The organism is Kaistia terrae, from assembly GCF_026344005.1.
Classification (GTDB): domain Bacteria; phylum Pseudomonadota; class Alphaproteobacteria; order Rhizobiales; family Kaistiaceae; genus Kaistia; species Kaistia terrae.
Genome location: NZ_JAPKNH010000002.1, coordinates 228,424 through 455,430, shown reverse-complemented (window position 1 = coordinate 455,430; position 227,007 = coordinate 228,424). Strand labels below are relative to the sequence as shown.

217 protein-coding genes and 1 pseudogene (2 of these 218 cut by a window edge) are annotated in these 227,007 nt (G+C 64.6%); 124 read left to right on the top strand and 94 right to left on the bottom strand.

The genetic code is table 11. The annotated features are described in order from the left end of the window. Together OSH12_RS07285 and OSH12_RS07280 are read left to right on the top strand one after the other, a co-directional pair. A protein-coding gene (locus OSH12_RS07285) for a glutathione S-transferase family protein (protein ID WP_266342863.1) crosses the window boundary here: on the top strand, positions 1-237 show its 3' portion. It extends 393 nt beyond the left edge of the window; the window shows 237 of its 630 coding nt (coding positions 394-630); the start codon falls outside the window, past its left edge; its stop codon occupies positions 235-237. Positions 238-440: 203 nt separating this feature from the next. Then, entirely contained in the window at positions 441-668 is a 228-nt protein-coding gene (locus tag OSH12_RS07280) for a hypothetical protein (protein WP_266342862.1), read from the top strand. Between the two features lie 120 nt (positions 669-788). Here OSH12_RS07280 and OSH12_RS07275 read toward each other — a convergent pair whose 3' ends face one another. After that, positions 789-1,142 (bottom strand): DMT family protein, encoded by a 354-nt coding sequence (locus tag OSH12_RS07275; RefSeq protein ID WP_266342861.1) that lies wholly within the window; start codon positions 1,140-1,142, stop codon positions 789-791. A gap of 202 nt (positions 1,143-1,344) precedes the next feature. Here OSH12_RS07275 and OSH12_RS07270 point away from each other — a divergent pair, with 202 nt between their 5' ends. Together OSH12_RS07270 and OSH12_RS07265 are read left to right on the top strand one after the other, a co-directional pair. Continuing rightward, positions 1,345-1,620, top strand: coding sequence for a TM2 domain-containing protein (locus tag OSH12_RS07270; RefSeq protein ID WP_266342860.1), 276 nt, complete (start codon positions 1,345-1,347; stop codon positions 1,618-1,620). A 142-nt stretch (positions 1,621-1,762) separates the two neighbouring features. Then, complete coding sequence (locus OSH12_RS07265; RefSeq protein WP_266342859.1) at positions 1,763-2,590, top strand: SDR family NAD(P)-dependent oxidoreductase; 828 nt, start codon at positions 1,763-1,765, stop codon at positions 2,588-2,590. A gap of 314 nt (positions 2,591-2,904) precedes the next feature. Here the strand turns inward: OSH12_RS07265 and mmsB are convergent, their stop codons facing one another. The 3 genes from mmsB to chvE all read right to left on the bottom strand — a co-directional run bounded on the left by mmsB (position 2,905) and on the right by chvE (position 6,903). After that, on the bottom strand, positions 2,905-4,197 hold the full coding sequence (gene mmsB, locus OSH12_RS07260) for a multiple monosaccharide ABC transporter permease (protein ID WP_266342858.1): 1,293 nt from the start codon (positions 4,195-4,197) through the stop codon (positions 2,905-2,907). Then, positions 4,194-5,726: a multiple monosaccharide ABC transporter ATP-binding protein gene (gene mmsA, locus OSH12_RS07255; protein ID WP_266342857.1), complete on the bottom strand. Its 1,533-nt coding sequence runs from the start codon at positions 5,724-5,726 to the stop codon at positions 4,194-4,196. Before mmsA ends, mmsB begins: the two co-directional genes overlap by 4 nt. 106 nt (positions 5,727-5,832) lie before the next feature. After that, complete coding sequence (chvE, locus tag OSH12_RS07250) at positions 5,833-6,903, bottom strand: multiple monosaccharide ABC transporter substrate-binding protein (protein ID WP_266342856.1); 1,071 nt, start codon at positions 6,901-6,903, stop codon at positions 5,833-5,835. 535 nt (positions 6,904-7,438) lie between these two features. Here chvE and OSH12_RS07245 point away from each other — a divergent pair. Beyond that, positions 7,439-7,726, top strand: coding sequence for a hypothetical protein (locus OSH12_RS07245; RefSeq protein ID WP_266342855.1), 288 nt, complete (start codon positions 7,439-7,441; stop codon positions 7,724-7,726). A gap of 112 nt (positions 7,727-7,838) precedes the next feature. After that, a complete protein-coding gene (locus OSH12_RS07240) occupies positions 7,839-8,564 on the top strand; it encodes a phytochelatin synthase family protein (RefSeq protein ID WP_266342854.1) in 726 nt (241 codons plus the stop codon). Between the two features lie 102 nt (positions 8,565-8,666). Here the strand turns inward: OSH12_RS07240 and uvrB are convergent, their stop codons facing one another. Continuing rightward, entirely contained in the window at positions 8,667-11,513 is a 2,847-nt protein-coding gene (uvrB, locus tag OSH12_RS07235; protein ID WP_266342853.1) for an excinuclease ABC subunit UvrB, read from the bottom strand. Between the two features lie 96 nt (positions 11,514-11,609). Between uvrB and OSH12_RS07230 the strand changes: the two genes are divergently transcribed. The 7 genes from OSH12_RS07230 to OSH12_RS07200 all read left to right on the top strand — a co-directional run bounded on the left by OSH12_RS07230 (position 11,610) and on the right by OSH12_RS07200 (position 16,697). After that, positions 11,610-12,368 carry an AraC family transcriptional regulator gene (locus OSH12_RS07230; RefSeq protein ID WP_266342852.1) on the top strand — a complete coding sequence of 253 codons (759 nt, stop codon included), beginning with the start codon at positions 11,610-11,612 and terminating at the stop codon, positions 12,366-12,368. A 94-nt stretch (positions 12,369-12,462) separates the two neighbouring features. Further along, positions 12,463-13,428: a DMT family transporter gene (locus OSH12_RS07225; RefSeq protein ID WP_266342851.1), complete on the top strand. Its 966-nt coding sequence runs from the start codon at positions 12,463-12,465 to the stop codon at positions 13,426-13,428. Between the two features lie 175 nt (positions 13,429-13,603). Further along, a complete protein-coding gene (locus tag OSH12_RS07220; protein ID WP_266342850.1) occupies positions 13,604-14,023 on the top strand; it encodes a YciI family protein in 420 nt (139 codons plus the stop codon). A gap of 43 nt (positions 14,024-14,066) precedes the next feature. Beyond that, positions 14,067-14,486 carry a YciI family protein gene (locus OSH12_RS07215; RefSeq protein ID WP_266342849.1) on the top strand — a complete coding sequence of 140 codons (420 nt, stop codon included), beginning with the start codon at positions 14,067-14,069 and terminating at the stop codon, positions 14,484-14,486. Between the two features lie 26 nt (positions 14,487-14,512). Continuing rightward, positions 14,513-15,052, top strand: coding sequence for an SRPBCC family protein (locus tag OSH12_RS07210; protein WP_266342848.1), 540 nt, complete (start codon positions 14,513-14,515; stop codon positions 15,050-15,052). Between the two features lie 67 nt (positions 15,053-15,119). After that, the gene (locus OSH12_RS07205; protein WP_266342847.1) at positions 15,120-16,436 is read left to right on the top strand and encodes an RNA polymerase sigma factor; all 1,317 of its coding nucleotides are present in this window, start codon (positions 15,120-15,122) and stop codon (positions 16,434-16,436) included. A 30-nt stretch (positions 16,437-16,466) separates the two neighbouring features. Next, on the top strand, positions 16,467-16,697 hold the full coding sequence (locus OSH12_RS07200) for a SlyX family protein (RefSeq protein WP_266342846.1): 231 nt from the start codon (positions 16,467-16,469) through the stop codon (positions 16,695-16,697). Positions 16,698-16,712: 15 nt separating this feature from the next. Here the strand turns inward: OSH12_RS07200 and OSH12_RS07195 are convergent, their stop codons facing one another. The 5 genes from OSH12_RS07195 to OSH12_RS07175 form a co-directional block, all read right to left on the bottom strand. Then, positions 16,713-17,180 carry a DUF4126 family protein gene (locus tag OSH12_RS07195; protein ID WP_266342845.1) on the bottom strand — a complete coding sequence of 156 codons (468 nt, stop codon included), beginning with the start codon at positions 17,178-17,180 and terminating at the stop codon, positions 16,713-16,715. A gap of 264 nt (positions 17,181-17,444) precedes the next feature. Continuing rightward, the gene (minE, locus tag OSH12_RS07190; protein WP_266342844.1) at positions 17,445-17,732 is read right to left on the bottom strand and encodes a cell division topological specificity factor MinE; all 288 of its coding nucleotides are present in this window, start codon (positions 17,730-17,732) and stop codon (positions 17,445-17,447) included. Next, the gene (gene minD, locus OSH12_RS07185) at positions 17,729-18,544 is read right to left on the bottom strand and encodes a septum site-determining protein MinD (RefSeq protein WP_266342843.1); all 816 of its coding nucleotides are present in this window, start codon (positions 18,542-18,544) and stop codon (positions 17,729-17,731) included. The genes minE and minD overlap by 4 nt, the downstream gene beginning before the upstream one ends. A 20-nt stretch (positions 18,545-18,564) precedes the next feature. Continuing rightward, entirely contained in the window at positions 18,565-19,269 is a 705-nt protein-coding gene (gene minC / locus OSH12_RS07180; RefSeq protein ID WP_266342842.1) for a septum site-determining protein MinC, read from the bottom strand. A gap of 340 nt (positions 19,270-19,609) precedes the next feature. Then, the gene (locus OSH12_RS07175) at positions 19,610-20,674 is read right to left on the bottom strand and encodes an LLM class flavin-dependent oxidoreductase (protein ID WP_266342841.1); all 1,065 of its coding nucleotides are present in this window, start codon (positions 20,672-20,674) and stop codon (positions 19,610-19,612) included. 233 nt (positions 20,675-20,907) lie between these two features. Here OSH12_RS07175 and lepB point away from each other — a divergent pair, with 233 nt between their 5' ends. Both lepB and OSH12_RS07165 read left to right on the top strand, forming a co-directional pair. Beyond that, on the top strand, positions 20,908-21,681 hold the full coding sequence (gene lepB / locus OSH12_RS07170) for a signal peptidase I (protein ID WP_266342840.1): 774 nt from the start codon (positions 20,908-20,910) through the stop codon (positions 21,679-21,681). A 157-nt stretch (positions 21,682-21,838) separates the two neighbouring features. Next, the gene (locus OSH12_RS07165; protein WP_266342839.1) at positions 21,839-23,011 is read left to right on the top strand and encodes an MFS transporter; all 1,173 of its coding nucleotides are present in this window, start codon (positions 21,839-21,841) and stop codon (positions 23,009-23,011) included. Between the two features lie 23 nt (positions 23,012-23,034). Here OSH12_RS07165 and OSH12_RS07160 read toward each other — a convergent pair whose 3' ends face one another. Then, positions 23,035-23,232, bottom strand: coding sequence for a hypothetical protein (locus OSH12_RS07160; RefSeq protein ID WP_266342838.1), 198 nt, complete (start codon positions 23,230-23,232; stop codon positions 23,035-23,037). Positions 23,233-23,857: 625 nt separating this feature from the next. Here OSH12_RS07160 and OSH12_RS07155 point away from each other — a divergent pair. From OSH12_RS07155 to OSH12_RS07130, 6 genes are all read left to right on the top strand, one after another. Then, a complete protein-coding gene (locus tag OSH12_RS07155) occupies positions 23,858-24,070 on the top strand; it encodes a cold-shock protein (RefSeq protein WP_266342837.1) in 213 nt (70 codons plus the stop codon). Between the two features lie 440 nt (positions 24,071-24,510). Beyond that, positions 24,511-25,014 (top strand): type III secretion system chaperone family protein, encoded by a 504-nt coding sequence (locus tag OSH12_RS07150; protein WP_266342836.1) that lies wholly within the window; start codon positions 24,511-24,513, stop codon positions 25,012-25,014. Positions 25,015-25,201: 187 nt separating this feature from the next. Beyond that, positions 25,202-26,026, top strand: coding sequence for a pyrroline-5-carboxylate reductase (gene proC, locus OSH12_RS07145; protein WP_266342835.1), 825 nt, complete (start codon positions 25,202-25,204; stop codon positions 26,024-26,026). Between the two features lie 58 nt (positions 26,027-26,084). After that, complete coding sequence (locus OSH12_RS07140; RefSeq protein ID WP_266342834.1) at positions 26,085-26,744, top strand: TetR/AcrR family transcriptional regulator; 660 nt, start codon at positions 26,085-26,087, stop codon at positions 26,742-26,744. A gap of 49 nt (positions 26,745-26,793) precedes the next feature. After that, a complete protein-coding gene (locus tag OSH12_RS07135; protein ID WP_266342833.1) occupies positions 26,794-27,147 on the top strand; it encodes a tRNA-binding protein in 354 nt (117 codons plus the stop codon). A gap of 101 nt (positions 27,148-27,248) precedes the next feature. After that, positions 27,249-28,085, top strand: a complete 837-nt coding sequence (locus OSH12_RS07130; protein ID WP_266342832.1) for a VOC family protein — start codon at positions 27,249-27,251, stop codon at positions 28,083-28,085. 5 nt (positions 28,086-28,090) lie between these two features. Here the strand turns inward: OSH12_RS07130 and OSH12_RS07125 are convergent, their stop codons facing one another. The 3 genes from OSH12_RS07125 to OSH12_RS07115 form a co-directional block, all read right to left on the bottom strand. Beyond that, positions 28,091-29,470, bottom strand: coding sequence for an ATP-binding protein (locus OSH12_RS07125; RefSeq protein WP_380223548.1), 1,380 nt, complete (start codon positions 29,468-29,470; stop codon positions 28,091-28,093). A gap of 154 nt (positions 29,471-29,624) precedes the next feature. Then, positions 29,625-30,335, bottom strand: a complete 711-nt coding sequence (locus OSH12_RS07120; protein ID WP_266342830.1) for a response regulator — start codon at positions 30,333-30,335, stop codon at positions 29,625-29,627. A 19-nt stretch (positions 30,336-30,354) separates the two neighbouring features. After that, positions 30,355-30,891 (bottom strand): MarR family winged helix-turn-helix transcriptional regulator, encoded by a 537-nt coding sequence (locus tag OSH12_RS07115; RefSeq protein ID WP_266343343.1) that lies wholly within the window; start codon positions 30,889-30,891, stop codon positions 30,355-30,357. A gap of 253 nt (positions 30,892-31,144) precedes the next feature. Between OSH12_RS07115 and OSH12_RS07110 the strand changes: the two genes are divergently transcribed. After that, positions 31,145-32,032 carry a branched-chain amino acid aminotransferase gene (locus tag OSH12_RS07110; RefSeq protein ID WP_266342829.1) on the top strand — a complete coding sequence of 296 codons (888 nt, stop codon included), beginning with the start codon at positions 31,145-31,147 and terminating at the stop codon, positions 32,030-32,032. A gap of 82 nt (positions 32,033-32,114) precedes the next feature. Here the strand turns inward: OSH12_RS07110 and OSH12_RS07105 are convergent, their stop codons facing one another. Both OSH12_RS07105 and OSH12_RS07100 read right to left on the bottom strand, forming a co-directional pair. Further along, a complete protein-coding gene (locus OSH12_RS07105) occupies positions 32,115-32,450 on the bottom strand; it encodes a GIY-YIG nuclease family protein (protein ID WP_266342828.1) in 336 nt (111 codons plus the stop codon). A 144-nt stretch (positions 32,451-32,594) separates the two neighbouring features. Beyond that, positions 32,595-32,891, bottom strand: a complete 297-nt coding sequence (locus OSH12_RS07100; RefSeq protein ID WP_266342827.1) for an accessory factor UbiK family protein — start codon at positions 32,889-32,891, stop codon at positions 32,595-32,597. Positions 32,892-33,040: 149 nt separating this feature from the next. Between OSH12_RS07100 and lgt the strand changes: the two genes are divergently transcribed. From lgt to OSH12_RS07070, 6 genes are all read left to right on the top strand, one after another. Next, complete coding sequence (gene lgt, locus OSH12_RS07095) at positions 33,041-33,865, top strand: prolipoprotein diacylglyceryl transferase (protein ID WP_266342826.1); 825 nt, start codon at positions 33,041-33,043, stop codon at positions 33,863-33,865. After that, positions 33,862-34,917, top strand: a complete 1,056-nt coding sequence (locus OSH12_RS07090; protein ID WP_266342825.1) for a class I SAM-dependent methyltransferase — start codon at positions 33,862-33,864, stop codon at positions 34,915-34,917. Before lgt ends, OSH12_RS07090 begins: the two co-directional genes overlap by 4 nt. Before the next feature lie 34 nt (positions 34,918-34,951). Beyond that, on the top strand, positions 34,952-35,722 hold the full coding sequence (pgeF, locus tag OSH12_RS07085) for a peptidoglycan editing factor PgeF (protein WP_266342824.1): 771 nt from the start codon (positions 34,952-34,954) through the stop codon (positions 35,720-35,722). 116 nt (positions 35,723-35,838) lie between these two features. Further along, positions 35,839-36,357, top strand: a complete 519-nt coding sequence (locus OSH12_RS07080; protein WP_266342823.1) for a hypothetical protein — start codon at positions 35,839-35,841, stop codon at positions 36,355-36,357. Positions 36,358-36,506: 149 nt separating this feature from the next. Beyond that, a complete protein-coding gene (locus tag OSH12_RS07075; RefSeq protein WP_266342822.1) occupies positions 36,507-37,439 on the top strand; it encodes a ribose-phosphate pyrophosphokinase in 933 nt (310 codons plus the stop codon). 8 nt (positions 37,440-37,447) lie between these two features. Continuing rightward, positions 37,448-38,275, top strand: coding sequence for a hypothetical protein (locus OSH12_RS07070; RefSeq protein ID WP_266342821.1), 828 nt, complete (start codon positions 37,448-37,450; stop codon positions 38,273-38,275). Positions 38,276-38,299: 24 nt separating this feature from the next. Here OSH12_RS07070 and exbD read toward each other — a convergent pair whose 3' ends face one another. Together exbD and exbB are read right to left on the bottom strand one after the other, a co-directional pair. Next, positions 38,300-38,719, bottom strand: a complete 420-nt coding sequence (gene exbD, locus OSH12_RS07065; protein WP_266342820.1) for a TonB system transport protein ExbD — start codon at positions 38,717-38,719, stop codon at positions 38,300-38,302. 8 nt (positions 38,720-38,727) lie between these two features. Then, positions 38,728-39,654 (bottom strand): tonB-system energizer ExbB, encoded by a 927-nt coding sequence (gene exbB, locus OSH12_RS07060; RefSeq protein WP_266342819.1) that lies wholly within the window; start codon positions 39,652-39,654, stop codon positions 38,728-38,730. 247 nt (positions 39,655-39,901) lie between these two features. On the opposite strand from exbB, the gene OSH12_RS07055 reads away from it, so the two are divergent. Genes OSH12_RS07055 through ychF form a run of 3 tightly spaced genes read left to right on the top strand, consistent with a single transcriptional unit; the run spans position 39,902 to position 42,450 of the window. Then, positions 39,902-40,528, top strand: coding sequence for a 50S ribosomal protein L25/general stress protein Ctc (locus tag OSH12_RS07055; RefSeq protein ID WP_266342818.1), 627 nt, complete (start codon positions 39,902-39,904; stop codon positions 40,526-40,528). Positions 40,529-40,567: 39 nt separating this feature from the next. Beyond that, positions 40,568-41,347 (top strand): aminoacyl-tRNA hydrolase, encoded by a 780-nt coding sequence (pth, locus tag OSH12_RS07050; RefSeq protein WP_266342817.1) that lies wholly within the window; start codon positions 40,568-40,570, stop codon positions 41,345-41,347. An 8-nt stretch (positions 41,348-41,355) separates the two neighbouring features. Then, positions 41,356-42,450 (top strand): redox-regulated ATPase YchF, encoded by a 1,095-nt coding sequence (ychF, locus tag OSH12_RS07045; protein ID WP_266342816.1) that lies wholly within the window; start codon positions 41,356-41,358, stop codon positions 42,448-42,450. Between the two features lie 96 nt (positions 42,451-42,546). Here ychF and OSH12_RS07040 read toward each other — a convergent pair whose 3' ends face one another. From OSH12_RS07040 to OSH12_RS07020, 5 genes are all read right to left on the bottom strand, one after another. Next, positions 42,547-43,626 (bottom strand): DUF4282 domain-containing protein, encoded by a 1,080-nt coding sequence (locus OSH12_RS07040; RefSeq protein WP_266342815.1) that lies wholly within the window; start codon positions 43,624-43,626, stop codon positions 42,547-42,549. 72 nt (positions 43,627-43,698) lie between these two features. Next, positions 43,699-44,343 (bottom strand): glutathione S-transferase, encoded by a 645-nt coding sequence (locus tag OSH12_RS07035; protein ID WP_266342814.1) that lies wholly within the window; start codon positions 44,341-44,343, stop codon positions 43,699-43,701. A gap of 1 nt (position 44,344) precedes the next feature. Continuing rightward, complete coding sequence (locus OSH12_RS07030) at positions 44,345-44,887, bottom strand: adenine phosphoribosyltransferase (protein ID WP_266342813.1); 543 nt, start codon at positions 44,885-44,887, stop codon at positions 44,345-44,347. A 139-nt stretch (positions 44,888-45,026) separates the two neighbouring features. After that, positions 45,027-45,914, bottom strand: coding sequence for an oxygen-dependent coproporphyrinogen oxidase (gene hemF, locus OSH12_RS07025; protein ID WP_266342812.1), 888 nt, complete (start codon positions 45,912-45,914; stop codon positions 45,027-45,029). Next, positions 45,901-46,398, bottom strand: a complete 498-nt coding sequence (locus OSH12_RS07020; protein WP_266342811.1) for a tRNA (cytidine(34)-2'-O)-methyltransferase — start codon at positions 46,396-46,398, stop codon at positions 45,901-45,903. The genes hemF and OSH12_RS07020 overlap by 14 nt, the downstream gene beginning before the upstream one ends. 63 nt (positions 46,399-46,461) lie before the next feature. On the opposite strand from OSH12_RS07020, the gene OSH12_RS07015 reads away from it, so the two are divergent. Next, on the top strand, positions 46,462-48,312 hold the full coding sequence (locus OSH12_RS07015) for an ABC transporter ATP-binding protein (RefSeq protein WP_266342810.1): 1,851 nt from the start codon (positions 46,462-46,464) through the stop codon (positions 48,310-48,312). 421 nt (positions 48,313-48,733) lie between these two features. After that, the gene (locus OSH12_RS07010) at positions 48,734-50,569 is read left to right on the top strand and encodes an ABC transporter ATP-binding protein (RefSeq protein WP_266342809.1); all 1,836 of its coding nucleotides are present in this window, start codon (positions 48,734-48,736) and stop codon (positions 50,567-50,569) included. 56 nt (positions 50,570-50,625) lie between these two features. Here OSH12_RS07010 and OSH12_RS07005 read toward each other — a convergent pair whose 3' ends face one another. After that, on the bottom strand, positions 50,626-51,006 hold the full coding sequence (locus tag OSH12_RS07005) for an antibiotic biosynthesis monooxygenase (RefSeq protein ID WP_266342808.1): 381 nt from the start codon (positions 51,004-51,006) through the stop codon (positions 50,626-50,628). Between the two features lie 162 nt (positions 51,007-51,168). Here OSH12_RS07005 and OSH12_RS07000 point away from each other — a divergent pair, with 162 nt between their 5' ends. From OSH12_RS07000 to OSH12_RS06985, 4 genes are all read left to right on the top strand, one after another. Next, the gene (locus OSH12_RS07000; protein ID WP_266342807.1) at positions 51,169-51,720 is read left to right on the top strand and encodes a MarR family winged helix-turn-helix transcriptional regulator; all 552 of its coding nucleotides are present in this window, start codon (positions 51,169-51,171) and stop codon (positions 51,718-51,720) included. Positions 51,721-51,933: 213 nt separating this feature from the next. Next, on the top strand, positions 51,934-52,494 hold the full coding sequence (petA, locus tag OSH12_RS06995; protein WP_266342806.1) for a ubiquinol-cytochrome c reductase iron-sulfur subunit: 561 nt from the start codon (positions 51,934-51,936) through the stop codon (positions 52,492-52,494). A 19-nt stretch (positions 52,495-52,513) separates the two neighbouring features. After that, a complete protein-coding gene (locus tag OSH12_RS06990; RefSeq protein WP_266342805.1) occupies positions 52,514-53,782 on the top strand; it encodes a cytochrome b in 1,269 nt (422 codons plus the stop codon). A gap of 28 nt (positions 53,783-53,810) precedes the next feature. Beyond that, positions 53,811-54,698 (top strand): cytochrome c1, encoded by an 888-nt coding sequence (locus OSH12_RS06985; RefSeq protein WP_380223546.1) that lies wholly within the window; start codon positions 53,811-53,813, stop codon positions 54,696-54,698. A gap of 51 nt (positions 54,699-54,749) precedes the next feature. Here OSH12_RS06985 and OSH12_RS06980 read toward each other — a convergent pair whose 3' ends face one another. The 4 genes from OSH12_RS06980 to OSH12_RS06965 are packed head-to-tail and all read right to left on the bottom strand — an operon-like array spanning position 54,750 to position 57,501. Continuing rightward, positions 54,750-55,997: a CCA tRNA nucleotidyltransferase gene (locus tag OSH12_RS06980; protein ID WP_266342803.1), complete on the bottom strand. Its 1,248-nt coding sequence runs from the start codon at positions 55,995-55,997 to the stop codon at positions 54,750-54,752. Next, positions 55,994-56,257, bottom strand: coding sequence for a DUF6111 family protein (locus tag OSH12_RS06975; protein WP_266342802.1), 264 nt, complete (start codon positions 56,255-56,257; stop codon positions 55,994-55,996). The genes OSH12_RS06980 and OSH12_RS06975 overlap by 4 nt, the downstream gene beginning before the upstream one ends. Beyond that, positions 56,258-56,896, bottom strand: a complete 639-nt coding sequence (locus tag OSH12_RS06970) for a CoA pyrophosphatase (protein ID WP_266342801.1) — start codon at positions 56,894-56,896, stop codon at positions 56,258-56,260. It abuts the gene before it with no gap. Further along, on the bottom strand, positions 56,893-57,501 hold the full coding sequence (locus tag OSH12_RS06965; RefSeq protein WP_266342800.1) for a DUF1285 domain-containing protein: 609 nt from the start codon (positions 57,499-57,501) through the stop codon (positions 56,893-56,895). The genes OSH12_RS06970 and OSH12_RS06965 overlap by 4 nt, the downstream gene beginning before the upstream one ends. A 131-nt stretch (positions 57,502-57,632) precedes the next feature. Here OSH12_RS06965 and OSH12_RS06960 point away from each other — a divergent pair, with 131 nt between their 5' ends. From OSH12_RS06960 to OSH12_RS06945, 4 genes are read left to right on the top strand one after another with little or no spacing between them, the layout of a single operon-like run. Further along, positions 57,633-58,649, top strand: a complete 1,017-nt coding sequence (locus tag OSH12_RS06960; RefSeq protein WP_266342799.1) for an AAA family ATPase — start codon at positions 57,633-57,635, stop codon at positions 58,647-58,649. 4 nt (positions 58,650-58,653) lie between these two features. Continuing rightward, on the top strand, positions 58,654-59,571 hold the full coding sequence (locus OSH12_RS06955; RefSeq protein ID WP_266342798.1) for a DUF58 domain-containing protein: 918 nt from the start codon (positions 58,654-58,656) through the stop codon (positions 59,569-59,571). Further along, on the top strand, positions 59,568-62,393 hold the full coding sequence (locus tag OSH12_RS06950; protein ID WP_266342797.1) for a DUF4159 domain-containing protein: 2,826 nt from the start codon (positions 59,568-59,570) through the stop codon (positions 62,391-62,393). The genes OSH12_RS06955 and OSH12_RS06950 overlap by 4 nt, the downstream gene beginning before the upstream one ends. Further along, entirely contained in the window at positions 62,390-64,465 is a 2,076-nt protein-coding gene (locus OSH12_RS06945; protein ID WP_266342796.1) for a hypothetical protein, read from the top strand. Before OSH12_RS06950 ends, OSH12_RS06945 begins: the two co-directional genes overlap by 4 nt. Positions 64,466-64,659: 194 nt before the next feature. Here the strand turns inward: OSH12_RS06945 and OSH12_RS06940 are convergent, their stop codons facing one another. Further along, positions 64,660-65,160, bottom strand: coding sequence for a GNAT family N-acetyltransferase (locus OSH12_RS06940; protein ID WP_266342795.1), 501 nt, complete (start codon positions 65,158-65,160; stop codon positions 64,660-64,662). A gap of 210 nt (positions 65,161-65,370) precedes the next feature. Then, entirely contained in the window at positions 65,371-65,826 is a 456-nt protein-coding gene (locus OSH12_RS06935; RefSeq protein ID WP_266342794.1) for an NUDIX domain-containing protein, read from the bottom strand. 336 nt (positions 65,827-66,162) lie between these two features. Between OSH12_RS06935 and OSH12_RS06930 the strand changes: the two genes are divergently transcribed. Continuing rightward, positions 66,163-67,059, top strand: coding sequence for a metallophosphoesterase family protein (locus OSH12_RS06930; protein ID WP_266342793.1), 897 nt, complete (start codon positions 66,163-66,165; stop codon positions 67,057-67,059). Positions 67,060-67,092: 33 nt separating this feature from the next. Here OSH12_RS06930 and OSH12_RS06925 read toward each other — a convergent pair whose 3' ends face one another. Further along, complete coding sequence (locus OSH12_RS06925) at positions 67,093-68,073, bottom strand: tetratricopeptide repeat protein (RefSeq protein ID WP_266342792.1); 981 nt, start codon at positions 68,071-68,073, stop codon at positions 67,093-67,095. 260 nt (positions 68,074-68,333) lie between these two features. Further along, complete coding sequence (locus OSH12_RS06920) at positions 68,334-68,954, bottom strand: hypothetical protein (protein ID WP_266342791.1); 621 nt, start codon at positions 68,952-68,954, stop codon at positions 68,334-68,336. Between the two features lie 108 nt (positions 68,955-69,062). Between OSH12_RS06920 and OSH12_RS06915 the strand changes: the two genes are divergently transcribed. Beyond that, positions 69,063-69,539 carry a YbaK/EbsC family protein gene (locus OSH12_RS06915; protein ID WP_266342790.1) on the top strand — a complete coding sequence of 159 codons (477 nt, stop codon included), beginning with the start codon at positions 69,063-69,065 and terminating at the stop codon, positions 69,537-69,539. 80 nt (positions 69,540-69,619) lie between these two features. Continuing rightward, on the top strand, positions 69,620-71,524 hold the full coding sequence (locus OSH12_RS06910) for a peptide ABC transporter substrate-binding protein (RefSeq protein WP_266342789.1): 1,905 nt from the start codon (positions 69,620-69,622) through the stop codon (positions 71,522-71,524). Positions 71,525-71,541: 17 nt separating this feature from the next. On the opposite strand, the gene OSH12_RS06905 is transcribed toward OSH12_RS06910, so the two are convergent. From OSH12_RS06905 to OSH12_RS06890, 4 genes are all read right to left on the bottom strand, one after another. Beyond that, positions 71,542-71,808, bottom strand: a complete 267-nt coding sequence (locus tag OSH12_RS06905) for a glycine zipper domain-containing protein (RefSeq protein WP_266342788.1) — start codon at positions 71,806-71,808, stop codon at positions 71,542-71,544. Between the two features lie 256 nt (positions 71,809-72,064). Next, positions 72,065-72,328, bottom strand: a complete 264-nt coding sequence (locus OSH12_RS06900) for a glycine zipper domain-containing protein (RefSeq protein WP_266342787.1) — start codon at positions 72,326-72,328, stop codon at positions 72,065-72,067. A gap of 262 nt (positions 72,329-72,590) precedes the next feature. After that, positions 72,591-73,883: an L-rhamnose catabolism isomerase gene (gene rhaI / locus OSH12_RS06895; protein WP_266342786.1), complete on the bottom strand. Its 1,293-nt coding sequence runs from the start codon at positions 73,881-73,883 to the stop codon at positions 72,591-72,593. 171 nt (positions 73,884-74,054) lie between these two features. Further along, on the bottom strand, positions 74,055-76,157 hold the full coding sequence (locus tag OSH12_RS06890) for a bifunctional rhamnulose-1-phosphate aldolase/short-chain dehydrogenase (protein ID WP_266342785.1): 2,103 nt from the start codon (positions 76,155-76,157) through the stop codon (positions 74,055-74,057). A gap of 289 nt (positions 76,158-76,446) precedes the next feature. On the opposite strand from OSH12_RS06890, the gene OSH12_RS06885 reads away from it, so the two are divergent. From OSH12_RS06885 to OSH12_RS06845, 9 genes are all read left to right on the top strand, one after another. Then, positions 76,447-77,238, top strand: a complete 792-nt coding sequence (locus tag OSH12_RS06885) for a DeoR/GlpR family DNA-binding transcription regulator (RefSeq protein WP_266342784.1) — start codon at positions 76,447-76,449, stop codon at positions 77,236-77,238. Positions 77,239-77,311: 73 nt separating this feature from the next. Continuing rightward, positions 77,312-78,820 (top strand): sugar ABC transporter ATP-binding protein, encoded by a 1,509-nt coding sequence (locus tag OSH12_RS06880; protein WP_266342783.1) that lies wholly within the window; start codon positions 77,312-77,314, stop codon positions 78,818-78,820. Then, positions 78,820-79,806, top strand: a complete 987-nt coding sequence (locus OSH12_RS06875; protein ID WP_266342782.1) for an ABC transporter permease — start codon at positions 78,820-78,822, stop codon at positions 79,804-79,806. The genes OSH12_RS06880 and OSH12_RS06875 overlap by 1 nt, the downstream gene beginning before the upstream one ends. Before the next feature lie 8 nt (positions 79,807-79,814). Beyond that, positions 79,815-80,765, top strand: coding sequence for an ABC transporter permease (locus tag OSH12_RS06870; protein ID WP_266342781.1), 951 nt, complete (start codon positions 79,815-79,817; stop codon positions 80,763-80,765). Between the two features lie 65 nt (positions 80,766-80,830). Next, positions 80,831-81,946: an autoinducer 2 ABC transporter substrate-binding protein gene (locus tag OSH12_RS06865; protein ID WP_266343342.1), complete on the top strand. Its 1,116-nt coding sequence runs from the start codon at positions 80,831-80,833 to the stop codon at positions 81,944-81,946. 274 nt (positions 81,947-82,220) lie between these two features. Then, a complete protein-coding gene (locus OSH12_RS06860) occupies positions 82,221-83,276 on the top strand; it encodes a class II aldolase/adducin family protein (RefSeq protein WP_266342780.1) in 1,056 nt (351 codons plus the stop codon). Positions 83,277-83,285: 9 nt separating this feature from the next. Further along, the gene (locus OSH12_RS06855) at positions 83,286-84,656 is read left to right on the top strand and encodes an FGGY-family carbohydrate kinase (protein ID WP_266342779.1); all 1,371 of its coding nucleotides are present in this window, start codon (positions 83,286-83,288) and stop codon (positions 84,654-84,656) included. Positions 84,657-84,723: 67 nt separating this feature from the next. Further along, complete coding sequence (rhaM, locus tag OSH12_RS06850; RefSeq protein WP_266342778.1) at positions 84,724-85,038, top strand: L-rhamnose mutarotase; 315 nt, start codon at positions 84,724-84,726, stop codon at positions 85,036-85,038. Positions 85,039-85,046: 8 nt separating this feature from the next. Next, positions 85,047-86,426 carry an FGGY-family carbohydrate kinase gene (locus OSH12_RS06845; RefSeq protein WP_266342777.1) on the top strand — a complete coding sequence of 460 codons (1,380 nt, stop codon included), beginning with the start codon at positions 85,047-85,049 and terminating at the stop codon, positions 86,424-86,426. Between the two features lie 2 nt (positions 86,427-86,428). Here the strand turns inward: OSH12_RS06845 and OSH12_RS06840 are convergent, their stop codons facing one another. Next, on the bottom strand, positions 86,429-87,310 hold the full coding sequence (locus OSH12_RS06840; RefSeq protein ID WP_266342776.1) for a MurR/RpiR family transcriptional regulator: 882 nt from the start codon (positions 87,308-87,310) through the stop codon (positions 86,429-86,431). Positions 87,311-87,469: 159 nt separating this feature from the next. Between OSH12_RS06840 and OSH12_RS06835 the strand changes: the two genes are divergently transcribed. From OSH12_RS06835 to OSH12_RS06800, 8 genes are all read left to right on the top strand, one after another. After that, on the top strand, positions 87,470-88,297 hold the full coding sequence (locus tag OSH12_RS06835) for an N-formylglutamate amidohydrolase (RefSeq protein WP_266342775.1): 828 nt from the start codon (positions 87,470-87,472) through the stop codon (positions 88,295-88,297). A 185-nt stretch (positions 88,298-88,482) separates the two neighbouring features. Continuing rightward, on the top strand, positions 88,483-90,063 hold the full coding sequence (locus OSH12_RS06830) for an amino acid permease (RefSeq protein WP_266342774.1): 1,581 nt from the start codon (positions 88,483-88,485) through the stop codon (positions 90,061-90,063). 177 nt (positions 90,064-90,240) lie between these two features. After that, the gene (locus OSH12_RS06825) at positions 90,241-91,605 is read left to right on the top strand and encodes a glutamine synthetase family protein (protein WP_266342773.1); all 1,365 of its coding nucleotides are present in this window, start codon (positions 90,241-90,243) and stop codon (positions 91,603-91,605) included. A gap of 30 nt (positions 91,606-91,635) precedes the next feature. Further along, positions 91,636-93,039 (top strand): aldehyde dehydrogenase family protein, encoded by a 1,404-nt coding sequence (locus tag OSH12_RS06820; protein ID WP_266342772.1) that lies wholly within the window; start codon positions 91,636-91,638, stop codon positions 93,037-93,039. 147 nt (positions 93,040-93,186) lie between these two features. Continuing rightward, positions 93,187-94,362, top strand: coding sequence for an iron-containing alcohol dehydrogenase (locus OSH12_RS06815; protein ID WP_266342771.1), 1,176 nt, complete (start codon positions 93,187-93,189; stop codon positions 94,360-94,362). 83 nt (positions 94,363-94,445) lie between these two features. Further along, complete coding sequence (locus tag OSH12_RS06810; protein WP_266342770.1) at positions 94,446-95,384, top strand: sugar kinase; 939 nt, start codon at positions 94,446-94,448, stop codon at positions 95,382-95,384. 26 nt (positions 95,385-95,410) lie between these two features. After that, positions 95,411-96,613: an LptF/LptG permease family protein gene (locus OSH12_RS06805; protein WP_266342769.1), complete on the top strand. Its 1,203-nt coding sequence runs from the start codon at positions 95,411-95,413 to the stop codon at positions 96,611-96,613. Positions 96,614-96,622: 9 nt separating this feature from the next. Next, positions 96,623-97,213 (top strand): protein-S-isoprenylcysteine O-methyltransferase, encoded by a 591-nt coding sequence (locus OSH12_RS06800; protein ID WP_266342768.1) that lies wholly within the window; start codon positions 96,623-96,625, stop codon positions 97,211-97,213. Positions 97,214-97,404: 191 nt separating this feature from the next. Here the strand turns inward: OSH12_RS06800 and OSH12_RS06795 are convergent, their stop codons facing one another. The 4 genes from OSH12_RS06795 to OSH12_RS06780 are packed head-to-tail and all read right to left on the bottom strand — an operon-like array spanning position 97,405 to position 100,320. Beyond that, positions 97,405-98,382, bottom strand: coding sequence for a metal ABC transporter solute-binding protein, Zn/Mn family (locus OSH12_RS06795; RefSeq protein ID WP_266342767.1), 978 nt, complete (start codon positions 98,380-98,382; stop codon positions 97,405-97,407). A 30-nt stretch (positions 98,383-98,412) separates the two neighbouring features. Then, positions 98,413-99,285, bottom strand: a complete 873-nt coding sequence (locus tag OSH12_RS06790; RefSeq protein ID WP_266342766.1) for a metal ABC transporter permease — start codon at positions 99,283-99,285, stop codon at positions 98,413-98,415. Further along, entirely contained in the window at positions 99,285-100,037 is a 753-nt protein-coding gene (locus OSH12_RS06785) for a metal ABC transporter ATP-binding protein (protein ID WP_266342765.1), read from the bottom strand. The genes OSH12_RS06790 and OSH12_RS06785 overlap by 1 nt, the downstream gene beginning before the upstream one ends. Positions 100,038-100,044: 7 nt before the next feature. Continuing rightward, a complete protein-coding gene (locus tag OSH12_RS06780; protein WP_266342764.1) occupies positions 100,045-100,320 on the bottom strand; it encodes a hypothetical protein in 276 nt (91 codons plus the stop codon). A 438-nt stretch (positions 100,321-100,758) separates the two neighbouring features. Here OSH12_RS06780 and OSH12_RS06775 point away from each other — a divergent pair, with 438 nt between their 5' ends. The 6 genes from OSH12_RS06775 (at position 100,759) to OSH12_RS06750 (ending at position 107,530) form a co-directional block, all read left to right on the top strand. Next, entirely contained in the window at positions 100,759-101,259 is a 501-nt protein-coding gene (locus tag OSH12_RS06775; protein ID WP_266342763.1) for a hypothetical protein, read from the top strand. A gap of 49 nt (positions 101,260-101,308) precedes the next feature. Further along, positions 101,309-102,574 carry an imelysin family protein gene (locus OSH12_RS06770; protein ID WP_380223543.1) on the top strand — a complete coding sequence of 422 codons (1,266 nt, stop codon included), beginning with the start codon at positions 101,309-101,311 and terminating at the stop codon, positions 102,572-102,574. 82 nt (positions 102,575-102,656) lie between these two features. Further along, positions 102,657-104,108 (top strand): multicopper oxidase family protein, encoded by a 1,452-nt coding sequence (locus OSH12_RS06765; RefSeq protein WP_266342762.1) that lies wholly within the window; start codon positions 102,657-102,659, stop codon positions 104,106-104,108. An 11-nt stretch (positions 104,109-104,119) separates the two neighbouring features. Further along, positions 104,120-105,334, top strand: coding sequence for a di-heme oxidoredictase family protein (locus OSH12_RS06760; protein ID WP_266342761.1), 1,215 nt, complete (start codon positions 104,120-104,122; stop codon positions 105,332-105,334). Beyond that, on the top strand, positions 105,331-106,434 hold the full coding sequence (locus OSH12_RS06755; RefSeq protein ID WP_266342760.1) for an imelysin family protein: 1,104 nt from the start codon (positions 105,331-105,333) through the stop codon (positions 106,432-106,434). The genes OSH12_RS06760 and OSH12_RS06755 overlap by 4 nt, the downstream gene beginning before the upstream one ends. Then, the gene (locus OSH12_RS06750; protein ID WP_266342759.1) at positions 106,424-107,530 is read left to right on the top strand and encodes a DUF1513 domain-containing protein; all 1,107 of its coding nucleotides are present in this window, start codon (positions 106,424-106,426) and stop codon (positions 107,528-107,530) included. The genes OSH12_RS06755 and OSH12_RS06750 overlap by 11 nt, the downstream gene beginning before the upstream one ends. 198 nt (positions 107,531-107,728) lie before the next feature. Here OSH12_RS06750 and OSH12_RS06745 read toward each other — a convergent pair whose 3' ends face one another. Further along, a complete protein-coding gene (locus OSH12_RS06745) occupies positions 107,729-108,958 on the bottom strand; it encodes an SAM-dependent methyltransferase (protein WP_266342758.1) in 1,230 nt (409 codons plus the stop codon). A 263-nt stretch (positions 108,959-109,221) separates the two neighbouring features. On the opposite strand from OSH12_RS06745, the gene OSH12_RS06740 reads away from it, so the two are divergent. Further along, positions 109,222-110,238 carry a LacI family DNA-binding transcriptional regulator gene (locus tag OSH12_RS06740; RefSeq protein WP_266342757.1) on the top strand — a complete coding sequence of 339 codons (1,017 nt, stop codon included), beginning with the start codon at positions 109,222-109,224 and terminating at the stop codon, positions 110,236-110,238. A gap of 53 nt (positions 110,239-110,291) precedes the next feature. Here OSH12_RS06740 and OSH12_RS06735 read toward each other — a convergent pair whose 3' ends face one another. After that, positions 110,292-110,960 (bottom strand): RraA family protein, encoded by a 669-nt coding sequence (locus OSH12_RS06735; protein ID WP_266342756.1) that lies wholly within the window; start codon positions 110,958-110,960, stop codon positions 110,292-110,294. Positions 110,961-111,264: 304 nt separating this feature from the next. On the opposite strand from OSH12_RS06735, the gene OSH12_RS06730 reads away from it, so the two are divergent. After that, positions 111,265-111,903: a YjbE family putative metal transport protein gene (locus tag OSH12_RS06730; RefSeq protein WP_380223221.1), complete on the top strand. Its 639-nt coding sequence runs from the start codon at positions 111,265-111,267 to the stop codon at positions 111,901-111,903. A gap of 35 nt (positions 111,904-111,938) precedes the next feature. Then, positions 111,939-112,490: a hypothetical protein gene (locus OSH12_RS06725; protein WP_266342755.1), complete on the top strand. Its 552-nt coding sequence runs from the start codon at positions 111,939-111,941 to the stop codon at positions 112,488-112,490. A gap of 83 nt (positions 112,491-112,573) precedes the next feature. Here the strand turns inward: OSH12_RS06725 and OSH12_RS06720 are convergent, their stop codons facing one another. The 5 genes from OSH12_RS06720 to OSH12_RS06700 all read right to left on the bottom strand — a co-directional run bounded on the left by OSH12_RS06720 (position 112,574) and on the right by OSH12_RS06700 (position 117,708). Beyond that, positions 112,574-113,839, bottom strand: a complete 1,266-nt coding sequence (locus tag OSH12_RS06720) for an NtaA/DmoA family FMN-dependent monooxygenase (protein ID WP_266342754.1) — start codon at positions 113,837-113,839, stop codon at positions 112,574-112,576. Then, positions 113,836-114,684 (bottom strand): ABC transporter ATP-binding protein, encoded by an 849-nt coding sequence (locus OSH12_RS06715; RefSeq protein WP_266342753.1) that lies wholly within the window; start codon positions 114,682-114,684, stop codon positions 113,836-113,838. Before OSH12_RS06715 ends, OSH12_RS06720 begins: the two co-directional genes overlap by 4 nt. Beyond that, a complete protein-coding gene (locus tag OSH12_RS06710; protein ID WP_266342752.1) occupies positions 114,681-115,760 on the bottom strand; it encodes a FecCD family ABC transporter permease in 1,080 nt (359 codons plus the stop codon). The genes OSH12_RS06715 and OSH12_RS06710 overlap by 4 nt, the downstream gene beginning before the upstream one ends. Continuing rightward, on the bottom strand, positions 115,760-116,818 hold the full coding sequence (locus OSH12_RS06705) for an ABC transporter substrate-binding protein (RefSeq protein ID WP_266342751.1): 1,059 nt from the start codon (positions 116,816-116,818) through the stop codon (positions 115,760-115,762). Before OSH12_RS06705 ends, OSH12_RS06710 begins: the two co-directional genes overlap by 1 nt. A 323-nt stretch (positions 116,819-117,141) precedes the next feature. Next, positions 117,142-117,708, bottom strand: a complete 567-nt coding sequence (locus OSH12_RS06700) for a L,D-transpeptidase family protein (RefSeq protein WP_266342750.1) — start codon at positions 117,706-117,708, stop codon at positions 117,142-117,144. 169 nt (positions 117,709-117,877) lie between these two features. On the opposite strand from OSH12_RS06700, the gene OSH12_RS06695 reads away from it, so the two are divergent. Next, entirely contained in the window at positions 117,878-118,594 is a 717-nt protein-coding gene (locus OSH12_RS06695) for a FadR/GntR family transcriptional regulator (RefSeq protein ID WP_266342749.1), read from the top strand. Positions 118,595-118,696: 102 nt separating this feature from the next. Here OSH12_RS06695 and mgrA read toward each other — a convergent pair whose 3' ends face one another. After that, on the bottom strand, positions 118,697-119,704 hold the full coding sequence (gene mgrA, locus OSH12_RS06690; protein ID WP_266342748.1) for an L-glyceraldehyde 3-phosphate reductase: 1,008 nt from the start codon (positions 119,702-119,704) through the stop codon (positions 118,697-118,699). 184 nt (positions 119,705-119,888) lie between these two features. On the opposite strand from mgrA, the gene OSH12_RS06685 reads away from it, so the two are divergent. Further along, entirely contained in the window at positions 119,889-120,656 is a 768-nt protein-coding gene (locus OSH12_RS06685) for a glucose 1-dehydrogenase (protein WP_266342747.1), read from the top strand. A gap of 220 nt (positions 120,657-120,876) precedes the next feature. Here the strand turns inward: OSH12_RS06685 and OSH12_RS06680 are convergent, their stop codons facing one another. After that, positions 120,877-122,514, bottom strand: coding sequence for a Na+/H+ antiporter (locus tag OSH12_RS06680; protein ID WP_266342746.1), 1,638 nt, complete (start codon positions 122,512-122,514; stop codon positions 120,877-120,879). Between the two features lie 217 nt (positions 122,515-122,731). Between OSH12_RS06680 and OSH12_RS06675 the strand changes: the two genes are divergently transcribed. Together OSH12_RS06675 and OSH12_RS06670 are read left to right on the top strand one after the other, a co-directional pair. Then, a complete protein-coding gene (locus tag OSH12_RS06675; RefSeq protein ID WP_266342745.1) occupies positions 122,732-123,115 on the top strand; it encodes a YciI family protein in 384 nt (127 codons plus the stop codon). 14 nt (positions 123,116-123,129) lie between these two features. After that, positions 123,130-123,534 carry a hypothetical protein gene (locus OSH12_RS06670; protein WP_266342744.1) on the top strand — a complete coding sequence of 135 codons (405 nt, stop codon included), beginning with the start codon at positions 123,130-123,132 and terminating at the stop codon, positions 123,532-123,534. A 20-nt stretch (positions 123,535-123,554) separates the two neighbouring features. Here OSH12_RS06670 and OSH12_RS06665 read toward each other — a convergent pair whose 3' ends face one another. Beyond that, positions 123,555-124,316 carry an ABC transporter permease gene (locus tag OSH12_RS06665; protein ID WP_266342743.1) on the bottom strand — a complete coding sequence of 254 codons (762 nt, stop codon included), beginning with the start codon at positions 124,314-124,316 and terminating at the stop codon, positions 123,555-123,557. After that, positions 124,313-125,242 carry an ABC transporter ATP-binding protein gene (locus tag OSH12_RS06660; protein ID WP_266342742.1) on the bottom strand — a complete coding sequence of 310 codons (930 nt, stop codon included), beginning with the start codon at positions 125,240-125,242 and terminating at the stop codon, positions 124,313-124,315. The genes OSH12_RS06665 and OSH12_RS06660 overlap by 4 nt, the downstream gene beginning before the upstream one ends. Before the next feature lie 286 nt (positions 125,243-125,528). Between OSH12_RS06660 and OSH12_RS06655 the strand changes: the two genes are divergently transcribed. Then, on the top strand, positions 125,529-125,942 hold the full coding sequence (locus tag OSH12_RS06655; RefSeq protein WP_266342741.1) for a hypothetical protein: 414 nt from the start codon (positions 125,529-125,531) through the stop codon (positions 125,940-125,942). A 68-nt stretch (positions 125,943-126,010) separates the two neighbouring features. On the opposite strand, the gene OSH12_RS06650 is transcribed toward OSH12_RS06655, so the two are convergent. Then, positions 126,011-127,039 carry an L-idonate 5-dehydrogenase gene (locus OSH12_RS06650; RefSeq protein ID WP_266342740.1) on the bottom strand — a complete coding sequence of 343 codons (1,029 nt, stop codon included), beginning with the start codon at positions 127,037-127,039 and terminating at the stop codon, positions 126,011-126,013. An 89-nt stretch (positions 127,040-127,128) separates the two neighbouring features. Continuing rightward, positions 127,129-127,539, bottom strand: a complete 411-nt coding sequence (locus tag OSH12_RS06645; protein WP_266342739.1) for a GFA family protein — start codon at positions 127,537-127,539, stop codon at positions 127,129-127,131. Positions 127,540-127,750: 211 nt separating this feature from the next. Between OSH12_RS06645 and OSH12_RS06640 the strand changes: the two genes are divergently transcribed. The 5 genes from OSH12_RS06640 (at position 127,751) to OSH12_RS06620 (ending at position 133,891) form a co-directional block, all read left to right on the top strand. Further along, complete coding sequence (locus OSH12_RS06640) at positions 127,751-128,512, top strand: SDR family oxidoreductase (RefSeq protein ID WP_266342738.1); 762 nt, start codon at positions 127,751-127,753, stop codon at positions 128,510-128,512. A gap of 232 nt (positions 128,513-128,744) precedes the next feature. Then, positions 128,745-130,250, top strand: a complete 1,506-nt coding sequence (locus OSH12_RS06635; protein WP_266342737.1) for a sugar ABC transporter ATP-binding protein — start codon at positions 128,745-128,747, stop codon at positions 130,248-130,250. A gap of 119 nt (positions 130,251-130,369) precedes the next feature. After that, on the top strand, positions 130,370-131,413 hold the full coding sequence (locus tag OSH12_RS06630; RefSeq protein ID WP_266343339.1) for an ABC transporter permease: 1,044 nt from the start codon (positions 130,370-130,372) through the stop codon (positions 131,411-131,413). A gap of 29 nt (positions 131,414-131,442) precedes the next feature. Next, positions 131,443-132,552, top strand: coding sequence for a substrate-binding domain-containing protein (locus tag OSH12_RS06625; protein ID WP_266342736.1), 1,110 nt, complete (start codon positions 131,443-131,445; stop codon positions 132,550-132,552). Between the two features lie 340 nt (positions 132,553-132,892). Beyond that, positions 132,893-133,891: a LacI family DNA-binding transcriptional regulator gene (locus tag OSH12_RS06620; RefSeq protein ID WP_266343338.1), complete on the top strand. Its 999-nt coding sequence runs from the start codon at positions 132,893-132,895 to the stop codon at positions 133,889-133,891. Between the two features lie 84 nt (positions 133,892-133,975). Here the strand turns inward: OSH12_RS06620 and rhaM (OSH12_RS06615) are convergent, their stop codons facing one another. Further along, entirely contained in the window at positions 133,976-134,290 is a 315-nt protein-coding gene (gene rhaM, locus OSH12_RS06615; protein ID WP_266342735.1) for an L-rhamnose mutarotase, read from the bottom strand. Positions 134,291-134,354: 64 nt separating this feature from the next. Next, the gene (locus OSH12_RS06610; RefSeq protein WP_266342734.1) at positions 134,355-135,743 is read right to left on the bottom strand and encodes an FAD-binding oxidoreductase; all 1,389 of its coding nucleotides are present in this window, start codon (positions 135,741-135,743) and stop codon (positions 134,355-134,357) included. 291 nt (positions 135,744-136,034) lie between these two features. On the opposite strand from OSH12_RS06610, the gene OSH12_RS06605 reads away from it, so the two are divergent. The 3 genes from OSH12_RS06605 to OSH12_RS06595 all read left to right on the top strand — a co-directional run bounded on the left by OSH12_RS06605 (position 136,035) and on the right by OSH12_RS06595 (position 138,242). Beyond that, a complete protein-coding gene (locus tag OSH12_RS06605) occupies positions 136,035-136,730 on the top strand; it encodes a GntR family transcriptional regulator (protein ID WP_266342733.1) in 696 nt (231 codons plus the stop codon). A gap of 89 nt (positions 136,731-136,819) precedes the next feature. Beyond that, positions 136,820-137,617 carry an ion channel gene (locus OSH12_RS06600; protein WP_266342732.1) on the top strand — a complete coding sequence of 266 codons (798 nt, stop codon included), beginning with the start codon at positions 136,820-136,822 and terminating at the stop codon, positions 137,615-137,617. Between the two features lie 70 nt (positions 137,618-137,687). Next, positions 137,688-138,242: a methylated-DNA--[protein]-cysteine S-methyltransferase gene (locus OSH12_RS06595; protein ID WP_266342731.1), complete on the top strand. Its 555-nt coding sequence runs from the start codon at positions 137,688-137,690 to the stop codon at positions 138,240-138,242. 301 nt (positions 138,243-138,543) lie between these two features. Here the strand turns inward: OSH12_RS06595 and OSH12_RS06590 are convergent, their stop codons facing one another. Continuing rightward, the gene (locus tag OSH12_RS06590; protein WP_266342730.1) at positions 138,544-139,386 is read right to left on the bottom strand and encodes an NAD-dependent epimerase/dehydratase family protein; all 843 of its coding nucleotides are present in this window, start codon (positions 139,384-139,386) and stop codon (positions 138,544-138,546) included. Positions 139,387-139,702: 316 nt separating this feature from the next. On the opposite strand from OSH12_RS06590, the gene OSH12_RS06585 reads away from it, so the two are divergent. From OSH12_RS06585 to OSH12_RS06540, 10 genes are all read left to right on the top strand, one after another. Next, positions 139,703-140,062 carry a DUF423 domain-containing protein gene (locus tag OSH12_RS06585; RefSeq protein ID WP_266342729.1) on the top strand — a complete coding sequence of 120 codons (360 nt, stop codon included), beginning with the start codon at positions 139,703-139,705 and terminating at the stop codon, positions 140,060-140,062. A gap of 76 nt (positions 140,063-140,138) precedes the next feature. Beyond that, complete coding sequence (locus OSH12_RS06580) at positions 140,139-141,725, top strand: peptide chain release factor 3 (protein WP_266342728.1); 1,587 nt, start codon at positions 140,139-140,141, stop codon at positions 141,723-141,725. Positions 141,726-141,838: 113 nt separating this feature from the next. Continuing rightward, entirely contained in the window at positions 141,839-142,186 is a 348-nt protein-coding gene (locus tag OSH12_RS06575; protein ID WP_266342727.1) for an MmcQ/YjbR family DNA-binding protein, read from the top strand. Positions 142,187-142,340: 154 nt separating this feature from the next. Further along, a complete protein-coding gene (locus OSH12_RS06570) occupies positions 142,341-143,543 on the top strand; it encodes a lytic murein transglycosylase (RefSeq protein WP_266342726.1) in 1,203 nt (400 codons plus the stop codon). A 230-nt stretch (positions 143,544-143,773) separates the two neighbouring features. After that, positions 143,774-144,319, top strand: coding sequence for an RBBP9/YdeN family alpha/beta hydrolase (locus tag OSH12_RS06565; RefSeq protein ID WP_266342725.1), 546 nt, complete (start codon positions 143,774-143,776; stop codon positions 144,317-144,319). A 329-nt stretch (positions 144,320-144,648) separates the two neighbouring features. After that, the gene (locus OSH12_RS06560; protein WP_266342724.1) at positions 144,649-147,129 is read left to right on the top strand and encodes a membrane-bound PQQ-dependent dehydrogenase, glucose/quinate/shikimate family; all 2,481 of its coding nucleotides are present in this window, start codon (positions 144,649-144,651) and stop codon (positions 147,127-147,129) included. 446 nt (positions 147,130-147,575) lie between these two features. Beyond that, positions 147,576-148,592, top strand: a complete 1,017-nt coding sequence (gene tauA / locus OSH12_RS06555; protein WP_266342723.1) for a taurine ABC transporter substrate-binding protein — start codon at positions 147,576-147,578, stop codon at positions 148,590-148,592. Positions 148,593-148,872: 280 nt separating this feature from the next. Continuing rightward, on the top strand, positions 148,873-149,643 hold the full coding sequence (locus tag OSH12_RS06550) for a taurine ABC transporter ATP-binding protein (protein ID WP_266342722.1): 771 nt from the start codon (positions 148,873-148,875) through the stop codon (positions 149,641-149,643). Then, entirely contained in the window at positions 149,640-150,488 is an 849-nt protein-coding gene (locus OSH12_RS06545) for an ABC transporter permease subunit (RefSeq protein ID WP_266342721.1), read from the top strand. The genes OSH12_RS06550 and OSH12_RS06545 overlap by 4 nt, the downstream gene beginning before the upstream one ends. Before the next feature lie 93 nt (positions 150,489-150,581). After that, entirely contained in the window at positions 150,582-152,045 is a 1,464-nt protein-coding gene (locus tag OSH12_RS06540; protein WP_266342720.1) for a patatin-like phospholipase family protein, read from the top strand. A 6-nt stretch (positions 152,046-152,051) separates the two neighbouring features. On the opposite strand, the gene OSH12_RS06535 is transcribed toward OSH12_RS06540, so the two are convergent. After that, entirely contained in the window at positions 152,052-152,636 is a 585-nt protein-coding gene (locus OSH12_RS06535; RefSeq protein ID WP_266342719.1) for a hemerythrin domain-containing protein, read from the bottom strand. 260 nt (positions 152,637-152,896) lie between these two features. On the opposite strand from OSH12_RS06535, the gene OSH12_RS06530 reads away from it, so the two are divergent. The 3 genes from OSH12_RS06530 (at position 152,897) to OSH12_RS06520 (ending at position 155,895) form a co-directional block, all read left to right on the top strand. Next, positions 152,897-153,451, top strand: coding sequence for a LemA family protein (locus OSH12_RS06530; protein WP_266342718.1), 555 nt, complete (start codon positions 152,897-152,899; stop codon positions 153,449-153,451). Positions 153,452-153,461: 10 nt separating this feature from the next. Continuing rightward, positions 153,462-155,372 (top strand): DUF2207 domain-containing protein, encoded by a 1,911-nt coding sequence (locus OSH12_RS06525; protein ID WP_266342717.1) that lies wholly within the window; start codon positions 153,462-153,464, stop codon positions 155,370-155,372. An 88-nt stretch (positions 155,373-155,460) separates the two neighbouring features. Next, on the top strand, positions 155,461-155,895 hold the full coding sequence (locus OSH12_RS06520; protein ID WP_266342716.1) for a DoxX family protein: 435 nt from the start codon (positions 155,461-155,463) through the stop codon (positions 155,893-155,895). Positions 155,896-156,159: 264 nt separating this feature from the next. Here OSH12_RS06520 and OSH12_RS06515 read toward each other — a convergent pair whose 3' ends face one another. From OSH12_RS06515 to OSH12_RS06490, 6 genes are all read right to left on the bottom strand, one after another. Beyond that, entirely contained in the window at positions 156,160-157,551 is a 1,392-nt protein-coding gene (locus OSH12_RS06515) for an AcvB/VirJ family lysyl-phosphatidylglycerol hydrolase (protein WP_266342715.1), read from the bottom strand. After that, entirely contained in the window at positions 157,548-160,175 is a 2,628-nt protein-coding gene (gene mprF, locus OSH12_RS06510) for a bifunctional lysylphosphatidylglycerol flippase/synthetase MprF (protein WP_266342714.1), read from the bottom strand. The genes OSH12_RS06515 and mprF overlap by 4 nt, the downstream gene beginning before the upstream one ends. A 350-nt stretch (positions 160,176-160,525) precedes the next feature. Continuing rightward, a complete protein-coding gene (locus OSH12_RS06505) occupies positions 160,526-161,779 on the bottom strand; it encodes an aminopeptidase (RefSeq protein ID WP_266342713.1) in 1,254 nt (417 codons plus the stop codon). Positions 161,780-161,854: 75 nt separating this feature from the next. After that, positions 161,855-163,285 carry an MFS transporter gene (locus OSH12_RS06500; RefSeq protein ID WP_266342712.1) on the bottom strand — a complete coding sequence of 477 codons (1,431 nt, stop codon included), beginning with the start codon at positions 163,283-163,285 and terminating at the stop codon, positions 161,855-161,857. A gap of 137 nt (positions 163,286-163,422) precedes the next feature. After that, the gene (locus OSH12_RS06495) at positions 163,423-164,895 is read right to left on the bottom strand and encodes a M81 family metallopeptidase (RefSeq protein ID WP_266342711.1); all 1,473 of its coding nucleotides are present in this window, start codon (positions 164,893-164,895) and stop codon (positions 163,423-163,425) included. A gap of 96 nt (positions 164,896-164,991) precedes the next feature. Next, a complete protein-coding gene (locus tag OSH12_RS06490; RefSeq protein WP_266342710.1) occupies positions 164,992-165,366 on the bottom strand; it encodes a RidA family protein in 375 nt (124 codons plus the stop codon). A gap of 180 nt (positions 165,367-165,546) precedes the next feature. On the opposite strand from OSH12_RS06490, the gene OSH12_RS06485 reads away from it, so the two are divergent. Beyond that, entirely contained in the window at positions 165,547-166,308 is a 762-nt protein-coding gene (locus OSH12_RS06485) for an SDR family oxidoreductase (protein WP_266343337.1), read from the top strand. A gap of 155 nt (positions 166,309-166,463) precedes the next feature. Next, positions 166,464-167,531, top strand: coding sequence for a D-TA family PLP-dependent enzyme (locus tag OSH12_RS06480; RefSeq protein WP_266342709.1), 1,068 nt, complete (start codon positions 166,464-166,466; stop codon positions 167,529-167,531). 68 nt (positions 167,532-167,599) lie between these two features. Here the strand turns inward: OSH12_RS06480 and OSH12_RS06475 are convergent, their stop codons facing one another. Further along, positions 167,600-167,875, bottom strand: a complete 276-nt coding sequence (locus tag OSH12_RS06475) for a hypothetical protein (RefSeq protein ID WP_266342708.1) — start codon at positions 167,873-167,875, stop codon at positions 167,600-167,602. A gap of 335 nt (positions 167,876-168,210) precedes the next feature. Here OSH12_RS06475 and OSH12_RS06470 point away from each other — a divergent pair, with 335 nt between their 5' ends. The 3 genes from OSH12_RS06470 to OSH12_RS06460 all read left to right on the top strand — a co-directional run bounded on the left by OSH12_RS06470 (position 168,211) and on the right by OSH12_RS06460 (position 171,112). Further along, complete coding sequence (locus OSH12_RS06470) at positions 168,211-169,488, top strand: L-fuconate dehydratase (RefSeq protein ID WP_266342707.1); 1,278 nt, start codon at positions 168,211-168,213, stop codon at positions 169,486-169,488. Between the two features lie 160 nt (positions 169,489-169,648). Continuing rightward, on the top strand, positions 169,649-170,734 hold the full coding sequence (locus OSH12_RS06465; protein WP_266342706.1) for a transporter substrate-binding domain-containing protein: 1,086 nt from the start codon (positions 169,649-169,651) through the stop codon (positions 170,732-170,734). 27 nt (positions 170,735-170,761) lie between these two features. Beyond that, positions 170,762-171,112, top strand: a complete 351-nt coding sequence (locus OSH12_RS06460; RefSeq protein ID WP_266342705.1) for an MmcQ/YjbR family DNA-binding protein — start codon at positions 170,762-170,764, stop codon at positions 171,110-171,112. A gap of 164 nt (positions 171,113-171,276) precedes the next feature. Here OSH12_RS06460 and OSH12_RS06455 read toward each other — a convergent pair whose 3' ends face one another. Beyond that, positions 171,277-171,459, bottom strand: a complete 183-nt coding sequence (locus tag OSH12_RS06455; protein ID WP_266342704.1) for a hypothetical protein — start codon at positions 171,457-171,459, stop codon at positions 171,277-171,279. Positions 171,460-172,098: 639 nt separating this feature from the next. Beyond that, positions 172,099-172,764 carry a hypothetical protein gene (locus tag OSH12_RS06450; RefSeq protein ID WP_266342703.1) on the bottom strand — a complete coding sequence of 222 codons (666 nt, stop codon included), beginning with the start codon at positions 172,762-172,764 and terminating at the stop codon, positions 172,099-172,101. 227 nt (positions 172,765-172,991) lie between these two features. On the opposite strand from OSH12_RS06450, the gene OSH12_RS06445 reads away from it, so the two are divergent. The 4 genes from OSH12_RS06445 to OSH12_RS06430 all read left to right on the top strand — a co-directional run bounded on the left by OSH12_RS06445 (position 172,992) and on the right by OSH12_RS06430 (position 178,279). Next, positions 172,992-174,245 (top strand): sarcosine oxidase subunit beta family protein, encoded by a 1,254-nt coding sequence (locus tag OSH12_RS06445; RefSeq protein WP_266342702.1) that lies wholly within the window; start codon positions 172,992-172,994, stop codon positions 174,243-174,245. Between the two features lie 194 nt (positions 174,246-174,439). Further along, positions 174,440-174,724 carry a sarcosine oxidase subunit delta gene (locus tag OSH12_RS06440; protein ID WP_266342701.1) on the top strand — a complete coding sequence of 95 codons (285 nt, stop codon included), beginning with the start codon at positions 174,440-174,442 and terminating at the stop codon, positions 174,722-174,724. Continuing rightward, entirely contained in the window at positions 174,724-177,711 is a 2,988-nt protein-coding gene (locus tag OSH12_RS06435) for a sarcosine oxidase subunit alpha family protein (RefSeq protein ID WP_266342700.1), read from the top strand. Before OSH12_RS06440 ends, OSH12_RS06435 begins: the two co-directional genes overlap by 1 nt. Continuing rightward, a complete protein-coding gene (locus OSH12_RS06430; RefSeq protein ID WP_266342699.1) occupies positions 177,704-178,279 on the top strand; it encodes a sarcosine oxidase subunit gamma in 576 nt (191 codons plus the stop codon). The genes OSH12_RS06435 and OSH12_RS06430 overlap by 8 nt, the downstream gene beginning before the upstream one ends. On the opposite strand, the gene betB is transcribed toward OSH12_RS06430, so the two are convergent. Both betB and betI read right to left on the bottom strand, forming a co-directional pair. Next, positions 178,276-179,712, bottom strand: a complete 1,437-nt coding sequence (betB, locus tag OSH12_RS06425) for a betaine-aldehyde dehydrogenase (protein WP_266343336.1) — start codon at positions 179,710-179,712, stop codon at positions 178,276-178,278. The genes OSH12_RS06430 and betB overlap by 4 nt on opposite strands. A gap of 81 nt (positions 179,713-179,793) precedes the next feature. Continuing rightward, positions 179,794-180,411 (bottom strand): annotated as a pseudogene (gene betI, locus OSH12_RS06420) (choline-binding transcriptional repressor BetI); the annotation flags it as partial. 313 nt (positions 180,412-180,724) lie between these two features. Between betI and OSH12_RS06415 the strand changes: the two are divergent. The 3 genes from OSH12_RS06415 (at position 180,725) to choV (ending at position 183,824) form a co-directional block, all read left to right on the top strand. After that, positions 180,725-181,675, top strand: coding sequence for a choline ABC transporter substrate-binding protein (locus OSH12_RS06415; protein ID WP_266342698.1), 951 nt, complete (start codon positions 180,725-180,727; stop codon positions 181,673-181,675). A 116-nt stretch (positions 181,676-181,791) separates the two neighbouring features. Then, on the top strand, positions 181,792-182,643 hold the full coding sequence (gene choW, locus OSH12_RS06410) for a choline ABC transporter permease subunit (RefSeq protein ID WP_266342697.1): 852 nt from the start codon (positions 181,792-181,794) through the stop codon (positions 182,641-182,643). Positions 182,644-182,645: 2 nt separating this feature from the next. Beyond that, positions 182,646-183,824: a choline ABC transporter ATP-binding protein gene (gene choV / locus OSH12_RS06405; protein ID WP_266342696.1), complete on the top strand. Its 1,179-nt coding sequence runs from the start codon at positions 182,646-182,648 to the stop codon at positions 183,822-183,824. A gap of 3 nt (positions 183,825-183,827) precedes the next feature. Here choV and OSH12_RS06400 read toward each other — a convergent pair whose 3' ends face one another. The 11 genes from OSH12_RS06400 to OSH12_RS06350 form a co-directional block, all read right to left on the bottom strand. Further along, a complete protein-coding gene (locus tag OSH12_RS06400) occupies positions 183,828-185,006 on the bottom strand; it encodes a M24 family metallopeptidase (protein ID WP_266342695.1) in 1,179 nt (392 codons plus the stop codon). A 141-nt stretch (positions 185,007-185,147) separates the two neighbouring features. Further along, a complete protein-coding gene (locus OSH12_RS06395; RefSeq protein ID WP_266342694.1) occupies positions 185,148-186,518 on the bottom strand; it encodes an LLM class flavin-dependent oxidoreductase in 1,371 nt (456 codons plus the stop codon). A gap of 161 nt (positions 186,519-186,679) precedes the next feature. After that, positions 186,680-187,813, bottom strand: a complete 1,134-nt coding sequence (locus OSH12_RS06390; protein ID WP_266342693.1) for a pyridoxal-phosphate-dependent aminotransferase family protein — start codon at positions 187,811-187,813, stop codon at positions 186,680-186,682. Between the two features lie 397 nt (positions 187,814-188,210). Further along, on the bottom strand, positions 188,211-189,053 hold the full coding sequence (locus OSH12_RS06385) for an ABC transporter permease (protein WP_266342692.1): 843 nt from the start codon (positions 189,051-189,053) through the stop codon (positions 188,211-188,213). Next, on the bottom strand, positions 189,050-189,970 hold the full coding sequence (locus OSH12_RS06380; protein WP_266342691.1) for an ABC transporter permease: 921 nt from the start codon (positions 189,968-189,970) through the stop codon (positions 189,050-189,052). The genes OSH12_RS06385 and OSH12_RS06380 overlap by 4 nt, the downstream gene beginning before the upstream one ends. A 247-nt stretch (positions 189,971-190,217) precedes the next feature. Further along, the gene (locus tag OSH12_RS06375) at positions 190,218-191,345 is read right to left on the bottom strand and encodes a polyamine ABC transporter substrate-binding protein (protein ID WP_266342690.1); all 1,128 of its coding nucleotides are present in this window, start codon (positions 191,343-191,345) and stop codon (positions 190,218-190,220) included. Between the two features lie 13 nt (positions 191,346-191,358). Next, positions 191,359-192,480, bottom strand: coding sequence for an ABC transporter ATP-binding protein (locus tag OSH12_RS06370; protein ID WP_266342689.1), 1,122 nt, complete (start codon positions 192,478-192,480; stop codon positions 191,359-191,361). A gap of 194 nt (positions 192,481-192,674) precedes the next feature. After that, positions 192,675-193,238, bottom strand: coding sequence for a gluconokinase (locus tag OSH12_RS06365; RefSeq protein ID WP_266342688.1), 564 nt, complete (start codon positions 193,236-193,238; stop codon positions 192,675-192,677). A gap of 85 nt (positions 193,239-193,323) precedes the next feature. Further along, positions 193,324-194,622, bottom strand: a complete 1,299-nt coding sequence (locus tag OSH12_RS06360) for a glycoside hydrolase family 130 protein (RefSeq protein WP_266342687.1) — start codon at positions 194,620-194,622, stop codon at positions 193,324-193,326. A gap of 37 nt (positions 194,623-194,659) precedes the next feature. Continuing rightward, on the bottom strand, positions 194,660-196,960 hold the full coding sequence (locus OSH12_RS06355) for a glycosyltransferase family 4 protein (RefSeq protein WP_266342686.1): 2,301 nt from the start codon (positions 196,958-196,960) through the stop codon (positions 194,660-194,662). After that, the gene (locus tag OSH12_RS06350) at positions 196,957-197,931 is read right to left on the bottom strand and encodes a class I mannose-6-phosphate isomerase (RefSeq protein WP_266342685.1); all 975 of its coding nucleotides are present in this window, start codon (positions 197,929-197,931) and stop codon (positions 196,957-196,959) included. The genes OSH12_RS06355 and OSH12_RS06350 overlap by 4 nt, the downstream gene beginning before the upstream one ends. Positions 197,932-198,328: 397 nt before the next feature. On the opposite strand from OSH12_RS06350, the gene OSH12_RS06345 reads away from it, so the two are divergent. The 8 genes from OSH12_RS06345 (at position 198,329) to OSH12_RS06310 (ending at position 207,760) form a co-directional block, all read left to right on the top strand. Beyond that, a complete protein-coding gene (locus OSH12_RS06345) occupies positions 198,329-199,084 on the top strand; it encodes a FadR/GntR family transcriptional regulator (protein WP_380223181.1) in 756 nt (251 codons plus the stop codon). A 97-nt stretch (positions 199,085-199,181) separates the two neighbouring features. Next, positions 199,182-200,165, top strand: a complete 984-nt coding sequence (locus tag OSH12_RS06340) for a substrate-binding domain-containing protein (RefSeq protein ID WP_266342683.1) — start codon at positions 199,182-199,184, stop codon at positions 200,163-200,165. Between the two features lie 91 nt (positions 200,166-200,256). Beyond that, entirely contained in the window at positions 200,257-202,164 is a 1,908-nt protein-coding gene (locus OSH12_RS06335; protein WP_266342682.1) for a sugar ABC transporter ATP-binding protein, read from the top strand. Between the two features lie 17 nt (positions 202,165-202,181). Then, entirely contained in the window at positions 202,182-203,159 is a 978-nt protein-coding gene (locus tag OSH12_RS06330) for an ABC transporter permease (protein WP_266342681.1), read from the top strand. Beyond that, positions 203,156-205,093, top strand: coding sequence for a hypothetical protein (locus tag OSH12_RS06325; RefSeq protein ID WP_266342680.1), 1,938 nt, complete (start codon positions 203,156-203,158; stop codon positions 205,091-205,093). Before OSH12_RS06330 ends, OSH12_RS06325 begins: the two co-directional genes overlap by 4 nt. Positions 205,094-205,120: 27 nt before the next feature. Continuing rightward, positions 205,121-206,110 carry a D-erythronate dehydrogenase gene (gene denD / locus OSH12_RS06320; RefSeq protein ID WP_266342679.1) on the top strand — a complete coding sequence of 330 codons (990 nt, stop codon included), beginning with the start codon at positions 205,121-205,123 and terminating at the stop codon, positions 206,108-206,110. A gap of 107 nt (positions 206,111-206,217) precedes the next feature. Then, positions 206,218-206,985, top strand: a complete 768-nt coding sequence (locus OSH12_RS06315; protein WP_266342678.1) for an SDR family NAD(P)-dependent oxidoreductase — start codon at positions 206,218-206,220, stop codon at positions 206,983-206,985. Between the two features lie 25 nt (positions 206,986-207,010). Further along, positions 207,011-207,760 carry an SDR family oxidoreductase gene (locus tag OSH12_RS06310; RefSeq protein WP_266342677.1) on the top strand — a complete coding sequence of 250 codons (750 nt, stop codon included), beginning with the start codon at positions 207,011-207,013 and terminating at the stop codon, positions 207,758-207,760. Positions 207,761-207,899: 139 nt separating this feature from the next. Here the strand turns inward: OSH12_RS06310 and OSH12_RS06305 are convergent, their stop codons facing one another. The 3 genes from OSH12_RS06305 to OSH12_RS06295 all read right to left on the bottom strand — a co-directional run bounded on the left by OSH12_RS06305 (position 207,900) and on the right by OSH12_RS06295 (position 210,777). Then, positions 207,900-209,003: an NAD(P)/FAD-dependent oxidoreductase gene (locus OSH12_RS06305; RefSeq protein ID WP_266342676.1), complete on the bottom strand. Its 1,104-nt coding sequence runs from the start codon at positions 209,001-209,003 to the stop codon at positions 207,900-207,902. A gap of 457 nt (positions 209,004-209,460) precedes the next feature. After that, positions 209,461-210,096, bottom strand: a complete 636-nt coding sequence (gene ureG, locus OSH12_RS06300) for an urease accessory protein UreG (RefSeq protein ID WP_266342675.1) — start codon at positions 210,094-210,096, stop codon at positions 209,461-209,463. Between the two features lie 48 nt (positions 210,097-210,144). Further along, positions 210,145-210,777, bottom strand: a complete 633-nt coding sequence (locus OSH12_RS06295; RefSeq protein WP_266342674.1) for an urease accessory protein UreE — start codon at positions 210,775-210,777, stop codon at positions 210,145-210,147. Between the two features lie 324 nt (positions 210,778-211,101). Here OSH12_RS06295 and OSH12_RS06290 point away from each other — a divergent pair, with 324 nt between their 5' ends. The 7 genes from OSH12_RS06290 (at position 211,102) to OSH12_RS06260 (ending at position 217,394) form a co-directional block, all read left to right on the top strand. Further along, positions 211,102-211,998, top strand: a complete 897-nt coding sequence (locus OSH12_RS06290; RefSeq protein ID WP_266342673.1) for an urease accessory protein UreD — start codon at positions 211,102-211,104, stop codon at positions 211,996-211,998. 24 nt (positions 211,999-212,022) lie between these two features. Further along, positions 212,023-212,325, top strand: coding sequence for an urease subunit gamma (gene ureA / locus OSH12_RS06285; RefSeq protein WP_266342672.1), 303 nt, complete (start codon positions 212,023-212,025; stop codon positions 212,323-212,325). Positions 212,326-212,334: 9 nt separating this feature from the next. Next, positions 212,335-212,646 (top strand): urease subunit beta, encoded by a 312-nt coding sequence (locus OSH12_RS06280; protein ID WP_266342671.1) that lies wholly within the window; start codon positions 212,335-212,337, stop codon positions 212,644-212,646. A 1-nt stretch (position 212,647) separates the two neighbouring features. Continuing rightward, on the top strand, positions 212,648-214,351 hold the full coding sequence (gene ureC, locus OSH12_RS06275; protein WP_266342670.1) for an urease subunit alpha: 1,704 nt from the start codon (positions 212,648-212,650) through the stop codon (positions 214,349-214,351). Between the two features lie 402 nt (positions 214,352-214,753). Then, complete coding sequence (locus tag OSH12_RS06270) at positions 214,754-215,812, top strand: urea transporter (RefSeq protein WP_266342669.1); 1,059 nt, start codon at positions 214,754-214,756, stop codon at positions 215,810-215,812. Between the two features lie 103 nt (positions 215,813-215,915). Next, positions 215,916-216,224 carry a hypothetical protein gene (locus OSH12_RS06265; RefSeq protein ID WP_266342668.1) on the top strand — a complete coding sequence of 103 codons (309 nt, stop codon included), beginning with the start codon at positions 215,916-215,918 and terminating at the stop codon, positions 216,222-216,224. 156 nt (positions 216,225-216,380) lie between these two features. After that, on the top strand, positions 216,381-217,394 hold the full coding sequence (locus tag OSH12_RS06260) for a L,D-transpeptidase (RefSeq protein WP_266342667.1): 1,014 nt from the start codon (positions 216,381-216,383) through the stop codon (positions 217,392-217,394). Between the two features lie 237 nt (positions 217,395-217,631). Here the strand turns inward: OSH12_RS06260 and OSH12_RS06255 are convergent, their stop codons facing one another. The 8 genes from OSH12_RS06255 to OSH12_RS06220 are packed head-to-tail and all read right to left on the bottom strand — an operon-like array spanning position 217,632 to position 224,070. Continuing rightward, on the bottom strand, positions 217,632-218,312 hold the full coding sequence (locus tag OSH12_RS06255) for an urease accessory protein UreF (protein ID WP_266342666.1): 681 nt from the start codon (positions 218,310-218,312) through the stop codon (positions 217,632-217,634). A 7-nt stretch (positions 218,313-218,319) separates the two neighbouring features. Further along, the gene (locus OSH12_RS06250) at positions 218,320-221,418 is read right to left on the bottom strand and encodes a complex I subunit 5 family protein (protein ID WP_266342665.1); all 3,099 of its coding nucleotides are present in this window, start codon (positions 221,416-221,418) and stop codon (positions 218,320-218,322) included. Continuing rightward, entirely contained in the window at positions 221,412-221,786 is a 375-nt protein-coding gene (locus OSH12_RS06245) for a sodium:proton antiporter (RefSeq protein WP_266342664.1), read from the bottom strand. Before OSH12_RS06245 ends, OSH12_RS06250 begins: the two co-directional genes overlap by 7 nt. A gap of 15 nt (positions 221,787-221,801) precedes the next feature. Next, the gene (mbhE, locus tag OSH12_RS06240; protein ID WP_266342663.1) at positions 221,802-222,680 is read right to left on the bottom strand and encodes a hydrogen gas-evolving membrane-bound hydrogenase subunit E; all 879 of its coding nucleotides are present in this window, start codon (positions 222,678-222,680) and stop codon (positions 221,802-221,804) included. Next, a complete protein-coding gene (mnhG, locus tag OSH12_RS06235; protein WP_266342662.1) occupies positions 222,677-223,051 on the bottom strand; it encodes a monovalent cation/H(+) antiporter subunit G in 375 nt (124 codons plus the stop codon). Before mnhG ends, mbhE begins: the two co-directional genes overlap by 4 nt. Before the next feature lie 3 nt (positions 223,052-223,054). Beyond that, positions 223,055-223,297: a hydrogenase subunit MbhD domain-containing protein gene (locus OSH12_RS06230; RefSeq protein WP_266342661.1), complete on the bottom strand. Its 243-nt coding sequence runs from the start codon at positions 223,295-223,297 to the stop codon at positions 223,055-223,057. Between the two features lies 1 nt (position 223,298). Continuing rightward, positions 223,299-223,559 carry a monovalent cation/H+ antiporter complex subunit F gene (locus OSH12_RS06225; protein WP_266342660.1) on the bottom strand — a complete coding sequence of 87 codons (261 nt, stop codon included), beginning with the start codon at positions 223,557-223,559 and terminating at the stop codon, positions 223,299-223,301. Next, entirely contained in the window at positions 223,552-224,070 is a 519-nt protein-coding gene (locus OSH12_RS06220; protein WP_266342659.1) for a Na+/H+ antiporter subunit E, read from the bottom strand. Before OSH12_RS06220 ends, OSH12_RS06225 begins: the two co-directional genes overlap by 8 nt. 130 nt (positions 224,071-224,200) lie before the next feature. Between OSH12_RS06220 and nikR the strand changes: the two genes are divergently transcribed. Next, on the top strand, positions 224,201-224,719 hold the full coding sequence (gene nikR, locus OSH12_RS06215) for a nickel-responsive transcriptional regulator NikR (RefSeq protein ID WP_266342658.1): 519 nt from the start codon (positions 224,201-224,203) through the stop codon (positions 224,717-224,719). Here the strand turns inward: nikR and OSH12_RS06210 are convergent. From OSH12_RS06210 to cbiQ, 3 genes are all read right to left on the bottom strand, one after another. Continuing rightward, positions 224,716-226,011 carry a DUF1576 domain-containing protein gene (locus OSH12_RS06210; RefSeq protein ID WP_266342657.1) on the bottom strand — a complete coding sequence of 432 codons (1,296 nt, stop codon included), beginning with the start codon at positions 226,009-226,011 and terminating at the stop codon, positions 224,716-224,718. The two genes, nikR and OSH12_RS06210, sit on opposite strands and share 4 nt — an antisense overlap. A gap of 172 nt (positions 226,012-226,183) precedes the next feature. After that, the gene (locus tag OSH12_RS06205; RefSeq protein WP_266342656.1) at positions 226,184-226,948 is read right to left on the bottom strand and encodes an energy-coupling factor ABC transporter ATP-binding protein; all 765 of its coding nucleotides are present in this window, start codon (positions 226,946-226,948) and stop codon (positions 226,184-226,186) included. An 11-nt stretch (positions 226,949-226,959) separates the two neighbouring features. Continuing rightward, a protein-coding gene (cbiQ, locus tag OSH12_RS06200; RefSeq protein WP_266342655.1) for a cobalt ECF transporter T component CbiQ crosses the window boundary here: on the bottom strand, positions 226,960-227,007 show its end. 723 nt of this gene lie beyond the right edge of the window; the window shows 48 of its 771 coding nt (coding positions 724-771); the start codon falls outside the window, past its right edge — the gene reads right to left on this strand; it ends in the stop codon at positions 226,960-226,962.

Below are 227,007 nucleotides of genomic sequence, written 5' to 3'. Positions count from 1 at the left end.
GAATGGCAGCAGAAGGGCAACCGGGTGCTCGCCATCATGGACGAGTTCCTGGCGAAGCATGATTTCTTTGGCGGCCCGAGCTTCTCGGTCGCCGATATCGCGCTCTATGCCTACACGCATGTGGCGGATGAAGCCGACTACGATCTCAGCCGCTATCCGGCGCTTGTCGCCTGGCTGGCGCGGGTCGCGGCCCGGCCCCGGCATGTTGGCCTCGACTGGCGGCCCGGAGCGCAGTAACGGCGTTCACAGCCAATCCCCTGGGTCACGTTCTATAAGGCGCTTTCACGGATTTTTAACCATGATTTCAGGCCCTTAGTTTCGACACGATATCTGTCGGGCATGGCCACAATCCTTCCGGATCAGCGCCGTAGTCCAAGCTCCTATTAGGACTTGGGACGGGCGCAAGGCAGACGGCGAGATCGACGGGAATCACCATGAGCATGGATGACACAACAAAGGGCGGCAGCCACCGCCGCGAGCGGGCCACGCGGGGGGCGTTCTACCTCTGGATGGCAGCCTATGCCGCCATCGTCGTTGCCATCGTTGCCGTCCATGCTGTCGGCGGCAATTCTGTCGATCCGGACACGGCTCAGGGCCGCCAGATCACGCGAGCCGGCGCCTTCCTCGGCCCGACGATCCCGGTCGTCCAGTCAGACGTGAACGGCTGATGCGCAACCGCCCTGCCCGTCGCCTTGATCGCGTTCAAGTCCGCCGCCCGGCCGTCGCCGGAGAGCGCCGCCAGCATCACGACTCATTCGAGATCGAGGATTTCTGGCTGGCGGCCCCGCTCAGAACTTGTGAAAAATGAAGGCGGCGCCGCCGGCGATCATGGTGAAGCCGACGAGATGGTTCCAGCTGAGCGACTCCTTCAGGTAGAACACCGAGAATAGAGCGAAGACGACGAGGGTGATGACCTCCTGGATCGTCTTCAGCTGCGCCGCCGAATAGACGCCATGGCCGATGCGGTTCGCCGGCACGGCCAGGCAATATTCGAACAGCGCGATGAACCAGCTGATCATGATGACCTTGACCAGCGCCGTCTGCGGAAACTTCAGGTGCCAGTACCAGGCCGATGTCATGAAGACGTTGGAGGCGATCAGGAGCAGGATCGGCGCGATGGCCGGCGAAAGCAGGTTCGGCATGGGGGGTAGCCTTGCGGGTGAATTGAGCGCGCACTCTGCCCGCGCCGACGCAAGCGTCAAGAGGCAGGATCGCCACAGTCCCGCCAAATGCGCAGGGCGGCCTTGCTTGGCACCTGCGCGACGGAAGTCGGCGCCCGATGGCGAGTGATCCCTTCCCATTCCGCAGGGTTCGGCTATGGTCCGCGCCGATAGGGGAACATCAATGACGCTGACGACCGAACAACAATTGCTGATCGAGATGCGAGTGGCCAACGAGGGCCCGAGCACGGCGACGGCTTATCTGCTCTGGCTGTTCCTGTGGTTCATTTCGGCGCACCGCTTCTATCTGGGCCGACCCGGCACGGCGGTCCTGCAGATCCTCAGCTACTTCATCGCAATCGGCTTCATCTGGCTTCTCATCGATGCTTTCCTGATCCCCGGCATGATCCGGCAGCGCCAGGACGAGATCCGCCTGCGGATGATGAACTCGCTTCGCTAGGCGACGCCGCACCTGCCAAGTCACGGGCGGTCCTGGTGGCCGCCCTTTTCCATGGTTCGACAGCCTTCTTCCGCGACGTCTGGACAATCCGGCGCGCGCAGCCTTAGCTGACGGCCCATTTTCACAATCCGGACGCCACGCCATGACTCATCCCGCGCTCGCTCCAAACCATGTTGCCGTGATCACCGGCGGCGCTTCCGGCATCGGCCTCGCCGCCGCGAAGAAGTTTCTGTCGATGGGCATGAAGGTCGCCATCGCCGACTTTCGCCAGGACGCGCTCGACGCTGCGGCGGCCTCGCTCGGCCCCGACGCGCTCGCCGTCCGTACCAATGTCTCCAGCCGAGACGATATCGAGCGGCTGAAGGACGCCGTCTACCAGCGCTTCGGCAAGGTCAATGTGCTGATGAACAATGCCGGCACGGACGGCGCCGGGCCGGTGCTGGGATCGTTCGAGAACTGGGAACGTGTGATCGGCACCAATCTGTTCGGCGTCGTGCACGGCATGCAGGTCTTCGTGCCCGAGATGCTGGACGGCACCGAGCCGGGGCTGGTCATCAATACCGGTTCGAAGCAGGGCATCACGACGCCGCCGGGCGATGCCGGCTACAATGTCTCGAAGGCCGGCGTAAAGGTCGCGACCGAGGCGCTGGCACATGAGCTGCGCAACATCGAGGGCTCGAAGATCACTGCGCATCTGCTGATCCCGGGCTTCGTCTGGTCCTATCTGACCAAGGGCGAGCGGACGGAAAAGCCGGCCGGCGCCTGGACGCCGGAGGAGACGGTCGACTTCATGCTGGCGTCGCTCGATCGTGGCGACTTCTACATTCTCTGCCCGGACAATGATGTCGACCGCGCCACGGATGAGAAGCGCATCCTCTGGGCCGCCGGCGACATCGTCGAGAACCGCCCGCCTTTGTCGCGCTGGCACAAGGATTTTGGCGACAAGTTCAAGGCGTTTCTGAAGGGCTGAGTGGCTTTGGCAGCTGTTCCTTTCAGCTAGCGCCCCGCCAACACCCTCGCGCAACACCATCCTCAACATGCTGAGGAGGCCCGAAGGGCCGTCCCGAAGCACGCAGAGCCGTGGTGTCTTCGATAGTCAGCCCTCAGCGGTGCGTCCTTCGAGACGGCTTGCTACGCAAGCCTCCCCAGGATGTTGGTGTCGAGGGCTGCACGAGCTGCCTTCGGGGAGGCGCGAAGACCCTTCAGCGACCTTCCATCCGCCCAACAAAAAAGGCCCCGCTCGAACGAGCGGGGCCTTTTTCATGTCTGCGCGGCTGCTGGCCGTCAGCTCTTGTTCTTGTTGTAGACGTCGAAGACCACGGCGCCGAGCAGGACGAGGCCCTTCACGACCTGCTGCCAGTCGACGTTCACGCCCATGATCGACATGCCGTTGTTCATCACGCCCATGATGAAGCCGCCGACAACGGTGCTGATCACCTGGCCGACGCCGCCCATGGCCGAAGCGCCGCCGATGAACACCGCCGCGATGACGTCGAGCTCGCTGCCCAGACCGGCAGCCGGCACAGCCTGGCCGAGGCGAGCGGCGATGATCAGGCCACCGAGCGCCGACAGCATGCCCATGTTGACGAAGACAAGAAGCGTCAGCCGCTCGGTCTTGATGCCGGAGAGCTGCGCCGCCTTGATGTTGCCGCCCATCGCATAGACCCGACGCCCGATGGTCGTGTGTCGCGTGATGAAGACGAAGAACGCGACGAGGATACCCATCACCACGAGGACGATCGGGAAGCCGCGATAGACCGCGAACTGGTAGACGAAGAACAGCGCCAGCGCCGAGATGACGACCGTCTTGACGACGAAGAGCGCGAAGGGCTCGGCCTCATAGCCATGCTTCTCGCGCGTCTTGCGAGCGCGGATGCCGGAGATAGCATAAGCGAGGACAGCGATGACGCCGAGCACGACGGTAGTCATGTTGAGCGTGATGCCGCTGCCGAAAACGGTCTTGCCGGCCGCGTTGATCGTCGGGGGGATCAGCGTCCAGGTACCAAGGACTTCCGGCAGGAAGCCCGAGCTGAGCGCCTTGAACGAGTCCGGGAGCGGGCCGACCGACGAACCGCCGCCGAGAAGTCCCTGGCAGAGACCACGGAACACCAGCATGCCGGCGAGCGTGACGATGAAGCTCGGGATCCGGTGATAGGCGATCCAGTAGCCCTGCGCCGCGCCGATGGCGCCGCCGATGACCAGGCAGATGATCGCGACGATCAACGGATTGCTGAAGAAGCCGCCAAGCGGCCATATCACCATCATCATCGCCGCGAGCGCGCCGATGAAGCCCGCGACCGAGCCGACCGAGAGGTCGATATGGCCGGAGACGATGACGAGCAGCATGCCGAGCGCCATCACGATGATGAAGCTGTTCTGCTGGACGAGGTTGCTGAGGTTGACCGGCTTGAACAGGGTTCCCGTCGTCAGCTGGAAGAACACCATGATGGCGATCAGCGCCAGGATGAGCCCATATTCACGCAGGTTCGAAACGAACGACGAAACGGGGACGCGCGTACCGGTCTGGACGTCTTGGGCGACGCCGGTCTGCGGGGTTGGAGCGATATCGGTGCTCATGCTGCTTTTCCTTCTCCGCGCACGATGGCGCGCATGATCTTCTCCTGGCTGGCCTCGCTTGCCGGCATTTCGCCGACGATCGCACCCTCGTTCATGACGTAGATGCGATCGGAGATGCCAAGAAGCTCGGGCATTTCGGAGGAGATGACGATGATCGCCCTGCCCTCGGCCGCGAGCCGCGCAATGATCGTGTAGATTTCATATTTGGCGCCGACGTCGATGCCGCGCGTCGGCTCGTCGAGGATTAGCACCTCCGGGTTGGCGAAGAGCCACTTGCTCAGCACCACCTTCTGCTGATTGCCGCCCGACAGATTGCCGGTCTTCTGGTAGACGCTGGGCGAGCGGATGTTGGTCTTGGTGCGGTATTCGTTGGCGACGTCGAGTTCCCTGAGGTCGTTGATGACACCGTTGGTCGACACGCCCTTCAAATTGGCGATGGTGATGTTGTTCTTGATGTCCTCAATCAGATTGAGGCCGAAGACCTTGCGGTCCTCCGTGACATAGGCAAGGCCGTGCTTAACCGCCTTGCCGACTGTCGAGACATCGACCGGCTTGCCGTGCAGTTCGACTTCGCCGGTGATCTTGCGACCATAGCTGCGCCCGAACACGCTCATGGCGAATTCGGTACGCCCGGCGCCCATCAGGCCCGCTATGCCGACGACCTCGCCCTTGCGGACATTCAGATCGATGTTCTTGATGACCTGACGGTCCGCATGCAGCGGATGATAGACCGACCAGTTCTTCACCTGGAAATAGACCTCGCCGATCTTCGGATCGCGCGGCGGGTATCTGTCTTCGAGCGAGCGGCCCACCATCGAGGTGATGATCCGGTCCTCGCTGATTTCGCTACGGTCCAGCGTCTCGATCGACCGTCCGTCGCGAATGACCGTGACATGGTCGGCGACGCGATTGATCTCGTTCAGCTTGTGCGAAATGATGATCGAGGTGATGCCCTCGCGCTTGAACTCCAGCAGCAGATCCAGGAGCGCCTGGCTGTCCTTCTCGGAAAGGCTTGCCGTCGGCTCGTCAAGAATCAGCAGCTCGACTTCCTTGCTCAGCGCCTTGGCGATCTCCACCAATTGCTGCTTGCCGGTGCCGATATTGGTGATCAGGGTCTTCGGGTCTTCGCTGAGACCCACCTTCTTCAGCAGATCGCGGGTGCGCTTTTCATTGGCGGCCCAGTCGATCACGCCGAACTTCGCATGTTCGTTGCCGAGGAAGATGTTTTCGGCGATCGACAGCATCGGGACCAGGGCGAGTTCCTGGTGGATGATGACGATGCCCTTCCCCTCGCTGTCGTGAATGCCTTTGAACTGGCACTCTTCACCGCGATAGATGATCTTCCCCTCATAGTCGCCGGCCGGATAAACGCCGGACAGGACTTTCATCAGGGTCGACTTGCCGGCCCCGTTCTCGCCGCAGATGGCGTGAATCTCGCCTTCCTCGACCTTGAGACTGACGTTCGAGAGCGCCTTGACCCCTGGAAAGGTCTTGGTGATGTCGCGCATCTCGAGAATGTATGAAGGCATGGCGGACCGCTCCGGCGTAGGCATACGGACCAGGGGACGTTAGCCCCTCGCCCGCGAGACGAGAAGGGGCCTCGCTTGCGCGAGGCCCCCAATCTGGATCGTGCGATTACTTGAGTTCGTCGGCCTTGATGTAGCCCGACTCAACCACGAGCTTCTCGTAGTTGGTCTTGTCGACCTCATGCGGCGTCAGCAGGATCGACGGAACGACCTTGACGTCGTTGTTGTAGGTCTTGGTGTCGAGGTTTTCCGGCTTGCCGCCCGAGAGGACCGTGTCGACGAGTTCGACGGTCGACTTGGCGAGATCGCGGGTGTCCTTGAACACGGTCGAATACTGCTCGCCGGCAATGATCGCCTTGACCGAAGCGGTCTCGGCGTCCTGGCCGGTGATGATCGGCCAAGCCTGATCAGCGGTGCCGTAGCCAACGCCGCGGAGCGACGCGATGATGCCGCGCGACAGGCCGTCATACGGCGAGAGAACGCCGTCAACGCGCTTGCCGTCCGAGTAATTGGCCGAAAGCAGGTTGTCCATGCGGGCCTGAGCGGTGGCAGCGAGCCAACGCAGCGTGCCGACCTTGTCCATGCCGACCTGGCCGGACACGATCTTGATCGAGCCGTCGTCGATCAGCGGCTGCAGGACGGACATGGCGCCGTCGTAGAAGAAGAAGGCGTTGTTGTCGTCCGGCGAACCGCCGAACAACTCGACGTTCCACGGCTTGGTGTCGGGGAAGCGTTCCTTGAGGCCCTTCACCAACGAAGTAGCCTGGATGACGCCGACGCCGAAATTGTCGAAGGTCGTGTAGTAGTCGACGTTCGGGGTCTTCTTGATCAGGCGATCGTAGGCGACGACGACGACGCCGGCATCAGCCGACTTCTGCAGCGCGTCCGACAGCGTCGTGCCGTCGATCGAGGCGATGATCAGGGCCTTCGGACCCTTGGTGATCTCGTTCTCGAGCTGGCTCAGCTGGTTCGGAATATCGTCCTGGGCATACTGGAGATCGACCGTATAGCCCTTGGCTTCGAGCTGGGACTTCACGGCATCGCCATCGTTGATCCAACGCTGCGACGTCTTCGTCGGCATCAGGACGCCGATCAAGCCCTTGTCTTCTGCGTGCGCTGCCGGCGAAAGCGCCAGCATGCTGACGGTAACTGCCGCGAGCGCGGACTTGAACATCTTCATGAACTTCTCCCAATAGTACGACGTTTGCTCACGCGTGCACTTAGCTGCCGATGTTCGGCCCGCTTCGCCTACGCGATCCTCCGATCACGGCGCCGACCGACCTCTTGGTGGCGCTCGTCCGCTCATCCCGCCCTGCGGGGCAGAACTGCGCTCAGCACGCCTTGGTATTATTTAATTCGGGTGTCAGTCAAACACCATTTTTCATCACGGTATCCGGCTCTTCAACAATCGCAAAAATGCTCGTGATTCCGGGACTGTGGCCAATGGTCTGATGAATTGCTGTGCAGATCCGTCACCGCCCGGGCGAAGAAAAATCGAGGCGATGCAAAGCGACCGCCCCGCATTTCCGCGCCAGAAGGATTCCCGATGGCCGAGCTGTGTCAGAAAATATGCATCGAGGATGGCGCCGGAAACAGCGTTCCGTGGAACCGCCCAACACGATGAAGTGATACTGGCAAACTGCGCCACCGGGGCATGTCGTTCTAGATACACCCGAGGCCGCAGAATGGCGGCATTGGCAAACATGGAGGAAGAAATGCGCAGATGGTCCATACTCCTCGCGGCTGTCGGTCTTGCGACCCTGGCAACCGCACCCGCCGTCGCAGCCGAGATGATGATGAAAAAGGGCGAGACGGTCATGATGATGCCGAACGGCCGAATCGATCGCGTCATGCACACCGACAAGATGATGAGCGAGACGATGATGAAGAACGCCAAGCCGATGGATGGCTGCGTCGTGATGATGATGGGCGCCGATGGCAAGATGTACATGATGAACGACATGAAGATGTCAAACGGCAAGATGGCCTGCGCTACACATTGAGCAAAACCGTGAGCGAACGAGATTCGGCTCGGCGCAATAGTCAAGGACTCGTCCCGCGCATGGAATTACGGCATGATGCGCCCTTGACTGAACTTGCGTCGGGACCGTCATCATGATCGCTTCCTGCTTTCGCGCCGCGGTGCTGCTGCTCGGCATTTCAATCGGGCAAGCCTCTGCCGAACAGTTGCCGCTGCCGGACAATTTGATCGGCGCGGCGACGGACGGAGGCGAAGCGCTGTTGGTCGGCGCCGATGCGCGCGAGGCCTATTTCCCGCTCGCCGACAATTTCGTCACGCAGAAGACTCAGTCTTACTGTGGCGTCGCCTCGATGGTGATGGTGCTGAACGCTTCCGGCGTACCGGCGCCCCCCGTGCCGGAATACGAACCCTACCGAACCTTCACGCAGGACAATCTGCTCGACGAGAGAACCGATGCGATCGTCTCGCGCGACACGATCCTCAAGCAAGGCATGACGCTCGACGAACTGGGCGGCGTGCTGGCGACGCAACCGCTTGCCGTTGTCGTCAAGCATGCCGGCGACACCAGCCTCGACGATTTCCGCGCGATGGGACGCGAGTATCTCGACCAACCCGGCCACTTCGTCATCGTCAACTACCTGCGCAAGGCGATCCGCCAGGAGGTCGGCGGCCATATTTCGCCGCTCGCGGCCTATGACGCAGAAGCCGACCGCTTCCTCATCCTCGACGTCGCCCGCTACAAGTACCCGCCCGTCTGGGTCAAGGCGGAGGATCTCTTCGCCGCGATGAATACGCCGGACGCCTCGAATGGGGATCGCACGCGCGGATTTGTGCTGATCAAGACGAAGGCGGCGGAATAGAGCGCTTTCGAACGATACCGCCGCCGGTTCGCGTCAGGGAAACGCGACAAGACTGGGAATTGGAGCGCTTCGTCGTTTCCACAAACAATGAAGCGCCCCGACCTACCGCTTCGGCCCCTTGCGACCCGCTGAGCTTCCGGCCCGGCCACCAACCGAACGCCCACCCGGCCGATGATTGGTCGTCATCGGATCCGGGCGCTGTGGCCGCTCATGTTCGTCGGCCGCGAGCGAAGTCATGTTCGAACTCGCGCCCATCTCGTCCAGATGCGGTTTTCTGGCGCGTGTCGCGACGGGTACTTCCGTGCGCTTCACCGTCATCTCGTCGAGATCATTCTTTCGTGCCCGCGGCTTCGGCTCGCCCTTGGGCTCCGGCGGCAGATTGGCGGCGTTGCCATATTTGCGTTCGCCGCGATAGCCACCCGTGCGCTCGTCGATCGACGACTGGCGGGCGAGCGGATCGTCGGCGATGGCGAGCTCCGTCTCCTTGAGCCGCTTGATCTCGTCGCGTAGCCGCGCCGCCGTCTCGAATTCGAGGTTCATGGCCGCGTCGCGCATCTTCTTCTCGAGCGCGTCGAGATGCGTCTTCAGATTGTTGCCGACAAGCGCCGTATCGGCGAGGCCCGCATCGACCGTGACGTGATCCTGCTCGTAGACGGAGGACAGGATGTCGCCGATATCGCGCTTGATCGAAGCCGGCGTGATGCCGTGCTCGGTATTGTAGGCGACCTGCTTCTCGCGGCGGCGCTCCGTCTCACCCATCGCCCGCTCCATCGAGCCGGTGATGCGATCGGCATAGAGGATGACCTTGCCGTCGACGTTACGCGCGGCGCGGCCGATGGTCTGGATCAGCGAGGTCTCGGAGCGCAGGAAACCTTCCTTGTCCGCGTCGAGGATCGCGACAAGGCCGCATTCGGGAATGTCGAGGCCTTCGCGCAGCAGATTGATGCCGATCAGCACGTCGAAGGCGCCGAGGCGCAAATCGCGGATGATCTCGATGCGCTCCAGCGTCTCGACATCCGAGTGCATGTAACGGACGCGGACACCGTTCTCGTGCAGATATTCGGTCAAATCCTCGGCCATACGCTTCGTGAGCGTCGTGACCAGCGTGCGATAGCCCTTCTTCGCCGTCTCGCGCACTTCGCCAAGCAGATCGTCGACCTGCGTCTTGGCCGTGCGGATTTCCACAGGAGGATCGATCAGCCCGGTCGGGCGAATGACCTGTTCGGTGAAGACGCCGCCGGTCGCTTCCATCTCCCAGCTTCCGGGCGTCGCCGAAACGTGCACCGTCTGCGGCCGCATCGCGTCCCATTCCTCGAAGCGCAGCGGCCGGTTGTCCATGCAGGAAGGCAGGCGGAAGCCGTATTCGGCCAAGGTCGCCTTGCGCCTAAAGTCGCCGCGATACATGCCGCCGATCTGCGGAATGGTGACGTGGCTCTCGTCGGTGAACACCAGCGCGTTGTCCGGCAGATACTCGAACAGCGTCGGCGGCGGCTCGCCGGGCAGGCGGCCAGTCAGATAACGCGAATAGTTCTCGATGCCGGCGCAGGCGCCCGTCGCCTCGATCATCTCGATATCAAAGCGGCAGCGCTGCTCCAGCCTCTGCGCTTCCAACAGGCGGCCGGCGGCCTCCAACTCGACCAGACGCCCGCGCAACTCCTGCTTGATCGAGGCAATCGCCTGGTTGAGCGTAGGCTTCGGCGTCACATAGTGCGAGTTGGCATAAACCTTGACGAATTTCAGTTCGGCCGTCTTCTGACCGGTCAGCGGATCGAACTCGGTGATGCTCTCGACCTCGTCGCCGAACAGCGACAACCGCCAGGCGCGATCCTCCAAGTGGGCCGGGAAGATTTCGACGGTGTCGCCGCGCACCCGGAAGGAACCGCGAACAAAGTTCAGGTCCTGGCGCTTGTATTGCAGCGCCACCAGATCAGCCAGCAACTGACGCTGGTTGAGCCGCTCGCCCAGCGTGATGCCAAAGGTCATGGCGGTATAAGTCTCGACCGAGCCGATACCGTAGATGCAGGAAACCGAGGCGACGATGATGACGTCGTCGCGCTCCAGAAGTGAGCGCGTGGCCGAATGGCGCATGCGGTCGATCTGCTCGTTCACGGAGGATTCCTTCTCGATGAAGGTATCCGTGCGCGGCACATAGGCTTCCGGCTGATAGTAATCGTAGTAGGAGACGAAATATTCGACGGCGTTGTCCGGGAAGAACGACTTGAACTCGCCGTAAAGCTGGGCGGCAAGCGTCTTGTTCGGCGCGAGGATGAGCGCGGGGCGCTGCGTCTCCTCGATGATCTTCGCCATAGTAAACGTCTTGCCGGAGCCGGTGACGCCGAGCAGAACCTGATCGCGCTCCTGCTCGGCAACGCCGGCCACCAGTTCGCGGATCGCGTTCGGCTGGTCGCCGCGCGGCTCGAACGGCGAAACGATGCGGAACGGCTGGCCGCCTTCCGATTTCTCCGGCCGTGGCGGCCGATGCGGCACCCAGGTCTTGTCCTGGATTTCCGGGCGTCCGGTTTCGATCAGCGCCGACAGCGCCGCGACCGTCGCCGTCACCGATGACGCCGACATCGATTCCGCTTCCTCGAGGCTGATCTCGAGGCCGGAGACAGGATTGAGGCCGCTGGCGGTGCGCTCGCGCGCCGTCGCCGCCACGCCGATCGACGTGCCGCGCGAGGATTTATGCGTGTCGCTACCGTTTTCGGATTTCTTGTCGGCCTTCTTGCCGGACTTGGTCTTGCGACCCTCATCGACCGGCAGGTCGACGAGTTGCATGCGTTCGCCGCGCGCGCGGGGTGCGCGCTTCGGCTTGGGCGCGATCGGCTCGGCATCCGCCGCGCGTGCGATCTCGTCCATCCAGTCGGCGATGTTGCCCGACAGGGGAGTACCTTCGAGCGGAGCCTGCGGCGCTTCGCCGAAGCCGGAAGTTTTGGGACGCTTGGCCATGGGTACGAAAGTAGAACGTCCGCACGCGAATTTGAAGAGGTCCGATGCAAAGATTGCGGCTTCGAAATGCCGGCGCGGGCCTGATATAGTCGCCCGATGCGCCCGAACGCCCTGCTCAATCTCGACATCCGCAGCTACCACGGCACCAGCGTGCCGCATTGGCACGACTTCGCCCAGCTGGTGCTGCCACTGCGGGGAACGCTGGAGATCGACATCGCCGGCCGCGAACAGCGGCTCGACGCCTACCGCGCCGCCTTCGTCGAAACCCGCGCGCCGCATTCGCAGCAGGGCGACCCCGCCAACCGCTCGATCATCGTCGATCTCGATCCCGACCGCCTGACGCCGGAAGTGGTCGACCGGCTCGTCGCCCGTCCCTTCCTGACGCTGACGCCGGCGGCGAACCGGCTGATCGACTATATGGGCTTTATCGCCGGTGGCAGCGCCGCGAAGGGCGACCAGATGGAGCACTGGCTGGCGCTGTTGCTCGACGCCCTGGTGCAGACGCCGGCACAGCCGCAATCGCGGCTGGCCGCCCTGCTCGGCCAGATCGAGGCAGCGCCGGGCAAGCCCTGGACGACCGAAGCGATGGCGGAGCGCACGGCGATGAGCGTCAGCCGGTTGCATGCGCTGTTCCGCAGCGAGCTCGATACGACGCCGGCGGCCTGGCTGTCCGAGCTTAGGCTGAAGCGCGTGCGCGAATGGCTGGCAGCGTCGGATAGTCCCATTGCCGAATTGGCGTTTCGCGCTGGCTATTCCGACCAGAACGCGCTGACGCGCGCCATGCGCCGCGCCACCGGCCTGACGCCCGCTGCCTATCGCCGACAAAGTCGCACGACAGCAGGGTCCGCACCTTGAGCAGCCTTTGCGAGCCTCGGCCTAAAATGCGATAGAGGCGGCCGAGAACGGCGCAGCCCGACATGGCATCACCGGGTCTTTCCGGGAGATGATCGTGACCAGCAACGGCAAGATGTGGGTTGGAGTGGGCTTCGGCGTCTTCGCCGGCGCTCTGTGGGGCCTCGTCTTCCTCGCGCCGCAGCTCGTGCGGGAATTCACCCCGCTGCAACTCGCCGCCGCCCGCTATCTCGCCTATGGCCTGTTCGCGGTCGTGCTGATCGCCCCGCGCTGGCGCCGGCTCGTTCGTGTACTCGGCCGGCGCGAATGGTGGGCGCTGGTCTGGCTGAGCCTGCTTGGCAACATCATCTACTACGTGTTGCTGGCAAGCGCCGTGCAGCTTGGCGGCATCGCCATGACTTCGCTGATCATCGGCTTCCTGCCGGTCGCGGTGACGCTGGTCGGCAGCCGCGACCATGGCGCGACGCCGCTCTCGCGACTGGCGCCATCGCTGCTGCTCGGCACGGCGGGCATCCTGTGCATCGGCTGGCAATCGCTGGGGTCCGCGGAAGGCGGCGTTCAGGCAGGCGGCTGGATTGGTCTCGCCTGCGCCATCGCCGCCCTGGCGTCGTGGTCGACCTATGCCGTCGTCAATGCCCGCTGGCTGGTCCGGGTCCACCATCTGTCGTCGCATGACTGGAACCTCTTGACGGGCGTCGTCACCGGCGGGTTGGCGCTTCTCCTGCTGCCACCAGCTTTGATGATCGGCGCCCACAGCCACGGAACCGACGAATGGCTACGCTTCGCGGCCGTGGCGGCCGGCGTGGCGCTGTTCGCCTCGATCATCGGTAACGCCTGCTGGAACCGGATGAGCCGGCTGATGCCGCTCACCCTGGTCGGCCAGATGATCCTGTTCGAAACGCTGTTCGCGCTGCTTTACGGCTTCCTTTGGGAAAGCCGCCTACCCACGACGCTGGAAAGCGTCGCCATTGTGCTGGTGGTCGCCAGCGTTCTGGCTTGCGTCTCGGCCCACCGCACGCGCGAAGGCGATGCCGTCGTCAGCCAGACCGGGGCAGGTTCCTGACCTGCTCAAAGAGATGGCGCGGAATTTAAACGCCATTCGTCAGGCTGCGCACCCGCGCCGCTAGCGCTCAAAAAAAATCCGCCGCCGCTGTCGATCTCAAAGCGCCTTGCTCGTCGTGTTGTCAGAAGCCGGTTCTCTCCGGCTCCCGAAACACCAGACCGGGCAGGAGCGCGCCATGCGGTTCATGATCATCGTCAGGGCCAACAAGGATACCGAAGCCGGAATCATGCCGGAGAACAAGCGGATCGTCGAGATGACGACCTATCACGAGGAACTGGCCAAGGCCGGCGCGCTGCTCGACGCCGCCGGCCTGCAGCCGAGTTCGAAGGGCGCGCGCATCCTGCTTTCAGGCAGTGGCCAGCGCTCCGTTATCGATGGGCCATTCGCGGAAACCAAGGAACTGATCGCCGGCTACACGATCATCGAAGTCAAATCCCGCGAGGAGGCGATCGCCTGGGCCAAGCGGATGCCTAATCCGGCCGGCGAGGGCAAGAATGGCGAGATCGAACTCCGGCAACTATTCGAGCCGGAAGACTTCGATATCGGCGAGACGAACGACCGCCTGCGCCAGATGGACAATGGTCCCCGCGCCTGAAGCAACAACCAACCTGACACCACCCATGACAAGGACAAGACCCATGCGCTTCATGATGTTGATGATCCCGAAGGGATATGAGACCGCCACTCCCGGCACCATGCCGGCCGCCGACGCCGTCGCCGAAATGATGAAATTCAACGAAGCCCTGCAGAATGCCGGCATCCTGCTGGCCTGCGACGGCCTGCATCCGCCGTCCGTGGGCGCCCGCGTCACCTTCCAGGGCGGCAAGCCCAAGGTCAGCGACGGCCCGTTCGCCGAAGCAAAGGAAGTTCTAGGCGGCTACTGGATGATCAAGGTCAATTCGCGCGAAGAAGCGATCGAGTGGGCCAAGAAATGCCCGGCCGGCGACAACGAGATCATCGAAATTCGCCAGGTTCAGGAAATGGAGGACTTTCCTGCCGACGTGCAGAAAGCCGCCGCCGGCTTCGAAGCGATGCAGACGGGGGCTGGCGGCCGCTAGCCGCCCACGCCCGCCCGGAGAACATCATGCTCAAAGTCATACTCATCGCGGCGATCGTGCTGGTCGTCGCGGCCGGAGCGGTGCTTGCCTATGCGGCGACCCGGCCCGACACCTTCCGCGTGGAGCGCCAGGCGCGCATCCAGGCGCCGGCCGACAAGATCTTCCCGTTGATCAACGACTTCCATAATTGGACGCAGTGGTCGCCCTACGAAACCGTCGACCCAACCATGCAGCGCAGCTACGCCGGCGCGACCAGCGGCAAGGGCGCGGTCTATGAATGGAGCGGCACCGGCAAAGTTGGCGCCGGCCGGATGGAAATCGCCGACGCCTCGCCGCCGTCGCGGGTCGAGATCGACCTCTCCTTCACCCGGCCGTTCGAGGCCCGCAACGTCGCCGCCTTCACGCTGGAGCCGGATGGCGACGCGACCCGGGTGAGTTGGTCGATGGACGGCGCAACGCCCTTTCTCGGCAAGGTGATCGGCCTGTTCATCGACATGGACAAGATGATCGGGCGCGACTTCGAGACCGGCCTCGCCAATCTCAAGACCGTGACCGAAACCCGATAGCCACCTGCGAAATCTTGCATCGGCGACGACTTGCGTCTGCGGACAGGACATGGCCTGATCCGCAGCCGTGACACAGGCAGAAACACATCAGGCAATCAACGCCGTCTGGCGGATCGAGCAGGCGAAACTGGTCGCCAGCCTCGCCCGGATGGTGCGTGACATCAGCCTGGCCGAGGAACTGGCGCAGGATGCGCTGGTCGCGGCCCTCGAGCACTGGCCGGAATCCGGTATTCCCGACAATCCCGGCGCCTGGCTGATGGCGACCGCCAAGCGCCGCGCCATCGACCGGCTGCGCCATCGCCAGTTGCAGGACCGCAAGCATGTCGAGATCGGCTATATCAGCGATATCGACCAGGACGACGTGGTCGAGGTGCTGGAAGCCCGGCTCGACGACGATATCGGCGACGACCTCCTGAAGCTGGTCTTCACCGCCTGCCATCCGATCCTTTCCGCCGAGGCGCGCGTGGCGCTGACGCTGCGGCTGATCGGTGGCCTCTCGACCGGCGAGATCGCTCGCGCCTTCTTCGTGCCGGAGCCGACCGTCGCCCAGCGCATCGTGCGGGCGAAGCGCACGCTCGCCGACGCCAATGTTGCCTATGAAGTGCCGCGCGGCGACGAACTGGCCAAGCGCCTCGCCTCCGTGATCGAGGTGATCTACCTGATCTTCAACGAGGGCTACTCGGCAACGGCCGGCGAGGACTGGATCCGGCCGCAAATCGCCGACGAGGCGATCCGCCTCGGCCGCATCCTGGCCGGGCTCGCGCCGAATGAGCCGGATGTGCATGGGCTTGTGGCGCTGATGGAAATCCAGGCCTCGCGCTTCGCCGCGCGCGTCGGCCCCAACGGCGAACCTGTGCTGTTGATGGATCAGAACCGCGCGCGCTGGGATCACCTGCTGATCCGGCGGGGCCTTGCTGCGCTGGCCCGCGCCGAGGCGCTCGGACCACGCGGCACCTATACGCTGCAGGCCGCGATTGCCGCCTGCCACGCGCGCGCCCCGACTGCGGAACAAACCGACTGGAGCCGTATCGCGAGCCTTTACGCGGAGCTGAGCCGGATCGCCCCCTCGCCCGTGGTCGAACTCAATCGCGCCGTTGCCGTCGCCATGGCGGACGGTCCGGCGGCCGGCCTTGCCATCGTCGAACCCTTGGCGAACGAGCCGGCACTTGCCGCCTCGCATCTGCTGCCGAGCGTGCGGGCCGACCTGCTGATGAAGCTTGGCCGCCTTGCCGAGGCAAAGATCGACTTCGAGCTGGCGGCTTCCCGTACCCGGAACCTGCGCGAGCAAAAGCTGCTGCTGGAGCGTGCCGCGCATTGTGCGAAGGCGCCCAGCCCAGCGCCCGGGGACCGCCACGCCCTTGCGCTCAAAGCCGACAGGCCGTAGGCAGCACGCACACGGCAAAGGAAGGCTCGGATGACCGACACAGACGCCAGGGACGCTCTTGCGAGCCGCATCGACGCGCTGGAAATCCGCATCGCCTATCAGGACGAGACGATCGAGGACCTGAACAGCGCGATCACGGCGCAATGGAAGCAGATCGATTTCCTGACCCGCAAGATCACGCAGCTGACCGACCAGTTGCGCGAGACGACCGAACAGATCGGCCGTCCCGGATTACCCGAGCCGCCGCCGCCGCATTATTGAGAGCATGCCTCGCCTTCAGGTGACGTAGGCGACGACCCAGAGCGCGACCGCGATGGCGATGCCGTCCTCGATCAAGGCGATCGGCAGATCCTTGCCGCCCGTCGCTGCGACCAGTCTCTTGCGTGCCTCATAACCGCCCAGCGTGCCGATGACGGCGCCGATCGCACCGGCGATCAGGCCGATGACCCATGCTCCGCCGGTAAAGCCGATCGCCGCGCCGCACACAGCGCCCATGAAGACGCGGGTCGCGAACTGCACCGGCACCTTGCGGCTTGGCGTGCTCGGCAACTGGTCTGTGATCAGCTCGGCAATGGCGAGCAGGGTGAGGATCAGCGGCGCCAGCCAATGGCTCAGGAACGAGAGCCAGCTGCCATCGAGATTGATCCAGCCGAGATAGGCGGCCCAGGCGACGGCCGCGGGCGCGGTCATCGCGCGCAGACCGGCGACGACGCCGATCAACAGCGCCAGAATATAGATGAACATGCTGTCTTCCCCCTGCATGGCCCACAACCACAGGGTGACTGATTTCCGGCTCCCGCCGCCAGAGATTTGTTCGACACGAGAAAAGAAAAACTAGAAAACGCTGGCGCCATGCGGTGAAAACGAAATTTCATGCCCGGCCAACGCTATCACCATCCATTTGTCGCCGGCCGAACCGCATAACGCAGCGTCACACCAGGTCGCGACTCAGGCACAGGCGGTGCATCAGGACATGAAAAAGCCGGCACGAATGCCGGCTTCAGGGTCTCACGCCGCTGCCTCGGCGCCCTCTTTCCGCCGTTGGCGGATCGGGTTCGGCAGCTCGATCTCGACCTCCAGCGTGGAGACGGCATCGCCGCGCTGCATCTTGACCTGCACCTTGTCGGCCGGGATGTCGACATGGCGGGCGATGACGCCGAGGATCTCTTCCCGGAGCTTGGCGATCAGGTCGCTGGCCCCTGCCGTGACGCGCTCGTGCTGCAGAAGGATCTGCAGCCGGTCGCGTGCCACCGGCGCGGAAGAACGAGACGGCTTAAAGAAGCTGAATATCGTCATGCAGCCCTCCGACCGAACAGCTTGCTCATGAACCCGCGCCGCTCCGTCGGAACGACCATCGGTATGGTGTCGCCTTCAAGGCGGCGAGCCGCGTCGAGATAGGCGCGCGCCGGGGCGCTGTCGGTGTCGACCAGCGTCACCGGGCAACCGACGTTCGAGGCGTTCAGCACGGCCTCGCTTTCGGGGATGATGCCAAGCAGAGGGATCGACAGGATTTCGAGAACGTCCTCGACCTTCAGCATCTGGCCGCGCTCGGCCCGGGCTGCGTCGTAGCGGGTGAGCAGGAGATGCTTCTCCATGTACTCGCCCTTCTCGGCCTTCACGGTCTTCGAATCCAGCATGCCGATGATGCGATCGGAATCGCGCACTGACGAGACTTCGGGATTGGTGACGACGATGGCGACGTCGGCATGGCGCATGGCGAGCATGGCGCCGCGTTCGATGCCGGCCGGGCTGTCGCAGACGACCCAGTCGAAATGCGAGCGAAGCTCTTCCATGACGCGGGCGACGCCCTCTTCCGTCAGCGCATCCTTGTCACGTGTCTGCGAGGCCGGCAGCACATAAAGCGTGTCGAGCCGCTTGTCGCGGATCAGCGCCTGCTGCAGCTTCGCCTCGCCCTGGACGACATTGATCAGATCGTAGACCACGCGGCGCTCGGCGCCCATGACGAGGTCGAGATTGCGGAGGCCGACATCGAAATCAACGACGGCCACGCGCTGGCCCGACAGGGCCAATGCAGCGCCGATGGCGGCGGTGGACGTCGTCTTGCCCACCCCGCCCTTACCCGATGTCACAACGAGAACCTGAGACATTGCTTCTGCTCCTTGCTGGCTCAGGCCAGCGCCGCCATGTTCATCTTGTCATTTGCGAGCCAAGCCTGGATGGCTTTGCCGCGAAGGCTCGCATCCAGGTCGTCGGCAGTCTGGTAGAGGCCGTCGATGGCGATCAGCTCGGCCTCGAATTTCTGGCAGAAGATCCGCGCCCCGGCATTGCCGGTCGAACCGGCGATCGCACGGCCGCGAAGCGTTCCGTAGATATGGATCGAGTTGCCGGCGATGATCTCCGCGCCGGAGGCCACGGAACCGATGACGGTCACGTCGCCCTGCGGAAAAATGATCGACTGCCCGGAACGGACCGGCGTCTCGATCAGCAGCGACGGGACCGCGCGGTCGACGAAGCTGTTCTTGGGTGGCTCGGCGGAAGGCTTGTGCAGGATTTCTGTCTGCTTGCCACCGCTAACCGACGGCGGCATGCCAAAGCCGAGCCAGGACGGATCGGCGCCTTCGACCCCCATCACCTTGATCTCGCGTTCGAAGAGCATGGCAAGCAGCTCTGCGAAGTCGCGCTTGGTGATGGCGAGGCCGGAGACGTCGAGAATGACGGGGCGACTTGCAAAGTAGCCCTCTGAACGCCGGGAAAGCTTGTCGAGTTCTGCCAGCCAGTCGGCCAGCGGAAGCTCGGGCGCCAGCACGGTGGCGAGGAAGGACCTTCCCCGGAACCGGATTGCTGCGCGTTGTTTGGAAGCGGGAGTAGCCACGGTCGCGATTTGCCTTCTGTTAAGCAATCTGTGCGACACGCCGGTTAACGAGTGGTTAACCACGACCCGCCCGTTAACCCTTTGAAGGGGAAAAGGCGAGGAATTCCGAGGGGGTTAGGGCCTGCAAAAAATTTCGAGTTGCAGACCCGCGCAAGATCAACAGAAGCGCGAAAAGCCGCCCTTAGACTGACTTTCCCTGCATCGCCCTGCGTCACGGCCGATCGCCCTGCCCCGCCCCGACGCCGCGCCGCGGCGAATCGATTTCACGACTGGCAGGTGGGCTGCGTTAACGTTTGCCCCCGCCACCGGAGACCGGTCGCGGGGACATTGCATGACATCGTCAGCCCAGCGTCGGAGCGACCGCGCCTGCCTTGGCGGCCAATGCCTTGCGCACTTCCGGTACGACCTTGGTGCCGAATAGTTCGATTGATTTCATCATCTTGTCGTGGGGCAGCGTGCCAACGCTGAACTGGATCAGGAAGCGGTCATGGTTGAACAGCTCGTGCTGGTAGAGGATTTTTTCAGCGACTTCGGACGGGCTGCCAACGAAAAGCGCGCCATGCAGGCGGCGCTGCGCCTCGAACTGGCCGCGCGTCGTCGGCGGCCAGCCGCGCTCCTTGCCCAGCTTGGTCATCACCGCGGCGAATGGCGGATAGGCAATGTCGGCCGCATCCTGCGAGTTCTCGGCGATGAATCCGTGCGAATTGATGCCGACGCGCAGATTGGCCGGATTGCTGCCCGCCTCCTTGGCGGCGCGGTGATAGAGTTCGACCAGTGGCTGGAAATGGGCCGGGTTACCGCCAATGATGGCGATCGCCAGCGGCAGGCCGAGCATGGCCGCGCGCACCACCGATTGCGGTGTGCCGCCGACGGCGATCCAAACCGGCAGCGGATCCTGGAGCGGGCGCGGATAGACGCCGAGATCGTGGATGGCGGCACGATGGCCGCCCTGCCAACTGACCCGCTCGCTGTCTCGCAGCCGCAACAGCAGTTCGAGATTTTCCGCGAACAGCGCGTCGTAATCGCCGAGATCGAAGCCGAACAGCGGGAAGGACTCGATGAACGAGCCGCGTCCGGCCATGATTTCGGCGCGGCCGTTCGAGACGAGATCAAGGGTCGAGAAGCGCTGGAACACGCGTACCGGATCATCGGACGAGAGCACGGTGACGGCGCTGGTCAGGCGGATGTCCTTCGTCCGCGCCGCCGCTGCGGCCAGGATCACGTCAGGAGCCGAGATGAGATAATCGGGACGGTGATGCTCGCCGAGGCCGAAGACGTCGAGACCGACCTGATCGGCCAGTTCGATCTCCTCGAGCAGGTTGCGGACGCGCTCGACCGGATCGAGCCGGGAGCCCGTCGTCGGGTCGGGCATATTGTCGCCGAAGGTGTAGATGCCGAATTCCATTTTTATCCCCTCCAGGGCGCAGCGAGGCAGTGCAGCCAGGATCGGCCCGTTCCCGGCAGATATGACGACCCTGGAGCCGATTGTCAGCCCCGACGCAGGAAGACGCATCGTCAACCGAAACATACTTGCACTCGCGTCAGCAGCGTCGCAGGCACCTCGATCGAAGCGGCTTTTGGTTGCCGCCTTGGCCCGCATCCCCTAAATGACGGGTTCCCCAATCGGCTGAAAGTCGCATGATGGATGAAACCAAGAAGATCGCCGAGAAGAAGAAGTCGTCCCAGGACGGTCTCGGCGGCACCATCCGCGTCTTCGCCGAAGCGCTGATCATCGCACTGATCGTGCGCACCTTCCTATTCCAGCCGTTCGAGATCCCGTCGGGCTCGCTGATTCCGACGCTGAAGATCGGCGACTACCTGTTCGTCTCCAAGTATTCCTACGGCTATTCGCGCTACTCGTTCCCGTTCGGAATGGGTCCGTTTGAGGGCCGGATCTGGGGTTCGGAGCCGAACCAGGGCGATATCGTCGTCTTCAAGGGTCCGAAGGACAACTCGACCGACTACATCAAGCGCGTCATCGGCAAGCCCGGCGACACGATCCAGATGCAGGAGGGCCGCCTCTACATCAACGACAAGATGGTCGAGCGCCAGCCGATCGAGCCGTATGAGACGAAGGACTTCTTCGGCAATACGATCTCGGCGCCGCGCTACGAAGAAACCCTGCCGAGCGGCGTCAAGCACCAGATCATCGAGATCGAGGGCGATCGCGGCTCGTTCGACAACACGCCGAAATACGAGGTTCCGCCGGGCCACCTCTTCATGATGGGCGACAACCGCGACAACTCGGCGGATTCGCGCGACATGCAGTCGATGGGCTTCGTTCCGAATGAGAACGTCGAGGGCAAGGCGCGCTGGGTGTTCTTCTCGATCGAGGAAGGCGCACGCGTCTGGGAATTCTGGAAGTGGCCGTGGTCGATCCGCTGGAACCGGCTGTTCACGTCCATCACCTGATCGATCCCCCTCGGGCCAACTGTCACGCCTGAGGCACACGCATTGCAAAATGCAATGACCGACGATTTGTGCGTTGCAAAATGCACAAGCCGGCGGTCATTGTCGCGATGGTTACGCGCCTTCGCGACCACTCTGAATCCTCCCGCCGGAAATTCCCATGCCGATCGCCATTTTCGCCCTGGCCATTGCCTCTTTCGGCATCGGCACGACTGAATTCGTCATCATGGGCCTCCTGCCGGAAGTGGCCGCCAGCCTCAACGTCTCGATCCCCAGCGCCGGCCTGTTGATAACCGGCTACGCAATCGGCGTCGTCATCGGCGGCCCGATCATCGTGCTCGCCACCGCGCGACTGCCGCGCAAGATCACGCTGATCGGCCTGGCGATGCTGTTCGTCATCGGCAACCTGTTCTGCGCCATCGCGCCCACCTACGGGTTGCTGATGGCGGCGCGCGTGTTCACCGCTTTTGGCCATGGCGCCTTTTTCGGCATCAGCGCGGTCGTTGCCGGGTCGTTGGTGCCGCGCAACCAGCGCGCCCGCGCGATGGCGATGGTCTTCGCCGGTCTGACGCTTGCCAATATTCTGGGTGTTCCAGGCGGGACGGCGCTGGGCCAGATTGCCGGCTGGCGCTCGACCTTCTGGGCCGTCGTCGTCATCGGCCTGATCTCGGTCGCGGCCATTGTCGCCTGGGTGCCGTCGGACCGGGGCGCAACGGCGCCGCCGAGCCTGATGCGCGAATTTGCCGTGTTCAAGCGGTTGCAGGTCTGGCTGGCCATGGCGATCAGCGTCATGGCAGCCGGCGCCACCTTCGCCTGCTTCACCTACATCGCGCCGATCCTGCAGAACGTGACCGGAATGCAGCCCAATCAGGTCACCTGGGTCCTGCTGCTCTTCGGCGTCGGCATCACGATCGGCAATCTGATCGGCGGAAGACTGGCGGATTGGAAGCTGATGCCGACCATCATCGGCGCGCTCACCGCGTTGATTATCGTGCTGGCGCAGTTCAGCTACACCAGCCACTCGGTTATCGGGGCCAGCATCAGCGTCTTCGTCTGGGGCTGCGTGATGTTCATCCTGATCGCGCCGCTGCAGATGCGCGTCATAGAATGCGCCGGCGAGGCGCCCAATCTGGCGTCAACGTTGAATCAGGGTGCGTTCAATGTGGGCAATGCCGGCGGGGCCTGGGTTGGCGGCCTCGCCATCACCATGGGCGCGCCCTACGACGCTCTACCGCTGGTGGGCGCCGCGCTCACGGTCGGCGCACTGCTGATCGCCCTGGCATCGTGGTATCTGGCAAAGCAGCAGCCGACATCGGTTCTGTCAGTCAGCTAGCGCGTCCGATATATTTGCGATGGTCAGGTCGCGCTACCGGCCGCGATGCGGCCATCCTGCAGGATTACGCCCTGCGACTGCGCCTGAGCTTCCTGTGCCTGGCAGCGCTGCGTCTCGACGCCCGACTGGACAGGGTCGTCGCCAAAAGCCGCGCTCGGCAACATAATCGCCACCCAGACCGCTGCTGCCGCCAGCAGATTGTCCGCGCTAAATCCTGACATCCCTGATCTCCGCCCTGCCCTGCGAACACGATAGATATAATCGTGAGATATAATGCGATTTAGGCCAAACCGTTCCCTGCGTGACGTCAATTTTTCGTTAGGGATTTCGATCGGCGCTCTGCACTGCAATATGCAGCGTTCATGCCAGATTGATGACGAACGCAGGCTATGGCCCGCAACAAGCCTTCAACACGCACTGAATTCCGATTCAGGCGTTCTGGTGATGTCGTCAAAGCTCTTGTCGCGGCTGAGAGTTTCGAGTTGTTGCGTCAGCTGCCGCAGCGAAAAATGACGATCTGCCAAGCCACGCCTATTTTAAGTCTAGCATATAGAAGATTGATCATTCGGCGTGCAGTCTTGCCAAGCAACATATGACATTACGCAAGGGAAGCTCGGGCATTGATTTTCTGTAATTGCTGAAGCATAGTTTCCGTCGCACGGGCTAAGGACCCGACGGAGACTGGACAAACGCGCGTCGGATGCTACGGCATCCGTGGGGCGGCTAGCGCGAGCACCGCACGATACCGAGAAGACGCAGAGACCTTTCCCCGACACCTGAGTGCCTGGAGTGCGCTGACCGAGCGGAGCGGTCGGCGGAATGCAGAGGAATGGGAAAGGAACAGCGATGCGACAGACTGGTACGGTCAAGTTCTTCAATGCGTCGAAGGGTTTTGGCTTCATCACCCCCGATGATGGCGGCAAGGACGTGTTTGTCCATGTCACAGCCGTCGAACGGTCGGGCATTTCGAACATGAATGACGGCATGCGGATTACGTTCGAAACCGAGCCGGACAAGCGTGGCAAGGGCCCGAAGGCCGTTGAGCTTCAGCCGGGCTAGAGCGCTTCGAGCGAAGTGCTGCCGGCTCGCGTGAAGAAGGCGCGACCAGGCAGGGGCCTGGGGACGTTGCCGTTTCGGAGAAACGGTGAAAGCCTCCAGACCCTCGCCATCGAGAGCGAAACGACAAAGCCGCCGGCCAGCCCGGCGGCTTTTGCGCGTTCTGAGAGCTCACAAGAACGCCCGCTGCGCAGGCACTCACAATTCCGACACCTCCATGAAGGAAAAGTCATCGTGAAAATCTGGATGCTACCTATATACTGATAGCCAATGAAGATTCGCGCGTCTCTGCCGAGCACCGCCGTTGAGTTCCACAAGGATACCGGTCATTCCGCGTCGGGCGGGGCCGTTCCTTCTCAACGGAAGGGCTGGATCCGAAGATCTGCTGTCGGCAGTTGTTTTGTTGCGTTGCGTATTTCCCCGATCAAGCGCGAGGGTCGGCCATGAGCCTCATCGACTTCGAAACCGAAGACCGGCAATCCAATCCGGTCGATATGATCGAGCAAATCGCCGGTCTGAATGATTGGAGCTTCGAGCGATCCGGCGACGACGAGATTACCATCTCAATTGCCGGGGGCTGGTGTGACTATCATGTCTCCTTCTCCTGGATGGAGGACATGGAAGCCGTTCACCTCGCCTGCGCCTTTGACCTCAAGGTCACGGATCCCCGCAAGACCGAGGTGATGCGCCTTCTTTCCCTCGTCAACGAGCAGCTCTGGATCGGTCACTTTGACCTCTGGAGCAAGGAAGGCGTCGTCATGTATCGACAGACGCTGCTGCTTGCCGGTGGCGCCGAGCCGAACAGCGCCCAGGTCGAAGGCCTTCTCGAAACCGCGATCGAAAGCTGCGAACGCTACTATCAGGCTTTCCAGTTTGTCGTCTGGGCCGGCAAGACGGCCGCCGAGGCACTCGAAACCGTCTTGTTCGAGACGGTGGGCGAAGCCTGATCAATCCAGTTCGGCGCGTGCTTTGTCTCGCGCCGACTTTCCTTCGGATCTTGGCTCGCTCCTTGTGGCGTGCCATCGTCGAGCGCCGATCCTCATCGGCTCTCTTTCGCTCGTGACGGCACTTTCGCGAACGCCCGGCGCGGCGTAGAGACAACCGTCGTCATTGCAAAAGAACGAGCGCTCCCGCATGTCCCTTTCTGCCCTCACGCCCTCCTCCCCCATCATCCTCATCGGCGCCGGCAAGATGGGCGGCGCGCTGCTGACCGGATGGCTCGCGGGGGGATTGGATCCAAAAGCGGCGATCGTCGTTGACCCGAAGCCGCCCGAGGAAACGCTGGCGCTGCTGGCGGCTCATGGCGTCAGGCACGAAACGAGCGCTCCCGCCGGCGTAACCGCCCGCGTGTTGCTGCTCGCGGTCAAGCCGCAGATGATGGGCGCGGCGCTGCCGGCCGTGCGCGACCTGATCGGGCCTGAAACGGTGACGATTTCAATTGCGGCGGGAACCCCGATCGCGACGCTGGAATCTGCCCTTGGCGGCGCCATCGTCCGCACCATGCCGAACACACCGGCGCAGGTGGGACGCGGCATGACTGGCGCCTTCGCCAATCCGGCTGTCACCACAGAAGATCGCGATCTCGTTGGCGCGCTGCTTCAGGCGGTCGGCGAATTCGGCTGGGTTGAGACAGAGGGCCTGATCGACACGGTGACGGCCGTTTCGGGCTCCGGCCCGGCCTACGTCTTCCTGCTGGCAGAAACACTGACGGCGGCAGGCATCGAGGCTGGCTTCACACCGGAGCTCGCCGCTCGTTTCGCCCGCCAGACCATCGTTGGCGCCGGCGAGCTGCTCAACCAGTCGCCTCTGCCGGCCGACGTGCTGCGCAAGAACGTCACCTCGCCCGGCGGCACCACCGCCGCCGCGCTCGATGTCTTGATGGCCGAGGACGGCTTTGGACCGCTGATGGTTCGCGCTGTTGCCGCCGCCAAGCGTCGCGCCGAAGAACTAGCCGGCTGATCGGCCTCGTCTCCGCCACGACGCATCCCTAGATAGAGGGCATAGAGGAGATCCGATCATGGCGACCGAGAAGACGAAGACCAAGATTGTCGATGCGCTGCTGGCGCTGTTGTCCGAGAAGCCGTTTGCCGAAATCGGCCTCGGCGACATCGCGACGCGCGCCGGCGTTTCGCTCGGCGATCTGCGCGACGCCTATGACGGCAAGATCTCGGTTCTGGCTGATTTCATGCGCCGTATCGACCGCGCCGTCCTCGATACGATCGAAGACGTATCGCCCGAGGAGACAGGACGCGACCGGCTGTTCGACCTGATCATGAAGCGCCTCGATTTTATGGCGCCGCATCGCGCCGCAGTCGGCCACCTCGCCGAATCTGCCCGGCGCGATCCCGGACTGGCGCTCTGCCTGAACCGCATCGCGCTCGATACCGCCCGCTTCATGTTGGCCGGCGCCGGCATTTCCTCCGGCGGCCTGCGCGGTGCCGCCCGCGCGCAGGGCTTCGTGCTGATGATGGCGCGCATCCTGCCGGTCTGGCGTGAGGATGCCGACCCGGATCTGTCGAAGACGATGGCGGCGGTCGACCGGGCGTTGGAGCATGCCGAGACCTGGTCACGTCGCACCGACCGCGCCGCCGACATCCTTTGCCGCGTCGGCAGCAAGCTCGACCGCCACCGGTCGAAGCCTTCAGCCAAGCCGGAAGCCGACGCACCCGCCGCTTGACCGGACGCGCTGTCGTGTTACCCGTTCAGGACTGTAGCGGAGACACGACATGGACGCGCCGGCACCAAAGACAATCAGTTTCGACGATTTCCTCAAGGTCGACATCCGGGTGGGAACCATCGTCGAAGCGGCCCCCTTCCCGGAAGCCCGCAAGCCGGCGATCAAGCTGATCATCGACTTCGGCCCGGAGATCGGCCGCAAGAAGTCCTCGGCCCAGATCACCAAATACTACCAGCCGGACGAACTGATCGGCCGCCAGGTGATGGCGGTGGTGAATTTCCCGCCGCGCCAGATTGGCCCCTTCATGTCGGAAGTGCTGACGCTCGGCATGCCGGATGCGGATGGCGACGTCGTGCTGACCGCCGTCGAGCGGGCCGTACCGGATGGCGGACGCCTTTTCTGACGCGGAGTGTCCGACGCTTGGAAGGTGTGTTCACCTGAGCGCGCCTGTCCGGCAGCGTCGGATGCGCCTATCTAGCGGTATCAACCAGAGGTTCTGACACCATGAGCAGCTCCGATACCGCCCAGACCGAAGCCGGCCTCCCCTTCGCCCTGACACGCCCGATCCACATTGCCAGGGTCGGCCTCAAGGCGCATGACGTCGAGAAAGTTGCCGACTACTACCGGACGATCCTCGGTCTGGAGACGATCTCCAGCGCATCCGGAACCGTCACATTGGGCGCCGGCGGCGTCCCGTTCCTGGTGATCGAACCGCAGCCGCGCGGCGCACCGGCCGATGACACGCGCCAGGCAGGCCTGTTCCATACCGCCTTCCTGATGCCGACCCGCGCCGATCTGGCGCGCTGGGTCCTGCATGCGAGCGAAAGCCGGCTGCCCGTCGACGGCATGGCCGACCATCTGGTCAGCGAGGCGTTTTACCTGACCGACCCGGAAGGCAATGGCGTCGAGATCTACGCCGACCGCCCGACCGAGGAATGGACCTGGGAGGGCACGCACGTGCGGATGGCGACCGACCCGCTCGACGTCAACGCGATCGTCGCCTCGCTCGGCGAGCATCCCGGACGCTGGAGCGGCGCCCCAGAATTCCTGCGCATTGGCCATGTTCATCTGCGCGTCGGCGAAGCGTCGGTAGCGGCGCACTGGTGGAAATCCGAGGTCGGCCTGGATGAGGTGACGACGATGCCGAGCGCCTCGTTCCTGTCGTCCGGTGGCTATCACCACCATATCGGCGCCAATCACTGGCAAAGCCGTGGCGCCGGCCCGCGCGATCCCGAGCGCAGCGGCCTAGCCTATGTGACCCTGGCGGGCTCCGGCATCACGGCAGAGCGCGAGTTGCTCGACCCGTGGGGCACGCGTATCCGCCTCCAGCCCGGCGCCTGAGCAGATCAGGCGGGAATGCGAACGGTGGCGCGCAAGCCGCCACCGGGCGCATCGGAAAGCGTGACATCGCCGCCGTGGAAACGGGCGATGTCGCGCGCGATCGGAAGGCCGAGGCCGGTGCCGCTATCGTCCAGGTTACGCGCCTCATCGAGCCGGTAGAACGGCCGGAACACCGCCTCGCGCTCGGTCTCGTCAATGCCCTGGCCGTCATCATCGACATGGATGATGAGCCATCCGTCCGTATGCACGCCGTGCAGCTCGATATGCTCGCCGTGCCGGCAGGCATTCATGACAAGGTTGGACAGGCAGCGCTTGAAGTCGTTGGGACGGATGCTGACGATCGGGTCGCCACGGAAATCCTGCGACACGTCATGGCCGACGCGGCGGGCATTGTCCGCCACTTCCGCAAGGAGCGCCCCGATGTTGGTCGCAGCCGTCGGCTCATCCGCATCGTCGCGAGCAAAAGCCAGATAGCCTTCCAACATGCGCTGCATGTCGTCGACGTCGCGACGCATGGCGCGGACGTCGGGTGTTTCCTTCAGCAGCGCCAGTTGCAGCCGAAAGCGCGTCAGCACGGTGCGCAGGTCATGACTGACGCCGGCGAGCATCGTCGTGCGCTGTTCCATCTGCCGCTCGATCCGGTGGCGCATCTCCATGAAGGCGGCGCTAGCGCGGCGCACTTCACGTGCGCCACGCGGATTGAATTCGGTCGTCTCGCGCCCCATTCCAAAGTCTTCGGCGGCGTCGGCGAGTTGCTGGATCGGGCGGATCTGGTTGCGCAGGAAGGCGATCGCGATGGTGAGCAGCACAAGACTGGTGCCGACCATCCAGAAGATGAAAATCTCCGAATTCGACGCATAGGTCTGGCTGCGGCGGGCGAGTACGCGAAGAACCTTGTCGCCAAGCTGGATGCGGATCTCGACGAGGTTCGAACGACCAACTGTATCGATCCAGAACGGCTTGTTGATCTGCCGCCCGATCTCCAGCGACAGCGCATTGTCGAGCAGCGAGAAGAACGGCTTTGGCGCTGCCGGCGGCAGCGTTTCGTTGGGGATCACCGAAATGGTCAGACCGAGACGATCCTGCGCGATGCGGATGATCTGGGTGAAATTCGGATCGGCGGGATAGGTATCGATCAGTTCGACGATGGCCGCGATATCGCGGACGGTCGCCGCCGACAGGCGCTGCGTCACCGTCTGCCAGTGGCGCTCCATGAAGACGAAGGCGACGACCGACTGCAGAATGACGATCGGCGTGATGATGATGATCAGCGCGCGGGCATAGAGGCCCTTCGGCATGGCCGCGGCCAGCCGCCTGCCGATAAAGCGATAGGGCACCAGCGCCGCGTCGACGACGGGCTCGGCCCGTCGCGCCCAGCGGCGCATCGTATTGACCGCCGGCGACCGAGCGAGTCGACGCAGTGCCGCCACAGCCGGCCATTCGGTCCAGCCGCCGGTGGCGCGGCTGCGCTGAAAAGAATGCGGGCGCTTATCCATCAGGTCCGAATCCGTCCGGCCGTCATGCGCTGGCGGGATCTCGTCACGCTTCCGTCACCAGCCGGTAGCCGATGCCCCGCACCGTCTGCAGAAACAGCGGATTGGCGGGGTCGACTTCGATCTTGCGGCGGAGACGGTTGATTTGCACATCGATGGTGCGCTCGCCGGCCGGTTCGTCCTCGGCCAGCAGCGACAGGCGCGGCACGGTCTCGTTCGGCGTTTCGGCAAACACCGCCATGATCTGGCGCTCGCGGTCCGTCAGGCGGATCGTCTCCTGCCCGCGCCGCAGTTCGCGACGTCCGATATGGAAGGTGAAAGGACCGAAGCGGACCTGCTCGATCAACGGCGCCGTCGGCGCGGTACCGCGCTTCAGGATCGCATTGATCCGCAACAGAAGTTCGCGCGGCTCGAACGGCTTGCCGAGATAGTCGTCGGCGCCCAGTTCCAGGCCCTTGATCCGGCTCTCCAGCTCGGTGCGCGCCGTCAGCATCAGGATCGGCACCTCCATCGTCTCGCGCAGGCTTTTCAGCAGGTCGAGCCCGTTCTCGCCCGGCATCATCACATCGACAACGAGAAGATCGAAGGCGAGACCGCCCAACCGCGTCCGCGCCTCGGCCGAATTGGCAGCCACGTCGACGCGAAAGCCATTGTCCCGCAGATAGCGCGACAGCAGCGTGCGAATGCGTGCATCGTCGTCAATGACGAGAAGATGCGGCGCATCATCTGCCAGGGGGGCGGCTGCCATATCGCTCATCAAGACTGCTCCACGCGCATCACTGCTCGATCATCTGGGCGACCTTATCCCGTTCGGCCGGATCGATCATCAACCGAAGAAAACGTTCTGCAGCGATACGCCCTTCCGGTCCGAGCGGCGCCAGCGCGGCACGAATCCGCTCCGCCTGCGGCTCGGTCAGACGCTGGTCAAGCGCCCTGCCCTTGGCTGTCGGATAGAGAAGCCTCTGGCGACGGTCGATGGGACCGGGCACCTGCTCGATATAGCCGGTATCGATCAACTGCTTCAGGACACGCCCAAGGCTCTGCTTGGTGATCTTCAGGATATCGAGGAGATCAGCAACACGCATGCCGGGATGGCGATTGACGAAGTGGACGACGCGGTGATGAGCACGGCCAAACTGAAACTTCGCCAGCACGACATCCGGATCCGACACGAAATCACGGTAAGCGTAGAAAAGAAGCTCGATCAGGACGAGTTCGGGCTGTTCCTGAATCGAAAGCGGTGTGGTCACGGGCTCGTCGCGCTGCACGGATGCCGGTCCCTTCGAATCGGTCACGAAATTTATGTCAGCCATATTGACATATTTTGGTTCGATTGTTACCTGATGAGTGGCTGCGACGAAACGATCGAACGCGCCCGCCGTTTCCCTTCCCGCGAACAGCTCGCGCGATCGCGTTTCGACCGGCACATTACCGACTGTTTCAAAGCGGCGCAAAAAACTCATTGCCGGTTCTGGCTTTACTTTGCCCAATCGGCGCGAGAAATAGGCAGCAAATCAACGCCAACAGGGCGCGGCCGCAGCCGGCGGCCGATATGGAGTGAGGAAAATGAGCGCGCTTCCCTTCGACCAGAAAGATGGTTGGATCTGGATGAACGGATCCTTCGTTCCGTGGAAGGACGCGAAGATTCACGTACTCACCCATGGCCTGCACTATGCCAGCGCCGTGTTCGAAGGTGAGCGCGCCTATGGCGGCGAGATCTTCAAGCTGCGCGAGCATACCGAGCGCCTGTTCCACTCGGCCGAAATCCTCGACTTCAAGATCCCCTACACGGTCGAGGAAATCGATGAGGCGTCGAAGGCGACGCTCGCCAAGAACGGTCTGGTCGACGGTTATCTGCGTCCGATCGCCTGGCGCGGCAGCGAGGCGCTCGGCGTCTCCGCCCACAACAACAAGATCAACGTCGCCATCGCCGCTTGGGAATGGCCGTCCTACTTCACGCCGGCCGAGCGCCTGAAGGGCATCCGTCTCGACTGGGGCAAGTATCGCCGTCCCGATCCGCGCACCGCGCCGTCGCTCGCCAAGGCGTCCGGCCTGTACATGATCTGCACCATCTCCAAGCATGCCGCCGAAGATCGCGGCTATGCTGACGCGCTGATGCTGGACTGGGAAGGCAATGTCGCTGAATCGACCGGCGCCAACGTGTTTTTCGTCAAGGACGGTGTCATCCACACGCCGCTGGCTGACCGCTTCCTGAATGGCATCACCCGCCAGACGGTCATCGGCCTTGCCAAGGCGCAGGGCATCGAAGTGATCGAGCGTCGGATCCTGCCGGAAGAGCTGTCGACTTTCTCCGAGTGCTGGCTGTGCGGCACCGCTGCCGAAGTCACGCCCGTCTCCGAGATCGGCGAATTCAAGTTCACGCCGGGCAAGATCTCGGCCTCGCTGATGCAGGCCTATACGGATCTCGTGCAGGGCGCCAAGGTCTCGGCCTGATCGACTTCGCTGGATCCCAAAATCCAGCCTGAATAAGAAAAACGGCCGGAGAGTTCTCCGGCCGTTTTTCTTTGTCGATCATTCAAACAGCTTCCGCGCCCAACGTCGCTCGCCAATGGGCAAGGCGCTCCTTCAGGATCGCATCGCGTATATAGGCGGTTTCTTCCGGCTCCAGCCGCTCCAGCACCTCGAAGGTCAAGCTGGCCGGCCCATGCTCGCGCCATGCGGCCTGCAGGCTCTTTGCCGTGCAGCTGCCGTGATCAAGCGTGAACCAGAGGCGGTTCTGGATGGCGTCGAGGTTGAGGGCCCTGCCGACCCAGGCTTGTCCGCTGGCGATGCAGCGGACGGCATAAATGCCGACGGCGTCTTCCCGCTTCTTGTAAGCCGAAATCGCAGCCTTGCGATCTTCGCGTTCCATTGATCCGCTCCCAATGTCGAAACTGAAGGCGACCGTCATGGAGCGGCCGCATGAGAACGGCCTTTTTATCCGGGCAATATTAGAATGTAAATATCACCCGGATAAAACTAGAGGTGTCCAGACCAACAGCGCTCGGGTGCTGCCCTAGTGTTCGTCGGTCTTGGGCGCTGCGACGATGTGGCCCTGGGTCAGCACGGCGAGCTTGGCTTCCAGCTCGGCCACGCGCAACGCCAGCGCCTCATTCTCGGACCGAGCCTTCTGCGCCATCTCGCGAACGACATCGAACTCATCACGCTTGACGAAGTCCATGTCGGCAAAGAGGCGTTCGGCCTGATGCTTCATCACGGTTTCGGCCTCACGTTTGACGCCCTGCGCCATGCCGGCGGCGTCGGTCATCAGCTTGGCGAATTCGTCGAACAACCGGTTCGGGGTCGTGTTCATGGGCAGCCTCCGGGGAAAGGATATCTTCCTTCTAGTATGGTTGTGTGAGCCCCGGCGAACAAGGTGTCGAGGGGTCGCGCACGCCCGGACTTGACCCTTCCCCCCGGATCAGCGCACCAATGCCGCCCGACCGACTGCCGGAGCGCCTCATGCTATTCGCCCTGCCTTTCCCGGCCATTGATCCGACCCTGATCGAGATTGGCCCCTTCGCGATCCGCTGGTACGCGCTCGCCTATATCGTCGGCATCCTGATCGGTTGGTGGTACGCCAAGCGCCTCGTCAGCAATGCGGCGCTCTGGGGCCCCGCCGGCGCGCCGATGAAGCCGATCGACATCGACGACTTTGTCGTTTGGGCAACGCTCGGCATCATCGTCGGCGGCCGTCTCGGCTATGTGCTTTTCTATGATTTCGGCCTGTTCTTTTCAGAACCGTGGCGGATTCTCCAGGTCTGGAATGGCGGCATGTCGTTCCATGGCGGCTTCCTGGGTACGGTCATCGCCATGATTCTGTTCGCCCGCTCGCGAAAAATCCCGACCTGGTCGCTGATAGACGTCGTCGCGCCTTCGGTGACCTTTGGACTTCTGTTCGGCCGCATCGCCAATTTCATCAACGGCGAACTGTGGGGTCGCCCGACCGACGTCGCATGGGCCTTCATCTTTCCGAACGCCGATGGACAGCCGCGCCATCCGAGCCAGCTTTATGAGGCCGCACTTGAGGGCCTCGTGCTGTTCCTGGTGCTGCGCTTCCTCACACACAAGCAGTTGCGACTGCGCCAGCCGGGCTTCGTCTCGGCCATCTTCGCCATTGGCTACGGACTCGCGCGCATCTTCTCGGAGTTCTTCCGTGAGCCGGATATCCAGATCGGCTATTTCTCGGGCGGCCTGACCATGGGCATGCTGCTGTCGCTGCCGCTGGTGATTGCCGGCATCATCCTGCTCGTCGTCGCCTCGCGTCGGCCGGTCGCCGCCGCATGACTCCGCTCGGCGAAAAGCTGGTTCGCCGCATAGAGAATTTCGGGCCAATCACCGTCGCCGATTACATGGCCGCCTGCCTCGGCGACCCCGAGTTCGGCTACTATACGACGCGCGAACCCTTTGGCGCGGCAGGAGATTTCGTCACCGCGCCCGAGGTGAGCCAGATGTTCGGCGAATTGCTCGGGCTCTGGGCGGTCACGACCTGGCAGCGGATGGGAAGCCCCTCCCGCTTCGTTCTGGCGGAGATCGGGCCCGGCCGAGGCACGCTGATGGCGGACGCGCTGCGCGCCGCGCAGGTCGCGCCCGGTTTTGAGCAGGCGGCGTCGATCGTGCTGGTCGAGACGAGCGAGCGCCTGCGCGAAATCCAGAAAGCCACCTTGGCCAGCCATGGGGTTGACTGGGCTGATACCGTCGAAGCCCTGCCCGATGGCCCCGCCATCGTCATCGCCAATGAACTGTTCGATGCCCTGCCGGTCCGGCAGTTCCTGCGCATGCGCGACGGATGGGCCGAACGAATGGTTGGCGCCAGCGACGGGCAACTCGTCTTCGGCCTGCGACCGAACGCTCAATTCGATGGCGCCGACGATACCGCGCCGGAGGGATCCCTGATCGAGACGGCGGCGATCTCCGCAGCCATCATGGCAACGCTGGCAGACCGGCTGCAGCGCTTTGGCGGCGCCTTTCTCGCCATCGACTACGGCCACGCCGAAAGCGGCTTCGGCGACACGCTGCAGGCACTGAGACGACATCAGTTCGATGATCCGCTCGCCCATCCCGGCGAAGCGGATTTGACTGTCCATGTCGATTTCGCCGCCCTTGCCCGCACGGCGGAAGCGAATGGCGCCCACGCCTCGGCGATCTGGACGCAAGGAGATTTCCTGTTGGCACTCGGTCTGCTTGAACGGGCCGGACGGCTGGGCGCAGGCAACGCTGCCGCACAGGACGCGATCCGCGCGGCCGTCGAGCGGCTGGCAGGTCCGGCCGCGATGGGTACGCTGTTCAAGGTGCTATGTGTTACCGGCGGCGATCTCGTCGCGCCGCCTTTCGGATGAACCTGGCCTTTTGGTTGAAGTGAAGGAGCCCTCCATGAAGATCACCGCCGACGCGCTCGAAGCCCTCCCCGGCATCCGACATGGCTTCTTCACCCGCCAGGGCGGTGTATCGCAGGGTATTTATGGAAGTTTGAATTGCGGCGTCGGCTCCGCCGACGAGCGTGCGCATGTGCTGGAAAATCGCGCCCGCGTCACGGCGGACCTCGGCGTGGCGGCGCGCCAGTTGGCAACCCCCTATCAGGTCCACAGCCCCGATGTCGTGGTGGTCGACCAGGTCTGGGCGACAGGTGATGGCCCGAAGGCAGACGCCGTTGTCACCAACCGGGCCGGCATCGCCATCGGCGTCGGCACCGCCGATTGCGGCCCCGTCCTGTTCGCGGATGGTGAGGCCGGAGTCGTCGGCGCCGCGCATGCCGGCTGGAAAGGCGCCTTCACCGGCGTATTGGAGGCAACTGTCGCCGCCATGGAGGGACTGGGCGCCCGTCGCGAGAACATCGTCGCCGTGCTTGGCCCGACCATTTCGAAGGCCGCCTATGAAGTCGGGCCCGAGTTCCGCGCCCGCTTTCTCGATGTCGCGGAAACGAACGCCGCCTATTTCACGCCGTCGGCCCGCGCCGACCATCACCAGTTTGACCTGCCCTCCTATATCGGCATGCGCCTGCGGGCAGCCGGTCTCGGAACGGTTGGCGATCTGGCGCTATGCACCTATGCCGATCCGACGCGCTTCTTCTCCTATCGCCGCACGACTCATGCCGGCGAGCCGGACTATGGCCGCCTGCTGCACGCGATCACCATCGCCGGATGATCGTCGCCAGATCACCCACATTCGCGACGATAGGGAAAGCGCTTCTGGACCCAGATATGAATTGCCGCTAGACAGGATTTCGGGGTCCTGACGACCGCGCCGAAAGGACGATCGCCATGATGGTGAAGGGAAATCGGCTGCTGACATGCGCCGCCATCCTGTTGGCGACGTTTGCACTGGCAGCCTGCAACAACACATTGAACTCCGGTCAGCCGTCCGCCTCGACGGCGACAGCGGCTTCGACGGCGCCCGCCTTGCCGGCAGTGCCGCTTGCGAACGCGAAATTCTCGTTCACGCCCGTGACGGGCGCCCCGGGCAACGTTCTTTCCAGGCTCTCCGCGCAATTGGGCCAGGAGGCATTGGCACAAAACGTCGCGCTGGTACCCTCCGGCGATCCGCAGGCCAGCTATGTCGTAAAGGGCTACCTTTCCGCCGTCGGCGACGCCTCGGGAACGATCCTCGTCTATGTCTGGGACATCTTCGACGCCAGCGGACGTCGCGTCCACCGTATTTCCGGGCAGGAAACGTCGGCGAACGGTTCCCAGGATCCATGGCAGGGGGTCGACGAATCGACGACCTCGAACGTTGCGCGGCGGACGGTTTCCGACATCGTCGCATGGGGCTCCGGGGCCTGATCGAAGCCCTGCTTTCATTCCGCGCTTGCCGCACGGCCGCGAATCGCGTTTGCAGTGCGGCGGCGCAGTTGTTACAACGCGGCGCCTGAACGAACGGTCCCTCGCGGGGCCGACTCTCCCTATACCTCCTCACGTCGGGACACGAGACCTTGAAGCTGGTTGCCGGAAACTCCAACCGGGTGCTCGCCGAGGCGATCGCCACCTATCTCGAAATCCCGCTGGCGAAGTGCTCGGTCCGTCGTTTCGCCGACGAGGAAATCTTCGTCGAGATCCAGGAAAACGTGCGCGGCGAGGACGTCTTCGTCGTCCAGTCGACCAGTTTTCCGGCCAACGACCATTTGATGGAACTGCTGATCATCATCGATGCGCTGCGCCGCTCTTCCGCGCGCCGCATCACGGCGGTCCTGCCCTATTTCGGTTACGCACGTCAGGACCGCAAGGCTGGCCCGCGTACGCCGATCTCGGCAAAACTGGTCGCCAACCTGATCACCCACGCCGGCGCCGATCGCGTCCTCACCCTCGATCTCCATGCCGGACAGATCCAGGGTTTCTTCGACATCCCGACCGACAATCTGTTCGCCGTTCCCGTCATCACGCGTGACATCAAGGAACATTACGAGCTTCAGAATGTCATGGTCGTGTCGCCGGACGTCGGCGGTGTGGTGCGCGCCCGCGCGCTTGCCAAGCGCATCGATGCGCCGCTCGCCATCGTCGACAAGCGCCGCGAGCGCCCGGGCGAGTCCGAGGTCATGAACATCATCGGCAATGTCGAGGGACGCGACTGCATCCTGTTCGACGACATCGTCGATTCAGGCGGCACGCTTTGCAACGCCGCCGAGGCGCTGCTGGCGCATGGCGCGAAGTCGGTCGTCGCCTACATCACGCATGGCGTGCTTTCCGGCGGCGCCGTGGCGCGTATCAGCAACTCGATGCTGAAAGAGCTGGTCATCACCGACTCGATCCAGCCGACCGAGGCCGTACAGAAGGCGCCGAATATCCGCGTCACCTCGATCTCGACACTGATCGGCGAAGCGATCAACCGCACAGCCAGCGAGAAGTCGGTCTCGAGCCTGTTCATCTGAGCCGGTTCATGGATCCGGCATCGCTGACGACGTCACCCTTGCCTCTCGCCGCCAATACGTTCTGGTTCGGCGACAGGCTGCCTCCGGTCGAGCAATTGTGCCTGAAGACGATGGCGCATTGCGGCCACGACGTGACGTTGTGGACCTATGATCAGCTCGAGGGCGTGCCTGCCGAAGTCTTGATTGGCGACGCGAACGAGATCCTGCCGTTCTCCTCGTTCATCGCTTACAAGGAGGCGCGGGGAGCGCGGCTGTTTGCGGACATTTTCCGCCTGGAACTGCTGCGTCGGAGCAAGGGACTCTGGCTAGACGCCGACTGCCTCATGCTGAAGCCGATCCTCGACGATCGCCCCTACATCTTCGGCTGGGAGGACGGCAACCGCATCAACAATGCCGTACTCAAGATGCCGGCTGATTCCGAATTGCTGGAACGTCTATGGGCTTTTGTCACCGCGCGACCGGTCGTTCCACCCTGGTGGCCGTGGCCCAAGAGGATCTGGCAGCGCGCCGTCTATCCGATCGGCCTGGCGCGAGGCCCTGAGGCGGTCGCCTTGGGAACCTTCGGACCCAAGATCGTTACCCACCTCGTTCAGGAACTGGGTCTCGAAGAGCACGCCCAGCGTCCGGAGATGTTTTATCCGGTTCACTACAACGAGACGGGGCGATACTTTGAGCCTGGCGCGGCCGAGGAATGCATCACCGGGGACACGGTGTGCTGCCATCTCTGGCTATCGAATATCCGTTCGAAGGTCGAGAAGATCGGCGTGGAGCGCTTCTACGCCGAGACGTTCCTGGGCCGGAAGTTCGCCGAGTTCGGCATCGACGCGATGGCTTGAGGCCGCTGCGCCGAGCCTCCGCGCCTAGCGGGCGCCTTCCATGCCGACCAGCGCCACCTTGGCATAGCCGGCATCGCGCAACTTGTTCATCAGCTCCATGACGTCGCCATAGGCCACTTTGCGATCGGCGCGCAGATAGAGCCGCTCCTCGCGATTGCCCTTGGTGAGGACGTCAAGCGCCGCGCCAAGCCCCTCGGTCGAGACCGGGTCATTGCCAAGCACCAGCGACAGATCTGGTTTCAGCGACAGGAAGATCGGCTTGTCGGTGCGCGGGGCGGCCTTCGCGTTCGAGCGCGGCAGGTCGACCGGCGCATCGACGGTCGCCAGAGGCGCGGCGACCATGAAGACGATCAGCAGCACCAGCATCACGTCGATGAACGGCGTGACGTTGATTTCGGAGTTCTCGACGAGTTCGTCGTCGTGATGGCTAAGCTTGCCGGCCACGTCTCACCTCACTCGGCTGCGGCGAGGCGCGACGAACCGCGTGCCTCGGCCCGGTCCAGATCGCGCGAAACAAGGCGCATCGTTTCGGCCGCGACATCGGCGATCACGGCCTTGTTGCCGGAGATGATGCGGGCGAACACGTTGTAGAACAGAACCGCCGGAATAGCGGCGACCAAGCCGATTGCCGTTGCAAAAAGCGCCTCGGCGATGCCGGGCGCGACGACGGCGAGATTGGTCGTGTTCGCCTGGCTGATGCCGATGAACGAATTCATGATGCCCCAGACCGTGCCGAACAAGCCGATGAAGGGCGACAGCGATCCAACGGTTGCGAGCACGGCGGTACCGCGGATCATACCCCGGCCGGCGGCCGACTCGATCCGCTCGAAACGCGAGGCCACCCGTTCCTTGATACCGTCGGCAGAGAGACCGGCCGACAGCGAGACCTCTTCGACGGCGGCCTGAACCAGCCGCGACCCGGGATCCCTGCGACGACCGACCTGCGCTTCCGCCTCGGCCAGCGAACGCGAGCGGGCAACCCGTTCGCCAAGCGCGCGGGTCTTGTGACGCAACGCCGCCAGTTCCATCGACTTCGACAGGAAAATGGCCCAGGTCAGGATAGATGCCACAGCCAGGCTGATGATGACGGACTTCACCACCACATCCGCATTGGTGAACATGCCGATCGGCGACAGGTCATGCGGCAGCGTCGAGCGATCGACGCCGTGCTCGGCAACGGGCGCCTCGGCCGCATCCTCGAGAATCGGCTCAGGCGTCACCGGCTCCGAAAGGGCTGGCTGCGCGGGGGCGGGTTCGACCGAGGGCGTTGATGCGGCGGGAGATTCTGTCGCCTGGCCGAACGCCTCCGAATGGAAGGGAAGCGAAAAGCCGACAATCGCGACCATAAGGGCCGCACCGCGACAGAGAGATCCAAACATGGCCAGCCGGTCCGATTTAAAGATGAGTTTCACAGTCCGAATAACGCACCACCCTATCCGACGCAACCCGCGTACGGTCGGTCGGAGGGCGACATTGAGCGGCTTCGCGCACGGAGCCTAGCGTTTCGGCCGGCTTTCGCCGCAGCGCGCTTGTTCGATCCCCCTTGCTCGTCTATAAGGACGCCGGCCGCGCCGACACCCCTGGAGGCACCGCGGCCTTTTTCTGTTTCATACAAGGAGAATACCGATGAGCAATACTTACGAGCTCACGGCCTCTGTCCGCAACCGCGTGGGCAAGGGGGCCGCCCGGGCGTCGCGTCGCGAAGGCAAGATTCCGGCCGTTATCTACGGCAACAAGCAGACCCCGATTGCGATCGAGCTGGACCACAAGACCGTCTACATGAAGCTCCACGCTGGTGGCTTCCTGACGACGGTTGCCACGATCGATGTCAACGGCGAGAAGATCCGCGTGATCCCCCGCGACTACTCGCTGGATCCGGTCACCGACCAGCCGATCCACATTGATTTCCTGCGCGTCTCCGCTGGCTCGACCCTGCACGTCCAGATCCCCGTGCAGTTCATCAACGAAGAGCAGTCGCCCGGCCTGAAGCGCGGTGGCGTGCTGAACATCGTTCGTCACGACATCGACGCAACGGTCCCCGCCGATGCGATCCCGGATCACATCGTCGTCGACCTGACCGGCCTCGAGATTGGCGATTCGGTCCACATCTCGGCCGTCAAGCTGCCGGCTGGCGTCACCCCGGTCGTCTCGGAGCGTGACTTCACGATCGCCACGATCGCAGCTCCGGCTGGCCTGAAGAGCGAAGAAGGCGAAGCCGCAGCCACCGAGGCTGCTCCCGCCGCCAAGGCGTAAGCTTCGGTCCTATCTCTGGTTCAGCGTGGGGGAAGCACGATGCTCCTCATTGTCGGTCTCGGTAACCCGGGCAGCCAATACGCGCTCAACCGGCACAATATCGGCTTCATGGCGGCGGATGCGATCCACCGCCGCCATGGCTTCAGCCCCTGGCGCTCGCGCTTCCAGGCGCTGGTTTCCGAGGGCACGCTCGCAGGGCGCAAGACGCTCCTGATGAAGCCCCAGACCTACATGAACGAGAGCGGCCGCGCCGTCGGCGAAGCTGCCCGTTTTCACAAGATTCCCAACGCCGATATCGTCGTCATGCATGACGAGCTCGATCTGCCTGCTGCCAAGATCCGGATGAAGACCGGTGGCGGCCATGGCGGTCACAACGGCCTCCGATCGATCTCCGCCCATATTGGCGAGGATTACCGGCGGCTGCGGCTCGGCATCGGTCATCCGGGTTCCAAGGAACTCGTGCATGGCTATGTGCTGCATGATTTCGCCAAGGTCGACGGTGAGTGGATCAACCTGCTGCTCGACGCCGTCGCCGACAATGCGGCGCTGCTGGCGGACGGCAAGGACAGCACTTTCGGCAACCGGCTGCATCGCACCCTGGAACCGGAAAAGCCGGTCAAGCAGCCGAAAGCGGACAAGCCTGCCAAGGTGGACGCGTCCACCAAGCCTGACGCGCCTGACAAGCCGGCGCCTGCCAAGCTCGATGCCGTGGCTTCCATCGCCACGTCGGCTAAATCATCAACTTCACCAGCTTCGCCGCCAGCCGATGGGCCGTTCGCGGCGGGGCTGAAGCGCCTCTTCGGCGTCAAGGACGAGTAAGGAACATCATGGGCTTCAAATGCGGGATCGTCGGCCTGCCGAATGTCGGCAAGTCGACCCTTTTCAACGCGCTGACCAAGACGGCGGCGGCGCAGGCAGCGAACTATCCGTTCTGCACCATTGAGCCGAACACCGGCGAAGTCGGTGTTCCCGACCCGCGCCTCGACAAGCTTGCCGCGGTCGGCAAGTCGCAGCAGATCGTGCCGACCCGCCTCACCTTCGTCGACATCGCCGGCCTCGTACGCGGCGCGTCGAAGGGCGAAGGCCTCGGCAACCAGTTCCTCGCCAATATCCGCGAAGTCGACGCCATCGCCCATGTGCTGCGTTGCTTCGAAGACGGCGACATCACCCATGTCGAAGGCCGCATCGATCCGGTCTCGGATGCAGAGACCGTCGAAACCGAACTGATGCTCGCCGACCTTGACAGCCTCGAGCGCCGCGTCAATCCGCTGCGCAAGCGCGCCGCCACGGACAAGGAAGCCAAGGCCCAGGTCGTCCTGATGGACGCCGCCCTGGAGCTTCTGCGCGAGGGCAAGCCCGCCCGCCTGCTGCAGGTCTCCGACGATGATCGCGGCGCGTTCAATGCGCTGAACCTCCTTACGTCGAAGCCGGTCCTGTACGTTTGCAACGTCGAGGAATCGGCGTCCGCGACGGGCAATGCCCATTCCGACCGCGTCTTCGAGATGGCCAAGGCGCAGGGCGCCGGTTGCGTGACGATTTCGGCCGCCATCGAAGCCGAGATCGCCCAGCTCGACGCCGCCGAACAGGAAGAATTCCTGGAGACGCTCGGCCTTGAAGAGCCCGGCCTCGACCGCCTGATCCGCGCCGGCTACGACCTGCTCGGCCTGATCACCTACTTTACGGTTGGTCCGAAGGAAGCGCGCGCCTGGACGATCACCAAGGGCACCAAGGCTCCGCAGGCAGCCGGCGTCATCCATTCGGATTTCGAGCGTGGCTTCATCCGCGCCCAGACGATCGCCTTCGAGGATTATACCCGCCTCGGTGGAGAAGCGGGCGCCAAGGAAGCCGGTCGCTCTCGCGATGAAGGCAAGGAATATGTTGTCGCCGACGGCGATGTATTGCTGTTCCGCTTCAACACCTGAGCAGTTCGGTTCCCAATAAAAAGCCCCGGCGAACGCACGTTCGCCGGGGCTTTTTATTGTCAGGACCGTCGCCGGCATGGCGAACGCCCGCAAGGTTCATGCGGCGTCGTCGGTCTTCTGCTTTGCCGGTTTCACGACAGTGGTTTCCACAGCGGCATCCGCCTCGCCGGCCAGAGCCCTGACCGCTTCGTCGAGTACCTTCTCCACCTCCGCTACCGCGTCCTTCGACGTTGCATCGATCTCGAGCGGCGCTTCATCAACCGCCTTCACGACGGCAGGTTCAGCGACCTTCTCGGCCTTCCTGGCATCCGGCTTCTTGGCTTCGGCGCGCTTCAGCTCCACCTTGACCTCGGGCGCCTTCACTTCCGGCACCGAGGATTCGACAGCCGGCTTTGACTCAAGGACGGCCGATTTCGCATCTGCAACCGGAGGCTTGACCTCTATAGCGGCAGTTTTGACGGATTCGCGCCGGGCCTCAACGGCAGGCGGCCCTTCCCACTTCGGGGCAGCGGCCTCCTCCAGATGAGCCCTGGCCCCAGCAAGGCCGGCATCCTGGGACTGTGAAGGCGCTGTGGAGACGCGCGCGGCTGCGGCCTCGCGGCGAGCGCGGATCTCGGCCAGCCGGGCCTCCAGCGAAGCCGTCTCGCTCGACCTCGCCTCTGCGACGCGGGCGTCGGAGGTCCGTGGTTCCGCCGCTCTTGGCTCCGGTTTCTGTTCCTGCGCGCGGGGCTCCGGCGGGCGGGTTTCTCCCCAGCGATTCTCGGCGCGGCTGGGAGGCGGCGTGGCGGCCGCAGCGGGGCGCGGTGGCTCTGGGAGCATCGCCTCGATCGCCGCGGCGTAGGGGTCGAGAACGGGCACTTCGATCGCGTGAGGTTGGCGCTCGGCGGCGTTGGCGAGGCTGTCGCGGATGTCCATCAGGTTTTCATTGACGCGGAACAGCATGATGACGGCTTCGCAGACGACGCGTGCCGCAACGATCGCCGCCAACGTGCCGATGATGCTGCCGGCGATTGCCAGCAGCCCGTGTCCCGGCGCGATCTGGACCAGCGCCAACCCGCTTATCAGCCCGGAAATGCCAAATAGAACCGCGATGGCCGCCAGCAGCCAGAACAGGAGTTCGATGACCGACGTCGCAACGAACCGATCCCATTTGAAGAGGTCGAGAAAGGAGTTCATGCCGTCATCCCAAGGAGCACTTCACACGCACGATAGAGTTGTACCCAACGGCACAACGAGTCACGCAGACTCTCACAATTCGCGCCGAGCCGCATCTTCCCACGCCGTAAACCCGGCATCGCCCAGCATTGTGGCGACATATTCACCGGCGAGATCCGAAAGCGCCGGCTCATAGGTACGGAATCGGCTGATTACGGGCGCAAACATCGCGTCCGCTATGGTGAACTGACCGAACAGATACGGCCCGTCCGTGCCATAGGCCGTGCGGCAATCGCGGAAGATAGAGTCGATCCGCGCGATATCCGCAGCAACGCCCGGTTCGTCGAGTCCGACGCCCGGCTTCAGCGCAAACAGATCCATATCCAGCGCCATCCGCATGGGCCGAAAACCCGCATGCATCTCGGCGGAAATAGAGCGCGCCGTTGCCCGGGCAACCGGGTCAACCGGCCACAGCTTCGCGTCGGGATAGCATTCGGCGAGATATTCGCAGATCGCCAGCGAATCCCAGACCTTGATCGGAACCTGCGTCCGTCGGTCGATCAGCAGCGGCACCTGTCCGGTCGGGCCGAGGGCGACGGCCTCGGCCTTGCCGGCCGGTGTGCGATGCTGCAGCACGACCTCGTCATAAGACGCACCAGTCCGACGCAGCACCAACCAGGGCCGCATCGACCAGCTCGACCAATGCCGAGAACCGACGACGATCGTGAAATCCGGCATGTCAGTGCCCTTCGAAGCTGACCAGCGTACGGACCGGAACATCGAGCGCGCGCAGCTTGGCAGCGCCGCCCAGTTCCGGCAGGTCGATGATGAAGCAGGCGGCCTCTACGATGGCGCCGCGATTGCGCAACAGCTTGACCGCGCCTTCGGCCGTGCCGCCGGTCGCGATCAGGTCGTCGACTAGGATGACGCGGTCGCCCTTGCCGACCGCGTCGACATGCATCTCCATCTCGTCGGTGCCGTATTCAAGCGCGTAGGACATGCTGACCGTGTCGAAGGGCAGCTTGCCCTTCTTTCGGATCGGCACGAAGCCGGCCGAAAGCTGATGCGCCACGGCGCCGCCGATGATGAAGCCGCGCGCCTCGATACCGGCCACCTGGTCGACCTTAGCTCCGGCCCAGGGCTGGACCAGCTCGTCGATCGGGCGGCGGAAGGCGCGCGCGTTTCCAAGCAGCGTGGTGATGTCGCGGAACTGCACGCCGGGCTTCGGGTAATCCGGGATGGTGCGGATCGAGGCGGCGATTTCGTTCAAGGCAGAGGTCATGGTGGCCTTCGAGTATCTACGGATGTTCGCTTAGGCTTGCCCCAGCTTTTGGCCTACGTCCAGTTCGAAGACGCTGCCGGGTCGTGTGCCGTCATTCGAGACACCCGCTTCGCAGGCTCCTCACCTTGAATGACGCCCCCTACGGCCACTTCACCACGGGCGGCATCGACGACAGGATCGAATCGATGTTGCCACCGGTGCGAAGGCCGAAGATCGTGCCCCGATCATAGAGCAGGTTGAACTCGACATAGCGGCCACGGCGGATCAGCTGTTCCTCGCGGTCGGCCTCGGTCCAGGGCTGCTCGAAATTGGCGCGCACCGCGGCGTCATAGGCGGCGAGGAAGCTGACGCCGACGTCCTGCGTGAAGGCGAAATCGGCGTCCCAGTCGCCGGAATTATGGCCGTCATAGAAGATGCCGCCAATGCCACGCGGCTCGTTGCGGTGCTTCAGGAAGAAATACTCGTCGCACCACTTCTTGTAGCGCTCGTAATCGGCAACCGGATGACGCTCGCAGGCGCCCTGCATAGCCGCATGGAAAGCGACGCTGTCGGGATCTTCTTGGCTACGGCGGCGGTCGAGCACCGGCGTCAGGTCGGCACCGCCGCCGAACCATTGCTTGGTCGTCACCACCATGCGGGTGTTCATGTGCACGGCCGGAACGTTCGGATTGGTCATGTGGGCAATCAGCGAGATGCCGGCCGCCCAGAAGCGCGGATCTTCCGACGCACCCGGCATTTCCTTGGCGAACTCCGGGGCGAAGCTGCCATGCACGGTCGAGACATGCACGCCGACCTTCTCGAACAGCCGGCCATGCATCAGCGCCATCGTGCCGTCGCCGCCCGGCGCGCCCGTGTGGTCGGTGCGCTGCCAGGGCTTGCGCTCGAACCGGCCGACCTTGTCGCCATAGAGCGCGGGCGATGCCGCGTCCTCCAGCGCCTCGAAGCCGGCGATGATGCGACCTTGCAATTCGGCGAACCAGGTGCTCGCGCGGGCCTTCTTGTCCTCGATTGCGTCAGGCAGTGCCATTTGTGTCATCCTCAACAGCGGGAACGCCCGGCAGGCCGCAGGTCTGCCGGAGGGCCTCGCCAGTTACCATGGCAACCGTCATGGCGAGATTGATCGAGCGCAATCCCGGCCGCATCGGGACGATCAGTCGCGCCTCGGCCCGTTCATGCACCGATTCGGGCACGCCGGCGCTCTCGCGGCCGAAAAGCAGCACGTCATCCGGCCGGAAGGCGAAATCCGTATAGGCAATCGCCGCCTTGGTCGACAGCAGCACCAGCCGACCGCCCTGCTCCGCCCGGAAACTCTCGAACGTTTCGAAAGAAATGTGGCGGCGAAGCACGGCGCGCTCCACATAGTCCATGCCGGCGCGCTTCAATCCGCGATCCGACAGGTCGAAGCCGGCAGGCTCTATGATGTCGACATCCACACCCATGCAGGCAGCGAATCGCAGGATTGCTCCCGTGTTGTGGGGAATGTCCGGCTGATAGAGCGCGATACGGGGCATCTGGCCTTCATTTCAGTAAAGTTGGCGCGGCGGGCCCGCGACAATGGTGATACAGGATCCAGCATGCTCCGCTACTTTGAACATCTGATCGATCCGTTCGTCCCGGAAGAAAACGTTCCCCCGACCGGCCTGCTCGCCTTCTATCGCCATTTCCTGATGCCCGTCTGGCCCTATGTCGTCGCGCTGATGGCGGCGGGGCTCGCCGTGTCGCTGGCCGAGGTCGCGATCTACTCCTATGTCGGCCGGCTGGTCGACATGATGGCCAGCAACCAGCAGGCCAATTTCCTTGCCGAGCATGGCTGGCAACTCGCCGTCATGGCGTTCGTCGTCGTCGTCCTGCGACCGCTCGTCAACGCCATCCAGACCATCCTGTCGAACCAGACCCTGCCGCCGGCGCTAACAGCGCGCGTGCGCTGGCTCAACCATCTGCATGTGATCGGCCAATCCTACTCGTTCTTCCAGAACGATTTTTCCGGCCGCATCGTCACCAAGATCGTGCAGACCGGCTCGGCGCTGACGCAGTCCATCACCCAGGTCATCGACGCGCTCTGGGTGATTTCCGTCTTCGTCGTCTCGGCGCTGTTCATCTTTGCCGATGTCAGCCTGATCATGGCCATACCGCTGGCGATCTGGGTCATGGCGCTGGCAACCCTCGCCTACGTGTTCGTGCCGCGCGTGCGAAAGCGCGCCGCAGCCGCGTCCGAAGCCCGCTCGCTGCTGACCGGCAAGCTGGCCGACATCTACGGCAACATCCAGACGGTAAAGCTGTTCGCCCGCGATGGTCGCGAGGAAGACACCGCCAGAAACGCCATCGCCGAGCAGACCGGACGGATGCTCGATCAGAACCGGCTGCTGACGACGCTGTCGATTCTGATGCAGTTCACCAACGCGCTGTTGATCGGCGCGACGGGTGCTGCGGCCGTGGTACTGTGGATGCGCGGCACGATCAGCGGCGGCGAGACGGCGGTGGCGCTTGGCCTCGTCATGCGGCTGACCGTGATGTCCGGCCGGGTGATGATGACGCTCACCGGCCTGTTCGACAATGTCGGCACGGTCGAGGACGGCATGCGCACGATCGCCCGCCCACATGGACTGATCGACCAACCCGACGCGCCGCAGTTGATCGTCAGCAAGGGCGAAATCGCCTTCGACAATGTCGTCTTCAACTATGGCGGCAAGACACCGGTGCTGCGCGGCGTCAACCTTTTGGTCAAGCCCGGCGAGCGCATCGGCCTGGTCGGCCGCTCCGGCGCCGGCAAGACGACGATGGTGAGCCTGCTGCTGCGCCTCTACGACCTCGAAAGCGGCGCTATCCGGATCGACGGGCAGGATATCTTGACCGTCACGCAGGGTTCGCTGCGTGCCGCGATCGGCGTCGTCACCCAGGATACGGCACTGCTGAACCGCTCGGTGCGCGACAACATCCGCTATGGCAGGCCCGACGCCGACGACGCGGCGGTGCGTCTCGCCGCTCGCCAGGCGGCCGCCGACGGCTTCATACAGGGCCTTTCCGATCCGCGTGGCCGCACCGGTTACGACGCCCATGTCGGCGAGCGCGGCGTCAAGCTTTCGGGCGGCCAGCGCCAGCGCATCGCCATCGCGCGCGTCCTGCTGAAGGACGCACCGATCCTCGTGCTCGACGAGGCGACCTCGGCGCTCGATTCCGAGATCGAATCGGTGATCCAGGAACAGCTCGAAGGGCTGATGGAGAACAAGACGGTGATCGCCATCGCGCACCGGCTGTCGACCATCGCAGCGATGGACCGCCTCGTCGTCATGGACGAGGGACGCATCGTCGAGACCGGCACGCACCAGGAGCTTCTGGCCGCACAGGGTCTCTATGCTTCGCTCTGGGCCCGCCAGTCTGGTGGCTTCATCGGCGGCCTCACAGCACACGAGATCGCGGCGGAATAATCTCGGCTGCGGGGGCGATACGCCCCTGTAGCCCTTTCGCAACAAACGGCCCTTAATGCTCTCCCCAGCGAAGAATGCGAGCGATTCAGGCGCCAATCCGCGCTAGAGTTGCGGGATTGAACCAGTTGCCGCCGCAAAATGCGCCCGCAACGCAGATCCGGGAGGGTTGGATGGAAATGATCCTGTTGAACATCCGGCCCGCGATCTGCCCCCGTCAGGCGACGAACGCCGCGCTCTGACGCTTCCTGGCCCACCCGGCCGAACCTCCGGACACTCCCTTTCCGACCCATCCGGTTCCCGGTTCGCCAAGGCCATTCGCTTCCGCCGGATGACGCGCCCTCTCCCGCCCGAGATGCGCCCAAAACCCGATTTCCAGCCGCGCAACCAAGGCGCGGATCCGTCAGCAAACTCTGGACATCTCATGTTCCGCTTCTTCGAATCCCGGATCGATCCGTTCCGCAGCCATGACGACAGCATGCCGCCCGCGACGCTGCTCGGCTTCTACTGGCGCTATTGTCGGCAGATCTGGCCGTTTCTCCTGATCCTGATGGCGATCGGCCTGATCGTTTCCCTGATCGAGATCGCGATGCTTCGCTATATTGGCTCGATCGTCGACCTTCTGAAAACGACGACGCCGAGCGAAATCATCGCCGATTATGGTCCGACGTTCCTTTGGATGGGCTTCGTCATCGTCATCGCGCGGCCGCTGGCGGCGCTGGCGCATGATCTCGTCAACCAGCAGACCATCGCGCCCAACTTCACCAATCTGATCCGCTGGCAGACGCACCACTATGTGATGCGCCAGTCCATCACTTTCTTCGCCAATGACTTCGCCGGCCGCATCGCCTCGAAGATCGTGCAGACCGGCCCGGCTTTGCGCGAATCGGTGACGCAGGTCATCGATGCGCTGTGGTTCGTGACGATCTTCGCCGGCTCGGCGCTTGTGATCTTCTGGAGCGCCGACTGGCGGCTCGCGATGCCGCTGCTGATCTGGATCGTCGCCTATGTCGTGACGCTGGCCTGGTTCGTGCCCCGCATCCGCGACCGCGCCCCCATCATGTCCGAGATGCGTTCGCAGCTGACCGGCCGCATCGTCGACAGCTACACCAACGTCCAGACGGTGAAGCTCTTCGCCCATCCCGAGCGCGAGGACGAATATGCCAAGGAGGCGCTGGTCGAGCACACCGCCGCCTTCAAGAACGAGACACGCCTGATCACGGCGATGAACGCAACGGTTTCGAGCCTGAACGGCCTGCTGGTGATGGCGACCGGCACGCTCGCCGTCTGGCTCTGGTCGTTCGAGGCCATCACGCTGGGCGCCATCGCGGTTGCCGCCGGCCTCGCCATCCGCATCACCAACATGTCCGGCTGGATCATGTGGGTGGCGGTCGGCATCTTCGAGCAGATGGGAACCGTGCAGGAGGGGCTGGAGACGATCGCCCGTCCGTATGATCTGCTCGACAAGCCCGGCGCCAAGCCGCTCGTGGCCTCCAAGGGGGAGATCCGCTTCGAGAATGTCCGCTTCCACTATGGCAAGGCGGGCGGGATCATCGAGGACCTGACCTTCACTATAAAGCCCGGCGAAAAGGTCGGCCTCGTCGGACGGTCGGGCGCTGGCAAGTCGACGCTGGTCAACCTGCTGCTGCGCTTCTACGACGTTGAGTCGGGCCGCATACTCATCGACGGGCAGAATGTCTCCGACGTGACGCAGGACAGCCTGCGCCAGCAGATAGGCCTGGTTACGCAGGACACCTCGCTGCTGCATCGCTCGGTGCGCGACAACATCCTCTATGGCCAGCCAAACGCGTCCGAAGAGGCCGTGGTCGAAGCAGCGCGGCAGGCTCACGCCGATGGCTTCATCCAGGGACTGAGCGACCCGCGCGGTCGCACAGGGCTGGACGCTCATGTCGGAGAGCGTGGCGTCAAGCTTTCAGGCGGGCAGCGTCAGCGCATTGCCATTGCCCGCGTGCTGCTGAAGGACGCGCCGATCCTGATCCTCGACGAGGCGACCTCGGCGCTCGATTCGGAGGTCGAGGCGGCGATCCAGGAGAGCTTCCTGCGGCTGATGCAGGACAAGACGGTGATCGCAATCGCCCACCGCCTCTCCACCATCGCGGCCATGGACCGGCTCATCGTGCTCGATCAGGGCCACATCGTCGAGACAGGCAGCCACGAGGAGTTGCTGCGGCAGGACGGGCTCTATGCCAGCCTCTGGCGTCGGCAGTCCGGCGGCTTCCTCGACCTGCACGCCAACTGAAACGGCACCGGGGTGGGCGACAATCGCCCTCCCCGGTCGTGCGTGGCCAACGGCCGTCAGATAGCCGGAACGCGGGCGTAGCTGGCGATATCGGCGGTGATGCCGAGGCGCGCGATCATCTCGTGCCGGTCGAAACCGATCTCGGCATGGCGCTTCGCAACGGCCTCGCTGACCCGACCAACAACCTCCGCGTTCGCCCATTCGACCACGGTTACAATATTGAACGCGCCCGGCCCCGATTGCTGCTCAAGGATCATGTCCTGCAGAAAGCCGTCCTGCTGCCGCAATACAGCGTGGGTGTCGTGGACGCGGGCGAGAAACTCGTCGCGGCCGTTGGCCGGGACGATGAACCTGTCGACCCGGTAAAGCGGGCTGGATGGCGTCGAGACACCTCGGACGCGCGGGACGGAGTCGTGGAAGGCGGATGCCTCGGTCATGACAGTCTCCTGTTCACGGATCGCTGGGCGAGATGGCCGAAAAGCCATTGCAATGATCCCGTGTAATTATATGCATGACTCATGCATATAATACAAGAGGACATTCCGGCGACCCGGAATTGGCTTTGCACCGGCCCCCTGAGCCAATGCTAGATTGATGCCATGACGAACACACCCGACGACGAACCCCGACGACGCATCGACCGCGTGGCAGCTGAGTCGCTCGAGCGCCTCGAGCGCGAGCCCGCCCGCGCCGGCGACATCGAGCGGATCGATTCTGCCCTTGGCCGCATCCGCCGCAGCATGGCGCGGCAATCGCTCGGTCGGCGGGTGCTGTCGGATCTCGGTGTCGATATCGATCCCGGCCTCGTCGAAGTCCTGCACGCGATTGCCGGGAATGGCGCCGAGGCGCCGGACGCCGTCTCGATCGGCCTCGTGGCGCAGGAGATGGGTGTCGATCCATCCCAGGCGAGTCGTCTCGTGCGCGAGGCGGTATCGGCCGGCCTGGTCGCAAAGGTCGCTGCGCCCGACGATGCGCGCCGCAGCGCCCTGAAGCTCACCGAACTGGGGGCGTCTCTTGTGACCGGCACGCGGAATTACAAGCATGTGCTGCTTTTGGAACACTTCCACGACTGGTCGGAGCGAGACCTTGAGGATTTTGCGCGTCTGCTGGGCCGGTTCTCGTCGATTGCCCGTCCCGGCGGTCGCAACTGACGCGTCCATCCCGCGACAATGTGCGCATACCGCGAGCGCTCTCTGGACATTCCTCGCGGTCGGTGGCTAAACAGCTTCTAATCTGAGAGATGGGGACCATGGCGGTTTTCCCATCTATTTTCGGCCGGCTGCCTTGAGCATCGTTTTGATGCGCGATGCAAATGGTCGATGACGACGGCAGCTCCCGCTACCGAGGACTGAGAGGGCATCATCTTGGCTGAAACCGCTACGGCAGTACCGACCCGCCGCGACTTTCTTTATATTGCGACTGGCGCAGTGGGCGCCGTTGGTGTCGCAGCCGCCGTCTGGCCCTTCATCAATCAGATGAATCCCGACGCATCGGCGCTTGCTCTGGCTTCCACGGAAGTCGACATTTCCGCGCTGCAACCCGGCGACACGCTGACCGTCAAGTGGCGCGGCAAGCCGGTCGTGGTGCGCAATCGCACCCAGAAGGAAATCGACGAGGCAAAGAGCGTTGCCCTGACCGATCTCAAGGATCCGGTCGCCCGCAACGCCAACCTGCAGCTCGATGCCCCCGCGACCGACGCAAACCGCGCCGCTCCCGGCAAGGAAAACTGGTTCGTGATGGTCAATGTCTGCACCCATCTGGGCTGCATTCCCCTTGGCCAGCAGGGCGAGTTCGGCGGCTGGTTCTGCCCATGCCATGGTTCGCACTACGACACGGCCGGCCGCATCCGCGGTGGTCCGGCTCCGGAGAACATGGCCGTTCCGGTCTATTCCTTCGTGAGCGACACCAAGATCAAGATCGGCTGACCGGGAGAAATTTGAGATCATGTCCGGACCATCGACCTATCAGCCGCAGAACGCTTTCCTGAAGTGGTTCGAGGCACGTCTGCCCATCGGCGGGCTCATCCATTCGTCGTTCGTCGTGTTCCCCAATCCGCGGAACCTGAACTACTGGTGGACCTTCGGCGGCATCCTCGCCTTCATGCTGGTTGCGCAGATCATCACCGGCGTCGTGCTCGTGATGCACTACACGCCCCACACCTCGCTCGCCTTCACCTCCGTTGAAGGCATCATGCGCGACGTGAACTATGGCTGGCTGCTGCGCTACCTGCACGCCAACGGCGCATCGATGTTCTTCGTCGCCGTCTACGTCCATATCTTCCGCGGCCTCTACTACGGTTCCTACAAGGCGCCGCGCGAGGTGCTGTGGATCCTCGGCATGATCATCTTCCTGCTGATGATGGCCACCGGCTTCATGGGCTACGTGCTTCCCTGGGGACAGATGTCCTTCTGGGGCGCCACCGTGATCACCAACCTCTTCTCGGCGATTCCGATCGTCGGCGAGACGATCGTGACCTGGCTCTGGGGAGGCTTCGCCGTCGACAACCCGACGCTGAACCGCTTCTTCTCGCTGCACTACCTGCTGCCGTTCATGATCGTCGGCGTCGTTGGCCTGCATATCTGGGCCCTGCACATCCCCGGCTCGAACAACCCGACCGGCGTCTCCGTCAAGTCGAGCCAGGACACCCTGCCCTTCCATCCCTACTTCACCGTCAAGGATGCGTTCGGCCTGGTGGTCTTCCTGATCGTCTACATGTGGTTCGTGTTCTACCTGCCGAACTTCATGGGTCATGCCGACAACTACACCCCGGCTAACCCGCTCGTGACGCCTGCGCATATCGTTCCGGAATGGTACTTCCTGCCCTTCTACGCGATCCTGCGTTCGGTTCCCGACAAGCTCGGCGGCGTCATCGCCATGTTCGGCGCCATCGCGGTGCTGTTCGTCGTGCCCTGGCTCGACACCTCGAAGGTCCGTTCGGCCAATTTCCGTCCGCTCTATCGCCAGTTCTTCTGGATCCTGGTGATCGTGTCGATCGGTCTTGGCTATCTCGGCTCGCGTCCGGCCGAAGGTGGATACGTCATCGCCTCGCGCATCCTGACGATCTACTACTTCGCCCACTTCCTGGTGATCCTGCCGCTGCTCGGCCTGTTCGAGAAGCCGAAGCCCCTCCCCGCCTCGATCACCGAATCGGTGCTTGGCAAGGGGGCGGCCAACGTCACCGTCGGTGCGCCTGCCGCGCCGCAGACCAAGTAAGCCGCGAGAGGATCACGGATTGATCATGATGAAGTCCCTTTCCGAGAAAATCGCGCGGTTTGGTCTGGTCATCGCCCTCGGCGTCGCTTCCGCGACGCTGGTGGCCGGACCGGCAAGCGCCGCCGAAGGGGAAGCGCACGCCGCGACCCCGCACTATCCGATCGTGAAGCCGCCGCAGGAGCCCTGGAGCTTCGCCGGCGTCTTCGGCAGGTTCGATACGGCGCAGCTTCAGCGCGGCTATCAGATCTACAAGGAAGTTTGCGCAAGCTGCCATTCCATGAACCTGGTCAGCTTCCGCAATCTCGGCCAGCCGGGCGGACCGCACTTCTCCGAGGCTCAGGTCAAGGCTCTTGCCGAGACCTTCCAGGTGCAGGACGGCCCGAACGACGTCGGTGACATGTTCGAGCGCGCCGCCCGCCCGTCGGATCGTTTCCCGGCGCCTTTCCCCAATCCGGAAGCCGCCGCTGCCTCCAACAATGGCAAGGCGCCGCCGGACCTGTCGCTGATGGGCAAGGCCCGCGCCGTCGAGCGTGGCTTCCCCTGGTTCGTCCTGGATATCTTCACCCAGTACCAGGAAGGCGGCCCGGACTATATTCATGGCCTGCTGACCGGCTACAAGGAACCGCCGGAAGGCGTGAAGATCGGCACCGGCCTGCACTACAATGTCGGCTTCGGCAGCGGTTCAGCCATCGCCATGGCGCCGCCGCTCAGCGATGGCCAGGTGACCTATACCGATGGCACGCCCGAGACTGTCGACCAGTACTCGCGCGACGTCTCGGCCTTCCTGATGTGGACGGCCGAGCCGCACCTCGACGCGCGCAAGCGCATCGGCTTCCAGGTGATCATCTTCCTGATCGTTTTCGCTGGCCTGCTCTATCTCGCCAAGCGGAAGATCTGGGCCAACGTCGCGCACTAAGCGCACGTCGACCGAACACCAAATTGAAAAGGGCCCCGTCGGGGCCCTTTTTTATTGCTGCTGTTGCTGTTGCTGGTAGCTCGCCAGGAATGCTCGCAATCGTTCCCGCAGTTCCGCCGCATCGGCGCGGAAATCCTCGTCGATCCAGCCGCGCTCCATGTGCTTGAGCAGCAGGCCGACAAGCGGACCGCGATCGACGCCAAGCTCGACGACATCGCGACCGGAAAGCGGAAACACCGGGATCGCCCAAGCCTGCGCCGAGGCGGCGCGCGCGCCAACGTCCTCGGCCGATAGCAGCCCTTTGGCGCCGGCCAGCGTCAGGCCGTCAAGAAAAGCGCCCTGCCCGATCCGGTAAAGCGCCAGATGATCGTCGGCGGGCGACGATGTCGCCGCCGCATCCAGACCTGCCGCGAGCGCTGCCCGCATGCGGTTTCGCTCGGCATTGGACAGGCGGAAGCGGGTGGCGATCCGATCGACATCTTCCTGCACGCGGCCGAAAAGGACAGCGAAACGCAAGGCCGCCACCGGCGGCTCACCGCCTTCAAATTCCGGCAGGCGGGCAATGGCGACGAGATCGCCGACGCTGGCAGCGATCAGCGGCAGGATACCGCTCTCCTGCATGAGGGTGATGGTCGGAACCGCGCCTTCGGCTATGACGAGACGGCGCATTTCCTGGCCGATCCGCTCGGCCGAGAGCTCGGCCAGATCATGCCGGGCGCGGATGGCGGCCGAGAGCCCCTCAGGATCGGGTGCACCGGCGCCATAGGCAGCATGGAAACGGAAGAAACGCAGTACCCGCAACCGATCCTCGGCGATCCGTCGATCGGCCGAGCCGATAAACCGGACCCGTCGCGCCGACATATCGGCAAGCCCGCCAACGAGATCATACAGGCGCCCATCCAGATCGACGGACAGGGCATTGATGGTGAAATCGCGCCGCTCGGCATCAGCCAGCCAATCGCGGCCGAAGCGCACGACGGCGCGGCGGCCATCCGTCTCGATGTCCTGGCGGAGTGTCGTCACCTCGACGACATGGTGATGGCCGATGACCGTCACCGTGCCATGATCGACGCCGGTAGGCGCCACCTTCAGCCCGGCCGCTTCGGCCCGTTCCGTCACGGTCTGCGGCAGGGCCGTCGTGGCGATGTCGACATCGGCGACCGGCAATCCCATCAGCGTGTTGCGCACCGCGCCGCCGACGACCCGCGCCTCCTCGCCTTCCGTGGACAGCAAGGTGAGCACCTGGCGGACCAGCGGATCGGAAAGAAACGCCGCATCCCGGAAATCGGTTCGGCTCAATTGAATCCGCCTGGGACGAGCTTGCCGTCCCGGAATTCTGCCGGGTGATAGGTCGTTCCGACCTCACCGCCCGAGAAATGCACCAGACCCAGCACCGCGATCAGCGTGATGACGATGCCAATGCCCGCCAACCGGGACAACACAGTGTACGACCAGTCGGTCCGATTAAGCGTCAAACCGGGGGCTAGCTGGCGCCAGCCGGCATAGACCATGAACGGGGCCAGGAAGCAGAACAGGGTGATCGCGAGAAATCTCAGCATCTATCGAAAGAGTCTCTCATAAAGGCCGCGGATAATTCCGGCGGTTACGCCCCAGATATGGTGTTGATCATACGGCATTTCGTAGAGCGAATACCGGACGCCATCAAAATCGCGACTGATTGTCTGGTGATTTTCCGGTGTCATAAGGAAAGAGAGCGGCACTTCGAAGGTCGCGTCAACCTCGGCCGGGTTGAGCACGAGGTGATGATCGGGCGCCACGCGAGCCACAATGGCGGTAATCCGGTAGCCGGTGCCGGCGATATAAGGGTCGAGTCCGCCGATCGGCTCGACCATCGCCGGATCGAGTCCGATTTCCTCCTGCGCCTCGCGCAGAGCGGCGGCCGTCGCATCGGCATCGGTCGGGTCGATCTTGCCGCCGGGAAACGCGATCTGGCCCGCATGCTTGCGCAACTGAAGCGTCCGCCGCGTCAGCAGCACGGTCGCCGTGCTGCGCTCGACGATCGGAATCAGCACCGCCGCATCGCGCGAAATGAACCCTCTGGGCGGAATGAACTCAGGATTGATGACCGACTCGTTTGGCCTCGCGGCCAGCGGTGTTTCCAGGGGGAGCAGCAACTTCCGCGCCCTGTCGAAAAAATGATCCGGCCGGAACGGATCCTCGAAATCCTGCCGCGTCACGACGTCACCGTCTCGTTTCGAGCCCCGATGCCGAAGAAGTGACCGGAGGAGAGCACACCGATTTCATCGCCGCGCTCTATGAAATAGGCGGCCAGTTCGTGCACCAGCGGACGCGCCAGCCGGGCCTCCAGGCCGCCGCGAACGCGGACATAGGGCATCAGCCCACCATCGTCGGATCCCGTCGCCACGCGCAGAGGGTGTTCCGCATCGACCGTGACCACGTCCCCAACATTGGTGCGCAATACCAGCCTCTGCGCGTCGCTTTCCCCCTCCATGGCCATTTCTACGGCGATGAAAGGGACGTCTTCGACCGTAATCGTCAGTTTTTCCGCAGGCGTGACGAGCACATAGCTGCCATCGGCCTCCCGGCGCAGAACGGTGGAAAACAGCGCCACCAGCGCCTCGCGCAGGATTGGACGCCCCTCATGGTGCCAGACACCCTGATGATCGATGCGGATATCGATCACGCCGCAATGGGTTGGATTCCAGAGATGAACGGGCGCCGGACCGCGCAGCTTGCCGGCCCGTTCGATCAACCCCGTGAGAGCCGCCCCCCCGGCCAAAACGTCCTCGGCCTTGGTTTCGCCCTGCTTTGTCACTGACATGCTAAGTATCATCCTTCCGCGCAGGGTCGCGCAGCCATTGGCTGACGCAACCGTGCCGGTCGTGCAAAGATTGTACGCGGATCGAGTCACCCGATCTCGTCGCGACCGCAACCGAAACTATATGGGCCGATATGAGCGCGTTCAATCAGACCTCCATCGCCGACATCAATCCGGGCCGCACGATTGCCGAGGCCGACGCCGCCGTCGCCACGATCAAGGTGGCGCGAGACGCCATCGGCAAGGTGATCTATGGCCAGGAGACCGTGATCGAACGGGTGCTGGTGACGCTGCTGGCCGGCGGCCACGGACTGCTGGTGGGCGTGCCTGGCCTCGCCAAGACCAAGCTGGTCGAAACGCTCGGCATCGTGCTCGGCCTCGACGAGCGCCGCGTGCAGTTCACACCGGACCTGATGCCCTCCGACATCCTCGGCTCCGAAGTGATGGACCAGGACGATACCGGGCGTCGCTCCTTCCGCTTCCTCAAGGGCCCCATCTTCGGCCAGCTGCTGATGGCGGACGAGATCAACCGCGCCAGCCCGCGCACGCAATCCGCGCTGCTGCAGGCCATGCAGGAATATCACGTCACCGTTGCCGGTCAGCGCTACGATTTGCCGAGCCCCTTCCATGTGTTGGCGACGCAAAACCCGCTCGAGCAGGAGGGAACCTATCCCCTGCCTGAGGCGCAGCTCGACCGCTTCCTGCTTCAGATCGACGTGCTGTATCCCGACCGCGAGGCGGAGCGCCGGATGCTGTTCGAGACCACCGGCGCTGCCGACGCGGTCGCCGAGAAAGTGACTGACGCGCAGTCGCTGAAGGCGATCCAGCAGTTGGTCCGCCGCCTGCCGATCGGCGAAAGCGTCGTCGAAGCGATCCTCAATCTCGTTCGCTCCGCCCGGCCGAACGAGATCAACGACCCCAAGCTTGCCGGCGTCATCGCCTGGGGCCCCGGTCCGCGCGCGAGCCAGGCGCTGATGCTCGCCGTCCGCGCCCGCGCCCTGATCGATGGCCGCTATGCGCCATCTATCGACGATGTGATGGCCTTGGCCGAACCGGTGCTGCAGCACCGCATGAGCCTGAGCTTCGCGGCCCGGGCCGACGGGCTCTCGGTGCGCGATGTCATCGGGACCCTCAAATCGCGAATCGGGTGACGTTTTGACCGAAGCGCGCAACTCCGTGCCGACATCCAGCCGTGTCGGCGCGAATCTCGCTGAAGCAAAAGGCTTGGCGGCGAGCTTGCCCGACCTGCTGGTCGAGGCGCGCCGGGTTGCGACCACGGTCCTGGCCGGCTGGCATGGCCGCCGCCGCGCCGGGCCGGGCGAAACCTTCTGGCAGTTCCGTCCCTTCGTCGCCGGCGAGGCTCCCGGCCGCATCGACTGGCGCCGCTCCGCGCGCGACGACCATTTCTACATTCGCGAGCGCGAATGGGAGGCGGCGCACACCGTCTGGCTTTCCGCCGATCTGTCGCAATCGATGGACTTCCGTTCGAAGCTTGGCCTCGCCTCAAAGCGTGACCGCGCCGTCGTGCTGCTGCTGGCGCTGGGCGATTTGCTCGCCGCCGCCGGCGAGCGGATAGGCCTGCTCGGCCTTGGCGATCCGATCCTGTCGCGCAATGCCGCCGAGCGCCTCGCCGAGACGCTGACCCATTTCGAAGCCGCCCAGCCCGCACTTCCCTCGGCCATGCGGCTCAGCCGCTTCGCCGATCTGGTCTTGATCAGCGACCTGCTCGACCCGCTCGACGAGATCGAGGCACGGCTTGCCGACTACGCCCGCCATGGCGCAACCGTGCATCTAGTGGAGATCCGAGATCCCGTCGAAGAGATCTTCCCCTATGCGGGACGGACCGAATTCCGCGATCCCGAAACCGGCGCTCTCTATACGATCGGTCGCGCCGAGCAGATCGCTGTGGAATACCGCAACCGCCTCGTTGCCCGCCGCGAGACGCTGGCCGCCACCTGCCGCCGCCTCGGCTGGACCTATCTGACCCACCACACCGACCGCCCGGCGACCGAGCCTCTTCTGGCGCTGCATGCTCGCCTTTCGACCCGTACGACGCAGGGAGCCCGGGCATGATCGCCGGCCTGCCCCTCGCTTTCGGCGCACCGCTGGTTCTGGCGGCGCTTGTACTGCTGCCGGCGATCTGGTGGCTGCTGAAGCTGACGCCGCCCAAGCCACGGCTTGAAAGCTTCCCGCCCACCCGCATCCTGGCCGAAATCACCCAGCGCGACGAACAGCCGGCGCGCAGCCCCTGGTGGCTGACGGCGTTGCGGTTGCTGCTGGCCGCGCTCGTCATCCTGGCGCTCGCCGCGCCGATCTGGCGCCCGACCGGCGAAAGCGCCCCTGGCTCCGGCCCGCTCCTGCTCGTCATCGACAATGACTGGGCCTCGGCTCGCGATTGGGAGACGCGCATCGATACGGCCCGGCGCATCGCGGGGCTGGCGGAGAGCGCCGGCCGGCCGGTCGGCCTGATCGCCACGGCCGAACCGCCCAACCAGGAGGTCGCCCCCACCGACGCCGCCACGATCCGGACGAGGATCGACGCGCTGGTGCCGCGGCCCTATCCCACCAACCGCGCGGCCATTGCCGCCGCCCTTCAGACATCCGCGCCGGCTGTCGCGTTTGGTGGTGTCGCCTGGCTGTCCAACGGGCTCGGCGGCAAGGATGCCGAGGATTTCAGCCGCTTTCTGGATAGCGCCGTCAAGGCGCCGGTGACGATCTATGGCCGCGACGGCAAGTCCTTGCTCGGCCTCGCCGCACCCGTCGCCACGGCGGACGCATTGACGCTCGCCGTCCTGCGCGGCGAGGGAGAGACAGATTCCACCGGCACGCTGGTCGCCCGCGACATGAAGGGGCGTTCCGTCGGCGAGACGCCGTTTACCTTCAAGGCCAGTGATCTGCGCACCGACGCCGTCTTCAACCTGCCGACCGAACTGCGCAACGAGATCGTTCGCGTCGAAATTGCCGGCCAGCAGACGGCCGGCGCCGTGCAGCTTCTCGACGACCGTTTCAAGCGCCGCCGCATCGGCCTGATCTCCGGCGCGTCGAGCGACAACGCCCAGCCGCTATTGTCGCCGCTCTACTACATCACCCGCGCGGTCCAGCCCTTCGCCGACGTGATCGAGCCACGGGATGCCAATGCAGGCCTTGCCGTGCCGCAGATGATCGAGGCAGGCTCCGCCGTCATTGCGATGGCCGATATCGGCACGCTGACGCCAGATGTCGAGGACAAGCTCGCGACCTGGGTCGAGGCCGGCGGTACGCTATTGCGCTTTGCCGGTCCGCGCCTGGCGGCGGCGAGTGCTGCCACCGACAACCTTATCCCCGTTCGCCTGCGCGAAGGTGGACGTGTGCTTGGCGGCAGCCTTTCCTGGTCGTCGCCGCAGCCGCTCGCGTCGTTTTCCGACACTAGCCCCTTCGCCGGGCTGACGATCGCGCCCGATATCGAGGTTCGCCGCCAGGTTCTGGCCGAACCGGACGCCAGCCTGCCGTCCCGCACCTGGGCAGCGCTCGCCGATGGCACGCCGCTGGTCACCGCCGCCCCGCTCGGCAAGGGTTGGCTGATCCTCTTCCATGTGACGGCCGACGCCAGTTGGTCGAACCTGCCGCTTTCCGGGACTTTTGTGGAGATGCTTCGCCGGATTTCCGCCTTCGCCTCGGTGCCGCTCCTGTCGGACAGCAGCGCTAAGACGGTAGAGGGATCGGCCGGCGCGGCGCTGCCACCCTACCGGCTGCTGGACGGTTTCGGCCATTTCGTCACCAGCGATCCGGTCGCCCGTCCGCTTCCCGTTTCCGGCGCGCCGGTCGGGCCGAGCCGCGAGCATCCGCCAGGTCTCTACGGCAATGAGGACGGCTTCCGGGCGATCAACGTGCTCGCACCCGATGCGACCTTGCCCCCCTTCGATGTGAGCGCCATGGGAAATGCCGAGATCCGGCCCTATCCGACCACCGCGCCGACCGACCTTTCGCCCTATCTGCTGCTCGCGGCGTTCGTGTGCCTGATCGCGGATGCGCTGGCCGTTCTGTGGCTGAATGGCGGCCTGCGCGTCCGCCGCCACGTGGCCGCGGCTGTTATCCTTTCGTTAACCCTGGCGCCTGTTTTTTCGCCGCCGCCGGCACGTGCCGACGCGGCGAGCGACCAGTTCGCCATGGACGCCGTCAACACCTCGCGCCTGGCCTACGTGCGGACCGGCAATGCCGAGATCGACGACATGAGCGAGGCAGGTCTCGCCGGCCTGTCGCGAGCACTGGGCGCCCGCACGGCGATGGAGCCGGACAATCCGCTCGGCGTCGATGTCGAGAAAGACGAGCTGAGCTTCTTCCCGCTGCTCTACTGGCCGATCGATCCCGCGTCGCCCATGCCCTCGTCCACGACGCTCGCCAGGATCGATGCCTATATGAAACAGGGCGGCTCGATCCTGTTCGATACGCGCGACGCGATGGAGCGAGCGCCCGGCTCCACCGGCTTTGGCGGCACGCCTGCGGCCGAGCGGTTGCGCGCCATGCTCTCCGGCCTCGACATTCCGCCGCTCGAGCCGGTGTCGGGAAACCATGTCCTGACCAAGGCTTTTTATCTGCTGGATGACTTCCCCGGCCGCTATAGCGGCGGGCCGCTCTGGGTCGAAGCCTCGCCGCCCGAGGATGACGCCGCCGCCGCGCAGCGTCCGGCCCGACCGGGCGACGGTGTCTCGTCGATCCTGATCACCGAGAACGACATGGCCGCCGCCTGGGCGACCGATCCGGATGGCCGCTATCTGGTTCCGACGATCCCGCCCGATCCGCGCCAGCGCGAACTGGCCTATCGGACCGGCATCAACATCGTCATGTACACGCTGACCGGCAACTACAAGGCCGATCAGGTCCATGTGCCGGCGCTGCTTGAGAGGTTGGGACAGTGAACTGGTCGCTGACCTTCGCGCCGCTGATCCCGCTGCCCTGGCTGGTCGCGGTGGCCGTCCTCGGCCTCATCGCCGTCGCACCGCTGCTGCTGCGCCGTCTGCGCGGCGGCTGGCTGAGGCTGCTGGCGCTGGTTGCCCTGATCGCCGCCCTCGCCGGCCCGGTGCTTCTGGCCGAGGATCGCCAACCCCTGCCAACCGTCGTGGCGCTCGTCGTCGACAAGAGCGCCAGCCAGGATCTCGACGGCCGCGCCGAGGTGACGGAAGCAGCCCGCGCCGCGCTGGAAAAGCGTTTTGGTGAATTGCGCAGCATCGACCTGCGCGTCATCGAGGCCGGTGGCAAGACCGGCGCTGCCCCGGTCGACGGCACGGAACTGTTCACCGCCGTCTCGACCGCCTTGGCCGATGTCGCGCCAGAGCGCCTTGGCGCCGTCGTCATGCTGACCGATGGCGAGGTGCATGACGTGCCGATGCCGCCGAACTCGCCTTTTGCCGGCGCGCCGCTGCATGCGCTGGTTTCCGGCCGCGATGATGAGCGCGACCGCCAGATGGTGATCCGCTCGCCGCCGCGCTTCGCCATTGTCGGCGAAGACCAGACCATCGAATACAGCGTGCTCGACCAGGGCGCGCCGTCCAACGAACCCGTTCGCGTCACCATCAGCCTCGACGGCGAACCGCTGGCGACGGAAACCGTGACGCCCGGCGCGTTAAACCGCTTCCCGATCAAGATCGGCCATGCCGGGCAGAACATCTATGAATTCGAGGCCGCCGCGCTCGATGGCGAACTGACCACGGTCAACAACCGCGCCGCCGCCGTCATCGACGGCATCCGCGAAAACCTGCGCGTGCTGCTGGTCTCCGGCGAGCCGCATGCCGGCGAACGGATCTGGCGCAATTTGCTGAAATCCGACGCCTCGGTCGATCTCGTCCATTTCACCATCCTGCGCCCGCCGGAGAAGCAGGACGGCACGCCGATCAACGAGTTGTCGCTGATCGCCTTCCCGACGCGCGAGTTGTTCTCGGTCAAGATCGACCAGTTCGACCTGATCATCTTCGACCGCTACGCCCAGCGCGGCGTGCTGCCGACGATCTATTTCGACAACATCGCCCGCTATGTCCGCGAGGGTGGCGCACTGCTGGTCGCCTCCGGGCCAGACTACGCTTCGGATGACAGCCTCTGGAGCACGCCGCTGGCCGATGTCCTGCCGGCCGCGCCAACCGGCCGGGTCCTCGAAAAGCCCTTCAGCCCCCGCGTAACCGATCTCGGCCAGCGCCATCCGGTGACCCGCGGCCTTGCGGGCGCGGATGCCGAGCCGCCGCGCTGGAGCCGCTGGTTCCGCCAGATCGAGGTGGAGAATCCGGGCGGCGAGACGATCATGAAGGGCGCTGACGACGATCCACTGCTGGTGCTCGACCGCGAGGGCAAGGGCCGCGTCGCGCTGATGCTGTCCGATCAGGTCTGGCTTTGGGCGCGCGGCTATGAGGGCGGCGGCCCGCATGTCGACCTGCTGCGCCGGCTGGCGCACTGGCTGATGAAGGAGCCCGACCTCGAGGAAGAGGCGCTGCGGGCGACGGCGCGCGGCGCAACGCTGGTCATCGACCGCCAGACCATGCAGGAAAAGACTGGCCCGGTGACGGTAATCGCCCCGTCCGGCGCGCGCAGAACCCTGACGCTGAGCCCGGAAGCACCCGGCCGTTTCCACGCGGAAATGCTGGCCGACGAGATCGGTCTCTGGCGGGTCGAGGATGGCGAGCATCGCGCTTTCGCTCATGTCGGCCCGGCCAATCCGCGCGAGTTCACCAATGTTCTGTCGACTTTCGACAGGCTGGCGCCCGTGGTCGAGGCGAGCGGCGGCCATATCGCCCGGATGACCGCCAACGGCGCGCTCGACACGCCGCGCATCGTGCCGATGCGTCCGGGCCGCGCCATGACCGGTCGCGACTGGATGGGCGTCCGCATGACGGAAGCCTCGGTGCTTAGGGGTGTCGACCGCTGGCCGCTGTTCTCCGGCTTCCTCGGCCTTGCCGCGCTGCTCGGCGTGATGGCCGCGACCTGGTATCGCGAAGGACGGTAGGCGGGGAGCTCTCGCCTTCCGCTAACCGCTCAGGCTCGCCGTCATCCCGGGCTTGACCCGGGACCCATTCAGCCGAAGCAACGGAGGTTCGCGCGGCTGTTTTCGCGGCTGCATGGATCCTCGCCTCCGCGAGGATGACGGAGGGTTGGAACAGGGCCGATGGGAAATCCCTCTCCCGCTTACTGGCGAAGACGCTAAGCCGCGCGTTCGGCCGAGCCGCCCAAGCCTTCGAGTGCATCGTCGGTCAAGGGGCAGACCAGGATACGGGCCGGATCGGCCGGGGCCGGCAGGGTGACCTGATAGGGTTTTAGCCGCTGAAAGCCGAACGGGCCGTAATAGGGCTCATCGCCAACCAGCAGGATCACGCTGTGTCCCGCTTCCTTCGCCGCCGCGATCGAGGTGCGCATCAGCGACTTGCCCGCGCCCCTGCCCTTCCAGTCCGGCACGACGACCAGCGGTCCAAGCAGGATCGCCGGCTTGCCGCCGATGCGGATCGGCGTCAGCCGCACGGAGCCGATCATCTGCTCGCCGGACTTGGCCACGAAGGAAAGCGCCGGATCATGCGGCACGCCCTCGCGCAACAGCGAGGCGGCGCGGGCGAACCGGCCGGGACCGAAGGAGATTTCGTGCAACGCCTCGATGGCGGAATCATCGGCAGGCTGTTCGGCCAGGACGGTGAAAGAGTCGATCTTCATGGAATTGCGTCTCGTCGGAAAGGCATGACACGGTCCGACGGAGGCCACCGATCAGGTGCGGCGGATCCCGGGGACAGGCGTTCGAACGGCATCGCGTGACAGGAGGTCACGGCCGTCGGTTCGTCGTCGCAGCAGGAGAAGTCTCGGATTCATGCTTGTTTCCGGGTCGCAGTCCAAAGGCGCAATAACACGCGTCGCCGGCTCCGGCAATCACCAATGCGGCGAGTTCGGCGCACCGGCCGCGATCTCGGCCAGACGACGGCGGGTCGCCGGCGTCGTGGCCTCCGGCAAAGCGCCGACTTCGAAGAAGCCGGCCTCGGCGATCTCGCGATTGGGATAGAGCGGCGGGTTGGGTCGACGGACCCGCCGCGACACGAAGACCAGCACATGATCGCGCCGTCGCTTCGGATTGTTGTAGATGCCGAAAAGCGTCGGCGCGTCATCGATCTCGATGCCGCCTTCCTCGCGCAATTCGCGCAAAAGCGCCTCGCTCACGGTTTCGCCACGCTCGACGCCGCCGCCGGGCAGATACCAGCCGGGCAGATAGCTGTGACGAACCAGAAACACCCGCCCATCCTCGTCGAAACAGGCGCCGCGCACACCGAGCGTCATGCCGCGCAGTACCGGAGCAACCAGGGTGGCGAGACGAGCGAGATGAGAATACATGCGAGATCGATCCGGGTTGACGGCAGCATAGGACGGGCAACAGCGAGCGCAATGCTCTGCCGATTTGCCTCGCCGCGTTTTGTTTACGCGAACGGCTCTGGGCAAGCCCTATGCGTTCATGCGCCAGAAGCATGGCTGGAGTGCGTTCCCGCCTCTGGCCGAAAGGCGACAAGCTCCCCATCTAATCTTTCAGATAGGCGGATCACTCGATCCAGGATCTGCCGGCGGCGCCCCTTGTTGGCGCCGTTTGTTTTTGGGCCTCGCCCCGGCCGCACGCAATGGCGCTATCGCGCATCGCAACTGGACGCTGGGCCTCCGCTTCGTTAAGCCCAGATCATGTTCGTTCTTGCCCATCTATCCGATCCGCATCTCGGTCCCCTGCCACGCCCGCGCACGATGGAGCTCGCCTCCAAGCGCATGATTGGCTACGTCAACTGGCAGCGAAACCGTGTCCGCTCACTCGGCGGCCAGGTTCTGGCCGGCCTGATCGAGGACATGCTGGCGCGAAAGCCAGACCACATCGCCGTCACCGGCGACCTGGTCAACATCGCGCTGCCGGCCGAGATCGTCGCGGCCGGAGAGTGGCTGAAGGCAGTCGGCGCACCGCACGACGTCTCGTTCGTTCCCGGCAATCACGACGCCTATGTTCCAGGCGTCCTCGCCAAGGCGCTGGCGCTCTGGGCGCCCTACGCGACGGGCGACGACGGGCTTTCGCTCGGCCGCGTCACCTTCCCCTATCTTCGTCGGCGCGGCCCCGCCGCCATCATCGGCGTTTCGAGCGCCCGCGCCTCCGGCCCGTTCATGGCGACCGGCCATGTCGACGCGCAATGCCTGCCGGCGCTGCGCGACCGGCTGATCCGCGCCCGGGAAGACGGGCTTTTCCGCGTCGTGCTGATCCACCATCCGCCATTCAAGCACGCGACGGGCTGGCACAAGCGACTGGTCGGAGCCGGCCGGATCCGCGCCATCATCAAGGAAGTCGGCGCCGAACTGATCCTGCATGGCCACACCCATATCGACAGCTTCGAAAGCATCGAGGGGCCGCACGGCCGCGTGCCGGTGATCGGTGTCCCCTCGGCCGCCAACGCGCCGGGCGGCCATAAGCCGGCCGGGCGCTACAATCTGTTCGGCATTGAAGGCGAGCCGGGCAATTGGCGCTGCTCGCTGGTCGAGCGCGGCTATGGCGCACCGGGATCGGGCATCGAAGTGATCCGCGAACGCAACGTCGGCTAAAGGCAGGAAGCGCGTCCCGTCGAAGCCGTCGGCTTATGCCGGCGCAACTGCCTTCGTCTCCAGGAACTCGCCGCGCAATTCCTGCCAGCCATGCTGGACAATGGATTGGCCGAGCAGCCAGCGCTGGCGGCTGGTTTCATTCGGGTTGTCGAGGGCCGAACGCCAGATGCGTTTTGCCGCCTCTGGCTCCCCATGGGTGTAGAGGCAGGTCGCGTAGGTGTGCCGAGCCAGGAACAGATCGCCCTTCTCGCACTCCGTCCCCCGCTTGGCCGCTTGCAGCGCCAGCATCGGCCGGTTCTTGGCAAGATAATGGGCGGAGAGATTGAGCCAGTAGGTAGCGATCTTCGGTCGATCCAGCCTTCGATCACGGATGGCCTCACCCTCGCGTCCGATGTCAAAGACCATCGACTTGATCAATCGGCTGATCGTCCGGTTCTGGCCAAACCAATCCAGCGTATGATGCCCGGCAAATGGCATCTTTATCGGCGTCAGCGGATGACGTGCGGTTATCAGATCCGCGTGCTTCTTATCATTGCTGTTGAAGGGATCGTAAAAGAGATAACCGCCACCAATCGGCGCAATCTCCGACACGACGTCATAGCGGCATTCGAGACCGGTCTGCTCGGCCTGCCAGCGCTGTTCCCATGGAAACCGGGTCATGTCCGGCGAGTATTGCGGCGCAAACAGCAGCACTCGCGACAGGGAAAGCCGTTCGGAGAAGTTTATGGCGCCATAGGCGCCCATGCTGGAGCCATAGCCAACCCGTTCCCGGCCCGCCAAACGCTGATTGATCCGCTCGACGACTTCATCCATCTCCTCGCGCTGGTACCAATGGTTGCCATGCGATTTTATGGCGATGACATTGATGCTGTTCGTCGAAAAGTAGCGCAGTCCGAATGGCGGCCGGTCCGGGTCCAGGATATTTGACCAGGGATCGAAACAGACGACCGTCGGGCCATCATCTTTGATTTCCGCCTGCACCTGGTAGGAATGACCAGAAAAAATCTCTTCCATGTGCAAATTCTCTACTTGCCAATCGGACATAATTTTTAGATTAGTTCAAACTTAAATCTAATCTATACTCTATGGAATTCAGAACTTAGCTGAATCCAGGCAATATATCCAATATCGGAAAAGCTCCCTGTGCCGCAAATGCAAACACGCACGGCGCCCTCGGGAAGTTACTTCCCGATAGCACATGCGATTACGGTCACGCAGAAAAGGAGCGATGCGCGGCCCAGCCAGACGCTTGCGCTAAAGGCGGATAAGGCTGCCTAGCCGCCGACATGCACCCAGGCATAGGCGAGCAGCGTCACGACGCCGACGAGCAGGCCGCCCAGAAACGCCGCGACGATCCAGCCGGCACGGGCATTGGACACGGCGCGAGCCGGCGCTTCGGCAGGAAGCTCTTTTCGCGAAAATGTCCGGCGTTCCCGACGCGGCGCATCCTGCTGCGCGGCGCGACGGAGCAGCCAGTCGCCTTCCAGCGCGCGATCGCGCTCGATGATCCGCTCGGCGACGTAATGCATGACGCAATCGGCCATGTCGTCGAGATCGGCGGTTTCGAGAATGACGGTGCGGCCGAGCCGCGTATCCTTGAGGAAGCGATAGGTGCGCCGGTCGCGCGCCATGGTGACGAAGGACGTCATGTCGATCCAGAAGCGCGGCTGGCTGCCGGTGTCGATCTCCGCCACGAACTGGTCGTCGCCTTCGGGAACTTCCGCGAAGACGCCGCGCAATTCATCGGCCAGCATGTCGAGCCGGGCCCGTTCGGCGTCCCTCAGTTCCACCACGACGTCCGCGCGCTCCGCCTCCGCCAGTCGAACCTTGCGGATCGCATCGCCGAGGTGGCGCACATTGGTTGGCGATCCCTGCCTGCCGCTGGCGTCGTTCATCCGTTGACTCCGTCAGTACGCGACGATCTTCTCGGCATCCTAGCAAATCCGCGCAACCGCCGCACCCATCGATCGGCGCGGACGCAATCGCCGACAGGAGTGTTGCCGATGAACGACATCCCCGCCCCGGTCGCGCGGGTTCGCGATGCCTCGCACGGCCTCGGTCTCCAGATCGAACTTCGCGTCATGGACGTTTCGGCACGGACGGCAGAAGAAGCCGCTGCCGCCTGTGGCTGCGCGGTCGGCGCCATCGTCAAATCGCTGGTGTTTCGCGGGCTGGCGAGCGGCAAGCCGATCCTGCTGCTGGTTTCGGGCGCCAATCGCGTCGACGAGGCGAAAGTCGCCGGGACCATCGGCGAGGCGATCGAGCGGCCGGACGCCGCCTTTGTGCGCCAGGCCACCGGCTTTGCCATTGGCGGCATCCCGCCCTTCGCGCATGCGACGCCGATTTCGAGCTATTTCGACCGCGATCTCCTGAACCACGATCGCGTCTGGGCGGCGGCCGGAACGCCGCATGCCGTCTTCGCCGTCGACCCGCAGGCGCTGCGATCCGTCATCGGCGCTCCGGTCATTGTGATGGGATGATCGCAGAAAAGCGCGGGAACGGCTTGAGATCGCCTGAATTCTGACGATTATCGCCGCCGGGTCGAGATGGTTACGGAGAGATGATGATGCGATTCGCCTGGATCGCCGGCGTGATGCTTGCGGCGACTGCCGTGCTTCCCGCCAGCGCCGACGTGATCTACCCGCGCGGACTGGTTAAGGCCCCGGAGACGCTCGACCCGCAGAAGGCCGCGACCTTCAACGAGACCCCGATCCTCTACGACCTGTTTGAAGGCCTGGTGACGCTCGATGGCGATGGCCGGACGGTGCCGGGCGCGGCCGAAAGCTGGAGCATCTCGCCGGACGGCCTCGTCTATACGTTCCAGCTGCGCGACGGCGCGCGCTGGTCGAATGGCGCCGTTGTCAAATCGGACGATTTCGTCGCCTCGTTCCGCCGCCTGTTCGCGCCTGAGACCGGCGCCACCGAGACGGGACCGCTGCTCGTCATCCGGAACGCCAGTGCCGTCCAGCAGGGCAGCGCCAAGGCCGACACGCTCGGCGTCGCCGCCCCGGATGCCAAGACGCTGGAGATCACTCTGGATCGGCCGGTGCCGACCTTCCTCGGCCGCCTCGCCCTCCCCGTCGCGCTGCCGGTCAACGTCGTCTCGATCAAGAAGCTCGGCGCCGATTTCGGCACGACGGGCAATATCGTCTCGAACGGTGCCTATCGCCTCGCGGCCATCGACAAGAAGGATGGCTACATCCTCGTCAAGAACCCGCGCTTCCGCGATGCGAAGACGCTGCCGATCGACAGCGTCGTCTACAAGCCGTTCGAGGATGTCGCCGGCTGCGTAGACGCCTATCGCGCCAAGGCGGTGCTTTCCTGCCCGGACGTTCCGGCCGAAATCCTGCCGGCGCTGCGCGAGGAGTTCGGCTCCGCGCTGCAGCTCGCGCCCTATCCCGGCACCTATTATTTCGCCATCAACACGGCCAAGCCGCCCTTCGACAAGGTCGAGGTGCGCCGCGCGCTGTCGCTCGCCATCGACCGCGAAGCACTCGCCCGCACCGCCTGGTCCGGCGCGATGATCCCGACCGAAACGCTGGTCCCGCCGGAGCTCTCCGGCATCCCGGCCGCATCGGTGGCGCCGATCGAGACGCGCCGCGCCGAAGCGCGCACGCTGCTGGAAAAGGCAGGCTTCCAGGAAGCCAAGCTCGCCGCCCCGACACCGGAGCCCATCCAGGCCACCGACGACACGAAAACGGCACCGGCCAAGGCCACGGACAGCAAGCCTGCCGATGGCAGTGCCGCTGCCTCGGATGCGGCCAAGCCGGACGTCAGCAAGGATGTGACCAACTCGATCACCGCCAAGTCGCACGTCGCGCAGCCAGGCGATGCCCAGCCGGTCGCTCCCACCCCCAACGATGCGCCCGGCAAGTCAACGCCAGTAGAACCGACACCGGCGGACGGGGCCAACAAGGCTGAAGGCGCCCGGGCGGCGGATGCCAAGGCAGCCGCGGATGCAAAGAAGCCGGTTGAAACGGGTCCGCAGCCCTTGCGGCTGACTATCCGCGTCGGCACCGGGCTTGGCCATGAGGAAACGGCGCGCATAATTGCCGAGCAATGGCGCACGATCGGCGTCGAGGCGACGATTGTCACGGAGGCGAACCCGGCGCATTTCGCGCGGCTTCGCGACGGCGGCGATTTCGACATCGCTCGCACCGGCTGGATCGCCGACGAGGCCGATCCGATCGATCTGCTGACGGTGCTGCGCAGCGACAATGTCCGCTTCAACTATCCGCGCTACCAGAACCGCGACTATGACGCGCTGCTGGACAAGGCTGCCGTCGACATGGACGTCGAGCGGCGCAAACAGGAACTCGGCGCCGCCGCGGCATTGCTTGCCGCCGACGCGCCGATCCTTCCCGTCCTCGGATATGTGTCGCTTTCGCTGGTTTCGCCGAGCCTTTCGGGCTGGAACGCAAACCCCTACAATGTTCACCCGACCCGCTTTCTCGCGGTCAACTGAACGTTGGCGGAAGCCGCCTAGCGGCAGGACGTATAGTGGCGGCGGCCGCGATCATCGCGCCAGTAGCAGCGGCCGGTCGTGGCATCCGCGATGATGGCGCCCGTGACGGCACCAACGCCCGCGCCGATCAGCGCGCCGCCGGCCCTGCCGGTGGCCAGGCCACCGATCGCCGCGCCCGTCAGGCCGCCAACGACGGCGCCGTCACCGGTACGCGACCCTGTGGTGCAGCCTGCGAGCACGGCGCCGGACAAAGCGAGAGCGATCACTAGAGACGTTCTCTTCATTTAGACCTCCTGTGGACGGCGCGCCGGGGGACGCGTTCTGCCAAGCATGTACTCTTCAGCAATGCGGAAGGTCTGGGATGGGTTCCGGCGGAAAATCGTCCTGACAGGAACCGTCGATCGTCTCGTGGAGACGCTGAACGCGTTTTCTTCACGCGAACCGGCCCCCGCGCCGCTCAAGAACGCGCTGGATCGCGATAGCCCAAAAAGAAACGGCCGGAACGAGGTTCCGGCCGTTTCAGGAAGCTTTAGAAAGAGATTAGCGGCAGGACGTGTAGTGACGACGACCCTGACGATCCTTCCAGTAGCAACGACCGGTTGCGTCGGCGATGATTGCGCCCGTAACCGCACCGACGCCAGCGCCGATAGCCGCCGCGCCAACGCTGCCGCCAGCGAGGCCACCAATGGCCGCACCAGCGAGACCGCCGACGACAGCGCCGTCGCCAGCGCGCGAGCCGGTCGTGCAGCCTGCGACCACAGCGCCCAGAGCAACGAGCATTACGAGCGTAGAAGCCTTCTTCATCAAATCTCTCCTGTCCTTGTGAACCCCTGAGGGAGACCGTCCGATCCAACGGACCCAGTCGGTTTCCCCCCATCGGCGCTCGACCCCAACCGACCCGCATTCAAAAAGAATCGCGGGAAGCCAGGATCGCGGCCATGCACCCGTACCCCTTGAAGAGTCAGTCAGGCTCGAAGTCAAGCTAGCGGTTCACGAAGGAACAGAGAAGAGGCAAGTCGAAGCCACCCCAGTCCGGTTAATTCCTTCGTTAACCGCAGTATAAAAGTCACACAATACCGCTCGAATTACCACCGCTCGACGGACGCTCGGCGGTGACCTTGGCGCGGTAGCCGGCGGCGCGATAGACGCCGACCGGGTCGATGGCGCCGCCCTTGGCAAGGCGCGCCTTGGCGAGGATCGGCCCGACATCGGTGGTGAAGGCGCGCTTCAGCGACTGGTTCGCCATCAGCACGTCGTTCGATTGCTGGTACCCACCCAGCGCCGGACGGTCGACCAGAAGGGCCTGCGTATAGGCGCGCAGGATCTCGATGGCGCTCGTCATCAGGCTTTCGATCGGGTCGGTGACATTGTGCGACTGGTCGATCATGTAGGCAGGCGTAAAGCCCCTGGCCTTGCGGTATTCCGCATCCACCAGCTCGTTGAAGATGAGGAACAGCTGGAACGGGTTGATCGAACCGGCGTCGAGATCGTCATCGCCATACTTCGAATCGTTGAAGTGGAAGCCGGCCAGCTTCTCGAACTGGATCAGGCGCGCGACGATCATCTCGATGTTGACGTTCGGCGCATGGTGGCCGAGGTCGACGAGGCAGAACGCCTTGGGGCCGAGCTCCTGGGCGATCATGTAGTTAGTGCCCCAATCCTGCACGACCGTCGAATAGAAAGCCGGCTCATAGAGCTTGTGTTCGGTGAAAACGCGCCAGTCATCCGGCAGCGCCGCATAGACCGACTTCATCGCCTCGAGATAGTTCTCGAAGGAGCGGGTGAAATTGGACTGGCCCGGAAAGTTGGAGCCATCGCCGACCCAGACGGTCAGCGCCTTGGAGCCGAGCGCCTTGCCGATCTCGATCGTCTCGATGTTGTGCTCGATCGCCTGCGCACGCACGGCCGGATCGGTATGCGACAGCGAGCCGAACTTGTAGGAGTGCGCCTGGCCGGCGGCGTCCGAGAACGTGTTGGAGTTCATCGCATCGAAGCCGAGGCCAAGGGAATCGGCCTTCGCCTTCAGATCCTTGATGTCGGCCTTGTCCCAGGGGTGATGCAGCGAGACGGTCGGCGTGGCGCGGGTCAGCTGGTTGATGACGCCGCAATCGTCGAGCTTCTCGAAGATGCCGCGCGGCTCGCCGGGGCCGGCGAAACGGGCAAAGCGCGTGCCGCCCGTACCAACACCCCAGGAAGGCACGGCAACGGAGAAGGCCGCGACCTTGCGGGTGATGGCGTCGATGTCGATGCCGCGCCGGTCGAGCTGCTCGCCAAGCGAGGAATAATCGTTGGCGAGCGCTGCTTCCTCGGCCTTGTTCTTTTCGGCCAGAAGATCGGAAGAGATCGGAAGATCGGTCATGTGGCGGGTCCTCCCCAAGCCTTAGTTTCATGGAACGGCCCGCCCTAGGGAGCGGACTGAAATCCAGCCAGCTCCGTCATCCCCGCGAAGGCGGGGATCCATTCAGCCGAGGCGGCCTCAGGCTGAATGGATCCCGGGTCAGGCCCGGGATGACGGCGAGGTTGGGACCTCTTACCTCGTGAACGAGATGACGTTGCCCGCATCCACGTTGATGATGTTGCCGGTCGACTTGTTGGAAAGGTCGGCGGCGAGGAAGTAGGCGGCCTCGGCGATGTCTTCCGGGAACACGCTGCGCTTCAGCAGCGAACGGTTGCGGTAGAATTCCTCGAGATCGTCCTCGCCGACCTTGTTGGATTCCGCGCGCTGATGACGCCACTCGCCCTGCCAGATCTTCGAGCCGCGCAGAACCGCGTCCGGATTGATCGTGTTGACGCGGATGCCGAACGGCGCGCCTTCCAGCGCCAGGCAGCGGGCGAGATGGATCTCGGCCGCCTTGGCGGTGCAATAGGCCGAGGCACCTGCCGAAGCCGCGAGGCCGTTCTTCGAGGCGATGAAGACGATCGAGCCGCCGAGCTTCTGCGTCTTCATGATCCGATAAGCGGAGCGCGAGACGAGGAAATAGCCGGTGGCGAGGATCGCGATGTTCTTGTCCCACATCTCGATCGTCGTCTCCTCGAACGGCGCCGCCGACGAGATGCCAGCATTGGAGACGAGGATATCGATGCCGCCGAACTCGATCAGCGTGTCGTGGAACGCCTTTTCGACGGCCGCTTCGCTGGTGACGTTGGCGATGACGCCGCGGATATTGTCCTTGCCGAACTTGGCGCCGAGACCGGCGACCGTGCTGTCCAGCGCGCTCTGATCGATATCGGCGATCATGACGACCGCGCCTTCCTGCAGGTAGCGGATGGCGGTGGCCGAACCGATGCCACCGGCGCCGCCGGTGATGAAGGCGATGCGGCCGGCAAGCGACTTCGCCTTCGGCATGCGCTGCAGCTTGGCTTCCTCAAGCAGCCAATATTCGATGTCGAAGGCTTCCTGCTCGTCGAGGCCGACATAGGTCGAGACGGTCGAGGCGCCGCGCATGACGTTGACGGCGTTGACATAGAACTCGCCGGCGATGCGGGCGGTCGCCTTGTCGCGGGCAAAGGTGATCATGCCGACGCCGGGGACCAGGTAAACGACGGCGTTGGGATCGCGCATCGCCGGGCTGTTGTCGTGCTTGCAGCGCTCGTAATAGGCGGCGTAATCGGCGCGATAAGCGTCGAGCGCGCCATCAAGGCCGGCCAGCACCTCGTCGAGATTATCCTTGGCCGGGTCGTAATCGACGACCAGCGGACGGATCTTGGTGCGCAGGAAATGGTCCGGGCAGGACGTGCCCAGGGCTGCCAATGCGCGAAGCTGAGCGGAATTGACGAATTCGAGCACGGCCGGCTGGTCGTCGAAGTGACCGACCTTCGATTCCGTCTTGCCGATGCGGCCACGGATCTGCGGCATCAGGGCGGCCGCGACGGCGCGGCGCTTGTCGGCGTCGAGCGACTGCGAGACGGCGCCGCCGAAGATCGGCTTGCCCTGCGTCTCCTTGGCGAACCATTCGATCGCCTTGTTGATGATCTCGAGCGTCAGCTCATAGACGCCCTTGGACGTATCAGCCCAGGTGAAGAGGCCGTGGCTCTCGAGCACGACGCCCTTGGCATTGGGGTTTTCCTTGGCGAACTTCGACAGCCACAGGCCGAGCTCGAAGCCCGGGCGCTTCCACGGCAGCCAGCCGATGGCATCGCCATAGATCTGCTGCGTCAGTTCCTTCGAGTTCTTCGAAGCGGCGATGGCGATGATCGCGTCGGGGTGCATGTGATCGACATGCGCATAGGGCACGTAGGCGTGCAGCGGCGTGTCGATCGAGGCGGCGCGCGGGTTCAGGTTGAAGGTGCAATGCGGCAGCAGGCCGACCATCTCGTCTTCATGCGCGAGGCCGCGATAGATGCCCTTCAGCGCTTCGAGCTTGTCCTGGTAGAGCGTCGAGAAGCCGTCGAGCTTCATCGAGCCGACATCGCCGCCGGAGCCCTTGACCCAGAGCACGGTGGCGTCCTGGCCGGAGAGCGGGTCCTTCTCAACGACCTTTGCCGATGTATTGCCGCCACCGAAATTGGTGATCCGCTTGTCGGAACCGAGCAGGTTCGAGCGATACAGCAGAAGCTCGGATTCGCTCAGGCCGTTGGCCTTGGCGTCGTCCCAGCGATTGTCGAGAAGGTGCGATGAAGCGGGTTCGGTCATGATCGGAGCTGCTCTTGATCGGTCGCCGCTTCGCTGTGCGAGCGCATTCGGATCGGCGAACCATCCACGGGGGACGTCGCTCGGCCTTCTTCAGCCGAGGACCACGCAATTGCGCCCATGATCTGTCAGCAGGCTCGGCGCTTGTCAATCAAAAGCAGTCAGATCAGAGCGATATCGCAGTGCGATATGATTGATAATGATTATTTCGCAGCGCATCATTGTCGATGATGATCGTTTCTGATTGACAATTATCGGAAAGCTTGGAAAATCCGGTCAGTTGGAGGGGCGAATGCACGAAATCGAGCGTCACAGAATCATCCTCGGCGAGGTGGCCGAGCGCCCCGTCGCCACGGTGGCGCAGCTTGTCGGCCTGACCGGTGCATCCGAAGCCACGATCCGTCGCGACATCACGGCGCTCAACGATGTCGGCCAGCTGCGCAAGGTGCGCGGCGGGGCGGAGCGCCTGCATGGCGAACACAGCATCAACAGCCTGATGACGCCGGCCTTCGAGGAAACCCGCCTGCAAAACCTCGGCGCCAAGCGGGCGATCGCGCAGGCCGCGGCCAATCTCGTCGAGGACGGCGAAGCGATCATCGTCAATGGCGGCACGACGACCTATTGCCTCGGTCCCTTCATCGCCGAGCGCAAGCTGCATGTGCTGACCAATTCACTCGATCTCGCGCTCTATCTCATCGCCAATGGCGATTGCCAGGTCGTGCTGCCGGGCGGCGACATCCATCGCGAACAGCGCATGGTCGTCAGCCCCTATTCGAACGACACGGTGATCGAGCATTTCTACGCCGCCAAATATTTCCTCGGCGCCCATGCCATCCGCCGCCAGGGCCTGATCGAGGGCGATCCCGTCCTGATCAAGGCCGAGCAGAAGATGCTGAAGCAGGCCGAGCAGGTGATCGCGCTCGTCGACGGCTCGAAATTCCAGCCGCGCGGCAGCCTCATCCTTTGCCCGCTGACCCAGCTCGACCGGGTCATCACCGATAGTTCCGCGCCGCAGGAAGCCTGCGACATGCTCCGGGACGCCGGCGTCATCGTCGATGTCGTCGAGTTCGAACCGGAGAGTTGATGCACCCATAATCGCCAATCCCGGCCAACAAGAAAAACGGCGAAAAGCCGAAGTTCAAGGGAAACGCCACGTTATGCAGCCGATCCTCGCACTCGACGGGGTCTCGAAGTCGTTCGCCGGCGTACACGCGCTGAAGAACGTCTCCTTCGATGTCCGACCGGGCGAAGTGCATGCGCTCATGGGAGAGAACGGCGCGGGAAAGTCGACGCTGATCAAGGTCATGGCGGGCGTCCATGCCCCCGACAGCGGCGAAATCCACGTCAATGGCGACACGGTGCGCTTCACCTCGCCGCGAGAAGCGCGCGCCGCCGGCATCGCCACCGTCTACCAGGAACTCCTGCTCTTCCCCGAGCTCTCCGTCGCCGAGAACATCTTCCTCGGCCATGCGCCGCGCACCACCATGAACGCGCTCGACTGGACGAAGATGCGCAACGAGGCGCGCCGTCTGCTCGACGATCTCGATAGCCACGACCTCGACGTCGATGCCCGCGTCGGCAGCCTTTCGGTCGCCAACCGCCAGCGCGTCGAGATCGCCAAGGCGCTGTCGCAGGACGCGCGCGTGCTGATCATGGACGAGCCGACGGCAGCCCTTGCCGACGCCGATGCGCGCCGGCTGATGGATGTCGTCCGCCGCCTGCGCGATCGCGGCGTCGCCATCGTCTATGTCTCGCACCGCATGCCCGAGATTTTCGCGCTCGCCACCCGCGTCACGGTTCTGCGCGACGGGTCCTATGTCGGCACCAGCGATATCGGCGACATCACCGAGGCCGACCTGGTCTCGATGATGGTCGGCCGCCCCGTCGACCAGCTCTATCCAAAGGCCAACGTCGATATCGGCGCGCCGGTGATCGAACTCCGCAACGTCGGTTTTCGCGACGAGGTCGAGGATATTTCCTTCACCATCCGCGCCGGCGAGATCGTCGGCATTGCCGGGCTGATCGGCTCCGGCCGCACGGAATTGGCGCTGACCATCTTCGGCATCACACCGGCCACCTCGGGCGAGATATTGCTCGACGGCAAGCCGATTGCCATCACCAGCCCCAAGCAGGCGCGAGATCTCGGCATCGCCTATGTGCCGGAAGATCGCGGCCTGCAGGGCCTGATCAAATCGCAGACGATCCGCGAGAACCTGTCGCTGCCACTGCTCGACCGGATCTCGACCGCCACCATCGTCAACCGCGCCAAGGAATCCGCTTTGGCGCGCGAACTGATCAAGCGTTTTGGCGTCCGCGCTCGCGGCCCGGAACAGCGCGTCAAGCAGCTATCCGGCGGCAACCAGCAGAAGGTTGTGCTGGCGAAATGGGTCGCGACCGAGCCGCGCGTGCTGATCATGGACGAGCCGACGCGCGGCATCGATGTCGGCGCCAAGGCCGAAATCCACGCGCTGATGAGCCGGCTCGCCGCGCAGGGCCTCGCGATCCTGATGATCTCCAGCGAATTGCCGGAGGTGCTCGGCATGAGCGACCGCGTGCTGGTCATGAACAATGGCCGCATCGTCGCCGAGTTCGACCGCGCGCATGCGACGCCGGACAGCGTCGGCACCGCCATGATGAAAAGTGAAACCCTGGCGGAGGTCGCCTGATGTCCGCATCCCTTTCCACCGCGCCGCGCGCGGCACCCGCCATGCGCCCCTGGAAGCGCATCGCCGCCTATGGCCAGGAATTCATCCTGCTCGGCGCGATCCTGGCGCTGTGCATCGTCGTCGGTATCGTCAATCCGCGCTTTCTCGGCGCCAATAACCTGACCAACATCTTCGCCGGCAACGCCTATATCGCGGTCGCCGCGATCGGCATGTCGCTGGTGATCATCTCCGGCCATATCGACGTGGCCGTCGGCTCGCTGATCGGCGTGCTGGCAACGGTTTCCGGCCTGCTTGCCGTCAACGGCTATCCGATCTGGCTCGCCTGGCTGGCACCCATCGTCATCGGCGTGATCGTCAATGCCGGCGTCGGCTCGCTGGTCGCCTATCTGCGCATCCCGTCGATCGTCGTGACGCTGGGCATGTTGTCGATCCTGAAGGGCGGCCTGATCAGCATCACCTCCGGCGCCTGGATCACCAATCTGCCGGAAAACTACCTGATCGCGCAGTTCCGCCTGTTCGGCATTCCCTCGCCGGTCTGGTTCATGGTGATCCTGACCGCGCTGGTCGCGCTCTGGATGCGCTATTCCGCCTTCGGACGGACGATCTATGCCATCGGCGGCAATGTCGAGGCAGCCCGCGTCGCCGGCATCCGGGTCGAGCGTTCGACGGTCCTCGTCTTCGCCATCCATGGCGCCTTCGCCGGCATCGCGGCGGTGTTGTTCGCAACCCAGTTGCAGGTCATCCAGTCGACCGTCCCGCCCAATCTGGAGCTGACCGTGATCACCGCCTCCGTCGTCGGCGGCGTCTCGATCCTCGGCGGCACCGGCACGGTGATCGGTTCGACCCTCGCGGCGATCCTGTTCGCGGCTATCGCCTCCTCGCTCATCTTCCTCAACGTCTCCGCCTATTGGCTGCGCTCGGTCCAGGGTCTGCTGATCCTGATCACCGTGCTCGCCGACATGGCGCGTCGACGCCGGCTCCGGTGATTGCCACGATGACCGCAAATTTCCGCTCGCTGCTTCGGCACGAAACCATCCTCGCCGTCCTGCTGGTTCTGGTGCTCGGCGCACTGGCAACCCAGTCGGATCGCTTCTTCACCACCGCCAATCTGCTCAACCAGGGCCGCCTGATGGCCGAGGTTGGACTGGTCGCGCTGGTGATGACCTTCGTCATCGTCACCGGCGGCATCGATCTCTCCGTCGGCTCGATCCTCGGCCTGACGGCGATCCTGCTCGGCGTGTTCTGGCAAAATCTCGGCATGCCGCTGCCCGTCGCCATGGTGCTCGCCATCATTGCCGGCGGTATTGGCGGCCTGGTCAACGGACTGATCATCACACGCTTCAAGGTGCCGCCACTGATCGCGACGCTGGCGACGCTGGCGCTCTATCGCGGTTTGGCCGAGGGCATCAGCCAGGCGCGCTCGGTACGCGGCTATCCGGAATGGTTCTATGTGCTCGGCCAGGGCGATGTCTGGGGCGTGCCCACCCAGCTCTGGATCCTTGGCGCGCTGGTGATCGTTGCCGGCGTCATCCTCGGCCTGACCACCTTCGGCCGCGCCACCTACGCGACCGGCGCCAACGAGACGGGCGCCCGCTTTTCCGGCATAGGCGTCGATCGCGCCAAGTTGCTGATCTACACTGCGTCCGGCCTCGTCGCCGGGCTTGCCGGCGTCATCTTCGTCTCGCGCGTCTCGACGACGCGCTCCGACATGGGCACCGGGCTCGAGCTCGATGTCATCACGGCGGTGGTGCTGGGCGGCACGTCGATCTTCGGCGGGCGCGGCACCATCATCGGCACGGTACTCGGCCTGATACTCATGCAGGCGCTGAAGAACGGTCTCGCTCTATCCGGGGTCAAGGGCGACGGCACCATCGTCGTCATCGGCCTCGTTCTCATTCTCGCGATTGTCGCGAGCAATATCTTCAGCCGCGACGGCGAAGGCTGATCGGGAGGGGACGCGCGGGTCTCGCCGTTAAAAAAGACCCGCCGTCATTTTGGAGGAGAACTATGATGTTGAAGAAATCGATCGCGCTCGCGCTCGGCCTCGGCCTTGGCGTCAGCATGTGCAGCGGTGTGGCTTTCGCGGCGACCTGGACCGGCGGCGACGACCTGCCGACCAACCCGCTCGCCTGCGACGGCACGGCCGCCCCGGCCGTGGCAAAGCCCTATGACGGCGGCGAGCCGACCAACGCCCCCGACCGCAAGGGCAAGCCGATCAAGGTCGTCGACGTGCCGAAGCTGATCGGCATCGGCTACTTCAATGCCACCTCGAAGGGCATTGCCGACGCCGCCAAGGAACTTGGCAACGTTGAGGCCAAGACCGACGGACCGACCCAGGCGAACATCGACCAGCAGATCTCGTTCATCGACAACTACATCACCTCGGGCGTCGACGGCATCCTGTTCGCCGCCAACGATCCGGTCGCCATTGCGCCCGTGCTGAAGAAGGCGCTGGCCGCCGGCATCAACGTCGTCGGTTACGACGCCAACTCCGAGCCGAATGCTCGCCAGTGGTTCGTCAACCAGGCCGAGTTCAACGGCATCGGCAAGGCGCTGGTCGACAACATGGCCAAGGAAATCGGCGAGGACGGCTCGTTCGCCATCGTCACCTCGACCTTCACCACGCCGAACCAGGCGCGCTGGATCTCGGAAATGGCGGCCTATCAGGAGAAGTGCCATCCCAAGATGAAGTGGCTGGAGACGGTTGAAGCCCAGGAAGACAACGTCCTGTCCTTCAACCAGGCCACGACGCTGATCAACAAGCATGGCGCTGACTTGAAGGGCATCTTCGGCATGACCTCGGTTGCGACCCCGGCTTCCGCCGAGGCTGTCACCCAGGCCGGCCAGTGCGGCAAGGTCGCCGTCATCGGCCTCGCCACGCCGAACGCGATGAAGCCCTATGTCGAGAAGGACTGCGTCAAGTCGGTCGTTCTCTGGAACCCTGTCGATCTCGGCTATGCCGCGATGCAGGTCCTGCGCGCCACTGCCGATGGCGACCTGAAAGCCGGCGCGACCTCGGTCAAGGCCGGCAAGCTCGGTGAACTCCAGGTGATCAACGGCTCCGAGATTCTTCTCGGCGCGCCGTACACCTTCACCAAGGAAAACATCAAGGACTTCGACTTCTAGTCGAAGCGTTTTTGACGCGGGGCATGGTTGGCCATGCCTCGCGTTTCTTTTTGAGTGTGCTTTATCCCCATGTAGTCAGCCCTTCCTTCACCTCTCCCTGAGGCAGAGGTCGGAGCGAAGCTCCGGGTGAGGGTTTAGGGAACTATCCGGTGAGGCCGTAAACCCTCACCCGCCGACCTTCGGTCGTCGACCTCTCCCTCAGGGAGAGGTGAGACAACGCTTCTTCCCGCCCACACTCGCGCCCGTTCATGAAATAGCTGCCCGGAGCCGGACCTTGCCGACCCATATCGACGATCCTGAATTCGCCGCCCTTCGTCATGCCTCCGCAAAGCTCGGGCGCGACCCGCTCCGCACCCAGGCGGCCGGCGGCAACACCTCGCTGAAGCGCGACGGCGTGCTCTGGGTCAAGGCTTCCGGAACCTGGCTGGCCGAAGCGGAGGAACGCGACATCTTCGTGGCCGTGTCGTTGCCGCCGCTGATCACAGCCATCCACGCCAATGACGAGCGCGCCGCCAAGGCGACCGATTTCGTCGTCACCGACGCCAATCCGCAGGGACTGCGTCCCTCGGTCGAAACTTCGGTTCATGCCGTCCTGCCGCAGGATGTCGTGCTGCATATCCATTGCGTCGAGACCGTCGCCCGTGTCGCGCGTTCCGATGCGCGCGAGCAGATTGCCGCGCGGCTGGACGGACTCGACGGCATCGTCTGGGCTTACGTGCCCTATGTGAAGCCCGGCCTGCCGCTGGCTCGGGAAATCCATGCCGTGTCGAAGCCCGGCACCAATGTCGTGCTGCTCGGCAATCATGGCCTCATCGTCGCCGCCGATACGGTCGCCGACGCCGTCGCGCTGATCGGGCGCGTTAGCGCCGCGCTGGCAGCACCGGCCCGGCCGGCGCCCGAAGCCGACATCGCAGGGCTTGAGGCGCTGGCCGAGGGCTCGCCCTATCGCCTGCCGACAGACCCGGTCGCCCACGGCACCGCGACCGACCCGGCCCGCCTCTTCATCGCGGCACGTGGCACGCTGTATCCAGATCACGTGGTGTTCCTCGGCAGCGGCACGGCGGTTCTGGCCGAGGGAGAGACACCGGCCAGTGTTGCCGAACGTGCGGCACTGCCGCCGATGTTGTTGGCCGTTCCCGGCAAGGGCGTCTTGATCCACCGCGACGTCTTGCGCGGTGGCGATGCGCTCGCCCGCGCGCTGGCCGATGTCACCGGCCGGATCGACGCCGACGCACCGCTGCGCTTCCTCACCGTCGACGAGGAGCAGGAACTCGTCACCTGGGACGCCGAGATCTATCGCCGTTCGCTCGCGGCCGCGGCAAAAGGCTGACAATTCATCATGCAGGAAGCCGTCGCCGTCCTCGACATCGGCAAGTCGAACGCCAAGCTGGCGCTGCTCGACCTCGACACGCGCGAGATCCTCGCCATCCGCACGCGGAAAAACGCCGTCCTGCCCGGACCGCCTTTTCCACATTTCGATGTCGACGGCATCTGGGCGTGGTTCCTCGAAGGGTTGGCGGAGTTCTCTGAAAAGGCTGAGATCTCTGTCATCTCGACGACGACGCATGGCGCGGCGATCGCGGTTCTCGGACGGGATGGGCTGGCGCTGCCGGTGCTCGATTATGAATTTGCCGGTCCCGACGAATTTGCCGACGACTATCGCAAGGCGCGCGGTGAATTTTCCGAGATCCTGTCGCCCGATCTGCCGGGCGGCCTCAATGCCGGCCGGCAGCTTTTCTGGATGGCGCGCCGCTTCCCGGACGAGTTTGCCAGCGCCGAAGCCATCGTGCCCTATCCGCAATATTGGGTCTGGCGGCTGACCGGCAAGCGTGTCGCCGAGGCGACGTCGTTCGGCGCGCATAGCGACCTATGGAACGGCCGTGGCCAGACCTATTCGCGGCTGGCCGTCGAGCAGGGCTGGTCAAAACTGTTTCCCCCGCGCGCCGCGCCCTGGGACACGGTCGGCAACGTCTTGCCCGAGATCGTCGAAGCGACCGGCTTGTCGAAGGATTGCCGCGTCGTCGCCGGCATCCACGATTCAAACGCCAGCCTGCTGCCGCATATCCTGGCGCGGCCCCTGCCCTTCACGGTGATTTCGACCGGCACCTGGATGATCTCGTTCGCCGCCGGCGGCAGCCTCGACCATTTGCATCCCGAGCGCGGCGGCCTCGCCTATGCCGACGCTTTTGCGCGCCCCGTGCCCTCGGCCATGTCGATGGCAGGGCGCGAATTCGAGCTTCTGACTGAAGCCAAGGCGACGGAACCGAGCGAGGCGGACATCGCCTCCGTCATCGAGCGAAGGATCATGGCGCTGCCGGCCTTCGTCGCCGGCAATGGTCCGTTCGGCCACCGCAAGGGCGGATGGTCGGTCGATGCCGCCACGCTGTCGCCCGGTGAACGGACGGCGGCGGCCAGCCTCTATGTCGCCCTCGTCGCCGAAACCTGCCTGACGCTGACCGGCGCGCAGGGACCTGTGCTGATCGAGGGACCGTTTGCCAAGAACCGGCTGTTCCTCGCAGCCCTCGCGGCGCGGGTCGACCGTCCCGTAATCGGGCGCCCGGATGCGACCGGGACGACGGAGGGCGCCGCCCTGCTCGCGGACGGCCCGGATCATCCTCATGCCGCCGCCCCCGATCCGGAACCAACGCCCCCCCTTGGCGGAGCGTTTTCTGCCTATGCGGCGCTGTGGAAGGCCAGCGCCGAAGCCTGACACCCTTCATTCGCCGCGCCGCGACCTGCTATGGTTGCGAGCCCCGATCTCGACCGAGGACGATCCCGTGCAGAAATATGCCTTCAAGATGCAGCTCCATCCGGGTCAGGAGGCGGAGTACAAGCGCCGCCATGACGAGATCTGGCCGGAATTGTCGGCGCTGCTGAAGGAAGCGGGCGTCTCCGACTATTCGATCCATCTCGACCGCGAGACGTCGACCCTGTTCGGCGTGCTTTGGCGCACCGACGATCACGGCATGGACGCGTTGCCTAGCCATCCCGTCATGCAGCGCTGGTGGGCGCACATGGCCGATATCATGGCCTCGCATCCCAACAACGAGCCGATCGCCACGCCGCTCGAAACCGTCTTCTACATGCCGTGACCGCAACGATGACCACCGTCCGCCCCAAAGGCACCATCGTCCTCGACATCGGCAAGACCAACGCCAAGCTGGCGCTGGTCGACGAGGCGTCGCGCGAGATCCTCGCCATCCGCACCACCGTCAACGAGGTGCTGACCGAAGGCCCCTATCCGCATTTCGACGTCGAGCGGATCTGGAAGTGGATCCTCGAAGGCCTCACGGAATTCGCCGGCAAAGCGGAGATCGGCTGCATCTCGACGACGACGCATGGCGCGGCGGTCGCGGTGACGGACGGCCAGCAACTCGTCCTGCCGATCCTCGACTATGAATTCAAGGGACCGGACTCGGTCGCCGAAAGCTACCGCGCCCTGCGCGGGGAATTCTGGGAGACGCTGTCGCCGCATCTGCCGGGCGGGCTCAATGTCGGTCGGCAATTGTTCTGGCAGGAGAAGACCTACCCCTCCGCCTTCGCCCGCGCCACGACGATCCTGTTCTATCCGCAATACTGGGTCTGGCGACTGACCGGCGTCGCCGTCAGCGAGCCGACGACGCTCGGCTGCCACACCGACCTCTGGAACCCCGAGACCGGCACTTTTTCGCGCCTGGCCGACGAACATGGCTGGTCGAAGCTATTTTCACCGCTTGTTCAGCCCTGGGACACGGCTGGCACCATTCTTCCCGAGATCGCCGCCAAGACGGGTCTTCCGGCCGATTGCCGCGTCGTGGCCGGCATCCATGACAGCAACGCCAGCCTGCTGCCGCATATCCTGCGTCGCCGCGCGCCGTTCTCGGTCATCTCGACCGGCACCTGGATGATCTTCTTCGCCGTTGGCGGCTCGATCGCCGATCTCGACCCGGCGCGCGATTGCCTTGCCAATGTCGACGCGCTCGGCCGCGCCGTTCCCTCGGCCCGCTTCATGGCCGGCCGCGAATATTCGATCCTGACCGACGACTCCAAGGCCGTGCCGACGGAGGCCGAGATCGCCCGCGTCGTCGGGGAAAAGATCATGGCGCTACCGTCCTTCGCGCCCCGCACCGGCCCATACGGCTTGCAGGAGGGCCATTGGAGCCACGATCCAAAATCCCTTTCGCCGGGCGAAAAGATCGTTGCCGCCAGCCTCTATTGCGCCCTCGTCGCCGACACCTGCCTGAAGCTTACGGGGGCTGCCGGGCCGATCGTCATCGAGGGGCCGATCTCGCGCAACCCGCTGTTCCTGTCGGCGCTGACCAGCATCGTCGGTCGTCCGGTGATCGCGCGAACCGATGCGACCGGAACGACGGAAGGAGCGGCACTGCTGGCCCAGGGGCCGGAGGGCGCGGGTCCCGGCCTGCCCGATCCGGAGCCGGCACCGCCGCTCGGCCACGACCTGACCGCCTATGCCGAGGTTTGGCGCAACAGCACCTACTGAAGTCAGTCGCCGCGGCGGAGGCGTTCCAGCGCCTCCAGCCGGTCGCGCGCGACATCGCCCTGCGCGGCCACCACTGCCGCCGTCAGCGCCTCTACGATCAACAGCAGGCCGGCGCTCGAATCCCAGACTGAGGGCGCCGGCACATGCGCCGGCAGGACATGCCGCGCCACCTTCGAGATCGGCGACAGCCACTGATCGGTGATCAGGATGATCCGCGCGCCCTGCCGCGCCGCCCGCTCGGCAAAGGCGATCAGGTCGTCGGAATAGCGGCGGATATCGAACAGCACGATCACGTCGGCCTTGCCGATATCGAGCAGCCGGTCGAACCACGCCGTCGGCTGGCCCTCGATATGCTGGACATGCGGGCGCAGCACGCGCAGATGCGCCGCCATATAGGCGGCGATCGGATCGGTGAACCGGCCGCCAAGCAGATGCAGCGGCCGCCGCTTGTCGGCGATCAGCCGAACGGCCGCGTCGAATTCCTCGCGCGAGACATTTTCGGCCGTCGCGCGCAGATTGGCGATCGCAGCCAGTGCGAACGCGTCGAGCGCATCGCCCTTCGGACGCGCCCCGCCCTTGGTCAGCGGCGTTTCGCGCTGCGCCGCCAGCTCCTGCTTGAGCCCGTCCTGGAACGCCCCATAACTGGCAAAGCCGAGCTTGGCGATCATCCGGAGCACGGTCGGTGCGCTGACGCCGGCCGCCTCGCCGAAGCGCGCGGCGGTATCGAGACCCGCCATTGGAAAATCGGCCAACAGGCGATGCGCAGCGCGGCGCTCGTTCGGCGTCAGCCGCCCAAGATCGCGCCGGATCTGCTCGGCCAGCGAAGCGCCGTTCCCCGCGTTCCCCGCCCGTTTCTTGCTCGCATCGGTTTCGCTCGAGCCCATGCCACCAGCCCCTGTTGCCGCATTGGAAGGCAGTGACGCCTGTATTTCAGAATTGACGCGCCCTACCGTCCCTGTAACGTATATTTCAGTTCGACGGGACCAGGGAGTCGAACAGCATCGTCGCGCACGGAAAATGCACGATGATCGGGGGAACGGGTCATGAACGATGCCTTCGCAGGCGCCGCATTCGTCCCGACAGACGGCCTCGTCGCACCCGACGAGCCGGCGGTGGTCGATCTTCGCGACCAGCCGGGCGACCCGTTCGTCTTTGTCTGCGAACACGCCTCGAACCGCATTCCGCGAACGCTCGGCACTCTGGGCCTGCCGCCAGAGGCGCTTGAACGGCACATTGCCTGGGACCCCGGCGCGGCCCCCTTGACGCTGGGTCTCGCGGCCCGGCTCGGCGGGCCCGCCATCCTGCAACGCTATTCGCGTCTGGTGATCGACTGCAACCGCGTGCCGACTTTGCCGGACGCGATCACCGCTCTTTCCGAAGACACAGCGGTTCCCGGCAACCAGAACCTTGACGACGCGGCGCGACAGCAACGGATCGACGCGATCTGGACGCCATTCCATGACGCGGTCGACCAACTGATTGACGCCCGTCTTGCCAAAGGCCGGCCGAGCCTGCTCGTCACGCTGCATTCTTTCACGCCGGTCTATCGCGGCATTTCGCGGCCCTGGCATGTCGGCATCATCTCGACCGGCGACCGCAGCCTAGCCGAGCCGATGCTGGCGGCGCTGCGGCGCGATTCCACGCTGGTCGTCGGCGACGACCAACCCTATTCGGCCCGCGACAATGTCGATTACACGATCCGTCGGCACGCCTTCGACAAGGGCCTGCCGCACGTCATGATCGAGGTCTGCAACGACCTCCTGCGATCACCCGCCGAAATCGCCGCATGGGTCGACCGGCTGGCCAATGCACTCACGGAAAGCGCGCTGGCGGTCGGCCAGTCACCGACAAACGCAACGCGAACGGGCTGAGGAGGCAACGCCGGCGACAAGAGCGGCGAAGGGCAAGGCGAGCATGGGCTGAACGGCACAAGACCGACAGCTGGAGACCACCCGGACGGTGCCACGCCGATCGGTCAGAAATTCAGAGGGGAACTTCATCGGATCCACCTGCGGCGAGGCCGCGGCCGGACCGGCAACAGAATGGGAGCCGTTTGATGAGTCATCGCGAGGGGTACTCCGACATCGACAAGCAGGCGGACGTTCACGTCCTCCACTCCATGGGCTACGCGCAGGAACTCGAGCGGCGCATGAGCCGCTTCTCCAATTTCGCCATCTCGTTTTCGATCATCTGCATCCTGTCGGGCGGCATCAACTCGCTCGCCCAGGCAACGGCAGGCGCCGGCGGCGCTGCCATCGGCATCGGCTGGCCGGTTGGCTGCCTGATCTCCGGCGTCTTTGCGCTGGCCATGGCCCAGATCAGCTCGGCCTATCCGACGGCCGGCGGCCTTTATCACTGGGGCTCGATCCTCGGCAACCGCTTCACCGGCTGGGTCACCGCGTGGTTCAACCTGCTCGGCCTCGTCACCGTGCTGGGCGCCATCAATGTCGGCACCTACTATTTCTTCGTCGGCGCCTTCGGACCGACCTTCGGCTGGGAAGACACCACGACATCGCGCGTGCTTTTCCTCACCGTGCTGACCGGCGCGCAGGCGCTGATCAACCATATGGGCATCGGCCTGACCGCCAAGCTCACCGACTTCTCCGGCTATCTGATCTTCGTCACCGCCCTCGTCCTGGCGATCGTCTGCCTGGTGGCAGCGCCAAGCTATGATTTCGCCCGCCTCTTCACCTTCGGCAATTTTTCTGGCCAGGCGACGATGGCGGCGGACGGAACGCTGACCGGCGCGCCGGTCTGGCCGCAGGTTTCCGGTTGGTGGGTGTTCATACTCGGCCTGTTGCTGCCGATCTATACGATCACCGGCTACGACGCTTCCGCGCACACCTCCGAGGAAACCGTCAAGGCCGCCCATTCCGTGCCGCGCGGCATGGTGATGTCGGTGATCTGGTCAGCCGTGTTCGGCTACATCATGCTGTGTTCATTCGTGCTGATGCTGCCGAACATGGACGACGCCGCGAAGCAGGGCTGGAATGTCTTCTTCTGGGGCATGGACGCCCAGGTGAACCCGACGATCAAGGTCATCCTCTATGTCGCCATCTTCGTCTCGCAGTTCCTCTGCGGCCTGGCGACCGTCACGTCGGTCTCGCGCATGATCTTCGCCTTCTCGCGGGACGGCGGCCTGCCGGCCTCGCGTGCCTTGTCGAAGGTCAGCCCGAAGTTCCGCACGCCGGTGGCGGCAATCTGGACCGGCGCCATTCTCGCCGTTCTGTTCGTCTGGGGCTCGTCGCTCGTCTCGATCGGTGACACGCCGGTCTATACGATCGTCGTTTCCTGCACGGTCATCTTCCTGTTCTTCTCCTTCGTCATCCCGATCGTGCTCGGCCTGTTCGCCTATGGCACGAAGAAGTGGCCGGCGATGGGGCCGTGGAACATGGGGCGCGGCCTCTACACGCTGTTTGCGATCCTCTCCATCGTCTCGATGGTGCTGATCTTCTTCATCGGCGTGCAGCCGCCCAACGAGTGGGCGCTCTACATCACCATCGGCTTCCTGGTGCTGACGGCGATCATCTGGCTTGCCTTCGAGAACCGCCGCTTCCAGGGCCCGCCGATCGGCGACGTCATCGCCAGACGACAGGCTGAAATCGCCGCCGCCGAAAAGGCAGTCGGCGAAATCTAGAACATCCGGATCGGGCGGCGCTGCTGCCCGGTCCGTCCACGATGCACGCTGCCGACGGCCGGGGCCAATCCCGTGCCGAAGGCTCACTGCTTCTCCCAACCGCCGATAAGGCTGGATGGCCGGGCCGGACCCGGCCATCACACGGCGAAGCGCACGAACGGATGAACAGGGAACGAAATGGCCGGAAATCTGACGCTGAAAGAGCTTGAGAAGGCAATCGCCGACGGCACGATCGACACGGTCATCGTTGCCTTCCCCGACATGCAGGGACGCCTCGTCGGCAAGCGCTTCACCGGCCGCTTCTTCCTCGACAGCGCCATCAAGGAAACGCACGCCTGCAACTATCTGCTTACCGTCGATATCGATATGGAGCCGGTGCCCGGCTACAAGGCGGCGAGCTGGGAGAAGGGCTATGGCGATTTCGTCCTGAAGCCGGATATCTCGACGCTGCGCCGTATTCCCTGGCTTGAGGGCACGGCGCTGATGCTGGCCGATGTCTGCGATCACCATGGTGACGACCTCGCCCATGCGCCGCGCTCGATCCTGAAGGCGCAGCTGAAGCGCCTCGCCGAGCGCGACATGAAGGCGCTCTTCGCCTCCGAACTCGAATTCTACGCCTTCGACGAGACGACCGAGAGCGCGAGCGGCAAGCGCTGGCGCGGCCTGAAGACGATGGGCGACAATATTGAGGATTACCAGATCCTCCAGACCACCAAGAACGAGCCGCTGCTGCGCGCCATCCGCAACGGATTGATGGGCGCCGGCATCCCGATCGAGAATTCGAAGGGCGAATGGGGACCGGGCCAGGAAGAGGTCAACATCCGCTATGCGGAAGCCCTCGAAATGGCCGACTGGCACGTCATCATGAAGAACGGCATCAAGGAGATCGCCCATCTCCAGAACCGCGCCGTCACCTTCATGGCGAAGTGGCGCTATGACCTCGCCGGTTCATCGTCGCACATCCATTCCTCGCTCTGGGACGCTTCCGGCAAGAAGGCGCTGTTCTCCGACCCGAAGGACGCGCTCGGCATGTCGGCGACGATGAAATCCTGGCTTGCCGGCCACCTCGCCCATGCCGGCGACCTGACAGCCTTCCTCGCGCCCTACATCAATTCCTACAAGCGCTTCCAGGTCGGCACCTTCGCGCCGACCAAGGCGGTCTGGTCGGTCGACAACCGCACGGCCGGCTTCCGGGTTGTTGGCGAAGGCAAGTCGATCCGCACCGAATGCCGCATCGGCGGCTCCGATCTGAACCCCTATCTCGCCTTTGCCGGACTGATCGCGGCGGGGCTGCACGGCATTGACGAGAAGATGGAGCTCGAGCCCGCTTTTGCCGGCGACGCTTATCTCGGCGCCAATCTGCGCGAGGTGCCGAAGACGCTGCGTGACGCAATCACCGCCCTCGACGGCTCCACGGTTCTCCGCAAGGCGCTAGGGGACGAGGTCGTCGAGCACTATCTGCACACGGCGCGCTGGGAGCAGTTCGAATATGACCGTCGCGTCACGGATTGGGAGTTGCAGCGCGGCTTCGAGCGGTATTGAGTCGGCGCCGTCGTTGCGAGGATTAAAACTATGAATGCCCCCGTCCTGAAGATCATCACGCCCGTCGACGGCTCGGTCTATGCCGAGCGGCCGCTGGCCTCCGAAGCCGAAGTCCTCGCGACGCTCGAAAAGGCGAAGGCCGCGCAGCGCGACTGGCGCGAAATCGCCGTTGCCGAGCGCGAAACAATGGCGACCGCCTTTGTCGACGCCATGGTGGCGGACAAGGACAAGGTCGCCGAACTGATCGCCTGGCAGATGGGCCGGCCGATCCGCTATGGCCATGGCGAAATGCGCGGCTTCGAGGAGCGCGCGCGTCACATGATCGCCATCGCGGCGAAGTCGCTCGCCGATATCGACGCCGGCCCGAAGGAAGGCTTCAAGCGCTATATCCGCCGCGAGCCGCTCGGCGTTTGCCTGAACCTGCCGGCCTGGAATTTTCCCTACATGACGGCGCTCAACGCCGTGCTGCCGGCCATCCTCGCCGGCAATACCGTCGTCATGAAGCATTCGAGCCAGACGGCGCTGGTCGCCGAACATTTCGCCGCCTCCTTCGCCAAGGGCGGCCTGCCGGCGGACGTGTTCCAGTTCGTCAACATGACGCATGAGACGACCGACAAGGTGATCCGCTCCGGCCTCGTCGACCAGGTCGGATTCACCGGCTCGACCGCCGGTGGCCGCAACATCATGGCCTCGGTCGCCGGCGCGCGGAACTTCCCCGCCACCTGCCTCGAGCTCGGCGGCAAGGACCCGGCCTATGTCCGGCCGGACGTGAACCTCGCCTTCGCGGTGGAAAACATCGTCGATGGCGGCTTCTTCAATTCCGGTCAGTCCTGCTGTGCCATGGAGCGCGTCTATGTGCATGAGGCGGTCTATGACCGCTTCGTCGAGGGCGTCGTCGCGACGGTGAATGCCTACAAGCTCGGCAGCCCGACCGACCCGGAAACGACGCTCGGCCCGGTCGTGCGCGCTTCGGCGGCCGCGTTCATCCAGGGTCAGATCGACGAGGCCATCCGCCAGGGCGCGAGAGGGTTGATCGACGCAAAGCATTTCCCGGAGGCCAAGGCCGGAACGCCCTATCTGGCACCGCAGGTGCTGGTCGATGTCGACCATTCGATGCGGGTGATGATGGAAGAAACCTTCGGCCCCGCCTTCGGCATCATGAAGGTGAAATCGGACGCGGAAGCGATCCAGCTGATGAACGATTCCGAATTCGGCCTGACCGCTGCGATCTGGACGGAAGATGTCGCCGCCGCCGAAGCCATTGGCGACCAGATCGAGACCGGCACGGTGTTCATGAACCGCTGCGACTATGTCGATCCGGCGCTGGCCTGGACCGGCGTCAAGGCGACCGGTCGCGGCGCCAGCCTGTCGCAGGTCGGCTACGAGCAGCTGACGCGGCCGAAGAGCTTTCACCTGCGCACCAAGACCGACTAGGTCACTTCACCTCTCGCCTCAGGGGAGAGGTCGGCCCGCAGGGCCGGGTGAGGGTTTACGCCCAATCCGGACATGTCCCTAAACCCTCTCCCGCCGGCTTCGCCGTCGACCTCCCCCTCAGGGGGAGGTGAAGCAAAGGATACCGAGATGCTCGACAACTATGCCTCGCTGAACGCGAACTGGTCCTATCCCACCGCCATCCGCTTCGGCGCAGGCCGGATCGCCGAGCTGCCGGCTGCGCTGACGACGACCGGCATCAAGAAGCCGCTTTTCGTCACCGATCCCGGCCTCGTCGCGCTGCCGATCGTCAAGAAGACGCTGGCCATCCTCGACGACGCCAAGGTCGAATACGCCGTCTTCTCCAAGGTGGACGGCAATCCGACGCTCGCCAATCTCGATGACGGGCTCGCCGTCTACAAGGCGGGCGGCCATGACGGCGTCGTCGCCTTCGGCGGCGGCTCGGCCATGGATATCGGCAAGACGATCGCCTTCATGTCGGGCCAGACGCGGCCGGTATTCGATTTCGAGGACCGCGCCGACTGGTGGACCCGCGCCGACCCGAAGGGCATCGCCCCGATCATCGCCGTGCCGACGACGGCCGGCACCGGCTCGGAAGTCGGCCGCGCCTCTGTGGTCACCGATCCGTCCGACCACACCAAGAAGATCATCTTCCACCCGCTGATGCTGCCGAAGGTCGTGATTTCCGATCCGGAACTGACGGTCGACCTGCCGGCCAAGATCACCGCCTGGACCGGCATGGATGCGCTGTCGCATTCGCTGGAGGCCTTCTGCAGCCCGTTCTTCCATCCGATGTCGGCCGGTATCGCGCTCGAGGGCATGCGACTGGTCAAGGACTGGCTGCCCAAGGCGGTCAAGGACGGCCGGAATATCGAGGCGCGCTCGCAGATGCTGATCGCCTCGTCGATGGGCGCGGTCGCGTTTCAAAAGGGGCTCGGCGCGATGCATGCGATGAGCCATCCAAGCTCCAGCCTGCGCGGCACCCATCACGGCCTGACCAACGCCGTCGTCATGCCCTATGTGCTCGCCTTCAATGGCAAGGCGATCGATGAAAAGCTGGCGGCGGCGGCGCGTTATCTCGACCTGCCCGGCCAGAGTGCTGCAAGCTTCGTCGACTGGGTGCTTTCGATCCGCGAGGAACTCGCGATCCCGCATACGCTGAAGGAAATCGGCGTCGACGAATCAGTGCTGCCGGAAGCCGCCCGCATGGCCGAGCTCGACCCCTCGACCGGCGGCAACCCTATCCCCGTGACCGCTGCCGACTACGAAGTTCTTTTCCGGAACGCAATCAACGGCACCCTCTGAACGCTGCGACACGCGCGGCGCGGCCTTGCACCGCCGCGCGTGACACGCCATGAAGGGCAGCATTCGCGTCCGGAGAACCGTCCATGCCAAGCCCCGCCGTCCAGAGCCCCGACATCGTCTGCATTGGCGAACCCCTGTTCGAACTCAATCAGGCCAAGGGCTCCGAGGCGTTCCTGCCGGGACATGGCGGCGACACGTCGAACTGCGCCATCGCGGCGGCGCGCCAGGGTGCCTCGGTCGGGTATGTCACGGCGGTGGGCGCGGACAATTTCGGCCAGTCCTTCCTCGATCTCTGGAAGAAAGAAGGCGTCGATACCCGCGCGATCAAGATCGACCACGCCGCGCCGACCGGCATCTATTTCGTCACCCACGGCCCCCAAGGCCATGTGTTCTCCTATCGCCGCGCCGGTTCGGCCGCGAGCCGGATGACGCCGGAAGAGCTGTCGCTCGATTACATTCGCGGCGCCAAGGTGATCCACACCTCCGGCATCAGCCAGGCGATCTCCTCGCAGGCGGCCGATCTCGTCTTCAAGGCTTTGAACACCGCCAAGACGGCCGGCGTACTGGTTTCCTACGACACCAATCTGCGCCTCCGCCTCTGGCCGATCGACCGCGCCCGCGCCGTCATCCATGCTAGCGCGGCCTTGGCCGACATCCTGAAAACCAGCTCCGACGACGCCTTTGAACTGACCGGCGAGAAGGAGGCCGACAAGATCGCCGACTTCTATCTCGGCCTCGGCCCGAAGATCGTCATCGTCACGCTGGGCGCCGAAGGCGCGCTGGTGGCGACGAAGGAAAAGCGCATGGTGATCCCGGCGATCGCGGTAAAGCCGGTTGATGCTACGGGTGCCGGCGACACCTTCGACGGCGCGTTCCTGACCGAATATCTGCGCTCGGGCGATGCCTTCGCAGCCGCGCGCTACGCCAATGCGGCCGCCGGCCTTGCCACAGAAGGCTATGGCGCCGTCGCGCCGATGCCGACCCGCAGTGCCGTCGAAGCGGCGCTCGCCAACCGCAAATGACTCCAGACACGCCGGGCGACGCTCCCGTGACGGGGCCCAAAACGGAGGCCGGACGCCCGGTCCGCCGCGGCGTGCTCTATCTCGGCGGCTATGACCCGGTCACGCCGGAAAAGTTCTTCGCGCGGCAGGCGCGCGAGCTCGGCCGCTTCCGCAAGACATGGGATGTCCAGGCGGAGCCGACACCCGCCCGCCCCTCCGAGGACGGCCATGTCTGGCAGAGCGAGATCGAGACCCAAGGCGACGGCTGGTCCGCCCACACCGATTTCCGGCTGCTCGCCTGGGACGATCTGGTCAAGGACGACTTCGCCCGCCCGATCTGGAAACGGGTTCCGCTGTCGCTGGGGCTGCTGGCCGATTTCCTCTTCACCGGCACGATCCCTCGCTATTTCCTCGCCGCCTGGCGCTTCGGCCTCTATTTCCTCGCGCCGTTCTTCTTCTCGCTGCTGTTCGTCATCGCCGCCGCCTTCGTGACTTCCCTGGCGCTGCGCATCGACCATTGGGCCGTGGCGTGGCTGGCGCCGGTCATCTTCCTGCTGGTCTATGCCGGGTTGATGCGCTGGCCGGGAAACCGATGGTTCGTGAGCCATCTGCTCGATGCGCGCACCTTCATGGGCGAGTATATGCGCGGCTGGCGGCCGGACATGGAGGCGCGGCTCGACCGCTTCGCTCGCGAGATCCTCGCGGTCGCGGCCACGCCGGAGCTGGACGAGCTGCTGATCGTCGGCCACAGCCAGGGCAGCGTTTTCGCGCTCGAAGCGCTGGAACGCGCGCTGGCGCTCGATCCCGGCCTCGCACAACGCGGCCTGCCGATCTCGGTGATGACGGTCGGCTCCTGTGTGCTGCAACTGGGCTTACATCCCGCCGCCAAGACACTTCGCGCCCGCATCCAGCGCCTGCAAGGCGAGGAAAACGTCGAGTGGCTGGAATTCCAGACGCTGACCGACGTGGTGAACTTCTACAAGACCGACCCGGCCAAGCTGATGCACCTGAAGCCGTCGCCGGGCCGGGTTTTTCCGCATGTTCTCAATGTGCGTATCCGCGAAATGCTGCAGCCGGCTGACTACAGCCGGATCCGCAATAGCCTTTTCCGTGTGCACTATCAGTTCGTCATGGGCAACACGCGCCGCTACACCTATGATTTCTTCCAGATTTGCTGCGGTCCGATCGGTTTGCGCGAACGCTTCTCCCTGAGGGAGATGCCGCCGGCGCGAAACCATACGGAAACCTGAGGGGACGACATGACGCAATTTGCCGCCACGATGTGTTGGGTTGCCGGACTGGTGATCTGGTTCATCATCCGCTTCCCGCACCAGCGTCGCGCCCGCAAGCACGCCATCGTCGATTCCCGCAATCGCGGCGGCCAGCAGACTCTGGTGGCCATCTCGGTTGTCGGCCTCGGCCTGGTCCCGGCTTTCTGGGCCTTGACCGGCATGGGCATTCCCTTTGGCGCCAACCTGCCCTTCTCGCCGATCGTCGCCTATGCCGGCATTGTCGCGGCGATCGCCTATCTCTGGTTCTTCTATCGCAGCCACAAGGATCTCGGCCATAACTGGTCGGCAACGCTGGAGATCCGCGCCAAGCACACTCTGGTGACGGGCGGCGTCTACCACTATGTGCGCCACCCCATGTATGTCTCGTTCTGGCTTATGGCGATCGCGCAGGCGCTGCTGCTGCAAAACTGGTTCGTCGGCCTCGCCGGCATCGTCGGCGTCGGCATCCTGTATTTCTTCCGCGTGAAGAAGGAAGAAAAGCTGATGCTGGACACGTTCGGCGGCGTTTATCGCGACTATGCAAGCAAGACCGCCCGGCTGATCCCCTTTATTTATTGAGGGGTTAGGCGAAACGACATCCACGAACGAAACGCCGTCATCCCGGGCTTGACCCGGGATCCATACAGCCGTGCCATCGGGCGTTTCGAACGGCAAAGGTTTCCGCGGCATGGATCCCTGCTTTCGCAGGGATGACGCCGAGTGTGGAACGAGCGCCAGCGATTTGCCGACGCTCGTTGAAACGAAGAAACTCAGTTGGCGTTCATCGCCGCGAGCAGTTTCGCGCCGTTGTTTTCGAACATCTTCAGATAGGTCGGCGCCGGGCCATCCGCCGGCGACAGCGCGTCGGAGAAGAGTACGCCGCCAATCGTGACCCCGGTCTCGCGCGCGATCTGGTTCAGCAGACGCGGATCGGTAATGTTTTCAGCGAACAGCGACGTGATCTTCTCCGCCTTGATCTGGCGGATGATCTTGGCGACGTCGGCGGCCGAGGCTTCACTCTCCGTGCTCACGCCTTCCGGCGCCACAAACTGGATGTCATAGGCGGCGGCGAAATAGCCGAAGGCGTCATGGCTGGTGACGAGCTTGCGTCGCTCGGCCGGCACCTTGGCGAATTCCGCCTTGAAACCGGCATCGATCGCCTGCAGGGCACCGACGAGTTCATCGCCCTTCGCCTTGTAGTCGGCAGCATTTTCCGGATCGGCGGCGGATAGGCCCGCGACGATGTTCTGTACGTAGAGCACGCCGTTCAGCGGGTTTTGCCAGGCGTGCGGATCGACGCTGTGCGAATGGCCCTCATGCGCCGCGTGGTCGTGGCCGTCATGACCAGCCTCGGCCTTGGCCTCTGGCTTGTCGTGATCATGACCCTCTTCTTCCTCCGCCCCCGTCCAGGCGATCGGCTTGATGCCTTCCGTCGCGATGACCTTCTCGCCCTTGAAGCCGGACACGGTGATCAGGCGGCCGAGCCAGCCTTCGAGGCCAAGCCCGTTTTCGACCAGGACCGCCGCGCCACCCATCGCCTTGGCGTCAGACGGGCTTGGCTCGAAGGTATGGGCATCGCCATTCGGGCCGACCAGCGTGCGGACCTCGACATGATCGCCACCGATCTCGGTCGCGAGATCGCCAAGGATGGAGAAGGTCGCGACGACCTTGAGCTTGTCGGCGGCTTGAGCCGGCAGGGCTGCGCTCAGGGTAAGCGCCGCCGCGATGAGCCAAAAACTTGACTTCATTGGGTAAAACTCCTGTCGTGGAAACGGTGTTCAGGCTCTCAGGTGCCTCGCCCGCAAGGCCTGGCTGGCAAAACTGCCATGTCGGCCTGCGAGGATGGACGCGGCGTGAATCGCGCCGGCCGCCAGGATGATGGCCGGTGAGGTCGGTAGTTCAGCGTGGTAGGAAACGAGCAGTCCGACCAGTGACGAGACGATGCCGATGATCGCCGCGGCGACGATCTGGCCCGGCACGCTCTCGCTCCAGAACCGAGCCGAAGCGGCGGGCAGCACGATCAGGCCGACCACCATCAGCGTGCCGAGCGCATTGAAGCCACCGACCAGATTGAGCACGACCAGCGCCAGGAAGAGGAAATGCGCCATGCCGCCGGCACCGCCAACGCTCTTCAAAAAGCCGGGATCGAAGCACTCCGCGACCAGCAACCGATAGATCAGCGCCAGCGAAAGCAGCGTCACGGTGGCGATGCCACCGATCAGGTAGATGGACGGATCATCCAGCGCCAGCACATTGCCGAACAGCACATGCAGCAGGTCGATGTTGGAGCCCTTGATCGAGACGATCATCACGCCCAGCCCGAGCGAGACGAGATAGAAGGCCGCAAAGCTCGCATCCTCGCGCAGCGGCGTGGTGCGGGCGATGGCGCCGGCGCCGAGCGCCACCAGCAGGCCGGCCGCGACGCCGCCGACCGTCATCGCGAAAAGCGAGAAGCCGGAGAGCAGGAAGCCGATCGCCGCGCCCGGCAGGATGGCATGCGCCATCACATCGCCCATCAGGCTCATGCGGCGCAGCACCAGGAACACGCCGATCGGCGCACCGGAAATCGATAGCGCGATGCAGCCCATCAGGGCGCGGCGCATGAAGCCGAATTCGATGAACGGCCCGAAGAGAAGATCATAAAGGGCCATCAGGCGGGCATCTCGCAAAGTTCGGCATTGTCTTCGAACGCCTCGTGCAAATGCCGGGCACGGGCGAGATTGGCGTCGGTGATCACCTCGGCCGTCGGCCCCCAGGCAACCTTTTCACGCGCCAGAAGCAGCGTTTCGGGGATGCGCTCGCGCACGATGTCGAGGTCGTGCAGGACGGTGACGACGGTGCGTCCTTCCGCATGCCAGCCGCTGATCAGCGCGAGCAGATCCTCGCAGGTTCGCGCGTCAATAGCCGTGAACGGCTCGTCGAGCAGGATCAGCTTTGTATCCTGCAGCAGCAGCCGGGCAAACAGCGCGCGCTGGAACTGGCCACCGGAGAGCGTGCCGATGATGCGGTCCTCGAAGCCGGTGAGGCCGACGGCTTCCAGCGCTGCCTCGACCGCGCCGAGTTGCTTGCGGCCGATCGCGGAAAAGATTCCGGCCTTGCGCCAGAGCCCCATGGCGGCGACGTCGAGCACGCGCATCGGGAACGAGCGGTCGAGCGCGCTTTGCTGCGGCAGATAGCCGATATCGTCGCGGCGGATGCCGTCCAGCGTGACGCGGCCGCTATCCGGCTTGATCAGGCCGACGATCCCCTTGAGCAGGGTCGACTTGCCGGCGCCATTGGGGCCGAAGATCGCCGTGAAGGAGCCCGGCTGGAACGTGCCCGAAAGATGATGGACGGCCGGATGGCGCCGATAGGAAAGGGTCAGATTGTCGAGTTGGATCGACGGGGCGGTGCGCTTCAGCATGTCGATCTCACGAAACCGCCCAGATGATGCCGAGCCAGATCAAGCCGATCAGCAGCACAGCGATGACGAGACGCTCCAAAGCGGATGCGAGAAACATCGAGCGCTTGTAGGCACGCGGCACGGCGATTTCGTGTGTCGCAGGCGGGTGCGCCGCGTGGTGATGGCCATGGGAGTGGCCGGCATGCCCATCATGAGCGTGCGGATGGTCGTGGCCATGATGAGGGGCGGCCGAAACCGGGATCGTCCCCGCCTGCGCCGCCACGCTCGAGTTTGAATTTGCCATGGCTGGATCGTCCCGCTGCTGACTGCGAGATGTTATGTTATATCATTTCAATCGATGCAAGACCCCGTCGACGATTTTTCCGCCGCGGGCCAGTGCGTCGGCGCAAATCAGGCTCGCCTCCGTTCGGATCGATCCTGGCGCCGAAATCGCCGCTCCCCGGTATGGCGACGTTGTACCCAAATAACGATTTGCCAATTCCGCAAGGTAATCAAGACCTCCGCGAGCAGCCAGCTTTAAACACTAGAATTAGAATAATTTCAGAGTGTTACATATTCTTGACTCACCCTCCCAACAGGTTCAAACGTCGGCCAACCGCGCCACGAACGCTGTGACGCTTTATCGGCAGGCTAAGCCCTGTTGATTGGAGTGGACGATGGATTTTCAATACGCGCAGCCGGGGCGACAGCCAGAGAGCTCGCACGGCCGGGATTGGCGGTGATGGCAACCCGCCTTCCCTGTGGACCCACGTCCCGCTATCTCGAGCGGCAGCCGGAACGGCTGGTTGTCGAAGGCCTGCGACGCTGGATGCAAGGCTGTGAGCGCGGCTCGATCACCTGCTGGGAGCTGGCCGCCAATCTCTATTCGCAGGAACTGGGCTCGCAGGAAGGCCAGCGCATTCTCGGAGCCCTGTCGCATTGGGTCGAGGCCCTGCGGCACTGGATGGACCGGCCGGCTGGCCTGTCGCCATCCCACTGCCCGCGCCTCCGTCTCGATGAATGCTGCGCCGTCTCGATGATCGCCGCCTGCCAGAACCATGATGATGAAGGCCTGCTTGGCGCGATGGAACGTCTCATTGTTCCCGAGGGCCATGCCGAGGTGATCCGCGCGACGCAGCTTTTCGCCGATGCCCTGGCCGAGACCGGCCAGATTCTCATACCCGTTCCAGGCGCCGTGATCCGCGAGATCGCGACGCGCCCATGCCGCCGACAGTTTCACTGAATTCACCGCACGATTTTACGCACCGGAGACGATTGTGAACATAAAGAAGATGCTCCTCGCCGCGACGGCAGTGCTGGCCCTTTCGGGCGCAGTTCCCGCCATGGCAGCCGATGCTCCCGCTGCCAGCGCTGTTCTGAAGAACTATGGCGACATCGCCCAGGCGAAGTACGAAGACGCGCTCGCCGCTGCCAAGGCGCTGAACGTCGCCGTCGACGCGCTGATCGCCAATCCGAGCGATGAGACGCTGGCCGCTGCCCGCGACGCCTGGAAGGCTTCGCGCCCCTCCTACCAGCAGACCGAGGTCTATCGCTTCGGCAACGCCATCGTCGACGATTGGGAAGGCCGCGTGAACGCCTGGCCGCTCGACGAGGGCCTGATCGACTATGTCGACACCAAGTCCTATGGCGACAGCTCGGATTCGAACCCGCTCTACAACGCCAACGTCATCGCCAACAAGACGCTGCAGATCGGCCCGGACAAGGTCGACGCGACGGTCATCAACGCCGAGCTGCTGCACAAGCTGCAGGAAGCCGGCGATGTCGAGGCGAATGTCGCCACCGGCTATCACGCGATCGAATTCCTGCTCTGGGGCCAGGACCTGAACGGCACCGGCCCGGGCGCCGGCAACCGTCCGGCAACGGATTTCGACACCAAGAATTGCACCAACGGCAATTGCGATCGCCGCGTCGCCTTCCTGAAGGCAGCGACCGACCTGCTGGTCGCCGATCTCGAAGAGATGGCCGCCAACTGGAAGGCCGAGGGCGAAGCCCGGAAGCAGCTCGCCGCCAAGGGTGACGAGGGTGGTCTCGCCACCATCCTGACCGGCATCGGCTCGCTCTCCTACGGCGAACTGGCCGGCGAGCGCATGAAGCTCGGCCTGATCCTGCACGATCCGGAAGAGGAGCATGACTGCTTCTCCGACAACACGGCCAACAGCCACTACTACGACCAGGCCGGCATGGTCGCCGCCTGGCAGGGCAAGTACACCCGCACCGACGGCACGGTCGTCGAGGGCCCGAGCATCCGCGACTTCGCCGCCGCCAAGAACGCCGACGCCGCCAAGCGAGTTGACGATGCGCTGGCCGTGACGACCGCCAAGATGCAGGTTCTCAAGGACACGTCCGACAAGGGCGAGGCCTATGACCAGATGATCGGCGCCGACAACGCAGCCGGCAACGCCATCGTCCAGGCGGCTATTGACGGTCTCGTCGGCCAGACCCGCGCTGTCGAAGCCGTCGTCGCGGCGCTCGGCTTGAAGATCGAAGTCGAAGGTTCGGACAGCCTCGACAACCCCTCGGCCGTCAACGCCGAGTAAAGTCGCAATTCGCCATTAGATTCGGCGAAATAGCATCGACGCGGCCGCCTCTTGCGGCCGCGTCATCAGAGTTTCTTCCATCATGATCTCGCGCCGTTCCGTTCTCGTCGGGTCCGCCGCCTTTGCGGGTGCTGCCCTGTTTGGCCGCCCGGACCGCGCTCCGGCTTTCACCCGACCGCTGCCGCCGGCCGCCCCTGTCGGCGTCGAGAGCGTCGTCACGCTCGACCTGAAGGCAGCGGAGCGAAGCCTCTCCCTGCCCTGCTTCGGCGGCAAGAACCTGCCGCTCTGGACGTTTACCGACGAGGCGCAGCCGCCCGTCGTGTGGCTAAAGCTCGGCCAGCGCCTGAACACCCATCTCGTCAACGGCCTGACCCGGCCGGGCGAGCACATCTCGATTCACTGGCATGGCATCCGCCTGCCCAACGACCAGGATGGCGTTCCCTATCTGGTGCAGCCGCCCGTCGAGCCGGGCGAAAGCTATGACTATTCCTTCGTGCCGCCCGATACCGGCACCTTCTTCTTCCACACCCATTGCAACTCGGCCGAACAGCTCGGCCGCGGCCTGATCGGCATCCTGATCGTCGAGGGCGACGCGCCCGAACCCTATGATGCCGACGAGCTGGTGGTGCTGAAAGACTGGCGCATCGACGAGGCCGGTACGGGCTTCCTGCCCTTCCTGACCAATGAGGGCGCCGGCAAGGCCGGCACCTTCGGCACGGTGCGCGGCGTCAATGGCGCCATCCTGCCCGACATCAACCTGCCAGCCTCCGCCGATGTGCGCCTGCGCGTCGTCAATGTCGACCCGACCCGGCTAACGGAAATCGGCGTCGAGGGCGCGGAAGCCGCCGTGGTGGCGATCGACGGCATCGCCTGCGCGCCCTTCCCGCTCCGCTCCTGGCGCATAGGCCCCGCCATGCGCGTCGACCTGATCGTCCGCACGCCGGCCGATGGCAGCACCGCGACGCTGGTCGACTACTTTTCCGCAAAGCCGTTGCCGCTGGCTCGCCTTGTCGCAAGCGGTCCGGCCAAGCGGCAAGGACCGTTCAACCCGGCCCCGCTCGCCGCCGGGCGGATCGCGCCGCCCGATCTATCGGCCGCGACCAGGATGCCGATCACGTTTTCCGCGACCGCCACCGGCGCGGCCGTCGCGGATCTGGTCGCCGATGGCGCGCCGCTCGGGCCGCTCTGTCTCTCGGAAAGCAATCTCTGGGCGATCAACAAGGCGTCCTGGCCGAGCGACATGCACCAGATCCCGCCGCCGATGGCGACGCTGGAACTCGGCAAGACCTACATTTTCGAGCTGCGCAACGTCACGCCGCATATGCACCCGATCCATATCCACGGCCACTCGTTCACCGTGCTGAAATCGAACCGACGCGACCTGCCGCCCCATCATGCCGATACGGTGCTGCTGCTGCCGAAGGAGCGCATGGAAGTCGCCTTCGTCGCAGACAATCCCGGCAAATGGATGCTCCACTGCCATATCATCGAGCATCAGGAGACGGGTATGATGGCGTGGTACGAGGTGGCGTGAGGACTTCGCCGATGCGCCCGCGCCATGCCCTTCTCGCACTTGCCCTGTTCACCGCGCTGCCAGCGATCGCCCTGGCCGATGGCCTGGACGCGGCAATTGGAAAAGCGCTGTTCGATCGGATCTGGGTTCAGGCGCCGTCCTCGACGCTGGCCAATGATGGACTCGGCCCGCTCTTCAACGAAAAGAGCTGCGCCAGCTGCCATTCCGGCAAGGCGCTTTCGGCCAAGCTGACCGTTCAGCCGGACGGCACGCTGGCGCAGCGCGGCTTGGCGACGCGGCTCGGCGACGCGCAGGGTGTGACCGACCCGGTCTATGGCCGCCAGATCCAGCCGCGCGCCGTCTCCGGCCTGATCAGCGAAGGCACGGTCACCTATGCACTGCCGGACATCACCGGCCACCCGCTTGCCGTCATCTTCGCACCGAGCCGCGGCGACCTCGCGCCCGATACGAGGCTTGGGCCGCGGCAGGCGCCGTCGCTGCGCGGCATCGGCCTGATCGAAAAGGTCGATGAAGCCGCCGTGCTGGCGCTCGCCGAGCGCAACAAGACCCATCCCGATGGCATTGGTGGCCGGCCGCATTTCCTTGAGGTCGATGGCAAGAAGAAGCTCGGGCGCTATGGCTGGAAAGCCTCCGCCCCGACCTTGAGCCAGATGACATCCGACGCCTTCATGCTTGATATCGGCATGTCGAGCCCGCTGGCGCCCTATCCGCATGGCGATTGCACCAAGGCGGAGCCGGATTGCCTCGCGGCTCCCGATGGCCGCAGCCCGACCTTCGACAATGAAGAGATCTCGAACGAGATGATCCGGCTGCTCAACGCCTACCTGGAAAGCCTGGGCGCGCCGAAGCCGGCCGACCCACTGCCTCCCGGCGCTGCCCTGTTCGCCTCGGCCGGCTGCGCGGCCTGCCATGTGCCCAGCCTGCCTGCCAAGGGCGGCGGCACGGTCGCGATCTACAGCGATTTGCTGCTGCACGACATGGGCCCCGGCCTGGACGACGGCGTCGGCGAGCCGGGAGTCGCCTCGTCCGAATGGCGCACCGCCCCGCTCACCTCGCTGACCTTCCGCACCACACCCGACCGCCGCTTCCTGCATGACGGCCGGGCTGGCACGCTCGATGAAGCGATCCGCGCGCATGGCGGCGAAGCCGCGGTCGCGAAAACACGCTATGAAGCCCTTGTGGCGGCCGACAGGGCCGCGCTCGTTGCCTATCTGGAAACGCTATGATCGCGATCACCAAACGCCTGCTGTTGCTGTCGCCCCTGCTGCTCGCGGCGCGACGCGCCTTCGCGCAATCCGGTGACGCGCCGACCAAGCCCGGCCCGAGCACGGAGGCGCTGGACAAGGTCGCGAAGAAGGCGATCGACGATTACTTCATCCCCTCCTATGAGGGCCTGCGCGACGCGACCGCAAAGCTGGTCGCGGCGATGGGCGAGAGCTGCAAGAACCCGACGCCTGCGCCGAGCGAAGCGGTTCGCGCTGCCTTCACCGCCGTGCTGCAGGCGTGGGCGCGGGTTGATTTCCTCCGCTTCGGGCCGATGGCCGAAAAGGCCCGGCTGGAGCGCTTCTCCTTCCTGCCCGATCCGCATGGCACCGGCACACGCCAGCTGCGCCAGATCCTGGCCAAGCCGGATCCGGCGCTGCTGGAGCCCGGCGCCATCGCCAGGAAGAGCGCCGCCGTTCAGGGCATGCCGGCCTTCGAGGGACTCGTCTTCGCAACGTCCGACGACGCCGAGACATCAGCCTATCGCTGCCAGCTGGCGCTGCGCATCGCGGAAAACCTCAACCTCATCGCCAACGAGGCCGTGACCGAATGGACGCGGGCGGGCGGCTGGCGCGACCTGATGCTGAGCCCTGGCGGCGCCAACATCGTCTATCGCGACGCGACCGAACCGCTGGTCGAGATCCTCAAGGCTGTTGTCACCGGACTGCAGCAGATGCGCGACCAGCGCCTGCTGCCGGCGCTCGGTAAATCGATCGAGACGGCCAAGCCCGGACGCGGCGCCTTCGTCAAATCCGGCGAGAGCTTCGTCTATCTCGACGCCTCGGCGGACGCGATCGAATTGCTTGTCGAGCGCTCGGACGTATTCAGCCTGACGCCGGCCGACGCTGCGACGCTGCTGGCCGCGACCGAAGCGGCGATGACCGAATTCCGCGCCTCGATCGCGGTCGGCAAGCCCTGGGCCGAGGCTTTGGCCGATCCAGCCGCCTATGACAAGCTCAAGCACGCCTTCGACGTGCTGAAGACGCTGGAAGATATCTTCAATTTCCGGTTCGCAGAGGCGGCGGGGATCTCGCCGGGATTCAATGCGCTCGATGGCGACTGAGACGACCGGCATAAGGGGACTGGCGGGCCGCGCGCTACGTGCGATCCTGCCCTTCGCCCGTGAGGAAGGCGGCGCGACGGAGCGTCAGGTCTTTGTCTCCTCGGTCCGCGTCGGCCCGCGCCAGCACGAACTGCTTCTCATCGACGAGCGAGGCGCAGCGGTCGGGCGCATGAAGCTTGCCGGTCGCGCACATGACATAGCCATAGACCCGGACCGCAAGCGGCTCGCCGTGTTTGCCCGCCGGCCGGGTTATTTCGCCGTCATCGTCGACGCGGAATCCTGCACGCCGCTGGCGACAATCACCCCGCCCGAGGGCCATCACTTTTTCGGCCATGGCATCTTCTCCGCCGATGGCCGGCTGCTCTATGCGACGGAAAACCGTTTTGGCGACGACCGCTCGCGCGGCGTCGTCGGCATCTATGATGCGAGCGGCGAGAGCTATGAGCGGATCGGCGAGTTCGAGACGCATGGCGTTGACGCGCATGAAATGCTGCTCGCCGGCGATGGCCGCACGCTGGTGATCGCCAATGGCGGCATCGAGACCCATCCCGACTATGGCCGGCAGAAGCTGAACCTGGCCGAGATGCGCCCCTCGATCGTCCGCATCGACAGCGCCACCGGCGACCTGCTCGACGAGACGGTGCTTTCCTCCGACCTGAACCGGCTGTCGATGCGCCACATGACCTTCGACGGCGCCGGCGCCGTCTGGTTCGGCTGCCAGTGGGAAGGCGAGCGCGGCGCCCGCCCGCCGCTGGTCGGCCGCATCGGCAGCGACGGCAAGGCGCAGCTGATGGCGTTTCCGGACAAGGTCGCGCCGCTGGCGCGAAACTATATCGGTTCGGTGGTCGCGAGCCGCGACGGCTCGACCATCGCCACCTCCTCGCCGATCGGCGGCCAGGTGTTCTTCTGGGACGCAACCAGCGGCGATTTCCGGGATGTCGTGGCGCTGCCGGATGGCTGCGGCGTCGCGGCGACGGAGGGCGAAGCGTTTTTGGCGACCGCCGGCGATGGCCGCGTCATGCGCGCGGAAGGCGGCAGGCTGACGCCCGTCGCGCGCCGCGACGCCCAGTTCGACAACCATTTGCGCCGGATCTAGCGGCCGCCATCCCTTCACCTCTCCCTGAGGGAGAGGTCGACGGCCGTAGGCCGGCGGGTGAGGGTTTACGGCCTCTCCGGCTTCTCGCGCTTCCAGGCAGGTCCGTCCGGATGGTTCCCTAAACCCTCACCCGGAGCTTCGCTCCGACCTCTCCCTCAGGGAGAGGTGAAGATCGGACCAGCCACGACGACCACCCCCCTACTCCGCATGCACGGCGGCGAGCCGCCGCTCCTCGTCGACGATGTAGTCGCGGATCACCGGAACGTCTTCGCGCTGCTTGGACAGCAGCAGCTGGAACACGAAGTTCGAGCCGTGCAGGAAGCCCAGTTCGACCGAGGCAAGGTAGAAATCCCACATCCGGCAGAAGCGGTCGCCCATCATGGCGACGGCTTCCTCGCGCTTCGCCTCATAGGCAAGCCGCCAGTCGCGGATGGTCCAGTAATAGTGCAGGCGCAGGCTTTCCATGTCGGCGCACCAGGTGCCGGTCCGCTCCAGCGAGGCGAACACTTCCGATAGCGCCGGAACATAGCCGCCCGGGAAGATGTACTTGCGGATGAACGGCGCCGTGGTGCCGGGTGGCGACATCCGGCCGATGCAATGCACCAGCGCGAAGCCGCCCGGCTTGGTCAGGCGTTGGATCGTCTCGAAATAATTGTCGAAATTCGAGACGCCGATCGCCTCCATCATGGCGATCGAGACGACGCGGTCATAGCTGCCCTCGAGGTGGCGATAGTCCTGCTCGAGGAAGTTCACCTTGTCGGCGACGTCTTCCTCGATCGCGCGGGCTCGCGCCACGGCGATCTGCTCCGGCGACAGCGAAACCGAGGTGACGCGGACATCGTAGTTGCGCGCAAGGAAGGTAGCGAGCGCGCCCCAGCCCGAGCCGATCTCGGCGATATGCATGCCCGGCTCGAGCTTCAGCTTGGCGGCGATATGGCGGAGCTTGTCGATCTGCGCCTGATGCAGCCCGACATCCGGCGCCGAATAATAGGCGCAAGAATAGGTCATCGTGTCGTCCAGCCAGAGTCGGTAGAACTTCGGCGGGATATCGTAGTGATGCTTGATGTTCTCGGCCGCGAGCGGGATCGTGTTGCGCTGCTGGCTGCGGCGCAGCGTCCGCCAGACCCGGCGCAAGCCCTTCTGGATCGGATGCGCCGCGAGGCCGCTGCGATTGACCGAGAACAGCGACAGCAGGTCGAACGCCGTGCCGCCGTTTTCCACCGTCATCCGCCCGTCCATATAGGCTTCGGCGGTCTTCAGTTCCGGATTGAGGAAGATCTCGCGCTCGACCTTCTTGTCGGCGAAGCGGATCGTGACCTCCGGCCCGTTTTCGCCGGATCCGAAGACGTGTCGCTTGCCCTCGTGATCGAGCACGGTGAGGCGGCCGTTTCGTACGAACCGCTTCAGCAGATGAGATAAGAGGCGCATGCACATTCCCCCGTCCGACTGATGCGATCAAAGCTGCTGGATCCGCTTCGTGCAACCAGAAAGGCACTCCCGCGGCGACGATATTGCCCAACGGAAGCCTGGCTCCGCGATGGAAGGCTCGCACCGTCCTCGCCAACCCTGCGGCGCGCGGCAAAAGCGGTCTTCGTTCGACGGCGTGGGATTAAACGTTTAAGGGACCGCTCCCCTGCTCTAGAAGGGGGCGTCCGGCCCTATGCGGCGGCTGGAGCCTGCCGAAGAGTGACATGATGGCCAAGCCCAACCTGCATACTGTCGCCGCGCATGCCGGCGTATCGATTGCAACTGTGTCGAAGGTCGTGAACGGCGTTCGCTACGGCATCTCGGAAGCGACGCTGGAGAAGGTGCTGGCCTCCGTCCGCGAGTTGGGCTATCGGCCGAACCGCTCCGGGCGCGGCCTGCGGACGCTGCGCCGCTCGATCATCGGCATGGCCATCGTCGATCCCTCGCCGACCTTCCTGGCCGACCCCTTCACCACCAATCTGGTGGCTGGGCTATCCAACTATCTGAGCGAGCAGGGTTTCGGCCTGCTGCTGCATGGGATCAAGCCAAGACAGGTCGAGGCGTCGTTCCTGGTGCGGGAGAGTGTCGTCGATGGACTCTGCCTGCTCCTGTCCGGCTCGGCTCAGTTCCGGTTGCAGAATACAAGACTGTTCAGCGCGCTGAGCCACCCGATGGTGGTGTTTCAGGACCGTGCGGCGGATGGCATCCCCGACACCTGCTTCGTCAACCAGGACGATACAGGCGGCGCGCGGGAACTGGCTGAACGGGCTTTGACCCGCAAGCCCAGGACGGCCCTGATCGTCATTCCAGACATCTTCTGGCCTGCCATCGAGCTTCGGCTGGAGGCATTCTGGCAGACGCTGAAAGCGGCGGGCGTGGCGACGAAGATCGTTCGCTGCGACGAGAGCGATCCTGTGGCGATCGCCCGGGCGATCGGCGACTCGATCGAGCGCTCCGGCATGCCGGACGTCATCCTCGGCGCCAACGACAAGATCGCGATTGTCGCCCTGCATCTCCTGAAGGAGCGCGGCGTCCAGGTGCCCGAAGAGGTCGCCGTGACCGGCTTCAACGCCTTCGCCTCGAACGCCTATGCCGGACTCGACCTCACGACGGCGCGCTCGCCGGCCTATGAGATGGGCGAACTCGGCGGCAAGCTCCTGCTGGAGCGACTGGAAAGCGGCGCCTTTGAAAGCCGGGAGCGTACACTCCCGGTTCAACTCATTCCCGGTGCCACGGCCTAGGCCAGCGCCTCGCGACGATAGCCCAAGCTATTCTTGGCACCGTGAGCCGCGTCTCAAAGAACGCCGTATTTGGCGTAGACTTCGCCCAGCAGCAGGCCGTTCTCGAGTTCTTCGCGCGTCTTGTTCTCGCTGGTGACCTTCTTCAGCGCCGCCTCGATCACCTTGGCCGCGATCGCCTGCGGGATGATCACCACGCCGTCGACATCGCCGAAGACGAGATCGCCAGAGGTCACAGCCACGCCACCGCATTCAATCGCGATATCGCGGGCAATCATCTTGCCGCGACCACGCGTGTCGAGCGGGCCGATGCCGCCATGAAAGACCGGGAAACCGAGATTGCGGATGTGGCGGACGTCGCGGACGAGGCCGTCGGTGACGCAGCCAACCGCGCCGCGTTTGCCCGAGGCGGTGGTCAGCAATTCGCCCCACGGTGCGATCCGTGTCGTCGGGCCGTCGCAGCCGAGCACGGCGACATCATTCGGCTTCAGATCGTCGATCAGCGCGATCTCGATCTCATACGGGTTCTCACCCTCGCGCACCGCATAGGTGTTGGCGAACAGCCCGGTACGGGCATAACCCATCAGCTTGAGGCTGTCGTCGAGCGGCCGGACATAGGGAGGCAGCGCCTGCCGCGTATAGCCGAAATCATCCAGGACATCGGAGAGGACGGCGGAATACAGGACGGCCTTCAGGGCTTCCAAATCAAACTGCGCAGCGGACAATGGGTCTCTCCAGGCTAGAGTATTAAACGTTTAACAAAACGCTAGGTTCGTTTCGCGGAGGCGTCAATGGGAATGTCGCGACTTTCTCGGTTGACCCCATCGACTTTCCCAAGCCGTCGCGCGGTCGGTGCGAACAACCCTGTTCCCACTCCCGTTGCGGAACAAAATATCGGCAACCCGACGGGCGCAACCGCATTGGAGTGGTAACTATGCGAGCCGGCTTCCCGGCTTTTGCTGGACATTCCAACCGCCGTGCCCCAGATGTGCAGAAACTCCCCATGCCCCGCTTGAGGCTTCATCCCTGATGGATTTTGTTGCTGCCGAGCTTGTCGCGCTTGCCACCGTCGTGCTTATCGATCTGGTGCTGGCGGGTGATAACGCAATCGTCGTCGGAATGGCCGCCGCCGGCCTTCCCAAGGACGTTCGCAACAAGGCGATCATTGTCGGCATCGCCGCCGCCGCGATACTGCGCATCATCTTCGCCCTGTTCGCGACCAAGCTGCTCGGCATCATCGGCCTGATGCTGGCCGGCGGAATTCTGCTGCTTTGGGTATGCTGGAAACTCTGGCGCGAGATCCGCACCGACCATGAGGCTGAAGCCGCGGAACGCGAAGCCGAGATGGCCAACGCGGAAGGAACGGCCGGCGGCAAGACCTTCAAGCAGGCCATCATCCAGATCATCATCGCCGATGTCTCGATGTCGCTCGACAACGTGCTGGCCGTCGCAGGCACGGCCCGCGACCACACCTGGGTGCTTGTCGTCGGTCTCGTGCTTTCGGTCGCGCTGATGGGCGTTGCCGCCAATTTCGTCGCCAGGCTTTTGAAGCGCTGGCCCTGGATCGCCTATGTCGGCCTCGCCGTCATTGCGTGGGTCGCATTCAAGATGATCTGGGATGGCGGACAGGAAGTGGCCGAGTTCGCCCACGCGGCGGGCCTGATGTGATCACGGCTCCGGCGCCTGCTTTGCCCGGCGCCGGGATGCTGCTAGCCGCCATCGCGGCGGCCTTCATCTGGAGCTTTGCCGAAGCGACGATCTTCTTCATCGTCGTCGATGTGCTGCTCACCTTCATCGCCGTGGCGCTGGGCCTGCGCGCAGCGCTGCTCGCGTCGCTGGCGGCAGCCGTCGGGGCTGCCTGCGGCGGGATCTGGATGTGGCGGCTCGGCCAGTCCGATCCGGAAGCCGGCATCCGGCTTCTGTCCAGCGTACCGTTCGTCTCGAATGCGATGATCGCCGGGGGCATGGCCGGAATGACTGAGGCCAACTGGCCGCTCGCCATGCTGCGCGGCTCGGTCACCGGCATTCCCTACAAGATCTACGCCGTGGCCGCCGGCAAGGAGGGCCTGACCGCCCTCCTCTTCTTTGGTGTCACCATCCCCGTCCGTCTCGCCCGGTTCGCCATCGCCACCAGCGTAGTCGCCGCCGTCAGCACCTTGCTCGGCCGGCGCTTGTCTCGCCTGCACCGGCTGATGTTGCTGGCAACGTTCTGGCTGGTGTTCTACGGCGAGTTCTGGCTGCGCTGGTCGGCCTGACGGCTCTGGAGCCAGATACACGCGCCTCACGTCCTGCACATCTCCCTGAGGGAGAGGTGAAGACCACCGGCACGGAACTGGCGCTACGCCGCCAGCGCCTTTTCCGAATAGGATCGCGGATAGACACCGCGCGCCTGCAGAACCGGAACCACCGTATCGACGAAAAGTTCGAGGTCGTCCGGCAGATAGCTGCCGGAGATCGTGAAGCCGTCGACGGCGCCACGCTGCCACCAATCGACGATGAAATCGGCGATCTGGCGTGGCGTGCCGATCACCTCGGGCTCCTTCTCCGCCGCCGCGTACTGGCGCAGCGAATGACCGCCATCCAGCGCCTTGCTGCGCTTGGAACGGATGACACCAAGCGGGATGACGCTGTTGGGTGAAGCCAAGAAATCCTCGGCGACAAGCCGCCTGTCCGGGTCGATGCCTGCCTTCGCGCCGAGCAGCGAGGCGGCCCCGGCAAGATCCGCCTCCGTGACCGGGTCGCGCTCCCGCAGATCGCGCAGATAGGCTGCGACTTCCGCTTCGCTCGACAGGATCACCGGCGAGATCGCCGGCAGGACTTTTGGCAGCGAGGTCGAGGGCCGACCCTTCGCCTCGGCGGCACGCCGCAACTCGTCGCGAAACCGGATGCTGCCTTCGAGCGATCCGAGCGGCGCATAGATGTAATCCGCGTGGCGCGCGGCCAGGTCCATGCCGCTGGCGGAGCCGCCCGCCTGCACCAGAACCGGCCGCCCCCAGGGCGCCGCCGGAAGGTTCAGCGGCCCGGTGACGCTGAAATGCTTGCCCTTGTGATGGATCGGCGCGACGGAACCATAGCCGCCATTCTCCTGCCCCCAGGGGAACTGCCAGCTTTCCCAGAGCTTCAGCACAACATCGACGAACTCTTCCGCCCGCTCATAGCGCGCCTTGCGATCCGGCAGGCCGGCGTCGCTGAAATTTCCCGCGATGGCTGGATGCCAGCTGGTGACGATGTTCCAGCCGATACGGCCCTTGGTCAGAAGGTTGAGGCTCTGCATCTGGCGCGCCAGCGTATAGGGGTCGCTGTAGGTCGTGCTGGCGGTGACGATGCCGCCAATATCGGGAATCTGGCCGAGGACAGCGGCGAGCAGGACATAGGGATCGAACGTCTGCTCGGGCCGGGTGTTTTCATCGATGACCAACTGCGGGCGGTCAGAGAGGAAGATGTTGCTGAAGACGCCGCGATGGGCGACACGCGCCACATGCAGATAGGAATCGAGCTCGAAAATGCGGGCGAGCGGCTTGCTCGGACGCGGCCAGCTGTCATCAGCCGAGCCGGACGAGTTGATCCAGGCGTTGAATTCGAGCGGGTTGGCGGGCCGGGTCATGCGCGCGCCTCGACAAAGCGATTGGGCTGCCCCCGCGGTGCGGCGCGATGGGCGGGCCATTCGGAAGGAACGTGGATTTCGTGGTCGGACTCCGCCGGGCGTACGGTGACCAGGCCATCGCCATGACTGACATCGATCGGGAAATCGAACACGCGGCTGAGCGTCTGGCTGGTGAAGACTTCCCCCGGCGCGCCATCGGCGACGAGATGGCCGTCCGAGATCATGACGCTTCGGTTGCAGTAGCGCGCCGCATGGTTGAGATCGTGCACCGCCATCAGCGCGATACCGCCTTCGCGGGTAAACTCGCGCACCAGCCGCATGGTCTCGACCTGATAGCGCAGATCCAGCGCGCTGGTCGGCTCGTCGAGCAGCAGGATGCGCGTCCCCTGGGCGAAGGCGCGCGCGATCTGCACGCGCTGCAGCTGGCCACCTGATAGTTCGTTCACATAGCGGTCGGAGAGTTCGAGCAATCCGAGCTTTTCGAGGCTGCGCAGCGTCGCCTGATGATCGGCAGGTGCATAGCGCACGCCGGCATAGGGGCTGCGGCCAAGCAGGACGGCGTCGTAGACGCGCAGGTCGAACGGCACGGGCGAGGATTGCGGCACATAGGCGATGCGCTTGGCCCGCTCCACCCGCGACAGGGACAGCAGATCGACGCCTTCGAACAGCACCGAGCCGCCGGAGACCGGCGCCAGCCCAAGCAGGGCCTTGGTCAGGGTCGACTTGCCGGATCCGTTCGGCCCGAGCAGCGCGCAGAACTCACCGGGTTCGAGATGGAACGAGATCTGATGCAGAACCTGTCGCTTGCGATAGTGAAGGTCGATGTTCCGGATTTCCAGGCTCACAGCGCATTCCTCTTTCGCAAGATCAGGTAAATGAACAGCGGCGCGCCGACCAAGGCGACGACGATGCCGACCGGAATGACGCGCGGCGGCAAGACGAGCCGGCCCAGCGTATCGGCGAGCAGCAGCAGGAAGCCGCCGGTCACCATGGAAAAGGGAAACAGGTAGCGGTGGTCGGAGCCGACGATCAGCCGCGCAATATGCGGCCCGACAAGGCCGACGAACCCGACCACGCCGATGAAGCTGACGACCAGACTGGATCCGGTGACGGCCAGGAAGATGAGCGAAACGCGCAGCACGCCGACATTGACGCCGAGGCTCTTGGCGGTGTCGTCGCCGGCAAAGGCGAGGCTGTTGACCGCCCCCGCTCGCAGCATGAAATACGGCGCGATCACCACCAGCGTCACCAGCAGGACGACGACATGCGACCAGCGCGCCTCGTTGACGGAGCCGAAGGTCCAGCGCGCAATCGCGGCGATTGCCTCGTCATTGGCGATGTATTGCAGGCCCGCCGTCAGCGCGGTGAAGATCGACGTCAACGCCGTGCCGAGCAGGATCAGCACCGTGATGTTCATCGACTTGGTCGAGGCAAGCCCCAGCACGACCAGCGAGCAGAGCAGCGAGAAGAAGATGGCGGAGAGCGAAATATAGGGGCCGGCCGCCGTGCCGGCGCTCTGTGACAGCAGGATCGCCAGCGCCGCGCCAAACCCCGCCGCGGGCGACAGGCCGAGCGTATAGGGACTGACGAGTGGATTGCGCAGCAGGCCCTGCATCGCGGCGCCCGCCAGCGACAGCAACGCGCCGGAGAAAATGGCGAGCAGGACGCGCGGCAAACGCAGATGCAACAGCACATTGGCGACGCGCTGGTCATCTCTGGCCAACTCGCCACCAAACGCCGCCTGGTGCAGCGCCGTCCCCAGATCGGCGAGGCTGTAGCTGGTTGTTCCCTTCAGTGTGGAATAGACCGTCAGCAGCGCCAGGGCTGCCACCGATAGGGCGATCAGCACGGTCGTCCATTGCTGGCGGCGCGCATTGCGCGCCACCGCCAGATCAGCCGCCGTCAGTTCAGCCAGGGCCACTAGCTCTGGCCTTTGCCGACCCGGGTGAAGTAGACGCCGTCGCCGCCAAGATGCTTGAGGCCGAGATACTTCTCCACCCATTCGCGGGTGAGATCATCGGGATTGAGATCGGCGAACGCTTCCGGGTAGAGCCAGGACGCGACATAGAGCGAGGTCAGCGTCTTGGCCTGCTGGCCGAGCTGGTAGGCGTTGACGATATAGATGTTGTTGTCCTGCGCCGCCTTCAGATCGGACCAGCCGGGCCGCGCCAGCAGCTCCGCTTTCTCGGCCGCGAAGACCTCGGCCGTCGAGCCGTTGTAGCTATTGCCGAATTCGCGGATGATCACGTCGGGATCGCGCGTCAGCACTTCGCCGGCGTCGATCGGGGTCTTCCAGACCGTACCCTGGGTGCGGCCATCCTTGCCGAACACGACATCCTCGAAGATCGACTTGCCGCCGCCCCGTACGATCGCTTCGTAGAAGCCCGAACCCTTGGTCGGCGTCTGATAGGCGATCTCGTTTTCATAATAGACGGTGCGGGGCGCCTTGCCGGCAATGCGCTTGTCGATCTCGGCATAGATGCGCTGGCGGAAATCATGAACGCGCTTCGCGCCGTCCTGCAGTCCGAAGGCTTCGCCGAGCAGCGTCACGTTCTCGTCGAAACGGTCGTTCTTCCAGCCGCTCGCCACGATGACGGGGATGTCGAATGGCGCAAGCTGCTTGGCCGCCTCTTCCCAGCCGCCATTGGCATAGAGGATCAGGGCGTCGGGATCGGCGGCGATGACCGCTTCATAGTTGATCTGGCCCATCTCGCCGACGGTCTGCTCGGGAACCCATTTGGCTCCGGCCTTGCGATACTGTTCGAAATCATGGCCTGCAACGCCGACAATCCGGTCGCCGCCGCCAATAGCTGCGATGATGTCGAGATCGTAGGAGCCGATCACCACCGCGCGCTCGATCGGCTTGTCGAGTTCGATGGTTCGGCCGACCTCGTCGGTCAGCGTCAATGAATAGGCAGGCAGCGCGGAGAGCATCGCCGTAACCGCGACGACAAGGCGAAGGCGAGAACGAACAGACATGAGACTATCACCGCTTCTTCAGGAAGATCGCTCACGCAGGTCTGCTAGTTTCACTTGGACGTTCTTTGAACTGACGGTAATTCAACTGATTTTTGGACAATCAGACGGAGACCGGATCAGCTCATCCGGACATCCAGGTCCAGCATGGCTACGATCGATGGTGATATTGAAACACGACCAAACTTGTCGGGTAAAAGCACGGCATGCCGATTTCGGCCGCCAATGCGGAAGGATCCGCTCGCTGACGCGCCGTCGCGGAGAAAATCCGAATGCCGTGCACCGGCTGACGCTCGACGGTGCGGGGATCCGGGCGAGCTAGACGATCAGCTCCGGATTTCGATCGGCGTGCCGTTCGGGACCTTCGACCAGATCTCGCGCATCTCATCATTGGTCACCGCGATGCAGCCATCCGTCCAATCCCGGAGATGATGCAGCGGGCCAAGCCAGCCCCAGCCGTTCGGCAGGCCATGGATCATGATGTTGCCGCCGGGAGCCTGCCCCTCGGCACTGGCCGATGCTGCGTCCGCGGCATTGGGATAGGAGATGTGCAGGCTGATATGCGCCATCGACTTCGGATTGCGCCAGTCGATTGAATAGATGCCTTCCGGCGTCTTCTGGTCGCCCTCGCGCTGCTTGTGGCCGGCGTCGCCCGCTCCGCCAAGCGAGATCCGGTAGGAAGCGATCACGGCGTCGCCCTTGCGCAATTCAAGCCGCCGATCCGATTTGTCGACGAAGATCCGGTCGGCCTGCTGTTCCGGCGCGGCCATTTCAGGCGGCGTACCGGAGCCGATGCGCGCCATGACCTTGTGATAGCCAAACAGGCTCGCCCCAAGAACGGCCACGACGACAACAAACCGAACCCAGACGCGCACACGAACCTCAACACCCATCAAACCCATCGCCATCAAACCCGATAACCACATGGAAAGGCTAGCGGGTTTATCCGCATAGGCATGGATGCGAGCGATCCCCGAACGGAATATCGGGCTATTCGGAAAAATGTCGCGCCGGGTTTACCCTCGGCGACATGAGTCGGCGCGACAGGAAAGCGAGAGGCGGATGGTCGATCTGCAACTGAAGCCGGCGAGACGCGAAAAGCTCGCCGATATTCTCTACGGCCAGATCCTGGAACAGATCGTCTCCGGCACCTTCGCCGCCGGCGACCGGCTACCGTCGGAAAACGATATCTGCAAGGCCTTCGAGGTGTCGAGGCCGGTGGTGCGCGAGGCGCTGCAGCGCCTGCAGGCCGATGGGCTGGTCATCGCCCGCCAGGGCGCCGGCACCTTCGTCTCCCACAAGCCGCCCGGCGGGCTGCTGGCATCGACGCCGCCGGAGCAGGTCGCCAGCGTGCTGCGCGTCACCGAGGTGCGGATCGCCATCGAGACGGAATGCGCCCGGCTCGCAGCCGAGCGCCGGTCGATCGTCGAACTGGCCGAGATCGAGGCCCGGCTCACGGCCTTCGAGCAGGCGCTTCTCGCCGGCGAAGCCGGGCTGGAAGAGGATTTCGCCTTCCACCTCGCCATCGCCAACGCGACCGGCAACGAGGTCTTTCCGGCCGTGCTCGAAAGCCTGAAGGGCCGGATCGAGGACTGGATGCGCAGCGCGCTCAACATGACCCGGCTCGGTTCGGAAGAGCGACGGCGCACCATCGTCCAGGAACACCGCAACATCTTCGATGCGATCGCCCGCCAGCAGGCCGACCAGGCCGCGCTCTATACGAAGTTCCACCTGGTCGAAGCTCGCCGCAGGTTGACCGACGCTCGTCGGGATCGCTGATCGACTTGTAATTTATTTATACAAGACGTTCAGCAACCCTCGAATGCGCGCGCCCTCGCCGCCACGCAAAAGATCCGGCGGGGGCTACGTTCAAGGGATTGATCAGCCCTTCAGCATGCCATCGATGGCGAGCGTGTCGATCGCCGCCAGTTCATCGGCGGTGAAGGTCGGCTTGGCGAGGCTCGCCACCGCGTCCTCGATTTGAGAAACCTTGCTGGCGCCGATCAGCGCCGAGGTCATGCGGCCGTCGCGCATCACCCAGGAAAGCGCCATCTGCGCCAATGTCTGGCCGCGCTTCTTGGCGATCTCGTTCAGCCCCTTCACGCGCTCCAGGTTCTGCGCCGAAAGCGCGCTCTCGCGCAGCGCCTGCGAATGACGGACGCGGCTGTCAGCCGGGATGCCGTTCAAATAGCGGTCCGACAGCACGCCCTGTTCGAGCGGCGAGAACATGATGCAGCCCATGCCCTCGGTTTCCAGCGTGTCGAGCAGCTTGTCCTTTTCGGTCCAGCGATCGAGCATGGAATAGCGCGGCTGATGGATGATGATCGGCGTGCCGAGGCGCCGGGCAATCGCTGCTGCCTCGGCCGTCTGGGCCGAGGAGTAGCTGGAAATGCCGACATAGAGCGCCTTGCCCTGGCGCACGATCGAATCGAGCGCGCCAATCGTTTCTTCCAGCGGCGTCTCGGGATCGAAGCGGTGCGAATAGAAGATATCGACATAGTCGAGCTTCATCCGCTTCAGGCTCTGCTCCAGGCTGGCGAACAGATATTTGCGGCTGCCCCATTCGCCGTAGGGGCCCGGCCACATCAGGTAGCCAGCCTTGGACGAGATGATCATCTCGTCGCGATAGGGCTTGAAATCACCGGTCGTCATCGTGCCGAAAAATTCTTCGGCAGCACCGGGAGGCGGGCCATAATTGTTGGCGAGATCGAAATGGGTGATGCCGAGATCGAAGGCGCGATGGCACATGGCGCGCATCGTCTCGACCTTGCCGTCATAGCCGAAATTGTGCCAGAGGCCGAGCGAGATCGCCGGCAGCTTCAGGCCGGTGCGACCGACGCGGTTGTATTTCATCGCGTCGTAGCGATTGGCAGCAGCTTCATAGACCATGGCGGAACCTCGATGAGTGCAAAGCGATGCGCGCCGGAAAGGCACGAGCCAGGCACCAAAAAATCGTCAAGCGAAGTGACAATTCTGGGCGCATGCGCCATCTTCGTCAAGGTCGCCCCGTCCCTGGAGATGCGGCCGCGTCGATGAACGCCCGGCGGATCGAACCGCCGGCTGGGAGGACTGCATGACCACCAAACTCTTCGACCTGACGGGCCGCGTCGCGCTCATCACCGGATCCAGCCGCGGCATCGGCTTTGCCATCGCGCGTGGACTTGCCGAAGCCGGCGCCATCGTCGTGCTGAACGGCCGCGATGCCAAGACGCTGGAACCGGCCGCGGCCGAACTGCGCGCCGCCGGCCTGAACGCCAGCGCTTCGGTGTTCGATGTCTGCGATGTCGACGCTGTCGCCAAGGCGGTGGACGCGATCGAACACGACATCGGCCCGATCGACATCGTCGTCAATAATGCCGGCACGCAGAAGCGCCTGCCGCTGGAGGACTTCACGCTCGAACAATGGCGTGAAGTGCTGACGACCAATGTCGACGCCGCCTTCATCGTCGGCCAGGCCGTTGCGCGAAAAATGATCCCGCGCAAGCGCGGCAAGATCATCAACATCTGCTCGGTGACGAGCGAACTCGGCCGCGCGACGATCACGCCCTATTCGACCTCGAAGGGCGCGATCAAGATGATGACCAAGAGCATGTGCGCCGAGTGGGCAAAGCACGGCATCAACGTCAACGGCATCGGCCCGGGCTGGTTCAAGACAGAGCTGAACAAGGCGCTGGTTGAAAGCGAGAGCTTTCACGCCTGGCTGGCGCAGCGCGCGCCGATGGGCCGCTGGGGCGATACGCCGGAACTGGCCGGAGCCGCGATCTTCCTCGCCTCCGACGCGTCGAGCTACGTCAACGGGCACATCCTCTACGTCGATGGCGGCGTGACAGCGGTCGTCTAGGCAAAGGGTCAACTCGCTCCGGTTTGGCACGACGCATCCCCACCCTCTCCGTCATCTTCGCGAAGGCGAAGATCCGTTCAGCCAAGGCGCCGCCGAGAGAAACTCCCGGCGGCGCGGCTGAAGGGATCCCGGATCAGGTCCGGGATGACGCTGGTGAGGTTGCAAGGCCGAGCCAATCGCGGAAGACGGACGAAGGGGCTCGCAACAACCCAAGGCGCCCTCACCCCTCGTATCGGGCTTCCATCAGATCCAGTTCGCGGACCAGCTTGCGCGCCGTCTCGCTGCCGATCTTGCGGGCGCGCAGCAGGCGGAAGATCGTCTTGCGCTCGGCCTTGAGCCCGGCAACGCGCAGCCGCGCCTCGATCGCGTCGACCTTGCGCGCCAGCGCTGCGTCCTCGCCGGCGCGCGATTGCGCCTCGATGCGGGCCCGGTATCGATCCATGATTCCCGCCGCCGCGGCGACGTAGATGTCAGCGTCTGGCTTGCCCTCCGCGAGTTCATGCTGGACGCGCTCGATTTCAGCAATCGCGGCTTCGGCAGCAGCGGCGCGCGCCTGCTCTTCCTCGATCAAGTGCGCCATGTCGGTTTCCAGCTGCAAGCCGTGCAGCAGCAGCGGTAGCCCGATGCTGGCAGCGATCAGCGACAGGATGATCACGCCCATCGCCAGGAAGATGGCGAGATCCCGCGCGGGAAAAGGCGAGCCGTCGCTCAGCACCAGCGGCAGGGTCAGCACGCCCGCCAGGGTGATCGCCCCGCGCACGCCGGCAAGCGACATCGCCACCACGAAGCGCCAACTCGGCCGCTCCACGACGACGCCGCGCCGCCGCGCCCGGAACAGGCTGAAGCTGAGCGAAACCCAGGCCCAGGCAAAACGAAGAACCGCCAGCGCCAGGTTGATGGCCAGAACGTAGATCAGCAACCAGCCGGGGTCGTGATGACCGGTCAACCGGACGGTCTCGGCCGCGCTGCGCAGGATCGCCGGCAGCTGCTCGCCGAGCAGCACGAAGATGATGCCGTTCGCCGCGAACTGGATCACGTCCCAGACCGTATTGCGACGAACGCGCGTTGTCGCCAGCGCCTGGCCCGAGGCTTCGCTGAAACTCATCGTCAGGCCGGCGGCAACCGCGGCAAGGATGCCGGAGCACTCAAGATGCTCGGCCAGAAGATAGGCGGCGAACGGGATCAGCACGCTGATCAGGATTTGCGAGCCGGTATCCTCGCCATAATGGCGGGCGATCCAGTTCTTGGCGGCGTTGATGATCCAGGTGACCGCGAAGCCGACGGCGATGCCGCCGACCGCGACCCAGATGAAGTTCAGCGTCGCTTCATAGAGCGAGAAGGTGCCGGTCAAGGCGGCGGCGATGGCGAAACGCAGACAGACGAGGCCCGATGCGTCGTTGAGCAGCGATTCTCCCTCGAGGATGTGCATCATCCGCTTCGGGATCGGCACGCGCGACGCGATGGCGGATACGGCGATCGGATCGGTCGGCGAGATCACGGCGGCCAGCGCGAAGGCGACGGCCAACGGCATGGCCGGGATCATGAAATGGATGAACAACCCGACGCCGAGCACCGTCAGGACGACGAGGCCGAGCGCCAGCGCGAGGATCGTCTTGCGGTCGCGGACCAGTTCCTCTTTCGGGATGCGCCAGCCATCGAGAAACAGCAGCGGCGGCAGGAACAGCAGGAAGAAGATCTCGGGATTGAGCGTGACGCGAAAGTCGGCGATCAAACCGATGGCGCCGCCCAGCGCGATCTGCAGCAAGGGACGCGGGATCGGCAGCCGCAGCATGCGGGACAGAAACTCGCTCACCACCACGGCAAGGAGGAGGATGAGAACGATCGATATGGTTTGCAAGGGACCACGGGTCCTGGATTTTTGGTGATCGGAGGCAGCGGCGCGACGCTCGGCCCATCGCCAAAGGATAGCCGCAGTTCGACTTTTTCGCGGCCGGAAATGCCGAATTATAAAGCCGGTGGATAAAGATCCGTTTGCGTGATCCGAAATTTCCGCGCGCTTCAGGCGGCCAGTTCGGGCATATTCGGCCCCTGCGGAAGAAGAAGGACCAAAGCCGATGCTCTACGCCATCCTTTGCTACCATTCCGAAGAAGTCGTCACAGGCTGGACCCAGGAAGAGGACGACGCGGTCATGGCTCGCCTGCACGGCGTCCATGAAAAGCTGGCGCGCAACGGCCAGCTCGGCCCCACGGCGCGCCTGCATCCGACCCGATCCGCGACGACGCTGCTCAAGAGCCAGGACCGGGTGATCGACGGGCCCTATGCCGAGACCAAGGAGCAGTTGCTGGGCTTCTATGTCGTCGACGTCGCCGACCGCGATGCGGCTGTCGCAATCGCGCGCGACCTGACCAAAGCCAATCCCGGCGGTGCCTACGAACTCCGCCCGATCTCGCTGTTCATGCCCGGTGATGGACTGACCCAGACGGCCGAAACAGCCTGAGCCGAGACATCGTCATGAGCACCGACTGGAACCTCATCCGCGACATGCTGAACGCGGCTGTCGATGCCTGCGAGCGGATCGAGGCGACCGGCTTCACACCCGCCGACCGCGCCACGACGCTCGATGTGCATGGCCAGCCGGTCAGCGTGCACGACTTTCTCGCCAGCGCCTGGACCCTGCCGGAGAACATCCGCCTTCAGATCATCCGCGACCGGCACGACGCGCAGGTCGACCGGCCCTATGTGCCAGAGACCGCGCGCATCCTCACCGCCATGGCCGAGGCGGCCGCCGAACTGATCGGCGGCGCCGAAGCGAAGCCGGCGGACGCCGGCATTCGCCAGATGATCGACTGGTACCGCGATCACGCCACGCCCGGCATCGAAGCGGCGATTGCCGGAAGCCGCAAAGCGGAGCTCTAGAGCGTATACGCTGAAACGCTCTAGTTCTTGAGCCGGTAGCCAGTCCTGAAGATCCAGATCGTGGCGCCGAGGCAGGCGATCAGGAACACCAGCGTCATGGCCAGGCTGACGCCGAGATGCACATCCGCCGTGCCGAAGAAGCTCCAGCGGAAGCCGCTGACCAGATAGACCACCGGGTTCAGCAACGCGACCTTCTGCCAGACCGGCGGCAGCATGCTGATCGAATAGAAGCTGCCGCCCAGGAATGTCAGCGGCGTCACGATCAGCAACGGCACCAGTTGCAGCTTCTCGAAGCCATCGGCCCAGATGCCGATGATGAAGCCGAACAGGCTGAAGGTGACGGCGGTCAGCACCAGGAACAACAGCATCCAGAACGGATGCTGGATCTCGATCGGCACGAACAGGCCGGCCGTCGCCAGGATGATCAGCGCCAGGATAATCGACTTGGTCGCCGCCGCGCCGACATAGCCAACGACGATCTCCAGCGGCGAAACCGGCGCTGAAAGCACCTCGTAGATGGTGCCGGTGAATTTCGGGAAGTAGATCCCGAACGAGGCATTCGAAATACTCTGCGTCAGCAGCGACAGCATGATCAGCCCCGGCACGATGAACGAGCCGAAGCTGACGCCGTCGATCTCCTGCATCCGCGAGCCGATCGCTGCGCCGAAGACTATGAAATAGAGCGTCGTCGAGAGGACGGGGGCGACGATGCTCTGCAGCACGGTGCGGCCGGCGCGCGCCATCTCGAAGAGATAGATCGCGCGCATTGCATAAAGGTTCATGACCGCTCACTCACGAGGCTGACGAAGATCTCTTCCAGCGAGCGCTGGCTCGTCTGAAGATCCTTGAAATGGATGCCGGCAGCACCGAGCGCCCGCAGCACGTCGGCGATGCCCTTCTGTTCGACGTCGGCGTCATCATAGCTGTAGACCAGCTCGTTGCCTTCGTCGCCAAGCTGCAAGCCATAGGCGTCAAGTCCGTCCGGGATTGCCGCGAGCGGTTCCAGCAGTTGCAGAGTCAGCTGCTTCTTGCCGAGCTTGCGCATCAGCTCGGCCTTTTCCTCGACCAAGATGATCCGCCCGCGATGGATGACGCCGATGCGATCGGCCATCTCCTCGGCTTCCTCGATGTAGTGCGTCGTCAGGATGATGGTGACGCCGCTCTCGCGCAGCTGCCGCACCACTTCCCACATGTCGCGCCGGAGCTCGACATCGACGCCGGCGGTCGGCTCGTCGAGGAACAGGATTTCCGGCTCGTGCGACAGCGCCTTGGCGATCATGACGCGGCGCTTCATGCCGCCGGAGAGCGTCCGCAGCCGCGAGTCCTTCTTGTCCCAGAGCGACAGCTCGCGCAGGATTTTCTCGATATGGGCCGGGTTCGGCGGCTTGCCGAACAGGCCTCGGCTGAAGGTTACGGTAGCCAGGACAGTCTCGAAGGCGTCGGTCGTCAGTTCCTGCGGCACCAGACCGATGCGCGAGCGGGCGGCGCGATACTCGGTGACGACGTCATGGCCATCGGCCAGCACGCGGCCGGTCGACGGATTGACGAGGCCGCAGATGATGCTGATCAGCGTCGTCTTGCCGGCGCCGTTCGGCCCGAGCAGCGCAAAGATCTCGCCCCGGCGAATGTCGAGGTTCACATCTTTCAGCGCCTCGAAGCCCGACGCATAGACCTTCGAGAGATTCGCTACGGAAATAATGTTTTGCATGATGCCGATATTAGCCGAGGCGAATGACGTTTCGGCGAGATTTATGCAACAGCGCACCCAAATCTCAGCATGCGGCAGCATGCCGGACCGGCCAGCGCTTCGTCCATCGACGGTCGCATCCGAGGACGGAAGCGCCCGCGCCGTCCACAGCCACGGATAACCCGTGGATGTCGTTGCCGAATGCCGAAAGATTCTGGAAAGCATGCCCGATTAGGATGGGCGTTGGCGGAGGTGATAAACTTTCCTGGCCGCGCCCGATGGCGATATCCGCGACCCGAACTGCACCGTGACGACCATGCGCTGGCGCCTTCGCCGTATCCTCTTCCTGATCTATGTCGGCTGGGCCGCCTTCGCGCTGCTGCTCGTTCCGCTCAGCGCCGTCGGGATCGTTGCGGAGAACCCGCTCGCCGCTGTGCTGGGGCTGGTGCTCGGCCTGCCATGGAGCGTGCTGCTGACCTGGTGGATCGACAGCTCCAGCCCGATTCTCAACTTCCTGCTGCTGGCGCTTGCGCTGGCGATCAACGCCGCCATCCTGCGCTATCTTTCACGCCGCCCGCGCCCCGTCCTCGATGACGAGGAAGAAGACGAGGAACTGGACGACAATCTCGAGGACGAGGACCTGGATCACGACCCGGACGACGAGGACGACTGGGACGAGGACTGGGTGGAACCGGAAGATCCCCGCCGCAAAGGGCGCTAGCAGGATCGCGATAGAGTCTTCCTACACCTCTCCCGAGGGAGAGGTGTAGCGGCAGTGAGCTACACGCCCTAGAAGGCGAGCTGAACCTTCATCGAATGGCGGCGATCGCCGGCGACATCGAAGGCCTGCTTCGCATCCTCAATCCCGAAGCTACCAGTCAGCAGCGGTCGCAGATCCACCTTGCGCTCGTCGATCAGCTTGACTGCCAGCGGGAACTCGTCGTGGAAGCGGAACGAACCGGTGAGCGAGATTTCCTTCGCCACCACGACGTTCTGCGGCAGCGATAGCTCACCACCCAGACCGACCTGCACGATCGTGCCGCGCGGCCGGACCACGTCGAGGCCGGAGCGCAGCGCCCGCTCATTGCCGGAGCATTCGAACATCACGCCAAACGTGCCCTTGTCGGCGGCATACGGCGCGAGTGCTTCGGGCTCCTTGGCCATGTTGATGGTGCGGTCGGCGCCCAGTTCGCGCGCGAAGGCGAGCGGCTCATCGACGACATCGGTGACGATGATCTCGGCGGCGCCATGGAAGCGGGCGGCGGCAACGGTCAGCGCGCCGATCGGGCCGCAGCCGGTCACCAGCACGCGCTTGCCCTGCAGCGACGGCGCGCGCGACAGCGCATGCAGCGTCACGGCGAAGGGTTCGGCCATCGCCAGTTCGCCGACCGTCGCGTTGCCGCCCTTCTCGCACTGGGTCGCCATGCAGACGAGTTCCTGCCGGAAGGCACCCTGGATGTGCGGCATCGGCATGGCGCTGCCATAGAAGCGCATGTTCAGGCACTGGTTCGGCAGGCCTTCATAGCAATAGCGGCAGGCACGGCAGGGGCGCGACGGGTTGACGGCGACGCGGTCGCCCGGCTTGACGTTGGTGACGTCCGACGCGACGGCGGAGACGGTGCCGGCAACCTCATGGCCGAGGATCATCGGCTCGCGCAGCTTCACCGTGCCGAAGCCACCATGCTGGTAGTAATGCAGATCCGAACCGCAGATGCCGCCGGCTTCGATACGAACGGTGACCTCGCCCGGCCCCATCGTTCCGACTTCCCGCTCCTCGACCCGCAAATCATGAGCGGCATGAATGACAACGGCGCGCATCGGTTTCACTCCCTGAAGATTTTTGTTATCGATATCACGAATAGTCGACAGCGCAAGACGAGCCAAGCCGGGTCTCGCCTACCCCGTCGCTATGCCTCGCTCGATCCCGAATCGTCCGGTCCGGTATCGACATGCCACCACCGCGGCCGGCGATCCTCGAAGGAATGAAACCTCGGCCGAAGCGCCGCCTGGTCGGCTTCGTCGAAGCCGCCGATCAGCAATTCGATCGTCGGCGCGTCGTCAATGGCGCCTATCGAGCTGCCGCATTTCGGACAGAACGCGCGGCTGGTCATCTCCGACGAACGGAAGGTCGATGGTACACCGCCCGGCCCCGTCCAGGATACGCTGTCGCGCGGGAACTCGACCCAAGCCGTGGTCAGCGAGCCGGAATGCCTCTGGCACTGCCGGCACGAGCATGTATGCGGGTTATTGGCCGGGCCAATCGCCTCGTAGCGAATCCAGCCGCAAAGACACCCGCCGCCGTAAACTGTTTCCGTCACCACGGGCTCCCCTGCGTTTCGATAGGCTTGTCAGGCCCCGCTCGATCGATCGCTGCCGGGCCAGATTCGGACAACAGGGTTCTACAGTCGACCGCGGCGAATACCCAGCCCGGCGTACCGCCGGCGCGACAGGCGTTCGCTTGACACCGCTTTGTTATCGATACCAAATTCGCCCCAACAACGACCAACAAACCTATCAGGGAGTGATCGCGTGAACCTGTTCGATCTCAGCGGGCGTCTGGCCCTTGTCACCGGCGCCAGCAAGGGGATCGGCTTCGCCGTCGCCGAAGCGCTCGCTTCCGCCGGTGCCCGCATCGTCCTCAACGCCCGTGACGAAGCGCGGCTGGAAATCGCCCGCGCCGACCTCGCCGGCCGGGGCTATGACGTCCATGTCGCCCCGTTCGACGTAACCGATCCCGATGCGGTGACGGCCGGCGTCGAAAAGGTCGAGAACGAGATCGGACCGATCGACATCCTCGTCAACAATGCCGGCATGCAGCATCGCACGCCTTTGCATGATTTTCCGCTCGAAGCCTGGCGCAAGATCGTCGCCACCAACATCGACAGCGTCTATCTCGTCGGCCAGGCGGTCGGACGCCGCATGATCCCGCGCGGACGCGGCAAGATCATCAATATCGGCTCGGTGCAAAGCGAACTGGCCCGGCCCGGCATCGCCCCCTACACGGCGACCAAGGGCGCGGTGAAGATGCTGACCAAGGGCATGGCGACCGACTGGGCCCGCTACGGCATCCAGGTCAACGGCATCGGCCCCGGCTATTTCAAGACCGAACTGAACCAGGCGCTGGTAGACGACGCGACATTCACCGCCTGGCTTTCCAACCGGACGCCCGCCGGACGCTGGGGCAATGTCCAGGAACTCGCCGGCGCGGCGATCTTCCTCGCCTCCGACGCGTCGAGCTTCGTCAACGGCCACATCCTCTATGTCGACGGCGGCATCACCGCCAGCCTCTGACGATCGATCGGGGAACCGGCGAAGTCGCTTCGCCGGTTCCCGCCAGCTTCCGCCTTGCCCCCTGCCCTGGCAGGGGTTGCTCCTGCACGACTGGATGCTCGCCATCCGGGCAATACCCCTGCGGCAGACAGTCTTGACATCAGCTTTTTTGTTATCGATAACAATAGCAACCGGACAAAGAGCCGGAGACTGAGAATACGCGGTGTTCGCACCGCATCCGGGAGGGACGAGGATGATCGACGCAGGAGTCCTGCGCTTCGATGATGTCGCCAAGGCTTTTGGCGGCACGCGGGCGTTGAAGGGCGTCAGTTTCGAGGTGGCGCGCGGCGAGGTCGTGGCGCTGCTGGGCGAAAACGGCGCCGGCAAGTCGACCCTGATCAAGATTCTCGGCGGCATTTTTCGCGCCGATAGCGGCCATGTCACCATTGGCGGCGAACCCTATCGCCACCGCGCCCAGGCGCGCGGCGAACGCCAGAAGGTCGCCTTCATCCATCAGGATCTCGGCCTCGTCGAATGGATGACGATTGCCGAGAACATGGGCCTCGCGCAGGGCTTTGCCGGGCGCGGCGGTTCACGCGGCCTGATCGACTGGAAACGCACCGAAGAGCGCGCCGCGACGGCGCTGGAACTGGTCGGCTGCGACATTGACCCCACCACCCGCGTCCATGCGCTGAGCCGCACCGAGAAATCGCTGGTCGCGATTGCCCGCGCGCTGGTCGTCGATTGCGACTTCCTCGTCCTCGACGAGCCGACCGCGAGCTTGCCTGCCGACGAGGTCGAGCGGTTGTTCGACGCCATCCGCCGCCTGCGGGCGCGCGGCGTCGGCATGATCTATGTCTCGCACCGCCTCGACGAGATTTTTCGTATTGCCGACCGCGTCGTCGTCATGCGCGACGGCCTGAAGGTTGGCGAGAAGCCGGTCGCCCAGACGACGCCGGACGAACTGGTCAGCCTGATCGTCGGATCGACGACTCTTGAGCTTTTTACCAAGGGCGAGCTTGGGTCAGGCAAGGTGCGCGTCGCGGTCAAGGGGCTGGAGACACCGTCGGCCGGCCCTGTCACCTTCAACGTCCGCCAGGGCGAACTGCTCGGCCTTGTCGGCCTGCGCGGCGCCGGACAGGAAGAGATCGGCCGGGCGCTGTTCGGCGCTGCTCCCCATCGCGGCTCGATCCAGATCGATGGCGAAGCACCCGACCTGTCTTCGCCCCGCGCAGCGCTCAATGCCGGCGTCGGGCTGGTGGCGCGCGATCGCACCGAAGAATCCGTCGCCTTCTCGCTCTCCGTCCGCGAAAACGCCTTCCTCAATCCGGCCGCCATCGGCCGCAAGCTGTTCTCCTATCTGTCGCCGCGCGCTGAAGCCCGCCAGGCTATCGAGCTCGGCGCCTCCGTCGGCCTGCGCCCCAACGATCCTGATCTGCCGATCGAGGGTCTTTCAGGCGGCAACCAGCAGAAGGTCGTCGTCGGCCGCTGGCTCGCCACCGATCGCCACCTGCTGATCGCCGAGGACCCGACCGCCGGCGTCGATGTCGGCGCCAAGGCCGAGATCTACCGGCTGATCGCACAGGCGCTGGACAAGGGCCTCGCCGTCGTCGTCGTCTCCACCGATTTCGAGGAGATCGCCCATATCTGCCACCGGGCGCTCGTCTTCAACCGGGGCAAGATCATCGCCGAACTGACCGGCCCTGCCCTCACCACCGAATCCGTGATCACGGCGGCCTCCGCCTCGGAAGCAGCCTAGTACCTCACCCCGTTCCATCGAAACGAGGTGAGGTTCCAACTCTTTGTCTAGTCGCGTTTTCTTCACGCGAACCGGTACTCACTTCGCTCGAAAACGCTCCAGGAAGCGCAACCATGTCCATGAACTCCGTCCGCTCCGATGCGCTGGAACCAACCCGCAGCGAACTGAAAAACGCCTCGTTCGGCGAGCGCCTGCGCCGGCGCATCCCGGTCTACGGCCTGCCGATCCTGCTGGTCCTGCTGGTGATCCTGTTCTCGGTCCTGCTGCCGCAGACATTTCCGACCATGCTCAATGTGCGGTCGATCATCTCGGACAAGGCAATCATCGCGCTGCTGTCGCTCGCCGCGATGATCCCGATGGCCGCCGGCAAGATCGACCTGACGGTCGGCTACGGCATCGTGCTCTGGCACATCCTGGCGATCAGCCTGCAGACCATGGCCGGCATTCCCTGGCCCTTCGCCGTGCTGATCGTCATTCTTCTCGGCGCCTGCGTCGGCCTGCTGAACGGCCTCTTGGTGGAAGTCGCCCGCATCGACTCGTTCATTGCCACGCTTGGAACCGGCACGGTGCTCTATGCCGTCGCCCTCTGGCACACCGGCGGAAGGCAGGTGGTGGCGCAACTGCCGCAAGGCTTCCTGTCGCTCAACGGCACCATGGTGTTCGGCCTGCCGATAACAGGCTTCTACGTCATCGGCCTGGCCATCGTGCTCTGGCTGATCCTCGAGCATCTGCCGATCGGCCGCTATCTCTACGCCATCGGCGCCAATCCGAAGGCCGCCGCCCTCAACGGCATCCCTGTGCAGCGCTACACCATGGCTGCCTTCGTCGCCTCTGGCGCGCTGACGGCGGTTGCCGGCGTGCTGCTCGCGTCAAAGCTGCGCATCGGCCAGGCCAGCGTCGGCCTCGAATATCTGCTGCCGGCGCTGGTCGGCGCCTTCCTCGGCTCGACCACGATCAAGCCCGGACGCGTCAATGTCTGGGGCACGCTGGCCGGCGTCGCCATCCTGGCGGTCGGCATTGCCGGCATCCAGCAGTTCGGCGGCTCGTTCTGGGTCGAGCCGATGTTCAACGGTGTCACCCTGCTGATCGCCATCGGCATCGCCGGCTATGCCCAGCGTCGCCGGGGCGCCAGCAGCAAGCCATTCAAAAAGACGGGCACTTAAGAATCCCGTCGCAACTCGGAGGGAAGTTCATGAAGTCACGCAATCTGCTCCTCGCAGCCGCCAGCGCCGTTGCGCTGATGGCCATCCCGATGGTCGCCCACGCCGACGCCTTCGTCGACGAGGCGAAGGCTGTCGTCGCCAAGGCCGTTGGCCGCGCCGACAAGTGGGATGGCCCCACCACCGGCCCGAAGGCCGTTGGCAAGAAGACCATCGTCTATGTCGCCGGCGATATGCGTAATGGCGGCATCCTGGGCGTTTCCCAGGGCGCGAAGGAAGCCGCCGAAGCGATTGGCTGGGATTATCGCGAGATCGACGGCCAGGGCACCGTCTCCGGCCAGGCCACGGCGCTCTCCCAGGCCATCGCGCTGAAGCCCGACGCCATCGTCGTCGGCGGCAGCGACGCGGTCGAGCAGAAGGCCGGCCTCGAAGCCGCCGCCAAGGAAGGCATTCTGATGGTCGGCTGGCATTCCGGCCCTGTCCCCGGCCCGCTCGAAGGCACGCCGATTTTCGCCAACGTCACCACCGACGCGATGGAAGTCGCAAAGGTCGCGGCGATGAAGGCGGTTGCCGATTCCGACGGCAAGGCCGGCGTCGTCGTCTTCGCCGACTCGACCTATGCCATCGCCATCGCCAAGGGCCGTGCGATGGAAGAGTGGATCAAGAAGTGCGCCGGCTGCACGGTCGTCTCCTTCCAGGATACGCCACTCGCCGACGTTTCGACCCGCATTCCGCAGCTGACCACGACGCTGCTGCAGCAGAACGGCGCCAAGTGGACCCACTCGCTGGCGATCAACGACCTCTATTTCGACTTCATGCCGCCGGCTCTCCAGGCTGCCGGCATTGCCGGTGACGGCGATCCGCAGAACATCTCGGCCGGCGACGGGTCGGAATCGGCCTACCAGCGCATCCGCGCCAAGGACCATCAGGCCGCGACCGTGCCGGAGCCCCTCGCCATGCAGGGCTGGCAGCTCGTCGACGAGCTGAACCGCGCCTTTGCGGGTGAAAAGTGGTCGGGCTACGTGCCGGGCGTCCATCTCGTGACGCCGGATAATGTCGCCTATGACGGCGGCCCGAAGAACGTGTTCGACCCGGATAACGGCTATCGGGCTGAATACAAGAAGATCTGGGGCGTCAACTAACGCCTGAACGTTACCCGGCGGCCGTCTTCAGACGGCCGCCGGGTCCCTGATGTCTGGCAGACGACCGTGCCGCTTCGAACGACGGGCCAACGCCCAGGTCGCGCCTGGCCCGCCGCGAGGAATCGTACGCCCATGGCTCATTGTCGCGCCATCCGGTGAACCGTCCCGTGGCTCTGGCGCCGAGCCAAGGCGTGAGCTAACGACGGCGTCTCTCCGATCCGGCATGGCCGGAGCCCGGCCTTCTTCGCATTTCCCAAGGCGCGCCCCCTGTCGCGCCCGACCCTGGACAAACACGATGGCGACCGATCCCCCCGGAAGAACGCCAAAGAGCCAGCCGACCATGGCCGACGTCGCCGAGCGCGCCGGCGTTTCCACCATGACGGTATCGCGCGCCCTGAAGAAGGGCAGCCCGATCTCGGATGAGACGCGCCGGCGGATCATGGCCGCGGTCGATGAGCTGGGCTACGTCCTCGACCAGACGGCCGGCACGCTTTCCTCGAAGCGCTCCGGCTTCGTCGCCACGCTGATCCCCTCGATCAACAATTCCAACTTCTCCGACACCGTGCGCGGCATCAGCGAGGCGATCGAGGGCAGCGGATTGCAGCTCCTGCTCGGCCGCACCGACTATCTCGTCGAGAAGGAAGAAACCCTGCTCGAATCGATGCTGACGCGCCGGCCGGAAGGGATCCTCCTGACGGGAGGCTCGCACACGCCAAGGTCGCGGCGACTGCTCGAATCGGCCGGCATTCCCATCATCGAGACCTGGGACCTGCCGGAAAAGCCGATCGAGCATGTCGTCGGCTTTTCCAACGCGGCGGCGACCCGCGCCCTGGTGCACGACCTTTTTGCCCGCGGATACCGCAATATCGGCTTCATCGGCGGCACCAGCAATCGCGACACGCGCGGCGCGGATCGCCGTGTCGGCTACAGCCAGGCGATCGCCGAACTGGGGCTTGGGCAATCGCGCATCATCTCGTTCGGCAGCCCGCCGATCTCGATGGAACAGGGCGGCGAGGCGATCGTCCAGCTGGTCACGCAATGGCCGGAAGTCGATGCCGCGATCTGCGTTTCCGATCTCTCCGCCTTTGGCGCGCTGATGGAATGCCACCGGCGCGGCTGGGCGGTGCCGGATCGGATCGCCATTGCCGGCTTCGGTGATTTCGAGGTGTCGCGCTGCTCCCATCCGCGCCTGACGACGGTGTCGGTGGATGCGGTCGAGATCGGCCGCACGGCGGGCCATCTGCTTCTGCGCGCCATCGAGGCCCGTCGCGAAGGTCGTCTGGCGCCCCCGGAAACCAGCATGATGCCGTTCCGGGTGATCCAGCGCGAAAGCACGTGACCGGGCCGAGGCCCGATCACGCTTGTCGAGGTGCGGAGCGCGCAGATCGTCCTCCCGGCAACCGCGTCGGCCCAGCGCCCAACCTCAATCCATATGGAAAACCTCGGCAAGCGGGATCATCACCGGCGTACCGTCGAAGTTGGTGTCCATGATATCGCCCATATGGGCGAACCACTTCTGCATCAGCGGCTGGACGTTCAGCTCATCCGCCCGCGCCCCGTCCGCGATGTGGTTGATGGCGAACAGGATATTCGTCTCCTCATCGAGGAAGATCGTGTAGTCGCGGGCCCCATGCAGGGCGAGAAGCTCGCGTAGTTCCGGCCAGATCTCGTCATGCCGCTTCTTGTACTCGGCGCCGCAGCCGGGCTTCATCCGCATCTTGAAACCGACGCGCTTCATGGTGTCTTCCTCCCTCAGGCAGGGCTCGTTCGAGCCCGGATCATGGCGGACTTCGCCCGCATATCTATTCGAAGATCGCGCCGGGGTTCATCCGGTTGGCGGGATCGATCGCCGACTTGATCGTGCGCAGCAGATCCATCTGGATCGGCGAGGCACGCTTCTCGAAGGCGCTGCGCTTGACGCGGCCGATGCCGTGCTCGGCGCTGATCGAACCGCCCAGGCGATCGACGACCTCGAAGATCACGGCTTCGCTTGCCTTGATCCAGCTGTGCCGCGACGGCCCCTCCGGCATGTCGCGCGGCGGCATCACGACAAAATGCATGTTGCCGTCGCCGATATGGCCATAGGTCAGCACGACACCGTCCGCGACCGCGACCGCCAGAGCTTCTTCGACCTCGTCGATACAGACGGCAACGCTGGAGATCGGCACAGAGACATCGGTGCGCAGATACGTGCCGTGCTTCACCTGTGCCTCGACGACCCCCTCGCGGATCGCCCAGATTTTCTGCGCCTGCGTGGCGCTTGAAGCGCGCACGCCGTCGAGGATCATCCCCTCTTCCAGCGCAAACTCCAGGAAGCCGCCGACCAGCGCCTCGAGATCGAGCGGGCCGCTTGAGGAGGCTTCGAGCAGAACGAAATACGGCGCGCCCGTGGCGAGCGGATTGACGATATCCGGCATGGTGAGCGCCATGCCGACGCTGCGGTCGGAGATCAGTTCGAAGGCCGAGAGAAGGTCGGCGAGATGCCGGCGCGCGGCGGCGAACAGGCGGATGGCGTCGGCGGCCGATTCGACCGCCAGGAACATCGTCTCGATGTTGCTCGGTCGCGGAAACAGCTTCAGCGTCGCCGCCGTGACGATGCCGAGCGTCCCTTCCGAGCCGAGGAACAGTTGCTTCAGGTCATAGCCGGTATTGTCCTTGCGCAGTGTCTTAAGCCCGTTCCAGACGCGGCCATCCGGCAACACCACTTCGAGGCCGAGCACGAGGTCGCGCATCATGCCGTAGCGCAGCACGTTGATGCCGCCGGCATTGGTGGCGACATTGCCGCCGATCTGGCAGCTGCCCTTGGCGCCGAGCGACAGCGGGAACATCAGGTCTTCCGTCTCGACCGCCTGATGCAGCACTTCCAGCACGCAGCCGGCCTCGACCTCGACGCTGAAATTGAGCGGATCGATGGTGCGGATCCGGTTCATCCGCTCCAGGCTGACGAGCACATGTCCACCCTCGATCCGCGCCGACGCACCCTCGACCAGTCCGGTATGCCCGCCCTGCGGAACGATGGCGAGGCCGTTCTGCGCGCAATAGCGCACCAGTTCGACGACTTCCTCGAGATTTCGCGGCCGCGCGACAAAAGACGGATTGCCGTCCGCCTCGCCGGTCCAGTCGCGGATATAGTGGGATCCGCGATCGACCTCGCGAATGAGGATCGTCTCGTCCAGCTTGGCGTCGGTCATTCTCGTTTTCCTTCGGGGGACCCAGTTGGAAGCAAACGCAGGAAGGAGCGCGTGAACCTCCAGCTAGTATGTGAGATATTTTATATTAGCCGAAATGACAATCTCCACGGATACCGAAAGCCTTCAGGGTTGAAGATAAACAGGATTGCTCGCAGTGTTCGCATCCGACAATGCCTCCGACCGCGCCTGCCGTGTGGCCTCCAAATCTTTGAGAGTCGAAATATCGCTTTACTCAACAGGCCTCGAATGTGAGATGCGTCCTGCAACGCCAACCAGGGAAACCGTCGCCAGATGAGCGTCAACCATCTCGACCGGCCCAAATCGCTGACCGCGAGGGCCTTCGACCGGCTGCTTGAAAGCATCACCGATGGCGAGATCGCCTATGGCGCGATGCTGAGCGAAAAGGCTGTCGCCGAGACTTTCGGCACCAGCAAGACGCCGATCCGCGAGGCTTTCTTCCAGTTGCAGTCGCTCGGCCTCGTGGAAATCCAGCCGCAAAGGGGCTGCTACGTTCCATATCCGACCCTCGACAAGGTCCGCGAGCTCTGCGAGCTGCGCATCGAGCTTGAGTGCTACGCGCTGCGCCTATCGATGCAGCGGGACAAGAAGAAGCTGCTGAAGACCCTCTCGAAGACATTCGCGCAGATGGAAGCCATGCGCGACCAGTACCGCCACGAAACCTACCACAAGCTCGACCAGGACTTTCACAAGGCGTTCTTCGTCGCCTGCGGCAACACGCTGCTCATCGAGGTCTATGGCTCGATCGATCCGCGCATCCAGGCTCTGCGCGCCAATTTTTCTTCGCCGAACGAACAACTCTTCGACATATCCAGAAACGAGCATGCAGCGATCGTCCAGGCCATCGCCGACGACGACATCGACGCCGCGACCCGCACGATCCACGACCATATCAGTCGCGTCCGCGACATCTATTCCGACGGAATCCAGCAGCTGAAGCAAACGGATTCGACACTGGCCGGCTTATAGCCGGGCTCCACCGGCCATAAGTCGGGTTCGCTATCGAGGGCCGAGGAAGCGTGCTAAGGCGGCAGCTCCTGTCGATTGAATGAGCGGCAATGAACTCGGAACAGAAGAGCGCATCGAATGTTGGCCTCGCCCGGTTGAGGCGGCATCTTCATTTCCTGTATCACAGCCGTTCCCGGCCGGCCCGCATCTTCCAGGGCTGCGTCGTCATCATCGATCTGCTGGTGATCGCCTTCTTCATTGCGACGCCGATGATCCGGGATGTCTCGGGATTTCTTTGGTTCGACTACGCCATTGCGATCATCCTCGCGACCGACCTGATCTGCCGCGGGCTGGCGGAAACGAAGCTGCGGCCCTGGCTGCGGCAGCCGACGGTGATCGTCGACATCTTCATCCTGATTACCCTGCTGTTCCCGACCTATCTCGCCAATCTCGGCTTCCTGCGCATTCTTCGGCTCTGGTCGCTGTCGCGAAGCGGCTTTCTCTGGCGCCCGCTGACACCGCGCCAGGTCGCACGCTGGCAACAGCCGCTCCAGGCGATCGTTAATCTCGTGACGTTCCTCTTCGTCGCGACCGGCTTCATCTACACCTTCTTCTTCCGGTTCAGCCCCGGTTTCGAGGGCTATATCGACGCCCTGTATTTCACGGTCACGACCGTGACCACGACCGGCTTCGGCGACATCACCCTGCCCGGCCCCTGGGGCAAGCTGACCTCGATCGTCACGATGATCTGCGGCATCTCGCTGTTCGTCCGGTTGGCGCAGTCCATCGTTCGCCCCAACAAGGTCTTCCACCCCTGCCCGCGCTGTGCCCTGCAGCGACACGACCCGGATGCGGTGCATTGCAAGGCCTGTGGCGAGGTTCTGGCAATTCCGGACGACGGCGAGTAGCGGCTTTTTCTCAGCCGTCCCGAGCGTCGGACCATCTAGCACCGTTCTCGTTTTGTGCTAAACTGACGCGATGAGCGCACAAGGTATTGTCCTGTTCGAAACGCCGATTGGCCCCTGCGGCATCAGCTGGGGTGCGCGCGGCATCACGGCGCTTCAGTTTCCGGGAGAGAGCGAAGCGGAAACGCGAGCAGAGCTGTCGCTACGTTTTCCCGAAGCACGCCCCATCGAACCGCCTGCCTTCGTGACCGAGGCCATCGCCGCCATCATCGCGCTGCTCGAAGGTGCCGATGACGACCTGACCAGCATCCCGCTCGATCCCGATCACATCACGCCGTTCAACCAGCGCGTCTATGACGTGACGCGCCGGATCCCGCCCGGGCAGACGCTCACCTATGGCGAGGTGGCGGCGGCGATCGGTGAACCGGGGGCAGCGCGCGCCGTCGGACGGGCTCTCGGTGAAAACCCGTACCCCATCATCATCCCCTGCCACCGCGTCCTGGCCGCTGGTGGCAAGATGGGCGGTTTTTCCGGCACAGGCGGCATCGCTACGAAGCGCCGGATTCTCGCGATCGAAAGCCGCGCCAAGCTGGATGAGCTGCCGCTGTTTGGCGGCAGTTCGGGCTGACTGGCGGCTGTTTCGCCGCGCATGCCGACAACTGCCGCCGATCAGGACAGAACTCCATCATTCCTGCGAAAGCAGGAACCCATTCAGCCGAAGACCCTGCTGTGCGAACCGGCCCTCACCGACAGCCTAGAGCGGGATTCATTATGGTGGAATCCGGCTCTCACCTCTCCCTGAGGGAGAGGTCGGCTCGAAGAGCCGGGTGAGGGTTTAGGGAACTATCGGGTGAGGCCGTAAACCCTCACCCGCCGGCTACGCCGTCGACCTCTCCCTCAGGGAGAGGTGAAGAAAGTGCCATCCTGCTTTAGCGCCAGTTGAACTGCGGCTTGTAGCCCAGCACCTTTTTCGCCTTGTCGATCGAAAGCAGCGTCTCGTTCGGCCCGATTGGCCGCTTGCGCTCAACGCCTGGGAACGCCTCGTCGAGCAAGGAATCGTTGGACCGGCTCATGACGCCGTCATCATTGGCGATGACGAAGACATCGGCGCCCTTCAGCGTCGATTCGAGCGCCAAGCGGCACGACTGCGCGGCGTCGCGCACGTCGATATAGGCCCAGAGGTTCCATTTGCGCGCGTTGATGTCAGCGTCGAAAGCCGGGAATTCGCCATAGCGCTCCGGCGCGATGACATTGGAAAAGCGCAAGCCGAAGATCTTCAATTCGGGATCCCAGCGGCAGAATTCCTTGGCCATCTCCTCGCCGAGGAATTTTGACAGCGAATAGGCCGTCTCGGGCCGGCCCCGATAGTCCTCGTCGACCGGCACATAGGGCGGTGGCGTTTCAAAGGGCAGGCCCAGAACCGTCTCGCTCGAAGCCCAGACGACATTGCGGATACCGAGCACGCGGGCGGCTTCGAAGACGTTGTAGGTTGAAACAATATTGGTCTCGAAGATGACGTGGTTCGGCGCCAGCCCCGGCGCCGGGATCGCGGCGAGATGGATGATGCCGGTGACCTTCTTGAAGCGATCGTCGATGCCGGAAAAGGCGGCGAGCGCCTGGCCGTAATCCATGAGGTCGACCTTGCTGAACGGAACGCCCTGGCCCGGCGGCGGCAGCGCCATGTCGACGGAGGCGACCTCGTAGCCATGTTCAACGAGATCCTTCACCACCGCGCGGCCCGCAAGCCCGCTTCCACCTGTGACGATGATCATGATTCTCTCCCGAAACTATCGATGAAACGCCGGTGGACGAGGCCCGACCGACCGAAACTCCTGGCGGCAACGCCGCGATGACAGCGCTAACATAACAGCAGATCCCGGCGAGACAATGCCTCTGCGGAAGATCGGAGCCCCGTGCATCATCGAGGCAACGGGTCGGTTGGGCGGATTTGCCACGACGCGGGCGAGCGCAATCGCCCCTATTCAATCACGAGAAGGCCGTGCGGCCGACAAGTCGTGCAGAATTCCGCCTGGCGGGAATCGCGCCGACTTGACGGTGCTCGGCAAGGGATTCGGGGAGAAAGAACGAATGAACGGACAACGCGCGCTTCTGGTCGTGGCAGGCCTGGCCGGCATGCTCGGCGTCGCCATGGCGGCTGCCGGGGCGCATGTGCCGGGCGGCGAACGCCTGGCAACGGCCGGAAACATGGCCATGGCGCAGGCGCCGGCCCTGCTGGCGCTCGGCTTCTTCGTGCCCGCAACGGCGCGGCTGATGTCGATCTCCGCCTGGGCGATTGCGCTGGGCCTGATCGGCTTTTCCGGCGCGCTGGCCTTCCATACCCTGACCGGAAGTCCGGCCCTGACATCCCTCGCGCCGGTCGGCGGCACGACGATGATGATCGGCTGGCTCGGCGTCGCAATCTCGGCGGTTCGCATCAAGAAGGGCTAAACAGGCTCCGGGGCTGGCCTTTTCCGCCCGTCTCGTCTATCGATGCGCCACCTCAGAAACCGTTAGAAGACCACATATGGACGCCCTGACCGGACCCGTCGATCGCCGCCGGACCTTCGCCATCATCTCGCACCCGGATGCGGGCAAGACGACGCTGACCGAAAAGCTGCTGCTGATGGGCGGCGCGATTCAGCTTGCCGGCGAGGTCAAGGGCAAGCGCGACCGCCGCCAGACCCGTTCCGACTGGATGGGCATCGAGCGTGAGCGCGGCATTTCGGTCGTCACCTCGGTGATGACGTTCGAGTATGGTGGCAAGATCTTCAACCTGCTCGATACGCCGGGCCATGAAGACTTCTCCGAAGACACCTATCGCACGCTGACCGCCGTCGATTCCGCCGTCATGGTGATCGACGCGGCCAAGGGCATCGAAGACCGCACGCGAAAGCTGTTCGAAGTTTGCCGCCTGCGCGACATCCCGATCGTCACCTTCATCAACAAGCTCGACCGCGAGACACGCGACCCGTTCGAACTGCTCGATGAAATCGAAAAGGTGCTGGCGCTCGACACCGTGCCGATGACCTGGCCGATCGGTCGAGGCCGCGAATTCGCCGGCACCTACGACATCGTCGCCCGCACGGTCCGCCGCATCGACACCGATAATTCCATCATCCCGGTCTCGGGCCCGAACGATCCGAAGATCGACGGCCTGACGACGCCGGAAGCCATCGCCACGTTCCGCGAGGAAATGGAGCTGATCGAGGGCGCCGGCAACGGCTTTGACGCCGACAGCTTCCGCCAGGGCCATCTGACGCCGGTCTATTTCGGTTCGGCGCTGCGCAATTTCGGCGTCCACGATTTGATCGACGCGCTCGCCGCCTTCGCCCCCTCGCCGCGCCCGCAGCAGGCCGAGGGCCGCATCGTCGAGCCGACCGAGCCGAAAATGTCCGGCTTCGTGTTCAAGATCCAGGCCAACATGGATCCGAACCATCGCGACCGCATCGCGTTCCTGCGCGTCTGCTCCGGCAAGTTGCAGCGCGGCATGAAGGCCAGGCTGGTCCGCACCGGCAAGCCGATCCCGCTCTCGAGCCCGCAATTCTTCTTCGCGCAGGACCGCCTGCTCGCCGACGAAGCCTTTGCCGGCGACGTGGTCGGCATTCCGAACCATGGCACGCTCCGCATTGGCGACACGCTGACCGAGGGCGAAAACCTCGTCTTCCGCGGCGTGCCGAGCTTCGCGCCGGAAATCATGCGCCGTATCCGGCTGCAGGATCCGATGAAGGCGAAGAAGCTGAAGGAAGCGCTGCAGCAGATGGCCGAGGAAGGCGTCGTGCAGGTTTTCGTGCCGCATGATGGCTCGCCCGCGATCATCGGCGTTGTCGGCGCGCTGCAGCTCGACGTGCTGAAGGAACGCATGCAGGTCGAATACAGCCTGCCGATTGACTTCGAGCATTCGCGCTTCACGGTCTGCCGTTGGGTGACCTCGTCCGACAAGCTGGCGCTGGAAACCTTCGTCGATCGCCATCGCTCGTCGATGGCGTCCGATCTCGATGGCGCGCCCGTGTTCATGGCGCCGTCGGCCTTCGAGCTTCGCTACGAGTTGGACCGGACACCGGCCGTCATCGCCAGCGAGATCAAGGACTACCAGCGCGAAGAAGCGGCCTAGCCGCGAAGAGCTGAGCCGGCCCCAGGTCCACCGGACCAAGGGGCTGGTCGTGTCCTGCGGCAAGGTGCAGACTGTCCGGGATCGCCATCGGCGATCCTGCGAGGGACAGGTCGATGCCGGTCGATGTGGAAACGCTGAAGCAGATCTTCCTGGCGCTGCCAGAAGTGCGCGAGGGTATCACCCACGGCACCCTCTCCTTCTATCTCGGCAAGACCTTCTTCGGCCGAATGCAGGATGACGGCACGACCTTCGCGCTGAAGATGAATTTCGATGATCGCGATATGCTGATCGTGATCGAGCCGGAGATCTTCTTCACCAACGATCATTTTCGCGGCTATGCGTATGTGCTGGTCCGCTTGCCGGCGATCGATGCCGACAGGCTGGCGCCGCTGGTCGAAAAATCCTGGCGACAGACGGCCCCGAAACGGCTGCGGCAGGCCTTCGATCCGGCTCAAGGCTGAAGAGATTCTCAATCTCGGATTGTAGTTCGACATTGCATTTCGTCACGGAATCGGCGGATTGCCGTGTTGATAGTTCGCTCAATCGATTCCGGGCCGCGCGACTTCGGCCCCTGACATTCACGGCTCCGTGCCATCCCCCCTTTCGGAGGTTCCCATGCGAAAAGCTGGTTTGCAGCTCGCGACATTCCTCGCCTTGGCCGTCTCGGCCGCTCCCGCCTTCGCCGCCTCCTGCAAGGATGCATCCGGCTTCCCGGCCTGGCTCGACGGCGTCCGACAGGAAGCTGCCCAGAGCGGTATTTCAGCCAAGACGATCTCGGCGCTGGACGGCATCGCCTATGCCCCCGACGTGGTCGCCAAGGATCGCGCGCAGAACGTCTTTTCGCAGAGCTTCCTCGAATTCTCCGACCGCATGGTCGCCAAGTACCGCCTGCAGAAGGGCGCGCAGCTGATCAAGCAGAACGCCAAACTGTTTGACCGGATCGAGAAGGATTATGGCGTCCCCGCCGCCGTGCTCGTTGGTTTCTGGGGCCTCGAGACTGATTTCGGCGCCGTTCTCGGCGACCTGCCGACGCTGCGCTCCTTGGCCACGCTGGCCTATGATTGCCGTCGTCCGCAGCTCTTCCACGACCAGTTGATGGCGGCGTTGGCCGTGATCGAGCGTGGCGACCTCACGGCAGCCGAGATGAAGGGTCCTTGGGCCGGCGAACTCGGCCAGGTGCAGTTCCTGGCAACCCACTACCGCGATTTCGCCGTCGACTATGATGGTGATGGCCGTCGCGACCTGATCAAGAGCGTGCCGGACGTTCTCGCTTCCGCCGCCAACCTGCTGGTGCATGAAGGCTGGCAACGCGGCCAGCCCTGGCTGACGGAAGTCCGCGTTCCGGACAATCTCGACTGGTCGCAGGCCGATCTGCAGATCCAGCATCCGGTCTCAACCTGGCAGAAGATGGGCGTCGCCGCGGCTCCGGGCTCGAAGATGCCCACGGCAGACCTCAAGGCTTCTCTGGTTCTGCCGATGGGCCGCCATGGCCCGGCCTTCCTCGCCTACCAGAACTACCGCGTCTACATTGAATGGAACCAGTCGTTCATCTACGCGACGACGGCCGCCTACTATGCGACGAGACTGGCCGGCGCACCGGCAGTGGGGCGCGGCGACAACGCCAAGCAGCTTCCCTACAAGGAAGTCATCGAGTTGCAGAAGCTGCTCGCCAAGCGCGGCCATGACGTCGGCAAGGTCGACGGCATGATCGGCGCCGGCACCCGTTCGGCAGTCAAGGCGATGCAGATCGACCTCGGCATGCCGGCCGATTCCTATCCCGACGCCGCGCTGCTGCAGCGCCTGCGCGCCGGCAGCTGACAATGAGGAGGCCGGGCGGCAGCGCCCGGCCTTTTTTCCGGACCGCGCCTGCCTCAAGTGGGAATCGCCCCGCACCCGCAAGGGGCGCCCAGCGGTTGCACTTCCAAGCATCTCGCGATCTGAGGGAAGATAATCCGGCATCCCGGAAAACCTTGGACCCTCATTCCTTCGGCCAGAAGCGCGCTTGCCCTATTCTTTGCCCAATCCATTTTCTGGGCAGAGATTTCGCCATGTCCCGTTTGATCATTCCCGGCTGGCAGGGGTCCGGCCAAGGCCATTGGCAGCGCCGCTGGCTCGATGTCGACGCCGACGCGCGCATCGTCGAGCAGGATGATTGGCATGCGCCAAAACTCGAAGCCTGGCTTGCCCGTCTCGATATCGCAGTCCGCCGGGCAAGGCAGCCGGTCCTGATTGCCCATAGCCTCGGCGCAGTTCTGGTCGCGCACTATGCCCGACGTTATCCGCGCGCGCCGATCGCCGGCGCGCTGCTGGTGGCCCCGGCCGACACCGAGTCCCTCGCTGCCGATCACCCGCTGGCCGATTTCGCACCGGTTCCGCTGGCACGCCTGCCCTTTCCCAGCACGCTCGCGCTGAGCCGCAACGATCCGTATATCTCGGTCGAGCGCGGCCGGCTGTTTGCCTCGCGCTGGGGCTCGGAACTGGTCGATCTCGGCCATGCCGGCCACGTCAATACCGAGAGCGGCCATGGCCATTGGCCCGCCGGCTTCTGGCTCGCCTCGCAACTGGGCAGCCAACCGATCTGCGCCGCAGCCTGATTCGACGGTCAGCGCCCGCGCACGACTCCTGCTCGCTATCGCGACCGCCAATCGCCTCGCTCACGTTCTGCCAAGTTGACGTCGAGATGACGTCGCGTCCCGATCCGCTGCGCCGGCCTCCTGTCCAGCACAGCGATCGGATTGCAGCCGTTTGGCGGCGGTCAAGACAGACGCGTTGCGTCAAAATAGATCGGCACCTATAGTATTCCTCGGACTCATGTTGGGTCAGTGCGTCGCCAGACGCGCATGGCGTGGTCGGCCTTCTTGGCTCAATCGCAAACTCGGCGCCGCCTCCCCCAGGCCGCGACGCCCCATACCGAGGTAGAAACATGGCCAGTTCAAGAGCTCCGCTTGGCATCGGCGGATGGTTGCTTGTCATCTTTGGAATCATCGTCGCGCTTGTTGGCGCGCTGCTCGGCGTTCTTGGCGTCCAGCTGATCTTGCTGGGCGGCTCCTGGTACTACGCGCTGGCGGGCCTCGGACTACTGATCGTAGGCATCCTGCATATCATGCGCCGGCCGGTCGCGACGTGGCTGTACATCGTGATCCTGCTGGCGACGATCGCCTGGGCGGTGTGGGAAGTCGGCCTCGACTTCTGGCCGCTGGTGCCGCGCCTCGTCGCCCCGGCGGTGCTCGCCGTCATCGCGCTGATCCTCGTGCCGGCCTTCCCGGCCCGCAACGGTGTCCGCCGGTCGTCTGGCCCGGCCATCCTGCTGGCCCTCGTCCTGTTCGTCGCGCTCGGCGCGGCCGTCGTCTACGCCTTCGTTCCGCATGGCGTCATTCGCAATGAAATCGCCTCGGCCGAGGCGCCTCCGGCTGTCCCGGCCGCGGCGGTCGGCGCGACCGACTGGCGTCACTACGGTCGCACGTCGCACGGCACCCGCTATGCACCGATCGACCAGATCAACCGCGATAATGTGAAAGACCTGAAGGTCGCCTGGACGTTCCAGAGCGGCGATCCGGCCATTTCGGGCTCGGAAGACCAGAACACGCCGTTGCAGGTCGGCGACACGGTCTATACCTGTTCGCCGCACAACATCGTCCACGCGCTCAACGCCGAGACCGGTGAAGTGCGCTGGAAGTTCGATCCTGAGGCGAAGTCGCCGCTCTGGCAGCGTTGCCGGGGCGTCAGCTACTACGAGCCTGTGACCGTCCCCACGGCCGAGACTCCGGCCGTCGCGCCGGCAGCGACCGAGGCAGCTCCGGCTCCCGCCGATGGCACCGAGACCGCCGCCGCGCCGACCGCGGAAGCTCCCGCTGATCCCGCCCCCGTCGCCGACAATTGCGGCGCCCGCATCGTCATGACGACGATCGATGCCCGCCTGATCCAGATCGACGCCAAGACCGGCCAGCCCTGCGCCAGCTTTGGCAACAACGGCACCGTCGATCTCAAGAACGGCATGGGCGACGTCAAGGCCGGCTTCTACTTCCAGACCTCGGCCCCGACCGTCATGCGCGACCTGATCCTGGTCGGCGGCTGGGTCTGGGACAATGTCGAGACCGGCGAACCCTCGGGCGCGGTTCGCGCCTTCAACGCCCGCACCGGCGAACTCGCCTGGGCCTGGGACCTCGGCAACCCTGCCATCACCGGCGCTCCGCCGGCCGGCGAGACCTATACGCGCGGCACGCCGAACGTCTGGTCGACGCCGAGCTATGACGACGCGCTCGGCCTCGTCTACCTGCCGACCGGCAACGCGACGCCCGACTTCTTCGGCGCGCATCGTTCGAAGGCGGCCGAGGAATACACGGCCTCGGTGGTCGCCCTCGACATGAACACCGGTCGCGAGCGTTGGAAGTTCCAGACCGTGCATCACGACCTCTGGGATTATGACGTACCCTCGCAGCCGGCGCTCTACGACGTGCCGGATGGCAAGGGCGGCACCACCCCGGCCCTGATCCAGGTCACCAAGCGCGGCCAGATCTTCATGCTCGACCGGCGCGACGGCAAGCCGATCGCCGAAGTGCAGGAAAAGCCGGTTCCCCAGACAGGCGGCGTCAAGGAGGACTTCGTCTCCCCGACCCAGCCCTATTCGGTCGGCATGCCCTCGATCGGCACCGAGCCCTTTACCGAGGCACGGATGTGGGGCGCGACGCCGCTCGACCAGCTGTTCTGCCGCATCGCCTTCAAGAAGATGCGCTATGAGGGCGAATTCACCCCGCCCGGCACCACCCGCTCGCTGATCTTCCCCGGCTACTACGGCGGCATGAACTGGGGCAGCGCCTCGGTTGACGAGGCCAACGGCCTGCTCGTCGTCAACGACATCCGCATGCCGCAGTTCGTCGAACTGCTGCCGCGCGCTGTCGCCGACACCTATGGACCGTCAGCGGCGCATGACGGACTCGGCACGCAGCTCGGCACGCCCTATGGCGCACTGAAAAACGGCTTCATGTCGCCGCTCGGCGTGCCCTGCCACCAGCCGCCTTATGGGACGATCACCGGCATCGACCTGAAGACCCGTCAGATCGCCTGGCAGGTTCCGGCGGGCACGCTGCAGGATACCGGCCCGCTCGGCTTGAAGACCGGGCTGCCGATCCCCGTTGGCATGCCTTCGCTCGGCGGTCCCACGACAACGGCTGGCGGCCTCGTCTTCTATGCCGGCACGCAGGACTATTACCTGCGCGCGCTCGACAGCAGGACGGGCGAAGAGCTTTGGAAGGGTCGTCTTCCCGTCGGTGCCCAGGCAACGCCGATGACCTATGTGTCGCCTGAGTCTGGTCGCCAGTTCGTCGTCATCTCGGCCGGCGGCGCGCGGCAGTCGCCCGATCGCGGCGACTACATCGTCGCCTACAGTTTGCCGAAGGCGAACTGATCCGCCTCAAGAGGCCATCCGATCCAGGGGAGGACGCGCAAGCGCCCTCCCTTTTTCTTTGGAGGTCCAGTGTCGCCTCGGGTTCGCAACCTCCCGCTGGGCGAGCCCGTAACCGCGCAAGGCGAAAAACACGCAACGAACGACCACACGTTGGTTCAAAATTAAAAACGACTTCCTTTATCGTCTAAGGCGTCATTGCCTAAGGTAATGGCACGGTCGGATGATCGACCGCCGCGGCGATTTCAGGATCGGCTTGCCCCGCGCCAACAACGGCTAAGCCCCAAAGGGAGACGCGCCATGACAACCCGGCTCTGTTGATCGACCCACGGGTTGAGGTCGCCTGACGGCGACGCCGCATCGAAGCGGCACCTTCCGAAATCACTGCTTTCTCCTGCGCGCTCCCGTTCCGCGAACGGATGCTCGCGCGCAAAATCCGGGACAAAACCATGTCGAAATTCACCCGCCGCACCTTCGTCGCCACGGCCGCCGCGATCGGCCTGACCTTCGCCGCCGGCGCCACGGCCCGCGCCGACGAGACCAAACTGACGATCGGCTACCAGACCGTCGTCGAGCCCTCAAAGGTTCCGCAGGCCGACGGCGTCTATGAAAAGGCCGCCAACGCCAAGATCGACTGGAAGAAGTTCGATTCCGGCGCCGACGTGATTGCCGCCATCGCTTCCGGCGCGATCGATATCGGCTATGTCGGCTCCAGCCCACTCGCCGCCGCCGCCAGCCGCGAACTGCCGATCGAGACGATCTTCGTCGTCGGCCTGATCGGCGAGTCCGAGGCGCTGGTCGTGCGCAACGGTTCCAACATCAACGAGCCGAAGGATCTCGTCGGCAAGAAGGTCGCCGTGCCCTTCGTCTCGACGACGCATTACAGCCTGCTCGCCGCGCTGAAGCATTGGAACATCGATCCGAAGACCGTCGAAGTCCTGAACCTGCGTCCGCCGGAGATCGCGGCCGCCTGGGAGCGCGGCGATATCGACGCGGCCTATGTCTGGGATCCCGCACTCGGCAAGATCAAGGAAAACGGCAAGGTCTTGACCGACTCCGCCCAGGTCGCGACCTTCGGCGCACCGACCTTCGACGCCTGGATCGTCCGCAAGGAATTCGCCGCAGCACATCCGGAAGCCGTGAAGGCCTTCGTGAAGGTGACCGGCCAGTCCTATGCCGACTTCCGCGCCAAGCCGGACGCCTGGGACGCCAAGTCCGAACAGGCAGCCAAGATTGCCCGCCTGACGGGCGCCAAGATCGAGGAAGTTCCGGCCCTGCTCAAGGGCTACCACTTCCCGCTGCTGGAAGAGCAGGCCTCCAACGCAGTGCTTGGCGGCGGCACGGCCAAGGCGATCGCAGACGCCTCGGCCTTCCTCAAGGAGCAGGGCAAGATCCAGGCAGTCCTCCCGGATTATAGCGGCTACGTCACGACCAAGTTCGTCACCGAGGCGCAAGCCTCCAACTAATGTCGTCGCGGCGGCCGACGGCGGCCGGCCCATGTCGCGACAACATCCGGCCCGTTCCGCGCCCCTCTGTCGCGGAACGGGCCAAAACATTTTCTGGAGGGCGGATGCCCTCCTCTCAAGGTGCACGAGATCAACTCACTCGCCGTCATCCCGGGCATAACCCGGGATCCATACAGCCAACGAGCATTGGCGGCTGAATGGGTCCCCGCCTTCGCGGGGATGACGCCAGAGGGGGGAAGATCGCGAACGATGGCCGAACCGGCCAACAAGGGAAACAGCCATGCCCCATCTCGCGCTTGAGAGCGTATCGCTTCGCTATGACGGCGGCGCGCCGGTGCTTTCGAATGTCTCGCTCGACATAGCTTCCGGCGAATTCGTCGTCGTGGTCGGGCGCTCCGGCTGCGGCAAGACTTCCCTGCTGAACCTGGCCGCCGGCTTCCTCCACCCCACTTCAGGTCGCGTTCTCGTCGATGACAGGCCGGTCGCAGGCCCTGGCGCCGAGCGCGCGGTCGTCTTCCAGAATGACGCGCTGTTCCCTTGGCTCTCGACGGCGGAAAACGTCGCTTTCGCCGCCCGCCTTGCGGGGGCGAGCGCTGCCGAACGCCGATTGCAGGCGGATCGCGCGCTCGAGATCGTAGGCCTCGCCGGGCTTGGCGACCGGCCGGTCTGGCAACTCTCCGGCGGCCAGCGCCAACGCGTCGGGCTTGCCCGGGCGCTTGCCGCAGAGCCTGACTTCCTGCTGATGGACGAACCGCTCGGCGCGCTCGATGCGATGACGCGCGAGACTCTGCAGGACCTGTTGCTGCAGACCTGGGGCCGCAATCGCGCCGGGACGCTTCTGATCACGCATGGCGTCGAGGAAGCCCTCTATCTGGCGACGCAAATCATCGTGATGGCGCCCGGGCCGGGCCGCATCATCCGCCGGCTCGATGTCGATTTCGGCCGCCGCAGACTGGCAGGCGAAAGCGCCCGGTCGATCAAGGCGAGCCCCGCCTTCGTCGAAGCGCGCGAAGATCTCCTCGACAGCATCTTTGAAAGGGAAGCGGCATGAGCCTCGATCTCGCCGACACCGCCCTCGGGCGACCGCGGGCCGCTGAACAGAGCGAAACCGAGCCGTCCACAACGCGAAAGCGCCCGGTCGTCGCCATCACCGCCACGCTGACAATCATCGCGCTGCTGCTGGCGTGGACCGTGGCCGCGCATTTCAAGCTCGTCTCGGCGCTGTTCCTGCCGTCGCCCTTCGAGGCCGGCAGGGCTTTCCTGAGGGTCGCCAGCGAGGGTTTCGTCGACGCCACGCTGTGGCAGCATCTCTCCGCCAGTCTGGGTCGCGTTTTCGCAGCACTGGTCGCCACGACGCTGATTGCCGTGCCGATCGGCTTCTCCATAGGCGCGAGCCCGATCGGACGCGGCATCTTCGATCCGATCATCGAGTTCCTGCGGCCGATCCCGCCGCTCGCCTATCTGCCGCTGGTGATCATCTGGTTCGGCATCGGCGAGCCGTCCAAAGTCCTGATCATCGGCATCTCCATGCTGGCGCCGATCGTCATCTCGACGGCATCCGGCGTGAAGGGCGTCGACACAGACCGGGTGAACGCGGCCCGCTCGCTCGGCGCGACGCGGGCGCAACTCGTGCGCCATGTCGTATTGCCCAGCGCCCTGCCCTCGATCCTCACCGGCATCCGCATTGCGCTCGGAGTCGGCTGGTCGACGCTGGTCGCGGCCGAGCTCGTCGCCGCCTCGCGCGGCCTCGGCTTCATGATCCAGTCGGCGGCGCAATTCCTCGTCACCGACGTCGTCCTGATGGGCATCCTCGTCATCGCCGCCGTCGCCGTCGCGTTGGAAGCGGTCCTGCGCTGGATCGAACGCCGGCTGGTTCCCTGGGCCGGCAAGGCGTGAACCGCCGGGATCAACGACCCCACCGAATGTTCTAGGAAGGTTAAGCCCTCGCCCTTAAACTGGCGGTTGAACATCCGGCGGGGGGATCGATCCGTGTTGAAGACGTTTGGAGCCGGCCTTCGCGCCGCGGGCTTTGCCGTGGCAATCCTGGCAGCAGGCTGCTCGTCGATCGATACCACCCCGATCAACCAGACGGGGCCTGTAGCGGGCCAGCCATCGCCGACCGCCCTGCCCGACCCCCAGGACGATGGCAGCACGATCGTGGCGTTGGCGTTTTCCGGCGGAGGTTCGCGCGCCGCGGCCTTTGCCTATGGCGCGCTCACAGAGCTGGATACGCTGATCATCGACGATCACCCCGTCGAACGCAGCCTGGTCGATGACGTCCGCTCGGTCGCCGGCACGTCCGGCGGCGCGGTGATGGCCGCCTATCTCGGCTACAGGGGCAAGGACGGCTACGTCGACTTCCGGGAACGCTTCCTGGAGAAGAACGGCGAAACCTACATGCGAACGACGGTGACGCCGGCCAACCTGGTCCGCACGGCCGTCAACGGCGGCGCCAACGACCGCAGCACCTTTGGCCGCTTTCTCGACGAAGAGGTATTCGACGGCTCGACCTATGCCGCGTTCCGCAAGCCGGACAGGCCGCTTGTCTGGATCACCGCATCCGACATCTATAACCGCACGCCGTTCCTGTTCACCCAGGATACGTTCTCGGCGCTCTGCAGCGACCTGGATCAGGTCAAGATCGCCGATGCCGTCGCCGCTTCCGCAGCCTTTCCGGTCGCGTTCGCCCCGGTCGTGATCGAGACCCCGGCCAGGGGAACCTGCAACTACAAGCGGCCAGACTGGCTTCAGAGAGCGCTGGATTCGGACAATCCTTCGGTCCGGCTGCACGCCTATGCGCGGATGCTCGATTCCTACCAGTCCAACAGCGACCTGAAATATGTCCGCCTGCTCGACGGCGGCCTGACCGACAATCTCGGCATCGGCGCCCTGTCGCTCGAACGGGCCCAGGCTAACACGCCCTACGCTCCGCTATCGGCCTATCAGGCCGTCCGGATCCGCAACTTTCTGTTCATCGTCACCGATGCCGGCGTCGAGAACCCCTACGATTGGGGAGCGGCGAAGCCGCCGCCGCATCTCAGCAAGATCCTGCGCTCGGTCGCCGATACCACCATCGCCGCCTCGACGCGCAGCAGCTTCGACGCGGTAGACCTCGCCTTCAATCAATGGCAGCAGCAGTTGATCGAGTATCGCTGCGGGCTCTCGAATGCGCAGGTGCTCCGCTTGCGCGGCACCCTGGCCGGCTGGAATTGCCGGGACGTCGTGGTCACCACCGAACACCTGACGTTCCGCGACGCCGACCCGTCACTCTATCCCCAGCTGAACAAGATCCCGACCCGGCTCCGCCTCGACAGGCAGCAGGTCGATCTCGTCATCCAGGCCGGCCGCGAGGCTGTGCGGCGCAATGCCAATATCCAGCGCGTTGCCCGCGAAACGCACCAACGCTCCCGGCTCTTCGACGCGGCTGGCCCGGCGCAGTTGGCGCGCAACTAAGATCCATCAGATCCCGATACCGTCCTCGGTGCGGTCGAGGATCAGCGGGATGATCAGGTCTTCCTCGTCGGCGAGATGGCGCATCAGGCCCGCCAGCATCGTCTCGCTGGAAGTGGCATAGGCGTCGCTCGCCCGCCGCAGCGCATCCCGGTCCCCGTCGAGCGATCTCAGGAATCCGGTCGCCGTCTCGGCAACCGCTTCGATCCAGTGATGGATCGTCTGGTGATCGCCATCCAGCAATTCGAACCCGCGCGCAAGGCGAGGTTCCGCCGCCGTGAAAACCGGAAAATACTGGTAGTCCTCGATCTGGTGATGACCGTGCAGGTCGTTGAGGAAGCGCTGCAGGCGCGGCGCCAGCCACGGCCCGAAGGCGCTGGCTTCGATCCGCTCCTCTCGAAAATCGACGAGACCGGCGCCGATGCGGCCGCCGAGATCCCGGAACGCATCGTGACGCTCCAGCCAGAAACGCGCCGTCATGCCGAGATTGGCATGCCCGCTCCAGACCTCGCGCGGATAGAGCGCCGCCAGATAGCGCAGCTCCTCCGGCAGTCCGGTCCGGGTTTCGAGCGCAAGCGCGGCAGGGTCGATCATCGAAGTCACCAAACGCCACAAGGGCTGTGAGAGGCGTCATAGGCGACGCCAGCCCCGACAGATAGGGATGCTGACGGCCAAACCAAGGGAGAAGCCCGGCCCCTATGCCGGGGGGCAAATGGCGAGGTTGTGCGAACGCGGACTTCGCAATCGCCAGCGCGACGCGCTATCAACAGCTTGTGCCGCCGCAAGGCGAGCGAGATTCGAAGAGCGTGCCCAGGTCTCCGGGCCAGTCGCGCGCCAAGCCGAGGGGAAAGACCTTGACCACATGGATTGTCCTGGCCTTGATCGTGGCCGCCGCGTTCTATGCCGTCAGCCTCTACAACAACCTCGTTGCCAAGCGAAACCTCGCCCATGAAGGCTGGAGCGGCATCGACGTCCAGCTGAAGCGCCGCGCCGACCTGATCCCCAATCTGGTCGAGACGGTGAAGGGCTACGCCGCGCACGAAAAAGGCATCTTCGAGGATGTCGCCGCCAAGCGGGCCGCCAGCATGAATGCCGGCGACGTCAAGAGCCAGGCGGCGGCCGACCAGGCCCTTTCCGGCGCGCTCGGCCGGCTGATCGCCATTTCCGAGGCCTATCCGGACCTGAAGGCAGACGCCAATTTTCGTGAACTGCAGGCGCAGCTGGCGAGCGTCGAGGACGAGATGCAGATGGCGCGCCGCTACTACAACGGCACCGTGCGCGACCTGAACACTGCGATTCAGACCTTCCCGGCCGTGCTCGTCGCCAACATGTTCGGCTTCCACTCCGAAGCATTCTACGAAATCGAAGATCGCGCCGCCGCCCAGATCCCGCCCAAGGTTTCCTTCTGAGGCGCTTTCCATGCTGCGGATATCCGGGTTCCTCTTCGCTTTCCTGCTGGCGCTGGTGCCGTTGGCCTCGGCCAGCGCCGAAGAGCGCATCCTGCGCTTCGTCTCGGACGTGAACGTCCAGAAGAACGGCGATCTCGACGTCGTCGAGTCGATCCGCGTGCAGGCGGAAGGCAACGAGATCCGGCGCGGCATCCTGCGCGATTTCCCCACCACCTACCAGGGCGACAATGGCGCCACGGTCGTCGTCGGCTTCGACGTGGAATCGGTCACGCGCGACGGCCGGGACGAACCCTTCGCCATAGAGAAGCTGGAAAACGGCAAGCGCATCCGCATCGGTTCGGGCGACGTTCTGCTGTCCCCTGGCCCGCATGACTATGTCATCCGCTACCGAACCACCCGCCAGATCGGCTTCTTCGACGATTTCGACGAGCTGTACTGGAACGCGACCGGCACCGGCTGGACCTTTCCGATCGACGTCGCCGAGGCGCGCATCACGCTGCCGGAGGCCGCCTCGTTCGGCAACACGGCGATCTACACCGGGCAGCAGGGCGATCGCGGCCAGGATGCCCGGGTCGTCTCGAAGGAGCCGGGCCGGATCGTTTTTCGCACGACGGAGCCCCTGCCCGCCCATAACGGCCTGACGGTCGCCGCCGCATGGCCCAAAGGCGTTGTCGACGCGCCGAGCGCGAACCAGCGCACGATCTGGTGGCTCAAGGACAATATCGGCGCCCTCTTCGCGCTGCTCGGCGCCGCCGGCGGACTGCTCTATCTGTTCCAGGCCTGGCGCAAGGCCGGCCGCGATCCGGAGCCCGGCCCCGTCATTCCGCTATTCACGCCGCCACAGGGCCTTTCGGCCGCGGCAACACGCTATATCTCCGAAATGGCCTTTGATGATCGCGCCTTCACCGCGGCGATCCTCGATCTTGGCGTCAAGGGCCAGCTCAAGATCGCCGACAGCGGCAAGACGCTGGTGGTAACCCGCACGCCGGGCGGCAAGCCGGTCGCGGCGCCGGAGTCGGCGGCGGCCCAGGCGCTGTTCCGCAGCGGCGGCGAGATCTCGCTGGTCCAATCGAACCACGCGACGCTGTCCAACGCCAAGGCGACGCTGGCGCGGGGCTTGGCCAAGGCCTATTCCGGCACCGTATTCAACATGAACAGCGGGTGGTTGACCGGCGGCGTCCTGATCACGCTGGCGGCCTACGCGCTGGCGGCGGTGGGGCTGGTGATCGCCATGGGCGAGAACGGCATGGTCGCCGCCTTCAGCCTGGTGTTCCTGTCGGTCCCCGCCATCGTCGTCGGACTGACCCTGCGCTCGCTGCGCGGCAGCCCCTGGTACAAGCGGATCTTCGTGCTGCTGTTCATCGGCATTTTTGCGCTCGCTTTCGGCGGCGCGGGTCTCGGCGTCTTCCTGAGCGCCGTTCGCGGCCCGCTCGATTTCGCCGTGCTGATCCTGCCCTTCGCGCTGCTGCCCGTACTCTCCTCCGCCTTCACGTGGATGCGGTCGCCGACGCCGGAAGGCCAGAAGCTGCGGGATGCCATCGCCGGCTTCCGCCAGTATCTCGGCATCGCCGAGGAACATCGGCTCGAAATGCTGCATCCGCCGGAAAAGACGCCGGAGCTGTTCGAGCGCTACCTGCCCTATGCGGTGGCGCTCGATGTCGAAAATGCCTGGGCGGCAAAGTTCGCCGGCATTCTGGCGGCGGCGGGTGCTACGGCGGCGGTATCGAGCTGGTATATCGCCAGCAGCAACCGCGACGCCGGCAGCCTGGTCGATCGCCTCGGCTCCGGCCTGTCGCAGACGGTCGCCTCCGCCTCGACCGCACCGGGTTCTCGTTCCGGCTCGGGCAGCTTCAGCTCCGGCAGCAGCGGTGGTGGATCCTCAGGCGGCGGCGGTGGTGGCGGCGGCGGCTCCGGCTGGTAGAGCGGCGACAAAATCAGCCGCGCCTGTCGAAATGGAACACTCTCATTCGTCGCCTTGCCATAGAGCGACGTTTCGGAGGGACCGATCCATGGACAGCACATTCAAGACCGCAGCCATCCTCATCGCCAGGCTAATCTTCGGCGGCGTCTTCGTCATGGCCGCCACCTTCAAGTTCCTCGATATGGCCGCCACCGCCGGCTACATCGCCTCGGCCGGCTTTCCGTTTCCCCTATTCCTGGCTTGGGTGGCGGCTATCTTCGAGACGGCGCTGGCGATCGCGCTGCTGAGCGGGGCCTTCTTCTCGGAAGCCGCCCTGCTGGCGGCAGCCTATGTCCTGTTCCTGGCGCTCGCCTTCCATGGCCCGTCGCACTGGACCGGCAACCAGGTCGAGTTCGGCTTCTTCATCGACCACTTCACCTTCATCGCCGGTCTGCTGTTTGCTGCCGTGCATGGGCCGGGCGAGAAGCTGGCGCTGCGGAATTCAGTCTTCGAAAGGACTGGAGCCTCTTTCACCGCCCCATGAGCGAGAGGTCTTGGAGCGCTCCCAAGGTCACGACGAAGCACATGGCGGATGGACCAGGCCTCGTCGCCCCGGCGGAGGCCGGGGTCCATAAACACAGGCCGAGAAAATAAGGCACAGCCTTCTGGCGAGGTGCCTGTGTTCATGGATCCCGGCCTACGCCGGGATGACGACAGCGGGAGAGGTCACCTACACGGAGACTGGATAGGATTCCGCGAGAGACGACATTCAGCTTGGGAAGCTGAAGTTCACCCTCTGAACGACACCCTACTTCTTCGCCTGCGGATGCGTTTCCGTGGCGACGCGGCGCTTGAAGCCGTCCAGGATCTTGGCGGCCAGCGCTTCATAATCGCCGTCAAAGTGGTGACCGCCGGTCGTCTTGATCATCTCGACGCCGGTGCCCTCCACCTTCGGGCAGGCGGAATCGTCTTCTTCCTCGCCATAGACGCACTGGACCAGCGCCGGCTTGATCTGCTTCAGATCCGGCAGCGTCTCGCCTTCGCTGGAACTGGTACCGAGGAACTCGCCGACCGAGATCTCGTAGTCCACGGCTTCCGACAGGCCGAGCAGCGAGAGCTGCGTGACAACGTCCTTGGCGTCCATGGGCAGGCGGTTATAGGCAGCCGGCAGCACGTCCGCGCCGAAGGAGTAGCCGATCAGGATGACGTGATCGACGCCCCAGCGCTCGGTATAGGCCTCGATGATGCGGGCGAGATCGGCCGAGGTCTGGTCGGGCGTCTTCTGCGACCAGAAATAGCGCAGTGAGTCGACGCCGACCGTCGGCACGCCCTCCTTCTGCAGCGTCTCGGCGACCGACTTGTCGATATCGCGCCAGCCGCCATCGCCGGAATAGACGATCGCCAGCGTGTCGTACTTCGCCGTCGCCGGCAGTTCGATCAATTGCAGGTCGGCGAGCGGGTCGGCGTCAGACGACTTCGGCACCAGCAGGTGCTGCAGCCGCTCCAGCAGCGCGGCGCGGGCGTCCCCCTCGACCGTCTTGTCCTTAAGCTTGAAGCCCTGCTTCTGCAGGTCGGCGACATGCGCCTTGCCATCGGCGGGGGCCGCGGCCGTGTAGATCACGTCGACCGGATTGGCCGGGTCGCCCTTTTCCAGGCCATAGCTGACGCCGCCGGCGACTTCCGCGCGCGGCGCATCGGTGCAGAGCGGCTTCACCAGCGGCAGCGCCAGCGCGGGATCGACCGCGACGGTGCGGCCAACAGTGGCGTCCGGCGTCTGCGCCGCCAGCGAGAGCGCCAACGTTCCCGCCGTGCCGATGCCGGCGATGACGGGGGAATGGTAGATGTCGGTGCCGAGTTGGCGCTGAATCTGATGGCTCAGATCCTCAATGTCGCCGACGACATAGACGCAGTCCTCGCTTTTGTCGGCCTCGAGGCTGTCCAGGAATTTCGGCGTATCGATGCCGACGACGATAGCGCCCGATTTCTGCAGGCTCGTCGCGGTGGCCTCGTCCTCGGAAGTCCAGCCGCCCTTGTCGGAGAACAGGAACACGGCGCCGGTTGCAGCCTCGGTCGGCAACAGGATCTCCGGCTTGCCGAGCAGTCCGGCATTGAAGCTGTCGGGTTTTGGTGGGGCATCCTGCGCCAGAGCCGGCAGCGATGTGCAGGCAAACAGCGTCGCCAAAAACAGATTCCGGATCATTTGCCCACCACTCCCTTGAGCCCGCCACTGATCAGCACCGTCACATCGGCGAGCGCGAGCGCAGGCGACATGCCCCCCGATACGGCGATGTAACGAGGCTGCCATTGCGGCTGGAACTTGGCCTTGAAGGCCCTCAGCCCGTGAAAATTATAAAAGCGTTCACCATGCTCGAACACGGTCCGGCCCATCCGGTGCCAGAACGGCGCCGCCGGGCTCTTGGAAAGGCCGGCAAGCGGCGCCATGCCGAGATCGAACCAGTGATAGCCCTGTTCCTTCAGATGCAGCATCAGGCTGACGAACAGGAATTCCATCGTGCCGGCCGGAACCTCCGGCTCGAACCGCATCAGGTCGACGGTCGCTTCCTGCTTCATCGTCGTCGTCATGACGGTGGCGAATGCGACGATGCGCCCATCACGACGGACGACAGCAGCCGGCTGCGCCATCACATAGGCGCGGTCGAAGGCGCCGAGCGAGAAGCGTTTTTCGCGGGCGCGATGTTCGGCGAGCCAGAGATTGGAGATCTGCTGCAAATCGTCGATTGATTGCGCCACCTGGTCGGGCTCGAGAAACTCGAAGCTGAGGCCCTCGCGCTGGCTACGGTTAAAGGCATGGCGCAGGCTGGCCCGCTTGGCGCCCTTGAGGTCGAAGGCCTGGAGGTCGACATGCGCCGCCTCGCCGAGCTTGTAGGCGCGCAGGCCTGCATCGGCATAGAGCGCGAGGTTCTCCGGCATCACCTGATAGAACATGGCGCGCCCGCCGGCGGCCCGCGCCATCTCGACGAATTGCCAGATCAGCCCCGGCCAGGAAGAGCGAGGCCCGATCGGATCGAACAGCGCCACCCAGGAATGCGCCTGCCGGCCGAACATGATGAAGGCGCGGCGGTCATCCGAGAACAGAAGCGTCTTGTCGCCCATGCGGACGAGGTTGGCGTCGGGATGCGCCTGCCCGGCCAGGATACTGACCGCCTCGGCGATCTCTTCCGGTTCGGCCTGGCCGGTCTTGCCCTTCGACGGGCGCAACAGCGACCAGGCGGCGAACGAACCGGCTGCGATGACGACGCCGAGCAGCGCCCGCAGGCTGCGCGGCGCTTCCTCGGAAAACTCGAACTGCCACCAGAGCTGGTTCGAATATTCAACGTCACTATAGACGAAGAACATCACGGCGGCGGCGGTGACAATCACCGTCGAGATCGCCAGTATCCAACCGGGCGTCAGGCGTTGGTGCAGCAGCGAGGCCGGGCGGTTGAATTCGCGCCGCGTCGCCAACAGGGCGATGAACAGCAGCGCCAGCGCGATCGACTCGCTGATGGCGATGGCCTTGAGCAGCGACAGCAAAACAGCCAGTCCGGCCGCGATCACGGCCGCCCACCATGCGCCGTCGAGCCGGTGCGCCAGTCCGCGCGCCATCACGATCAGGCCGAGGCCGAGCACGCTTTCGAGGAAATGCGCGCCCTCGACGATCGACAGCGGCAGCAAGCCGGAAAGGAGATCCAGCCGCTGGTCCGAGGCGGGCGTCACGCCCGAGAGAACCAGCACGGCGCCGAGCGCGAAGGTGAGCGTCGCGAGCACGCGCGGCGATAGCTGCGCGCCGGCGCGCAGGACGCGCGAGGCATTGGCGCCCGAGGCGGCGCGCCGCACTTCCATGCCGGTGACGAGACCGGAGGCTGCCAGCAGCGGCACGCCGTAATAGATCACGCGGTAGAGGATCAGGGCCGAAAGCACCTGGTCGACCGAGGCAGTCCTGCCGACGACGGCGATAATCACCGCCTCGAACACGCCGAGGCCGGCCGGCACATGGCTGGCGACGCCGAGGCCGATGGCGACCGCATAGACCGCGATGAAGGCTGGCAGGCCGACATCGGTCTGCGGCAGCAGCACCCAGAGCACGGCGGCGGCGGTCGAGACGTCGATGATGGTGGCGCCAAACTGCGCCAGCATGATGCCGGGGCGCGGCAAGGTGAAGGAAAAGCCACGCCAGCCGATCCGGCCATTGCCGAAGGCGGAATAGGCAAGGAGCGCGCCCAGCGCCAGCAGGATGACGCCGCCGAGCGCCCGGAGCAGCATCGGCGGCAGCGACAGCGGCTCAGCCAGGTCATGCGCCGCAAAGGCAAGGCCAAGCCCAGTGACGCCGGCAAGGCCGAGGCCGAAGGCCACGGTGACGAAGGCCACCACCTTGGCGACGTCGGCCGGCTCGAAGCCGAGGCGGGCATAGAAGCGATAACGAATGGCGCCGCCGGTCAACGGGCCGAATCCGGCGGTATTGCCGACCGCATAGGCGCAGAAGGCGGTCAGCGCGACGATCGGATAGGGCACGCTGCGGCCGAGATAGCGCAGCGCCGAGAGGTCATAGATGCTGAGCGCCAGAAAACTCAGCGCCGTGAAGCCGAGCGCGGCTGCGATCGCCCAGATCGGCGTCGCATGCAGCGTGTCGAGCACGTCTTCATAGTCGACTTCGGCGATGAGTTTCGAGATCGCGAGCCAGACCAGCACGACGACGACGATGCCCGCCACCGCCATGATCGCCGGCTTCCAGGGCGCCAGCACCGCGCGCAGCCGCTCGAAACGCGGCTCGGCCAGGCCGTCGGCGTCCTCGTGGTGATTGGGGGACTCGAAGTCGTCGGACATGGTTTCCCGCGACGGTTCAGGACGGCTTTTGCCTGCCGGACGGATCAGGGTCTCCGGAGGGCTCTCGGCATCCCGGATGGGCATCATGGCGCTGTTGGTCATCTTGAACTTCGCAGCTTCGGCCAAGTCACGGAACTGGATCCCGCCCGGCCGGAGCGCTGCCTTCTCCTTGCATCCTACAGCAAGCTTCAAGGGCTTCAATTCTGGCTGGATTGAGGCCGTTCACTGCGACCCGTGCGCCTCGCGCAATATTGACAGGCGATTGGCGCGACATCGCACGTCCAAATCAAATAGAGCCAGGCGATGCAGATCGCCTGGCTCTTGTACAATGGCTGCGTGACGCTAGGGCGTCAGGCCCACTCGCCCTGACGCATGATCGGCTCGACATTGCCGTCATGGCCGATGCCGTCGATGTCGATGTGGCGCGAGCCGATCATCCAGTCGATATGGATGACGCTCTTGTTGGCGCCGCGCGCCGCCAGTTCGTCCTGGGTCATCTTGTCGCCGCCGCGAATGCACTTGGTATAGGCTTGGCCGAGCGCGATGTGGCAAGCGGCGTTCTCGTCATAGAGGGTGTTGTAGAACAGCAGGCCGCTGGCCGAGATCGGCGACGAATCCGGCACCAGCGCCACTTCGCCGAGACGGCGCGAACCCTCGTCCGTATCGAGCACCTTCGACAGCACGTCGCTGCCCTTGCGCGCATTCGCCTCGACGATGCGGCCGTCCTCGAAGCGCACCGAAATGTCCTCGATCAGCGTGCCCTGATAGGAGAGCGGCTTGGTGCTGGTGACATGGCCCGAGACGCGGCTCTTGTGCGGCGTGGTGAAGACTTCCTCGGACGGGATGTTCGGGTTGCAGACGATTCCGTTCTTGGCCATCGACGCGCCGCCTTCCCATTCATGGTCGTCGGCGAGCCCGACCGTCAGGTCGGTGCCGGGGCCGACGAAACGAAGCGCCGAATAGCGCTTGTCGTTCAGCAGCTTGGTTCGGGCGTGCAGCGCCTTGTTGTGCTCGCCCCAGGCAGCGATCGGATCGACGAGGTCGACGCGCGAGGCGGCGAAGATCGCATCCCAGAGTTTTGCGACGGCGACTTCCTCGGTCTCGTTCGGGAACACGGCCCGCGCCCAGGCCGGCGAGGCGAAGGAGGCGATCGTCCAGTTGATATCGAAGCCGACGATCAATTCCATCGCCGGCGTATAGGCCGCCGAGCGAGCGCGGTTGGCGCGCGAAACCTTGTCCGGGTCCTGACCGGCGAGCAGCGACGGGTTCTCGCCGGCAATGGCAAGACGCGCCGCGCCATTGCGGAAGGCCGAGGCCATGCCGTCGAACAGCCAGCCCGAAGCGATGTCGAAGCTGCCATCCGGAGCGTGGCGATAGCGCATCAGCGTCGCCTCCTCGTCGGAGAACAGCGTCGTCACCAGCGAGGCGCCGGCCTTGTAGGCGTGCTCGGTAATGCGGCGAACCAGCGGCAGCGCATCGATCGATGCCGTCATGACCAGTTCCTGGCCCGGCTGCAGGCCGAGGCCGACGCGAACGGCCACTTCGCCAAGCCGGTCGAGCTTCTGCTCATGGGTGAGCGACGGATCTTTGTTCAACTTCGTCATGGCAGGAACTCCGCTTGTCGTTTCATTCAAAGGATGGGCTCGCGCGAAAACTAGCCCGGAGCATGGCGGGCCGCGTCAGGCGCGTGCCCGGGCGCGATGCTTGGAGACCAGCACGCCGGCATCATGCGGCAGCGCGAAACTGTCATAGAGCCCGATCAGGCCGACGACGCCGACGATCAGGAAGGCGACATGAAAATCCTGAAGCGTCAGCCCGGCGATATCCGGCGTCAGCCAGGCATCGGCCAGCCGCAGCGCGATGGCGCCGAGCGCGATGCCGAGACCGAAGGTGATCTGCTGCACGAGGGAGAACAGCGTGTTGGCGCCGCTCATCCGATCCTGCGGCACGTCGACAAAGGCCATGGTGCCGATGGCGGTAAATTGCATCGAGCGCGCCGCGCCGCTCAGGAACAGCACGACGATGATGACCGGCCAGGGGGTCGCCGGCGTCAGCATTGCGCAACCGAACAGGGTTGCGACGAAGAACAGGCCATTGCCGATCAGCGTGTTTCGGAAGCCGAAGGTGCGCAGCACGAGGCTGGTCAGCGGCTTCATGGCGAGGTTGCCGGCGAACAGCGCCAGCACATAGAGGCCGGCCTGGAATGGATCGAGGCCAAAGCCGAGCTGGAACATCAGGGGCAGCAGGAAAGGCACGGCGCTGACGGCGGTGCGGAATAGCGAGCCGCCCTTCATGGTGACGGCAAAGGTCTGGATCGTCAGCCCGTAAAGGTCCGGCAAGGGATGCGGGTGGTTGCTCGAATGGCGCAGCGCCACCCAGAAGAACAGCGCGCTGGCGGCGAGGATGCCGGCGCCGATCACCCAGTCGCTCTCCGTCTGGCCGACAAGGTCGAGGCCGTACATCAGCCCGGCACAGGCGATGCTGGTCAGGATGAAGCCGAGCCAGTCAAAACCCTGCCGGTCATCACTGCGCTGGTTCGGGATCAGCCAGAAGGTAAGCGCCAGCGCCACGATGCCGATCGGCACGTTGAGGATGAAGATCCAGTGCCACGACGCATAGGTGGTAATAAAGCCACCGAGCGGCGGACCCAGGATCGGCGCGGACAGTGCCGGCCAGGTCAGCACGGCAATCGCACGCATCAGCTCGGCCTTGGACGTATTGCGCAGCACGACCAGCCGGCCGACCGGCACCATCATAGCGCCACCGGCGCCCTGCAGGATGCGCGCGAGCACGAAGGTCAGGACGCTGTCGCTGAGCGCGCAGAACACCGAGGCGATGGTGAAGACCGCGACTGCGGTGGCGAAGACCGTGCGTGCGCCAAAACGATCCGCCATCCAGCCGCTGGCCGGGATGAAGATCGCCAACGTCAGCATGTAGACCGACATGCCGATATTGAGATCGACGGCCTCGACGCCGAACGATTGCGCCATCTGCGGCAACGAGGTCGCGATGACCGTGCCGTCGAGGTTCTCCATGAAGAAAGCCACCGCGACGAGCAGGGCAATCCATGTCGATTTCTGGGTCGATGTCTGGGATGCGGTAGAGGTCATGCCGGCCGCTGGCGCAGGAGAACACAAGGCGACGTGATGCCAGCCGGCGACACATCGGACCACCGAGTCATCGCGCTTTCGGCCGGCGAGCACAAGCGGAATGCGGCGCGACCGTCACGCCGCACACGCTTCATGCGTCAGCCGTGCGGGTTCTCGACCCGCGGCCAGATCGGCCGGTTCAGCTTGCGATAGTCGGTGACGCGCGGGTTCGACGCATAAGGCGCGCCGGCGTCGATGTAGAGGATTTCGGCGGCGATCGGCAGGAATCCGGCGTGGAAATGGTTGGTCGACTTGACCAGCAGCAGTTCCTTCGAGAGCGGGTCGAGGCCGAGATTGGAATAGGCGTCGGGCTCGAAGGTCTGGGTGCGGTTGGTGTTGAGGATCACGTCGATCTCGGTGCCGAGGATACGCACCAGCGCCGTCGGCCCGAAGGTGACCCGGCTGGCGCCAAAACTCTGCCAGCCCTCCGTGACGGCACGAACCACCTCGACCATGGCGTCGATCGGCGCACCGCCGTCCGGGCCGGCCTTGCCGCCGAAGCGGAGCTGGATATGCGCGCCCTCGCCTGCCGCCAGGCAGAAGGTGACGGCGATCGGGTCCCATATCGTCGCCACGGCGACGTTGTTGATGCCGCGCTCGATCATGCGGCGCAGGATCAGGGTGCCGTCGCCGGCGACGCCGCCGCCGGGATTATCCCAGGTGTCGGCGATGACCACCGGCTTGCCCGGCCTGGTCGCGGCGAGCTCCAGCGCCTTGTCGAGGCCGGCATCGATGCTGAATTGCGGCATCATCGTCTTGCCGCGCAGCGAGAAGATTTCCATGCCGAGCTTTTCGGCCAGCGCATCGCCCTCGGCCTTGCGGTTGTCGGTGACCACGAGCATCCGCGTGCCAAGCTCCGGCACGTCGCCGGCCATGAAGCCATGGATCAGCGACACCGACAGGATGCCGTCCTTGCCGTGCATTGCCTTCATCCGGTCGACGAAGGAGCGCATCGGCTCGCGGCTGGTCGGGAACACGTCGATCATCCGGCAGTCGAAGGTAGAGATCACCGGCTTGATCTCGCCGCGCAGCGTGCGGATGGCGAGATCGACGACATGCTCGCCGCGCTCGTAGAAATCGGTGTGTGGGAATTCGAGGAAGGCGGCGAGGATGTTCGAGTTCGCCACGCGCTTCGCCGTCAGATGGCTGTGCGGGTCGAGTTCGGCGGCGATCAGCACGTCGGGGCCAACCATCTCGCGGATGCGCGCGAGCAGGTCCCCCTCGGGATCGTCATAGCCCTGCGCCACCATCGCGCCATGCAGGCCGAGCACGACCGCATCGACGGGCAGGGCTGCCTTGAGTTGGTCGAGGATTTCATCGCGCAGCGCCTCGAAGGTCTGGCGCTGCAGCAGCCCGCCGGGTTCGGCCCAGGTCGCCGTGCCCTCGATCAGGTCGATGCCATCCGCCTTGGCCCGCCGGCGCAGCGCCACCATCGGCGATGAGCAGAGCGTCGGCGTCTCGGGGTGCTGGCCGGGCCCCGCATAGAACGCCATCTCGAAACTGGCCCGGTCGGTCGGAACCGGCGAAAACGTATTGGTTTCGGTCGCGAGCGAAGCGGTGAAGATGCGCATGATGGGGCGTTCCGGGCTCGGGAGCCCCGGATCCCGGATCCGAGGCTCGAACAGAAGACGAAGCGGCTCCGGCCGGGCCGGAGCCTCGCGTTGATCCTAGCTCTGCGGAGCGTAGGCGATGGCTTCGATCTCGACCTTGATGTCGATCATCAGCCGGGCCTCGACGGTGGTGCGGGCCGGCGGCTCGGTCGGGAAGAAGGTGGCGTAGGTCTTGTTGAAGCCGCCGAAGTCGCGCGCGTCGGTGATGATGACGAAGGTCTTCACGACCTGGTCCATCGTGCAACCGGCCAGAGCCAGGGCTGCCTTGACGTTCTCGAGCGTCTGCTTCGTCTGCGCCTCGATGCCGCCGGCCACGACCGTGCCGGTGGAATCGGTCGGCACCTGGCCGGAGATGTAGACGAAATCACCCGCGCGCACGGCCGGCGAAAGCGGCACGTGCGAGGCGCCGTAGACGATCTTCAACTTGCTCATGAACAAGACCCTTCTGCATGGTGGAACGCCCGCCGGGCGGCGATGGCAATCGCTGTGTAGCGGCGCCGACGCTATCGGAGTTCGCCTGCATTATCGACAGGAAAGCGGCAAAAACGGGCGTTTCGCCGATTGCATTCGCCGTCGATCCAGCCGAGCCTTGCTGGCAACGGAGGAACGATGATGTTCGGTCTGGACGACAAGCATGTGGTGATCACCGGGGCGGGCGGCGGCATTGGTCGCGCGCTGGTCGCGACTTTCCTGGCCGCTGGCGCGCGCGTCACGGCCTGTGACCGAGACCCGGATCTGCTGGCGCAGCTTTCCGGCGTCGAGACCTCCGTTTTCGAGCTCACCGACGCCGACGCGACGGCCGACGCGATCGCTGCGATCGTGGCGCGAAGCGGCGCTCCAGACGCCCTCGTCGGCAATGCCGGATACACCCGCGCTGAAACCATGCCGTCGGTCGACCGCAAGGTTTGGGACAGCGAGCTGGCGATCAATTTGACCGGGACCTACAACCTCGTCACCCCTGCCCTCTCCTCGATGATCGCCGCCGGCGGCGGCTCGATCGTGCTGATCGCCTCGGTCAATGCCCTGGCGCATTACGGCAACCCCGCCTATTCGGCCGCCAAGGCCGGTCTCGTCGCCTATATGAAGGCGATCGCCGTCGAGCATGGCCGCGACGGCGTCCGCGCCAATTGCATCTGCCCCGGCTCGGTGCGCACGCCCGCCTGGGACCATCGACTCGCCAAGGACCCCGGCCTGCTCGCCGAGGTAGCACAGCATTATCCGCTCGGCCGTCTCGTCACGCCGGAAGAGGTCGCCAACACGGTTGCCTTCCTGGCGTCCCCGCTCGCAGGCGGCGTCACCGGCACGGTCATTCCCGTCGATGCCGGGCTGACAGCCGGCAATCTCCGCTTCGTCCGCGACATCATCGGCGGCTGATCGAACGCTGCTGCCACACCCCTTTGCGGATTGAACGGATCGGCTATTCTGGACGCCCAACGACCCGCGCGCGCCAAAACTCCGCCCCGGCGCATTTGCGCCAATCGACTTCCGCAACGCTGCCGCTCGCCGGCCGGCGACCAGGCGAGGACACCATGCCGAGACACATCGATACGCTGCAAACCCCGTGCGTCCTGGTCGATCTCGACCGCGCCAACGCCAATCTCCAGCGCGCGCAGGATTATGCCGACGCGCATGGGGTTCGCCTGCGTCCGCATATCAAGACCCACAAGCTGCCGTTCTTCGCAAAGCGCCAGCTCGAACTCGGCGCGATCGGCATCACCTGCCAGAAGCTCGGCGAAGCCGAGGTCATGGCGGATGCGGGCATCGAGGACATCTTCCTGCCCTACAATCTGATCGCTCCGGAAAAGCTCTACCGCCTGAAGGAGCTGGCCAAGCGCGTGACGCTGGCCGTCACGGCCGACAGCGCCTTCGTCGTCAACGGCTATGCAGCGACCTTTGCGGATTCCCCCGACGCGCCCCTCAGTGTCCTGGTCGAATGCGACACCGGCGCAGGCCGCTGTGGCGTACAGACCCCGGACGACGCCGTCGCCCTGGCACGCATCATCGCGTCAAAGCCCGGCCTGGTCTTCGGCGGCTTGATGACCTACCCGCCGGCCGGCGATGCCGCCGCTGCGCGAAAGTGGCTGGAAGAGGCTGCCGAAAAGCTCGCGGCCGCTGGCCTGCCGGCCAGGACGATTTCGACCGGCGGCACGCCCGACATCTGGCGCGCACATGAGACGACCGTCGCCACGGAATACCGCCCCGGCACCTACATCTATCTCGACCGCTCGCTGGTCGCGCGCGGCGTCGGCAACGTGGAGGATTGCGCCCTGACCGTTCTCGTCACGGTCGTCAGCCGCCCGACCGCGGACCGGGCCATCATCGACGCCGGCTCGAAGGCGCTCACCAGCGACCTGCTCGGCATGACGGGCTTCGGACTGGTGCTCGGCTATCCGGATGCGGTGATCTACGGCATCAGCGAAGAGCACGGCAACATCGACTTCTCCGCCTCGGCAAGGAAGCCAAAGGTCGGCGATCGGCTGCGCATCCTGCCAAACCACGCCTGCCCGGTTTCGAACCTGTTCGACCGGGTGAACCTGATCTCGGGCGACCATGTCGTCGAGACGATCGCGGTTGCCGCGCGCGGCCGGGTCGACTGAACAGCCCCGAGCTAGTCACAGAACCATCGCCCCGACGCCTGCCGGGGCGAACTCCGCTCAGCCGAGCCTCACTCGCCTTCCGCTTCGTAGGCGCGCAGGCGGTCGGTCTCGGCCGTCATGCGCCGGCGCAGGTCGACGAGGAAGGAGAGGTTGTGGTGAATTTCTTCGATCCGGCGGTCGCCTCGCACGAGAACCCGCTCCGCATCGGCAAGAATCGCGGCATCCCGGGCATTGTCGTCAGATTCGCCCTCGATCATGTCGCCATAGAGGAAGGCGGCACGCGCGCGCGCATCCTCGATACGGGCCGTCAGACCGAGCAACTCCTGTTCAACATCACTGATCACTTTGGAAATCGAATTCTGGACTAGGGTCAGGCGTTCGACATCGCTGCGAACATCTCGTTCCTTGGAGCGAAATCGAGGAAACAGCACTGATTTTCTCCGGTCGCGTTCGAGGCTAAGGGCCCAACCTCGAATCGGCAGTCACAATAATGCCGCATCCCTTTCCGATGGGCGAGTACGAAACGACCGATTCGGTCGTATCCGCAGCCAGCGGGGGAATGTTGCCCAATCCCGAATGCTGCAATAATCCGAAGGCGGACGCATTCACCACGGCGCCCTCCACCGTGAATTCCGGACCGATCTCTCCGGACTGCGCCGACAGACGAAAGCAAAGAAACATGACTCGCATTACTGGCCTTCGCGTCTTCGATCTTCGTTTCCCGACCTCGCAATCGCTCGACGGTTCGGACGCGATGAATCCCGACCCGGACTATTCGGCCGCCTATGTCATCCTCGATACCGACAACCCGGAACTCTCCGGCCATGGCCTGACCTTCACCATCGGTCGCGGCAACGAGATCTGCTGCGCTGCCATCCGCGCACTCGACCATCTGGTGATCGGCCTCGAACTCGACTGGATCAAGGAAGATCCCGGCCGCTTCTGGCGCCACATCACCGGCGACAGCCAGCTGCGCTGGATCGGTCCGGACAAGGGCGCCATTCATCTCGCCACCGGCGCGGTCGTCAACGCGGCCTGGGATCTCTGGGCCAAGGAAGCCAAGAAGCCTGTCTGGCAGCTCGTCGCCGACATGACGCCGGAAGAACTCGTTAGGATTGTCGACTTCCGCTACCTGACCGACGGCATCACGCCGAGCGAAGCCCTCGCCATCCTGAAGCAGGCGGAGATCGGCAAGGCCGAGCGGATCGCCAATCTGAAGAGCGAAGGCTATCCCTGCTACACCACCTCGGCCGGCTGGCTGGGCTATAGCGACGAGAAGCTGCGCCGCCTTTGCCAGGAAGCCGTCGACCAGGGCTTCAACCACATCAAGATGAAGGTTGGCCGCGATCTCGAGGACGATATCCGCCGGCTGAAGGCGGCCCGCGAGGTGATGGGTCCCGACCGCTTCCTGATGATCGACGCCAACCAGGTCTGGGAAGTCGACGCGGCGATCGATTGGGTCAAGCAACTCGCCTTCGCCAAGCCCTACTTCATCGAGGAGCCGACCAGCCCCGACGATGTCGAGGGTCATCGCAAGATCCGCGAGGGCATCGCGCCGATCAAGGTCGCGACCGGCGAAATGTGCCAGAACCGCATCATGTTCAAGCAGTTCATCATGCGCAACGCCATCGACATCGTGCAGATCGATGCCTGCCGCATCGGTGGCCTGAACGAAGTGTTGGCAGTTCTTCTGCTGGCCGCCAAGTATGGCAAGCCGGTTTGGCCGCATGCCGGCGGCGTTGGTCTGTGCGAATACGTCCAGCACCTGTCGATGATCGACTATCTCTGCGTCTCCGGCACCAAGGAAGGCCGCGTGATCGAGTATGTCGACCATCTGCATGAGCACTTCATCGAGCCGTGCGACATCCAGAACGCGGCCTACATGCCGCCGAAGATGCCGGGCTTCTCGATCGAGATGAAGGCGGAATCGATCGCTGACCACACCTTCGCCGGCTAAGGCGAAGTCACGAAAAGGCGTTGGCGCTTTCCAGCAAGAGCCAACGCCTGAACAAAGCACTGGATATCCTGACCGCTTCCAGTAGAACCGGTCAGGACGTCGACCATGCCTTCGCGTGCCGAGAACAGAACGTGCCGAACCGGGAAATGGTGACAGGGCGATGCTGCGGGCCTTTCTCATTGCGCTGACAGGCCTTTTGCTGGCCCTTGGCCATGTCGCGACGGCTTCGTCCCAGGAGAGTACGCCGGCACCCCGCGAACTCGTCATCGGCACCAAGCAGGCGGCGCCCTTCGCCATCAAGGGCACGGACGGCGTCTGGACCGGTATCAGCATCGATCTCTGGCAACGCATCGCCGAGAAGCTCAACCTCAAATACCGGCTGGTTGAGGAACCGAACGTCGAAGGGCTGATCGAAGGCACGGCCGCCGGCCGATACGATGCGGCGGTCGCAGCCCTCACCATTACCGGCCCCCGCGCCGAAATCATCGATTTCAGCCAGCCCTTCTATCGCACAGGGCTTGGCATCGCCGTATCGCTGAGCGCTCCAGCGCGCTGGAGCGCGATCGTCAACACCATGATGTCCTTCGGCTTTTTACAGGCCGTCGGCGCTCTGGTCGGGCTCGCCCTGCTGGTGGGGCTGATGATCTGGTTCTTCGAACGGCGGCGCAACGAGCACTTTGGCGGCGGCGCGCGCGGCATCGGCGCCTCGATCTGGTGGTCAGCCGAAGCGATGACGCAGGCCAGCACCGGCGTCCGCTCGCCGATCACGTTTGCCGGACGGACGCTCGCCATCCTCTGGATGGCGGTTTCGATCATCGCCATCGCCGTCTTCACCGCCGGCGTCACCTCGGCGCTGACGACACGTGCGCTGCAGGGCGCGGTCAACAATGCCAACGATCTCGCCTCGGTCCGCGTCGGTGCCGTCGCCGGTTCGGCAACGATCGACTACCTTACCGATCAGCGGATCAAGTATCGCGGCTTCCCAACGCCGCCGGACGGGCTCAAGGCATTGAGGGCGGGCGAGATCGACGCCTTTGTCTATGACAAGCCGCTGCTCGCCTGGTTCGTCCTGCAGGACTACTCGTCGTCGATGGAAGTCCTGGACATCGTTTTCGATCCGCAGAATTACGGCATCGCCCTGCCGCTCGGCAGCCCGCTGCGCAAGGATATCGACGTCGTCTTGCTCGACACCGTCCATAGCGACTGGTGGAAGCAGACGCTGTTCCGCTATCTGGGCGAACGCTGACGATTAGCCAAAAGCGGGGACGCCACAATGCCGCCCGAAGATCCGATCCATACGTTGCGCGAAATCTGTCTCGCCCTACCCGAAGCGACGGAGCAGGAGACGTGGGGCGACCCCACTTTTCGCGTCAACGGCAAGATCTTCGCCATGGAGAAGCGTGGCGATGGTCGGGACTCGGTTTGGATCAAGGCGCCGGAAGGCAGCCAGTCGATCCTCGTGGGCGCCGATCCCGAGCGCTTCTTCGTGCCGCCCTATGTAGGGCCCAAGGGTTGGGTCGGCATTCGCCTCGACGGCGATCCCGATTGGGACGAGGTCGCGGACCTCGTGCGTCGGAGCTATCGCCTGATTGCGCCGAAGCGCCTGGCCAGCCGGATCACCTGAACCCCACCTTGTTCGGGGCACGCCATGACAAGTGGTCCCTTGCCATGCAGCGCGGTGGCCGGACGAGGCGCACAGGAGCGGGAGGCCCCCTTTGCGCTCGCCAGCGCTTCACCGTGATCAGCGTTTCACTGTGACCAGCGCCTGACGCTGATCAAGAGTCGCGGTCAGCCCTTGGCGTGACCGGTGTCTTCCATCATGTGCTCGACGGCCATGATGGCATTCTCGAGATCCGAGATCTTGCGAAGCGCGCCGTCGGTCGGGAGCCCGCCAGCATCGACGGCCTGCGTGATCAGCTTCTGCTGCGCTTCGACCAGACGAGCCCGCATCGTCGCGAGTTTCTTGTTCATTCAATGGTTTCCTTCGTTCCTGCCTACTTATGGCAGGTTTGCTTGAGGCGTCGACACGAAAATCGATAATCTCGGGACACGGTGCAATCGCCCAGCTTTTTGTGGATGAGGGGGGACGATTTAGAATGGGTCCATACCATCGCTTGACCGAATCTCGAAGGAGGTCGATTCTTAAGGCTGTTCTTCTCGACAGGGTGGTCGGATTATGTCGCGACGAATTTTTCTCACAACAGCTTTGGATCGTCTAGTCGATGAGGGTCAGATTGGCCCCCGTTCCGCTGCGCACAAGATCATCCGGATGGTCATCGAAAATGGCGTGACCATCCTCGATGACGATCAGCGCCGGATCTACGACAAGGAATTGATCCCCAAGATCGAAAAAATCCAGACCCGTAGCCAGCTCGTCGTTCTCCACTGATCCGAACGGACCGAGTCCTGTACGGTCGGCTTTTCGAGTCCCAAGGTTAACGGATCGTTGACAAGCGGCCCTGCGCGTCGACGGTTGGGTATCATGCTCCCGCCTGCCCGAACCACGCTCGTAATGCGCGGTTTGCTAGCGCAGCACGCAACTGCGCTGGGCCACCACCCGTCAAAGGCAGTTGGGTCGGGGCGAACGCCACAACGCTCGCCCCATTCCCGTCAGTCGGCTGCGAAGCAATAGAACAGCCCTGCGCCGCCCGTGCTTTGAAGGGCCGCGGGATTACAGCCGCCGCGTGACAGATGCGATGAATTCCAGGACTTCATCGGCGCGCTGTCATTGAGGCCAACGCGGTCATGATGACCGAGCATGGCCGCGCCCTCCGTGCCGCCCTTTGTCCAGTTGCCGCAGGTCTTGTCGTCCCCTGCGGGGAATGCCGTTCCGTCCGGTTGGCTGCCGGTCAGGATGTCATGCGTGTTCGGTGTGTCACCGCGCCCCTTGACCGGATCGCCTGTCTCGGTCAGCGCCGTTTCCTTGTTCAGATTGTTGCTGGCGCCGTGCAGGTCCGCAACGTCCTTGGCGATGACGACACCTTTGGCGTTCTGCCACGGCCCCTTGCCGATGCGGTCGCGCGCGTTGACCGCCGGCTTGCCGTCGGCCTCCTGGGTCGAGAGATAGGCGCGCCAGGTCTTGGAGCCAGCGCCGACCTTGCCGGCGAGCGTCTGGCAGATCGCATCCGCTCCGGCCAGCCCGCCAAGATCGGCCCCTTTGCCGGCACCGGCGCTCGTGATGAAGAAGGTCATGCTGCTGGCGTCTTGCGCCTTGGCTGTCCCAGCCAGGGCCAATAGCGCCATCGATGCCGCAAGCGCCAGGGATGCGTGTCTCATGTCGTCCTCCTCTCGACCGTTTCTCTTGCTGCAACGCACGGATGTGCAACTCGTTGCGATATAGGCTGGCGGACGCACGCGTCGAGTGCATTCCGCATCGCGGCGGGCATGCGCCGGCGGTCTTCCGGCCACTTCTGAGCCATTGTAGAGCCGGGTGTCTCGATGTCACTCGCAACTGGAAACGACAGCCGCTTCGTGCCACGCTCGAACATCGATCGGGGTTCCCCATGCGCCGTTTCTCGCTGAAGTCGCTGATCTCGGAAGCCTTCAACGCCCATCAGGGCTGGGAGCGGCAATGGCGCACTCCCGAGCCCAAGGCCGCCTATGACGCGGTCATCGTCGGCGGCGGCGGCCATGGCCTCGCCACCGCCTATTACCTCGCCAAAGAACACGGCATCACCAACATTGCGGTGATCGAAAAGGGCTGGCTTGGCGGCGGCAATACCGGCCGCAACACGACGATCATCCGCTCCAACTATCTCTATGAGGAGAGCGAGGCGATCTACGAGCATGCGATGAAGCTCTGGGCCGGGCTGTCGCAGGAGCTCAACTACAACGTCATGTATTCGCAGCGCGGCGTGCTGATGTTGGCGCATAACAGCCACGACGTGCAGAGCTTCAAGCGCCATGTCTACGCCAACAGGCTGGCCGGCATCGACAATGAATGGCTGACGCCGGACGAGGCGAAGGAGTTCTGCCCGCCGCTCAACATCTCGCCCGACCTGCGCTATCCGATCGTCGGCGCCGCCCTGCAACGGCGCGGCGGCGTGGCGCGGCATGATGCGGTCGCCTGGGGTTTTGCACGCGGCGCCGATGCTATGGGCGTCGACATCCTGCAGAATTGCGAGGTCACCGGCTTCCGCCGCGATGCCGGCGGCGCGATCGAAGGCGTCGAAACGTCCAAGGGTTACATCGCCACCAGGCGCGTCGGCGTCGTCGCCGCCGGGCATACCAGCGTGGTGATGGCGCGCGCCGGGCTGCGCATGCCGCTCGAAAGCTTCCCGTTGCAGGCGCTGGTGTCCGAGCCGGTCAAGCCGGTCTTCCCCTGCGTGGTGATGTCGAACGCCGTTCACGCCTATATCTCGCAATCCGACAAGGGCGAGTTGGTGATCGGCGCCGGCACCGACCAGTACATCTCCTACAGCCAGCAGGGCGGCCTGCATGTGCCGATCCATACGCTGGACGCGATCTGCGAACTGTTCCCGCAATTCTCGCGGATGCGGATGCTCAGGAGCTGGGGCGGCATCGTCGACGTGACGCCCGACCGTTCGCCGATCATCGGCAAGACGCCGATCCCCGGCCTCTACGTCAATTGCGGCTGGGGCACCGGCGGCTTCAAGGCGACGCCCGGCTCCGGCAACGTCTTCGCCTGGACTATCGCCAAGGGCGAGCCGCATCCGATCAACGCCCCCTTCACCCTCGATCGCTTCCGCACCGGACGGCTGATCGACGAAGCGGCCGCCGCCGCCGTCGCGCATTGAGCAGGATGCAGGCTTTGAAACATCAGCGCCATTCTTCACCTCTCCCTGAGGGAGAGGTCGACGCCCAGGGGGCGGCGGGTGAGGGTTTACGGTCTCACCGGAGAATTCCCTAAACCCTCACCCGGCTCTTCGAGCCGACCTCTCCCTCAGGGAGAGGTGAAGCGTCAGTTCTCACCCTCAAGAGGGGCCCGAAGATGCTGCTCATTCCCTGCCCCTATTGCGGCGACCGGCCGGAAATCGAATTTCGCGGCGGCGGCGAGGCGCATATCGCCCGTCCAAGCGATCCCCAGACAATCGACGATCAGGCCTGGGCCGAATTCCTGTTCTACCGGACTAATCCGAAGGGCCTGATGGCCGAGCGCTGGAACCATGCACATGGCTGCCAGCGCTGGTTCAATGCGCTGCGCGATACGGTGAGCGACCGCATCCTGGAGAGCTACAAGATGGGCGAAAAGCCGATCGGCGGGGGGCGCGCCTGATGGCCGGCCGCAACCGCTTGCCCAAGGGGGGCCGCGTCGACCGGTCGAAGCCGGTCTCGATCGTCTTCAATGGCAGGACGCTCGCGGGCTTTGCCGGCGATACCGTCGCCTCGCTGCTGATCGCGCATGACATCCATTTCGTCGGCCGCTCGTTCAAATATCACCGGCCGCGCGGCTTCCTGAGCCACGGCTCCGATGAACCGAACGCGCTGCTTTCGGTCGATCGCGGTCCCGGCAAGATCGATCCGAACAACCGCGCCACGGTAGCGGAAGCCCGCGACGGGCTCGTCACCCACTCGCAGAACCATTGGCCCTCGCTCGAATTCGACATCGGCGCGATCAACGATGTGCTGTCGCCCGTCTTCGTCGCCGGCTTCTACTACAAGACCTTCATGTGGCCGCGCCGGTTCTGGGACAGCGTTTATGAACCGAAGATCCGGGCCGCCGCCGGCCTCGGCCGGGCGCCCGACGCGCCGGATGCCGACCGCTACGCCAACCGCCATGCGCATTGCGACGTGCTGGTGGTCGGTGCCGGCCCGGCCGGCCTCGCCGCGGCGCTCGCGGGCTCGGAAACGGGCAAGCGCGTCTTCCTCGCCGACGAACAGGCCGAGATGGGCGGAACGCTGCTGCACGACCTCACCTCCGCCATCGACGGGAAACCGGCGCAGGCATGGGTGGCGGAAGCGCTCGCCGAATTGCGGTCGCGCGGCAACGTCACGCTGCTGCCGCGCAGCACGGCCTTCGGCTATTACAACCACAACCACATCGCGCTTGCCGAGCGCCTCACCGACCACCTCGACAATGCCCCCGCGCATTTGCCGCGTGAAAGGCTGTGGCAGGTCCGCGCCGGCGAGGTCGTGCTGGCGACCGGCGCGCATGAACGGCCGCTGGTTTTCGCCGACAATGACCGCCCCGGCATCCTGCTGGCGGAAAGTGTGCGCGTATTCGTCAATCGCTATGCCGTCGCCCCCGGCCGCAAGGTCGTCTTTGTCACCAATGGTGCCTCGGCCTATGCGGCGGCGCTCGACGCAGCCGCCGCCGGTATCGACGTGACGCTGGTCGATGTCCGTCCCGAAGGCGATTGCGGACCGGAGCTGGCCGCGTTGCGGGCAAAGGGCGCCACGGTCCTGACCGGCCACACCGTCCTTGCCGCGGCGGGGACCAGGCGCGTCACCGGCCTCGCCGTCGCGCCTTTGTCCCCGGCAGGGAAGATCGGTACGCGGAAAACGCTCGCCGCCGATTGCGTCGGCATGTCGGGCGGCTGGACTCCATCGGTGCATCTGTTCTCGCAATCGCGCGGCAAGCTGCGCTTCGACCCGGCGCTGGATGCCTTCGTGCCGGATCAAGCGGTCCAGGCCCAGCGTTCGGCTGGGGCTGCCAACGGCCGCTACGATCTCGGCGAGATCCTCTCCGAAGGCTTTGCCGCCGGCAGCGCCGCAGCGGGAGGCGACGCCAGCCGCGCCTTCACGGCGACGCCGACGCCCACCGGCTTCTCTCCGGTTCGCGTGCTGCCGACCGACGCCGACCCGGCTCGCGTCAAAGCGTTCATCGATTTCCAGAACGACGTCACAGCGAAGGATATCCACCTCGCCGTCCGCGAAGGTTTCGAATCCGTCGAGCACGTCAAACGCTACACCACCACCGGCATGGCGACGGACCAGGGCAAGAGCTCGAACATGAACGCGCTCGGCCTCGTCGCCGGCATTCTGGAAAAGCCCCTGCCCGCGGTCGGCACGACGACGTTCCGCCCGCCCTATACCCCGGTCACCTTCGGCACTCTGATCGGCCCATCGCGCGGCCCCCTGTTCGACCCCGCGCGAAAGACGCCGGTCCATGGCTGGGCCGAAGAACAGGGCGCGCGCTTCGAGGATGTCGGGCTGTGGAAACGGGCCTGGTATTTTCCGCGCGGCGACGAAGACCTGCATGAGGCGGTGGCGCGCGAATGCGCGGCGGTGCGCCAGCATGTCGGCATCTTCGACGCCACCACGCTCGGCAAGATCGAGATTGTCGGTCCCGACGCCGCGGAGTTCATGAACCGCATCTATGTCAATGGCTGGCTGAAGCTCGAACCCGGCCGCTGCCGCTACGGGCTGATGCTGAAAGAGGATGGCTACATCCTCGATGACGGCGTCGTCGCACGGCTGGCAGTCGACCGTTTCCACGTCACCACCACGACCGGCGGCGCGCCGCGCGTGCTCGCCCATATGGAGGACTACCTCCAGACCGAATGGCCGGAACTGAACGTCTTCCTGACCTCGACCACCGAGCAATTCGCCGTCATCGCCGTGCAGGGGCCGAAGGCGCGCGAGCTGATCGCGCCGCTCGTCACCGGCATCGACCTTGCCAATGACGCCTTCCCGCATATGGCGGTGCGAACAGGCTTCATCTGTGGCGTGCCGACAAGGCTGTTCCGCGTCTCCTTCACCGGCGAACTGGGCTTCGAAATCAATGTGCCGGCCGATTATGGCCGCGCCGTCTGGGAAGCGATTTTCGCACGCGGCGGCGCGTTTGGGCTGACGCCCTATGGCACCGAGACGATGCACGTTCTGCGCGCCGAGCGCGGCTTCGTCATCATCGGCCAGGAAACCGACGGCACCGTCACGCCGGACGATCTCGGACTGGGTGGCATGATCGCCAGGGCCAAGCCGGATTTCGTCGGCAAGCGCTCGCTGGCACGGCCGGATCTGGAGGCACCCGGCCGCAAGCAGCTGGTCGGCATCCTGACCGACGACCCGACGCTGGTCCTTGATGAGGGCGCGCAGATCGTCGCCGACCGCGACCAGCCGATCCCGATCCATGCGCTTGGCCATGTCACGTCGAGCTACTGGAGCCCGGCCTGCGACCGTTCGATCGCGCTGGCGCTGGTCGAGGGAGGCCGCGAGCGCATCGGCAGCGAGATCTTCGTGACGACACCGAGCAGCTTCACCAAGGCGACGGTAACCGCGCCGGCGTTCTTCGATGCAGCGGGAGAACGCGTCCATGCTTGAGACCGTCAACAGGGTCACCCGCGCCACTGCGCTTGCCGCGACCGCCTCGGCAGGAACACCGGAGATCGCGCCATTGCCGGACGCCGCCCGTTTCGCGCTACGGCTCAGACCGGCGCTCGCTTCCGAGATGGGCGCTGTGGCCGGGTTTCCGCTCGATCTTGCCATCAACAGCGCCTCGTCCGGACCGCGCCGGTCGATCCGGCTCGGCCCGGACGAATGGCTGCTGATCGGGGACGCGGCAGAGGCCGAGGCGATCGCTGCCGAGATCGCACAGGCGTTCGGCGAGCGATTCCATGCGCTGGTCGAGATCAGTCATCGCAATGTCGGCATCGCGGTACGCGGCGCCCACGCTGCCGATGTGCTCAACGCCGGCTGCCCGCTGGATCTGGCAGCGGCGGCGTTCCCGACCGGCTTCGCAACCCGCACCCTGCTCGGCAAGGCGGAAATCGTGCTGATCCGCGAGGATGACGCGCCGACATACCGGGTCGAATGCTGGCGTTCCTTCGCCCCCTATGTGCACGGCTTCCTGCTGGAAGCGGCGCGGGATTTCGACGGAGCGCAGACCTAATAGGGCGCGTCGATAGATCCGAGATTGACGTAGACGCTCTTCAACTGGGTGTAGTGATCCAGCGCCGCCTTCGAGTTTTCGCGGCCGAGGCCGGATTGCTTGGTGCCGCCGAAGGGAAGCTCGATCGGCGTGACGTTGTAGTGGTTGATCCAGCAGGTTCCGGCCTGAAGCCGGGCGATGACACGATGCCCACGCGCCAGATCGCGCGTGAAAACCCCGGCAGCGAGGCCGAACAGCGTATCGTTAGCCCGCGCAACCCCTTCGTCCTCGTCCGCAAACGAGAGTACGGCCATGACCGGGCCAAATATTTCCTCGCGCACGATCACCATGTCGTCGGAACAGCCGTCAAAAATCGTCGGCGCGACGAAGGCGCCCTTTGCCAAGGCGCCATCGACGACGCGGTGACCGCCAGTCAGGAGCTTCGCCCCCTCCGTCTTGCCGCGCTCGATATAGCCGAGCACCTTTTGCAGATGCGCTTCCGAGATCAGCGCACCCATCTGGGTTTTCGGGTCGAGCGGATTGCCGACAACCATGCGGTTGGTCCGAGCGACGAGCTTTTCGAGAAACGCTTCGCGAACGCTCTCCTGCACGAAGACACGCGTGCCGTTCGAACAGACCTGACCGGCGGAATAGAAATTGGCGAGCAGCGCGCCGGACACCGCATCATCGAGATTGGCATCTTCGAAGATGAGTAGCGGCGACTTGCCACCAAGTTCCAGCGTCACCGGCTTCAATGTCTCCGCTGCGTCCGCCATGACCTTTCGCCCGGTACCGACTTCGCCGGTCAACGAGATCTTGGCGATATCAGGATGGCGCGTCAGCAGACGCCCCGTCTCGGCAAAGCCCTGCACGACGTTGAAGACACCGTCCGGGACACCGGCCTCCGTCATGATCTCCGCCAGCTTGATCGCCGTCAGCGGCGTCAGTTCGGCCGGCTTGAAAATCATGGCGTTGCCGGCGGCCAGTGCAGGGGCCGCTTTCCAGCAGGCGATTTGCAGCGGATAGTTCCAGGCACCGATGCCGGCAACGACACCAAGCGGTTCGCGCCGGGTATAGCCAAAGGCCTCCGGTCCGAGATCGACATGCTCGCCGGTGATGGCACCCGCCAGCCCCGCGAAATAGTCGATGCAATCCGCACCGGAGACAACATCAACGACGGAGGTTTCCTGGATCGGCTTGCCGGTATCGAGCGTCTCCAGCCGCGCCAGTTCGTCGTTGCGCTCGCGCAGCAGGCTGGCGACGCGCTTCAGGATCTGGCCGCGCTGGCTGCCGGTCATTGCCGCCCAGATCTTTTGGCCGATTTTCGCGCTGGCGACCGCCGCCTCGATTTCCGCCGGACCTGAAATCTCGATCTCGGCCAGTGTTTCGCCCGTCGCCGGATTGATCGAGGGGAAGCTGCGCCCCTCCAAGGCCGGATGGGCACGACCGCCGATATGATTGCGAAGGAGGCCGTTGCGAGCGGTCTGGATGACCGGTTCAAGAGCGGGTGCGCGCGAACGGACGGCTGCCAGTTGCGCATCGACGAAGGCAGTGGCGATGGCGCGCGCTCCGGCGCTTTCCGGCTCGCCTTCCGCCGCCAGCGTCTCGCGCAGCCAGAGCCCGTCGATCACCGCGGCAATCGCGACGGCGATCGATTGCGCCTCCCGCGCCGGCACGATCTGCTTCAAGCCGTGGCGCAGATTGGACAGCATCCGGCGCTGATAGACGTTCTGGACGCGCTTGAAGCGGGCCGAATGAATGACCTGACCCCAAAAGGCGAGCCAGACGCTGGCTGTCCGCCGGTCAAACTCCTCCGGCGCGAGATTGGCGTCGATCACGGCCTGTATGCGCTCGCGCGGCGTCCGCGCCTGTGCGAGCCGCACCGAGACAAGCCTTGAGAGGCGGCCGGCCAAATGGCGCAAAGTGGCCTCAAGCAGCCCTTCCTTGTCGCCGAAATAATGCGCGACCAGACCCGGCGAGACACCCGCCCGACGGCCGATGTCCATCAGCGTGCAGGCGGCGAAACCGACCTCGGCCAATGATTCGATCGTTGCCTCGATCAACTGGCGGCGGCGGACATCCTCAGCTTCGATCCGGGCAGAACTTGTCTCGGCCAATGCATCCCTTTCCGTCTTCGAACGGTCCACCGTCATTTATCGCGATTGAACGCACAATCAAAGCACCGACCACCATCACCCGAACTGACATCGAAATTCGGATTCGAAAGAAAATTTCGTCATTTAAATGGCATAAAACTGCGGAATTATAGAATTGAATGACCATTCAACGAACCAGGCACAACAAATGCGTGCGCCTCGGTTTGACACAAAACAAAGAGTGGTGGACACATCGCCACGGAGACTATCATTCGATCCGTCGCTACGACGCTTCATCGCGTCGCTTGCTGCGCTATGCTTGCCCATCCGGCGGTCGCCTGACGGGGCCGCATGCTGGGAGAAGTAAAGAATGCTGAATTCGGTAATTTCCAAGTCGATGGTTGCCATGACCTGCCTGCTGGCGCTCGCAGGAACGGCTTCGGCGGCAGAACCCGCCGCCTGCAAGACCGTGCGTTTCTCCGATGTCGGCTGGACCGATATCTCGGCGACGACGGGGCTGACCTCGCGCATCCTCACCGGCCTTGGCTATACGCCCAAGCTGCAGGTGCTGTCGGTGCCGGTCACCTACGCCTCGCTGAAGAACAAGGACATCGACGTCTTCCTCGGCAACTGGCTGCCCTCGATGGCCGCCGATTTGAAGCCCTATCAGGATGACGGTTCAGTCGAAGTCGTCGGCGTCAATCTCGAAGGCGCCAAGTATACGCTGGCGGTCCCGAGCTATCTCTTCGACGAAGGCCTGAAGACCTTCGCTGATATCGCCAAGTTCAAGGATAAGCTGGGCGGCAAGCTCTATGGCATCGAGCCCGGCAATGACGGCAATCGGCTGATCCTCGACATGATCAAGGCCGACAAGTTCGGCCTCGGCTCGTTCGAGCTGGTGGAATCGAGCGAACAGGGCATGCTGTCCCAGGTCGACCGCGCCGGACGCAAGAAGGACGCGATCGTCTTCCTCGGCTGGGCGCCACATCCGATGAACGAGAAGTTCCCGATGCAGTATCTCGATGGCGGCGATGACGTGTTCGGCCCGAACTTTGGCGGCGCGACGGTTTCGACCAGCGTTCGCAAGGGCTTCATCGAGGAGTGCCCGAATGTCGGCGCGCTCATCAAGAACATGAAGTTCACCTTGCCGATCGAAGGCCAGGTCATGGCCAGCATCCTTGATGGCGGTTTGGATCCCGACGCGGCGGCGACCGCCTGGCTCAAGGCCAATCCGGCCGCTCTCGACGGCTGGCTTGCCGGCGTCAACACGATCGACGGCCAGCCCGGCCTGCCGGCCGTGAAGGCGAGCCTCGGCCTCTGATCGAGACATGATTTTCTGACGACGCCGGCCCGCCGGCGTCGTCATCGAATGCCAAATGACCGGGCGACGTGTCGTTCGCCCGGACGGCCTTAACGGCCACCGGAGACCTTTTTCGCATGTATAGCTGGCTGACCGAGCACAAGATCCCGTTGGGCGCCTGGATCAAGTCCTTCGTCGACTTCCTGAACCTGCATGCCCAGTGGCTCTTCGACTTCATCTCGCTGGTCCTCGGCTCACTGATCGATGGATTGACCAGCCTCCTGCTGATGACGCCACCGCTGCTGCTGATCGCCATCTTCGGGGCGATCGCCTACGCGCTGCACCGCTCGATCAAGCTCACCGCCTTCACCGTCATTGCCTTCCTGCTGGTGATCAATCTCGGTTACTGGCAGCCAACACTGGAGACACTGTCGCTGGTGATCTGGGCAACGGTCGTCTGCGTCGTCATCGGCGTGCCGATCGGCATCGCCGCTGCGCACCGACCCTGGCTCTATGCCGCCATCCGCCCGATCCTCGACCTGATGCAGACGATCCCGACCTTCGTCTACCTGATCCCGACGTTGGTGCTGTTTGGCCTCGGCGCCGTGCCGGGTCTGATCTCGACCGTGATCTTCGCCCTTCCCGCCCCTATCCGGTTGACCCATCTCGGCATTTCGACGGTCCCGACGCAATTGCAGGAAGCTGGCAAGGCGTTCGGCGCCACGAAGCGGCAGTTGCTCTACAAGGTGGAGCTACCCCATGCGATGCCGACCATCATGGCCGGCGTGACGCAGTGCATCATGCTGTCGCTTTCCATGGTGGTGATAGCCGCCCTCGTCGGCGCCGACGGACTGGGCAAGCCGGTGGTTCGCGCGCTCAATTCCGTCAATATCGGCATGGGCTTCGAGGCAGGGGCCGCCATCGTCCTGCTCGCCATCGTGCTCGACCGGGTCTGCAAGCGGCCCGAACGCAAGACGGCGGGGAAGTGACCATGTCAGCGATCGAGCTTCGCAATGTCGATATCGTCTTCGGCAACCGTCAGAAGGATGCGCTGGCGCTGATGGATCGCCAGGCGACCCGCGAAGAAATTTTGGCGGAAACCGGCGCGATTCTGGGTGCAGCCGGTATCGACCTCCAGGTCGAACGTGGCGAGATCTGCGTTCTGATGGGCCTTTCCGGTTCCGGGAAATCCACGGTTCTGCGCGCGGTCAACGGCCTCAACCCAGTGGCGCGGGGCAGCGTCTTGGTCTCGCATGACGGCGCGGCGGTCGATGTCGCAACCTGTAGCGATGCCACGCTGCGCGAGATCCGCATGCGCACCGTCTCCATGGTGTTCCAGCAATTCGGCCTGCTGCCCTGGCGCTCGGTGCGCGATAATGTCGGTTTCGGCCTGGAAATACGCGGCATTCCGAAGAACGAGCGCAAGCGCATCGTCGACGAGAAGCTGGCCATGGTCGGCCTGACGCAATGGGCCGACAAGCATGTGCATGAGCTTTCTGGAGGAATGCAGCAGCGGGTCGGACTGGCCCGCGCTTTTGCGACCGATGCCGATATCCTCTTGATGGATGAGCCTTTTTCGGCGCTCGATCCACTGATCCGCGACAAGATGCAGGACGAGTTGCTGAGCCTGCAGAGCCGGATCCAGAAGACCATCGTGTTCGTCAGCCATGACCTCGACGAAGCGATGAAGATCGGCAACAAGATCGCCATCATGGAGGGCGGCCGCATCGTCCAGGCCGGCACGGCGGAAGACATATTGCTCCGTCCAGCTACGCCTTATGTCGCCGAATTCGTCAAGCATACCAACCCGTTGAACGTGCTTCGCGGCGGTTCGGTGATGACGCCGGCGTGCTCGGTGCGACGTGACGACGGCACGGTGCTGCTCGATCGTGATGGCCTGGTGCGGATGCGCGTCGATGCGGGCGATTGCCCGATCAGCGTCGATGTGAATGGCCGCGAAGGCAAGCTGGGCCGGGTCAACGGCAATGCGGCCGCTTTCGATACACCCTGCGATATCATCATCGCGCCGGTCGATCTGAAGCTCAATGTGGCCATCGCCCTGAAGCGACAGTCGGACCATCCGATCATCTTCGTCGACCAGGCGGGCCGACTTGCCGGCCTTTGCGGTGATGACGAGATCTATGCCAGTCTGCTCCGTCGCAGCGCGTAAGTCCTAGATAAGGCGAACGATTTCGGTTTGCGTTGGCGTCGTCACGGTCGGTCCGGCGAATGGATCAAGGAAGACGTTGATCTCGAGCCGGACGCCGAATTCCGGCAAATAGATCGCCGGCTCAATGGAAAAGCCGGTGCGCGGCAGGATCCGGCGGGTGTCGTGGGTCTCGAGGTTGTCGAGATTGACGCCAAGGCCATGCAGCCGCTTGCCCGGGCCCATGCTATGGCCGGTGCGGTGGTGGAAATGGTCGCCATAGCCGGCCGCCGCGATGATGCCGCGTGCAACGTCGTCGACCTGCCAGCCCTCCAGGACATCGCCGGATACCCAAGCCTTTTCAATCGCTTGCAGCGCGCCGTCGCGGGCGCGGCGGACGATGTCGAAGATCGCCTGCAGCTTTTCCGGGATGACAGCGCCGGCATAGGCGCCCCAGGCGATGTCGGAATAGACATTGCGCTCGCCGGGATAGCGCGCCCAGAAATCGATCAGCAGCCAGTCGCCGGCGCCGATCGTTGCCGATCCCTCCGGCTTCGGCTCGTAGGAGACGATGCCGGAATGGCCGTTGACCTGCACGACCGGCTGGCCTTCCGTCTCCAGCCCGAGGCGGTCGAACTCGGAGACGATGAACTGCTGAAGCTGATATTCTGTTAGCGGTTCGTTAACCCTGATGGCTGTTTTCGCGCGGTCGAAGGCGTCGTCCTTGATGCCGGCGACGACGACACAGGCGCGCTTGTGGCTTTCGATCGCGAAGTCGTCCCAGGCGGCGGCCGAGACCTGGAATAGATCGGCCGAGGTGACGATCTCGTAGTCCCAGCTCCGGAGCCACTCGACCGTACCGGCATCGACCCAGGCGACGGTCGGCACGCCGCCCCCTTCCGAATATTCGAGCGCGAGCCGCCGCGCCGGTCCGAGCAGATCGCGCAGCATCGCCCGCATCTCGACCCAGCCGCGAAAGATCCGCTTCTCGATGTCGACATCGTGGAAGAAGAACTGGTCGACCGTGTGGATCAGCAATACCGGCTGACCGTTTCGCGGCACGATCAGGAAGGCTCGCCGGGTCGGGTTCCGGACGATGCCGAGGATGTGCCAGAGCAGCGGATTGCTGCCGCGATAGTCGACCAGCAGCCAGGCATCGATGCCCTCGGCCTGCATGAAGCGCTGGGCGGCGTCGAGATTGAACATGGCGGTCTTTCCAAGCTCTGTCGGACTCCCTCTCCCCTTGGGAGAGGGTGGGGTGAGGGTCTTGCTTGTTCATCGGCCGAACGGGGATGGAAAGGCCCTCACCCAACCCTCTCCCAGAGGGAGAGGGTTTTTGAGCGCCCCCTACCCCCGCCGGTACTTCCTTCCCGGGTGGTCGTCGCGAAGCTGCTTCTGCCCGGCGCCATAGAGGCGCTCGCGGAAGGTCGAGCCCTCATGCTCGGCACGCATCAGTCCGCGGCGGCGCAGTTCCGGCACGACATGTTTCACCGTATCGACGAAGGTGCCGGGGCGGATGGCGTAGGTGATGTTGAAGCCGTCGAGATCGGCGATCTCGGCCCAGCGCTCCATCTCGTCAACGATGGTCTTGCCGGAGCCGACGAATTTCGGCCCCATGCCGCCGACGCCCATGTAGTGGGCGATGTCGCGCAACGTCCAGACGGTGTCGGGATCGGCGTCCGAAAACAGGTGCCGGGCGAAATGCGCGGCGTTCGGGTTGATCTCGGTCAGCGGCTGGTCGGGATCGAATTTCGACACGTCGACCCCGAGCGGCCCGGCGAACTGCACCATCGCGCCTTCGTAATCGGCATAGGACAGCAGCTCGGCATATTTTTCCTCCGCCTCGCCATCCGTCTCGGCGGCGATGATGGTGGTGACGGCGAAGGCCTTGATGCTGCGCGGGTCGCGGCCGAGCGCCGCCGCGCGGGCGCGCACATTGGCGACGACGGGTGCGATCACCTCCGGCCGCGTGCCATGCACGAAGACGCCTTCCGAATGGGTCGCGGCGAATTGCTGGCCGCGCGACGAGGAGCCTGCCTGGAACAGCACCGGCGTCCGCTGCGGCGACGGCTCGGCGATGAAGGCGTCCGGCACGTTGAAATAACGGCCCTGATGCGCGATCGGATGCACCTTGGCCGGGTCGACATAGACGCCCCGCGCCTTGTCGATGACGACCGCATCGTCCTCCCACGAGCCTTCCCAGAGCTTGTAGAGAACCTCCATGAACTCGTCGCCGCGATCATAGCGCTCGTCATGCGAAAGCTGCTCGCCACGGCCGAGATTGCGGGCGGCGCTGTCGAGATAGGAGGTGACGATGTTCCAACCAACGCGGCCCTGGCTGGCATGGTCGAGGCTCGTCATCTTGCGGGCGAAGCTATAGGGCTGCTCGTAGGTGAGCGAGACGGTCGCGGCGAAGCCGAGATTCCTGGTCACCGCCGCCATGGCGGAGATAATCGACAGCGGATCGTTGATCGGCACCTGCGTCGCGGTCTTGAGCGCTCCATCCGGCTTGCCCTGATAGACGTCGAGCATGCCGAGCACGTCGGCGAGGAAGATCGAGTCGAAGCCGGCCACTTCCAGCATGGTCGCAAGCTCGGTCCAGTAAGAAAGATCCTTGTAGCGGTGCGACTGGTCTTCCGGATGACGCCACAGGCCGGAGGAGATGTTGACCGGCGAGCAGTTCTCGAAGGCGTTCAGATGGATCGTTCGGGCGGTCATGGGCGATTCCCAGTGCTGTCTCGTTACTTCACCTCTCCCTGAGGGAGAGGTCGACGCACAAAGTGCGGCGGGTGAGGGTTTACGGCCTTACCGGAGAGTTCCTAAACCCTCACCCGGAGCTTCGCTCCGACCTCTCCCTCAGGGAGAGGTGAAGAACTGCATCACCCCGTCGACCCCGCTGGCTCGGCGTCCTGATAGGTCTTGGCCACCGCCTCGATCGCAGCCTCGAGGTTGACGCTCTGGCCGAGCGCGGCGAGCGCCTGGCCAAAGGCGACGACATTGGCGAGCACCGGCCGGTAGGCGGCGCGGAGCCCGGTATGGTTGAGGCGAACCAGCAGATGCTCGACGCCGCCGACGCCGGGGCTGATCGCCGAGCCCTCGAACTCTCCCGCCGCCGCGACCAGCGCCTGCGGCTCGATGCCGGCGGGAACAGGCACCGCCGTCACCAGCGCCGAGGCCGAAGCGTCATCCTCGATCCAGAGCGGAACGCCGAGCGCGCGAATGCCGGCGCGCGTCGCCTTGGTCGCCAGTTGATGGCGCTCAACCACCGTCTCGACGCCCTGCTCTTCCGCATCGATCCGGTCGAGCGCGGCGTCGAGCGCCCAGAATTCCAGCGGCGCCGGCGTGCCGGGCAGCGCATCGGCGCCGGTATCCAGCCATTTCTCCTTGAGGTCGAGCAGCGACAGCGTCGAGAGGCGCAGCGCCGGTTCCTCGGCGATCTTGGCCCAGGCCGCCTCGCTGATCGAAATCGCGGAAAGGCCGGCCGGGCCACCGAGCCCCTTCTGCGGGCCGATGACGGCGATGTCTATGCCGAGTGTCTGGACTTCGAATTGATGCGCGCCGATCGAGGCGACCGCGTCGACCACCAGCAGCGCGCCGCGCGCCTTGGCGGCTTCGGCGATCTCCGGCAGCGGGTTCAGCACGCCATTGGCCGCCTCGCCGTGCACCAGCACGACAGCATCGATCTTTTCCATGGCGTCGAGGGTGGCCTGGAAGAGCGCGAGATCGACGGGCCGGCCAAGCTCTGCCACGACATTCTCGACAATAGCGCCGCCCCGGCGCAGCCAGGCCGCGAAATAGTCGCCATACAGGCTGGTGACGACATTGAGCACCTTGAGGCCAGGCTTGGCGAGGCTGGCCGCGACCGCTTCCAGCGCCACGACCGCTTCCGCCTGCACGAAGACGACATCGTCAAAGCTTCGCATCACCGCGCCGATCCGGTCGGCCAAAACGGCATAGCCGACATTGGGATAATTGGGCGGATCGAGCAGGTCTTCGGCGGAGAACTCGGTCATCGATTTTTGTCTCTTGCTGTGGCCAAGTCCGGGGGAACCTGGCTTTTCAACGCTCCCGGAGCGAGAGGTTGGGACGAAGCTCCGGGCGAGGGTTTGGGGAGGGCCGGAATCGGCACCGAACGAATGCTGCAGGTGACAAGCGGAGGCCGTTGAGCCGCCCGAGCCAATCGACTTGCTCCGCCATCATCTCGCACCGCCATCATCCTGAGGTGCTTCGCGTAAGCGAAGCCTCGAAGGAGAGTCCAGCGGAGCACCCCGCGTGGCGCACGAAGTTGCAGTTTGCCACATGACGATTCCTGAACCCTCCTTCGAGGCCCGGCTTTGCCGGGCACCTCAGGATGATGGTTGAGTTCGTGGGTCCCATGGGGCCATTCCAGGGTGAAGCCGGTCGTACTCATCACCCGCCTCCCGATCTCGCCCGCCCCGAACTCCGCGAGAGCTGGAAGCACAGCGCCGCGAGGCCGAGCAGGGTTACCGTGAACAGGAACACCACCGTCGCCGCCGCATAGACAGAGGGCGCCGGGCCATATTGCAGGCTGCCATAGAGATAGACCGGCAGTGTGTTGACGGTCGGCGTCGTCAGGAAGGCGGCGACGACCAGATTGTCGAAGCAGAAGGCATAGGACATCAGCCCGCCGGCGAGGATGGCCGGCAGGAGCTGCGGCAGGACGATGAACCAGAGCGTTTTCAGCCGCGTGCTGCCGAGATCGGCGGCGGCCTCCTCCAGCTTCGGGTCGAGCGTCAGCGCCCGCGCCCGCACGATCAAAGCCGTAACGGCAATGGCGGCCGGCGTGATGCCTGCAATCAGGGTCGCTGCCCCAAGCGGAATGCCGGTGACGGCGTAGAACAGCAGAAGCGACACACCGATGACGACTTCCGGCACGATCAGCAGGATATAGGTCAGGCCCGACAGCCATTTTCGCACCTGCGGGCTCGGGTGGCGGACCAGCGCGTAGCCGAGCGACGCGCCCATGCCGAGCGCGATCAGCGCCGCCCAGAAAGCCACATAGAGGCTGGTCTGGACCGAACGGCGCAGCGCCAGATCGTTCCACGCCGCCGGATACCATTCCAGCGTCCAGCCGGTGAAATTCGAGGTCTGCTTGCCGACGACGCCGAGATTGAACGAATAGATCATCGAGATGGCGAGCGGCGCGAACAGGAACAGGATCGCGAGGCCGAACCAGAGCGTCAGCCCGGCATCGGTGATCCGCTTTTGCCGGCCGTCCATGCGGACGCTCATGCCGACACCTCGGCAAAGCCCTTGGTGAGACGGGCAAGCGCGGCGACGACCACGGCGACCGCGACCAGCACCAGCACGGCCATGGCCGAGCCCAGCGCATAGTTCTGCGATTGCAGATATTGCGACGAGATCGCCTGCCCCATCAGCACGCCGCGACTGCCGCCGAGCAGTTTCGGGATCACCATCTCGCCCAGCATCGGCACGGCGGTCAAAAGCACGGCGGTGGCGATGCCGGGTCGCGCCATCGGCAGGGTCACGGCCCAGAAGGTCTGGAAGCGGCTGGCGCCGAGATCGCGGCTTGCCTCCAGGAGAGGGCCGGGAATGCGGTCGAGCACGACGAAGAGCGGCACGATGGCGATCGGCAGATAGGCATAGACCATGCCGATGAACACGGCCGTCTTGGTATCGAGCAGGTCGAGCGGCCCGTCATGCAGATGCAAGAAATTCAGCACCACCTCGAACACGCCGCCCCGCGCCAGCAGGATCTGCCACGACATCACGCGGACCAGGAACGACGAGAAATAGGGAATGAGGATCAGGACGAGCGCCAGCGTGCGGAACCGTCCGGCCTTGCGGGCGATGAAATAGGCGACCGGGAAGGCGACGGCGAGGCAGAGCGCCGAGGCGGTGATGGCGAATTGCACCGTGCGCAGGAAGGTCGAGAGATAGAAGCCGGACAGCGCCGTCTGGTAGTTCTTTAGCGTGAAGCCGAGCTCGACCGCGCCGAACAGCGAATGGCCGAAGGAATAGACGACCGTGAACGTCAGCGGGGCGAGGAAGAAGACGGCGAGCCAGGCGGTCGGGATGACGGCGAACAGATGATCGGAAACGCGCGCCGAGGGCGCGCGCTTCGTCCCGGCGTGACCGCCGCCCGTGGGGACGGCGACCGCGCGTGCTGGTTGGTTCGCGGAAGTCATGGATCTCCTGGATAGGCCATCTGCCAACTCAAATCATCCAGAGCGCCGTCTCCTGCGCAACGTCGCCTCGGATCATGCTCCACCATCATCCTGAGGTGCTTCGCGTAAGCGAAGCCTCGAAGGAGGGTCCAGCCAGACAATCCAGGTGCTCCCTGGACCCTCCTTCGAGGCCCGGCTGCGCCGGGCACCTCAGGATGATGGTCGAGTTATGTGACGGCATCCCCTGAAGAGAGAATGCGTCCGCGCTTTAGCCGCCTGCCGCCGCCTGGATCTCGGCCTGCACTTCCAGATAGACGCCGATCGTCGCCGGATCGACGACGAAGGAGGTCAGCTTCGAGAAGTCGAGATCCTTGCCGCCAAAAATCAGGTCGGCGTTCTTGGTGTCGGCCGGCAGTTTTTCACGCAAACCCGCGAGAGCAGCGGGGAAGCCGATATACTGCGTCTCGGAAAGCTGGACTTCGGGCTCGAGCTGGTACGACAGGAAGTCGTAGGCCCTGTCGAGGTTCGGCGCCTTGGCGGGGATTGCGTAGTTGTCGACCCAGAGCTCGCTGAACGGTCCGGGCACGACGAATTTCAGCTTCGGATTAAGGCCGATGGCGGCGCGGGCGGTGCCCTGGTTGGTCTGCGCCAGCACAATGGAACCGTTGGCGAGCTGGTTCGGGTCGAGGCCGGAGAAGGTCTTCACATGCTTGGCGAAGGCCTTGATCTCCTCGCCGGCGGCGCGGATCTCGGCCTCGGTCGCCTTGTTCCAGTCCTTGCCATGGGTCCAGAGCGACATGCCGATGGTTTCCCATCCGGAATCCGACAGGCGCACCTTGCCGCTGACGCCCGGCTTGGCGCCCGCATCGAGGAAGTCCTGCCAGGTCTTGATTTCGCCGCCGACCGCTTCCGGATCGTAGACGACGCCGAGCACGCCCCAGTCCTTCGGGATCGAGTACTTGTTTCCGGGGTCATAATCCCTGTTAAGCAGCGCCGGATCGAGCGAAGCGAAGTTCAGGCGGTTGTGGTCGATCTCCTGCAGCAGGCCCTTGGCGGCCAATTGCTGGATCCAGCTCGAGCTCGGAATGACGATATCGAAATCGACGCCGGCCGGGCTGTTCAGCTTGGCGAACAGCGTCTCGTTGGAATCGTAGCTGGTGATGTTCGGCGTCACGCCCGACTTGCGGGCGTAATTGGCCAGGCTGTCATTGGAGAAATAGTTCGGCCAGGAGAAGACGTTGAGCGCGCCGCCGGTGGACTCGGCCGAGGCGCCGCCCGGGAAGGCAGAGGCGACGGCCAGTGCTGCAGGCGCAGCACCCAGCAGGCCGAGGACAGAGCGGCGGCTGAAGCCCGCGCCGCGCAACGAGCCGTTGGGAAGAAGCAGAGGCTTGGTCATGACGGGATCCTTGTCAGGAGGACGGGCGGAGGGAATTTGGGACAGGCTCATCGCGATAAGCGCGGGCGGCCTCGGGAGAAAAGGTGACGGTGATGGCGTCGCCGGCAGCGAGATCGATGCCGTCGGAAGTGGCGCGGCGCTCGACCGATTCAAACGCGATACCGCCTGCGGTCACCGCGCGCAGGCGCAGCGACGGGCCAAGCGCCACGGCATCGACGATGCGGGCGGCAAAACGGTTCGGCCCGGCCTCCGGCGCAGCGCGGAGGAAGCGGGTTTCTTCGGGGCGGACGATCACCAGCGCCGGGTTGCCGGATTTAAGCGTGGGGTCGACATGCGAGGCCGCGACCGGGCCGAGATCGGAAAGGAGCGCCCCGCCCTCGCCCAGCGTGGCGCGGATCTGGTTGGCGCTGCCGACGAACAGCGCGGTCCAGGCATTGACCGGGCGATCATAAATCGTTGCCGGGTCGCCGATCTGCTCGAAGCCGCCACGGCGCATGACCGCGAGCCGGTCGGCCATGCCAAACGCTTCTTCCTGGTCATGCGTGATGTAGATGAAGGTGGCGCCGAGCTCTAGCTGGATGCGCCGGAGCTCGCGCTGCATTTCTTCCCGCAGCTTGCGGTCCAAGGCTCCCAGCGGCTCGTCGAGCAGCAGCACGGCCGGTTCGTTGGCAAGCGCGCGGGCGAGCGCGACACGCTGCTGCATGCCGCCGGAAAGCTGGTTGGGCTTGCGGTCGCCGACATCGGAAAGGCGGACCAGCTCCAGCAGCTCGCCGGCCTTCTTCCGCCTCGCGCTGCGGCCAACGCCGCGCATCCTCGGGCCGTAGGCGACATTTTCCAAAACGCTCATATGCGGAAACAGCGCATAGCTCTGGAACACGGTGTTGACGTCGCGCCGCTCGGCCGGAACGGCGGTGACGTTCTCGCCCGAGATCCAGACGGAGCCTTCGTCAGGCGCTTCAAAACCGCCGATGATGCGCATCGCCGTCGTCTTGCCGCTGCCGCTCGGGCCGACGATCGCAAGAAACTCGCCGCGCGGCACCTCCAGCGACAGGCCGGAAATCACCCGCTCGCCGCCAAAGCTCTTGGCGACGCCGCGAAGGGCGACTGCGACCGGATGGGGGCTTTGCATCAGCATCTTCGAGCATCCGCCCTTCTGCTTCACCGCCCCTGAGGGCGAGGTCGATGGAGAAGGGCCTAAAGGAGAGTTTACGGCCGGAAACACCCTGATCTAGTACGGCGACCGACCCGAAGAATCGAGTTGGTTTGTTCCTTAGTTTCAGCCGGGCTGAGTTTCTTGTTCCTCATTTGCGCCGGGCCGGAAAATCGCCGTCAGTTCAACGTCTTGGCGGCGAAATCGCCCGAGAGCTTTTCGGCTGCGCGGCGAACGATCTCTGCGATCGGGACGTCAACCGCGACGGCAAGCACATCGGGCTCGTCCGCGCCGGGGCGCTCCAGCGTTGCATATTGGCTGGCGAGTAGGCTCGGCGGCATGAAGTGCCCCTTGCGCGCGCCGAGCCGGTCCTGGACCAGCGATTGCGGCGCGTCGAGGAAGACAAAGCGGATCGACTGGCCCGCAGCCGCGCGGATGCGGTCGCGATAGATCTTTTTCAGCGCCGAGCAGGCGACGACGATGCCGACAGGATGGGCGCTACCGTCACCAAGCGTGGAACCGATCTTGTCGAGCCAGGGCCAGCGGTCGTCATCGACCAGCGGCGTTCCGCTCGCCATCTTGGCGACGTTCTCCGGGCTGTGCAGGCCGTCGCCATCGACGAAATCGAGGCCGAGCGCACCGGCGAGACCTTCGCCGATGCTGGATTTTCCGGAGCCGGAAACGCCCATCACGATGATCGCCATCCGCGAATTCGTCGTCTTGTCAGATGCCGCCATCGTCATGAAATTGCCCGTCCATCGGCTGGAGAGAGTACCGGACAAGCCATATCGCGGCCGTCGCCCTCTCGTCCACCGACATCCGACGCGGTCAGTCGCCCATCCCGCGCAACAGATCGTCGATCTTGATGTTGGCAAAGGCCGAGAACGTGTCCGAGACGGCATAGGGCAGTACGAGATGCTCGCCGTGCCGCATGGCGCCGCAGGTGTAGACCACGTTGGGAACGTAGCCTTCGCGCTCGGACGGCTCGGGCCGGATCAACGGCTCGCTGGATCGGGCGATCACCTTCGACGGATCTTTCTTGTCGAGGAGGACGGCGCCGATCGAATATTTGCGCACCGCTCCAACGCCGTGGGTCAGCAGCAGCCAACCCTCGTCAAGCTCGATCGGCGAGCCGCAATTACCGATCTGGACGAATTCCCAGGGAAAACGAGGCTGCAGAAGCGCCACGCCGCCGTCCCAGGACAGAAGATCGTCCGAATAGATCAGATAGAGATTCTCATTGTCCTGCCGGGCGATCATGGCGTAGCGGCCATCGATCTTGCGGGGAAACAGCGCCATGCCCTTGTTGCGGGCGGCGGTGCCGCGAAGCCGCATCATCCTGAAGGTCAGGAAGTCAGCAGTCTCGATCAGCTCGGAGCGGATCGCGCTGCCGCTATAGGCGGTGTAGGTGGCGTAATGGGTCTTCCGCCCCTCATCCTCGAACAGCACGAAGCGCGCATCCTCGATGCCGTTCGATTGCGACGGCGTGACCGGAAAAATCAGCCGCTCGCTGATATCCAGCTCCGGCGGAAAGACCAGCGTCACTGCCTCGCCATCCGGTATGGCCACGCGCTCGGTCACTCTCGGCACCGAAGCGAGCCGCACGGTCGGGTCGATCGTCACCGTGCCATTGGAGTCAATCGAGCCGGATCGGAATGTCAGCGACGAGATATGTCCCTCGCCAACAGCCCGCAGGCTGAGGATGAACCGCTTGCTGCCTTCCGGCGCGCCGCTGGGATCGGGATGCGGCACGATGCTCGGATTGAACAGCGCGGCCGCCTCGAACGAATATTCGTGCAGGAAATACGCGCCGATCAGCTGGCGCTGGATGCGGGTGAATTCGACATGCGGATCGAACGCCTCCTCCATCTCGTCGCATCGGAACTCGAAGGTCTTCAGCAGGTTTCGATGCCGGCCGTCAAAGTTTTCGAGAACATCGATCAGCTGGCTGGCCGCAGCCTCCGGCTCCAGGGATAGGACGCGGTCGACGATATGGTTCGCCCGCGTCTTCTCTTTCGGGAGCAGATCCCTCGGCTCGGTTGCCGGCTTGAACGGCCGAACGACCACCCGGGCCGGATCAGGACGGAGATAGAGGGCTTGGCGGTTCAGGAACGTAGCGTGAGTCACGTCACCCTCGACTTTGATTTCAGGTCTTGGTTCGAGATTAAGCACGCAGGGCTCTGAGCTCCGGTTTCGTACGATCGCCGCTGAGGCGGGCAAGCTGGCGGATTTCGGCCAGGCTCAACAGGTAGGACACGACGGATTCACCGCCTCGGTTCTCATTCGCCCGATAGGGATGCAGCCCGTCGCGGCAGCTTCCCGTTTCAGGATCGACGAGCGAAATCGACAGATCGTTCTCGCCCAGGAACCAGCCAAAGGCGCGCCTCGCCTCTTCGGTCCAGGCCGCATCGCCATCCGCCCGCCATGCCGTGAGGCAGGCCGAAATCGTGGCGGTTGCTTCGAGCGGCTGCTGGTCGAAGGCGAGCGGCGGCTTGCGTTGCTCGCCGAAAGTCGAGCTGCCCACCGGGCGGAACTGCCCCTTGGGCGAGGTCTGGACCTGGACCAGCCAATTCAGGCTGCGCAATCCGGCTGAGACATGCGCCGGGGTTCGGGTCGCCCGCCCCGTGGCGATCAGGGCCTGCGGCAAGCGTGCATTGTCGTAGCTGAGGCCGTTCTCGAACCACACCCAATCATCGGCCTCGGTCTTTTCGAGGAGGGACATGAGCCTGTCTGCCAGCAGATCCCGATATTGTTCGGCGATAGGATCGCCCGGAAATGCGGCACAATAGGGTTCGAGCCCGAGAAGGGTGAAGGCCCAGGCCCGAGGCGAACTGAACCGCTCGACGGTCGGCAGCGCCGCGATGAACAGCGACGCGGCCCACTGGCGCCGCGACGGGCTGATATCGCTTGCCGACGCTTCGCCCAGCGACCACAGGGTGCGGCCATGACTATCTTCCGAGCCGCGATCCTCCAGCCAACGCCGGTCGAAGCTCATGAAATTGCGGAAGTAGAGCGTATCCGGATTCCAGGCGTGCTGGATGAAGGCGGCGAAGCGGGACGTCAGCGCATCCGAAAGCCGCTGCTCGCCCGTCTTGTTCAGGGCGCAGGCGACAAGAAGCGCGCGGGCATTATCGTCGACACAATAGCCGTGGTGACGATCCGGCACGGAATGGACCGCGTGCTGGAACAAGCCGGTGTCGTCGCACATGGCAAGCAGGTGGCCGAGCTGAATGGCCGGCGGCGCCGTCCCTGCCCGGGCCGGAGACCGGACATCCCGGCCGAAAGGCGCGATCAGCTTGAGGCGATCGCCGCGCCGCGCTGCATCGAAGGCAGCGAGATAGCGCCTGGCCGTGCTCTCCCAAGTCATCGAGCGGCTGCTCGAATAGGCGCGCTTGCGCATCGCCTCGCGGCGGGAATGGTCGGTCAAAAGCTCGGCGATGGCACTGCCGGTCGCCTTGGCATCGCCAAACGGCACCAGCACGCCGCGCCCGTCCGCCAGAAGCTCGTTCGCATGCCAGTAAGGCGTCGACACGACCGCTTTTCCGAGCCCAAAGCTGTAGGCCAGCGTTCCCGACGTCATCTGCGCTTCGTTCAGATAGGGCGTGACGTAGACGTCGCACATGGCGATGTAGTCGAGCAGCGTGTCGCGGTCGACGAACTGGTCCTCGAAGACGACATGGTCCTCGACGCCGAGATGGCGCGCGCGCTCCAGCAGACTGTCGCGATAGGCCTCGCCGTGATCGCGCACGAGATTGGGATGCGTCGCGCCGAGCACGACATAGACGGCGTCCGCCCGGCTCTCGAGGATCTGCGGCATCGCGTCGATCATCACCTCGATGCCCTTGTTCGGCGAGAGCAGGCCGAAGGTCAGGATCACGGTGCGGTCGCTGAAGCCCAGCTTGGCCTTGACCGGCTGCGGATCGACAAAGCCGAAATCGGGAATGCCGTGCGGGATGACATCGATCTTGTCGGCCGGCACCCGGTAGATGGTACGCAGCAACTCCCTGCCCTTCTCCGCCATCACGACGATCCGGGCCGAAAGGTCGATGATCCGGTCGATCACGCGGCGCTGGGCGTCGGAAGGCTCGGAAAGAACCGTATGGAGCGTGGTGATGATCGGCATGTTGAGCCGCGCCAGCAGCGCGATCACATGGCTGCCGGCTTCGCCGCCGAAAATGCCGAACTCATGCTGCAGCGAGACGACATCGAAACCGCCGCGGTTGAGGTATTCCGACGCGGCAACATAGTCGTCGAGCGTATTTTCCTGGATCTCGAGAGCGACGGTCGCCGGATATTCATAGCTGCGGCCACAATCGGTCATCGCGAGGATGGCGGTATCTGCCATTCCCGATGCGGCGATCGCCTGCTGCAGGTCCGTGGTGAAGGTGGCGATCCCACAGCGGCGCGGCAAAGAGTTCCCGATGAAGGCCACGCGCGTGCTTGAAGTCCGATGCACCATCGTCATGAGTAAACCTCCTTGCTTCGGGGAAAGGCGGTCGCCGTCCCGTCAGAATTAGAAATCGACGCCCCGATGCGACGGGCCGTCCTGTGGGGAAATGTCGAGTCGGAAAGGGTCTGGTCCGGTGCTTCCAGAAGGTTCCGGTGCGATTCCGGTCCCAGATAGGCGCAAAGCGCCGTCAGGCCGCGCTCGCCGGAGCGCAGCGTGCAGCGCTCGTGATCGAGGAACACCGCCTTGCCGATGCCGACAACGTTCGCCCCCAGAGTGGCATCGCCTTCAAGGCCCAGAAACCAGGTCTCGCAGGAAGCATTGAGCACCCGCGTCGTGTTTGGCGGCAGCGCTATCCGCTCCAGCACGAAATACGGATTGACCACCAGCAGCGTCCGGTTGTCGCCAAGCGCGCGCGGCGCCTGCTGCGGTCCCGGCGGCCCTGCATGAGCGACGGCAACGCCGGCATCGACATGCAGTTCGCGTTTCCGGCCATAATCGAACAGACGGAACGTCACATCGCTGCGTTGCTGGATTTCCGCCAGAACGAGGCCGGGGCCGACGGCGTGGATGGTGCCGGCGGGAATGAACACGGCGTCGCCGGCATGGACCGGATGCCATTGCACGAGATCGGCGATCGAGCCGTCCTCGATGGCAGCACGCAGCGCGTCCGGCGACAACTCGCGCTTGAGCCCGACCGCGACGGCGGCTCCGGGTTCGGCAGCGAGAATATACCAGGCTTCGGTCTTGCCATGCGGCTCGCCCATCGTATGGGCATAGGCATCATCGGGATGAACCTGGATCGAAAGCGGCTGGCTCGTGAACAGCAGCTTGAGCAGGAGTTCCGGCTCGCCGGCGCTTGACGGCTGGCGCTGGAACCAGATCTCGCCGACTGGCGCGCCGTCATCGCGCGTGTCGTTCCATGGGCGGAGATCGTGTTTTCCCCATGGTTTGCGAACAACTTGCATAGAAGCATACTCGATTGTCATGAAACGCTCCTTGTTTGTGCTTTTCAGACAGTCGACGTGAAAAATAGATGCGGCCGATGGCCGGGCACCGATCACTGAAGACACAACCCAACGCCACCAGTGCCTGTGCGTTCCCCAAAACCTTCCGGCGAATTTTCTTCTTTCGTTACGGCATCCCGGCGGAGGCGGTCCTGCCCTGCTTCGGAAGCACCGTTGGCGCGCTCCGACGCTGCTCGTGTCTGCGTGGTGGAGCGACACGCCCGGGGGGTAATCCGCCGTCGCGCGAGCCTGGAATGCACATCAACCTGTCCGCGAAACCATCTCCAATGACAGCGCCATCATTCACCGCTTGACTCCCAAAGCGGGTCGCGATTAAAGCAACTGGTCTGCTGGTCCGATCAGTCTATTAGTAGGTGCCATGTCGTTGTCGACGAAAGTCAGTGATCCCGGCCTCATCGCGGAGCTCCCGAGCTTTCGGGAAGCGATCGTGAAGCGTCCGCTCACGACCGTCATCAGCGACAAGATCGCGACGCTGATCGCATCGGGCATCCTGCAGGTCGGCGACGCCTTGCCGAGCGAGCGCCAGCTCGCCGACGCGCTGAATGTCAGCCGCGACGCGGTGCGCGGCGGCATCCAGATGCTGGCGGCGCGCGGCATTCTCGAGATTTCGCACGGCGCCCGCACGAGGGTGCGCAGCAACGAAGTCGGGCCGGTCGCCGTCGGCTTCGCCATGGCCCGTGCGGTCAATTCCTACGACATCGAATCCGTGCATGCGGCGCGGCTGCTGGTTGACCGCCAGGTGGTCGCCGACGCGGCGCGCAACATCGACGATGCCGGCGTCGCGATCCTGGAAGCGCTGCTGGAGGCGCAGACGGAAACGCTGGACGATCCCGTCCGCTTCCTGATCTCCGACCGCGAGTTCCACATCGCCCTCTACCAGGCGTCCGGCAACCCGCTGCTCGCCGACATCAGCACCGATCTCTACGCCTACATGATGCAGTACCGGCGCGAAGCGATGGCCTCCCCCGGCGCCATCGCCACCAGCTATGCCGACCATGTCGCCATCGTCGCCGCCGTTCGCTCGCGCGATCCGGAGGCGGCGGCCGAGGCCTTCGCCGCCCATACCGGCCGTATCTACACGACGACGCAGCCCTTCATGAAGGGGGGCGGCTGACGCGCGAATTCAGGGAGCCGCGACCGAGGAACTTGCGGCTCTCGCAGCACACATTTTCAACGCAGCCCAACGGGCTGATCCAACGGGAGGAATACATATGGAACGCAGGACATTCCTGAAGCTCGCAGCCGGCTCGACCGTGCTTGCCGGCGCCGGCTTTGCCGGCATCAACGCAGCCGCTGCGGCGGGCAAGGAAATCGTCTACCTGACGCCGGGCCTCGACCTGCCCTTCTGGCGCTACCTGTCGAAGGGTATCGAAGATACGGTCAAGGCCAAGGGCTTCAACTTCCAGGCGCTCGACAGCCACAACAGCGCCGAGACCCAGCTCCGCAACGCCCAGGATTCGATCGCTCGCGGCGTCGCCGGCATCATCATCTCGCCGACCGACTCCTCGACCGCGCCGAGCGTGCTCGCACTGGCCCAGAAGGCCAACATCCCGGTCGTCATCGGCGATATCGGCACGAACAGCGGCGAGTTCGCCTCGTTCATCTCGTCGGACAATTATGCCGGCGCGCATGACGTCGGCGTCGCGCTCGCCACCGCCCTGAAGGCAAAGGGCTGGGAAGGCGGATCGGTCGGCATCGTCGCCATCTCGCAGGCCCGCAAGAACGGCCAGGCCCGCACCAAGGGCTTCCTCGACGGCCTCAAGGAAGGCGGCTTCACCGGCAAGGAAGCCGGTCTGCAGCAGATGCAGAGCTACACCGCCGACGAAACCTTCAAGTTCACGCAGGACCTGCTGACTGCCAACCCGGACATGCGCGGCCTGTTCATCCAGACCGACCAGCCGGCCATCGGCGCGCTCCGCGCCATCAAGGCGGCCCGCCGCAACGGCGAAGTGCTGGTCGCGGCCTTCGACGGTATTCCGGAATTCGTCGACCTGCTGAAGTCGGGCGAACTCGTCGTTTCCGGCATGCAGCAGCCCTTCCTGATGGGCGTCAACTCCGGCGAAGCGCTGCTCGAAGTGCTCGACGGCAAGAAGCCGAAGGCCGAAATCACGGTTCCGATCGTCGCCATCACCAGCACGAACATCGAGGCTGAGCTGCCGACCATCCGCCGGACCGTCTTCGCCAACGAAGTCTGATTTCGAGCTGTCGCGCGGTCCCCTGGGCCGCGCGACTATCCTTCTGCCTCGTCGCGCGATCGCGTCGAGGCCGCCTTCAGGAGCATATCCGTTGCAGTCCAACCTGGCCCCTATCGCGGAAGCGGAAATCTCTCCCCTGCTCGTCGCCAAGGGCATCACCAAGACATTCGACCGCACGCGGGCGCTGCAAGGCGCGGATTTCGAGCTGCGCGAGGGAGAAATCCACGGCCTGCTGGGCGCCAATGGCGCCGGCAAATCGACGCTTTCGAAGGTCATCTCCGGCCACTACACGCTGGATGGCGGCGACCTCGCCTATCGCGGCCACGAGATCCGCCTGCGTTCGACGCGCGAAGCGCTCCGCATCGGCATCGCCATCGTCATGCAGGAGACGAGCCTCGTCCCCGACCTGACGGTGCTCGAAAACATCTTCCTGCCGGAACTCGGCCGCCCCGGCCGCCTCGACTACAACCAGTTTCGCAAGCGCGGCCAGGAGATCCTCAACGATCTCGGCCAGGGCGACAGCCTGCCCTTCGACTGGGAAGTCCGCCGCCTCTCCTCGGCGCAGAAGCAGCTGGTCGAGATCGCCAAGGCGCTCGGCGTGCGCGCCAAGCTTCTCATATTCGACGAGCCGACCGCATCGCTGAGCCCCGGCGAGGCCGAGCGGCTGTTCGACATCATGGCGCGGCTGCGCGACACCGGCCACGGCCTGGTGTTCGTCTCGCACCGGCTTGAAGAAGTCTTCGCCATCACCGACCGCGTCACCGTTTTGCGCGAAGGCCGCACGGTGATGAACGCGCGCGAAACCGCCTCGCTGTCGCAGGCCGAGCTCATTCGCGGCATGGTCGGCGCCGAACTCGGCGCGATCTACGAGCGCAAGGAAACCCACACCAAGTCGATCGACGCGCCTGTCGCGCTTGAAGTCCGCAATTTGAGCTCGACGCCCACCGTCCGCGACGTCTCCTTCTCGGTGAAAAAGGGCGAAATCCTCGGCATTGGCGGCCTTGTCGGCGCCGGCCGCTCGGAAACCGTCGAGGCGATTTTCGGCCTGCGCCCGCGCACCGGCGGCGACGTGATCCTCAACGGCAAGGCGCTCAAGGCAGACAGCCCGCAGACGGCGATCCGCGCCGGGCTCGGCTTTGTCGCCGAGGATCGGCGCACGCAGAACATCGTGCCCGACCTCTCGGTCAAGGAAAACCTGCTGCTCGCCCATCTTGGCGCGCATCGCGGCTTCTTCTGCAGCTATGCCTCGCGCGAGAAGAAGGTCGAGGAACTGCTCGCCAATCTCGGCCTGCCGCAGGAACGGCTGATGGACGCCTCGATGCTGAACTTCTCCGGCGGCATGCAGCAGAAGATCATCATCGCCCGCTGGCTGCTGCTGGAGCCGAAGGTGCTGATCCTCGACGAACCGACCAAGGGCGTCGACATCGGCACCCGCGCCTCGATCTACACCATGCTGCGCGATATCGCGGCGAAAGGCGTCGCGGTCGTCGTCGTCTCGTCGGACTTCGAGGAACTGCTCGGCCTTTCCGATCGCGTCGTCGTCATGAGCGACGGCCGGACGACGGCCGACCTGCCGAGCGCCATGCTCGACGAGGAAAGCCTGACGCTGCTGGCAGCCCCGCGCACCTCGATGGTCCGCAACACAGAGATGCTGAACGAGCTTGCCCGCGCCCATGGCGGCTCCGGCTTCTGGGCGTTGCTGGAAGGCGAGCGGCTGATCTGCCTCAACGCCGTTGCCAGCACGCCGGCGCTCGACCCCGGCTTCAAGGCCGGCGAAGCGCGCATGCTCGACGCCACCAACATTCCCGAGGCGCTGAAGCGCCGCGAGCCGGTCTTCGTCGCCGAGCCGGACGGGTCGCGCACGACGCTGGTCGTGCCGATGACCAGCCCGCGCGGCCACGACCTCGGCTGGGTCGGCCTTTCCCTGCCGACCGACCGCCCGCTGCCGGAACCGGGAACCATCAAATCCCGCATCGACACCATGGCGGCAACGCTGTGACCAAGGAACTTTCGCCCATGGCAACCAATATCCTCGACCGGCAGGCTCCGGCCTCGCCGCTGAAAAAGTTCGCGCAGCGGCTCGAAGTCCGCATGCTGCTGCTGGCGCTGCTGATCGCGGTCTGCCTGTCGCTGCTATCGCCCTACTTCCTGACCAAGTCGAACATCTTCAACCTGCTCGACCAGTCGGTGGTGATCGGCATCGTCGCCGTCGGCATGACCTTCGTCATCCTGACCGGCGGCATCGACCTTTCGGTCGGATCGGTGGCGGGCCTGACAGGCATCATCCTCGGCCTGTCGCTGCAGCATGTGCCGATCGTCCCGGCCATTGCCATCGCGGTCACTGCCGGCGGCTTCATCGGGCTGATCTCGGGAACGCTGATCACCGTATTCGGGCTGGCGCCCTTTGTGGTGACGCTCGGCGTCATGGCCATCGGCCGCAGCCTCGCCTACATCTTCTCCGGTCAGACGGCGATCTCGAACATCCCCGACGCGATGCAGAACATCGTCTACACGAACTTCCTCGGCATCCCGTCCAACGTGCTGTTCCTGCTGGTGCTCTACGCCGCCGCCTGGGGCTATCTGACCTATACCAAGGGCGGCCGCACCATCTACGCCGTTGGCTCCAACAAGGAAGCCGCCCGCGCCGCCGGCCTGAACACCACCTTCTACGCCATCCTGCCCTATGTGCTTTCGGGCGCCTTCGCGGCCGTGGCGATCACCTTCTCCATCAGCCAGCTGCTCTCCGCCGATCCGCTGATGGGCAACCAGATGGAACTCGACGCCATCGCCGCCGTCGTCATCGGCGGCGCCAGCCTCTATGGCGGCCGCGGCTCGATGATCGGCACGCTGTTCGGCGTGTTCATCATGGTGATGATCCGCAACGGCTTGAACCTGATGGGCGTCTCGCCCTTCTGGCAGGGCACGGCGATCGGCACCATCATCATCCTGGCGCTTCTGGTCGAGCGTCTGGTTTCCTCGAGGATCAGCCGATGAGCAACGCCCCCTCCCTCGCAATCCGGCTCTTCGGCACCGACGAACCCGTCACGCCGCTCCGCATCCTGAGGGCGGGGGCGCTCACCGCCGAACTGGACACCGGCAATCTGCGCCACATCCGCTATGCCGGCGTCGAGATCATCCGCGCGGTCTCCTTCATCGTCCGCGACAAGAACTGGGGCACGTATACCCCCCTACTCACGGATCTCGTTGTCGACGAGCGCGCCGACGGCTTTACCGTCACCTACAAGGCGCTTGCGCTCGACGACCGCCAGGCGTTCCGCTACTCGGCCCGCATCGAAGGTTCTGCGGACGGCAATCTGTCATTCTCCGCCGAGGGCAGCGCCGAAAACGACTTCCTCACCAACCGGACCGGCTTCGTCGTGCTGCACCCGATCGCCGGAGTCTCCGGCCATCCGGTGACAATCGAGCATGTCGACGGCTCGATTGTCGAAAGCCATTTCCCCGACATCATCAACCCGATCCAGCCGATGATGGATTTGCGCGGGCTGACACATGAGGCCGCGCCGGGGCTGAAGGTGACGTGCCGGATGGAAGGCGACACCTACGAGATGGAGGACCAGCGCAACTGGACCGACGCCTCGTACAAGACCTATGTCCGGCCGCTGGCCCTGCCCTGGCCCTATACGCTGCCGAAAGACGAGCGCATCGAGCAGGCCGTCCACGTCACGGTCGAGGGATCTCTCGCGAACGCCGCGTCCGGTTCGGAAGCAGGTTCGGTGTCACTCGGCGAGCGCATCGGCACGGTGCCGCCGCTCGGCCTCGGGCTCAACCCGTCTGAGATCACCGGCACGATCGCCCACTCCGACACGCTGCGTCTCGTCGGCGCCAAGGTTCTGGTCGGCTATTACGACCCGTCGCTCGGCCATGAATTCACGACGCTGGGCGGCATCGTCGCCGCCGCGAGGATGCTCGACGCCGAACCCTGGCTCGAAGCCGTCGTCCAGTCGGTCGAGGGTTTTGAGGCCGAGATCGCAGCGCTTGGCCGCGATCTCGAGGCCATGGGCTCGCCGTTTGCCACCGTGCTGCTGTCGCCGCTGCCGGATCTGAAATGCACCCTGCCCGGCAGCGTCTGGCCACCGGCCCCGCCGCCGCGCGCTTTCTTCGAGGCGGCGCGAAAAGCCTTCCCGAACGCGCGGATCGGCGGCGGCATGTTCAGCCTGTTCACCGAGATGAACCGCAAGCGCCCGCCGACAGACCTGATCGATCTCGTCTCGTTCACGACGACGGCGATGCTGCATGCCGGCGACGACATCTCGGTCACCGAGACGCTGGAGACGCTGCCCGCCGTGACGCTCTCCGCCGCGGCGATTGCCGGCGACAAGCCCTATGCGGTCGGCCCGAGCGCCATCGGCATGCGCATGAACCCCTATGGCGAAGCGCCCTTCCCGAATCCCGGCAACATCCGTCAGGCGATCAACTTCAACGATCCGCGCCAGCGCGGCCTGCTCGGCGCCGCCTGGGCGCTCGGCTTCTTCGCCCGCTTCGCGGCAGGCGGTGCCACGACGATCACGCTCGGCGGCACAACGGGCGCGTTCGGTCTCGTCGCCGTGAAGCAGTCATGGCCGCAGCCCTTCTTCGACGAAACAGGCGGCGTGTTCCCGATGTTCCATGTCCTGCGCGGCATGGCGCGGCTGGCGGGAAAACCGCTGCATGCCGTAGCGACGCCCGACACCATCGAGGCGATCGCGGCCGAGACCGGGGATGGTGTCGAACTCTGGCTTGCCAATCGGACAGGCACAGAACAGTCTGTCACCCTGCCCGGCACACCACGCGATTTGTTTTTGCTGGATGCTGACAGCTTTGTCGCCGCCACCAAGGACCGGAACGCGCTGGATACGCTGACCAAACCTTTTGAAGACCGCACGCTCACCCTGGCACCCTATGCGGTTGCCCGGCTCCGACTTTCCTGAGATCGTTTCATTATTCGAGGTTGTACTATGCATATCCTTATCATCGGCGCGGCTGGCATGGTCGGTCGCAAGCTGACGGAAAAGCTTGTTGCGGACGGTCATCTGGGCGGCAAGGAAATCAGCCATTTCACGCTGGCCGACGTCGTTGCCCCGGACGCGCCGAAGGGCTTTGGCGGCAAGGTCGATACGCTCACCATCGACATGTCGGCGCCGGAAGCGTCCGAGAAGATGCTCGCCAATCGCCCCGACGTGATCTTCCATCTGGCGGCCATCGTTTCGGGCGAAGCCGAGGCTGATTTCGACAAGGGCTATCGCATCAATTTCGACGGGACGCGCTACCTGTTCGACACCATCCGCCTCGAAAATGCCAAGTCCGGCTACAAGCCCCGCGTGGTCTTCACCTCGTCAATCGCCGTGTTCGGCGCGCCCTTCCCGGACAAGATCGGCGACGAGTTCTTCGAGACGCCGCTGACCAGCTACGGCACGCAGAAGGCGATCGGCGAACTGCTGCTTTCGGACTATTCCCGTCGCGGCTTCTTCGACGGCATCGGCATCCGCCTGCCGACGATCTGCATTCGTCCCGGCAAGCCGAACAAGGCCGCCTCGGGCTTCTTCTCCAACATCCTGCGCGAGCCGCTGGTCGGCCAGGAAGCCGTGCTGCCGGTTTCGCCGGACGTGCGCCATTGGTTTGCCAGCCCGCGCTCGGCGGTCGGCTTCCTGATCCATGCCGGCACCATCGACCTCAACACGGTCGGCCCGCGCCGCACCCTCAACATGCCGGGCCTTTCGGCAACGGTTGGCGAAGAGATCGAAGCGCTGCGCCAGGTTGCCGGCGACAAGGCCGTCAAGCTGATCCGCCACGAGAAGGATGAGACCATCGACCGGATCGTCGCGGGCTGGGCCCGCGATTTCGACACGACGCGGGCGCTCGGGCTGGGCTTCAAGGCCGAGACCTCGTTCGACCAGATCATCCGCGCCCATGTCGAAGACGAACTCGGCGGCAAGATCGGCGGCTGATCTGCTTTCTTCACCTCTCCCTGAGGGAGAGGTAAAAAGCGAGCTTCGGCGAGATCTACCCTCGCTCCAGACTGAACTGAAGCAACACGAAACCGGAAACGACCCCGATGGCGAGCGATCCCTTCTCTTTGTCCGGCCGCGTCGCCGCGGTGACCGGCGGCGGCAGCGGTATCGGCCTTGCGAGCGCACAAGCGCTTGCAAACGCCGGCGCCCGCGTCGTCATCCTCGACCGCAGCCCCGTCGCGGCCGAGGTTCTGGCAACATTGGGCGGCGCGGCAGATCACTTCGCGCTGGTTGCCGACGTCGCCGACGAGGCCAGCCTGGAAACCGCGTTCGACACCCTGATCGAGCGAGCGGAAAAGATCGACGTTCTGGTCAACAGCGCCGGCACGGCGATCCGCCGTCCGGCCGTCGAACTGACGGTTGCCGACTGGGACACGGTGGTGAACGTCAACATGACGGGCACCTTCCTCGCCTCGCGGATCGCGGCACGCCACATGATCGCCGCCGGCACGAAGGGCTCGATCGTCAACGTCTCGTCGATCATGGGTTTTTCGGGCGGCGGGCTTTACCCCAACATCTCGTACCAGACGACCAAGGGCGCCATCGTCAACATGACGCGGGCGCTGGCCGTCGAATGGGCGCCGAACGGCATCCGCGTCAACGCCGTGGCGCCGACCTATGTCCGGACCCCGTTCATCGCCGGCCTGGTTGCAGACCCGGAACTGGTCGCCCGCATCGAGGCGATGACGCCACTTCGCCGCCTTGCCGATCCGGAAGAGGTCGCCAGCGCGATCCTGTTCCTGGCAGGCCCTGGCGCCTCGATGGTCACGGGCCACACGCTGCCGGTCGATGGCGGCTTTCTCGCACAATAACAAACGACTTCTGGAAGGAATGCTTATGTCCAACACTGGCAAGATCGCACTCGTCACCGGCGCCGGCACCGGCATCGGCCGCGCTGTCGCACTGGCGCTGGCCGAGGCCGGCTACACGCTCGTCGTCACTGGCCGCCGCATCGAGCCGCTGCAGGAAGTCGTCGCGGAAGCGGGCGGCGACGCCGTCGCCATCGCCTCCGACATCACCGATGAAACCTCGGTCGCCGCCCTGTTCGGCGAGATCAAGAACCGCTTCGGCCGTCTCGACGTCCTGTTCAACAATGCCGGCGTCAATGCGCCGAACGTCAATATCGAAGACCTCCCCTACGCGCAGTGGAAGGCCGTCATCGATACCAACGTCTCGGGCGTCTTCCTCTGCACCCAGGCCGCCTTCCGCATCATGAAGGACCAGAAGCCGATGGGCGGGCGGATCATCAACAACGGCTCGATCTCGGCCGTGATGCCGCGCCCGAACTCGGCGCCCTACACGGCGTCCAAGCACGCCGTGCTCGGCCTGACGCGTTCGACCGCGCTCGACGGCCGCAAATACGACATCGCCTGCGGCCAGATCGACATCGGCAACACCGAAACGCCGATGGCGGCCAAGATGAAGCACGGCGTCATGCAGCCGGATTTGTCGATCAAGGTCGAGCCGACCTTCGACGTCAGCCACGTCGCCAACGCGGTCGTCCACATGGCGAACCTGCCGCTCGACGCCAACATCCTGCAGATGACGATCATGGCCACCAAGATGCCGCTCGTCGGCCGCGGCTGATCAAACACTAGCCTCATACTCGCCGTCATCCCGGGCGAGCGCAGCGAGACCCGGGATCCATTCAGCCGCCAGCGGAAGGCGGCTGAATGGATCCTCGCTTTCGCGAGGATGACGCCGGAGGTTGTGACCGCCGATTGTGTCAGCGCCCCGCTACCGCCGCCACATGCTCGGCCAGCGCCAGCGAGGCGGTCAGGCCGGGGGATTCGATGCCGAACAGGTTGATCAATCCGCCAATGCCATGGACCGACGCGTCCTGGACGACGAAATCCTGACCCGGCGCGCCCTTCGGCACGATCTTCGGGCGGATGCCGGCATAGCCCGGCTGCAGGCGGTCGGCGCTGACTTCGGGCCAATAACGCTTCACCGCCTCGACGAAGAGCGGGATGCGCGCCGCGTCGACGTCGTAATTGATGGCGCCGATCCATTCGACATCCGGGCCGAAGCGCGCCTGGCCTCCCATGTCGAGGGTCAGATGCGTGCCGAGGCCGCCAGGAACCGGCACCGGATAGATCAGATGCGAAAACGGCGAACGGCCCGACAGGGTGAAGTAGCTGCCCTTGGCATAATACTCGGTCGGGATATGCGAGGGATCGAGGCCTTCGATTGTTCGCGCCACGGCCGACGCGAACAGTCCGGCTGAATTGATCAGCAACCTCGTGCGAAGCTGCATCGGCTCGGCGCCGCCGATCGACAGCACGAAGCCGTCGCCATCCGGCTGTGCCGCCAGCAGCGGGCTCGAAAACACCACCATGCCACCCGAAGCCTCGACATCGCCCTGCAACGCCAGCATGTAGGCGTGGCTGTCGATGATGCCGGTCGAGGGCGACAGCAGCGCTCCGGTGCAGGCAAGGTTGGGTTCAAGCGCGAGCGCCTCGGCAGCGCTCAGTTCGCGCATGTCGTGAACACCGTTGGCGGCGGCCTTTTGGGCGATTTCGCCCAGCCGGCTGCGTTCGACCGCATCGGCGGCGACGATCAGCTTGCCGCAATTGGCATGCGGCACGCCGCGCTCGGCGCAATAGTCATAGAGCGCCAGCTTGCCGGCGACGCAGAACTGCGCCATCAGGCTGCCCGGCGCGTAATAAATGCCAGCATGGATGACTTCGCTGTTGCGCGACGATGTCTGGGTGCCGATCGCGTCCTCGGCTTCGATCACCAGAACTTCGCGGCCGGCAAGCCCAAGGGCCCGCGCAACCGCCAGCCCGACGACACCCGCGCCGACGACAACGCATTCGACTTCATCCATGAGAGCACTCGAGTCCATAAAACCGCACGGCCGCGCGCCGACTGAATCGACGTGCCCTGCGGTCTATAGAGCAAGATTTTGCGTGGTGGAATCGGGCTGTTGGCCTCTCGCTGAGGCGTCGCTTTTCATTGCGGCAAAGATGGCCAGACAGATCGCGGCGGGAACAGCTCGTCGCCCCGGCGAAGGCCGGGGCCCATAAACACCGGCCAGGGTAATACTGGCTGATTCCGAGACCTATTCGTCCAAGCCGGTGTGTCTGGATCCCGGCCTCCGCCGGGATGACGACCGAGGGACCCGGGCTCGCGATTCAATTCCATCCACCGGCCCCAGCCATCATCCTGAGGTGCTTCGCGTCAGCGAAGCCTCGAAGGAGGATCCAGCAGGTGCTCCCTGGACCCTCCTTCGAGGCCCGGCTGCGCCGGGCACCTCAGGATGATGATTGGGCCAGGTGATTGCCTCACGCGCTCTTGCGCGCGTCGACCCGCAGGCCGCCATTCTCGACGATGAAGTCGATGACGCTGTCGAGGCCCTTGCCGCGCGAGAGGTCGGTGAAGCCGAAGGGCCGTGAGCCGCGCATCCGCTTGGCGTCGACCGCCATCACGTCGAGATCGACATTCACGTAAGGCGCGAGGTCGCTCTTGTTGATGACGAGGAAATCGGAGCGGGTGATGCCGGGGCCGCCCTTGCGGGGGATTTCCTCGCCCTGGCAAACGGAGATGACATACAGCGTCAGATCGGCGAGATCGGGCGAGAATGTCGCCGCCAGATTGTCACCACCGGATTCGATGAAGACGATGTCGAGATCGGGAATTTTGCGGTTCATTTCCGCGATCGCCTGCAGATTGATCGAGGCATCCTCGCGGATCGCCGTATGCGGGCAACCGCCCGTCTCGACGCCCATGATCCGGTCCTCGGACAACGCCTGACGGCGCGCCAGGATCATCGCGTCTTCCTTGGTGTAGATGTCGTTGGTGATGACGGCGATGGAGAATTCCTCGCGCATCGCCTTGCAAAGCTTCTCCGTCAGCATCGTCTTGCCCGATCCGACGGGGCCGCCAATGCCGACCCGAAGGGGTCCGTTTTTCGATGTCATGAGCGTTCTGGCCTCGTGTTTCTGGATCGGACGGGCGGCTTGCCGGGCTCAGCCGTGGCGGTGCTCGCCGGGGCCATGGTCATGGCCGTGATCGTGGTCATGGTCATGGCTGTGATGCTTGTCGCCATGGGCATGGCTATGGCTGTGATCCCCATGCGCGTGGCTGTGCTCGCCATGACTAGCACCATGCGCCGCATGCGAATGGCTGCCGTGATCTTGGCCGTGCGAAGGGTCGCCATGGCCGGAATAGGCGCCACGCACCGGATTGAACTGGGCGACGATCTCCTTGACCCGGGCGCCGAGCCCTTCCAGCATCGCCTTGATGACGTGGTCGCGCAGGATGAGGATGCGGGTCGGCTCGATCGCGGCGGCCAGATGGCGATTGCCGATGTGCCAGGCCAGTTGCGACAGATGCACCGGGTCCTGCCCAAAAATCTCGTAGAGCGGCTCATAGGCAGCGGCGATCTCGACGCGACCGCCATCGCTGAGAACCAGCCTGTCGCCGGCGTCCAGCACCACGGTCTCCGGCAGATCGACCATCACCTTGCGGCCATCGACCAGCTCGATCAGGCGACGACGCAGATGGCGTTCGTCATGCTGCAGCACGGCGCGGCCGGAAACCGGCTCCTGTCCCTCGGCGGCGATATCCGACGCCCGCGTGACAGCGATGGCCTTCAACATTGCGTTCCCCAATTCAAAAATCTAGACCGGCCGAAGACCGCCTGGCCGGTTCCGCGGAAGCTCTCGCACGACGTATACCCGCCATGGCGAGGCGCGAACGCGTTAGCGCTCAGTTTGCATCTTTTCAAACCGCCCTGAAAGGCCGGGCTTCGATTTTCGGAACGCCGCGAACAGCGCCGGGATCCTGAGCATGGCTGACAAGTCTTTGAGCAAACAATTGAAAGTTTGCGATTGCCGTATGGGCGTCTCCGTGTGATAGCCTTCGATGCAACCGCGGAAGATTACGCTGCGTCATGCCATTGGGCTCCGGAGAATGAGGACAGAGTGAAGCCGCTCTTGCTAGCCGAAGGTGCTTCTCCAGACGCCGTTTCGACGGCGCGCGCCCACTATGCGGCGCAGCCGAGCACATGGCTTGCGGAACTGGAACTCTGGTTCGCTGTCAATGCCGGCAAGACGCGCCTGATGCGCCGCCGCCATCTCGGCCCCCTCGTCGTCCAGAAGCCGTTCCATCCGGAAAAAGACGGCACCTGCCACGTCTATCTGCTGCATCCGCCGGGCGGCGTCGCCGGCGGCGATCAACTCGACCTGCGCTTTCACGTGGCCGCCGATGCCCGCGCCGTGCTGACGACGCCGGGCGCCACCAAATTCTATCGCAGCGAGCATGGCCGCAGCACGCAATCCACCAGCATCGACGTCGGCGCCAACGCGGTCTGCGAATACCTGCCGCAGGAAACCATCGTCTTCGACGGCGCCGATGCGAGCATCGACACGCGCGTGACGCTCGAAGCCGGCGCCACCTATGTCGGCTGGGATTTCATCTGCCTCGGCCGGCCGGCCGCCGGTGAACGCTTCGAGACCGGCACATTGCGCCAGCGCATCGAGATTGTTCGCGACGGCAAGCCGATCTGGTTCGAGCGCGTGCGGCTTCCGGGCGGTTCCACGCTCGCCGAAGCGCCCTATGCGCTGGCGGGCCAACCCACCTGGGGCACCATGGTCTATGTCGGCCCGACGGCCGAGGACGCGGCGGAGCGGGTGCGCGAAGCCGTGGGCAACCGGGCGGATGGCGTGTTCACCGTCAGCCAGCTCGAGCACGGGGTCGTCTGCCGCTATCTCGGCCCCAGGGTTTCGGAAGGCAAGTCACTCTTCGTCCGGGCGTGGGATGCGCTCAGGACGTCATGCCAGGGCAAGGCCGCCAACGCGCCGCGCATCTGGAACACGTAAACACGACACGAGCGGGGATCGCCCATGGAACTTCTACCACGCGAGAAAGACAAGCTTCTGCTCTTCACCGCTGGATTGGTGGCCGAGCGCCGCCTGGCCCGTGGTGTCAAGCTGAACTATCCCGAGGTGATCGCCTACATTTCCGCGGCGATCCTGGAAGGCGCGCGCGACGGTCGCACGGTCGCCGATCTGATGTCCTATGGCGCGACGCTTCTGACCCGCGACCAGGTCATGGAGGGCGTGCCCGAAATGATCCACGACATCCAGGTCGAAGCGACCTTCCCCGATGGGACCAAGCTGGTCACCGTCCACAATCCCATACCGTAGGGGCGCGTCATGATCCCAGGCGAATATTTCCTCGAAGACGGCAACGTTGAGCTCAATGTCGGCCGCGAAAAGATCTCGATCGACGTTGCCAATTCGGGCGACCGGCCGATCCAAATCGGTTCGCACTATCACTTCTACGAAACCAACACGGCGCTCCTCTTCGACCGCGCCAAGGCCAAGGGCTTCCGCCTCAACATTCCGGCCGGCACCGCCGTCCGCTTTGAGCCGGGGCAGGAGCGCACCGTCGAGCTGGTAGCGCTCGCCGGCGACCGCGAAGTCTACGGCTTCAACGCCAAGGTCATGGGAAAGCTGGAGGTCTGATATGGCGAGCATCACACGCGAAAACTACGCCTCGCTCTACGGCCCCACCAAGGGCGACAGGGTCCGGCTGGCCGACACCGAACTGGTGATCGAGATCGAGGAAGACCGCACCGTCTATGGTGACGAAGTCACCTTCGGCGGCGGCAAGGTCATCCGCGACGGCATGGGCCAGAGCCAGCGCCTGGCGGCCGAGGTCGCCGACCTGGTGATCACCAATGTGATCATTCTCGATCACTGGGGCATCATCAAAGCCGATGTCGGCGTCAAGGACGGCCGCATCTCCGGCATCGGAAAATCGGGCAATCCCGACATCCAGCCCGGCGTCGATATCATCATCGGCCCCGGTACCGACGTCATCGCCGGCGAAGGCAAGATCCTGACCGCCGGCGGCATCGACACGCACATTCACTTCATCGCGCCGCAGCAGGCCGAGGAAGCGCTGACCAGCGGAACGACGACGCTTGTCGGCGGCGGCACCGGCCCTTCGGTCGGCACGCTCGCCACCACCGTCACGCCGGGTCCGTGGTACATCCACCGGATGCTTGAGGCGATCGAGGAGCTGCCGATCAATGTCGGCCTGCTCGGCAAGGGCAACGCCTCGCTCCCCGAACCGCTGCGCGAACAGATCCGCGCCGGTGTCATCGGCCTGAAGCTGCATGAAGACTGGGGCACCACGCCTGCCGCGATCGACAACTGCCTGACGGTTGCCGACGAGATGGACATCCAGGTCGCGCTGCATTCGGACACGCTGAACGAGAGCGGCTTCGTCGCCGACACGTTCGCGGCGATGAAGGGTCGCGCCATCCACTCCTTCCACACGGAAGGCGCCGGTGGCGGCCACGCGCCCGACATCATCACGGCGGCAGGCCAGGAAAACATCCTGCCCTCCTCCACCAATCCGACGCGGCCCTACACGGTCAACACGATCGACGAGCATCTCGACATGCTCATGGTCTGCCACCATCTCAGCCCGCAGATTCCCGAGGACGTCGCCTTCGCCGAATCCCGTATCCGCAAGGAAACGATCGCGGCCGAGGACATCCTGCACGATCTCGGCGCGTTCTCGATGATGTCGTCGGATTCGCAGGCGATGGGCCGCATCGGCGAGACGACGCTTCGCTGCTGGCAGACGGCGCACAAGATGAAGGTGCAGCGTGGCCCGCTGCCGGAAGACAGCGAGCGCAACGACAATTTCCGCTGCAAGCGTTATGTCGCCAAATACACGATCAACCCGGCCATCACCCATGGCTTTGCCCATGAGATCGGCTCGATCGAGGTCGGCAAGCGCGCCGATCTGGTGCTGTGGAAGTCGGCCTTCTTCGGCGTCAAGCCGTCGCTCGTTCTGCTCGGCGGCATGATCGCCACCGCGCCGATGGGTGATCCGAACGCTTCGATCTCGACGCCGCAGCCGGTGCATTACCGCCCGATGTACGCCGTTCTCGGCCGCGCCCGCGGCAAGACCGGCGTCACCTTCGTGTCGCAGGCGGCCCTCGACGACAATATCGGCGAGAAGCTGCAGCTGCAGAAGCAGCTGGTGGCCGTCAAGGGCACGCGCGGTGTCCGCAAGAAGGACATGATCCACAATTCGCTGACGCCGAAGATCGAAGTCGACCCGCAGAACTACCAGGTGCGCATCGACGGCGAACTGATCACCTGCGAACCGGCGGAAACCCTGCCGATGACGCAGCGCTACTTCCTGTTCTGACAGAACGGCAAGCGACAGACACAAGCCCCATCGGACCGGATACGTCCGGTGGGGTTTTTCTTTTCAGGGGGCAGTCTCCGAGTTGGTGGAAAATTGCCCCTCGCCTCTCTTGGGAGACGTTTGCGGAACTTGATTTTCGTCACTCCGCTGCCAGCTCCGCCATGATCCTGAGGTGCTTCGCGTCAGCGAAGCCTCGAAGGGCGATCCAGCGAAACGCTGCCATTCGCAGCCAAACGCGGGCGGTGCTCTCTGGACCCTCCTTCGAGGCCCGGCTTTGCCGGGCACCTCAGGATGATGGCCGGGGATCTGGACAAGCATTGCGCAAGGATCTCCCTCAGGGAGAGGTGAACAACGGCCTAGGCGTTTCAAAACAGATTTATTCGGCTCCAGGGGGAGAAAGTTGTGACCCAGACTCAGACAGAATTTCCGTTCCAGGACCGGTTTCGCGACCATGCCACCCTCGGCTTCGTCGACTGGAGCCTGCGCGGCATCGGCCAGGTGGTGTTCCAGAACAACCCGCTCTCGGGCCTGATCATCCTCCTGGCGCTGTTCTTCAACTCGTGGATCTATGGCACGATCTGCGTGCTCGGCGTCGTCGTCGCCACGGCCACGGCCATCCTGCTCAAGGCCGACAAGGGCCTCATCCGCGACGGCCTGTTCGGCTTCAATGGCGCGCTGGTCGGGCTGGCGCTGGTCGCCTTTACCAGCGCCGATTTTCGCACCGGCGCGGTGCCGTCCTTCCACATGACGATCTACATCGTCTTCGCGGCGGCAATGACCACCATCGCCTTCTCGACGATCGCGACACTGCTGGGGCCCCACAAGGTGGCGGCGCTGACCTCGCCCTTCGTGCTGATCGGCTGGCTGTTCCTGTTCGCTGTGCTGAAGTTCGCGGCGATCGAGGCCGGCCCGCTGGCGAAGCCCGTCTCACCCGACCAGTATGACGCGGCGATCGCCTATGCGCTGCCCACCTGGTACATGGGCATCGGCAACGCGATCGGGCAAATCTTCTTCCAGGACAACTGGATCGCCGGCTATTTGATTGTCATCGGCATCGCGGTGAACTCGCGCATTTCGGCCGGCATGGCGCTGATCGGCGCGGCTGGCGCCGCCCTCGTCGCCGTCGTGTTCGGCGGCCCGGAAGGCGCGATCCGCGACGGCCTGTTCGGCTACAACGCGGCGCTCACCGCGATCGCGCTTGGCGGTTTCTTCCTGGTGCTGACCTGGCGCAGCTTCGTCTACACGCTGTTCGGCATCGTCGTGACGACCTGGCTCTGGGCCTCGATCGCCATCTTCCTGAAGCCGATCGGCATGCCGGTGCTGACCTCGACCTTCGTGCTCGTCACCTGGCTGATGCTGCTCGGCCAGTACGGCTTCAAGGCGCTGGTACCGGTGCCGCCGGCCGAGGCGACAAACCCGGAAGACAACCGCGCGCGCTACCTGGCCGGCCCCGCGAAGTAGGCTCCTGCCGAACTCCTCTTGCCTTCGCAGAGCGTTGATCTAGCTAGCATCGGAACGTCGCGAAAAGCGCGGCGTTCTCCCAACAAGCGGATGAGGAATCGCCATGCAGCAGACGATCGCCACACTGGCCGGAGCCGCCGTGACCCTGGCTCTGGTCGCCGCGTCAGCAAGCCCCGCCTTCGCCGTCAGCCGGGGCAACATGCCGGCCTATTGCCGCGGCGAGGCCTCGAGCCAATACGGCACCAAGCCGATGTATGTGAAAACAGGCAAGATCGCCAAAGCCAAGGATGGCAGCCTGTCGATCAAGGGGACCGTCGACCAGGGCAGCGAAGGCATCAAGGCCTTCCAGTGCCGCTTCGACAAAAAGGGCAATTTCATCGACGTGATGGCCCTGACCAGCGACGGCGAATAGCCCCCACGCAGGGCCAGCGACCGGGCGAGAGCGCCCGACCAAGACGGCCTCTCTGCGAGAGATCGCCGCGTATTCGCTCGAATGATTGTTGCACGCTGCGCCCCACAACCGTAAGCATCGAAAGGATGGATTCGACGCTGCGACAAGGGGAGCCTCATGACCGGACCATTCGTTCTTTCGCGGCGCGGATTGCTGCTGGGGGCCACCGTGCTGGCCGTGGCGCCAAGCCATGGCCTCGCCATTGCCGACACGGTCGAGCCGGTCTCGGCTCTGAAGCCGGGCGAATTCACCTGGCACCCCGAGCGTTCGCCCTACGGGCCGGTGGCGATCGTCGTCTCGCTGCCCGACCAGCGGGTCTATGTCTATCGCAACGGCATTCGCATCGGCGTCTCGACCTGTTCGACCGGCAAGCCCGGCCACGACACGCCGACCGGTGTGTTCACGATCCTGCAGAAGGACAAGAACCACCACTCCTCGACCTATAACGAAGCGCCGATGCCGAACATGAACCGGCTGACCTGGTCGGGCATCGCGCTGCATGCCGGGCAATTGCCGGGCTATCCCGCCTCGCATGGCTGCGTCCGCCTGCCGATGGCGTTCTCGGCCAATCTGTTCACCGTCACCCATGTCGGCACGCCGGTGATCATCGCCGACAGCGCCACCTTCCCCGAGACGGTGATCCATCCCGGCATGGTGCTCTCGGCCGAGGCGGAGAAGGATTTTGACCACACGGTCTCGACGCTGAAGGAAAAGCAGATCCCGGCTTCGCCGCAAGCGCCCTATACGCCGCCGGCGACCTCGATCATGATCTCCGGCGCCGACAGCCGGGTGATCGTGCTCGACGACGGCGAGATCGTCGCCGATGGCGGCGCCACGATCCTGCAGCCGTCTCAGCCGCTCGGCAACCACGTCTTCGTGCTGTCGCATCTCGACGCCGACGACAAGGAGCTGCACTGGAAGCCGATCGGCTACAGCACCGACCCGAAGGTGGCGGCGCAGAGCGCCGACCAGAGCACGCTGACCCGCATCCGCGCCGATCGCAGCATCAACGACGCGATCCGCGCCCGCATGAAGCCGGGCGTGGTGCTGGTGACGGTCGACTTGCCGCTCTCCGCCGACAGCCGGACGGGCAAGGATTTTGTCATTTTGAATGATCAGCACACGGTCTGAGCCCCCCCCGCTCTCCCTAATGCCGGTGAAGGAATAGACCCCGGATCCCGCTACGCGCTCGCCGTCATCCCGGACGGCGCGAAGCGGCGATACGGGATCCATTCAACCGGGTTTTCAAGAGGCTCGCACGACTGCCGTTTCGGCCCGGGTCAAGCCCGGGATGACGGCGGAGGAATGTAACGTGCAGCGCGAACTCGCAGGCCGCCTCTTCACCTCTCCCTGAGGGAGAGGTGAAGATCACGACCTAAACAGCCGCGAATACTGGGTTTCGTGCCAGGCGCTGGCCATGGCCATCGCGACCGAGACGTTGCCGATCTCGTCGTCTTCGAGCGAGCGGGCGGTCGCCACGGCGCGCTCGATCACCGGCACGGCGTCGATCAGGATGCGCTGGCCGGCGGTTTGGCCGAGCTTGACCAGACGCAGGAGCGCTGCGACCTGTCCCTCGGCGATCGTCCACATCAGCCCCTTCAGCGCCGCCGCCGGCGAGACGTTCCAGTGATGTGCGGCGATGGCGAAGGCGGCCGGATAGGTCAGGTTCTGACCGAGGTAAAGCTGCGCCTGCGGTACCTCGAGATCGGCAAGCAGGCGAAGCAGCGCCTCGCACATGCGGCGGTCTTCAAGCTGCAATTCCCGGCTCTCGCGACCGGCCGCGAGCCAGGCGTCGGCTTGGACGAAAGCGTCCGCGTCATCGCGGGCCAGCGCCTCGCTCATCCGCCAGAACAGAGCGCCGTCGAGCACAGCGAAGGAATTCTCCAGCGTGCCGTGGATCCAGGTCTTCGCCGAGGCCTCGTCATGCACCCAGCCGGCCTCGGCGGCATATTCGAGGCCGCGCGAATAGGAGAACGCGCCAACCGGCAGGCTGGGGCTGACCAGCCGCAGCAGGTGCAGCGGGATCGTCTCGTCGAGGGGCATGGTCATGCTCATATCAGCCTGCGATCCAGAATCCGGCGGGGCCGGTGCTCGCGAGATAGAGCGCGAGGAAATAGAACAGCACGTACATCGCATAGGTCTGGCCGTTGCCGGTATAGACTTGGCGGAAGGTTGCGGCGGTGGCGAGCGTGAAATCGGTCACGCCCTGCCAGAACAGGGTGGCGACCGGCGGCATCGCCTGCTCGATGCCGCGGCGATAATAGGCATAGAAGCGGGCGAGATTGCCGCCGCCGCGAAGACCGCTGCGATAGACCGCCCAGGCGATGACGCCGAGCGCGGCCGCGACGGCAACCGCGATGAACATCACCGGGGTCGGGTTCCAATAGCCGTAGATCGTGTAGAGCGACATGCCCTGCCAGACCAGCGTCGAGGCGAATTGCGGATCGATCGCCGCCGAGACGGGATCCATCAGCAGCTTCGGATAGAGCGACAGCACCAGGATGCCGACTACCAGCAGTGCCTGCGGCACCAGCAGCGCGATCGGCAGTTCGCGCACATTCGCCTGGCCCGCCATGCGCTTGCCGAAGAAGAGGCCGGCGACGAGGCGGATCATGTAGAGGAAGCCGAGGAAGGTGGCGAAGAGACCGGCGGCGGCGAGGAAGTTCCAGCCCTTGTCGGTCATGGCCGAGAGCAGCAGCCATTTGCCGCCAAAGCCCATCAGCGGCGGCAGACCGGACATCGAGATGATGGCAACGACGAACAGGATGAATGTGACCGGCATGGCGCGCGCCAGACCACCGGTCTCGCCGAACGACCGCGTTCCGGTTCTGAGGATGATGCCGGCGATGGCGAGGAACAGGATGCCCTTCACCATCATGTGGTTGGCGACGAGATAGAGCGCGGTGACCCAGCCGAGATGGCTCATCAGCGCGATCGCCGTGACGATGTAGCCGAGCTGGCTCATGCTCGAGAAGGCGAGCAGGCGCTTGAAGTCGGTCTGGCGCAACGCCAGCACGGCGCCGGCGATCGTCGTCAGCATGCCGACCCAGGCCATTCCATGCGCCAGTTCCAGCGCTGCCTCGGAACGGATCGCCAGATAGGTGCCCGTCAGGAGGCCGAAGATCGCCACCTTGCTGACCACGGCCGAGAGCATGGCGGTGAAATCATCATCCGCTTCCGTATAGGCGCCGGGCAGCCAGACATGCACGCCGATCGTGCCGGCCTTGATCAGGAAGCCGATGCCGAGCAGCACCAGCGCCGTCGTGGCGTCGGGGCCGGCGGTCAGCAGGGCCGTCAGGCTGGTCGTGCCGCTCACCGAGGCGATGCCGGCGAAGCCCGCGAGCAGGAAGAAGGCCGAGAGCAGCGAGAACAGCAGGAAGGTCAGCACATGCGGCCCGGCCCCCCTGCCCTTGGCGATCAGGAAGCAGGAGGCGAGCGTGACGATCTCCCAGCTGAAGAAGAATTCGAGGCTGGTCGAGGAGCGCAGCAGCGCCGGGATCGACAGCAGCAGCACCGCCAGCATCGGGAAATAGCCGGGGCGAGAATCCTCGCGATAGAGGCTGGCCGCCGCGATCACGAGGCTGCCGCCGAGCAGCAGAACGGCGAACAGCCAGGCGATGCCGGTGGCGTTTTCGACCAGCCAGAAGCCGACCAGCGCCACGGCGAGCAGCATCAGAACCGCCTTCAGGCGGCCGGGCAGCCAATCGAGCGCATAAAGCACGACGCCGACAGCGAGCGGCGCGAAGATCCAGAGCGACGCCGCGCCCGACAGCCGTGCCGCGATATAGCCGGCGATGACCAGCAGCAGCGCGATCCCATAGATCGGCAGCAGCGCGACGAGGTCGGGCCTCGCCTCGGCCCGCGCGTCGGACGGGCGCATGGCGCGGACGAACCAGTTGAACATATAGGCGGCTTCGAGCAGCGAGCCGGTCAGGATCACGGCGATCCAGGGCAGCTTGCCGGCGCTGGTCAGCTGCATGACCAGTTCCCACTTGGCCCAGAAGCCGGGAAATGGCGGCAGGCCGGCGATCGCGACCATGAAAAGCGCCAGCAGGCCGAGCAGCAGCGGCCGGCCGGAAAGGCTGGTGCGCGCGTCGACATCGTCTTGCTTCAGGACGCCGGCGAGCCAGAACAGGCCGGCCTTGGCGAGCAGGTGGTTGACGAACAGGCCGCCGACGACGAGCGGGATCGAGGCCGTGGCGCCGATCTGCGTCAGCAGCGCCAGGGCCAGCATCATCAGCCCCATCTGGCTGATCGAGGAATAGCCGAGCAGACGCTGGACCTTGGTCTGCTTGCAGCCGATCAGGTTGGAGAACAGGAAGCTGATGCCGCCGGAGACGGCGATGATGCCGAGCTGGTCCTGGAACAGCGGCAGCAGCTTCATCAGCGCGAAAAACACGCCGGCCGAAACGCCGACCGAGACCATCGAGGCGATGCCGCTCGGCGCCGCCTCGTAGACATCGAGGCCCCAGCCATTGGCCGGAAAGGGCTTCAGCTCGATGACGAGGCAGGCGAGCACCATCAGCAGCGCCGTGGTGCCGATCGGCCCGGCGATCTGGGCGCGGTGTTCGATCAGCGCGTCGATGTTGAGCGTGCCGGTGACGTAATAGAGCAGCACCGTGCCGAGCAGGAACAGCGTCGAGGCGATCACCGTCGCCATGATGTATTTGAACGCCGCCGACATCGCGGCAGCGTTGCGATCCAGCCCGAGCAGGCCGTAAGTCGCGATCGAGACAATCTCCAGGAAGACGAAGAGATTGAACAGGTCGCGGGTCATCACCATGCCGTCTATGCCCATCACCAGGATGAGATAGAGCAGCAGCGCGCCGTAATTGCCCTTGAGGCGATCCCAGAGATGCAGCGCGCCGAGCAGCGCCACCAGATTCACTCCGAAGGTGAAGAAGCCTTCCCAGAGGCCAAAGCGCAAATTGATCGAGAGCGGCGGCAAGCCGACGCCGGTCAGCACTTCGATCGTCGGTCCGCCCTGCAGCAGGCCGGCAAACGAGACGCCGCTGACGGCGACGATACCGATCAGCGCGATGAAGAAGCCGGCATGCAGCCAGGGTTTGCCCAGACGGTAGAGCAGCGGAATGACAAAGCCGCCGCCGAGGCCGAACAGGAAGATGTTCAGCGGATGGAAAAGCGCGTCTACCATTTCGACTCCGTGAACGCGTCGATGGAGAGCGTCTTCTTGGCGGCGTAGAGGCGGATGGCGTAGGCGAGCATGACGGCCGTCACCGAAAGGCCGATGACGATGGCCGTGACCACCAGTGCCGAGGGGATCGGATCAATGGCGCGGCTGGCCGCATCGGCCTTGCTCAAAGCGCCGTCAATAATCGGCGCGGTGCCCAAGGTGATGTAGCCGGTGGCGACCATGACGAGGTGCAGCCCGGTATCCATCACGGCGAAGCCGATGATGATGCGCAGGATGTTGCGGTGGGTCAGCATGCCCCAGATGCCGATCAGCGCCAGCAAGAAGCCCGTGGTCAGCAGGATGGTGGAAACCGGTAGGCCTGTGGTCATGTCCCGTTCCCCCGCTCAGCTTCTGAAGCGGTCGATGATGACGCTGAGCTCGGCGCCGACCTTGATGCCGAGCAGCGCCGAGATGAGCGGGATGGCGCCGGCGCTGATGAAGGCGCCGAACTCACCCTTGGGCAGGAAGCGCGGATCGAGGAAACCGCCGGCCAGCACCAGTCCCAGTATGCCGAGACCGACATAGAAGACGCCGGCGAAGGATTCGATGATCGAGAGCAGCGCGACGTTCAGCGTCGAGCCCGGCCGCGCCAAAAGCATCAGCATGACGCCGGAGGCGACGACGGCGCCGCCCTGGAAACCGCCGCCGGCCGAGAGATGGCCGTTGACGATGACATAGGCGCCGAAAGTGAAGATCAGCGGCAGCAGGATTTCGGTACCGGTGCGGACGATCTCGCTCGCCTCGCGCGGCGCCGCCTCGTCGTCTTCGGCCGGCGCCGCTTCCTTGGTCGATTTCACGGCCACGGAGCCCGCCGTCGCGGCGCGCGCGCTGGCATTCGCCTTCGCCGCCGCGGATCGCGCCGCCGCAGCCCGCGCCGCTTCGGTCTTGGCCAGCACAGGCTTCGCGGCCGCCGTCTTCTCGCCCGAAACCTTGGGGCTGGAGACCTTGGCGCTGGCAGGCTTGGCGTCGTCCTTCTTCAGCAGCAGGCCGACGCTGGCCGCCACCATGAACAGCACGGCGACCTCGCCCAGCGTGTCGAAGCCGCGATAGGTAATGAGGATGCCGGTGATGATGTTGGGCGTGCCGAGCTCGACCGGAGCGCGGGTGACATAATCGAGCGCCAGCGGCCGCAGCGCGTCCAGCTCGACGTAGCCGCCGACCATGCGCGCGAAGATCAGCCCGAACAGCACGACGATCACCGCAACGAGGATGTGGCGCATCATGACCGCTTCCTCCGGCCGGCGTTCCCGGCAGGAGGCTTGGCCCCAGCCTCACCCGCCTCATCCTCGGCCAGCATGTCGACGCTGGTGGAAGGCGTCATCGGCGTCCGGATACGGTACGCCGCCCGCGAAAGGGCGTGCGACGAGATCGGGTTGGTCATCAGCACGAAGTAGATCGCCAGAACCAGCTTGAAGGTCCAGCCGGGGTGGTAGAAGGCGAGACCGGTCAGAACGAGCATGTTGCCGAGCGTCGTCGCCTTGGTGCCGGACTGGATGCGGGTGAAGGTATCGGGCATGCGCAGGATGCCGACGCCGGCGGAAAACAGGAAGATGGCGCCGGCCAGGATGAACAGGCTGCCGATGATCTCGATCATGGATCAGCCCTTCCCGTTGCCGGTTTTGCGGATGGCGTAGAGGAAGATGAAGGTGGCGAGGCCGGAGCCGATCGCCGCTTCCGCCATCGCCACGTCGGGGGCTGCGAGCAGCAGGAACGACACCGCCGCAAACAAACTCGCCAATCCGGAAGCGACCATCGCGGGCAATACGTTCTTCAGGCAGACGGCAAGCACGCCGCTGACGAGAATGCTGGCGCAGACCAGGAGAAGCAGGAACTCGAGCACGCTAGAGCCCCTTTTCCAGGAAACGCGCGATCGCCAGTACCGCCAGGAAGCTGAGCAGGCCATAGACCAGCGCCACGTCGATATAGACGAAGCGGCCGGAGACATGCGCGTAGAGGGCGATCAGCGAGATCGAGATGACGGTCAGCATGTCGATGGCGACGATGCGGTCGACCAGCGTCCTGCCGATGACGAGCCGGATCACGCCGCAGACGATGGCAAGGAAGATCAGGACCGCGGCGATCTGGATAATGATCTCAGCCAAAGACTTTCTCCAGATGCGTCTCGAACGGGCCGGCCAATGCCTCGGTCGCCTTGTCGAGATCGGTCGTCTGGACGTCGAGCCAGTGGATGTACAAAGTCTCGCCCTTGATATCGAGGACGAGCGAACCCGGCGTCAGCGCGATCGTATTGGCGAGCGCCAGCCTGCCGATCGGCGATTTCAGCTTGGTGCGGATCTTGACGACGCCGGGCTTGATGTCGATGCGCGGCGCGTAGACGACCCGCATCATCGCGATGTTCGCCTTGACCAGCTCGACCAGGAAGGTGCCGCTATAGGCGAGGAAATGGTAGAGGCCGGAAGGCGTCCAGCGGATCTGGCGCCAGGCATCGCTGGCGGAGGCGAAGACATAGCCGAGGCCGAAAGTGATGACCGCGCCGAGGATGGCGACCTCGACGGCGAGCGTGGAATTGGCGACCATCCAGACGACGAACAGCACGAGCCAAAGGCTCAGCATCCCCTGCGGCGCGAATGATTTCCGGCTCTTCACTTCCACGTTTTCAACCCCCGACACCCATGGCGAACTCTAGATTGCAGCGACGTCCAAATCAATTCGAGCGCGGTGCTGGAGACGGCGTCCCGTTCATTTTATGCTAGCTTCGACAATTATTTAGGGAGAGACGGCCATGCAGCGCGTGACGGTAACGATCGACGACGACCTGCTGGAAGGCATCGATGCGCTCTGCCAGAGCAAGGGCTACCAGAGCCGGTCGGAAGCGCTGCGCGACATTATCCGCTCGGAGTTTTCCCGCGCTCATGCGGCGGAGGCCGAAGCGGCGAACGACACGGACGAGATCTGCCATGCCACGCTCACCTATGTTTACAACCACGAGACGCGGGCGCTGGCGAGCCGGTTGACCACCAACCACCACCACCATTCGGACATGTCGGTCTCGACGACCCATGTCCATATGGACCATGACAACTGCCTCGAGGTCTCGATCCTGCGCGGCACGGTGCCGAAGCTGCGCGCCTTTGCCGACAGCGTGATCAGCCAGCGCGGCGTGCGCCACGGCGCCCTGCACATCATGCCGGCCGAGCGCTCCGAACCGCAGGCCGGCCACACGCATCGCCATCACCACCACGACGACGGCCACGGCCACACTCATGGACATGGGCATGATCACGGGCACGACCACGACTAGAGCTTCTCTTCCGGGTGATCGGCCTTGCGCCACTGGATGGCGGTGATCACCGGAGCCAGCACCGAGGCGACGATGCCGGCGGCAAAACCGTTATTGTAGAGATTGAGCCCGCCATGCAGCACGCCGACGCTCTGTGCGGCGGAGGAATGCACGAAGCCGGCGACGATGCCCCAATACCAGCCGAAACGGCCGGCGATCGGCGCCAGCGTCGTGCCGAACAGGGCCGCCAGCACGATGGTCGGATCGGACGCGCCCCAGGGTTTCGCCAGCGAACCGAGGAAGACGCCGGCCATGATCGGCACGACGTTCTTCGGATGCTTGCCGTAGGCCGCGAAGCCGACGATCGTGAAGATGGCGCCGATCACCGGGCCGTTGAGGTCGCCGCCGACGAGCCATACGTAGATCATGCCGATCGTGCCGGAGAGGCCCATATTGACCAGTGTCGGCCCAATCCCGACCAGCGCCACGAAGTCGCTCGGCGACTGGCCGGACAGCGCCATGATGTCCTTCATCCGGATCACGGCCGACCGATCGAGATAGATCCCGCCGCCGATCAGGCCGAGGAACAGGACGATCAGGAACGAGCCGAGCAGGAGATTGTTGCCGGTGGTCCAGATGAAGACGGGATCGGGCACGAAGCCGTAGGATTTGTAGATGGCGACGACCAGCGTGCCGACGATGCCGGCGGTAAAGCCCATATTGTAGAGGGTGAAACCCATATGGGCCTTGAAGAGCTGGGCGGCGGCGGCCGGCAGCACGAAGCCCATCAGCAGGCCGGTAGCGAGGCCAAGCGGCAGGCCGACCGAGATCGGAATGGCGGTCGAGAACAGGATCTCGGAAAAGACCGGCGCCAGCGCACAGCCGAAGAAGGCGGTGTTGATATGGGCCGAAAAGTCTTCCTGCTTGTAGAGCGAATAGAGATAGACGCCGCCGATGATCGGCCAGATGTTGAGCAGGTTCTTGCCGAACAGGCCAAAGCCGAGCACCAGCATCAGGCAGGCGATCGAGGCTCCGCCAATCTTCGCACCGGCAAGACGGTAGATGCCTGCCGAGACGAGCGCCAGCAGGCCCGCATTGACGAAGGCGGCGCCCATGCCGCCGACGCCGATATAGTCGGTGATCAGCGTGTCGCGGGCGAGCAGGATCTTGACCAGCCCCGACATGATCTCGCCGGGCGGCGACACGATGAAGCCGAAAACGATGAACGCGCCAGCTGCGAGGGCGACGATGCCGAGCAGGCCGTCATTGGAGAGCACCGGCGCATCCGGGTCGACGGCGTTCGATACGTTCATGTGATTACCCCGTCTCGCCAAGCCCGCTACGGCGACGCAGCGGCAAGCCTGCCTATCATGACCGGCGACGCGTCGGGAACTAAAAGCTGTGAGCCCTTGGCCGGAAGAGACGCAGCGCACAGGCGAGGAACGCGGCGCATGACCGACGGCTCAGCCCATCGCGCCGGACAGCTCAGCTATCGTGCCCGACATGGCCGAGCGCCATCGCGCCTTCGACATCATGTTCGAAATGCACATGGGCATGGCTGTGGTGGTGCGGATGCTGGTGGATGCTGCCGCGATGGCCGCGACCATCCTTGAGCAGCAGCGCGCAGGTGGCGAGACTGGCCATGAAATGCGCGTCATGCGCGACGATGATCATCGCCTGCGGCAGCGCGGCGAGAATTTCGCCAAGCCTTGCATAGGCATCGGGATCGAGCCCGACGGTCGGCTCGTCGAGCAGCAGCACCTCGGGCTTCATGGCCAGCACGGCGGCGATCGAGACGAGCCGCTTTTCGCCGCCGGAAAGACGATGGGTGATACGATCGGCGAGCGGTTCGAGGCCGAGCGAACGCAAGGTCGCCCGCGCCGTCTCATAGGCCTCGTCGCGCGACTGGCCGAGATTGAGCGGCCCGAAGGCGACATCCTCGATCACGGTCGGGCAGAAGAGCTGGTCGTCGGCATCCTGGAAGACGAGCCCGGCGCGCAGCCGGACGGCGCGAAAATCCGCCTCGCTGCGACGGACCGCGCCGAAGGCCTCGACCGTACCGGCGCTGGCCGGAATGAAGCCGGTGATGACATGCAGCAACGTGCTCTTGCCCGCGCCATTGGCGCCCAGAAGCACCATGCGTTCGCCCGGATCCAGCACGAGGTCGACGCCATCGAGCACCGGCTGGCCGGCATAGCCGGCGACAATGCCGGAGAGGCGGATCAACGGTGCGGGGTTCAGCGCGTTCATGCCGGGTCCATTCAGGAAAACTCCAGCCAGGCGAGCGCCAGCAGAAGCGCGGGCCAGAC

Coding starts and splice junctions, on each gene's coding strand:
- OSH12_RS07000 (WP_266342807.1), top strand. CDS start 51,169: ATGACGAACACACCCGACGACGAACCCCGACGACGCATCGACCGCGTG.
- OSH12_RS06965 (WP_266342800.1), bottom strand. CDS start 57,501: ATGTCAGTGACAAAGCAGGGCGAAACCAAGGCCGAGGACGTTTTGGCC.
- OSH12_RS06265 (WP_266342668.1), top strand. CDS start 215,916: ATGCAGCAGACGATCGCCACACTGGCCGGAGCCGCCGTGACCCTGGCT.
- OSH12_RS06815 (WP_266342771.1), top strand. CDS start 93,187: ATGCTCGACAACTATGCCTCGCTGAACGCGAACTGGTCCTATCCCACC.
- OSH12_RS06840 (WP_266342776.1), bottom strand. CDS start 87,310: ATGGGCTCGAGCGAAACCGATGCGAGCAAGAAACGGGCGGGGAACGCG.
- OSH12_RS06810 (WP_266342770.1), top strand. CDS start 94,446: ATGCCAAGCCCCGCCGTCCAGAGCCCCGACATCGTCTGCATTGGCGAA.
- OSH12_RS06935 (WP_266342794.1), bottom strand. CDS start 65,826: ATGTATTCTCATCTCGCTCGTCTCGCCACCCTGGTTGCTCCGGTACTG.
- OSH12_RS07080 (WP_266342823.1), top strand. CDS start 35,839: ATGATGGTGAAGGGAAATCGGCTGCTGACATGCGCCGCCATCCTGTTG.
- OSH12_RS07265 (WP_266342859.1), top strand. CDS start 1,763: ATGACTCATCCCGCGCTCGCTCCAAACCATGTTGCCGTGATCACCGGC.
- OSH12_RS06350 (WP_266342685.1), bottom strand. CDS start 197,931: ATGACAATCGAGTATGCTTCTATGCAAGTTGTTCGCAAACCATGGGGA.
- OSH12_RS06720 (WP_266342754.1), bottom strand. CDS start 113,839: ATGACCCGGCCCGCCAACCCGCTCGAATTCAACGCCTGGATCAACTCG.
- OSH12_RS07115 (WP_266343343.1), bottom strand. CDS start 30,891: ATGGCTGACATAAATTTCGTGACCGATTCGAAGGGACCGGCATCCGTG.
- OSH12_RS06660 (WP_266342742.1), bottom strand. CDS start 125,242: ATGCAAAACATTATTTCCGTAGCGAATCTCTCGAAGGTCTATGCGTCG.
- OSH12_RS06470 (WP_266342707.1), top strand. CDS start 168,211: ATGACTCGCATTACTGGCCTTCGCGTCTTCGATCTTCGTTTCCCGACC.
- OSH12_RS06760 (WP_266342761.1), top strand. CDS start 104,120: ATGCGCCCGCGCCATGCCCTTCTCGCACTTGCCCTGTTCACCGCGCTG.
- OSH12_RS06775 (WP_266342763.1), top strand. CDS start 100,759: ATGGCAACCCGCCTTCCCTGTGGACCCACGTCCCGCTATCTCGAGCGG.
- minD (WP_266342843.1), bottom strand. CDS start 18,544: ATGTCTCAGGTTCTCGTTGTGACATCGGGTAAGGGCGGGGTGGGCAAG.
- hemF (WP_266342812.1), bottom strand. CDS start 45,914: ATGGCACTGCCTGACGCAATCGAGGACAAGAAGGCCCGCGCGAGCACC.
- OSH12_RS06635 (WP_266342737.1), top strand. CDS start 128,745: ATGATCGACGCAGGAGTCCTGCGCTTCGATGATGTCGCCAAGGCTTTT.
- OSH12_RS07140 (WP_266342834.1), top strand. CDS start 26,085: ATGGCGACCGAGAAGACGAAGACCAAGATTGTCGATGCGCTGCTGGCG.
- OSH12_RS07240 (WP_266342854.1), top strand. CDS start 7,839: ATGATCGCTTCCTGCTTTCGCGCCGCGGTGCTGCTGCTCGGCATTTCA.
- OSH12_RS06675 (WP_266342745.1), top strand. CDS start 122,732: ATGCTCTACGCCATCCTTTGCTACCATTCCGAAGAAGTCGTCACAGGC.
- OSH12_RS06630 (WP_266343339.1), top strand. CDS start 130,370: ATGAACTCCGTCCGCTCCGATGCGCTGGAACCAACCCGCAGCGAACTG.
- OSH12_RS06480 (WP_266342709.1), top strand. CDS start 166,464: ATGCCGAGACACATCGATACGCTGCAAACCCCGTGCGTCCTGGTCGAT.
- OSH12_RS06605 (WP_266342733.1), top strand. CDS start 136,035: ATGAGCGTCAACCATCTCGACCGGCCCAAATCGCTGACCGCGAGGGCC.
- OSH12_RS06985 (WP_380223546.1), top strand. CDS start 53,811: ATGAAGTCCCTTTCCGAGAAAATCGCGCGGTTTGGTCTGGTCATCGCC.
- OSH12_RS06520 (WP_266342716.1), top strand. CDS start 155,461: ATGGACAGCACATTCAAGACCGCAGCCATCCTCATCGCCAGGCTAATC.
- OSH12_RS06875 (WP_266342782.1), top strand. CDS start 78,820: ATGTCCGCATCCCTTTCCACCGCGCCGCGCGCGGCACCCGCCATGCGC.
- OSH12_RS06820 (WP_266342772.1), top strand. CDS start 91,636: ATGAATGCCCCCGTCCTGAAGATCATCACGCCCGTCGACGGCTCGGTC.
- OSH12_RS06750 (WP_266342759.1), top strand. CDS start 106,424: ATGGCGACTGAGACGACCGGCATAAGGGGACTGGCGGGCCGCGCGCTA.
- mmsA (WP_266342857.1), bottom strand. CDS start 5,726: ATGCCTTCATACATTCTCGAGATGCGCGACATCACCAAGACCTTTCCA.
- denD (WP_266342679.1), top strand. CDS start 205,121: ATGCATATCCTTATCATCGGCGCGGCTGGCATGGTCGGTCGCAAGCTG.
- OSH12_RS07135 (WP_266342833.1), top strand. CDS start 26,794: ATGGACGCGCCGGCACCAAAGACAATCAGTTTCGACGATTTCCTCAAG.
- OSH12_RS06900 (WP_266342787.1), bottom strand. CDS start 72,328: ATGAAGAAGGCTTCTACGCTCGTAATGCTCGTTGCTCTGGGCGCTGTG.
- OSH12_RS07165 (WP_266342839.1), top strand. CDS start 21,839: ATGCCGATCGCCATTTTCGCCCTGGCCATTGCCTCTTTCGGCATCGGC.
- OSH12_RS06925 (WP_266342792.1), bottom strand. CDS start 68,073: ATGGAAGAGATTTTTTCTGGTCATTCCTACCAGGTGCAGGCGGAAATC.
- OSH12_RS06415 (WP_266342698.1), top strand. CDS start 180,725: ATGCTGAATTCGGTAATTTCCAAGTCGATGGTTGCCATGACCTGCCTG.
- OSH12_RS06385 (WP_266342692.1), bottom strand. CDS start 189,053: ATGAGCGTCCGCATGGACGGCCGGCAAAAGCGGATCACCGATGCCGGG.
- OSH12_RS06305 (WP_266342676.1), bottom strand. CDS start 209,003: ATGGATGAAGTCGAATGCGTTGTCGTCGGCGCGGGTGTCGTCGGGCTG.
- OSH12_RS06830 (WP_266342774.1), top strand. CDS start 88,483: ATGAGTCATCGCGAGGGGTACTCCGACATCGACAAGCAGGCGGACGTT.
- OSH12_RS06740 (WP_266342757.1), top strand. CDS start 109,222: ATGATGGCCAAGCCCAACCTGCATACTGTCGCCGCGCATGCCGGCGTA.
- tauA (WP_266342723.1), top strand. CDS start 147,576: ATGTCGAAATTCACCCGCCGCACCTTCGTCGCCACGGCCGCCGCGATC.
- OSH12_RS06395 (WP_266342694.1), bottom strand. CDS start 186,518: ATGACCGCCCGAACGATCCATCTGAACGCCTTCGAGAACTGCTCGCCG.
- OSH12_RS06700 (WP_266342750.1), bottom strand. CDS start 117,708: ATGGGTGTTGAGGTTCGTGTGCGCGTCTGGGTTCGGTTTGTTGTCGTC.
- OSH12_RS06310 (WP_266342677.1), top strand. CDS start 207,011: ATGTCCAACACTGGCAAGATCGCACTCGTCACCGGCGCCGGCACCGGC.
- mnhG (WP_266342662.1), bottom strand. CDS start 223,051: ATGATCGAGATCATCGGCAGCCTGTTCATCCTGGCCGGCGCCATCTTC.
- OSH12_RS07110 (WP_266342829.1), top strand. CDS start 31,145: ATGAGCGCGCTTCCCTTCGACCAGAAAGATGGTTGGATCTGGATGAAC.
- OSH12_RS06340 (WP_266342683.1), top strand. CDS start 199,182: ATGGAACGCAGGACATTCCTGAAGCTCGCAGCCGGCTCGACCGTGCTT.
- OSH12_RS06580 (WP_266342728.1), top strand. CDS start 140,139: ATGGACGCCCTGACCGGACCCGTCGATCGCCGCCGGACCTTCGCCATC.
- OSH12_RS06975 (WP_266342802.1), bottom strand. CDS start 56,257: ATGCTGAGATTTCTCGCGATCACCCTGTTCTGCTTCCTGGCCCCGTTC.
- OSH12_RS06370 (WP_266342689.1), bottom strand. CDS start 192,480: ATGCTGATGCAAAGCCCCCATCCGGTCGCAGTCGCCCTTCGCGGCGTC.
- OSH12_RS06795 (WP_266342767.1), bottom strand. CDS start 98,382: ATGAAGTCAAGTTTTTGGCTCATCGCGGCGGCGCTTACCCTGAGCGCA.
- OSH12_RS06375 (WP_266342690.1), bottom strand. CDS start 191,345: ATGACCAAGCCTCTGCTTCTTCCCAACGGCTCGTTGCGCGGCGCGGGC.
- OSH12_RS06665 (WP_266342743.1), bottom strand. CDS start 124,316: ATGAACCTTTATGCAATGCGCGCGATCTATCTCTTCGAGATGGCGCGC.
- OSH12_RS06250 (WP_266342665.1), bottom strand. CDS start 221,418: ATGGTAGACGCGCTTTTCCATCCGCTGAACATCTTCCTGTTCGGCCTC.
- OSH12_RS06990 (WP_266342805.1), top strand. CDS start 52,514: ATGTCCGGACCATCGACCTATCAGCCGCAGAACGCTTTCCTGAAGTGG.
- OSH12_RS07130 (WP_266342832.1), top strand. CDS start 27,249: ATGAGCAGCTCCGATACCGCCCAGACCGAAGCCGGCCTCCCCTTCGCC.
- OSH12_RS06930 (WP_266342793.1), top strand. CDS start 66,163: ATGTTCGTTCTTGCCCATCTATCCGATCCGCATCTCGGTCCCCTGCCA.
- OSH12_RS06585 (WP_266342729.1), top strand. CDS start 139,703: ATGAACGGACAACGCGCGCTTCTGGTCGTGGCAGGCCTGGCCGGCATG.
- OSH12_RS06515 (WP_266342715.1), bottom strand. CDS start 157,551: ATGATCCGGAATCTGTTTTTGGCGACGCTGTTTGCCTGCACATCGCTG.
- OSH12_RS07105 (WP_266342828.1), bottom strand. CDS start 32,450: ATGGAACGCGAAGATCGCAAGGCTGCGATTTCGGCTTACAAGAAGCGG.
- nikR (WP_266342658.1), top strand. CDS start 224,201: ATGCAGCGCGTGACGGTAACGATCGACGACGACCTGCTGGAAGGCATC.
- OSH12_RS07070 (WP_266342821.1), top strand. CDS start 37,448: ATGGATCCGGCATCGCTGACGACGTCACCCTTGCCTCTCGCCGCCAAT.
- mmsB (WP_266342858.1), bottom strand. CDS start 4,197: ATGAGCACCGATATCGCTCCAACCCCGCAGACCGGCGTCGCCCAAGAC.
- OSH12_RS06845 (WP_266342777.1), top strand. CDS start 85,047: ATGACCACCGTCCGCCCCAAAGGCACCATCGTCCTCGACATCGGCAAG.
- OSH12_RS07010 (WP_266342809.1), top strand. CDS start 48,734: ATGTTCCGCTTCTTCGAATCCCGGATCGATCCGTTCCGCAGCCATGAC.
- OSH12_RS06295 (WP_266342674.1), bottom strand. CDS start 210,777: ATGTTGAAGGCCATCGCTGTCACGCGGGCGTCGGATATCGCCGCCGAG.
- OSH12_RS06755 (WP_266342760.1), top strand. CDS start 105,331: ATGATCGCGATCACCAAACGCCTGCTGTTGCTGTCGCCCCTGCTGCTC.
- rhaM (WP_266342735.1), bottom strand. CDS start 134,290: ATGAAGCGCGTCGGTTTCAAGATGCGGATGAAGCCCGGCTGCGGCGCC.
- OSH12_RS07175 (WP_266342841.1), bottom strand. CDS start 20,674: ATGGAATTCGGCATCTACACCTTCGGCGACAATATGCCCGACCCGACG.
- OSH12_RS07125 (WP_380223548.1), bottom strand. CDS start 29,470: ATGCGCCGCTGGGCGCGACGGGCCGAGCCCGTCGTCGACGCGGCGCTG.
- OSH12_RS07015 (WP_266342810.1), top strand. CDS start 46,462: ATGCTCCGCTACTTTGAACATCTGATCGATCCGTTCGTCCCGGAAGAA.
- OSH12_RS06440 (WP_266342701.1), top strand. CDS start 174,440: ATGCTGCTCATTCCCTGCCCCTATTGCGGCGACCGGCCGGAAATCGAA.
- OSH12_RS06885 (WP_266342784.1), top strand. CDS start 76,447: ATGCACGAAATCGAGCGTCACAGAATCATCCTCGGCGAGGTGGCCGAG.
- uvrB (WP_266342853.1), bottom strand. CDS start 11,513: ATGGCCAAGCGTCCCAAAACTTCCGGCTTCGGCGAAGCGCCGCAGGCT.
- OSH12_RS06500 (WP_266342712.1), bottom strand. CDS start 163,285: ATGACCTCTACCGCATCCCAGACATCGACCCAGAAATCGACATGGATT.
- OSH12_RS06435 (WP_266342700.1), top strand. CDS start 174,724: ATGGCCGGCCGCAACCGCTTGCCCAAGGGGGGCCGCGTCGACCGGTCG.
- OSH12_RS06890 (WP_266342785.1), bottom strand. CDS start 76,157: ATGACCGAACCCGCTTCATCGCACCTTCTCGACAATCGCTGGGACGAC.
- OSH12_RS06590 (WP_266342730.1), bottom strand. CDS start 139,386: ATGATCATCGTCACAGGTGGAAGCGGGCTTGCGGGCCGCGCGGTGGTG.
- OSH12_RS06780 (WP_266342764.1), bottom strand. CDS start 100,320: ATGGCAAATTCAAACTCGAGCGTGGCGGCGCAGGCGGGGACGATCCCG.
- OSH12_RS07155 (WP_266342837.1), top strand. CDS start 23,858: ATGCGACAGACTGGTACGGTCAAGTTCTTCAATGCGTCGAAGGGTTTT.
- OSH12_RS06905 (WP_266342788.1), bottom strand. CDS start 71,808: ATGAAGAGAACGTCTCTAGTGATCGCTCTCGCTTTGTCCGGCGCCGTG.
- OSH12_RS07245 (WP_266342855.1), top strand. CDS start 7,439: ATGCGCAGATGGTCCATACTCCTCGCGGCTGTCGGTCTTGCGACCCTG.
- OSH12_RS06330 (WP_266342681.1), top strand. CDS start 202,182: ATGGCAACCAATATCCTCGACCGGCAGGCTCCGGCCTCGCCGCTGAAA.
- OSH12_RS06940 (WP_266342795.1), bottom strand. CDS start 65,160: ATGAAGATCGACTCTTTCACCGTCCTGGCCGAACAGCCTGCCGATGAT.
- OSH12_RS06765 (WP_266342762.1), top strand. CDS start 102,657: ATGATCTCGCGCCGTTCCGTTCTCGTCGGGTCCGCCGCCTTTGCGGGT.
- OSH12_RS06495 (WP_266342711.1), bottom strand. CDS start 164,895: ATGCGCATCTTCACCGCTTCGCTCGCGACCGAAACCAATACGTTTTCG.
- OSH12_RS06390 (WP_266342693.1), bottom strand. CDS start 187,813: ATGACCGAGTTCTCCGCCGAAGACCTGCTCGATCCGCCCAATTATCCC.
- OSH12_RS06450 (WP_266342703.1), bottom strand. CDS start 172,764: ATGAGACACGCATCCCTGGCGCTTGCGGCATCGATGGCGCTATTGGCC.
- OSH12_RS06315 (WP_266342678.1), top strand. CDS start 206,218: ATGGCGAGCGATCCCTTCTCTTTGTCCGGCCGCGTCGCCGCGGTGACC.
- OSH12_RS06730 (WP_380223221.1), top strand. CDS start 111,265: ATGGATTTTGTTGCTGCCGAGCTTGTCGCGCTTGCCACCGTCGTGCTT.
- OSH12_RS06490 (WP_266342710.1), bottom strand. CDS start 165,366: ATGAGCAAGTTGAAGATCGTCTACGGCGCCTCGCACGTGCCGCTTTCG.
- OSH12_RS06610 (WP_266342734.1), bottom strand. CDS start 135,743: ATGACCGACGCCAAGCTGGACGAGACGATCCTCATTCGCGAGGTCGAT.
- OSH12_RS07200 (WP_266342846.1), top strand. CDS start 16,467: ATGACCGACACAGACGCCAGGGACGCTCTTGCGAGCCGCATCGACGCG.
- pth (WP_266342817.1), top strand. CDS start 40,568: ATGCTCCTCATTGTCGGTCTCGGTAACCCGGGCAGCCAATACGCGCTC.
- ureA (WP_266342672.1), top strand. CDS start 212,023: ATGGAACTTCTACCACGCGAGAAAGACAAGCTTCTGCTCTTCACCGCT.
- OSH12_RS06465 (WP_266342706.1), top strand. CDS start 169,649: ATGCTGCGGGCCTTTCTCATTGCGCTGACAGGCCTTTTGCTGGCCCTT.
- OSH12_RS06260 (WP_266342667.1), top strand. CDS start 216,381: ATGACCGGACCATTCGTTCTTTCGCGGCGCGGATTGCTGCTGGGGGCC.
- OSH12_RS06785 (WP_266342765.1), bottom strand. CDS start 100,037: ATGCTGAAGCGCACCGCCCCGTCGATCCAACTCGACAATCTGACCCTT.
- OSH12_RS06790 (WP_266342766.1), bottom strand. CDS start 99,285: ATGGCCCTTTATGATCTTCTCTTCGGGCCGTTCATCGAATTCGGCTTC.
- OSH12_RS06695 (WP_266342749.1), top strand. CDS start 117,878: ATGGTCGATCTGCAACTGAAGCCGGCGAGACGCGAAAAGCTCGCCGAT.
- OSH12_RS06460 (WP_266342705.1), top strand. CDS start 170,762: ATGCCGCCCGAAGATCCGATCCATACGTTGCGCGAAATCTGTCTCGCC.
- OSH12_RS06280 (WP_266342671.1), top strand. CDS start 212,335: ATGATCCCAGGCGAATATTTCCTCGAAGACGGCAACGTTGAGCTCAAT.
- OSH12_RS06910 (WP_266342789.1), top strand. CDS start 69,620: ATGATGATGCGATTCGCCTGGATCGCCGGCGTGATGCTTGCGGCGACT.
- lepB (WP_266342840.1), top strand. CDS start 20,908: ATGATGGATGAAACCAAGAAGATCGCCGAGAAGAAGAAGTCGTCCCAG.
- lgt (WP_266342826.1), top strand. CDS start 33,041: ATGCTATTCGCCCTGCCTTTCCCGGCCATTGATCCGACCCTGATCGAG.
- OSH12_RS06670 (WP_266342744.1), top strand. CDS start 123,130: ATGAGCACCGACTGGAACCTCATCCGCGACATGCTGAACGCGGCTGTC.
- OSH12_RS06855 (WP_266342779.1), top strand. CDS start 83,286: ATGCAGGAAGCCGTCGCCGTCCTCGACATCGGCAAGTCGAACGCCAAG.
- OSH12_RS06960 (WP_266342799.1), top strand. CDS start 57,633: ATGAGCGCGTTCAATCAGACCTCCATCGCCGACATCAATCCGGGCCGC.
- OSH12_RS06445 (WP_266342702.1), top strand. CDS start 172,992: ATGCGCCGTTTCTCGCTGAAGTCGCTGATCTCGGAAGCCTTCAACGCC.
- OSH12_RS07030 (WP_266342813.1), bottom strand. CDS start 44,887: ATGACCTCTGCCTTGAACGAAATCGCCGCCTCGATCCGCACCATCCCG.
- OSH12_RS07090 (WP_266342825.1), top strand. CDS start 33,862: ATGACTCCGCTCGGCGAAAAGCTGGTTCGCCGCATAGAGAATTTCGGG.
- OSH12_RS06245 (WP_266342664.1), bottom strand. CDS start 221,786: ATGACCACAGGCCTACCGGTTTCCACCATCCTGCTGACCACGGGCTTC.
- OSH12_RS07055 (WP_266342818.1), top strand. CDS start 39,902: ATGAGCAATACTTACGAGCTCACGGCCTCTGTCCGCAACCGCGTGGGC.
- OSH12_RS06560 (WP_266342724.1), top strand. CDS start 144,649: ATGGCCAGTTCAAGAGCTCCGCTTGGCATCGGCGGATGGTTGCTTGTC.
- chvE (WP_266342856.1), bottom strand. CDS start 6,903: ATGAAGATGTTCAAGTCCGCGCTCGCGGCAGTTACCGTCAGCATGCTG.
- OSH12_RS06870 (WP_266342781.1), top strand. CDS start 79,815: ATGACCGCAAATTTCCGCTCGCTGCTTCGGCACGAAACCATCCTCGCC.
- OSH12_RS06355 (WP_266342686.1), bottom strand. CDS start 196,960: ATGACGATGGTGCATCGGACTTCAAGCACGCGCGTGGCCTTCATCGGG.
- mbhE (WP_266342663.1), bottom strand. CDS start 222,680: ATGATGCGCCACATCCTCGTTGCGGTGATCGTCGTGCTGTTCGGGCTG.
- OSH12_RS07005 (WP_266342808.1), bottom strand. CDS start 51,006: ATGACCGAGGCATCCGCCTTCCACGACTCCGTCCCGCGCGTCCGAGGT.
- OSH12_RS06575 (WP_266342727.1), top strand. CDS start 141,839: ATGCCGGTCGATGTGGAAACGCTGAAGCAGATCTTCCTGGCGCTGCCA.
- exbB (WP_266342819.1), bottom strand. CDS start 39,654: ATGTTTGGATCTCTCTGTCGCGGTGCGGCCCTTATGGTCGCGATTGTC.
- OSH12_RS07220 (WP_266342850.1), top strand. CDS start 13,604: ATGCGGTTCATGATCATCGTCAGGGCCAACAAGGATACCGAAGCCGGA.
- OSH12_RS06485 (WP_266343337.1), top strand. CDS start 165,547: ATGTTCGGTCTGGACGACAAGCATGTGGTGATCACCGGGGCGGGCGGC.
- OSH12_RS07035 (WP_266342814.1), bottom strand. CDS start 44,343: ATGCCGGATTTCACGATCGTCGTCGGTTCTCGGCATTGGTCGAGCTGG.
- OSH12_RS06915 (WP_266342790.1), top strand. CDS start 69,063: ATGAACGACATCCCCGCCCCGGTCGCGCGGGTTCGCGATGCCTCGCAC.
- OSH12_RS07195 (WP_266342845.1), bottom strand. CDS start 17,180: ATGTTCATCTATATTCTGGCGCTGTTGATCGGCGTCGTCGCCGGTCTG.
- OSH12_RS06835 (WP_266342775.1), top strand. CDS start 87,470: ATGAACGATGCCTTCGCAGGCGCCGCATTCGTCCCGACAGACGGCCTC.
- OSH12_RS06545 (WP_266342721.1), top strand. CDS start 149,640: ATGAGCCTCGATCTCGCCGACACCGCCCTCGGGCGACCGCGGGCCGCT.
- OSH12_RS06920 (WP_266342791.1), bottom strand. CDS start 68,954: ATGAACGACGCCAGCGGCAGGCAGGGATCGCCAACCAATGTGCGCCAC.
- OSH12_RS07270 (WP_266342860.1), top strand. CDS start 1,345: ATGACGCTGACGACCGAACAACAATTGCTGATCGAGATGCGAGTGGCC.
- OSH12_RS06570 (WP_266342726.1), top strand. CDS start 142,341: ATGCGAAAAGCTGGTTTGCAGCTCGCGACATTCCTCGCCTTGGCCGTC.
- OSH12_RS07120 (WP_266342830.1), bottom strand. CDS start 30,335: ATGAGCGATATGGCAGCCGCCCCCCTGGCAGATGATGCGCCGCATCTT.
- OSH12_RS07040 (WP_266342815.1), bottom strand. CDS start 43,626: ATGAACTCCTTTCTCGACCTCTTCAAATGGGATCGGTTCGTTGCGACG.
- OSH12_RS06825 (WP_266342773.1), top strand. CDS start 90,241: ATGGCCGGAAATCTGACGCTGAAAGAGCTTGAGAAGGCAATCGCCGAC.
- OSH12_RS06745 (WP_266342758.1), bottom strand. CDS start 108,958: ATGCGCCTCTTATCTCATCTGCTGAAGCGGTTCGTACGAAACGGCCGC.
- OSH12_RS06800 (WP_266342768.1), top strand. CDS start 96,623: ATGACGCAATTTGCCGCCACGATGTGTTGGGTTGCCGGACTGGTGATC.
- OSH12_RS06565 (WP_266342725.1), top strand. CDS start 143,774: ATGTCCCGTTTGATCATTCCCGGCTGGCAGGGGTCCGGCCAAGGCCAT.
- OSH12_RS07210 (WP_266342848.1), top strand. CDS start 14,513: ATGCTCAAAGTCATACTCATCGCGGCGATCGTGCTGGTCGTCGCGGCC.
- OSH12_RS06705 (WP_266342751.1), bottom strand. CDS start 116,818: ATGTCTGTTCGTTCTCGCCTTCGCCTTGTCGTCGCGGTTACGGCGATG.
- OSH12_RS07160 (WP_266342838.1), bottom strand. CDS start 23,232: ATGTCAGGATTTAGCGCGGACAATCTGCTGGCGGCAGCAGCGGTCTGG.
- OSH12_RS06550 (WP_266342722.1), top strand. CDS start 148,873: ATGCCCCATCTCGCGCTTGAGAGCGTATCGCTTCGCTATGACGGCGGC.
- OSH12_RS06365 (WP_266342688.1), bottom strand. CDS start 193,238: ATGACGATGGCGGCATCTGACAAGACGACGAATTCGCGGATGGCGATC.
- OSH12_RS06430 (WP_266342699.1), top strand. CDS start 177,704: ATGCTTGAGACCGTCAACAGGGTCACCCGCGCCACTGCGCTTGCCGCG.
- OSH12_RS06600 (WP_266342732.1), top strand. CDS start 136,820: ATGAACTCGGAACAGAAGAGCGCATCGAATGTTGGCCTCGCCCGGTTG.
- choW (WP_266342697.1), top strand. CDS start 181,792: ATGTATAGCTGGCTGACCGAGCACAAGATCCCGTTGGGCGCCTGGATC.
- OSH12_RS07230 (WP_266342852.1), top strand. CDS start 11,610: ATGCGCCCGAACGCCCTGCTCAATCTCGACATCCGCAGCTACCACGGC.
- OSH12_RS06595 (WP_266342731.1), top strand. CDS start 137,688: ATGAGCGCACAAGGTATTGTCCTGTTCGAAACGCCGATTGGCCCCTGC.
- OSH12_RS06525 (WP_266342717.1), top strand. CDS start 153,462: ATGCTGCGGATATCCGGGTTCCTCTTCGCTTTCCTGCTGGCGCTGGTG.
- OSH12_RS07280 (WP_266342862.1), top strand. CDS start 441: ATGGATGACACAACAAAGGGCGGCAGCCACCGCCGCGAGCGGGCCACG.
- OSH12_RS06865 (WP_266343342.1), top strand. CDS start 80,831: ATGTTGAAGAAATCGATCGCGCTCGCGCTCGGCCTCGGCCTTGGCGTC.
- proC (WP_266342835.1), top strand. CDS start 25,202: ATGTCCCTTTCTGCCCTCACGCCCTCCTCCCCCATCATCCTCATCGGC.
- OSH12_RS07100 (WP_266342827.1), bottom strand. CDS start 32,891: ATGAACACGACCCCGAACCGGTTGTTCGACGAATTCGCCAAGCTGATG.
- OSH12_RS06770 (WP_380223543.1), top strand. CDS start 101,309: ATGCTCCTCGCCGCGACGGCAGTGCTGGCCCTTTCGGGCGCAGTTCCC.
- OSH12_RS06625 (WP_266342736.1), top strand. CDS start 131,443: ATGAAGTCACGCAATCTGCTCCTCGCAGCCGCCAGCGCCGTTGCGCTG.
- OSH12_RS06325 (WP_266342680.1), top strand. CDS start 203,156: ATGAGCAACGCCCCCTCCCTCGCAATCCGGCTCTTCGGCACCGACGAA.
- OSH12_RS06685 (WP_266342747.1), top strand. CDS start 119,889: ATGACCACCAAACTCTTCGACCTGACGGGCCGCGTCGCGCTCATCACC.
- OSH12_RS06725 (WP_266342755.1), top strand. CDS start 111,939: ATGCTGCTAGCCGCCATCGCGGCGGCCTTCATCTGGAGCTTTGCCGAA.
- OSH12_RS07150 (WP_266342836.1), top strand. CDS start 24,511: ATGAGCCTCATCGACTTCGAAACCGAAGACCGGCAATCCAATCCGGTC.
- OSH12_RS06255 (WP_266342666.1), bottom strand. CDS start 218,312: ATGACCATGCCCCTCGACGAGACGATCCCGCTGCACCTGCTGCGGCTG.
- OSH12_RS06345 (WP_380223181.1), top strand. CDS start 198,329: ATGTCGTTGTCGACGAAAGTCAGTGATCCCGGCCTCATCGCGGAGCTC.
- minE (WP_266342844.1), bottom strand. CDS start 17,732: ATGACGATATTCAGCTTCTTTAAGCCGTCTCGTTCTTCCGCGCCGGTG.
- mprF (WP_266342714.1), bottom strand. CDS start 160,175: ATGTCCGACGACTTCGAGTCCCCCAATCACCACGAGGACGCCGACGGC.
- OSH12_RS06380 (WP_266342691.1), bottom strand. CDS start 189,970: ATGACTTCCGCGAACCAACCAGCACGCGCGGTCGCCGTCCCCACGGGC.
- OSH12_RS06205 (WP_266342656.1), bottom strand. CDS start 226,948: ATGAACGCGCTGAACCCCGCACCGTTGATCCGCCTCTCCGGCATTGTC.
- OSH12_RS06650 (WP_266342740.1), bottom strand. CDS start 127,039: ATGCGCGCCGTTGTCATTCATGCCGCTCATGATTTGCGGGTCGAGGAG.
- OSH12_RS07215 (WP_266342849.1), top strand. CDS start 14,067: ATGCGCTTCATGATGTTGATGATCCCGAAGGGATATGAGACCGCCACT.
- ureC (WP_266342670.1), top strand. CDS start 212,648: ATGGCGAGCATCACACGCGAAAACTACGCCTCGCTCTACGGCCCCACC.
- OSH12_RS06505 (WP_266342713.1), bottom strand. CDS start 161,779: ATGACGAAGTTGAACAAAGATCCGTCGCTCACCCATGAGCAGAAGCTC.
- choV (WP_266342696.1), top strand. CDS start 182,646: ATGTCAGCGATCGAGCTTCGCAATGTCGATATCGTCTTCGGCAACCGT.
- ychF (WP_266342816.1), top strand. CDS start 41,356: ATGGGCTTCAAATGCGGGATCGTCGGCCTGCCGAATGTCGGCAAGTCG.
- OSH12_RS07020 (WP_266342811.1), bottom strand. CDS start 46,398: ATGCCCCGTATCGCGCTCTATCAGCCGGACATTCCCCACAACACGGGA.
- OSH12_RS06400 (WP_266342695.1), bottom strand. CDS start 185,006: ATGTTCAATCTCGACGCCGCCCAGCGCTTCATGCAGGCCGAGGGCATC.
- OSH12_RS06535 (WP_266342719.1), bottom strand. CDS start 152,636: ATGATCGACCCTGCCGCGCTTGCGCTCGAAACCCGGACCGGACTGCCG.
- pgeF (WP_266342824.1), top strand. CDS start 34,952: ATGAAGATCACCGCCGACGCGCTCGAAGCCCTCCCCGGCATCCGACAT.
- OSH12_RS06210 (WP_266342657.1), bottom strand. CDS start 226,011: ATGAACGTATCGAACGCCGTCGACCCGGATGCGCCGGTGCTCTCCAAT.
- OSH12_RS07275 (WP_266342861.1), bottom strand. CDS start 1,142: ATGCCGAACCTGCTTTCGCCGGCCATCGCGCCGATCCTGCTCCTGATC.
- mgrA (WP_266342748.1), bottom strand. CDS start 119,704: ATGGTCTATGAAGCTGCTGCCAATCGCTACGACGCGATGAAATACAAC.
- OSH12_RS06455 (WP_266342704.1), bottom strand. CDS start 171,459: ATGAACAAGAAACTCGCGACGATGCGGGCTCGTCTGGTCGAAGCGCAG.
- OSH12_RS06620 (WP_266343338.1), top strand. CDS start 132,893: ATGGCCGACGTCGCCGAGCGCGCCGGCGTTTCCACCATGACGGTATCG.
- ureG (WP_266342675.1), bottom strand. CDS start 210,096: ATGACATCGAAAAACGGACCCCTTCGGGTCGGCATTGGCGGCCCCGTC.
- OSH12_RS06880 (WP_266342783.1), top strand. CDS start 77,312: ATGCAGCCGATCCTCGCACTCGACGGGGTCTCGAAGTCGTTCGCCGGC.
- rhaI (WP_266342786.1), bottom strand. CDS start 73,883: ATGACCGATCTTCCGATCTCTTCCGATCTTCTGGCCGAAAAGAACAAG.
- OSH12_RS06950 (WP_266342797.1), top strand. CDS start 59,568: ATGATCGCCGGCCTGCCCCTCGCTTTCGGCGCACCGCTGGTTCTGGCG.